Source organism: Dactylosporangium sp. CA-152071, assembly GCF_050936335.1.
GTDB classification, from domain to species: domain Bacteria; phylum Actinomycetota; class Actinomycetes; order Mycobacteriales; family Micromonosporaceae; genus Dactylosporangium; species Dactylosporangium maewongense.
In genome coordinates this window covers 1257242-1482962 of the sequence record NZ_JBNJMZ010000001.1, presented here as the reverse complement: position 1 = coordinate 1482962, position 225721 = coordinate 1257242, and the positions used below count along the sequence as shown (strand labels likewise).

205 protein-coding genes, 1 tRNA gene and 7 pseudogenes (2 of these 213 cut by a window edge) are annotated in these 225721 nt (G+C 72.6%); 119 read left to right on the top strand and 94 right to left on the bottom strand.

The features are described 5' to 3' along the window. The 4 genes from ACQEVZ_RS06195 to ACQEVZ_RS06180 all read right to left on the bottom strand — a co-directional run. Positions 1 to 500, bottom strand: partial view of an alpha/beta hydrolase fold domain-containing protein gene (locus tag ACQEVZ_RS06195; RefSeq protein ID WP_433362463.1) — the 5' portion only. Its footprint begins 310 nt before the window's first position; 500 of the gene's 810 nt are visible here — the first part of the coding sequence; the start codon lies at positions 498 to 500; its stop codon lies beyond the left edge, outside the window. Between the two features lie 90 nt (positions 501 to 590). Next, a complete protein-coding gene (locus tag ACQEVZ_RS06190; protein WP_433362460.1) occupies positions 591 to 1145 on the bottom strand; it encodes an ankyrin repeat domain-containing protein in 555 nt (184 codons plus the stop codon). Between the two features lie 268 nt (positions 1146 to 1413). Beyond that, positions 1414 to 2889, bottom strand: a complete 1476-nt coding sequence (locus ACQEVZ_RS06185) for a PepSY-associated TM helix domain-containing protein (RefSeq protein ID WP_433362457.1) — start codon at positions 2887 to 2889, stop codon at positions 1414 to 1416. Between the two features lie 136 nt (positions 2890 to 3025). After that, positions 3026 to 5035: a cytochrome c oxidase assembly protein gene (locus tag ACQEVZ_RS06180; RefSeq protein ID WP_433362454.1), complete on the bottom strand. Its 2010-nt coding sequence runs from the start codon at positions 5033 to 5035 to the stop codon at positions 3026 to 3028. 136 nt (positions 5036 to 5171) lie between these two features. On the opposite strand from ACQEVZ_RS06180, the gene ACQEVZ_RS06175 reads away from it, so the two are divergent. Next, positions 5172 to 5894 carry a YcnI family protein gene (locus ACQEVZ_RS06175; RefSeq protein WP_433362451.1) on the top strand — a complete coding sequence of 241 codons (723 nt, stop codon included), beginning with the start codon at positions 5172 to 5174 and terminating at the stop codon, positions 5892 to 5894. Positions 5895 to 6079: 185 nt separating this feature from the next. On the opposite strand, the gene ACQEVZ_RS06170 is transcribed toward ACQEVZ_RS06175, so the two are convergent. Continuing rightward, positions 6080 to 6838 (bottom strand): zf-HC2 domain-containing protein, encoded by a 759-nt coding sequence (locus ACQEVZ_RS06170; RefSeq protein ID WP_344505960.1) that lies wholly within the window; start codon positions 6836 to 6838, stop codon positions 6080 to 6082. Positions 6839 to 6938: 100 nt separating this feature from the next. Between ACQEVZ_RS06170 and ACQEVZ_RS06165 the strand changes: the two are divergent. Next, positions 6939 to 7064, top strand: a pseudogene (locus ACQEVZ_RS06165) (sigma factor-like helix-turn-helix DNA-binding protein); the annotation flags it as partial. Here ACQEVZ_RS06165 and ACQEVZ_RS06160 read toward each other — a convergent pair. Next, positions 7065 to 7460, bottom strand: a complete 396-nt coding sequence (locus ACQEVZ_RS06160) for a cupredoxin domain-containing protein (RefSeq protein WP_344505959.1) — start codon at positions 7458 to 7460, stop codon at positions 7065 to 7067. It lies immediately after the preceding pseudogene. 148 nt (positions 7461 to 7608) lie between these two features. Continuing rightward, positions 7609 to 8187 carry a copper resistance CopC family protein gene (locus tag ACQEVZ_RS06155; protein WP_433362446.1) on the bottom strand — a complete coding sequence of 193 codons (579 nt, stop codon included), beginning with the start codon at positions 8185 to 8187 and terminating at the stop codon, positions 7609 to 7611. A gap of 131 nt (positions 8188 to 8318) precedes the next feature. Here ACQEVZ_RS06155 and ACQEVZ_RS06150 point away from each other — a divergent pair, with 131 nt between their 5' ends. The 3 genes from ACQEVZ_RS06150 (at position 8319) to ACQEVZ_RS06140 (ending at position 10733) form a co-directional block, all read left to right on the top strand. Further along, positions 8319 to 8882 (top strand): copper chaperone PCu(A)C, encoded by a 564-nt coding sequence (locus tag ACQEVZ_RS06150; protein WP_433362443.1) that lies wholly within the window; start codon positions 8319 to 8321, stop codon positions 8880 to 8882. A gap of 1 nt (position 8883) precedes the next feature. Next, entirely contained in the window at positions 8884 to 10101 is a 1218-nt protein-coding gene (locus ACQEVZ_RS06145; protein WP_433362440.1) for a Dyp-type peroxidase, read from the top strand. 383 nt (positions 10102 to 10484) lie between these two features. Next, the gene (locus tag ACQEVZ_RS06140) at positions 10485 to 10733 is read left to right on the top strand and encodes a Fe-Mn family superoxide dismutase (protein ID WP_433362437.1); all 249 of its coding nucleotides are present in this window, start codon (positions 10485 to 10487) and stop codon (positions 10731 to 10733) included. Between the two features lie 722 nt (positions 10734 to 11455). Here the strand turns inward: ACQEVZ_RS06140 and ACQEVZ_RS06135 are convergent. Then, the gene (locus tag ACQEVZ_RS06135; RefSeq protein ID WP_433362434.1) at positions 11456 to 12118 is read right to left on the bottom strand and encodes a response regulator; all 663 of its coding nucleotides are present in this window, start codon (positions 12116 to 12118) and stop codon (positions 11456 to 11458) included. Then, positions 12115 to 13350: a sensor histidine kinase gene (locus tag ACQEVZ_RS06130; protein WP_433362431.1), complete on the bottom strand. Its 1236-nt coding sequence runs from the start codon at positions 13348 to 13350 to the stop codon at positions 12115 to 12117. Before ACQEVZ_RS06130 ends, ACQEVZ_RS06135 begins: the two co-directional genes overlap by 4 nt. A 165-nt stretch (positions 13351 to 13515) precedes the next feature. On the opposite strand from ACQEVZ_RS06130, the gene ACQEVZ_RS06125 reads away from it, so the two are divergent. After that, entirely contained in the window at positions 13516 to 14256 is a 741-nt protein-coding gene (locus tag ACQEVZ_RS06125; RefSeq protein WP_433362428.1) for an ABC transporter ATP-binding protein, read from the top strand. After that, positions 14253 to 15302 (top strand): ABC transporter permease, encoded by a 1050-nt coding sequence (locus ACQEVZ_RS06120; protein ID WP_433362425.1) that lies wholly within the window; start codon positions 14253 to 14255, stop codon positions 15300 to 15302. Before ACQEVZ_RS06125 ends, ACQEVZ_RS06120 begins: the two co-directional genes overlap by 4 nt. A gap of 296 nt (positions 15303 to 15598) precedes the next feature. On the opposite strand, the gene ACQEVZ_RS06115 is transcribed toward ACQEVZ_RS06120, so the two are convergent. Continuing rightward, positions 15599 to 16141 (bottom strand): hypothetical protein, encoded by a 543-nt coding sequence (locus tag ACQEVZ_RS06115; protein ID WP_433362422.1) that lies wholly within the window; start codon positions 16139 to 16141, stop codon positions 15599 to 15601. Positions 16142 to 16255: 114 nt separating this feature from the next. Here ACQEVZ_RS06115 and ACQEVZ_RS06110 point away from each other — a divergent pair, with 114 nt between their 5' ends. Continuing rightward, positions 16256 to 17044 (top strand): MBL fold metallo-hydrolase, encoded by a 789-nt coding sequence (locus ACQEVZ_RS06110; RefSeq protein WP_433362419.1) that lies wholly within the window; start codon positions 16256 to 16258, stop codon positions 17042 to 17044. A gap of 99 nt (positions 17045 to 17143) precedes the next feature. Then, positions 17144 to 17950 (top strand): polysaccharide deacetylase family protein, encoded by an 807-nt coding sequence (locus tag ACQEVZ_RS06105; RefSeq protein WP_433362416.1) that lies wholly within the window; start codon positions 17144 to 17146, stop codon positions 17948 to 17950. 156 nt (positions 17951 to 18106) lie between these two features. On the opposite strand, the gene ACQEVZ_RS06100 is transcribed toward ACQEVZ_RS06105, so the two are convergent. The 4 genes from ACQEVZ_RS06100 to ACQEVZ_RS06085 all read right to left on the bottom strand — a co-directional run bounded on the left by ACQEVZ_RS06100 (position 18107) and on the right by ACQEVZ_RS06085 (position 22549). Then, a complete protein-coding gene (locus ACQEVZ_RS06100) occupies positions 18107 to 19735 on the bottom strand; it encodes a discoidin domain-containing protein (RefSeq protein WP_433362413.1) in 1629 nt (542 codons plus the stop codon). A gap of 139 nt (positions 19736 to 19874) precedes the next feature. After that, complete coding sequence (locus ACQEVZ_RS06095) at positions 19875 to 21026, bottom strand: serine hydrolase domain-containing protein (RefSeq protein ID WP_433362410.1); 1152 nt, start codon at positions 21024 to 21026, stop codon at positions 19875 to 19877. Positions 21027 to 21239: 213 nt separating this feature from the next. Continuing rightward, positions 21240 to 21815: a hypothetical protein gene (locus ACQEVZ_RS06090; protein ID WP_354903632.1), complete on the bottom strand. Its 576-nt coding sequence runs from the start codon at positions 21813 to 21815 to the stop codon at positions 21240 to 21242. Next, positions 21779 to 22549, bottom strand: a complete 771-nt coding sequence (locus tag ACQEVZ_RS06085; protein WP_433362407.1) for a hypothetical protein — start codon at positions 22547 to 22549, stop codon at positions 21779 to 21781. The genes ACQEVZ_RS06090 and ACQEVZ_RS06085 overlap by 37 nt, the downstream gene beginning before the upstream one ends. 157 nt (positions 22550 to 22706) lie before the next feature. On the opposite strand from ACQEVZ_RS06085, the gene ACQEVZ_RS06080 reads away from it, so the two are divergent. Then, positions 22707 to 22865 (top strand): hypothetical protein, encoded by a 159-nt coding sequence (locus ACQEVZ_RS06080; RefSeq protein ID WP_433362404.1) that lies wholly within the window; start codon positions 22707 to 22709, stop codon positions 22863 to 22865. A 64-nt stretch (positions 22866 to 22929) separates the two neighbouring features. Here ACQEVZ_RS06080 and ACQEVZ_RS06075 read toward each other — a convergent pair whose 3' ends face one another. Together ACQEVZ_RS06075 and ACQEVZ_RS06070 are read right to left on the bottom strand one after the other, a co-directional pair. Beyond that, on the bottom strand, positions 22930 to 23466 hold the full coding sequence (locus ACQEVZ_RS06075) for an AAA family ATPase (RefSeq protein ID WP_433362401.1): 537 nt from the start codon (positions 23464 to 23466) through the stop codon (positions 22930 to 22932). A gap of 29 nt (positions 23467 to 23495) precedes the next feature. Continuing rightward, the gene (locus ACQEVZ_RS06070) at positions 23496 to 24125 is read right to left on the bottom strand and encodes a TetR/AcrR family transcriptional regulator (protein WP_344505925.1); all 630 of its coding nucleotides are present in this window, start codon (positions 24123 to 24125) and stop codon (positions 23496 to 23498) included. 128 nt (positions 24126 to 24253) lie between these two features. Here ACQEVZ_RS06070 and ACQEVZ_RS06065 point away from each other — a divergent pair, with 128 nt between their 5' ends. From ACQEVZ_RS06065 to ACQEVZ_RS06040, 6 genes and pseudogenes are all read left to right on the top strand, one after another. Beyond that, positions 24254 to 25492, top strand: a complete 1239-nt coding sequence (locus tag ACQEVZ_RS06065; protein ID WP_433362396.1) for an MFS transporter — start codon at positions 24254 to 24256, stop codon at positions 25490 to 25492. A gap of 172 nt (positions 25493 to 25664) precedes the next feature. Next, positions 25665 to 25895 (top strand): hypothetical protein, encoded by a 231-nt coding sequence (locus ACQEVZ_RS06060; RefSeq protein ID WP_344505923.1) that lies wholly within the window; start codon positions 25665 to 25667, stop codon positions 25893 to 25895. Positions 25896 to 26966: 1071 nt separating this feature from the next. Continuing rightward, entirely contained in the window at positions 26967 to 27521 is a 555-nt protein-coding gene (locus ACQEVZ_RS06055) for a YcxB family protein (RefSeq protein ID WP_433362393.1), read from the top strand. A gap of 123 nt (positions 27522 to 27644) precedes the next feature. Continuing rightward, a pseudogene (locus tag ACQEVZ_RS06050) lies at positions 27645 to 28567 on the top strand (IS630 family transposase). A 210-nt stretch (positions 28568 to 28777) separates the two neighbouring features. Beyond that, on the top strand, positions 28778 to 29287 hold the full coding sequence (locus tag ACQEVZ_RS06045; protein WP_433362129.1) for a hypothetical protein: 510 nt from the start codon (positions 28778 to 28780) through the stop codon (positions 29285 to 29287). A gap of 157 nt (positions 29288 to 29444) precedes the next feature. Further along, complete coding sequence (locus ACQEVZ_RS06040) at positions 29445 to 30248, top strand: hypothetical protein (RefSeq protein WP_433362390.1); 804 nt, start codon at positions 29445 to 29447, stop codon at positions 30246 to 30248. Between the two features lie 12 nt (positions 30249 to 30260). Here the strand turns inward: ACQEVZ_RS06040 and ACQEVZ_RS06035 are convergent, their stop codons facing one another. The 4 genes from ACQEVZ_RS06035 to ACQEVZ_RS06020 all read right to left on the bottom strand — a co-directional run bounded on the left by ACQEVZ_RS06035 (position 30261) and on the right by ACQEVZ_RS06020 (position 35708). Then, positions 30261 to 30458, bottom strand: a complete 198-nt coding sequence (locus tag ACQEVZ_RS06035; protein ID WP_344505917.1) for a hypothetical protein — start codon at positions 30456 to 30458, stop codon at positions 30261 to 30263. A gap of 654 nt (positions 30459 to 31112) precedes the next feature. Further along, complete coding sequence (locus ACQEVZ_RS06030; RefSeq protein WP_433362386.1) at positions 31113 to 31973, bottom strand: phosphotransferase enzyme family protein; 861 nt, start codon at positions 31971 to 31973, stop codon at positions 31113 to 31115. 435 nt (positions 31974 to 32408) lie between these two features. Beyond that, a complete protein-coding gene (locus ACQEVZ_RS06025) occupies positions 32409 to 33347 on the bottom strand; it encodes a hypothetical protein (RefSeq protein ID WP_433362383.1) in 939 nt (312 codons plus the stop codon). An 834-nt stretch (positions 33348 to 34181) separates the two neighbouring features. Beyond that, positions 34182 to 35708, bottom strand: coding sequence for a M28 family metallopeptidase (locus ACQEVZ_RS06020; RefSeq protein WP_433362380.1), 1527 nt, complete (start codon positions 35706 to 35708; stop codon positions 34182 to 34184). 330 nt (positions 35709 to 36038) lie between these two features. Here ACQEVZ_RS06020 and ACQEVZ_RS06015 point away from each other — a divergent pair, with 330 nt between their 5' ends. The 3 genes from ACQEVZ_RS06015 (at position 36039) to ACQEVZ_RS06005 (ending at position 38451) form a co-directional block, all read left to right on the top strand. Beyond that, positions 36039 to 36515 carry a hypothetical protein gene (locus ACQEVZ_RS06015; RefSeq protein WP_433362377.1) on the top strand — a complete coding sequence of 159 codons (477 nt, stop codon included), beginning with the start codon at positions 36039 to 36041 and terminating at the stop codon, positions 36513 to 36515. A 232-nt stretch (positions 36516 to 36747) separates the two neighbouring features. Continuing rightward, entirely contained in the window at positions 36748 to 37560 is an 813-nt protein-coding gene (locus tag ACQEVZ_RS06010; protein WP_433362374.1) for a hypothetical protein, read from the top strand. A 285-nt stretch (positions 37561 to 37845) separates the two neighbouring features. Further along, positions 37846 to 38451, top strand: coding sequence for a hypothetical protein (locus ACQEVZ_RS06005; protein ID WP_433362371.1), 606 nt, complete (start codon positions 37846 to 37848; stop codon positions 38449 to 38451). A gap of 116 nt (positions 38452 to 38567) precedes the next feature. Here ACQEVZ_RS06005 and ACQEVZ_RS06000 read toward each other — a convergent pair whose 3' ends face one another. Both ACQEVZ_RS06000 and ACQEVZ_RS05995 read right to left on the bottom strand, forming a co-directional pair. Next, positions 38568 to 39326, bottom strand: coding sequence for a hypothetical protein (locus ACQEVZ_RS06000; RefSeq protein ID WP_433362368.1), 759 nt, complete (start codon positions 39324 to 39326; stop codon positions 38568 to 38570). 99 nt (positions 39327 to 39425) lie between these two features. Next, positions 39426 to 39914 carry an NADAR family protein gene (locus ACQEVZ_RS05995; protein WP_433362365.1) on the bottom strand — a complete coding sequence of 163 codons (489 nt, stop codon included), beginning with the start codon at positions 39912 to 39914 and terminating at the stop codon, positions 39426 to 39428. Between the two features lie 227 nt (positions 39915 to 40141). On the opposite strand from ACQEVZ_RS05995, the gene ACQEVZ_RS05990 reads away from it, so the two are divergent. Beyond that, complete coding sequence (locus ACQEVZ_RS05990; RefSeq protein ID WP_433362362.1) at positions 40142 to 41176, top strand: IS630 family transposase; 1035 nt, start codon at positions 40142 to 40144, stop codon at positions 41174 to 41176. A gap of 294 nt (positions 41177 to 41470) precedes the next feature. On the opposite strand, the gene ACQEVZ_RS05985 is transcribed toward ACQEVZ_RS05990, so the two are convergent. Further along, entirely contained in the window at positions 41471 to 42094 is a 624-nt protein-coding gene (locus tag ACQEVZ_RS05985; protein WP_433362359.1) for a DUF899 family protein, read from the bottom strand. A gap of 175 nt (positions 42095 to 42269) precedes the next feature. Here ACQEVZ_RS05985 and ACQEVZ_RS05980 point away from each other — a divergent pair, with 175 nt between their 5' ends. Continuing rightward, complete coding sequence (locus ACQEVZ_RS05980; RefSeq protein WP_433362356.1) at positions 42270 to 42593, top strand: hypothetical protein; 324 nt, start codon at positions 42270 to 42272, stop codon at positions 42591 to 42593. A gap of 59 nt (positions 42594 to 42652) precedes the next feature. Here ACQEVZ_RS05980 and ACQEVZ_RS05975 read toward each other — a convergent pair whose 3' ends face one another. Both ACQEVZ_RS05975 and ACQEVZ_RS05970 read right to left on the bottom strand, forming a co-directional pair. Then, the gene (locus ACQEVZ_RS05975) at positions 42653 to 43045 is read right to left on the bottom strand and encodes a RidA family protein (RefSeq protein WP_433376637.1); all 393 of its coding nucleotides are present in this window, start codon (positions 43043 to 43045) and stop codon (positions 42653 to 42655) included. Between the two features lie 129 nt (positions 43046 to 43174). Next, complete coding sequence (locus ACQEVZ_RS05970; protein ID WP_433362353.1) at positions 43175 to 45583, bottom strand: hypothetical protein; 2409 nt, start codon at positions 45581 to 45583, stop codon at positions 43175 to 43177. A 739-nt stretch (positions 45584 to 46322) separates the two neighbouring features. Here ACQEVZ_RS05970 and ACQEVZ_RS05965 point away from each other — a divergent pair. Next, positions 46323 to 46463, top strand: coding sequence for a hypothetical protein (locus ACQEVZ_RS05965; protein ID WP_433362350.1), 141 nt, complete (start codon positions 46323 to 46325; stop codon positions 46461 to 46463). Here the strand turns inward: ACQEVZ_RS05965 and ACQEVZ_RS05960 are convergent. Both ACQEVZ_RS05960 and ACQEVZ_RS05955 read right to left on the bottom strand, forming a co-directional pair. Beyond that, the gene (locus ACQEVZ_RS05960) at positions 46447 to 47697 is read right to left on the bottom strand and encodes an MFS transporter (protein ID WP_433362347.1); all 1251 of its coding nucleotides are present in this window, start codon (positions 47695 to 47697) and stop codon (positions 46447 to 46449) included. The genes ACQEVZ_RS05965 and ACQEVZ_RS05960 overlap by 17 nt on opposite strands. 122 nt (positions 47698 to 47819) lie before the next feature. Next, positions 47820 to 50069, bottom strand: a complete 2250-nt coding sequence (locus ACQEVZ_RS05955; RefSeq protein ID WP_433362344.1) for an Hsp70 family protein — start codon at positions 50067 to 50069, stop codon at positions 47820 to 47822. 62 nt (positions 50070 to 50131) lie between these two features. On the opposite strand from ACQEVZ_RS05955, the gene ACQEVZ_RS05950 reads away from it, so the two are divergent. Next, entirely contained in the window at positions 50132 to 51247 is a 1116-nt protein-coding gene (locus ACQEVZ_RS05950; protein ID WP_433362341.1) for a MerR family transcriptional regulator, read from the top strand. Positions 51248 to 51261: 14 nt separating this feature from the next. Here the strand turns inward: ACQEVZ_RS05950 and ACQEVZ_RS05945 are convergent, their stop codons facing one another. After that, positions 51262 to 51759, bottom strand: coding sequence for a MarR family winged helix-turn-helix transcriptional regulator (locus ACQEVZ_RS05945; protein ID WP_433362338.1), 498 nt, complete (start codon positions 51757 to 51759; stop codon positions 51262 to 51264). 97 nt (positions 51760 to 51856) lie between these two features. Between ACQEVZ_RS05945 and ACQEVZ_RS05940 the strand changes: the two genes are divergently transcribed. From ACQEVZ_RS05940 to ACQEVZ_RS05880, 13 genes are all read left to right on the top strand, one after another. Then, positions 51857 to 52987: a substrate-binding domain-containing protein gene (locus tag ACQEVZ_RS05940; protein WP_433362335.1), complete on the top strand. Its 1131-nt coding sequence runs from the start codon at positions 51857 to 51859 to the stop codon at positions 52985 to 52987. Positions 52988 to 53388: 401 nt separating this feature from the next. Then, positions 53389 to 54633, top strand: coding sequence for an urea ABC transporter substrate-binding protein (gene urtA / locus ACQEVZ_RS05935; protein ID WP_344505891.1), 1245 nt, complete (start codon positions 53389 to 53391; stop codon positions 54631 to 54633). A 70-nt stretch (positions 54634 to 54703) separates the two neighbouring features. Beyond that, positions 54704 to 55588 (top strand): urea ABC transporter permease subunit UrtB, encoded by an 885-nt coding sequence (gene urtB / locus ACQEVZ_RS05930; RefSeq protein WP_344505890.1) that lies wholly within the window; start codon positions 54704 to 54706, stop codon positions 55586 to 55588. Next, positions 55585 to 56718, top strand: a complete 1134-nt coding sequence (urtC, locus tag ACQEVZ_RS05925) for an urea ABC transporter permease subunit UrtC (protein WP_344505889.1) — start codon at positions 55585 to 55587, stop codon at positions 56716 to 56718. The genes urtB and urtC overlap by 4 nt, the downstream gene beginning before the upstream one ends. Then, entirely contained in the window at positions 56715 to 57476 is a 762-nt protein-coding gene (gene urtD, locus ACQEVZ_RS05920; RefSeq protein WP_433362330.1) for an urea ABC transporter ATP-binding protein UrtD, read from the top strand. Before urtC ends, urtD begins: the two co-directional genes overlap by 4 nt. Next, positions 57476 to 58168 carry an urea ABC transporter ATP-binding subunit UrtE gene (gene urtE, locus ACQEVZ_RS05915; protein WP_344505887.1) on the top strand — a complete coding sequence of 231 codons (693 nt, stop codon included), beginning with the start codon at positions 57476 to 57478 and terminating at the stop codon, positions 58166 to 58168. The genes urtD and urtE overlap by 1 nt, the downstream gene beginning before the upstream one ends. A 13-nt stretch (positions 58169 to 58181) precedes the next feature. Then, entirely contained in the window at positions 58182 to 58484 is a 303-nt protein-coding gene (locus tag ACQEVZ_RS05910; protein WP_344505886.1) for an urease subunit gamma, read from the top strand. Beyond that, positions 58481 to 58786, top strand: a complete 306-nt coding sequence (locus tag ACQEVZ_RS05905) for an urease subunit beta (protein ID WP_344505885.1) — start codon at positions 58481 to 58483, stop codon at positions 58784 to 58786. The genes ACQEVZ_RS05910 and ACQEVZ_RS05905 overlap by 4 nt, the downstream gene beginning before the upstream one ends. Next, on the top strand, positions 58783 to 60486 hold the full coding sequence (locus tag ACQEVZ_RS05900; RefSeq protein WP_433362325.1) for an urease subunit alpha: 1704 nt from the start codon (positions 58783 to 58785) through the stop codon (positions 60484 to 60486). Before ACQEVZ_RS05905 ends, ACQEVZ_RS05900 begins: the two co-directional genes overlap by 4 nt. Before the next feature lie 5 nt (positions 60487 to 60491). Beyond that, positions 60492 to 61172: an urease accessory protein UreF gene (locus ACQEVZ_RS05895; RefSeq protein WP_344505883.1), complete on the top strand. Its 681-nt coding sequence runs from the start codon at positions 60492 to 60494 to the stop codon at positions 61170 to 61172. Further along, positions 61162 to 61938 carry an urease accessory protein UreG gene (gene ureG, locus ACQEVZ_RS05890; RefSeq protein WP_433362321.1) on the top strand — a complete coding sequence of 259 codons (777 nt, stop codon included), beginning with the start codon at positions 61162 to 61164 and terminating at the stop codon, positions 61936 to 61938. Before ACQEVZ_RS05895 ends, ureG begins: the two co-directional genes overlap by 11 nt. Continuing rightward, positions 61938 to 62708: an urease accessory protein UreD gene (locus ACQEVZ_RS05885; RefSeq protein ID WP_433362318.1), complete on the top strand. Its 771-nt coding sequence runs from the start codon at positions 61938 to 61940 to the stop codon at positions 62706 to 62708. The genes ureG and ACQEVZ_RS05885 overlap by 1 nt, the downstream gene beginning before the upstream one ends. Positions 62709 to 62821: 113 nt before the next feature. After that, entirely contained in the window at positions 62822 to 64084 is a 1263-nt protein-coding gene (locus ACQEVZ_RS05880; protein ID WP_433362315.1) for a SpoIIE family protein phosphatase, read from the top strand. Between the two features lie 3 nt (positions 64085 to 64087). On the opposite strand, the gene ACQEVZ_RS05875 is transcribed toward ACQEVZ_RS05880, so the two are convergent. Then, a complete protein-coding gene (locus ACQEVZ_RS05875) occupies positions 64088 to 64774 on the bottom strand; it encodes a hypothetical protein (RefSeq protein WP_433362312.1) in 687 nt (228 codons plus the stop codon). A gap of 191 nt (positions 64775 to 64965) precedes the next feature. Here ACQEVZ_RS05875 and ACQEVZ_RS05870 point away from each other — a divergent pair, with 191 nt between their 5' ends. After that, positions 64966 to 66231, top strand: a complete 1266-nt coding sequence (locus tag ACQEVZ_RS05870) for a PP2C family protein-serine/threonine phosphatase (protein ID WP_433362309.1) — start codon at positions 64966 to 64968, stop codon at positions 66229 to 66231. A gap of 38 nt (positions 66232 to 66269) precedes the next feature. Here ACQEVZ_RS05870 and ACQEVZ_RS05865 read toward each other — a convergent pair whose 3' ends face one another. After that, complete coding sequence (locus ACQEVZ_RS05865) at positions 66270 to 67823, bottom strand: glycosyltransferase family 39 protein (protein ID WP_433362306.1); 1554 nt, start codon at positions 67821 to 67823, stop codon at positions 66270 to 66272. 299 nt (positions 67824 to 68122) lie between these two features. Between ACQEVZ_RS05865 and ACQEVZ_RS05860 the strand changes: the two genes are divergently transcribed. Both ACQEVZ_RS05860 and ACQEVZ_RS05855 read left to right on the top strand, forming a co-directional pair. Then, entirely contained in the window at positions 68123 to 69064 is a 942-nt protein-coding gene (locus ACQEVZ_RS05860) for a universal stress protein (protein WP_433362303.1), read from the top strand. Further along, positions 69057 to 69485: pseudogene (locus tag ACQEVZ_RS05855) on the top strand (CoA-binding protein); the annotation flags it as partial. The gene ACQEVZ_RS05860 and the pseudogene ACQEVZ_RS05855, both read left to right, overlap by 8 nt. Before the next feature lie 600 nt (positions 69486 to 70085). Here ACQEVZ_RS05855 and gap read toward each other — a convergent pair. Continuing rightward, the gene (gap, locus tag ACQEVZ_RS05850) at positions 70086 to 71132 is read right to left on the bottom strand and encodes a type I glyceraldehyde-3-phosphate dehydrogenase (protein WP_433362300.1); all 1047 of its coding nucleotides are present in this window, start codon (positions 71130 to 71132) and stop codon (positions 70086 to 70088) included. A gap of 212 nt (positions 71133 to 71344) precedes the next feature. Between gap and ACQEVZ_RS05845 the strand changes: the two genes are divergently transcribed. Beyond that, the gene (locus tag ACQEVZ_RS05845) at positions 71345 to 72100 is read left to right on the top strand and encodes a hypothetical protein (RefSeq protein WP_433362297.1); all 756 of its coding nucleotides are present in this window, start codon (positions 71345 to 71347) and stop codon (positions 72098 to 72100) included. 59 nt (positions 72101 to 72159) lie between these two features. Here ACQEVZ_RS05845 and ACQEVZ_RS05840 read toward each other — a convergent pair whose 3' ends face one another. Continuing rightward, on the bottom strand, positions 72160 to 73824 hold the full coding sequence (locus ACQEVZ_RS05840; protein WP_433376634.1) for a GAF domain-containing protein: 1665 nt from the start codon (positions 73822 to 73824) through the stop codon (positions 72160 to 72162). Positions 73825 to 73859: 35 nt separating this feature from the next. Continuing rightward, positions 73860 to 74495 carry a response regulator transcription factor gene (locus ACQEVZ_RS05835; RefSeq protein ID WP_363410300.1) on the bottom strand — a complete coding sequence of 212 codons (636 nt, stop codon included), beginning with the start codon at positions 74493 to 74495 and terminating at the stop codon, positions 73860 to 73862. Positions 74496 to 74760: 265 nt separating this feature from the next. Here ACQEVZ_RS05835 and ACQEVZ_RS05830 point away from each other — a divergent pair, with 265 nt between their 5' ends. Then, positions 74761 to 75717 (top strand): Acg family FMN-binding oxidoreductase, encoded by a 957-nt coding sequence (locus ACQEVZ_RS05830; protein ID WP_433362293.1) that lies wholly within the window; start codon positions 74761 to 74763, stop codon positions 75715 to 75717. Between the two features lie 328 nt (positions 75718 to 76045). Here the strand turns inward: ACQEVZ_RS05830 and ACQEVZ_RS05825 are convergent, their stop codons facing one another. Genes ACQEVZ_RS05825 through ACQEVZ_RS05810 form a run of 4 tightly spaced genes read right to left on the bottom strand, consistent with a single transcriptional unit; the run spans position 76046 to position 81285 of the window. Continuing rightward, positions 76046 to 77611 (bottom strand): hypothetical protein, encoded by a 1566-nt coding sequence (locus tag ACQEVZ_RS05825; RefSeq protein WP_433362290.1) that lies wholly within the window; start codon positions 77609 to 77611, stop codon positions 76046 to 76048. After that, entirely contained in the window at positions 77608 to 78834 is a 1227-nt protein-coding gene (locus ACQEVZ_RS05820) for a glycosyltransferase family 2 protein (protein ID WP_433362287.1), read from the bottom strand. Before ACQEVZ_RS05820 ends, ACQEVZ_RS05825 begins: the two co-directional genes overlap by 4 nt. Before the next feature lie 10 nt (positions 78835 to 78844). Continuing rightward, positions 78845 to 79714 (bottom strand): NAD-dependent epimerase/dehydratase family protein, encoded by an 870-nt coding sequence (locus ACQEVZ_RS05815; protein WP_433362284.1) that lies wholly within the window; start codon positions 79712 to 79714, stop codon positions 78845 to 78847. After that, positions 79711 to 81285: a GMC oxidoreductase gene (locus tag ACQEVZ_RS05810; protein ID WP_433362281.1), complete on the bottom strand. Its 1575-nt coding sequence runs from the start codon at positions 81283 to 81285 to the stop codon at positions 79711 to 79713. The genes ACQEVZ_RS05815 and ACQEVZ_RS05810 overlap by 4 nt, the downstream gene beginning before the upstream one ends. Before the next feature lie 374 nt (positions 81286 to 81659). Between ACQEVZ_RS05810 and ACQEVZ_RS05805 the strand changes: the two genes are divergently transcribed. Both ACQEVZ_RS05805 and ACQEVZ_RS05800 read left to right on the top strand, forming a co-directional pair. Next, positions 81660 to 82874: an MFS transporter gene (locus ACQEVZ_RS05805; RefSeq protein WP_433362278.1), complete on the top strand. Its 1215-nt coding sequence runs from the start codon at positions 81660 to 81662 to the stop codon at positions 82872 to 82874. A gap of 150 nt (positions 82875 to 83024) precedes the next feature. Further along, the gene (locus ACQEVZ_RS05800) at positions 83025 to 84227 is read left to right on the top strand and encodes a molybdopterin molybdotransferase MoeA (RefSeq protein WP_433362276.1); all 1203 of its coding nucleotides are present in this window, start codon (positions 83025 to 83027) and stop codon (positions 84225 to 84227) included. A 36-nt stretch (positions 84228 to 84263) separates the two neighbouring features. Here ACQEVZ_RS05800 and ACQEVZ_RS05795 read toward each other — a convergent pair whose 3' ends face one another. After that, complete coding sequence (locus ACQEVZ_RS05795; RefSeq protein WP_433362274.1) at positions 84264 to 85811, bottom strand: Rieske 2Fe-2S domain-containing protein; 1548 nt, start codon at positions 85809 to 85811, stop codon at positions 84264 to 84266. 262 nt (positions 85812 to 86073) lie between these two features. On the opposite strand from ACQEVZ_RS05795, the gene ACQEVZ_RS05790 reads away from it, so the two are divergent. Continuing rightward, a complete protein-coding gene (locus ACQEVZ_RS05790) occupies positions 86074 to 86838 on the top strand; it encodes a site-2 protease family protein (protein WP_433362271.1) in 765 nt (254 codons plus the stop codon). A 52-nt stretch (positions 86839 to 86890) separates the two neighbouring features. On the opposite strand, the gene ACQEVZ_RS05785 is transcribed toward ACQEVZ_RS05790, so the two are convergent. Continuing rightward, entirely contained in the window at positions 86891 to 87526 is a 636-nt protein-coding gene (locus tag ACQEVZ_RS05785; protein ID WP_344505863.1) for a response regulator transcription factor, read from the bottom strand. A gap of 269 nt (positions 87527 to 87795) precedes the next feature. Here ACQEVZ_RS05785 and ACQEVZ_RS05780 point away from each other — a divergent pair, with 269 nt between their 5' ends. Next, a complete protein-coding gene (locus ACQEVZ_RS05780) occupies positions 87796 to 88425 on the top strand; it encodes a hypothetical protein (RefSeq protein ID WP_354904243.1) in 630 nt (209 codons plus the stop codon). 123 nt (positions 88426 to 88548) lie between these two features. On the opposite strand, the gene ACQEVZ_RS05775 is transcribed toward ACQEVZ_RS05780, so the two are convergent. Both ACQEVZ_RS05775 and ACQEVZ_RS05770 read right to left on the bottom strand, forming a co-directional pair. Further along, positions 88549 to 88818 (bottom strand): DUF1876 domain-containing protein, encoded by a 270-nt coding sequence (locus ACQEVZ_RS05775; RefSeq protein WP_360569168.1) that lies wholly within the window; start codon positions 88816 to 88818, stop codon positions 88549 to 88551. 318 nt (positions 88819 to 89136) lie between these two features. Beyond that, positions 89137 to 89607, bottom strand: coding sequence for a Crp/Fnr family transcriptional regulator (locus ACQEVZ_RS05770; RefSeq protein ID WP_344505860.1), 471 nt, complete (start codon positions 89605 to 89607; stop codon positions 89137 to 89139). A gap of 767 nt (positions 89608 to 90374) precedes the next feature. On the opposite strand from ACQEVZ_RS05770, the gene ACQEVZ_RS05765 reads away from it, so the two are divergent. Next, a complete protein-coding gene (locus tag ACQEVZ_RS05765; protein WP_433376631.1) occupies positions 90375 to 91196 on the top strand; it encodes an EAL domain-containing protein in 822 nt (273 codons plus the stop codon). Between the two features lie 31 nt (positions 91197 to 91227). On the opposite strand, the gene ACQEVZ_RS05760 is transcribed toward ACQEVZ_RS05765, so the two are convergent. The 4 genes from ACQEVZ_RS05760 to ACQEVZ_RS05745 form a co-directional block, all read right to left on the bottom strand. Beyond that, complete coding sequence (locus ACQEVZ_RS05760; protein WP_433362265.1) at positions 91228 to 92082, bottom strand: universal stress protein; 855 nt, start codon at positions 92080 to 92082, stop codon at positions 91228 to 91230. Positions 92083 to 92174: 92 nt separating this feature from the next. After that, complete coding sequence (locus tag ACQEVZ_RS05755) at positions 92175 to 93008, bottom strand: universal stress protein (protein ID WP_433362262.1); 834 nt, start codon at positions 93006 to 93008, stop codon at positions 92175 to 92177. Positions 93009 to 93191: 183 nt separating this feature from the next. Then, positions 93192 to 94088, bottom strand: coding sequence for a universal stress protein (locus tag ACQEVZ_RS05750; protein ID WP_433362259.1), 897 nt, complete (start codon positions 94086 to 94088; stop codon positions 93192 to 93194). Between the two features lie 34 nt (positions 94089 to 94122). Further along, positions 94123 to 95025: a universal stress protein gene (locus ACQEVZ_RS05745; protein WP_433362256.1), complete on the bottom strand. Its 903-nt coding sequence runs from the start codon at positions 95023 to 95025 to the stop codon at positions 94123 to 94125. A gap of 219 nt (positions 95026 to 95244) precedes the next feature. Between ACQEVZ_RS05745 and ACQEVZ_RS05740 the strand changes: the two genes are divergently transcribed. Then, a complete protein-coding gene (locus tag ACQEVZ_RS05740; protein WP_433362253.1) occupies positions 95245 to 96249 on the top strand; it encodes a zinc-dependent alcohol dehydrogenase family protein in 1005 nt (334 codons plus the stop codon). A gap of 31 nt (positions 96250 to 96280) precedes the next feature. On the opposite strand, the gene ACQEVZ_RS05735 is transcribed toward ACQEVZ_RS05740, so the two are convergent. After that, positions 96281 to 97159, bottom strand: a complete 879-nt coding sequence (locus ACQEVZ_RS05735) for a universal stress protein (RefSeq protein WP_433362250.1) — start codon at positions 97157 to 97159, stop codon at positions 96281 to 96283. Positions 97160 to 97662: 503 nt separating this feature from the next. On the opposite strand from ACQEVZ_RS05735, the gene ACQEVZ_RS05730 reads away from it, so the two are divergent. After that, complete coding sequence (locus ACQEVZ_RS05730) at positions 97663 to 97884, top strand: DUF1918 domain-containing protein (protein ID WP_344505852.1); 222 nt, start codon at positions 97663 to 97665, stop codon at positions 97882 to 97884. Between the two features lie 45 nt (positions 97885 to 97929). Here ACQEVZ_RS05730 and ACQEVZ_RS05725 read toward each other — a convergent pair whose 3' ends face one another. Then, positions 97930 to 98226, bottom strand: a complete 297-nt coding sequence (locus tag ACQEVZ_RS05725; protein WP_433362247.1) for a PLDc N-terminal domain-containing protein — start codon at positions 98224 to 98226, stop codon at positions 97930 to 97932. Between the two features lie 64 nt (positions 98227 to 98290). Further along, complete coding sequence (locus ACQEVZ_RS05720; protein WP_433362244.1) at positions 98291 to 99271, bottom strand: Acg family FMN-binding oxidoreductase; 981 nt, start codon at positions 99269 to 99271, stop codon at positions 98291 to 98293. A 503-nt stretch (positions 99272 to 99774) separates the two neighbouring features. On the opposite strand from ACQEVZ_RS05720, the gene ACQEVZ_RS05715 reads away from it, so the two are divergent. The 3 genes and pseudogenes from ACQEVZ_RS05715 (at position 99775) to ACQEVZ_RS05705 (ending at position 102413) form a co-directional block, all read left to right on the top strand. Next, positions 99775 to 100704 carry a universal stress protein gene (locus ACQEVZ_RS05715; RefSeq protein ID WP_433362241.1) on the top strand — a complete coding sequence of 310 codons (930 nt, stop codon included), beginning with the start codon at positions 99775 to 99777 and terminating at the stop codon, positions 100702 to 100704. Positions 100705 to 100832: 128 nt separating this feature from the next. After that, a pseudogene (locus ACQEVZ_RS05710) lies at positions 100833 to 101237 on the top strand (CoA-binding protein); the annotation flags it as partial. Between the two features lie 138 nt (positions 101238 to 101375). Then, positions 101376 to 102413 (top strand): Acg family FMN-binding oxidoreductase, encoded by a 1038-nt coding sequence (locus ACQEVZ_RS05705; RefSeq protein WP_433362238.1) that lies wholly within the window; start codon positions 101376 to 101378, stop codon positions 102411 to 102413. A 42-nt stretch (positions 102414 to 102455) separates the two neighbouring features. On the opposite strand, the gene ACQEVZ_RS05700 is transcribed toward ACQEVZ_RS05705, so the two are convergent. Then, a complete protein-coding gene (locus ACQEVZ_RS05700; protein WP_433362235.1) occupies positions 102456 to 103040 on the bottom strand; it encodes a CBS domain-containing protein in 585 nt (194 codons plus the stop codon). Between the two features lie 65 nt (positions 103041 to 103105). Next, positions 103106 to 104107: an Acg family FMN-binding oxidoreductase gene (locus ACQEVZ_RS05695; RefSeq protein WP_433362232.1), complete on the bottom strand. Its 1002-nt coding sequence runs from the start codon at positions 104105 to 104107 to the stop codon at positions 103106 to 103108. 295 nt (positions 104108 to 104402) lie between these two features. On the opposite strand from ACQEVZ_RS05695, the gene ACQEVZ_RS05690 reads away from it, so the two are divergent. From ACQEVZ_RS05690 to cydC, 12 genes are all read left to right on the top strand, one after another. Continuing rightward, the gene (locus ACQEVZ_RS05690) at positions 104403 to 104720 is read left to right on the top strand and encodes an HPF/RaiA family ribosome-associated protein (protein WP_433362229.1); all 318 of its coding nucleotides are present in this window, start codon (positions 104403 to 104405) and stop codon (positions 104718 to 104720) included. 99 nt (positions 104721 to 104819) lie between these two features. After that, positions 104820 to 105611 carry a sigma 54 modulation/S30EA ribosomal C-terminal domain-containing protein gene (locus tag ACQEVZ_RS05685; RefSeq protein WP_433362226.1) on the top strand — a complete coding sequence of 264 codons (792 nt, stop codon included), beginning with the start codon at positions 104820 to 104822 and terminating at the stop codon, positions 105609 to 105611. A 45-nt stretch (positions 105612 to 105656) separates the two neighbouring features. Next, the gene (locus tag ACQEVZ_RS05680) at positions 105657 to 106199 is read left to right on the top strand and encodes a PAS domain-containing protein (protein ID WP_433362223.1); all 543 of its coding nucleotides are present in this window, start codon (positions 105657 to 105659) and stop codon (positions 106197 to 106199) included. Continuing rightward, complete coding sequence (locus ACQEVZ_RS05675) at positions 106196 to 106801, top strand: HAMP domain-containing protein (RefSeq protein ID WP_433362220.1); 606 nt, start codon at positions 106196 to 106198, stop codon at positions 106799 to 106801. The genes ACQEVZ_RS05680 and ACQEVZ_RS05675 overlap by 4 nt, the downstream gene beginning before the upstream one ends. A gap of 343 nt (positions 106802 to 107144) precedes the next feature. Further along, the gene (locus ACQEVZ_RS05670; protein WP_433362217.1) at positions 107145 to 107981 is read left to right on the top strand and encodes a rod shape-determining protein; all 837 of its coding nucleotides are present in this window, start codon (positions 107145 to 107147) and stop codon (positions 107979 to 107981) included. Between the two features lie 53 nt (positions 107982 to 108034). Beyond that, positions 108035 to 108340, top strand: a complete 306-nt coding sequence (locus ACQEVZ_RS05665) for a TraR/DksA family transcriptional regulator (RefSeq protein WP_433362214.1) — start codon at positions 108035 to 108037, stop codon at positions 108338 to 108340. A 70-nt stretch (positions 108341 to 108410) separates the two neighbouring features. Further along, entirely contained in the window at positions 108411 to 108818 is a 408-nt protein-coding gene (locus ACQEVZ_RS05660; RefSeq protein WP_433362211.1) for a hypothetical protein, read from the top strand. A gap of 8 nt (positions 108819 to 108826) precedes the next feature. After that, positions 108827 to 110089 (top strand): PucR family transcriptional regulator, encoded by a 1263-nt coding sequence (locus ACQEVZ_RS05655; protein ID WP_433362208.1) that lies wholly within the window; start codon positions 108827 to 108829, stop codon positions 110087 to 110089. An 88-nt stretch (positions 110090 to 110177) separates the two neighbouring features. Beyond that, positions 110178 to 111581 carry a cytochrome ubiquinol oxidase subunit I gene (locus ACQEVZ_RS05650; protein ID WP_433362206.1) on the top strand — a complete coding sequence of 468 codons (1404 nt, stop codon included), beginning with the start codon at positions 110178 to 110180 and terminating at the stop codon, positions 111579 to 111581. Between the two features lie 11 nt (positions 111582 to 111592). After that, positions 111593 to 112597 carry a cytochrome d ubiquinol oxidase subunit II gene (cydB, locus tag ACQEVZ_RS05645; RefSeq protein WP_433362203.1) on the top strand — a complete coding sequence of 335 codons (1005 nt, stop codon included), beginning with the start codon at positions 111593 to 111595 and terminating at the stop codon, positions 112595 to 112597. Further along, positions 112594 to 114231: a thiol reductant ABC exporter subunit CydD gene (cydD, locus tag ACQEVZ_RS05640; protein ID WP_344505834.1), complete on the top strand. Its 1638-nt coding sequence runs from the start codon at positions 112594 to 112596 to the stop codon at positions 114229 to 114231. Before cydB ends, cydD begins: the two co-directional genes overlap by 4 nt. Positions 114232 to 114361: 130 nt before the next feature. Continuing rightward, on the top strand, positions 114362 to 116320 hold the full coding sequence (cydC, locus tag ACQEVZ_RS05635) for a thiol reductant ABC exporter subunit CydC (protein ID WP_433362199.1): 1959 nt from the start codon (positions 114362 to 114364) through the stop codon (positions 116318 to 116320). Between the two features lie 1165 nt (positions 116321 to 117485). Here the strand turns inward: cydC and ACQEVZ_RS05630 are convergent. Beyond that, positions 117486 to 118157 carry an SMI1/KNR4 family protein gene (locus tag ACQEVZ_RS05630; RefSeq protein ID WP_433362196.1) on the bottom strand — a complete coding sequence of 224 codons (672 nt, stop codon included), beginning with the start codon at positions 118155 to 118157 and terminating at the stop codon, positions 117486 to 117488. A gap of 222 nt (positions 118158 to 118379) precedes the next feature. Here ACQEVZ_RS05630 and ACQEVZ_RS05625 point away from each other — a divergent pair, with 222 nt between their 5' ends. The 4 genes from ACQEVZ_RS05625 to ACQEVZ_RS05610 all read left to right on the top strand — a co-directional run bounded on the left by ACQEVZ_RS05625 (position 118380) and on the right by ACQEVZ_RS05610 (position 121374). Further along, entirely contained in the window at positions 118380 to 118604 is a 225-nt protein-coding gene (locus ACQEVZ_RS05625; protein WP_433362193.1) for a hypothetical protein, read from the top strand. Positions 118605 to 119135: 531 nt separating this feature from the next. Further along, complete coding sequence (locus ACQEVZ_RS05620; protein WP_433362190.1) at positions 119136 to 119438, top strand: hypothetical protein; 303 nt, start codon at positions 119136 to 119138, stop codon at positions 119436 to 119438. Positions 119439 to 119933: 495 nt separating this feature from the next. Continuing rightward, positions 119934 to 120878 carry a M15 family metallopeptidase gene (locus tag ACQEVZ_RS05615; protein ID WP_433362187.1) on the top strand — a complete coding sequence of 315 codons (945 nt, stop codon included), beginning with the start codon at positions 119934 to 119936 and terminating at the stop codon, positions 120876 to 120878. 112 nt (positions 120879 to 120990) lie between these two features. Next, positions 120991 to 121374 carry a VOC family protein gene (locus ACQEVZ_RS05610; RefSeq protein ID WP_344505999.1) on the top strand — a complete coding sequence of 128 codons (384 nt, stop codon included), beginning with the start codon at positions 120991 to 120993 and terminating at the stop codon, positions 121372 to 121374. 82 nt (positions 121375 to 121456) lie between these two features. Here the strand turns inward: ACQEVZ_RS05610 and ACQEVZ_RS05605 are convergent, their stop codons facing one another. Next, on the bottom strand, positions 121457 to 122053 hold the full coding sequence (locus ACQEVZ_RS05605; RefSeq protein ID WP_433362184.1) for a hypothetical protein: 597 nt from the start codon (positions 122051 to 122053) through the stop codon (positions 121457 to 121459). A 264-nt stretch (positions 122054 to 122317) separates the two neighbouring features. On the opposite strand from ACQEVZ_RS05605, the gene ACQEVZ_RS05600 reads away from it, so the two are divergent. Together ACQEVZ_RS05600 and ACQEVZ_RS05595 are read left to right on the top strand one after the other, a co-directional pair. Further along, the gene (locus ACQEVZ_RS05600; RefSeq protein WP_433362181.1) at positions 122318 to 122920 is read left to right on the top strand and encodes a DUF6584 family protein; all 603 of its coding nucleotides are present in this window, start codon (positions 122318 to 122320) and stop codon (positions 122918 to 122920) included. A 316-nt stretch (positions 122921 to 123236) separates the two neighbouring features. Then, a complete protein-coding gene (locus tag ACQEVZ_RS05595; protein ID WP_433362178.1) occupies positions 123237 to 123524 on the top strand; it encodes a DUF6959 family protein in 288 nt (95 codons plus the stop codon). Positions 123525 to 123597: 73 nt separating this feature from the next. On the opposite strand, the gene ACQEVZ_RS05590 is transcribed toward ACQEVZ_RS05595, so the two are convergent. Then, complete coding sequence (locus tag ACQEVZ_RS05590) at positions 123598 to 123888, bottom strand: barstar family protein (protein WP_433362175.1); 291 nt, start codon at positions 123886 to 123888, stop codon at positions 123598 to 123600. Between the two features lie 219 nt (positions 123889 to 124107). On the opposite strand from ACQEVZ_RS05590, the gene ACQEVZ_RS05585 reads away from it, so the two are divergent. From ACQEVZ_RS05585 to ACQEVZ_RS05565, 5 genes are all read left to right on the top strand, one after another. Further along, a complete protein-coding gene (locus ACQEVZ_RS05585) occupies positions 124108 to 124353 on the top strand; it encodes a hypothetical protein (protein ID WP_433362172.1) in 246 nt (81 codons plus the stop codon). A 2-nt stretch (positions 124354 to 124355) separates the two neighbouring features. Continuing rightward, positions 124356 to 125276: a hypothetical protein gene (locus ACQEVZ_RS05580; RefSeq protein ID WP_433362169.1), complete on the top strand. Its 921-nt coding sequence runs from the start codon at positions 124356 to 124358 to the stop codon at positions 125274 to 125276. Between the two features lie 4 nt (positions 125277 to 125280). Then, positions 125281 to 125895 (top strand): hypothetical protein, encoded by a 615-nt coding sequence (locus tag ACQEVZ_RS05575; RefSeq protein ID WP_433362166.1) that lies wholly within the window; start codon positions 125281 to 125283, stop codon positions 125893 to 125895. 46 nt (positions 125896 to 125941) lie between these two features. After that, positions 125942 to 126106 carry a hypothetical protein gene (locus ACQEVZ_RS05570; RefSeq protein ID WP_433362163.1) on the top strand — a complete coding sequence of 55 codons (165 nt, stop codon included), beginning with the start codon at positions 125942 to 125944 and terminating at the stop codon, positions 126104 to 126106. 488 nt (positions 126107 to 126594) lie between these two features. After that, a complete protein-coding gene (locus ACQEVZ_RS05565; protein ID WP_433362160.1) occupies positions 126595 to 127452 on the top strand; it encodes a hypothetical protein in 858 nt (285 codons plus the stop codon). 174 nt (positions 127453 to 127626) lie between these two features. Here ACQEVZ_RS05565 and ACQEVZ_RS05560 read toward each other — a convergent pair whose 3' ends face one another. Further along, a complete protein-coding gene (locus tag ACQEVZ_RS05560; protein WP_433362157.1) occupies positions 127627 to 128031 on the bottom strand; it encodes a hypothetical protein in 405 nt (134 codons plus the stop codon). An 81-nt stretch (positions 128032 to 128112) separates the two neighbouring features. On the opposite strand from ACQEVZ_RS05560, the gene ACQEVZ_RS05555 reads away from it, so the two are divergent. Continuing rightward, complete coding sequence (locus ACQEVZ_RS05555) at positions 128113 to 129975, top strand: hypothetical protein (protein ID WP_433362154.1); 1863 nt, start codon at positions 128113 to 128115, stop codon at positions 129973 to 129975. 180 nt (positions 129976 to 130155) lie between these two features. Continuing rightward, positions 130156 to 131319, top strand: a complete 1164-nt coding sequence (locus tag ACQEVZ_RS05550) for a right-handed parallel beta-helix repeat-containing protein (RefSeq protein ID WP_433362151.1) — start codon at positions 130156 to 130158, stop codon at positions 131317 to 131319. A 9-nt stretch (positions 131320 to 131328) separates the two neighbouring features. Here the strand turns inward: ACQEVZ_RS05550 and ACQEVZ_RS05545 are convergent. Beyond that, a pseudogene (locus ACQEVZ_RS05545) lies at positions 131329 to 131469 on the bottom strand (S1 RNA-binding domain-containing protein); the annotation flags it as partial. Between the two features lie 204 nt (positions 131470 to 131673). Further along, positions 131674 to 131958: a hypothetical protein gene (locus tag ACQEVZ_RS05540; protein WP_433362148.1), complete on the bottom strand. Its 285-nt coding sequence runs from the start codon at positions 131956 to 131958 to the stop codon at positions 131674 to 131676. A 727-nt stretch (positions 131959 to 132685) separates the two neighbouring features. Here ACQEVZ_RS05540 and ACQEVZ_RS05535 point away from each other — a divergent pair. The 3 genes from ACQEVZ_RS05535 to ACQEVZ_RS05525 are packed head-to-tail and all read left to right on the top strand — an operon-like array spanning position 132686 to position 134175. After that, positions 132686 to 133234, top strand: coding sequence for a YcxB family protein (locus tag ACQEVZ_RS05535; RefSeq protein ID WP_433362145.1), 549 nt, complete (start codon positions 132686 to 132688; stop codon positions 133232 to 133234). After that, positions 133227 to 134012 (top strand): hypothetical protein, encoded by a 786-nt coding sequence (locus ACQEVZ_RS05530; protein ID WP_433362142.1) that lies wholly within the window; start codon positions 133227 to 133229, stop codon positions 134010 to 134012. Before ACQEVZ_RS05535 ends, ACQEVZ_RS05530 begins: the two co-directional genes overlap by 8 nt. A 7-nt stretch (positions 134013 to 134019) precedes the next feature. Continuing rightward, a complete protein-coding gene (locus ACQEVZ_RS05525) occupies positions 134020 to 134175 on the top strand; it encodes a hypothetical protein (protein ID WP_433362139.1) in 156 nt (51 codons plus the stop codon). A gap of 189 nt (positions 134176 to 134364) precedes the next feature. On the opposite strand, the gene ACQEVZ_RS05520 is transcribed toward ACQEVZ_RS05525, so the two are convergent. Next, positions 134365 to 135234, bottom strand: coding sequence for a hypothetical protein (locus ACQEVZ_RS05520; protein ID WP_433362137.1), 870 nt, complete (start codon positions 135232 to 135234; stop codon positions 134365 to 134367). Positions 135235 to 135439: 205 nt separating this feature from the next. Further along, positions 135440 to 135994: a DUF4240 domain-containing protein gene (locus ACQEVZ_RS05515; protein ID WP_433362134.1), complete on the bottom strand. Its 555-nt coding sequence runs from the start codon at positions 135992 to 135994 to the stop codon at positions 135440 to 135442. Between the two features lie 275 nt (positions 135995 to 136269). Between ACQEVZ_RS05515 and ACQEVZ_RS05510 the strand changes: the two genes are divergently transcribed. Further along, positions 136270 to 136719 (top strand): hypothetical protein, encoded by a 450-nt coding sequence (locus ACQEVZ_RS05510; protein ID WP_433362131.1) that lies wholly within the window; start codon positions 136270 to 136272, stop codon positions 136717 to 136719. 159 nt (positions 136720 to 136878) lie between these two features. Here the strand turns inward: ACQEVZ_RS05510 and ACQEVZ_RS05505 are convergent, their stop codons facing one another. Together ACQEVZ_RS05505 and ACQEVZ_RS05500 are read right to left on the bottom strand one after the other, a co-directional pair. Next, positions 136879 to 137388, bottom strand: a complete 510-nt coding sequence (locus ACQEVZ_RS05505; protein WP_433362129.1) for a hypothetical protein — start codon at positions 137386 to 137388, stop codon at positions 136879 to 136881. Positions 137389 to 137634: 246 nt separating this feature from the next. Then, positions 137635 to 138204 carry a type VI immunity family protein gene (locus tag ACQEVZ_RS05500; protein WP_433362126.1) on the bottom strand — a complete coding sequence of 190 codons (570 nt, stop codon included), beginning with the start codon at positions 138202 to 138204 and terminating at the stop codon, positions 137635 to 137637. Between the two features lie 638 nt (positions 138205 to 138842). Between ACQEVZ_RS05500 and ACQEVZ_RS05495 the strand changes: the two genes are divergently transcribed. Further along, positions 138843 to 139040: a hypothetical protein gene (locus ACQEVZ_RS05495; protein WP_433362123.1), complete on the top strand. Its 198-nt coding sequence runs from the start codon at positions 138843 to 138845 to the stop codon at positions 139038 to 139040. A gap of 219 nt (positions 139041 to 139259) precedes the next feature. On the opposite strand, the gene ACQEVZ_RS05490 is transcribed toward ACQEVZ_RS05495, so the two are convergent. Beyond that, on the bottom strand, positions 139260 to 140318 hold the full coding sequence (locus ACQEVZ_RS05490; protein WP_433362120.1) for a PQQ-dependent sugar dehydrogenase: 1059 nt from the start codon (positions 140316 to 140318) through the stop codon (positions 139260 to 139262). A 78-nt stretch (positions 140319 to 140396) separates the two neighbouring features. Here ACQEVZ_RS05490 and ACQEVZ_RS05485 point away from each other — a divergent pair, with 78 nt between their 5' ends. Next, positions 140397 to 140567 (top strand): hypothetical protein, encoded by a 171-nt coding sequence (locus tag ACQEVZ_RS05485; protein WP_433362117.1) that lies wholly within the window; start codon positions 140397 to 140399, stop codon positions 140565 to 140567. 117 nt (positions 140568 to 140684) lie between these two features. On the opposite strand, the gene ACQEVZ_RS05480 is transcribed toward ACQEVZ_RS05485, so the two are convergent. Together ACQEVZ_RS05480 and ACQEVZ_RS05475 are read right to left on the bottom strand one after the other, a co-directional pair. Then, entirely contained in the window at positions 140685 to 141404 is a 720-nt protein-coding gene (locus tag ACQEVZ_RS05480) for a nucleotidyltransferase domain-containing protein (RefSeq protein ID WP_433362114.1), read from the bottom strand. 216 nt (positions 141405 to 141620) lie between these two features. Next, positions 141621 to 141751: transfer RNA gene (locus ACQEVZ_RS05475), tRNA-OTHER, on the bottom strand. 189 nt (positions 141752 to 141940) lie between these two features. Between ACQEVZ_RS05475 and ACQEVZ_RS05470 the strand changes: the two genes are divergently transcribed. After that, complete coding sequence (locus tag ACQEVZ_RS05470) at positions 141941 to 143047, top strand: glycosyltransferase (RefSeq protein WP_433362111.1); 1107 nt, start codon at positions 141941 to 141943, stop codon at positions 143045 to 143047. Positions 143048 to 143193: 146 nt separating this feature from the next. Here the strand turns inward: ACQEVZ_RS05470 and ACQEVZ_RS05465 are convergent, their stop codons facing one another. The 3 genes from ACQEVZ_RS05465 to ACQEVZ_RS05455 all read right to left on the bottom strand — a co-directional run bounded on the left by ACQEVZ_RS05465 (position 143194) and on the right by ACQEVZ_RS05455 (position 145691). Then, positions 143194 to 143481 carry a hypothetical protein gene (locus ACQEVZ_RS05465; RefSeq protein WP_433362108.1) on the bottom strand — a complete coding sequence of 96 codons (288 nt, stop codon included), beginning with the start codon at positions 143479 to 143481 and terminating at the stop codon, positions 143194 to 143196. Between the two features lie 33 nt (positions 143482 to 143514). After that, positions 143515 to 144381 (bottom strand): universal stress protein, encoded by an 867-nt coding sequence (locus tag ACQEVZ_RS05460; RefSeq protein WP_433362105.1) that lies wholly within the window; start codon positions 144379 to 144381, stop codon positions 143515 to 143517. A gap of 77 nt (positions 144382 to 144458) precedes the next feature. Beyond that, positions 144459 to 145691: an acetyl-CoA hydrolase/transferase family protein gene (locus ACQEVZ_RS05455; protein ID WP_433362102.1), complete on the bottom strand. Its 1233-nt coding sequence runs from the start codon at positions 145689 to 145691 to the stop codon at positions 144459 to 144461. Positions 145692 to 145845: 154 nt separating this feature from the next. Here ACQEVZ_RS05455 and ACQEVZ_RS05450 point away from each other — a divergent pair, with 154 nt between their 5' ends. After that, complete coding sequence (locus ACQEVZ_RS05450; protein WP_433362099.1) at positions 145846 to 146271, top strand: pyridoxamine 5'-phosphate oxidase family protein; 426 nt, start codon at positions 145846 to 145848, stop codon at positions 146269 to 146271. 12 nt (positions 146272 to 146283) lie between these two features. Here the strand turns inward: ACQEVZ_RS05450 and ACQEVZ_RS05445 are convergent, their stop codons facing one another. From ACQEVZ_RS05445 to ACQEVZ_RS05425, 5 genes are read right to left on the bottom strand one after another with little or no spacing between them, the layout of a single operon-like run. Further along, positions 146284 to 147009 carry a YwiC-like family protein gene (locus tag ACQEVZ_RS05445; RefSeq protein WP_433362096.1) on the bottom strand — a complete coding sequence of 242 codons (726 nt, stop codon included), beginning with the start codon at positions 147007 to 147009 and terminating at the stop codon, positions 146284 to 146286. Continuing rightward, a complete protein-coding gene (locus tag ACQEVZ_RS05440; protein WP_433362094.1) occupies positions 147006 to 148268 on the bottom strand; it encodes a multicopper oxidase domain-containing protein in 1263 nt (420 codons plus the stop codon). Before ACQEVZ_RS05440 ends, ACQEVZ_RS05445 begins: the two co-directional genes overlap by 4 nt. Positions 148269 to 148270: 2 nt before the next feature. Beyond that, positions 148271 to 149491: a hypothetical protein gene (locus tag ACQEVZ_RS05435; RefSeq protein ID WP_433362091.1), complete on the bottom strand. Its 1221-nt coding sequence runs from the start codon at positions 149489 to 149491 to the stop codon at positions 148271 to 148273. Continuing rightward, on the bottom strand, positions 149488 to 150576 hold the full coding sequence (locus tag ACQEVZ_RS05430; protein ID WP_433362088.1) for a hypothetical protein: 1089 nt from the start codon (positions 150574 to 150576) through the stop codon (positions 149488 to 149490). The genes ACQEVZ_RS05435 and ACQEVZ_RS05430 overlap by 4 nt, the downstream gene beginning before the upstream one ends. Then, positions 150573 to 151250 carry a helix-turn-helix transcriptional regulator gene (locus ACQEVZ_RS05425; protein ID WP_360573620.1) on the bottom strand — a complete coding sequence of 226 codons (678 nt, stop codon included), beginning with the start codon at positions 151248 to 151250 and terminating at the stop codon, positions 150573 to 150575. Before ACQEVZ_RS05425 ends, ACQEVZ_RS05430 begins: the two co-directional genes overlap by 4 nt. 50 nt (positions 151251 to 151300) lie before the next feature. On the opposite strand from ACQEVZ_RS05425, the gene ACQEVZ_RS05420 reads away from it, so the two are divergent. Then, entirely contained in the window at positions 151301 to 151630 is a 330-nt protein-coding gene (locus tag ACQEVZ_RS05420) for a DUF2249 domain-containing protein (protein WP_433362085.1), read from the top strand. 84 nt (positions 151631 to 151714) lie between these two features. Here the strand turns inward: ACQEVZ_RS05420 and ACQEVZ_RS05415 are convergent, their stop codons facing one another. After that, entirely contained in the window at positions 151715 to 152089 is a 375-nt protein-coding gene (locus ACQEVZ_RS05415) for a group I truncated hemoglobin (protein ID WP_433362082.1), read from the bottom strand. Between the two features lie 170 nt (positions 152090 to 152259). Here ACQEVZ_RS05415 and ACQEVZ_RS05410 point away from each other — a divergent pair, with 170 nt between their 5' ends. The 9 genes from ACQEVZ_RS05410 (at position 152260) to ACQEVZ_RS05370 (ending at position 162843) form a co-directional block, all read left to right on the top strand. Continuing rightward, the gene (locus ACQEVZ_RS05410) at positions 152260 to 152559 is read left to right on the top strand and encodes a hypothetical protein (protein ID WP_433362079.1); all 300 of its coding nucleotides are present in this window, start codon (positions 152260 to 152262) and stop codon (positions 152557 to 152559) included. A 235-nt stretch (positions 152560 to 152794) separates the two neighbouring features. After that, complete coding sequence (locus tag ACQEVZ_RS05405) at positions 152795 to 156457, top strand: nitrate reductase subunit alpha (protein WP_433362076.1); 3663 nt, start codon at positions 152795 to 152797, stop codon at positions 156455 to 156457. Then, positions 156457 to 158103, top strand: coding sequence for a nitrate reductase subunit beta (gene narH, locus ACQEVZ_RS05400; RefSeq protein WP_433362073.1), 1647 nt, complete (start codon positions 156457 to 156459; stop codon positions 158101 to 158103). The genes ACQEVZ_RS05405 and narH overlap by 1 nt, the downstream gene beginning before the upstream one ends. Continuing rightward, positions 158100 to 158726 carry a nitrate reductase molybdenum cofactor assembly chaperone gene (narJ, locus tag ACQEVZ_RS05395; protein WP_433362069.1) on the top strand — a complete coding sequence of 209 codons (627 nt, stop codon included), beginning with the start codon at positions 158100 to 158102 and terminating at the stop codon, positions 158724 to 158726. Before narH ends, narJ begins: the two co-directional genes overlap by 4 nt. Continuing rightward, entirely contained in the window at positions 158723 to 159481 is a 759-nt protein-coding gene (narI, locus tag ACQEVZ_RS05390; RefSeq protein ID WP_354895145.1) for a respiratory nitrate reductase subunit gamma, read from the top strand. Before narJ ends, narI begins: the two co-directional genes overlap by 4 nt. A 29-nt stretch (positions 159482 to 159510) precedes the next feature. Then, on the top strand, positions 159511 to 160743 hold the full coding sequence (locus tag ACQEVZ_RS05385) for an MFS transporter (RefSeq protein WP_433362065.1): 1233 nt from the start codon (positions 159511 to 159513) through the stop codon (positions 160741 to 160743). Between the two features lie 12 nt (positions 160744 to 160755). Further along, positions 160756 to 161106, top strand: coding sequence for a LuxR family transcriptional regulator (locus tag ACQEVZ_RS05380; RefSeq protein WP_433362062.1), 351 nt, complete (start codon positions 160756 to 160758; stop codon positions 161104 to 161106). Positions 161107 to 161165: 59 nt separating this feature from the next. Further along, positions 161166 to 161717, top strand: coding sequence for a SigE family RNA polymerase sigma factor (locus ACQEVZ_RS05375; RefSeq protein WP_433362059.1), 552 nt, complete (start codon positions 161166 to 161168; stop codon positions 161715 to 161717). Next, on the top strand, positions 161704 to 162843 hold the full coding sequence (locus ACQEVZ_RS05370; RefSeq protein WP_433362056.1) for a hypothetical protein: 1140 nt from the start codon (positions 161704 to 161706) through the stop codon (positions 162841 to 162843). The genes ACQEVZ_RS05375 and ACQEVZ_RS05370 overlap by 14 nt, the downstream gene beginning before the upstream one ends. Here ACQEVZ_RS05370 and ACQEVZ_RS05365 read toward each other — a convergent pair. Together ACQEVZ_RS05365 and ACQEVZ_RS05360 are read right to left on the bottom strand one after the other, a co-directional pair. Beyond that, positions 162806 to 163306 carry a hemerythrin domain-containing protein gene (locus ACQEVZ_RS05365; RefSeq protein WP_433362053.1) on the bottom strand — a complete coding sequence of 167 codons (501 nt, stop codon included), beginning with the start codon at positions 163304 to 163306 and terminating at the stop codon, positions 162806 to 162808. The two genes, ACQEVZ_RS05370 and ACQEVZ_RS05365, sit on opposite strands and share 38 nt — an antisense overlap. A gap of 42 nt (positions 163307 to 163348) precedes the next feature. Next, positions 163349 to 164560: an EAL and HDOD domain-containing protein gene (locus ACQEVZ_RS05360; RefSeq protein WP_433362050.1), complete on the bottom strand. Its 1212-nt coding sequence runs from the start codon at positions 164558 to 164560 to the stop codon at positions 163349 to 163351. Positions 164561 to 164778: 218 nt separating this feature from the next. Between ACQEVZ_RS05360 and ACQEVZ_RS05355 the strand changes: the two genes are divergently transcribed. From ACQEVZ_RS05355 to adhE, 3 genes are read left to right on the top strand one after another with little or no spacing between them, the layout of a single operon-like run. Continuing rightward, a complete protein-coding gene (locus tag ACQEVZ_RS05355) occupies positions 164779 to 165462 on the top strand; it encodes a CBS domain-containing protein (protein WP_433362047.1) in 684 nt (227 codons plus the stop codon). 5 nt (positions 165463 to 165467) lie between these two features. Beyond that, entirely contained in the window at positions 165468 to 166325 is an 858-nt protein-coding gene (locus ACQEVZ_RS05350; RefSeq protein ID WP_433362044.1) for a universal stress protein, read from the top strand. A gap of 57 nt (positions 166326 to 166382) precedes the next feature. Continuing rightward, complete coding sequence (gene adhE, locus ACQEVZ_RS05345) at positions 166383 to 169034, top strand: bifunctional acetaldehyde-CoA/alcohol dehydrogenase (RefSeq protein WP_433362041.1); 2652 nt, start codon at positions 166383 to 166385, stop codon at positions 169032 to 169034. Positions 169035 to 169090: 56 nt separating this feature from the next. On the opposite strand, the gene ACQEVZ_RS05340 is transcribed toward adhE, so the two are convergent. Beyond that, positions 169091 to 169291 carry a hypothetical protein gene (locus ACQEVZ_RS05340; RefSeq protein WP_433362038.1) on the bottom strand — a complete coding sequence of 67 codons (201 nt, stop codon included), beginning with the start codon at positions 169289 to 169291 and terminating at the stop codon, positions 169091 to 169093. Between the two features lie 155 nt (positions 169292 to 169446). Between ACQEVZ_RS05340 and ACQEVZ_RS05335 the strand changes: the two genes are divergently transcribed. From ACQEVZ_RS05335 to ACQEVZ_RS05315, 5 genes are all read left to right on the top strand, one after another. Beyond that, on the top strand, positions 169447 to 170430 hold the full coding sequence (locus tag ACQEVZ_RS05335) for an Acg family FMN-binding oxidoreductase (RefSeq protein ID WP_433362035.1): 984 nt from the start codon (positions 169447 to 169449) through the stop codon (positions 170428 to 170430). A 124-nt stretch (positions 170431 to 170554) separates the two neighbouring features. Further along, on the top strand, positions 170555 to 172957 hold the full coding sequence (locus ACQEVZ_RS05330; protein WP_433362032.1) for a phosphoketolase family protein: 2403 nt from the start codon (positions 170555 to 170557) through the stop codon (positions 172955 to 172957). Continuing rightward, on the top strand, positions 172954 to 173940 hold the full coding sequence (locus ACQEVZ_RS05325) for an Acg family FMN-binding oxidoreductase (protein ID WP_433362029.1): 987 nt from the start codon (positions 172954 to 172956) through the stop codon (positions 173938 to 173940). Before ACQEVZ_RS05330 ends, ACQEVZ_RS05325 begins: the two co-directional genes overlap by 4 nt. Positions 173941 to 174129: 189 nt before the next feature. Beyond that, the gene (locus ACQEVZ_RS05320; RefSeq protein WP_425552315.1) at positions 174130 to 174567 is read left to right on the top strand and encodes a SigE family RNA polymerase sigma factor; all 438 of its coding nucleotides are present in this window, start codon (positions 174130 to 174132) and stop codon (positions 174565 to 174567) included. Then, entirely contained in the window at positions 174564 to 175988 is a 1425-nt protein-coding gene (locus tag ACQEVZ_RS05315; protein WP_433362026.1) for a hypothetical protein, read from the top strand. The genes ACQEVZ_RS05320 and ACQEVZ_RS05315 overlap by 4 nt, the downstream gene beginning before the upstream one ends. A gap of 32 nt (positions 175989 to 176020) precedes the next feature. On the opposite strand, the gene ACQEVZ_RS05310 is transcribed toward ACQEVZ_RS05315, so the two are convergent. Continuing rightward, positions 176021 to 177289, bottom strand: a complete 1269-nt coding sequence (locus tag ACQEVZ_RS05310; protein ID WP_433362023.1) for an MFS transporter — start codon at positions 177287 to 177289, stop codon at positions 176021 to 176023. 314 nt (positions 177290 to 177603) lie between these two features. On the opposite strand from ACQEVZ_RS05310, the pseudogene ACQEVZ_RS05305 reads away from it, so the two are divergent. Further along, positions 177604 to 177936 (top strand): annotated as a pseudogene (locus ACQEVZ_RS05305) (ArsI/CadI family heavy metal resistance metalloenzyme); the annotation flags it as partial. Between the two features lie 42 nt (positions 177937 to 177978). Here ACQEVZ_RS05305 and ACQEVZ_RS05300 read toward each other — a convergent pair. The 4 genes from ACQEVZ_RS05300 to ACQEVZ_RS05285 all read right to left on the bottom strand — a co-directional run bounded on the left by ACQEVZ_RS05300 (position 177979) and on the right by ACQEVZ_RS05285 (position 184628). After that, positions 177979 to 180591: a cation-translocating P-type ATPase gene (locus tag ACQEVZ_RS05300; RefSeq protein ID WP_433362020.1), complete on the bottom strand. Its 2613-nt coding sequence runs from the start codon at positions 180589 to 180591 to the stop codon at positions 177979 to 177981. 84 nt (positions 180592 to 180675) lie between these two features. Then, a complete protein-coding gene (locus ACQEVZ_RS05295; RefSeq protein WP_433362017.1) occupies positions 180676 to 181527 on the bottom strand; it encodes a universal stress protein in 852 nt (283 codons plus the stop codon). 10 nt (positions 181528 to 181537) lie between these two features. Beyond that, on the bottom strand, positions 181538 to 184201 hold the full coding sequence (gene ppdK / locus ACQEVZ_RS05290) for a pyruvate, phosphate dikinase (protein ID WP_433362014.1): 2664 nt from the start codon (positions 184199 to 184201) through the stop codon (positions 181538 to 181540). Then, a complete protein-coding gene (locus tag ACQEVZ_RS05285) occupies positions 184182 to 184628 on the bottom strand; it encodes a hypothetical protein (protein WP_433362011.1) in 447 nt (148 codons plus the stop codon). Before ACQEVZ_RS05285 ends, ppdK begins: the two co-directional genes overlap by 20 nt. Positions 184629 to 184815: 187 nt before the next feature. Here ACQEVZ_RS05285 and ACQEVZ_RS05280 point away from each other — a divergent pair, with 187 nt between their 5' ends. After that, a complete protein-coding gene (locus tag ACQEVZ_RS05280; protein WP_433362008.1) occupies positions 184816 to 185511 on the top strand; it encodes a CBS domain-containing protein in 696 nt (231 codons plus the stop codon). A 55-nt stretch (positions 185512 to 185566) separates the two neighbouring features. On the opposite strand, the gene ACQEVZ_RS05275 is transcribed toward ACQEVZ_RS05280, so the two are convergent. From ACQEVZ_RS05275 to ACQEVZ_RS05250, 6 genes are all read right to left on the bottom strand, one after another. Then, the gene (locus ACQEVZ_RS05275; RefSeq protein WP_433362005.1) at positions 185567 to 187108 is read right to left on the bottom strand and encodes a S8 family serine peptidase; all 1542 of its coding nucleotides are present in this window, start codon (positions 187106 to 187108) and stop codon (positions 185567 to 185569) included. A gap of 186 nt (positions 187109 to 187294) precedes the next feature. Beyond that, entirely contained in the window at positions 187295 to 188908 is a 1614-nt protein-coding gene (locus tag ACQEVZ_RS05270; RefSeq protein ID WP_433362002.1) for an RICIN domain-containing protein, read from the bottom strand. A 159-nt stretch (positions 188909 to 189067) separates the two neighbouring features. Continuing rightward, positions 189068 to 189685 carry a CBS domain-containing protein gene (locus ACQEVZ_RS05265; protein ID WP_344505776.1) on the bottom strand — a complete coding sequence of 206 codons (618 nt, stop codon included), beginning with the start codon at positions 189683 to 189685 and terminating at the stop codon, positions 189068 to 189070. Positions 189686 to 189746: 61 nt separating this feature from the next. Continuing rightward, positions 189747 to 190016, bottom strand: coding sequence for a hypothetical protein (locus tag ACQEVZ_RS05260; protein ID WP_433361997.1), 270 nt, complete (start codon positions 190014 to 190016; stop codon positions 189747 to 189749). A 30-nt stretch (positions 190017 to 190046) separates the two neighbouring features. Continuing rightward, positions 190047 to 190664: a vitamin K epoxide reductase family protein gene (locus tag ACQEVZ_RS05255; RefSeq protein ID WP_433361994.1), complete on the bottom strand. Its 618-nt coding sequence runs from the start codon at positions 190662 to 190664 to the stop codon at positions 190047 to 190049. After that, complete coding sequence (locus ACQEVZ_RS05250; RefSeq protein WP_433361991.1) at positions 190661 to 191434, bottom strand: DsbA family protein; 774 nt, start codon at positions 191432 to 191434, stop codon at positions 190661 to 190663. Before ACQEVZ_RS05250 ends, ACQEVZ_RS05255 begins: the two co-directional genes overlap by 4 nt. 233 nt (positions 191435 to 191667) lie before the next feature. On the opposite strand from ACQEVZ_RS05250, the gene pflB reads away from it, so the two are divergent. Both pflB and pflA read left to right on the top strand, forming a co-directional pair. Beyond that, positions 191668 to 193932, top strand: coding sequence for a formate C-acetyltransferase (gene pflB, locus ACQEVZ_RS05245; RefSeq protein ID WP_433361988.1), 2265 nt, complete (start codon positions 191668 to 191670; stop codon positions 193930 to 193932). A 5-nt stretch (positions 193933 to 193937) separates the two neighbouring features. Further along, positions 193938 to 194723 (top strand): pyruvate formate-lyase-activating protein, encoded by a 786-nt coding sequence (gene pflA, locus ACQEVZ_RS05240; RefSeq protein ID WP_433376628.1) that lies wholly within the window; start codon positions 193938 to 193940, stop codon positions 194721 to 194723. 26 nt (positions 194724 to 194749) lie between these two features. Here pflA and ACQEVZ_RS05235 read toward each other — a convergent pair whose 3' ends face one another. After that, positions 194750 to 196714, bottom strand: a complete 1965-nt coding sequence (locus tag ACQEVZ_RS05235) for an acyltransferase family protein (protein WP_433361985.1) — start codon at positions 196712 to 196714, stop codon at positions 194750 to 194752. A gap of 150 nt (positions 196715 to 196864) precedes the next feature. Further along, on the bottom strand, positions 196865 to 197794 hold the full coding sequence (locus ACQEVZ_RS05230) for a TIGR01777 family oxidoreductase (protein WP_433361982.1): 930 nt from the start codon (positions 197792 to 197794) through the stop codon (positions 196865 to 196867). A gap of 137 nt (positions 197795 to 197931) precedes the next feature. Between ACQEVZ_RS05230 and ACQEVZ_RS05225 the strand changes: the two genes are divergently transcribed. Further along, a complete protein-coding gene (locus ACQEVZ_RS05225; protein ID WP_433361979.1) occupies positions 197932 to 200064 on the top strand; it encodes a hypothetical protein in 2133 nt (710 codons plus the stop codon). Between the two features lie 76 nt (positions 200065 to 200140). Here the strand turns inward: ACQEVZ_RS05225 and ACQEVZ_RS05220 are convergent, their stop codons facing one another. Next, positions 200141 to 200896 (bottom strand): DinB family protein, encoded by a 756-nt coding sequence (locus ACQEVZ_RS05220; protein ID WP_433361976.1) that lies wholly within the window; start codon positions 200894 to 200896, stop codon positions 200141 to 200143. A 226-nt stretch (positions 200897 to 201122) separates the two neighbouring features. Between ACQEVZ_RS05220 and ACQEVZ_RS05215 the strand changes: the two genes are divergently transcribed. From ACQEVZ_RS05215 to ACQEVZ_RS05180, 8 genes are all read left to right on the top strand, one after another. Further along, positions 201123 to 204338, top strand: a complete 3216-nt coding sequence (locus tag ACQEVZ_RS05215; RefSeq protein WP_433361973.1) for a BTAD domain-containing putative transcriptional regulator — start codon at positions 201123 to 201125, stop codon at positions 204336 to 204338. Between the two features lie 139 nt (positions 204339 to 204477). Further along, complete coding sequence (locus ACQEVZ_RS05210; protein ID WP_433361970.1) at positions 204478 to 207621, top strand: FG-GAP repeat domain-containing protein; 3144 nt, start codon at positions 204478 to 204480, stop codon at positions 207619 to 207621. Then, positions 207618 to 214007, top strand: coding sequence for an RHS repeat-associated core domain-containing protein (locus tag ACQEVZ_RS05205; protein ID WP_433361967.1), 6390 nt, complete (start codon positions 207618 to 207620; stop codon positions 214005 to 214007). The genes ACQEVZ_RS05210 and ACQEVZ_RS05205 overlap by 4 nt, the downstream gene beginning before the upstream one ends. A 76-nt stretch (positions 214008 to 214083) precedes the next feature. Continuing rightward, positions 214084 to 214659 carry a TetR/AcrR family transcriptional regulator gene (locus ACQEVZ_RS05200; RefSeq protein ID WP_433361964.1) on the top strand — a complete coding sequence of 192 codons (576 nt, stop codon included), beginning with the start codon at positions 214084 to 214086 and terminating at the stop codon, positions 214657 to 214659. Positions 214660 to 214671: 12 nt separating this feature from the next. After that, positions 214672 to 215022: a hypothetical protein gene (locus ACQEVZ_RS05195; protein WP_433361961.1), complete on the top strand. Its 351-nt coding sequence runs from the start codon at positions 214672 to 214674 to the stop codon at positions 215020 to 215022. Positions 215023 to 215048: 26 nt separating this feature from the next. After that, the gene (locus ACQEVZ_RS05190; protein ID WP_433361958.1) at positions 215049 to 215687 is read left to right on the top strand and encodes a GNAT family N-acetyltransferase; all 639 of its coding nucleotides are present in this window, start codon (positions 215049 to 215051) and stop codon (positions 215685 to 215687) included. Positions 215688 to 215772: 85 nt separating this feature from the next. Further along, positions 215773 to 216414, top strand: coding sequence for a GntR family transcriptional regulator (locus ACQEVZ_RS05185; RefSeq protein WP_433361955.1), 642 nt, complete (start codon positions 215773 to 215775; stop codon positions 216412 to 216414). Continuing rightward, positions 216411 to 217646, top strand: coding sequence for an MFS transporter (locus ACQEVZ_RS05180; RefSeq protein WP_433361952.1), 1236 nt, complete (start codon positions 216411 to 216413; stop codon positions 217644 to 217646). Before ACQEVZ_RS05185 ends, ACQEVZ_RS05180 begins: the two co-directional genes overlap by 4 nt. A gap of 18 nt (positions 217647 to 217664) precedes the next feature. On the opposite strand, the gene ACQEVZ_RS05175 is transcribed toward ACQEVZ_RS05180, so the two are convergent. Then, entirely contained in the window at positions 217665 to 218474 is an 810-nt protein-coding gene (locus ACQEVZ_RS05175; RefSeq protein ID WP_433361949.1) for an NAD(P)H-binding protein, read from the bottom strand. Positions 218475 to 218683: 209 nt separating this feature from the next. Here ACQEVZ_RS05175 and ACQEVZ_RS05170 point away from each other — a divergent pair, with 209 nt between their 5' ends. After that, positions 218684 to 220240 (top strand): alpha-L-arabinofuranosidase B, encoded by a 1557-nt coding sequence (locus ACQEVZ_RS05170; protein WP_433376625.1) that lies wholly within the window; start codon positions 218684 to 218686, stop codon positions 220238 to 220240. Then, positions 220240 to 221220: an arabinan endo-1,5-alpha-L-arabinosidase gene (locus ACQEVZ_RS05165; RefSeq protein ID WP_433361946.1), complete on the top strand. Its 981-nt coding sequence runs from the start codon at positions 220240 to 220242 to the stop codon at positions 221218 to 221220. Before ACQEVZ_RS05170 ends, ACQEVZ_RS05165 begins: the two co-directional genes overlap by 1 nt. A gap of 4 nt (positions 221221 to 221224) precedes the next feature. On the opposite strand, the gene ACQEVZ_RS05160 is transcribed toward ACQEVZ_RS05165, so the two are convergent. The 3 genes and pseudogenes from ACQEVZ_RS05160 to sigJ all read right to left on the bottom strand — a co-directional run bounded on the left by ACQEVZ_RS05160 (position 221225) and on the right by sigJ (position 223827). Beyond that, the gene (locus ACQEVZ_RS05160) at positions 221225 to 222019 is read right to left on the bottom strand and encodes an NmrA family transcriptional regulator (protein ID WP_433361943.1); all 795 of its coding nucleotides are present in this window, start codon (positions 222017 to 222019) and stop codon (positions 221225 to 221227) included. Positions 222020 to 222087: 68 nt separating this feature from the next. Beyond that, positions 222088 to 222741 (bottom strand): annotated as a pseudogene (locus ACQEVZ_RS05155) (hypothetical protein); the annotation flags it as partial. Between the two features lie 198 nt (positions 222742 to 222939). Beyond that, positions 222940 to 223827: an RNA polymerase sigma factor SigJ gene (gene sigJ, locus ACQEVZ_RS05150; protein WP_433361940.1), complete on the bottom strand. Its 888-nt coding sequence runs from the start codon at positions 223825 to 223827 to the stop codon at positions 222940 to 222942. 152 nt (positions 223828 to 223979) lie between these two features. On the opposite strand from sigJ, the gene ACQEVZ_RS05145 reads away from it, so the two are divergent. Further along, a complete protein-coding gene (locus ACQEVZ_RS05145; RefSeq protein ID WP_433361937.1) occupies positions 223980 to 225053 on the top strand; it encodes an LUD domain-containing protein in 1074 nt (357 codons plus the stop codon). Between the two features lie 8 nt (positions 225054 to 225061). On the opposite strand, the gene ACQEVZ_RS05140 is transcribed toward ACQEVZ_RS05145, so the two are convergent. After that, positions 225062 to 225502 (bottom strand): Lrp/AsnC family transcriptional regulator, encoded by a 441-nt coding sequence (locus ACQEVZ_RS05140; RefSeq protein ID WP_433361934.1) that lies wholly within the window; start codon positions 225500 to 225502, stop codon positions 225062 to 225064. Between the two features lie 104 nt (positions 225503 to 225606). Between ACQEVZ_RS05140 and ACQEVZ_RS05135 the strand changes: the two genes are divergently transcribed. Then, positions 225607 to 225721 carry the 5' portion of an SMP-30/gluconolactonase/LRE family protein gene (locus ACQEVZ_RS05135; RefSeq protein WP_433361931.1) on the top strand. Its footprint extends 842 nt past the window's final position, so 115 of the gene's 957 nt are visible here — the first part of the coding sequence; it begins with the start codon at positions 225607 to 225609; its stop codon lies off the right edge, out of view.

Genomic DNA, 225721 nt, shown 5'->3' with positions numbered 1-225721 from the left:
TCCGTTGCGGCGTTCTCCTCGTACGAGGTCGCGGTCTGCGCCGGATCCATGTCGATCCATGGCGACAGCAACAGCAGCGAGGCCGCACCGGGTTCGCGCAGGGCGACCTGCACGGCCAGACCCCCGCCGCAGGAGTCGCCGGCCAGCGCCACACGTCGGGTGTGCGCCACCGCCCACCGGTACGCCGCGACCGCATCCTCGATCTGCGCCGGGTAGCGGAACTGTGGGACGTGCCGGTAGGTGGCGAGCAGGACCCGGACACCGGCCGCCTTCGCGAGGTGCCCGTACATCTTGCGGTGGGTGTACAGCGAACCGCCCACGAAACCGCCACCGTGCAGTGCGACGATCACCCGGTCGGGGTCGGCGCCGTGCGGGGCGAGCCACATCGCCGGCACCCCACCCGCCGACACCTCCGTGTAGTCGAGGCCGCGCGGCTCGGCCGTCACATCGCCCCACTGGTCGTCCTCGCCCATGTCCCCGACGGCCCAGTGGGCGTACATCGCTCTGATCGCATCCACACCCGTACAGACCGCCGCCGTCCACGAAAGGAATCGCGGCGCGCTCAATTCGGGGGGCCTGCTGCCTGAACCTCATTGCTCCAGCAGCGCGGCGCCCTCGGCCCACTCGATCCGGTACTTCTTCATCTGGTGCAGTCCCCGAGCGGCGTCGATCGGCCGGCCCTGCTTGCCGCCCGCCGCGATGCTGGGATCGGCGCCCCGCTCCAGCAGGTGCTGCAGGACGCGGAAGCGGGTGGTCTGCTGCTCGGGCGTCCACGGCGTGGTGCCGGTGGCCGCCGCGAACCACAGCGCGGTGCGTCCGGCGGTGTCGACAGCGTCGAGCGGACAGCCGGCGTCGAGGAGCCTGTCGATGATCTCCACGCGAGCATCGGCGGCGCCGACAAGGCCATGGGCCACCCGATGCAGCGGCGTGTCCTGGAACGCCGTCAGCGCCCTGGCGTCCGCGCCGGCGTCCAGCAGCATCGCGACGACCTCGGCCGCCCCCACACCGGCGGCGACATGCAACGGCGTGAACGAACGGGAGTCGCCTGCGTCCACCGCGGCGTCCTCGGCGATCAACCGACCTACCTCCTGCGCATCGCCCGCTTGGGCAGCGATGTGCAGCGGGCGCTCTCGCAGCTCGGTCATCTCCGCACACTAACTTGATCGACACTCGCCAGATCCACCGCGGGAGGTCGACGGTCTGCTCCGGCTGGCTGACGCGGTGGCCGCGGTGGTGTCCGGCGTGCGGGCGAGACGGCGCACGTACCAGAGCGAGAACACGGTCAGTCCGAGCGCCGGCGAACGAGGCGAGGTGAATCCACGGGGTGGCTGCTCTGATCGTCGTCAGCGCGCCCGCTGCAGTTCCCGTCAGTCCACGGAAGTCACGACGCGGGCGCGCCTCGGACGTGTCGTGTCAGGCGCCGGCCGGAGCCGGTGAGGTCGGTGCCGGTGTGTCGCGGCGGCGCCGGATCAGTCCGGCGACGGCGTCGAAGAGCAGGAACGCGACGAGGGTGACGCCGAACGCGGGCAGTGCCCAGCCGATCGCGGCGGTCACGAGGATGCCGACGATGAGCAGCGGGACTCGCAGCTTCCGCCAGGCACCACGAGCGGGCGGCGTGCCGACGGGGGCCCGGCGTTCGCCGCGGGTGGGGCGGCGCTGCCACCACATCCGGTAGCCCCAGAAGATGACGCAGAGCAGGCCGATGGCGAGCGCGGCGAGCAGCAGCTGGTTGGCAAGGCCGAAGAGGTAGCCCATGTGGGCCTGGATGCCGAGGGCGGAGAGCTTGGCGAGGAACGGCCAGTCGGCGTAGTCGGTGCGGTGCAGCACCGTGCCGGCGACGGGGTCGACGGCGATCTTGTCGAAGTGGACGGGCCAGACGTTGTCGTTCTGCACGACGGTCCAGGCGGCGCCGTCTTCGGCGGGGGCGCCGATCTCGATCGGGCCGGTGATGCCGTTGGTGCGGGCGATGTGCAGGACGGTGTCGACCTGTGCGGGGTCGCCGGCGGCCGCCGTGCCACCGCCGCTGTGGTGGCCCCCGCCGGTGGCGGCGGTCGCGCCGGTGGTGACCAGCTCGGGCCGGTTGGCGTCGAGGGAGTCCAGAGCGAGCTTGAAGTTTGCGCCGGCGTAGTCGGACCAGGTGAGCCCGGTCGCGGACAGGAACAGCAGTCCGACGACGAGCCAGACGCCGGTGGCGCCGTGCATGCCGCGGGTGCGGCGCACGCCCTTGGCGGCGGTGTCGTAGAGCAGGGTGGCCTCGACGCGGCTGCGGCGCTTCTCGCCGCGGATGCGCCACTGCCGGTTGCACCACAGGATGAGGCCGCCGAGCGCGACGACCCACAGCCAGCTGGCGGCGGTCTCGGAGTAGAGCACACCGATGTCGTCGAGGTGCAGGTGCCGGTGGAAGTCGTCGAGCCACGTCGTCAGCGGGGTGGACCCCCACCAGGTGACCAGCTGGCCGCGGATCTCGCCGGTGTACGGGTCGACGTAGACGGTTTCCTGCTTCTCACCGAGCTCCGGGACCATGAACACGACCTTCGTCGTCGCGTCCGGGGCGGAGGCCGGGATCACGGTGGAGAACGTGCCGGTCGGGTGCGCGGCGATCGCGGCGGCGACCTGCTCCGACAGCGGCTTCGGCAGACCCGGTCCCACGCGGGCGGCGTGCAGTTCCTTGTCGTACACGATGCTGTCGAGCTGCGGGGTGAAGACGAACAGCAGGCCGGTCAGCGCGGCGATCACCAGGAGCGGCGCGACGAGGATGCCGGCGTAGAAGTGCAGCCGGGTCAGCAGCGGCACCACCGACCACGTCCGGGCCGGCTGGCCGCCGGTGCGGGCGATGGGTGCTGCCGCGGGTTCTTCAGTCGGGGGCGAGACATCGGTGGCGACGGACATCAGGGAACCTCCGGGCGGGGCGACGGTTCGAGACGGAACGGACAGGTGGCACCCGCAGACGTCCTCGGCTGACGCGTCCACGAGCATGTAGTCGTCCGAAGTGCCCAGCAAGTTCCCGGTGAGTTCCGAAGAGTTCTCAGCGACGCTCGGCGGCCTCCGCGGCGCGGCGCAGGAAGGCGTTGTACCGGGCGAGCTCGTCGTCCTCACCCGCGGCTTCGGCCCGGTCGGCGGCCCGGTCCAGGCGACGCTGCTCGCGCTCGTCGGCGCGGATCCAGCGCACGACCAGCAGGATCAGGATCGCCACCGCCGGGAGCTCGCCGAACCCCCAGGCGAGCCCGGCGCCGACGCGTTGGTCGGCGAGGAGGCTGCCGGCCCAGGCGGGGTGGACGGCGGTGTACCAGTCGGCGGCGATGACCGTGCGGGACTGCATCAGCGCGACGCCGAGGAACGCGTGGAACGCCATGCCGGCGAAGTGGACCAGGACCAGGACCGGCGGGGGCACCGCACGCCTGCCCGGGTCGACGCCGATGAGGACCCAGAAGAACAGGAACCCGGTCAGCACGAAGTGGGTGAGCATCGCCAGATGACCGAGGTGGTACCGCATGAGGGTGCTGAGCAGGTCGCTGAAGTACAGGCCGTACAGGCTCACCACGTACAGGCCGAGCGCGACGACGGGATGTGACAGGACCTGCAGGACGCGGCTGTGCAGGGAGAGCAGCAGCCAGTCCCGCGCGCCACGGACCGCCGGGTCGGCGGGCTTGCGCAGCGTCCGCAGGGCCAGGGTGGCCGGGGCGCCGCCGACGAGCAGGATCGGCACCACCATCGCCAGGACCATGTGCTGGGCCATGTGCGCGCTGAACAGCACGTACGCGTAGCGGGCGAATCCACCGACGGTGAACAGCCCCAGGAGCAGCACCCCGCCGAGCCAGCTCGCGGTCCGCGCCACCGGCCAGCGGTGCCCGGCGCGGTGCAGCCGCCACACGCCGATCAGATAGCCGGCGGCTGCCAGCGCCACGACGGCGATGAAGAACCCGTCCAGCAGCGGCGGCCAGATGACCCGAGCGGCGCTGATCGGCGGTGGGGCGGTGAATCCGAGCAGGTCGGTGACCGGGTCCGTGTCCACCGGGTCGGTCGGCACCGGGGTCGGCGTGCGGGACAGCGCCACCGCGAGGCCGAACGTCGCGGCGAAGACGAGGAGTTCGCCGGTCGCGAGCCGCCGGAACGATCCGAACGCGCGTCGCCGCTGCACGGCACCGAACACCCCGACCACGATCAGCGCGACGATCTTGCCGAGCAGGAGCAGCCCGTACCGGGAGCGCCACAGCTCGTCGACGGAACCGAGGCGGACCGCCGCGTTCGCGAGCCCGCTGACCGCGACGGCCACCCAGCAGCCCAGGGCGAGGCGGCTGTAGCCGCGGACGGCGACGTCGAGGACCCGGTCGGAGCGGAGCGTGAGCAGGGCGCCGAGGCCGCCGACCCACAGCGCGGCGGCGAGGATGTGCACGGCGAGGCTCGTCACCGCCAGCTGGTGGTTGCCGGCACCGGCCGAATGGCCGGTCAGCGCGGGCGGCAGGGCGGCGACGCAGGCGAGCGCGGCGACCATGCCGGCGCCGGTGCGGGTGAGCACGATCCGGCACGCGACGGCGATGACCGCGGCGAAGACGGCCTGCGCGAGGGCGGACCGGCCCTGCGCCACCGACCACGCAAGGCTGCGGAGCCCGGCGAACGACACCTGGGACACGGGCTGACCGAGCAGGTCCGACAGGGTCAGCGGCAGCATCGCCAGGGCGGACAGGGACCAGCCGGTCGCCCACCACGAGGCGCGGCGCAGCATCCGGTATCCGGCCGGGCCGAGCAGCTGACCGGCGCCGTGCCGGCCGCCGCCCGGGTTGTCCAGGCCGGGCAGCAGGAACGCCGCGGTCACGCACCAGCCGACGGTCGCCACGCACCCGACGTTGACGGCCGCGCGAACCAGCGGCAGCCCCCAGGTGGTGAGCGCCCCGGCGTCCGGCAGGCCGACGACCGTGCGTCCCGTGATCGCGCCGCCCCACCGCAACGCCGACACCAGCACTGCCACCAGTGCCATCGTGCCGGCGGCGAAGATGAGCAGCTTCCGGGCCTTTCGGGTCAGGTCCAGATAAGTCATAGTTTTCCGTGCACTACCGTGAGCATCGCCCAGGTAGTCGCTCCCAGACCCGGGTTGGTTCCCGTCACGAGGCTGTGATCTGTGGAACTCGAGGGGCCGCCATCCCGCTCGTCGTTTTCGAGAGGACCCAGCAGTCATGCGTCTCGTTCGCCTTGCTCGTGCCGGTGCCGCCCTGGCCGCGGTGGCCGTGGCGGCCTTCACGTTCCCCGGCGTGGCATCCGCGCACGTCACCGTCAACCCGAACACCGCCGCCCAGGGCGGCTACACCAAGGTCACCTTCCGGGTCCCGAACGAGAAGGACGACGCCAGCACCACCAAGGTGGAGATCGCGATCCCGACCGACACGCCGATCGCGTCGGTGTCGCTCAAGCCGCTGCAGGGCTGGACCGCGGTCACCGAGAACAGCAAGCTCGCCACCCCGATCAAGACCGACGACGGCGAGATCACCGAGGCGATCTCGAAGATCAGCTGGACGGCGTCGGCGGGCGCGGAGATCAAGCCGCACACGTTCCAGGAGTTCGACGTCTCCCTCGGCCCGCTGCCGACCGCCGACCAGATCGTGTTCAAGGCCCTGCAGACGTACTCCAACGGTGAGATCGTCCGGTGGATCGACGAGCCCGCCGCCGGTGCCGAGGCCGAGCACCCCGCCCCGGTGCTGAAGCTGACCAAGGCCGGTGCCGCCGCGAGCCCGGCCGCCGGCACCGCGGCGAACCTCGCGGCGCAGGACGCGGCCGCCACCGCCAACGACGGCGACACCGACGGCACCGCGATCACCCTCGGCGTCTTCGCGCTCATCGCCGGCCTCGCGGGGCTGTTCCTCGGCGTCCTGGCCTACCGCCGCGCCGGCCGCACCGGCTGACCGTCCAGCGAGCAGGGTCCGCCGTCATCACGGCGGCGGACCCGGCGGGAACTTCAGGACACGCGGCGGCGACTACCTGGTGTGCCGTATGTGAGTCCCTGCGTGTGGACGGTGACCTTCCGGTTGCGGACCCGCGGCACCGCGGCGCTGGTGATGACGACAACCCTGCGCACGTGACGGCCCGCTCAAGCGGCCCGGTCCAGGTCCGCGGCGCCCGTGCTGATCCGCGCCTGGCCCTGGATGAGCCGCAGTGGCGGCCGCGTGGCGGTGGGTTCCGGCAGCGGCTGCTGCTCGGTCAGGCGCCAGCGTGGCCGCAGCCCGCGGCTCGGTGGAGTGCCGGGGTCCAGACGGGGGTGGCACAGCGCCAGCACGAGGAGGTACCCGGCCAGCACGAACCCGTGACTGGCCAGCCGGATCTGCTGCACCTGACCGGCGAACACGTCGTTGGCGCTGAGCAACGCGAGGAGCGCGACGAACGCGGACAGGATCGGCACTGCACCCGTGGGCCGGCTACGGCTCCAGGCGGCGAACGCGAACCCGGCACCGACGGCGACGTTCCAGGCGGCCGACTCGTGCCACAGGTGCCCCGCCGTGGCGCCCGCCGCCGCAGCCGCGTGGACGTGCTCGGCCGCGGCGTTGCGGGCGACCTGCGCCATGCCGAGCAGGAACTGCGCCGCGCCGAGCGTGCCGAGCGCCACCCGCAGACCGTTGCGCAGCCTCGGCATGTCGGGCCGGACCTTGCGCAGCAGCGCCGCGATGTCCAGTCTCGCGGGCACGCCGACCGGCTGGATGCGCACGGCGCGGGTCAGCATGAGGGCGTCGCGCTGCCACGTCCGGCAGGTGCGGCAGCGGCGCAGGTGTGCGTCGGTCTCGGCGGCCGGGACCGGCTCGGCCTCGCCGTCGAGCCGGGCGGACAGCGCTTCCTGGTACAGGTCACATCCCACACACCGGTAGTCGTCCCCAACCGGAAAAGGTTCCACCAGGAACAGCGGAAGGCACGGTGGTGCGCCATGAGCGCCGCAGGCCCGGATGACTCGCTCACCGGTGCTCGGCCTGTCCTACGCGGAGGCCGCCGAGGTTGAGGGTGTACCGATCGGCACGATCCGGTCACGGGTCGCCAGGGCGCGCGCGGAGCTGGTGGCCGCGCACCGCGCCGCGCAGGCCAGCTGATCAGCGCACCACGAGCTGCACCAGCAGCAGATGCGCGCCGTGGGTCTCGATCTCGAACATGCCGGCGGTGTCGGCGGGGAATTCCAGTGTTGCGGGCTGCCCGGCGGTGAGCGTGGCCTTGCGGTCATAGCCGTGGACGTGCAGTTCGTCGGGCACGTCGGAGGTGACGGTGAGCTTGATGGTGCTGCCCTTGCCGACTTCGACGCGTTGCACGGGCGGGTCGGCCCGGCCGGCGGTGATCGTCACGGTGATCTGCCGGTCCTGCACGGCGGCGGCGTCGCCGGTGCTGCCGCGGTACAGCAGCGCCACGACGACGCCGGCGACGATGAGGACGGCGACGGCGGCGAGCCGGGTGACGGTGTCCCGGGAACGGGCGGGTGCGGAGGTGACGGGCACGGCAGAGTCCTAACGCGAGCACGGTAAAGGGCTGCGGTCCCCGGTGCGCCATCACCGGTTGGCCGCTTGTCCACTCCGGCTGCCGCTCCGGGGTTGTGGACGCGTCCAGCGTACCGGTGCCGCGCCGGCGGCGGCAGTGCCTCGTTCGTCAGCCCGTCCGGCTTCTGCGCCACCAGACGGCGCCGCCGCCCAGTACCAGCGCGACGGCGACGACACCGAGCACGACCCAGAGCAGTCCGCTGGCCCCGCTGTCGCTCGAGGCCGGGCCGGTCCCGACGGTCGGTGTCGCCGCCGAGGCCGTCGCCGGGGCGGCGCTCGTCGCCGGTGGCGGGCTGGACGGGGCGGCGGTGGTCGGTGCCGGTGCGGCGTTGGTGAAGGTGAGCTGGCCCTCGATCGGGTGGCCGTCGACGGAGACGGTCCGCCACGCGACCTTGATCGCGCCGGCGGGCAGCGGTTTGACGGACTGGGTGAGGGTCTTGTCGACGGACTTCGGGGTGCCGTCGCTGTAGGAGACGCCGTCGGGCCCGGTGACGACCACGGTGCTGAACTGCTGCTTCACCGGCTCGTTGAAGGTGAACGTGACCGCGGTCAGCGGGGCGGACACGGTGGCGCCGTCGGCCGGGTCGCTCTTGACGAGCTTGGCGTGTGCCCACGCCGGCGCCGGCGGGGCCAGCAGGACGAGCAGGGCCACGGCGGCGGCGGCCAGGACCGCGCGGAACGTTCGCATGCGTCCATCCTGAACCCTCCGGCACTCCGGTCGGCACTGCGGGCAGCGACACGAATCTCACGGGAACTTTCCCGGCGTGCGCCCCGACTACTCCCATGACAGTGCTCGCCTCCGAACGTGAAGGATGTCCGATGTCGTTGCGCAACCTTGGTGCGCTGGCCGGCGCTGCGCTGGTGCTCGCCCTCACCGCTTGCGGGTCCGAGGAGTCCCCGAGCAGCACACCGTCCGGGCAGGCCGCGCCGGCCGCCACGAGCGCGAGCGCGCAGGCGGCGCTGGTGGTCAAGGACCCGTGGGTGAAGAGCGCGAAGTCGGGGATGTCCGCGGCGTACGGCACAGTCATGAACACGACCGGCAAGGAGATCGTCGTGGTGTCGGCGACGTCGTCGGTGTCGCCGATGATGGAGCTGCACGAGACGACCACGGTCGACGGGAAGATGGCGATGCGGCCGAAGGACGGCGGTTTCGTCATCCCGGCCAACGGCAGCCACGAGTTCAAGCCCGGCGGCGACCACTTCATGCTGATGGACGTAAAGACCGAGGTGAAGGCCGGTGACCAGGTCACGTTCACGCTGACGCTGAAGGACGGCGGGACGGTGCAGTTCACGGCCCTCGGCAAGGACTTCGCCGCGGGCAACGAGTCCTACATGCCTGGCATGGGTGGCAGCCCGAGCGCCAGCGCGATGACGATGGGCTGACATGACCCGTCGTGCACGCGGGCCGGTCAGCAGGCGTGCCCTGCTGACCGGCGGTGCGCTGTCCGTGGGCGGGGCGATCGGCGTCGCCGCGGCTTCGGCATCGCGTCCTGAGCAACGCGTTCCTGAGGTGTCAGCCGCGAACTTCGGCGGGCAGATGGTGCCGTTCTACGGTGCACATCAGGCGGGAGTGGAGACGCCGGCACAGGCACATGCCGCGTTCGTCGCGCTCGACCTCGCCGCCGGTGTGGACCGTGCGGCGCTGCGCCGGATGATGCTGGTGCTGACCGACGATGCGGCCCGGCTGACCCAGGGCCTCGCGCCCCTCGCCGACGGGCAGCCGGAGCTGGCGCACGTGCCGGCCCGGCTCACCGTGACGTTCGGGTTCGGGCCGCGGTTGTTCGACGCCGCCGGGCTCGGCGACCGGCGGCCGGCGTCGCTGCAGCAGCTGCCCGCGTTCGGCATCGACCGGCTGCAGGAGCGGTGGAGCGGCGGGGACGTGCTGCTGCAGCTCTGCGCCGACGACCCGCTCACCGTCGCCCACGCCCAGCGGATGCTGGTCAAGGACAGCCGGTCGTTCGCGACCGTACGGTGGGTGCAGCGCGGATTCCGGCGCGGCCGCGGCATGCAGGACGACGGGGTGACCCAGCGCAACGTCCTCGGCCAGATCGACGGCACCGGCAACCCGGCGCCGGGCAGCCCGGTGTTCGGCGGCGCGGTGTGGACCGACACCGGACCCGCCTGGCTGCACGGCGGGACGACCGTGGTGATCCGCCGGATCCGGGCCGAGCTGGAGCAGTGGGACGCCGCCGACGCGGCCGGCAAGGAGTTCGCGGTCGGGCGGCGCCTGTCCGACGGCGCGCCGATCACCGGGCAGCGGGAGCTGGACAAGCCCGACTTCAACGCGAAGAACGAGCTCGGCTTCTCGGTCATCTCCGAGTTCTCGCACGTGGCCCGCGCGCAGGTGGGAGAGGACCGGTTGCGGATCTTCCGGCGTCCGTACAACTACGACGAGCCGCCCGGCGCCGACGGCACCGCCGACAGCGGCCTCGTGTTCGCCTCGTTCCAGCGCGACATCGGCGAACAGTCCATCCCCATCCAGCGCAAGCTCGCGGAGGCCGACCTGATGAACGAATGGATCACCCCGATCGGGTCCGCCGTCTTCGCCGTCCCGCCCGGCTGCGAACCCGGCGGCTGGATCGGCGAGGGCCTGCTCAAGTAGAAGGATCAGCGTCATATCCAGTACGCCACCCGCGGGCCGGCGACGCTGTGGGAGCCGCAGGCCCTGCCGGCGCCCGGGGCGCTCGTCAACCTCGTCGGCGCCGTTCGCGCGGGGTTGCTCGTACAGATGGAGACGCCCGCATCCTCGACGGAGCTCGCCGCCCGTCTCGGCGTCACCACCACCGCGGTCAACCAGCACCTGCTGGCGCTGCACGCCGGGGGACTGCTGGTCCGCTCCGGGCACGTCCTGCACTCGATCTTCTGGAACAACCTGTCACCCAACGGCGGTGACCGCCCCGACGGCGAGCTCGCCGCCGCGATCGAGGAGCACTTCGGCACGTTCGAAGGCTTCGCCGGTCAGCTCTCCACCGCCACGAAGGGTGTGTGCAGGGCTCGGGCTGGGGCGTGCTGGCGTGGGAGCCGCTCGGCAGGCGCCTGCTCGTGGAGCAGGTGTACGACCACCACGGCAACGTCGGGCAGGGCACCACGCCGCTGCTCGTCTTCGACGCCTGGGAACACGCCTACTACCTGCAGTACAAGAACGTCCGCCCCGACTACGTCGACCAGCTCTGGAACCTGGTCAACTGGGCCGACGTGCAGGCCCGCCTCGCCGCGGCCACCGCGGCGGCGTGACCGAATCCGCTCGCGGCACGAGCGCCGAGATCGTCCAACGCGTCGCCGGGTCATCGCCGCGGAGCACCGCGGTGACCTCGCCGGCGCCGAGGCGCTGCTCGGCGCGTTCTACCTCCTCGCCGAACTCGCGCCCGACCTGGTGCGGACCCAGACCGGGAAGAGCGTGGAGAACCTCGTCCGCGAGCTCAACCTGCTGCTCGAACGGGCGCTGACGAGCCCGCCGGACCGAGCGTGACGCAGCACACGGGCACCCCATCGAATCCGGTGGGGTGCCCGTCGGCATGATCTGAGGGAGGTGGCGGCGCCCAGTTCAGGTTGAGGACCATCGCGCTGGGCGCCGCCGCGCCTGACCGCACCCTGCGCAGCCATGGCGTCGACGAAGAATCCGCCAGGCAACGGTGACCACTCCAAGGTCCGTACCCAGCCAGGACTCTCCTGTTGCCAGTCTCATGTATTTGCCAGGAGCTTGCAACAAGGCGACTGCGCAGCTTGGCTCGTCCCTGCGCGGTATCCACGAGGCGGTCGGCGCCGGCCACCTCGAGCCGGATGCCCGGGGAGATGGCGTGGCACGGTTGGATGACCGGTTCCGAACGCCGCGAGGCCGTCCGGCGCTTCGTCCCCGACGGCCGGGAGGCATCCGTCGGTGCCTCGCCGCGAAGCGGTCGCAGCCGCACGCATCGTGAAGCCCGCGGGACGACGACGGCCGTGTGCAGGACGCGTCCCTATGGCGCTGGGCGGACCAGACCGGCGTCGTAGGCCGCGATGACCAGCTGAGCCCGGTCCCGGGCGCCGAGCTTCGTCAGCAACCGGCCGATGTGCGTCTTCACGGTCGAGAGGCTGACGTGCAGGCGTGCGGCGATCTCCTGGTTGGACAGGCCGAGCCCGACCATGGTCAGGACCTCGCGCTCCCGGTCGGTGGTGTCGGCCAGCGTCCCGGTCGGCGCCACCCTCGTGCCCGGCCTACGGGTGAACTCCTCGATGAGCCGGCGCGTGACCCCCGGCGCGAGCAGCGCCTCGCCGGCGGCGACGACCCGGATCGCGGCCAGCAGGTCCGCAGGCCTGGTGTCCTTGAGGAGAAAACCGCTCGCGCCCGCGTGCAACGCGGCGAACACGTTCTCGTCGGCGTCGAAGGTCGTCAGGATGAGCACCTGCACACCTGCTGTCGCCGGGTCGGCGCAGATCCGCCGGGTGGCCTCGATACCGTCCAGGTCCGGCATGCGGATGTCCATGAGCACCACGTCGGGCCGCTCCCGCCGGGCCAGCGTGACCGCCTCCGCGCCGGTCGCCGCCTCACCCACCGCAACGAGGTCGGTGGCGGTGTCGATGAGGACCCGGAAGCTGCCACGGATCAATGTCTGGTCGTCGGCGACCAGAACCCGGATCATCGCGCCGTCCCGGAGCCGAGCGGGAACGTGGCCCGGACCCTGAAGCCGCGGTCCGCCGCCGGGCCGGTGGTGAGCGTCCCCGCGAACATCGCCACGCGCTCCCGCATGCCACTGATCCCGTGACCACCCGACAGTGTCACACCGCCAGGATCGGTTGGGGTGCGGCCCGGACCATCGTCGTCGACCTCGACGGTGAGGGTGTCGGGTCGGAAACTGACCGTCACCCGGCACCGGTCCGTGGCGGCGTGCCGAATCACATTCGTGATCGCCTCCTGCACGATGCGGTAGGCGACGAGCTCCAGCCCGGTGGGCAACTCCCGCCTGGCACCGTCCATCCGCAGGTCGACGACCAGACCGGTGTCGGCGGTGCGGCGCACCAAGTCGTCGAGGTCGTCGAGGCCCGGACCGGTCTGCGGTGAGAGACCCGCCGGCGGTGCGGGACGGTCCGGCGCGACGACGCCCTCACGGAGAACGCCCAGCATCGCGCGCATCTCACGCACTGCGTCGCGGCTGGTCTCCTCGATGGACAGCAGCGCGCGCCGGGCCTCTTCTGGCCGCTCGGCCGCGACGTGGTTGGCGACGCCGGCCTGCACGGCGATCACGCTCATCGTGTGCGCGACGACGTCGTGCAGCTCGCGGGCGATCCGTAGCCGCTCCTCGGTCATCGCGCGGCGCGCCTCCGCGTGCCGGGTCTGCGCCTGCTGCTCCTCCCGTTCGCGCACACCCGCGACGTACAGGCGATGCTGCCGCACCGCGTAACCCATCGTCCAGGCGACCGCGAGAAGCAGGGCGGTCTCGGTGAGCATCGCGACCCGGTTGGGCCCGGGCCTGGCCCAGGAACCGCCGAGCACGCCTGCGACCCCGAGCACCGCCGAGGCCATGGCACCCGCGAGGAGCCAACCGGCCTCACGGCGCGCAAACCGTTGCGGCACCACGTACATGACGAAGGCGACACCGGCCCACGGCGCGGAAAACGAACCGACGCCGGTGGCGAGCACCGCGACGACCAGGGTGAGGACGAGCGCGGTCCGTGTCCTGCTCTGCCGCAGCACCCCGCCGAGCGTGGCGACGGCGAGGACCGCCACATCGACCCAGCTGGAGCCGTGCGGGACGGCGGTCTGCCACGCCAAGACCGTCGCCACCGCGGCCAGCGCTGCTGCGGCGACCCCGTCGACCACCGTGCGGTGCGCCGTCCCGAACTGGCCGGGCAACAGCGGTCGGGGTGACTGCATGAACGAACCGTAGCTGCCCGGCCGCGGTGCCGCGTCAGACCACGGTACGACGCCGGAGGTGTACCTGAGTCTGACGTTGAGCCCCAGGACTGTTCCCGGGCACGACGACGCGGGCGCCCGCACGCATCAGGATCGTTGCACCGCAAGCGATTCGTGGAGGATGAGATGAGCGCCGTCGTGGAGGCCAGAGGCCTGGGCAAACGGTATCGGGACAGGTGGGCGCTCATGGAGTGCACACTGTCGATCCCCGCCGGGCGCGTGGCCGGGCTCGTCGGCCCCAACGGGGCCGGGAAGAGCACGCTGCTGCAGCTGGCGGTCGGTCTGCTGGCGCCGACCGCGGGCACCGTCGAGGTGCTCGGCCGCCGCCCCGGCGCCGACCGGGCGCACCTGGCGCGGGTCGGCTTCGTCGCGCAGGACGCACCCGTCTACTCGACCCTGACGATCGCCGAACACCTGAGACTCGGCGCCCGTCTCAACCCCGGCTGGGACGCCGGATACGCCAAGCGGCGGGTCGACCGCCTCGGCCTGGACCCGGGCCTGCGCGCGGGACGGCTGTCCGGTGGCCAGCGCGCACAGCTCGCCCTCACCCTCGCCGTCGGCAAGCGTCCGGACCTGCTGGTCCTCGACGAGCCGGCGGCGAGCCTCGACCCCCTCGCCAGGCACGACTTCCTGCGGGACCTGGCCGAGTCGGTCACCGATCGGGAGATGAGCGTGGTGCTGTCCTCGCACGTGGTCTCGGACCTGGCGCGCAGCTGCGACTACCTGATCGTGCTGAGCACAGCCCGGGTGCAGGCGGCCGGGCCGGTCACGGCGCTGCTCGCCGGGCATCCCGGGCTGGACCTGGAAGAACTCGTCCTCACCTACCTCGGCCAGGGCCGCGACAACGACACGGAGGCCGCACGATGACCTGGTTGACCTGGCGGCAGACCCGGGCACAGCTGTGGGCCGCGGCAGGGCTGGTCGCCGCGGTCGGCGTCGCGTTCCTGCTCACCGGCGCGCGCCTCGTCGACATGTACGCCTCCAGCGGCCTGGGCACGTGCGCTGCCGCCGGCGACTGCGTCCGGGCGCAGGCCGCGTTCGCCGACGGCGTCCAGGCCGGCAACGTGCGACCCTTCCTGTACTTCGCCGGCATCGTGCTGGCCTACGGGATCCCGGCCGCGATCGGCATGTTCTGGGGCGCGCCGCTGGTCGCGAAGGAACTGGAGGCCGGGACGCTGCGGCTGGCCTGGACGCAGAGCGTCACCCGGACCCGCTGGCTCCTGGTGCGGCTCGGCCTGACCGGCCTCGCCGCGGGGCTCTTCGCGGGACTGTCGAGCCTGGCGGTGACCTGGTGGGCGGCGCCACTGGACCGGGCCGGTGGCCTGCCGGGCCACGACCAGGGGCTGGCGCTGCCGAACCGGTTCGCGCCGCTGGTCTTCGGTGCCCGGGACGTCGTGCCCGTCGGCCACGCGGTGTTCGCGTTCGCGTTGGGTGTCGCGGTGGGGCTGCTGGTGCGACGCACCGTGCCGGCGATGGCGGTGACCGTCGCGGTCCTGGCCGCGATACAGGTGCTCGTGCCGGCGGTGCTCCGCGAGCACTACCGCGCCGCGCTGTCCACCACGACGCCGCTGACCGTGACCGGGAAGCCGCACCAGGTGCGGGTCGACGACCACGGCATGGCCGTGTCGATGCCGGTCGACATCCCCGGCGCGTGGATCACCTCGGTGCGGACGGTGGACGCGGAAGGCCGCCCGTTCTCCGGACCGGTGCCGGAAGCCTGCACGTCGCCGGCGTTCCCGCCGGCGGAGTGCGACGCGGCCGTCGACCGGCTGCGGCTCGCCCAGCTCGTGACCTACCAGCCGGCGCAGCGATACTGGGCGTTCCAATGGGCGGAGACGGCGGGCTACCTGGTGCTGGCCGCCGGCCTGGCCGCGTTCTGCGCCGTGCGGATACGCCGGTTGCGGCTGTCGTAACCCACGGCCTGCGCCGTTCGACGTCCATCACTGACTGCGGCGGCGCCGGGTGACGGGTCCTCGACACCCGGCCGCCGCGTCCGGCCCCAGGTCATTCGAACCGGCCGTTGGTCGGGGGGCATGCTCCGGCGGCGCACCGGCAGCATGGTCGCCACCGCCACCGCCACCGCCGCCGTTGCACTGCCGCCGGCCACCGTCGGCTCGTGTACCCGTCGCGTCAGGGAAGGTGCCCGCACTGTCCACACAGGACGGATCAGTCGTGAGCACGGCCGGTGCCCAGAGCCTGCGACCGTCGGTCAGATCCGCTTGCGTACGAGGGAGACGAGCTCCTTCGCCCGGTCGAGCTTGTCGGCGGCCTTGATGGACCCGACCTCCACGTACAGCACGTCCTTGCCGAGCTGGACCTCGATGCCGCCCGTGCCTTCGTCCCAGTAGACCTTGCCGCCCAGGCCGATGACGGCGACCTGGTCCTTGTCGAGCTGGGCTACGCGGTTGCGGAAGACGGTGATTTTGACGCTGGTGTTCGGGGCGCTCGCGCCGGACAGGCGGTACCAGCAGCCGCCGACGGCGACGAACGGGCGGGTCACCGGCTCGCCGACGATCCGGCCGACCTCCCCGACGGTCGCGTAGCGGCACTCCGCCGGGGTCGTCTCCGCGGCGGTCGGCTCCGGCCCCGGGTCGAGCGTGACGGTCTTGATCGGGCTGGGCACGTACGGGGGCTCGGTGCTCGTGCTCACCGACACCGCGGGCGCGGCCTGCTGCGGGGAGCCGCCGCTCCCGCCACAACCAGCCAGGCCGACCGCCAGCACCGCCACCAGACCGCATCGAACGAGACGCAACGGGACACCCTACGACGATCTTGGTAATGCCGTGGACGTCCCGGGCGTGCGGCGAGGTCGTCGTCACGGTCGTCCTCCCGGCTGGTGCGGGCGCCCGCTGGCACACTGGCGGGCATGGTCGACTGGTACACGCGGACCGACGTGGGTGGCGGCGTCATCCGGATCTCGGAGCCGCACGTCAACGAGCTGCTGTCGGCGAACTTCTGGTGGCTGCGCGGCACCGACCGGGACATCGTGATCGACGCCGGGCTCGGTGTCGTCGGCCTCCGGGACGCGGTTGCGGGCCTGTTCGAGCGCGACCCGATGGTCCTGCTCACCCATGCGCACCTGGACCATGTCGGTGGCGCGGCCGAGTTCGCCGACCGGGCCGCGCACCCCGCCGAGGCGGAGCTGCTGGCGGCGGGTGTACCGGCGAGCCTGTGCGGCGCGGAGCTCTACGACAAGCTGGGGATCGACGCGGCGGGGGAACCCGTCCCGGAGCTGATGCTCGACGTCCTGCCCGGTCCCGGCTACGACCCGGCCGGCTACCGCGTCCGGCCCGTCACCCTGAGCCGTACGATCGACGACGGCGACCGGATCGACCTGGGCGGCCGGGTACTGACCGTGCTGCACCTGCCCGGCCACACACCGGGCAGCATCGCCCTGCTGGAGGAGCACACCGGGACGCTGTACTCCGGCGACGTCATCTACGACGGTGGCCTGATCGACGACCTGCCGGACTCCGACGTCGCCGACTACCGGCGGAGCATGGAGCTCCTCGCCGACCTCGACGTGTCCGTGGTCCACCCCGGCCACGGGCGCAGCTTCGACAGGACGCGCCTGCACCAGCTCGCCGAGGCCTACCTGCACAGGACGGCTGAGGTCCCCGGCTCGGGGATGTCCATGACGGAGAGATCAGGGTAACTCCCTGATGGCACCGGCGATCAAAACCGGTCGCTGGGAGGAGGTCCGGGCGGGGGTCCGCGTGACACGATGCCGCCAGGGACTGACGGGGGAGCAGGGATGGTGCTGTCGCGACGAAGATTCCTGGCGGGGGCGGGGCTGGCCGCGGGCGGGGTGGTGGCCGGGGCGGCGGGCGGTCCACTCGCGCGACGGGCGTTCGGGCTGGACCACCCGCCGCTGAGCGGTGGGTACGCGTCGGCCGCCGACGTGCTCGCCGACGCGCAGTCGCCGAGCACCACCATCACGTATCACGTGCGCACCGACGAGCCGGTCGTCGCGTTCACCTTCGACGACGGGCCGGCGCCGAAGTGGACGCCCATGGTCCTCGACGCCCTCGACGAGTGGCAGGTGCCGGCGACGTTCTTCATGGTGGGGCGCAATCTCAGGCGGCACGCGGACGTCGTGCGCGGGCGGCTGGACCGCCACGAGATCGGCAACCACACGTGGTCGCACCCCGACCTGGCCACGCTCGACCTGCGCCACGCCGTCGACGAGGTGCGCCGCGGCGACGAGGCGATCCGTGCGGTGACCGGGCGGACGCCCACGCTGCTGCGGCCGCCGTACGGGCACCTCGGCGGCTCCACCGTCCTCGCCGCCGACAAGCTCGGCTACCGGCTGGTGCTGTGGTCGCACCAGATGGACGAGCGACGCTACCGCCGCGACCCGCAGGAGCAGGTCCGCGCCATCGTCGACGCCGTGCAGCCCGGGTCGATCGTCCTGGCGCACGACGTCGGCCAGCCGCGCAGGTTGGTGGCGCTGCGCCACCTCGGCGAGATGTTCGCCGGCCTGCGGGCCCGGGGGTTCCGCCTCGTGACGGTGTCGGAGCTGCTCGCCATGGACCAGAACGACCCTGCCCGCCGGCCCTGACGAGCCGGCGACCGCGCGCACCGGCGCCGTCCACGGGGCACCGCGCCGGTGACGGCGGCGGCCGCGCGGTGCGGGTGCCGGGTGCGGGGGAACGTGGTGCGGGGAGCGCGCACCGACGCCGCCCGGGACAGCGGACCGTCCCGGGCGGCACCGGGGTCAGGCGGGCCGGCCGTAGAGGGTGATCTCTGCGGCGGAGGCGTAGGCCGCGCCGTTGGTGGCGCGGGTGGTGCGGAGGCGGACCTGCCGTGCGGTGGTGGGGGTGAAGGTGACGGTCTTCGGGGTGCTGCCGGCCGGGAAGGTGCCGGCGGCGACCTGGGTCCAGGTGGTGCCGTCGGTGCTGGTCAGGATCTGGTAGTCGGCGATGGTGCCGTTGGTCCCGCCGTCCTGGCGGGGCAGGTAGTCGAGCCGGTCGACGACGACGCTGTTGTTGAGGTTGACGGTGAGGTGGTGCGGCATCGGCGCCACGCCGCCGGTGTAGGCGGTGTGCCAGATGGTGGCCGGGTTGCCGTCGGCGGCGTTGGCGGGGGCGCCGTTCTCGCCGGCGGACTCGGCGCTGTCGGCCGTCACGGTCCAGCCCGCCCGGGACAGCGGGGGCAGGCCACCGCCGCCGACCGCCTCGTCCGTCGGCACCGCCTGGAAGACGGCGACCTCGAACGGCTGCAGCGTGATGGTGACGGGCGTGGCGGCGTCGGCGACGAAACCGCTGCGGCGGCCGTCGCGCTCGGTGAACCTGTACCGCCGGTGCGCCCCGCCCGGCAGCTCGAACACGGTCCGCGGGTCGACGGTGAACGCCTGCGCCGCCGTGGTCGGGTTCCTCAGCATCAGCATGCCCGTGGAGGCACCCGCCGTGGAGTTCCACGCCGCGGTGCCGTAGACGGCGCCGGCGGCCGGGTCCCCGCCGATCCAGTGCACGTCGCCGAGCAACCGCTCGTTGGCCCGCGCCCATCGGGCGTTGGCCGCCACGGTGTCCCAGAACCAGGCCGCGCCGGGCCGGTCCGGGCTGACGAGCGTGTTGCGCACGTACAGCTCCTGCAGGCTCAGCCCGAGCGCGAAGTAGGCACGGACGTCCTGCGAGACCTGCTCCCGCACCGACGGCTTGCTCAGGTCGTAGTCGGCGGTGAACTGCCGCAGCACCACGAGCCCGGTCGAGACCGCCACGCTCGCCAGCACCAGCCAGGTGCGGCCGCTCTCGTCATGGCCGACCAACGCTCCAGTCAGCAGCGCCAGGGTGCCGGACAGGGCGACGTAGGGCAGGAAGCTGTACGGGCGGCGCCTCGGGCGTTCCAGCGCGTCCGGGTCGGCGGCCACCTGGAGACACTGCACCCAGGCCGCGACCATCAGCAGGCAGTCGCTGCCGACACTGAGCGCCGTGATCCAGCCGGCGTGTCCTGAGCCGACCGCGGTCGTCCACAGCACGGCGGTCAGGCCACCCGCACCGGCCGCGGCGCCACCGAGGACCCCGGTCGCCGCCGTGAACGGAGGGCGGCCCGCGAGCAGCAGCTTGGCCACGGCGAACACCGTCACCAGCAGCGGCACCGGACCGGTCAGCAGACGGAGGAAGTCCACGCCCGCCGGCCCGCTCGCCGGCACGGCGAAGTAGCCGCTGCAGGCGACGGCCGCGCTGGCGTCCGCGGCGCCGCCGGCGAGCGCCGCGACGACGTCCCCGGCGGACCCGGCCAGCCGCCCCGAGGCCAGGGCCGCGAGCGCCACGACGCTCAGCGTCAGGTGCACGCCGAGCGCGACCCGCATCCAGCGGACGCGCGTGAGCGAGGCGAGCAGCAGCACGCCGACCCCTCCTCCGCGTCGCAGCGTGGCATGCGGTATCGGTATCGGCGGGCCACGGCGCCGGCTGAGGGCAACCACCGCGGCGCACCCGGACCGGTGCCGCACCGCGACCGGGGGAGGGCGCGGTGCGGCGGGCCGGTCAGCAGAGGGCGGCGTCCACGGTGCCCGCGACGTCGGTGACCATCTGCTCCGTGGTGGGCAGGGCGGTCACGGTGACGACCACGCTGCGGCCGTCGGTCGTGGCGAGGTTGCGGGTCTCGAAGCCCTGGATGTCGCCGCCGTGGCCCCAGGCGTCGCCGCCGCAGGGCAGCGGGTGCCGGGCGATGCCGAGGCCGTACTGCCAGTCGCCGCTCGGCTCGAAGCCCGGCGCGGCGACGGTACGCAGCATCGCCGCCTGCTGGGCGGGCCGCAGGAGCCTGCCGTCGAGCAGAGCGGTGAAGAACGTGCGCAGGTCCGCCGGGGTCGAGATCAGCTGCCCGGCGGCCCAGCCCAGCGACGGGTCCATCTCGGTGACGTCGACCCACGCGGCGCCGGGCGCGGTGGCGACGTACCCGTGCGGATGCGGATCCGGCAGGCGCTGCTCGCCGGCGGCGGGCCAGGACGTGTCGCGGAGCCGGAGCGGTTCGATGATCCGCCGGGTGATCTCCTCACCGACCGGGCGCCGGGTCACCTCCTCGACGATGAGACCGGCGAGCACGTAGTTGGTGTTGCTGTACTCCCACCGGCTGCCCGGCGCGAACCGCGGCGGCCCGGTGAGCGCCGCGTCGACGAGCCGGCGCGGCTCGTAGTAGGCGTGCGCCAGACCGGCGAGGTCCTCGGGCCGGGTGAACAGCACCTCGTCGTAGTCGGGCAGCCCGCTGGTCTGCTGCAGCAGCTGGCGCACGGTGATCCTCGACCCGTCGTTACCGTTGCCGCGCACCACACCCGGCAGGTAGCGCTCGACGGCGGCGTCCAGGTCGATGCGGCCCTCCCCGGCCAGCTGCAGCACGACCACGGCCGTGAACGTCTTGGTGTTGCTGCCGATGCGGACGTGACCGTTGCGCGGCACCGGCCGCCCGGTGCGCAGGTCGCCGACACCCGCGGTGTAGTCGCGGACCCGCCCGTCGGCGCGGCGGACGGAGGCGAGCGCACCGGGGAACCCGTCGTCGCGCACGAGGTGGTCGAGCCGCTGCTGGACCGCGTCGGGGCGGCGGGTGTCGTTGTCGGCGAAGGCGGCGGGCGCGGCGCCCACGGCGAGCACGGCCGAGGTCCCGGCCGCGACGAGCACGGCACGGCGAGTCTTGCTGGACATGAACGCTCCTTGAACGTGTCGGCGGTGGATACCTGCCGAACGCTACGAGCGGCAGCGGCGAACATCGATCCAGCAGCCTGCCCGGCCGTGGTGGTGCACGCTGTACCTCTCACCCAGTCCCAACCGTCCGGCTGGATGCCCGGTGCGGGACGCTGGCATCGCTGTGGTCCCGGAGGACGAGCCTCCGGGACCACGGGGCGGCGGGGAGTCAGATCAGGACTTGCAGAACTGCTGAGCGTCGAAGACTTCGCTCGTTCCTGCGTCGACGAGAAACACCATGACGCAGTACAGACTGGCCGACAGCTTCTTGCGTTCCTCTTGCTTCATCGTCATCGGCCCGCGAACCTGCGGCTGGCTGCCGCGGTAGGTGACGACCCAGGCCAGGCGGTCGGCGTAGTCGGCGGCTGCCTGACCCTTGAGCTGCCGGGTCACCGACCGCAGTGCCACCTCCGGGGTGCCGGGCTGAAGCTCTTCCGCGAAGCCGGCTGACCGCACCTTGGCGACGGCCGAGCCGCGGTCGACCTTCGGCGCCGCAGCCTGGATTGCCGGACGGGCCACCGTGGCACCGTCCGGGTACACCACGTCGGCGGTCGTGTCGGCGCGCAGCCAGCCCGGGTCCGGCCGAGTGGAAGGGGCCGAGTTTGCCGCCGACGCCATCACGATCGGCACCACGACCGCAGCTGCGATCGCCACGAACAGGCCGACGGTGATCTGGTGTCGCAGGGACAAGCCGCGTTGCATCGGGTTCCTCCTCATGGTGTCGCCGTCCAGATGGAGAACGCGTCGCAACCGGAGGCGGACCGACCCCACCGGGCGCTGGAGGTGGTCGCGTTCATCGCACATGGCATGGGCACCAGGGCATCGTTGGAGTACTGCTGGGCGCCCAACGCCGTGAAAGCCGTGCGGGTGCCGGACCTGCCGGGGACATCGGTCTCCAGGTGGCCGGTCTCCCCCGAGAACTGCGGTGAGAAGGGCAGGCCGCCCCAGCCAGAGCTGAAGAAGGGGTTGAAGTCCGAGTTGGACCAGACGGTGACGTCAATGATGGCCTGCAGGCAGGTGCAGGCTGAGTTCCACAGCACCCGGAAGGTGTGACGGACGCCGACCTCCGACGCGATCGAGAAGGTGCTGTAGCGGGTCGACAGGTGATCGCCTGTGCTGTTGTTCCAGGCGTGCTGCGAAAACCACCGCAGCGGAGAACCGGAGGTCCGTTCGAAGCCTACCTGGGACCACGCGGCTCCCGTGCGGTTCCAGCCCGCGATCATCAGCCACGCATTGGAGAAGTTGCCGATGCCACCTGCCCCGCTGCACAGCACGCCGTCTCGTACGACGATGTAACCAGACGCTCCTTCGAAGCTGTACCCGGGCCAGATGTCAGGATCGTAGTAGTAGCCGTCAAAGTAGTTGCCCTGCGTTCCGCAGGTTCCGGCCGCCGCGGCCGGGTTCTCGTCGATCACCACCACGGCACCGGTGGCGAGAACGAACACGACCAGCATGGCCATCATCCGGTCGATGAAACGTTCCACAGTGGACGTTGACTGGACTTGACTATTCATGTGTCTCCCCGTGGGGGTATCCGCCGCCCCGCCTGATCGTACTCGTGTTCATCGATGCATGGTGTCCCCGTTGCGGGACCTGCCCCACGCTGTAGGCGTTGGGCGCCCGCGGTTCCGATACCGTGCGGTGGACCTCGACCGGATCATGGCCTGGCACCTGCGGACCGTGCTCGGGGACGCGTTGTGGCGGGCCGAGGCCGGAGTCGCGTTGCCGGACCATCGCACGTCGGCGCAATGGGTCGACGACCTGGACGCCCGATTCACCGCCCTCGGAACCTTCGGCTGAGCGGCGCCATATGGTGTTGGGGCCTGTGCGGGACGAACTCGTGGCAGCGCCGTGAGGGGTCAGGTCAGCAGACCGATGGTGGCCAGCGGTGTCCGCGCCATTCGTCCCACGTCGCGAATCCGGCCGGTGGGCCGCCGATGGGCTCGCTGCCGTCGAGCTCGCCTGGCGTCGGCACCTCGATCCAGGCCGCCCACTCGGCGAGCTCCTCGTCGGACATGGGCCAGGTCGTGTGCGGTGCTTCGGTTTGGCGCTGATCGAGGCGTCTGCGCTGTTCGGCCGATGTGAGCTCGAAGTAGAGCAGCTGCACCGTGGCGTCCCGGTCGGTTGCTGCCTGGCGGAGCGCGGAGCGCTCATCCCGACTCCAGAGGCCGAAGTCGATGATGACGGTGTTGCCCAGTTCAAGGGCGCGCAGCCCGATCTGGATGAGCCGTCCTTCGATCACGTCCCCGGCCGACTCCGGATTCTCGGGCCCGAAGAGCGCCTTCACCCATTCGTCCTTCGTGAGACGAAGCGCTCCCCGCTCGAGCTCGATGCGTCGGGCGGCGGTGGTCTTCCCGGTACCCGGGAGCCCCACCGTCAGAAACAGCGTCGGTCGCCTCATCATCACTGCCGATGACCGGTGGGTAGACGTCAGCTGCCGGAACGGGACGGCCGGGCCGGGCGGTGCGCGGCGTCGCGGGTCGTGGCCGCGTCGAGCAGCAGCTCCGCCATTGCCCGGGCCTGCCGGACCGGGCCGTCGATGCCCAGGGCCTGCACCGACGCGTTCATCCCTTCGGCGATCAGGGCCAGGCGGTCGGCGAGCGCGTCAGGGTCGTCGACGGGCTCGACCTCGGCCAGGTGCCGGACCAGCCCGTGCAGTCGCTCGCGGACCCAGGTCTTCGTGGCCACCGCCCGGCGGTGGGCCGGCACATCCTCGTCGGGGAACTCGCCGATGGCGATCAGGAACGCGCACCCGCGGCACGTGTCGGGCTGGAGGGATTCGAAGATCTTGTCGAACAGGTCGAGGATCTGTTGCCGCGGTGGCTGCTCACCCGGTTCGGTGGCGGCGGTGAACCACGCGCGGTAGCCCTGGTCGACGTGGTCGACGTAGGCGTCCACCAGACCGTCCTTGGATCCGAACAGCCGGTACAGCGTGGTGGGCGCGACCCCGGCCTCGGAGGCCACCATGTCGACCCCGGTCGCCCTGATGCCACGCCAGTAGAACAGATCGTGCGCCACCTGCAGGAGGTGCTCGCGGGTCTCGGAGCCTGACCGCCGCATCGTGCCCCCTTGCCGTCACCCACTGCCGTGAAAAACTATAGTCACCGCGAATGTTAGGGATCGTTCCCTAACTACGGTACGCTGTGGCTCGACATCGGCCGCACCTTGGATGAGCTGAGAGGGACGTCATGAGTCCGCAGACCGCGTCGGCCAGCCGCAGACGTACCAACCTGGCACTGCTCCTGCTGTTCCTGGGAACGTTCACGATGGGCAGCGCCGAGCTGGTCGTCGTCGGCGTGCTTCAGCCGGTCGCCACAGACCTCGGCGTGTCGACGAGCACCGCGGGATACCTCGTCACCGCCTATGCGCTCGGCCTGTCCCTCGGAGGGCCGATCCTGACCGCGCTCACCATCAAGCTCGCCCGCCGGCCGCTGCTCTGGGCGACGCTGGCCGGGTGGCTGCTGCTCAACCTGGTCGCGGTCGTCACGGCCGACTTCGCCACGTTCGTCGTCGTCCGGGCGGTGACCGGCGCGCTGCAGGGCCTCTTCGTCGGCCTCGCCTTCACCGCCGGCATCAGCATGGTGCCGGCGGAGCGGATCGGCCGGGCGTTCTCCGCCGTCATCGGCGGGTTCGCGGTCTCCACCGCGCTCGGCGTGCCGATCGGCACACTGATCGGCGAGGTCAGCAGCTGGGAAGGCGCGTACCTCGCGATCATCGGGCTCGGCGTGCTGGTCCTCGCCGCCCTGACGCTGGCCATCCCGCCGGTTCCCAGCGGCGGCGCGGGCAACGCCTGGACCCAGGCCCGGCACGCGCTCGCGCCGCGGGTGCTCGCCCTCCTCGGGCTGTGCATGCTGCTGTTCGCCGGACCGTACGCCACCCTGACGTACATCACGCCGTTCCTCGACCAGGTCACCGGCATCTCGGGCGCCCTCATCAGCGCCTTCCTGCTGGCCTACGGCGCCGCGACCGCGATCGGCGCCTTCGGCGGCGGCCGGTTCGCCGACCGCAACGCGTCGAGGACGATCCTGGTGACCAACGTCGTCCTCGTCGCTGCCCTGGTGCTGCTGTACTTCGTGGCGGAAGTGCCGCTGCTCGTCGCCCTGGCGCTGGTCGTCTGGGGCATCGCCGGGTTCGGCATGGTGCCGTCGCTGCAGTACCGCATCGTCGCCCTGTCCGGCCCCGGTGCCGACCTGGCGGCCACGCTGCCCGCCTCCGCCATCAACGCCGGCATCGCCCTCGGCTCCCTCATCGGCGGCTGGGCACTGGCCACACACGGGGCCTCCGCACCGGTGATCGTGGGCATCGTGGTCTCGGCGATCGCCGCCCCGGCCTCCTGGGCGACCGGCCTGCTCCGCCCGCCGGCCACCGCCCAGGCACCCGCGCAGCCCTCCGACGATTCGCTGGACCCGTCACCGACAGCCGCCTGACCACCCAGAACGCCAGGTCTGCCGCCCCGCCCGGGGCGGCACCACCAAGACCACCACGATCGTGCCACCGTCAGCCTGGCGATGCGTCGAATCGGGTCGAGATGACCTGGCCACGCAGGACGCCGATATGGTGATCGCGCCGCCACATCGACGCCTGACCGGGAGGCTCCTGGTGACCGTACCTCCGCCCGCGTGGGCCAACCTGATCGAGGGCCTGACGTTGCTGGCCCAGCATCCCGCCAACCCGGGCTATCCGCTGGACATCGAACACGGCCAGCTGTTCGTCCTGGCCGACGCCAAAGCGTTCACCGACGATGAGCTGTCCCGGCTGGAAACACTCGGCTTCACCGTGAACCGCGACAGCGAGTACTACGCGTTCCGCTTCGACAGCGCCGGATCGTAAGCACATGCCGCCGGCCTGGCGCGGCTGGCAGTCGTGAGTGCCGGGTGGGAGGAGGGGATCTACAGGGCCGCATCGTCGGGGTGACCTGCCTCGAGGGCAGCATGGGCCAGTCGCCCGGCGAATGCTGGTCGAGCGCGACCGGCTGGAGCCGGCCGCCTGCAGCAGGTCGAATAACAACATGCCGGGCTCGCCAACAGCCGTCCATCGTCTCGCGTCGGCTGTCGATCGTCGTCAGGCCCCACCGGTCTGTGTCATCGACGGCATGGCCTTCGGAACCTGATTACGGCTCACGCTTTCGTCGGCGACCACATCAATGACGCTTGATCACGTTTCCGCTCATGCCGATGAGCGGGCATGCGATCTTGTACGCGAACGATGTCTTGAGCCGAACTTCTATCAGGGCACTGCTGGGCCAGGGGCTGGAATTGCAGCGGCGAGGCGATTGCCTGCCGGGACCGTCAGTCAGATGCGCGAGGCCGCCGCCAGGTCACAGGTTCGGTGCCCGACCGTGCTGATGAACGTGCGACTCGCAATGGGATACTCAGCGCATGGCGGGTTCGTGGTGGGCTTTCGGCGTTGGTGTCGTATTTTCGTTGGTCGGCGCTGTATTGGCCACGAACTACCGCGATCTGGTCGTTAAGCACATGAGGGTGACCCAGCAGTGGAGCCCTTTCCGTCGGGAACCTCTGGATCCGGCCCCGTTCATTATCCTCGAGCGTGTTCTTGGTGCGGTGTTCGCTGTCTTTGGGACAGCTCTGCTGGTCCTTGCTATCGCCGACCTCATCGTTGGCCCTGGCCGATTTATCCAGCAAGGACCGTAGTTCCGACTGGCTTCAGCGACCTCCGAGCCTCCTACGAACGGGCAGCAACTGCTGGCCGCGGTACGCTTCAGCGCCAAGTGAATCGTGATCGGGTGAGCAGATCTGCCGCCGTTAGTGCGCGGTCATGGTGGGACCGGCTGCCACTCGTAACAGACCGTCAGCGACTCGCCGTGGCCAAGGGGGCCTTTGTGTCCTGCCGATGACCGTGTGCGGTGATCTTCGAGGTGGCCGGACGCCGTAGCATCGCTGCGTGCTCATCGAGTTCACCTTCGCCCGGCCGCAGGAGTACTTCCGTAGGCATCTGGTGCCGGGTGCCAGGCGTGCTGCTGTTCCGCGGGTGGCTGTCGCGGTCGGACTTGCGCTGCTCGGATACGTGGTCGTCACGTTCGGAGACGACGTCGATGGCGTCACTGCTGTCTGGGTCAGCGTGTTGTTCACCGTCGCCGCCGGTTTCGCGCTGTGGCGGGCCTGGCGCAAGTATGTGGCGCTGATGGCCGTACCAACGTTCTGGCTCGCCGCGCGCCACTACGTGATTGACGACGAAGCGGTGCACGCTACCACTGAACTGTCCGCCGTGACCTACCACTGGCCACTGGTGCAACGCGTATGGGTCGTTCCGGAAGCATATATCTTCGGGGTGGAACACTTCGGGATCTTCGACCTGCCTCGAGCCGTGCTGACCGAGCGGCAGAACGCCGAACTCCGAACATTCTTGGCAGCGCGCGGCCTGCTCACCGCAGACGCTATGGACCCTCCAACCGCGACGCCGACTCGGGTCGATCCTGAGGGATCTGCGACGGTCTAAGCGGGTTGCCTGAAGTTATGTCCGTAACTCGCCCAAGTTGATCGATGAGGGCATGGAATGGCCTCGTCGAGTTTGGATTTGGTTACCACACACAAGTCCGACCACGACGAGGCCTCGACCAGTATGCGCCCGGCGCACATCTACGCCAACCTGTCCGACGAGCAGCACACCGAGCTCGTCACCGCCCTGCACCAGCAGTGGCGGGTCGCCGCTCGAGCAGTGATGGTGCTGCTGTCCGCCGGTGGCATGTCCGCCGCCGAGATCGCCGACGTGCTGCACTTCGACCCACGCACCGTGCGGCGGTGGATCGTCCGGCACGGTCTGGAAGGACTCAGCGGCCTGCCGGACCGGCCCCGAACCGGCCGGCCACGGTTGGGCAGCCACGGCCTGGGCGATCGCATCCGCCGGCTGCTCAACACCCCGAAAGCCTGGACCACCGCCCGGATCTGGCGCGCCCTCGGACGACCGAACCTGAGCCTACGCACCATCTACCGCCGCACCCGCGAACACGCCCGCTGGTCCCGACCGCGGCTGATCGCCAAAAGCGACCCCGACCACGACCAGATCTGCGCCAGCATCCGCGACCAGATCACCGCCCTGCCCGCCGGATCGGTCGTCCTCGCCGAGGACGAGACACACCTGGATCTGCTGGCCCGGGTGCGAGCCTGCTGGATGCCCAGAGGCGTCCGCCACCGGGTGATGACGCCCGGCACCAACATTCGCCGCACCGTGCACGGCGCGGTCAACCTTGCCACCGGCGCCTGGCATCACCACGTCTCGGTGAAGAACGTCTCGGTGGTGTTCTGCTACTTCCTGGACCTGCTCCTCGCCGCCTACCCCGACGCCCCGATCATCGCGGTGATCTGCGACAACGGCACCACCCACCACAGCGGCATCACCAAACGGTGGCTCGCCGAGCACCCCCGCATGGCACTGATCGGCAAGCCCATGCCTTCTTCCGCAACCGCACCAACGACCAAAACCTCACCACCGCCGCACCCTGGACCTCGCCATGGCTGCCCGAGAGTTACAGACAGAAGTATTGATCAGGCGCTTAGCGCGGGAACGCACGCATCTGCCGCCGATCGTGCGCGGCGGTTGGCCGACGATCGTCGCGCTCCATACGTCGCTACGGCCAGCTTGATCACCGGGTCGCAGCGGTGGGTCGCATGAATGCGGCGGGATCGTGGCACGTTGGCGCAGTGCTGGACGTCGGCGGGGCAGCGGATCGCGGCCGGCACCCATAGCCTCGCTCTGTGAAGAAGACGGCGGTCCAGTTGGTGTCGGTGGTGGTCGCGGTCATCGGGCTGGCCGCCTGCACCCGCTCGTCCAACCCGGATCCCGCGCAGGCGCCGTTCGTGCTGGGGACCATCGATGGGCAGGTAAGTTCCTACGACCGGCTGGTCGGCGCGTGGCATTCGACGCAGTACGGCGAGCCGTACGTCGAGGTCTCGATCCGCGAAGGGTGGAGCATTCATCTCCGCGGGCGGTGTACCGGCTCGGGCGTGCTCAAAGCGCGCATGATCGCTGTCAGCATGTACTTCACGGACGGCTGGACCTGCGACGGTCAGTGGCGGTTCCTAACGATGATGTTTCCAGCCGACGACCTGGCGGTCGGCCGCATCGACCTCGGGCCCTTCACCGTGGCGCTCGACCGTGCCGACACCATCACCTCCTGGGACGTCGAAGCCTATGCGACGATGCCGACTCCCTCGCTCGGCCCGAGCCTCTCGCCGTGGCCGTCCCCGTCTCTGCTGCGCGCCTGATACGCCACGGTGATCGCGCAACCAGCACCCAAACCTGACCTTCAACGGTCAAGCAACACCTGAGGCTCAGCGCCGCCTTGATCACCCCGGTAGAGGCCGCCGGCCGTGGGTCCGATCGGCTGATCTGCCGTGTGGGCGCCGGTCCTACGCTGCCGGGATGATCTCTGCGATCCTCGCCGGAACCGCCCGTTGTCCTCGCTGGGTGCTCGGCGGTGCGGTGTCCCTTGCCTGCGTGTTCGTAGGGGTGCATCTGCTGTCGGCGACGCACAGCGGTATCAGGTCCGCGATCTCGATGGTGCTGTCCTTGCTCGCGCTCACGGCAAATTTCCTGGCGTCGGTCGCGGTGAGCCGGTGGCGGCCGGCGGCGTTCACGGTGGATGCCGCGGCGTCCGCATTTCGTACCCTGCCCCAGCCGGGCCATGTCTACCAGGCCGTCGGCATGGCGTTCTTCAGCGCGACCTTCATCACCATCACCGTCAACATGCACACCGAGCTGCGCGGCTGGCCGTCCCCGGACCGGGCCGAGCAGTTCATGGCCGCCACGATGGTCGTCCTTGCCGTATTGCTCGTCGTGTTGAGCGTCGTTTTCATCACCGCGGCATGGCAGGGCATCGGTGTGCGGTTAGGGCCGGACGGCCTGCAGGACCGGAGCGTGCTTGGCACGCTCGCCGTCCCGTGGGACGCCTTGACGACGGCCTCGCTGCCGGCCATCACCCCATCGGCGCTGTTCCTGCAGCTCACGTACGCCAGGCCTGATCTCATCCGCGTCGCCGGCCTGCCGTTGACCCGGCGACAGATCCGTACCGACACCGTCAACGCGCTGTTTCTGGCCCACACGATGCACCACTACCTCGTCCATCCCGAGCGTCGCCAGCGTATCGGCACGGCAGCCGGATACACCGAATTGCTGACCGCGCTATACGGTCCGGGCCCCAATAGATTCAGCCATCCGCCGGCGTGAGCCTGAGCGGGTTCAGCGGCTGCGGGGGTGGCTCGACCGGTCCCGCAGCCAGCTGCGCGACAGGGTCGCCGCAATGGCGAACGCCGGCAGCGCGGCAAAGAGTAGATGCGGTGGGGTCACGTCGAAGATGAAGATCGCGATGAACATCGCCACCGCGAAGGCGAACCCGGTACCGAGAAGAACCCACCACACGACATCCGCTCGCTTCATGGCGTGAGTGTAGGTGCAAGCGACCACCACGTCCCGTTGTCGCTGCCTCGGCTGTTGCCGGCACGGGGCGGCAGCCTCGGCGCGATCACCGCCGGGACCGGTATCCCGAAAGCCCTCACTCACTGCACCGCTATTCCACCTCGGCCGGCTGCACAGCGCACTGAGCGCTCCATGCCGCGACCCCGGCGTTGAGACGGTCGACCTCCGCTGGTGTGCCGATGTCAGAGCGATACTGGGGCTCGGCTACGCATCAGCGCCACTCGTGCCAGGCATTCCCAACATGGTCGGCCCTGGAGCGCGCAACTGATCGAGCCGGGCCGGCTTCTCGCGGGCCGCGCTCAGCGTGGCGGTTTCGGCACCAACACGTCCGGGCGTGTCGCTGCGAGAGCTTGGACGAAGGAGCGCACGCAAGGGCGGTAGTGCGCCTTGTTCGCGGCATGGGAGTTCGCCAGGCCGGGGCAAGTCGCGGCCGAGGATCCCGGATAGTTGCCGCGCAAGTGTCTAATTAGCATGCGTCGTCGACCACACGCCTCCCCGCAAGCAAGCTTGGTCGGCTGGCCGAGGCGATGGAGTCCGTCCCGACGCTGAAGCGCGGATCGACGTGATCCGGCGTCGGTCGCGCCGTAATCTCGTCGATCGGCGCATCGGGCGGCCTCAGCGGTCGCAAAATGGTCGGGCGAGCGCGAGGTCGGCGTCCACTCGGCGCAACAAGTCGAAACCCCACGTGTTGACGCCGTCCAGGTCGACCTCGTTGTAGATGCGAGCTGCAAGGTCGTGCAGCGAGCGGGCGAGCCGGGCGTACTCGAGGTGGGTGAGGTCGAGTCGCTGCGCGCCGTAGGCGTGCAGGAAGCGCACAGGGTCGGGTCCGCACAAGGCGGCGAACAGGTCGTGCTCGCGCGGTGCCAGCATCGTCTGACCCCAGTCGAGCAGCGTCGCGACGCGACCGTCGCGGTCGACGAGGACGTTGTGAGGGAACAGGTCGTGGTGGCACACGATGTGGGGCACGTCGATCGCGCGGGCCCGTTCGATCACCGCTTCGAGCCGGTCGACGTTGGCCATGACCTCGTCGCGGCGGTCGACGATCCACGGGTGGTCGTGCCGGTCGCGCAGCACCTCGATGCACCACTCGTCCATATCGGTGCGGGGTAGGACGAGGTCGGCGATCTCGTGCACGGCGCGCATCGCCCGCGCGATCGCGTCGGCGTCGTTCCACGTTGCCTGGCGGCCGTCGACGAACGGGAACAGCGCGTAGCGCCGGCCATGGTGCTCGGAGGTGTACGAGCCGTCGAGCGCTCGCTGCGCCGCAGGAACGGGGATGCCCCGAGCCGCCAGCTCAGCGGTCAGCGCAAGTGCGGCGTCGCTGCCGGGCTGCTGACGCCAGAGTTTCACGAACCAGCGCCCGTCCGTGAACGCATCCGCTTCGAACCCGCCCGGGTGGGGCCGCAGCTCGCCCACCTCGACACCGAAGGCGTCGCGGACCTGAGTCGTCGTCGGCGGGGTTGCTTCGTTCCACATCGAACCAGGATGCTACCGCTGCCGAGTCCTGCCGGTCGACGTCTTCTGCGAGTATCGGCTCGAGTGGCCGTGGATCTGCACGACCAGCCCGTGCCCGCAGCGATTGCGGCCACGCACCGGCGGGCTGCAGCACCTCAGACGACGGCGAAACTCGCTCGGCAGTGACGAACGAAACGTCGGTGCACGCACGACTTGGGCGTACTACTACACCGGCTTCCCACTGATCCGGATCACCGACACGGAGGTCAGGCCCTTCGCGCCGGGTCCGGTCCGTGGGGCACGGGCCGTGCTGATCCACGACGACGTGGTGATCTTCATCGGTGGGTACGGCGCGCCGCATCAGCTGATCGCTGGTGTGCGCGCGTGCTCCAGTTGCCTTGCAGATACCCGACGCCGAGCAGTGCTCCAAGTGCCGCTGGCCGGCGGCTGGGACTGTCAGCCGTCGGCGCGGAATGCCCATCGGGCGCGGACGACACCGTCCGGGTCGGCAACGATCGCTCGGGCGAGCATGGCGATGCCGTTGCTGTAGATGATCGTGGCGGCCCGGGCCCCGGACACCATGGCGCGCAGCTCGTCGTGCAGGCGGCCATCGCATACCTGCTGGTTGATCCGGCCCTGCTGGTCCTGCCAGACCATCGTGAACAGGCCGCCGGGCAGATCGCCCAGGACCGCGCCGACGTCGGAGGACAGGTCCGGCCAGACTGCCAGCATCGTTCTGGGCGCGAGCTGGTCCCGCACGGTGGCGAGGGCACCGGGGGTGAGCCGGTGAAACGCCGGCCGGTTGACGACAGCCGTCGCCTCGAGCAGCAGCGACCCGTGCGCCTCGGCCTGCGCGCCCACCTCCGTCCAAAACGCGCCATCGGCCGGCCGGCGCTCGTCGGTGTTCTCGAACTCGTACGCCCACGGCGACTCCGGGATCGGCTCCACGAAGAGTCCGAGCTTCCGCGCCTCGGCCACGGCGACCGGGCACGGCACCTCGCTGCCGACGTACATGTACTGGTCGTAGCCGACGTGGACGAGGAACCGGTCGTCGAGCTCCAACCGGCACCATGCACCGTTCTCCCGCAGCATCACCCGGACCAGCTCGAGTCCGACGGCCAGGTCGATCTGCGCCCCGTCGTGAAAGCCGGCGAGGTCGGGCGGGAACAGCCCGGTGAGGCCGTCGCCCTCAACCGGTGGATCGAGCCCGAAGTTGATCCGGCCCGCCACCTGCGGCTCGCGGATGGCGAGTCGGGCGATCCCGGTTTCCCGGCCGAACGCGGCGACCGCGGCGAGATAGGCGGACTCCACTGTTCCGTGATCGCTGCGCTCGTAGTCGTCGTACCAGTGAGTCATCGGATCCCGCTTGGTGACCTTGTAGACGTAAGCCGGCACAGCCACCATTGTGAACGAGGTCGTTCGACCCATGCCGATGAGCGGGTGGGAAGTCCAGGTGCTCGGCCATGGTGTCGATGTTGAACCGGCTGCCTTCGGTACACGTGAATTCGGGTGTGGCCCGGTCGCCTTCCGTGCCACCCTTGCCCGACGTCATCGCTGCGAAGGAGAGCCTGTTGACAGGCCAAGACCGCGTCCAGGACCTCAACCGACAGGCGTGGGACCATGCCGTCGACCGTGGCGACAACCCGTACACCCACATCGTCTCCTCCGCGCGCGTGGCCGCGGCTCGACGAGGCGACTGGTCACTGACCGTCAGCGAGCAGCGGCCAGTGCCGAGACACTGGCTTGAACCACTCGCCGGGGCTCGGGTGCTCTGCCTGGCTTCGGGTGGCGGGCAACAGGCGCCGATCCTGGCCGCTGCCGGTGCCCCAGATAGGCGGCGTCATAGCCGCCGGCTTCACCATCGACGGGTTCTATGAGGATCGGCGGACCGAGGCGGACGGCAACCCTATTCGCCACTTCATGCCCAGCGTCTTCGTGATGCGCGCCCGCAAAGTCTGAACCGCGACCGCCGCCCAGGGCGCACGCAGGACACCCTTGCACCGAATACCCTGCTTCACTGCCCTTGGCATCCGGACATGCCGCTGACGGGCGCGTGCCGCCCAGCCGTTGCCCGTCACAGAAGGTAACCGCCTCGTCGAGATCAAGGCGCGCTGTCCTGGTCGTACCACCAGTAGATAAGAAGCCGATGAGCGAGCCCGGACTTGCCGGCGGCAGGGCGCGCGCCGCTGCCCCGGCGTCCAAGCCGGGGCAGCGATCGTTTCGAACCTCTCAGCGGTCGCCGGGGCGCTCGTGGCTGGTTGCGGCCTTCTTGGCGTCCGCTGCGTTCACCTTCGGCGGGAAGGCGTTCTTGGCGCACGCGAAGTACCAGACGGCGTGCACGAGCGTGTTCTTGAACTGGTGCAGCGAACGTAGCGCGTTGCCGCGGAGGCTGTTGGCCTGTTGTTGTGCGAGCGCTGGGTTCGCGGCGTACGTCTCCATCGTCGAGGCGGGCGGCTGCTTTGTGACGGTCGTGTACGTGTCGCAGTCCTCGTGGTAGCACGGGTCGAGCTGCTCGCCCAGTACGCCACCGTACTTGGCGACCTGCTCGGCGGTCTTGGGTGCCTCGGCCCCGGCGAACACGCCGCCCGCCGGAATGCCGCGGTTGATGAAGCCGACGTAGTCCGAGCGGCCGTCGAACGGGATCGGCTCGCTGACCATCCCGCGCTTGGCCCAGTAGCCGGTGAGCACCCGCTCGATCAGGCCGGAACCCTCGGGTCCGGCGTTCTCGGAGCCGAACGTCGAGCCGTCGCCGTCATAGACCAGCCGCGCGAAGTTCGGCGACGCGATCATGTCGGTGTCGAGCATCATGTCCGTTCGCGCGACCTCGCGGTCGGACAGGTGGGCCGCGTAATACTGCGAGCCGACCAGGCCGTCCTCCTCGCCACCGAACCACAGGAAGCGGATCTTGTTGCGCGGCGTGCCCACCTTGGCGAGCTGCTCGGCGAGCTCGAGCTGGAACGCCGTGCCTGACCCGTCGTCGTTGATGCCCGGACCCGCGGTCACCGAATCCAGATGGGCGCCGAGCAGCACCATGTGGTTCGCGTCCCCGCGCTTGGTCTCGGCCACCACGTTCGGATACAGCCTCTGCTCGTCGACACCGTTGGTCGCGAGGTCGACGGTCGGGTTCTGGCCCGCCTTGTACGCGTTGTAAAGCTCCTGACCGACGGCGAAGCTCGACGCCACCGCCGGCAGCGGGTAGTCGAACGGCGCCGCGCGGAACAGGGCGTTGCTGCGAGCCGCCGTGTCACCCTCGTTGAACAGGATCACCCCGATGGCGCCCGCCTGCACGGCGTTCTCCAGCTTAGAAGTGAACGAGCAGGTGCCCCGCTGGATCAGCGAGACGGCGCCGCTGGTGGCCGCGGGAAAATCCGACAGCTCACAGCCGGAGGTCGATCCGCCGGGGCTCGGGATCACGACGTCGTCGGTCGGGACGACCTTGACGTTCGTCAGCGCCTTGGTCGGCGTGTGCTCGAACGCGATGAAGTCGACCGACGGCGAGTCGTCGTCCCCGGCGCCGCCCGCGACATAGGCCCTGCCGGTCGGCGAGACCTGCCGAAGCGCGGGCGCCGCGTTCTCATGCCACTCCGGCATGTTGAACATCTCGTAGTGGACGTTGTAGCCGGCCCTCTCCAGCGTGGCCTTCACGTAGGCCGCCGACGCGGTGTAGCCGGGCGTCCGCGTGGCGCGCGTGCCACCGTTGCGGTCGGCGATGCGCTGCAGCGCCCGCTGATGATCGGTGATGCCATCCACCGTCACCAGCCGCTCCAGCCGTGACGAATCAACGTCCGGTGGCGCTGCGGCAGCCGGCGACGCGCCGACAAGCGCAACGATGATGACGGCCGCACCCACCAATCCGACCCGATGCATCTCGTCTCCCGCCTCTTACCCCTGGAAGGTCACCGTCCCATAGTCAAATATCGATCACAACCCTCATCTATGTGGCGACCCACCCCTGGCGGTTGCCTACGTAACCCCTCTCCGGCACCCGCGCCGTCATCGATTTGGACGCCGCGACGGTCGAGCCGCTCACGCTCGGCCGGTACGGGGGGATACGGGTGTCGGCACCGGCGGTCGACGATGGATGTCATGGAAGCCGAGCTTCGACCCACGTACGACGCGGACCCTGACATCTACGACCGGTACGAACGGGAGGCCGACGAGTACCTGGCCTCCCATGGCCTGCGCGTCGCCGCGGAAATGCTGCCCGCGGTCCGGGCGGCAATCGTCCGTGAGACCCGGCATGAGGCAGATTTCTCTGCCGGACGAGGCAGCGTGCCGGGCAACACGTCCCTGATGCGGATCTGCGTCGCGCAACTCTGGCACGGTGGCGCCGTCGAGGACGCCCTGTTGGTGTGCCGGGCCCGCCGGACCAGCATGGATGCGACCGGCGCCATCGACGGGGAGCTCATGCTGGGCGCCGGCGTTCTTCCGACGCGGTGGTACCTGGTGGCCCTGGGCACCGACGAGGCCAGCGAGGCGCTCCGCTACGTCAGCAGCCTGGCGGAGGGTTACGAGGCCGGCCGCTTCGCCGCCGACCTCGACGACTACTACCGCAACAGCTGACACCGGAACACCCGTCCCGGTTGAAGGCGCGTGGGGCCGCTGGCGTGCCATGCCCCACCGGGGGTTCAAATCCCCTCCGGTCCGACATCCTCATCTCCCGCTGACCGCGCTCGTCGGCGCGCGGTCTGTTGCGACACCGAGTGACTGGGGGCTCAGAGCCTTGTTGCTGGTCGTGTCGGATGCCGTGAGCGTGGCGGCGGTCGTTGCTGCGTTCTTGGCGTACCGTGCGCCAGTGGGTTTCTTCGGGACGTTCGTGCTGGCGCAGTCTGACCGTCTCCTCGCCGTCGAGGAGGCGACGCTCGGTTTCGGGTATCAGCATGAGCATCTGTACGAGCTCGGCGGTGGATGGCAGCTGCTGGAGACCCGGGGCATCGGGGACCCGCAGGACTTCGTTGCCGCCGGCGAACGGTTTGTCGCCGCCACCGGTGACGGCGTGCTCGCCGCATATGTGAACGCCGGTGACTGTATCGGCGTCCATGGGCGGACGTCCGAGGGTTGGACCACGTCGTTCCATCTGCCCGTTGACGAGGCTCCGTGCTCGTATCGGCATCGCCCTCAGGCGGCGGCGCGAACGAGGGAAGCCGTCGGCGCCGATCTTGAGCAGTGGGCCCGCAGCGCCGGGCTGACTCCTGTCCCGGAGCAGGTCCGGGCCATCGCGGCCTACGACTATCGCGGCAATTCCGGCTGGGGCCATGAGCTGCCGCTCGAACTGCTGCCGGCGCTCGGTCTGCCCGAGGCCGCCGAACCAAGCCCAACCTTCATCGACCTTGAGCAGCTGCCCTGGTGCGCAATCGTCGGTTCCAGTGGCCTGGCACGGCAGGCGTTGGGACGCAGGATCTACCGCGACAGCCGCAAGGCAGCGGACAGCGGAGTCTTCGGCCCGGAACAAGAATGGGAACGCGCCGCAATCGCGATCGAGGCCGACATCTGGGCCGCCAGGCATCGCCCGAACGTCGACACCACGACATTGCTAGAGCGCGCCGAGCGGCTTCTCGACGCCTGCCGAAACGACGAGAACGCAATGGTGTACCGCTGGCGCAGCTGAACTCCCTGCGGACGCCGACGCCGTTCCTGTCAAACGTCCCGCAGCGACGTACCGTTCGGTCGGACATCTCATCTGCGTCATGGTCCGAGGCCATCGGCTCCGGCGCCCGCAACATCACGTCAGCACGGCTCGGGAATCGGGCAATCTTGGCATCCGCTCATGCCGCGCTTGAGCGACCGCCAGGGAGGACGACGCGCTGTCGCCCGCGCGAAAGATTGAAGGTCAGGCAGTGCTGTCCGCCGCTGACGGATGACAGCAGCCCTTGCCGCAACACAGAATCGACGGGTGGCCATGACGTTGCAGGCGGTCCTGGAGATCCCCTTCAGGGCACCGGATCCTGTGCCGTGGCCCGTCGCCACCCGCGAACCCGGCGCCTGGCTCACCCTCGACGGCACCTGCGGCGACCTCGAGATCGGGCTGTTCGCCGCAGTCGTCGCCGGCTACAACAACATCCCGCCCGGCAAGCTGGCCACAGCGGAACACCTGATCGCGCCGGGCGGGCTGATCCTGACGGACCCCACCACCGTGATCACCCCAGGTTGCTGCTGCGGCCTGGAGGACTGGCGCGACTGGGCCCGCGCCCTCGTCGACAACGAACCACCATGGCTCGGCCACGACCCGACACCCACAATGTCGATCGGCGACCGGATCACCGTATGGCAGGACACCGGACCACCAGAGAACCACGCCCCGATCCTGTCCGGCCCGCACATCACCCTCACCCGCGCTCACCTCGCTGACCTGCTCCAAGGTGTCCACCGCGACCTGACCGCGTTCACCACCGCGCTCGCAGCCTGGGCCGAACGGCAGACCACCAACGGCCCAGCTCTCACCGCCACAATCGACGCCGCGTTTGCGTTCACCGCGCCGCTGCCTCCCAGCGCAATCTGACGCCGCGAGGGGCGGACGACTCAAGCTCTCGCGCACCGGTTCATCCAAGATCACACGCTCTGATCTGCCGATGAGTGAGCATCGATCATGTTCATTGGGTCGCGAACATGCAGGTGCTATGCATTCCATAAAGCTGGGTCGTCGCGGTGGTTCTTGGCGCCTTTGGCCAGCACCGTCCGCAACTGTGAGAGGTGTTCGGTGTCGGCTGGAAGGTGCAGGCGCTCCAGCAGCGTGAGCGCGTCCGCCGGTTGCAGGTCGCCGTAGAGCGCGTGGTAGCCGTCCAGCAGGCCGAGGAAGACCGCCGGGTGGAGTTCGGTGACGGTCGTGACGGCCTGGAAGATGTGGTGTTTGTGGGTCCAGCGGATCGTGCCGGAGTCTTCCAGCACGTGACGGGCACGGTGGTGCAGCGGACCGTGGGCCAGTTCAGGCAGGCGACCGTTCGTGGCGAGACGGCGTACGTCGTCGCCTAGCAACGCGGCGAATGCGGCCTCTGCGGTCCTGCCGAGGAACCAGTACGTTCGTAGGGACAGCCGCAGGTGCTCGATCGGATCGGCTACTTCCAGACGGGTTCGACAGCCGGCCCAGAAGGCGTCGATGACCGCTGGGTCGTCGTGGTCGTGGACGTAGCCGTTCAAGAAGATCATCACCTGGAACGAACCCGTCAGGTCCAGCAGGCCCAGCGCGGTGTGAACACGCTGTACACCACTTGATTCGTCGTCCTCCAGGATGCCGTACGCGCACGCGAACGCCACGTCGTCGTTCGACATCTCCGTCACGCCGGGCGGCTCACGGTCCAGCCACCGACCGGGGCCGAGCGGTGTTATCCCTGCCCCGGCAAGCCATTGCAGGGCCAGGTCCGCATCCGAGGTACGCACTCCGCGGAGTGTGCACACGTCCAAGCCAGATGTCCATGGAATACACGGCAAGGCCAACATCCACATCTGCCGCGGACAGCGCGTTCGCGATGGTTGTGCTCAGTGCTGTCGCCGCTGTCGGCGGCCCTGGGTGTTGGCGTTCTGGGTGAGGTCGGCGCGTAGCTGGGTGCGGGTGCGCATCAAGATCCGTCCGAGCATGTTCTTGCCGGTGCCACTGCGGCCGCGTCCCCAGTAGTGGTCGGTGCTGGTGTCCTCGACGATCTCCTCGTCGCCGGTGTCCAACAGGATGGCGCGGATGTCGGCGTGGGCGGTGAACTTGGCCGTCACGGCCCGCCGCATCACGTCGTCTTTGACCCGTTCCCAGTCGCGGCGCAGCGGCCGATACCGGTCGCGGCCCAGCTCGGCGGCCCGCAACGGGGTCGCCGTCCGCCGGATGAGTTCGGCGTGGCGGGTACCGGCGAACTTCTGGGCCTGGAAATAGTGCTCGGAGGTCGTCCACCAGTGGCCGTCGAGGTCAAAGCCGTGGCCGGAGAAGTTGGAGAAGCAGCCGTACGGAACCTCGTCGGCACCATAGAAGTAGATCGTCATCTGGGCCTCGGAGCGGGGGGCGGGGATCTGCACCGTGTCACAGGCATCGACAGAGCGGCAACCGAGTTCGCTGGCCACCATCCGGATCTAAGCGGGTTGACAGAGGTTCTGCGCGTAACCAGGCGTGGGTGGGTCGCCAGGGGCGAAGACGACACGGCCTTGCCGGTTGTTGATGATTGGTGAAGAACCAGACACCACCACAACGAACCGGCAAGGTCGTGTCCATTATGCGCCCTGTCTGTGTATCCGCCGAGGTCTCCAGCAGCGCCCGGGCCCAGATCATGCACCTGCTGCACGGCCGGTGGCGTACCGCCACCCGCCTGATCATGGTCGTGCTGTCCACCGCCGGCATGTCCCCGGCCCAAATCGCCGACCTGCTGGACTACCACCCCGCCACCGTGCGCCGCTGGCTGCACCGCTACACCATCGACGGCATCCCCGGCCTACCCGACCGGCCCCGACCCGGACGGCCCCGCCTCGGCGGCCCAGCCCTCACCGCACGCATCACCACACTGCTCGCCAAGCCCGGGCCGTGGACCATCCAGCGAATCCGGCAGCAGCTGGGCAGACCCCAGGTCAGCCTGCACACCCTGTGGCGACGCACCCGCACGGTGGCCCAGTGGCGACGACCCCGCCTCGTCCCCAAAGGCGACCCCGACCACGACCGCGTTGTGGCGGGCATCCGCCGCCGCATCGCCCGGCTCCCGGCCGGATCGGTCGTCCTCGCCGCGGACGAGGCCCACCTCGACCTGCTCCCCACAGTGCGGGCCACCTGGACCCTGCACAGACGCCGCCACCGGGTCATGACACCGGGCAAGAACCGGCGCGCCACCATCTTCGGCGCCCTCGATCTGGCCACCGGCGCCTGGTGGTCGCTCTGGGCCCGCCGCAGCGCCGCCGGTTTCACCACCATGCTGCAACTGCTGCTGACCGCCTACCCCACCGCCCCAGCAGTGGCGGTCATCTGCGACAACGACAACATCCACCACGCCGCGAGGGTGCAGCAGTGGGTCAGCGACCACCCGCGGCTGCGGTTGTTGTACGGGGCTACGTACAGTCCGCATGACAATCCGGTGGAACGCGTCTGGGCTGCGCTCAAAGCGCAGTTGGCCAACACCGCGGTCACCTGGACCGAACGCATCCACCAAGCCCGCGTGTTCTTCCGGCGACGAACACCACAGCAGATGCTGACCACCGCCGCCGCATGGACCTCACCGTGGCTGCCCCGCAGTTACGCGCAGAACTTCAGGGAATCCGCTTAGCCGCGATCCGCTTGCTGACACCCGCCACGCTCGGCGGTCCGGTCATCGAGCGCATGCCGAGGTGACCCCCACCTCGGCGCACGGCTCCCCGTCTGCCCGATCCAGCAGCGCTGCGACGTCGACGACCTGGTCCTGCCGCGCAACCGATCGACCACGGCTGCGAGGAAACACGTCGCAGGATGACGCGGCGCGACAACAGCCCCAGCAGATAGCGGCGCACTTGCCGACGCCGCTCCAGCCGCCCGAACGCCGCGGTGCCGGGCCTTCTCGGGGCAGGCCTGGGGCCGGGGCTTGTCAGCCGTACGTCGGATGCTGCGGCCAGCCGTCGGGCGAGTCCTCCCAATCCTCCTGCCGCCCGTACACGCTGAGGTCTCGCACGTTGTTGGTGAACAGCAGCCGGTCGACGCCCCGCTGGGTGGTGCTGTAGGTGCGGTGGACAACGTCGCCGTCGCGGACGAACATCGACAGCATGAAGTAGTCCGCGCCGCAGTCCTTGGCGAAGGTCGTGCCGCGGGACGAGACGAACGGCATCGTCCAGCCCATCTTGGCCTTGTACCCTTCGATCTGCGCCAGCGGCATGTTCGAGATCGTTGCCCAGCTGATGCCGGCGTCGGCGAGCATCGCCTGGCCATGCTCGGGCACGTTGTTCGTGAACGCGGTGCACCCAGAGCAGAAGTCGTCCGCGCCGATATCCATGAACTGGTACACAGCCAGCTCCGGCCGCCCGTCGAACAGGTCGACCAGCGTTCGTGGCCCGGACGGCGTGTCGAACGTGTAGTCGCCCATGCGGACCATCGGCAGCCGCCGTCGCTGCGCGGCGACCCTGTCGGTGAGCCGGGTCGCCTCCTTCTCGGCCGTGAGCAGCTCCGCGCGCGCCCGGTCCCACTCCTCGACCGTTACCACCTGTGGCTTCTCCATACGCCCGATCATGCCGCGTTCCGGCCTGGCTCGCAGTACAGACGTCCCGGCCCGCCCCCACAGGGTGTACGTCGCGCAGGCGAGCGGCTCAGACGCTGCCGTACGTGGCGTTCGGGCCCCAGTGCGGCATGGCCGGTGGGTCGGAGTGTGCAGCGCGGTGCAACGGACCTCGTGGATGATGCTGTCCATGGACACAGGAGCCCGCCGCGCCGTTGTTGCGGCACTGATGCGGCTGGCCGGCAGCAGCGGCTACCGCGACCGAGCGGACGCCGGCGCGGCTTTGGCGAACTTCGCAGAGATGCCTGAGGCCGCGCGGCCGCTACAGCAGCTCCTGCCCGACGCCTCCGACACGTTCGTCACTCTAGTGACCGCCGACGCCCTGCTGCGGCGTAAGGATTCGGTCGGTCTGGCCCTGGTGGTGCGCGCGCTGGCGGACGCCGACGACCAGCACGCCCAATGGATCCACAGTGCCGTGCGGAACCGCGGCATCCGCTCATAGCCGCTGAGAGGCGCTCGGCGGTGGGTCGAAGGGCGTTGCCGACGGTTACTGGCTCTCAGTCAGCGGAGCGCTGCGACGGCTTCTACCTCGACGAGTTGGTCGGGGTAGCCGAGGACCGCAACCCCGAGCAGGGTGCTGGGCGCGTCGTGGTCGGCGAAGTGCCGGCGGACCACGTTCCATGCCGTGACGAGGTCGGTGCGGTCATGGGTGGCGACGTAGACGGTCGTCTTGACCACGTCGGTGAGGGTGGCGTCGGCGGCCGCCAACGCCGTGCGAAGGTTCGCCATCACCTGTTCGGCCTGCCCGGCCACGTCGCCGACGGCGACGGTCGCGCCGGCCTCGTCGAGCGGGCAGGCGCCGGCGGTGAACACCAGCCGCCGGACGTCGGAGGCCACCGCGGCGTAGGCGTACGGAGCCTGGTCGGTCAGCTGGGGCGCGCGGATCAGTTCGATGGAGCCGGGTACGGTCACGGACGCATCGTCGCAAACTCGCTCGGCAGTGACGAACGAAATCCGGTCACCCATGATCCCCGGCCGCCCACGATCGCCGGGCGTCCGGATCTGGCCGCGATCCGTGCGCTGTCAGTGTGCGGTCGGCTTGTCCGTCCGTCGCAGTCTCGGGAGGGCCTCGACGGCGCCTGTCGTGCCGGCCGCGACCTCGTCCAGCAACTCGTCGGCCCGGCCGTACCGGACCAGCATGCCGGTCAGCCGGTAGCCGACGGACGCGTCGGCGGCGTGTTCGCGCAGTGTCTGCAGAGCCTCGTCGACCCGGTCGTGCTCCTCCAGCATGGTGGCGAGCTGCTGGAGGCAGTGCACATCGCCGCCGGCGGCGCGGTCGCGGAGCACCTGCATCGCCTCCTCGACGCGGCCGCGCGACTTCAGCATGCCGGCCAACCAGCGGGCGTCGGACGTGCTGGTGGCGGCGCGGTCGCGGAGCACCTGCAGCGCCTCGTCGACCCGGCCGTGCTCCGTCAGCATGCTGACGAGGCGGCGGACGGCCCCCTCGTCGCCGGCGGCGGCGCGGTCGCGGAGCAGTTGCAGCGCCTCCTCGATGTGGCCCTGCCCGGCAAGGTCAGCGGCCAGTTGGTGGGCGTGCGCGGCTTCGGCGATGCCGGGCGGCAGCTCGAACGGTACATCGACGGCTCGGCGGAACTCGGCGGCCATGTCGATCATCTCAGAGAAGGACCGGATCGCGCCGGGTTCGGAGAGGACCCGTGCCGCCTGGGCATGGCAGCCGTGCTCTACCAGCAGCTCGGCGAGCTGCTGGTAGGCGTACGGGTCCCCGGCGGAGTATTCGCGCAGCACCTGCAGCGCCTCGTCGAGGCGGCTGTACTCGGCCAGCAGGGCGGTCAGGCGGCGGACCCCGTACCGGTCGCCGCCGTCGGCGAGCTCGCGCAGGACCTGCACGGCCTCGTCGACGCGACCGCAGTGGACCAGCATGTCGGTCAGGAAGTGGGCGACGATCGTGTTGCCCGCGGCGTGGTCCCGCAGGATCTGCAGACCTTCGTCGGCGCCGGCGCCGGCGCCGTGCTGGATCAGCGTGGCGGCCAGGGGTACGGCGGCGAGCAGGCCGTCGGTGGCCAGCGCGCCGCGGTAGAAGGTGATGGCGTGCTCCGGCCGGCCCCGGCGCCCGGCGTTGCCGGCGAGGCCGAGGCTGTCGCGCGGGTCGCGGTGGGTGAGGAGCGCGTTCCACACGAGGTCGGGCAGCGCGGCGGTGCGGCGGGTGCGCTGGGCGTGCTGGTGGAGGTAGTCGGCGGGCAGGTAGCCGGCGACCGCCCCCATGCCGGCCGGCACGGGCGTGAGGCAGGCGGCGGCGCCGTGGACGGTGCCGGTGGCGTACGCCAGGGCGCGGTCGAGCCAGTCGGCGGGGGCGGTCGCCTGCTGGGCTGCGGTGAGGTAGGCGGGTGCGGCGGCCTCGAGGTAGGCGCGGGTGGCGGGTTGCTGGGCGCCGACGCGGCGGGCGTCGAGCGCGGCGGTGATGACGGCCCTGCCGTAGCAGTCGGCGGCGGGGGCGTGCTCCCAGCGGTGGATGAGGGCCGGGCCGGCGGCGAGGACCTGGGTGAAGCCGGCGTCGGTGGTGTCGAGGGCGATCCGGATGCGCGGGTCGGTGCCGGCGAGCGCCTCGCCGTGGCGGCGTTCGGCCCGGCTGAACGTCTCGGGCACCTGGATCAGCCGGGCCAGGCCGAGCAGCTCGCGGTCGTTGGCGTACAGGTCCTGCTGGTCGGTGCAGGTCCGGGCGGTGCGCACCGTGTACTCCTCCGGCCACAGCGTCGCGACCACGACGGTGCCGGCGGTGACGAGCTGCCGCAGGGTGCCGGCCGGCAGCGCGGCGGGACGGTTGAGGTAGCGCTGCAGCTCGTCCAGCCACAGCACCGTCCGCGGCGTCGGCGCCTGGGCGTGGCCGGCGATCGCGGCGGCGTCGGCCGGGTGCAGCAGCCACCACTCGGGCAGGGTGGCGAGGACCGCCTCGTGCAGGGCCCGGGTCTTGCCGACCGACGAACCACCGAGGAGCAGCACGAATCCGCCCTCCGCAGCGGCCTCGGCAAGCGCGGACCGCAGGTCGGCGTCGACGTCCCGCGGCACGTACGGCGGCAGCTCCCGGACGGTGCCGGACACCTGGATCGCGGCGTGGACGCCGAGCAGCCGCGGCCGGGTCAGCCGGACCCGGACCGCGCCGGCCGGCTGCGGCTGACCGGCCGTGGCCACCCGTTCCCACACGGTCAGCCACGGCCGCCGCGCCGCGTCGTCGTGCAGGCCGCACGCGAGCAGGAAGGTGACCACGGTGTCGCGGGTCGGCGTCGACCTGGCGTTGAGCAGGTCGCTCACCGTCGCGGCCGGCAGGGATCGCGGCCGCGCCGCCCTGCGCAGGTCGGCGTACGAGCGGCCGGCACGCAACCGGCCGCACGCCTCGGCGAAGTCCGCGAGGGACTGCACCGACGCGAGATCGAGCCCGCCGCCGTCGCGGGCGGCGGGAAGCTGGTCGTCGGTCATCTGGGCGCCCTCCCCGGGTGTTCGGCGACCCCGCCGAACACTCCCGGACCACCGTAGAACGCCACCGCATCGGCCGCGAACGCCGAGGGCAACCGGACCGGAGACCCTGGGAGGGGTTCGGCTTCCTTCGCGCCCGGTGCCGAACCCCGCACCGGGGCGGTTCCTTGGAACCGTCAACGCGGGACACCACCGACCACCGGGAGCCACCGATGTCCACCGAACCGAACCCGTCCTGGCGCGAGAAGCTCACCCTCGCGGCCGTCCGCGGCGCCGTCGCAGGCGCGACCCGGGCGATCGTCACCTGGTTGCTGGAGCGCTGATCCGGCACCGACACCGCGAGGTACCGTTGGTCCACGATGGACACGATCCCGGCGCCGTGCCGCGGCGTCCGGCACGGCTGATGACGTGCGCAGCGTCGAACTGCTCCCCGATGACCGGCTGGACGCGCACGTGCGCGCGCTGTGGAGGCGGCTGCGGGAGGCCGGGCTGCCGAGCCTGGCCCGGCACCCGCACCCGACGAACCGGCCCCACCTCACGGTGCTGACCGCGTCCGCGATCACCGATGCGCCGGAGCTGCCGCTGCCGGTGGCGGCGGAGCTCGGAGCGGTCAGGTTGCTCGGCCGGGCACTGGTGCTCGGGGTGACGCCGACGGACGAGCTCCGGGCGATCCACGCGGAGTGCTGGTCGGCCCTCGCGGCCGCGGAGCCGTGGCCCGGGGCCGGGGGAGTGGGTGCCGCACGTGAGCCTGGCGCTGAACGTGCCGCCGCCCCAACGGGAAACCGCCCTGGCGGTGCTCGGCGACGTCGCGCCGGCCCATGGGCGGTTCGTCGCGGCGCGCAGCTACGACACGCGGAGCCGGACCGTCACCGACCTTCCCTGACCGTCCGGCGGCGCAGGGCGAGGAGGGTCGTGGCGGCGAGCACGGCGGTGACGGCGAACCCGGCCGGGTAGCCGGTCGCGGTGGCCAGGAGGCCGAAGCCGGCCGCCCCGGCGCCGAGGCCCCCGTCGTAGGCGACGCTCCACACGGCGGTGACGGCGCCGTACCGCGAGGGCGGTGCCGCGTCCAGCATCACGGCAAGACTCGCGGTCTGCAGGGCGCCGAACCCCGCACCGAAGACGACGGCGGCGGCCAGGACGGCCACCGGATGCGCGGCGACGGCGAGCGCGGCGAAGCCGGTGGTGGCGGCCAGCATCGCGGGCGTCAGGAGTCGCCGCGGGCCGTGCCGGTCGCCGGCCCTGCCCGCCCACCAGCGGGTGACGGTGGCGGTGAGCGCCTGCAGCAGCAGGGCCGTCGCGACGACACCGGCGCCGGCGTGCGGCAGCGCCGCGGGCAGGAACGTCGCGACGATGCCCGCGAGCGTGCAGGCGCCGCCGAAGACGATGGCCGGGCGGGTCAGGACCGGCTCGCGCAGGGCGCGCATGATGCCGTCCGTGGCGCGGCCGTCTGCGCCGAGCTGCGAAGGCGCGGAGGCCCCGGCCTGGTCGACATCGATGTGGCTGTCGGGGCCGGTCGGCGAGGGCAGGCGGCGGGTCGCCCCGTCCGTGCCGGGCAGCAGCGGCAGCGCGAGCAGGGCGGTGAGGGCGAGGACCGCGCCGGTGGCGTACGCGGTGGGAAAGCCCGCGTGCGCGGCGAGCCACAGCCCGGCGGGCATCCCGACCACGGCCGGCACCCCGGAGACGACACCGACCAGGCCGAGCCCCTCACCGCGGCGGTCCGGTGGGAGCAGCTGCGCCGACCAGGCGCCGCACGCCACGAAAATCGTCGCCGCGCCGATGCCGCGCAGCGCGCACACGGCGAGGACCGCCCCGAAGGCGGTGGTGACGGTGAGGCCGAGCGCCGGCAGGCCCAGCAGCAGCAGCCCGGCGGCGATCACGGCGCGGTACCCGAACCGGGCCACCACCCGCGGCAGCGCCAGCTCCGCGGCCACCGTCGAGGCCATGAGCACGCCGGTGGTCAGCCCGGCGGCGGCCCCGCCGGCACCGGACGCGGCCATGGCCGCGGGGACGACCGGCAGCAGCGCGTAGAAGGCGGTCAGGCCGAGCAGGTCAACGGTGGACACCAGCAGCAGCGACCGGCTGAGCAGCCGTGGCCGGGGATCGGTGTGCGTCGTCATGCATCGACCGTAGAAGCCGAACGGTTCGCTCAACAGTGCCGAAGACCCGGCGGCAAATCAGGACCAATTGTCGACGTGGCCGTCGGCTCCGGCACCTGACCCGGTCACGGCGACCCGCGATGTCACGGTGGCGGCGCCGCGGGACGCGGCGTGGTCACGGCCCAGAGGCGGACGTCGTGCAGGCCGGTGGCGGCGGTCAGGTACCGGCCCGAGGCGCTGAACCGCACCACACACACCGCCGAGCCGCGCCGGCGGAACCGGTCGGGTGGGAGCGCGAGGATCGATCCCGTCTGCCTGCCGGTCGCCGCGTCCCAGGCGGACATCGTGCCCTCGTCGTCGCCGGTGACGAAGACGGTGCCGCCCGGCTCGAACGCGACGTCCCAGACCGGCGCGTACGCCCCGGCGACCGTCACGTCCCGGACGACCTGCCAGGTGTCGGTCTCCCACAGCACGACGCGGCCGTTGGTGGTCGAGCCGGCGAGGTACGTCCCGTCGCCGGAGAACGCGACGGCGCAGTACGAGAAGACGGTGTTGTGCCGGAGCCGGTTGACCTGCTTGCCGGTGGCGGGGTCCCACAGCCCGATGTCGCCGGCCCCGGCGGTGGCCAGCAGCGAGCTGTCGGGTGTGAACGCGACGGACCCTGTCGCGGCGCCGAACTTGCTCAGCAGGTGGTGCAGATGCCCGGTCCGAGCCTTCCAGAGCCGCACCGTGGTGCTGCCGTCGGCGGCGGCGAGCAGCTGGCCGTCCGGGGAGTACGCCATCTGCCGGATCAGCTGCTGGTCGCCGTTCAGCTCGGTGACCACCCTGCCGGTGTCGACGTCGAGGAGCCGGATCTTCGGGTGGCCGGCGGCGGTGGCGAGCACCGCACCGTCGGGGGCGAAGGCCAGCGTGCTGGAGCCGAGCCGGCCCGGGACGCTGCGGGTGGCGCGCTTGAGCAGGGGGACGCGCATGCCCGGCAGGCGGCGCAGCTCCCGGCCGGTCGAGGCGTTCCACAGCAGCACCTCGCCGCTCGTGCCGTTGGTCGCGACGAGCCGTTCGTCGCCGGAGACGTCGACACACCACAGCCGGTTGCCCGGGGACGAGGTGTCCCTGAGCGTCCGGGCGGCCTGGAGCCGGTGGTGCCACGCGACGCCGGCCGGCGCCGTCGCGTCCCGCGCGGCCGGGGGCGGGGTCACCCGGACCTGTGCCCGGGCCCGGACGGCGGGCGTCGGTTCAGCCCCAACGCCAACGGTGCCTGCCCCCGGCGCGGCGGCGGGCGCCGTGCGGGGCACCACCACCGGCGGAGTCTGCGGCGGCGGCGGAGTCTGTGGCGGCGGGGCGGTCCGCACGCTGCCCTCCGCGACGGCCAGCTGCGGTTGGTCGCTGACGACCGGCTCGACCCGCAGCGCGCGGTGCAGCAGGGTCGCCACGAGCGGAGTGCGGCACGCGCCACCGACCAGCAGCAGCCCGGCCACCTCCGACTGGCCCACGCCGGCGTGGCGCAGCGCCGACTGTGTCACGGCGACCGTGCGCTGCAGGTGCGGCAGGGCGGCCCGCTCGAACTCCTCGCGGGTGATGTGCAGCGTCGTCGCGGCCAGCGGGACGTACAGGTCGGCGCTGGAACGGCGGGACAGCTGCTCCTTCGCGGCGCGGGCCGCCGTCCGCAGCTCCCGCGCCGCGCGGCGGTCCTCCTCGCCGGCCGGCCACTCGAGGCGCCCCCACGCCGCCTCGTGCCCGCCCGTGAGCGCCCGGGCGTGCATGACGACCGCCTGGTCGAGATCCAGGCCACCGACGTCCTCCAGGCCGTCGACCGCGACCACGGTGAAGCCGCCGTCGCCGTCGGCACGCACGATGCTCAGGTCGAACGTGCCGGCGCCGAGATCGAAGACGATGAGGCAGCGGCCTCGCGGGACGTCGCGGCCGAGGATGTCGGTGAAGTACGCGGCGGCGGCCACCGGTTCGGCGAGCAGCCGTGCCCCGGCCAGGCCGGCCTGCTCGGCGGCGGCGCGCAGCGTGGCCTTGCGGGTCGGGCCCCACGTCGCGGGGTGCGTGAGCGTCGGCACCAGCGGCTCACCCGACGCGGCCTCGACGGCCTGCTCGTGAACCCGGCGCAGCACCGCCGCGATCAGCTCGGTCACGGGCCGGGACTCCTCGCCGAGCCACACCGTCTGCTCGTCGATGCGCCGCTTCGGGTTCGGCTCCAGCGCGCCCGGGTGGGCGATCGCGGCCCGCTCCGCCTCGTCGCCGACCAGCAGCCCGTGCTCGGCCGAGGCGAGCACGGCCGAGCCGAGCAGCGGCGAGCCGTCGAAGAGCAGCGGCCGGACCTGACCGCCCGCGGTGGCGATGACCGCTGCCGTCGTCGTCGTGCCGAAGTCGATGCCCAGGCGGACCATCGGCCCAGGATACGGATCACGCGCTTGCCCCTCACGTGGCGTCATGGCGGATAGTCGGTGCCGTGGAAGCGCAGTTGAGCGTCGGGCGGGTGGCCGAGCTGGCCGGAGTGTCCGTCCGGACGCTGCATCACTACGACGAGATCGGCCTCGTGCGGCCGTCCTCACGGACCGCGGCGGGGCACCGGGCCTACTCGGCGGGCGACGTCGTGCGGTTGCGGGAGGTGCTGGCGTACCGGCGGCTGGGCTTCGGCCTGCGCGAGATCGCGGACCTGGTCGACGACCCGGCCACCGACGCGGTCGCGCACCTGCGCCGGCTGCGCGGCCTGCTGCTCGACCAGCGCGACCGCGCCGCCGCCATGGTGGTGGCCATCGACAAGGAACTGGAGGCCCGGGAAATGGGGATCAGCACACCGCCGGAGGAGCAGCTGCAGGCGTTCGGCGCACGGTTGTACGACGCCATCGGGTCCGCGTACCCGGCGACCCGGCGCACCGAGCCGCGCATCGCCGCCCGGATCTGGGCGGCGCTCGGCGACGCGCGGACGGTCCTGAACGTCGGGGCCGGCACCGGCTCCTACGAGCCGCCGGACCGCGACGTCACGGCGGTGGAGCCGTCGGCGGTCATGCGGGCGCAACGTCCCGCGGGCGCGGCGCCGTGCGTGGCCGCGGTCGCCGGGCGCCTGCCCTTCGCGGACCAGTCGTTCGACGCGGCGATGGCGGTCAGCACCGTGCACCACTGGCCCGACCCGGTCGCGGGGCTGCGGGAGATGCGGCGGGTGGCCCGTCGCGTGGTGGTGCTGACGTACGACGCCGACAGCACCGACTGGCAGCAACGGTTCTGGCTCGTCCGCGACTACCTGCCGGAGTTCGCGGAGCTGCTCGTCGGCTGGCCTTCCGTGGCCGACATGACCCGCGCGATCGGGGGCCGCGAGGAGCCGGTGCCGATCCCGTGGGACTGCGCCGACGGCTTCTTCGAGGCCTACTGGCGCCGGCCCGAGGCGTACCTCGACGAGCACGTGCGCCGCGCGGTGTCGGTCTGGACCAGGGTGGGGCAGCACGCCGAGCGGCGGGCCGTCGGCAGCCTCCACGACGACCTCACCTCGGGCCGGTGGGCCGAACGCAACCCCGGGCTCGCCGACCTCGACGCCGCGGAGCTCGGCCTCCGCCTGCTCGTCGCCTGAGCCTTCGGGTCCTGTCAGGAAGCGCCGGTGTGCGCCGCGTCCAGGTGCTTGCGTCTCGGCGGGCGCGCCGCGCCGGCCTCCCGGTCCTCCAGGGAGTCGACGAGGCGGGTCAGGAGCGCTTCCAGGAGGTCGTGGTCGCCGTCGGCCGCGGGCAGCGCCGCCATGCTGGCCTCGACCCGCTGGCTGACGCGCTGGTGCAGCCGCCGGCCCCGGGGCGTGAGGTGGGCGCGGATGCGGCGCCGGTCGATCTCGTCGATCCGCCGGTACACCAGGTTCTCCTCCACGAGGTGGTCGAGGAGCTTGGTGAGCGTGGCCGGCGGGAGGAAGGCGTGCTCGGCGATCTCGGTCATGTGATGGCCGGCGCCGTCGGAGAGCAGGGTGATGACCCGCCAGGCCTCCGGCGTGCAGCCCTCGGTGTCGAGGATTGCGGCGAGGCGCCGGCCCAGCAGCCGCTCGGCCCGCGTCAGCAGCCGGATCAGGTCCTGGGGCTGAGGCGTGCGCGAGATCGTCATGCCACTCCTACGGCCGGTGAGCAGTGTCATGCTACAGAACGGCCGCATCCGTGGGAACGCTCTGGAGATCATGCGCGGCACCGGGAAGCATGACGCTATGTCTCGGTCTGACCGGCTGGTCCCCGGTCCGGTGCTGCCGGATCCGTTGCCGCGCGGGCATTCCGAGCTGCTGCGTGTGAGCGGCGAGACGCTGGACGTGGCGCTGGTCGTGCCGATGCGGGGGCCGGCCGGGATCTTCGGGCCGAGCTGTGAGCTGTGCGCGGAGCTGGCCGTCGAGGAGGTCAACCGGGCCGGCGGCGTGCTGGGGCGCGAGCTGCGCCTGGTGCCGGTCGACGGCGGTGCCGCGCCGGAGCGGGTGGCCGCCGAGGTCGAGGCGCTGGTGGCGGTCGGGGCGGTGCACGGCGTCACCGGGTGGCACATCTCGTCGGTGCGGCAGGCGGTGGCGCCGCGGATCGCGGGGCGCGTGCCGTACGTCTACACGGCGCTGTACGAGGGCGGCGAACGCACCGATGGAGTGTTCCTGACCAGCGAGACGCCCGACCAGCAGCTGTACCCGGCGATGCGGACCCTCGCCCGGGAGCGCGGGCTGCGGCGCTGGTTCGTCGTCGGCAACGACTACGTCTGGCCGAGACGCACCGCGCGGGCGGCACGGCGGTACGCGGCGCAGTGCGGCGCACGCATCTGCGGCGAGGTGTACGTGCCGCTGGGCACGCACGACTTCGCCGACGTGCTGCGCCGCGTCGAGCACGCCGAGGCCGACGCGGTCCTGATGCTGCTGGTCGGCAACGACGCCGTGCGGTTCAACCGGGCGTTCGCCCGGTACGGCCTGGATCAGCGGTGCCTGCGGCTGAGCACGCTGATGGACGAGAACATGCTGCTGGGCAGCGGCGCGGCGGCGACCCGCGGGCTGTTCAGCACCGCGGGGTTCTTCGCGTCGCTGGTGACCGCGGAGAACCTGGACTTCCACGGCAAGTACGCGCGCCGGTTCGGGGTCGACGCCCCGCCGCTGGGCAGCCTGGGCGAGTCCTGTTACGAGGGGGTGCTGCTGCTCGCGGCGCTGATCGAACGGGCTCAGTCACTCGATGTCCGTGCCATTGACGCCAGTGCCGGGACGGTTTCTTACGAGGGGCCGCGCGGGCTGCTGCGGATGCGGGGCCGGCACATGCGCCAGCGTATATACCTTGCCGAGGCCCGGGGGCTCGAGTTCGACGTGGTGACCCAGCTGTAGGACGGCTCTTGACAGTGTGCGCCGTCGACATCGAAGATGCTTCCTGCGTGAAGCATCTTCGGGACTTGCGCACGTCGTAGTCCTTCCAGATGCTGGTCTGCCCTCGCCCGCGTGACGCTCCGCCGCGGTGGGGGCTCATTGTCGTGTCCCATTCTGCCGGCCTGTTGGCCGGCTATTTTTTTCACGGCCGCAAACCCGTTCGCCGGGAGTGCAGAAACGGTGAATTAAGGGCTGGGAAACGTCGCAGAAATCAATCTCGATGACGCTGACCGCACACCAGCACCTGGACGCATGGCGCCGCCCGGCCACGAGCCGAGGCCGCTGAATGTTCAGTCACGACGATTGCGTGCGCCACCACCGAATGCCGATATTCGTGCTCCCGTGGGGAGCAAGGAGGTTTCATGTCCAGGTTCCGCGGCCGCCGCGTGGCGGCGTGTGCAGCGATGCTCGCAGCGGCATTGACGCTCGCCGCATGTGGCAGCAAGACCGGCGAGAAGGCGGCCGGCCCCGGCGCGGCCGCCGACACCTCGGGTGACACCGTCAAGGTGGGCCTGCTCAACTCGCTGTCCGGCACCATGGCCATCAGTGAGGTCACGGTCCGCGACTCGCTGAAGCTCGCCGTCGAGGAGATCAACGCCGCCGGTGGCGTGCTCGGCAAGAAGATCCAGCCGGTCAGCGAGGACGGCGCCTCCGACTGGCCGACCTTCGCCGAGAAGGCCGAGAAGCTCATCCAGCAGGACAAGGTCGCCGCCGTGTTCGGCTGCTGGACCTCGGCCAGCCGCAAGGCGGTCAAGCCGGTCTTCGAGAAGAACAAGGCGCTGCTGTTCTACCCGGTGCAGTACGAGGGGCTCGAGCAGTCGCCGTACATCTTCTACACCGGCGCCACCACCAACCAGCAGATCGTGCCCGGCCTGGACTACCTGAAGTCGCAGGGCAAGACCTCGATCTACCTGGTCGGCAGCGACTACGTGTTCCCGCGGACCGCCAACAAGATCATCAAGGCGTACGCGGCGGCCAACGGGATGACCGTCCTCGGCGAGGACTACGCGCCGCTCGGCTCCACCGAGTTCGGCACGATCGTCAACAAGGTCAAGGCGTCCAAGGCGGCGGCGGTGTTCAACACCCTCAACGGCGACAGCAACGTGGCCTTCTTCAAGGAGTACAAGTCGGCCGGCCTGACCGCCGCGTCGATGCCGGTCGTGTCCGTGTCGATCGCCGAGGAGGAGGTCAAGAGCATCGGCACCCAGTACCTCGACGGCCAGCTCACCGCGTGGAACTACTACCAGACCACGACGGGCGCCGCGAACGACAAGTTCGTCAAGGCGTACAAGGCCAAGTACGGCGCGGACAAGCCGACGTCCGACCCGATGGAGGCCGCGTACACCTCGGTCTACCTGTGGAAGGCCATGGTCGAGAAGGCCGGCACCTTCGACGTGGAGAAGGTCAAGGCCGCCTCCGACGGCATCACGTTCGACGCCCCCGAAGGCAAGGTGACCGTCGACGGCGCCACCCAGCACATCTACAAGACGGCCCGCATCGGCAAGGTCGGCGCCGACGGCCTGATCACCGAGGTGTGGAACTCCGGACAGCCCGTCAAGCCCGACCCGTACCTCAAGGGCTACCCCTGGGCGACCGGCCTGTCCTGACCTCCCGGCCCGGTGGCGCAGGACGGCCCGTCCTGCGCCACCCCCGCCCGCATCCGAACGGACGTTTCCGATGGTCATCGTCAGTCAACTGTTCACCGGCGTCAGCATCGGTGCTGTGCTGCTGCTCATCGCGCTCGGCCTGGCCCTCACCTTCGGCCAGATGAACGTCATCAACATGGCCCACGGCGAGTTCATCATGACCGGCGCCTACACCGTGTTCGTGCTGCAGCAGGTCATCACCGTCGCCGGCCTCTCGCTGCTCGTGGCGCTGCCGGTCGCGTTTCTCATCGCCGGGGCGATGGGCGTGCTGCTGGAGTTCCTGCTCATCCGCCGGCTCTACGCCCGCCCGCTGGACACGCTGCTGGTCACCTGGGGCGTCTCGCTGATCCTGCAGCAGGCGGCCAGGGACATCTTCGGCGCCCCCAACGTGCAGACCCGCGCCCCCGACCTGCTCACCGGTAACGTCAAGATCGTCGGCGACCTGGTGCTGGCGAACAACCGCCTGTTCATCCTCGCCCTCGCACTGCTCGCCGTCGCGGCGCTGACGTTGGTCATGCGGTACACCTCCCTGGGCCGGCGGATCCGCGCGGTGGTGCAGAACCGTGACCTCGCCGCGGTCTCCGGCATCCCGACCGGCCGGGTCGACCGGCTCACCTTCTTCATCGGCTCCGGCCTCGCCGGGGTCGCCGGGGTCGCGCTCACCCTGCTCGGGCCGATCGGCCCGACCATGGGCACCAACATCATCATCGACGCGTTCCTCGTCGTGGTGGTCGGCGGCATCGCCCAGCTCAAGGGCACCGTCATCGTCGCCTTCGTGCTCGGCATCCTGCAGTCCACAGTGGAGTACTCGACCACGGTGAGCGTGGCGAAGGTCGTGGTCTTCATCGCCATCGTGGCGTTCCTGCAGTGGCGGCCCCAGGGGCTGTTCACCCTACGCACCCGGAGCCTGACTTGAACCGCCTTCTTGCGCGCGGCGCGTCCCTGCGGGTGGGCGCCGGGTTCGCCGCCGGCGCGGTGCTGCTGTTCGCCGTCGCCCCGTTCGCGCTCTCCGACTTCCGGCTCGGCCTGCTGGCCAAGTACCTGTGCCTGGCGATGGTCGCGATCGGCATCGGGCTGGCCTGGGGGCGCGGCGGGCTGCTCACCCTCGGCCAGGGCGTGTTCTTCGGCCTCGGCGGCTACGCGATGGCGATGCACCTCAAGCTCGCCGACGCCGGTCCGGGCAACATGCCGGACTTCATGGAGCTGTACGGGCAGCTGGACGAGCTGCCGTGGTGGTGGCGACCGTTCGCCAGCCCGTACTTCGCCCTCCCGGCCGCCGTGCTCCTGCCGATGGCGGTGGCATTCCTGCTCGGCTCGCTCGTCTTCCGCCGCCGGGTGCGCGGCGCCTACTTCGCGATCCTGTCGCAGGCGCTCGCGGCCGCCATGGCGATCTTCCTCATCGGCCAGCAGGGCACCACCGGCGGCACCAACGGGCTCACCGACTTCCAGGGCTTCTTCGGCTACGACCTGGACGACCCGGTCAACCAGCGGATGGTGTACTTCATCATCGCCGGCGTCCTGTTGCTGCTGCTGCTCGCGGTCCGCCAGCTCATGCACAGCCGCTACGGCGAGCTGCTGGTCGCGGTGCGCGACGCCGAGGAGCGGGTCCGCTTCCTCGGCTACGACCCCGCCAACGTCAAGCTCGTCGCCTTCGTCACCGCCGCGGGCATGGCGGGCCTCGCCGGGGCGCTGTTCGTGCCGGCGGTCGGCATCATCAACCCGGCGCTGATCGGCATCGTGCCGTCGATCGAGTTCGTCATCGGCGTCGCCGTCGGCGGCCGGGCGACGCTGCTCGGCCCGGTGCTCGGCGCGGTCGCCGTGGCGTGGGCGAAGACCACGCTGTCGGAGCAGTTCCCGGCCGCCTGGACCTACCTGCAGGGGCTGCTGTTCGTGCTCGTCGTCGCGTTCCTGCCGGGCGGGCTGGCGTCGCTGGTCCGGATGGCGCGCGCCCGGCGCCGTACCGCGGAAAGCCCACCCGGCACCGCGGAAAGTCCACCCGGCCGGACAGCGTCCACGGCCGGTGCCGCACAGGAGGTGGCCGCATGAGTGACGAGCTGGCAGGGCTACGGATCCGGGACCTGCGGGTGGTCTTCGACGGGTTCCCCGCCGTCGACGGCGTCAGCCTCGACGTGCGCCCCGGCGACATCCGCTTCCTCATCGGACCCAACGGCGCCGGCAAGACCACCCTCGTCGACGCCGTCACCGGCCTCGTCAAGGCGACCGGATCCGTGTGCTTCGGCGAACAGGAACTGCTCGGGCGGCCGGTGCACCGCATCGCCCGGCTCGGCGTCGGGCGCACCTTCCAGACCGCGACGGTCTTCGAGGAGCTGACCGTCCTGCAGAACCTGGACATCGCCGCCGGCGCCGGCCGCGGCGCGCTCACCCTGCTGCGCCGCCGCCGCGGTGTGCCGGAATCGGTGGCGCGGGCCCTGGAGACGATCGGGCTGACCGCGCAGCGCGACCGGCTCGCCGGCACCCTCGCGCACGGGCAGAAGCAGTGGCTGGAGATCGGCATGCTGCTCGTCCAGGACGTGCAGCTGCTGCTGCTCGACGAGCCGGTCGCCGGCATGAGCCAGGACGAGCGGGACGCCACCGGCGAGCTGCTCGGCGTGGTCGCCCGGGACCGGACAGTCGTGGTGATCGAGCACGACATGGACTTCCTTCGCCGGTACGCCCGCACCGTCACCGTCATGCACGTCGGCAAGGTGCTCTCCGAGGGCACGGTGGCCGAGGTGCAGGCCGACCCGAAGGTCCAGGAGGTCTACCTGGGACACGCCGCCGAGCCCGCCGTCCAGGAGGCCTGATGCTCCAGTTCGACAACGTCCACGTCGGGTACGGGCGCAGCGTCGTCCTGCACGGGATATCCGCCGACGTGCCGGCCGGCGGCGTCGCCGCGGTGCTCGGCCACAACGGCGCCGGCAAGAGCACCCTGCTGCGCGCCGCCATCGGGCTGCTCAAACCCCGGCAGGGGACGATCCGCCTGGACGGCGAGGACATCACCGGTCTCGCGCCGCACCAGCGGGTCGCCCGCGGCATGGCGTACGTGCCGCAGGGCCAGCAGTCCTTCCCGCACCTGACCACCGCCGAGAATCTCCAGCTGGTCGCGGACGGCCGCCCCGGCGGCAAGGAGGCGACGGCCGAGGCCCTCGACCTGTTCCCCGCGCTGACGGGACTGCTCGGCCGCCGCGCCGGGCTGCTGTCCGGCGGGCAGCGCCAGCAGCTCGCCATCGCCCGGGCGCTGATCACCAGGCCGCGCGTGCTGCTGCTGGACGAGCCGACCGAAGGCATCCAACCGACCGTCGTGGCGGAGATCGAGCAGACGATCCTGGCCGTGGCCGGCCGTGGCGGCGTGTCGGTGCTCCTCGTTGAGCAGCACGTCGGCTTTGCGCTCGCGGCGGCCGGGCGGTACTACGTTCTGGAGGCCGGCCGGGTCACCTCGTCCGGTCAGGGCGGCGAGGACGCCCGGACCGCGGTCCGGCAGGCGCTGTCCGTATGACCTGGAGGACTCGTTGTTCCTGACCCCGCACGAGCAGGAACGCCTGCTCATCCACGTCGCCGCCGACGTGGCCCGCCGCCGGCGCGAACGCGGCCTGCGGCTCAACCACCCCGAGGCGGTCGCGATCATCACCGCGTTCCTGCTGGAGGGCGCCCGCGACGGCCGTACGGTCGTCGACCTCATGGAGGCCGGCCGGCACGTGCTGACCCGCGACGACGTGCTCGACGGAATCCCCGAGATGCTGAAGGAGGTGCAGGTGGAGGCCACGTTCCCGGACGGCACCAAGTTGGTGACGGTGCACCACCCGATCGCATGATCCCCGGCGAGGTCTTCCCGGCCGACGAACCGGTCGAGATCAACGCCGGCCGTCCGGTGACCACGCTGATGGTGACCAACACCGCCGACCGGCCCGTCCAGGTCGGCTCCCACTATCACTTCGCCGAGGCCAACCCCGGTCTGGACTTCGATCGGGCCGCGGCGTGGGGACAGCGGCTGGCCGTCCCGGCCGGGACCGCCGTGCGCTTCGAGCCCGGCGTCAGCCGCGAGGTCGACCTCGTCCCGCTCGGCGGCGCGCGAGTCGTCCCGGGGCTGCGCGGCGAATGCGGCGGTGCGCTGTGAGCTACTTGGACCGGCGGCGCTATGCCGCCCTGTACGGGCCGACCACCGGCGACCGCATCCGGCTCGCCGACACCAACCTGATCGTCGAGGTCGAGGCCGACCACTGCGCCGGCGGCGACGAGGCCGTCTTCGGCGGCGGCAAGGTGATCCGCGAGTCGATGGGCCAGTCCCGGGCCACCCGCGCCGAGGGCACCCCCGACACCGTCATCACCGGCGCGGTGATCCTGGACCACTGGGGGATCGTCAAGGCCGACGTCGGCATCCGCGACGGCCGCATCGTGGCGATCGGCAAGGCCGGCAACCCCGACATCATGCCCGGCGTCCACCCGGACCTGGTGATCGGACCGTCGACCGAGATCGTCGCCGGCAACGGCAAGATCCTCACCGCCGGCGCGGTCGACACCCACGTGCACTTCATCTGCCCGCAGCTCGTCACCGAGGCCCTCGCCGGCGGCGTCACCACCCTCGTCGGTGGCGGGGTCGGCCCGGCGGAGAGCAGCAAGGCCACGACCGTCACCTCCAACGCCTGGCACCTCGCCCGCATGCACGAGGCGCTCGACGTGTGGCCGGTCAACGTCCTGCTGCTGGGCAAGGGCAACACCGTCTCCGAGGAGGCGATGTGGGAGCAGCTGCGCGGCGGGGCGGGCGGGTTCAAGCTGCACGAGGACTGGGGCACCACCCCGGCGGCCATCGACGCGTGCCTGCGCGTCGCCGACGCCTCCGGCGTCCAGGTGTCCATCCACACCGACACGCTCAACGAGGCCGGGTTCGTCCAGGACACCCTGCGGGCGATCAACGGGCGGGCCATCCACTCGTACCACACGGAGGGCGCAGGCGGCGGCCACGCGCCGGACATCATCACCGTCGCGAGCCTCCCCAACGTGCTGCCGTCCTCGACCAACCCGACCCGGCCGTACACCCGCAACACGCTCGCCGAGCACCTGGACATGCTCATGGTGTGCCACCACCTGTCGCCGGACATCCCGGAGGACCTGGCGTTCGCCGAGAGCCGGATCCGGCCCTCGACGATGGCCGCCGAGGACCTGCTGCACGACCTCGGTGCCATCTCGATCATCGGCTCGGACTCGCAGGCGATGGGGCGCATCGGCGAGGTGGTGATGCGGACCTGGCAGACCGCCCACGTGATGAAGGCCCGCGTCGGCGCGCTGCCGGGCGACGGCGCCGCCGACAACCACCGCGCCCGCCGGTACGTCGCGAAGTACACCATCTGTGCGGCGATGGCCAACGGCCTGGAGACCGAGGTCGGCTCGGTGGAGGCCGGCAAGCTCGCCGACCTGGTGCTGTGGGATCCGGCGTTCTTCGGTGTCCGCCCGCACGTGGTCATCAAGGGCGGCATGATCGCGTGGGGGCAGATGGGCGACGCCAACGCCTCCATCCCCACCCCGCAACCGGTCCTGCCGCGGCCGATGTTCGGCGCCTACGGTGTCGTGCCGGCGGCGACCAGCGTCGCGTTCGTCGCCCCGGCGGCCATCGAGGCGGGGCTGGAGCTGGACGTCCGGCGCCGGCTCGTCCCCGTCGCGGACGTCCGGTCCCGCGGCAAGGCCGACCTCCCGCACAACGGCGCCATGCCGCGCATCGAGGTCGAGCCCGACACGTTCACCGTCCGCATCGACGGGGAAGTGGTGGACCCGGACCCGGTGACCGAGCTGCCCATGGCCCAGCGGTACTTCCTGTTCTAGCCGCCATGGACACCACACTGCTGCTCCTCGCCGACGGCCGGTTCCCCTCCGGCGGCCACGCCCACTCCAGCGGCCTGGAGGCCGCGGTGGCCGCCGGGCGGGTCACCGGAATTCCCGAGCTGGAGGCGTTCCTGCGCGGCCGGCTGGCCACCGCCGGCCCCGTGACGGCGGCCTTCGCCGCGGCCACCAGACAGGCGGCGGCCGAGGCGGTAGCCCTCGGCGCCGTCCTGGCGGAGCTCGACGCGGAGCTCGACGCCCGCACGGCCTCGCCCGCGCTGCGGCTCGCCTCACGCCGGCAAGGGCGTGCGCTGCTGCGGGCCGGCCGGACCACCTGGCCGTCCCCGCTGTTCGCCCAGGTTCCGCACCACGCGGACGGCTGCCACCAGCCGATCGCGCTCGGGCTGACGGCGGCCGCCGCCGGCCTCACCACCGAGCAGACCGCGCTGGTCGCCACGCACGGGATCGTCACCGGTCCGGCCAGCGCCGCCGTACGACTCCTCGGGCTCGACCCCTATCAGGCCCAGGCGCTGCTGGCCCGGCTGGCCGCCACCTGCGACCGGGTCGCCGCACTCGCGGCCGCCGAGGCGGGCGCCGCGCCCGCCGACCTGCCGGCGAACACCGCACCACTGGCCGACATCCACGCCGAAACTCACGCCACCTGGGAGGTGCGTCTCTTTGCGTCCTGACAGCCACCACGACGAGACCGTTCCGCACAGCCACCCGCACCCCGACGTCGACCCGCACGCACCCCTCACCGACGCCGCCGACGGAGGACGGGCGCTGCGGATCGGCATCGGCGGGCCCGTCGGATCGGGCAAGACCGCCCTGGTCGCCGCGCTGTGCCGGGCCCTCGGTGGCGAGCTGCGCCTCGGCGTGGTCACCAACGACATCTACACCACCGAGGACGCCGACTTCCTCAAGCGCAACGCGGTCCTGCCACCGGAACGCATCCGTGCCGTGGAGACCGGCTGCTGCCCGCACACCGCGATCCGCGACGACATCTCCGCCAACCTCGACGCCGTCGAGGAGCTGGAGTCCATGCTCGGGCCGCTGGACCTGGTGCTGGTGGAGAGCGGCGGCGACAACCTCACCGCCACCTTCAGCAAGGGCCTCATCGACCAGCAGATCTTCGTCGTCGACGTGGCCGGCGGCGACAAGGTCCCCCGCAAGGGCGGGCCCGGGGTCACCGCCGCCGACCTGCTGGTCATCAACAAGACCGACCTGGCGCCCATGGTCGGCGCCGACCTGGCGGTGATGGACCGGGACGCCCGGGCCCGCCGCGGCGAGCTGCCCACGATCTTCCTGTCGATCGCGACCGACCCGCACGCCACCGCGGTCGCCGACTGGGTGCGCCATCTCGTCGCCTACCACCAAGCCCATCACCGTGCCCACCAAGCCCACCACCAAGCCCACCAAGAGGGCCGGCCGCACGCCCACGCCGCGACCGGCTGATGCGGGCGCACGCCAGGGTCGTCGCCGAGGCCGACGGCCGCGGCGGCACCCGGCTCGCCCAGCTCCGCGGCGAGACCCCGCTGCTGCTGCGGCGGACCGGTGTCGCCGCGGGCCTCGACGCCGGCTGGGCCACCGTGCACCTCGTCGGTGGCGCGGCCGGCCCGCTCGGTGGGGACGACCTGCGACTGGACATCGACGTCGGGCCGGGGGCGAGGCTGAGCCTGCGCACTGTCGCCGCGTCGATCGCCCTGCCCTCGCGTACGGGCGCACCCTCGCACCTCAACGTCCGGGTGACCGTCGCCGACGGCGGGACGCTGCACTGGCTGCCCGAGCAGACCGTCGCCGCCGCCGGCTGCCGCCACACCATCGCCGCGAGCGTCGACGCCGGCGAGGGCGCGACGCTGCTGTGGCGCGACGAGCTCGTCTGCGGCCGGCACGACGAAGCGCCGGGCGACCTCACGGTCAGCACGTCGGTGACCTACGCCGGCCGGCCGCTGCTGCGCCAGCGGCTCGACGTCGGTCCCGGCGCCGACGGCTGGGCCGGGCCGGCCGTCCTCGGCGCCGCCAGGGCGACCGGCTCGCTGCTGCACGTCCACCCGGGCGTGGCGCCGGGCGCGCCGCGCGTGCTCGGCCCCACCGCCGTCCGCGTGCCGCTCGCCGGGCCGGCCTCGCTGACGACGGCCACCGCGCCCGACGCCCATGCCCTGCGCCAGTACCTCTGCCTCGCCGCGCCGGATCCCGCCCCGGTGCCGCTGCTCCGGCCCCCATGAGCGGGCCGCCCGGTGCGGGTGCGCCGCTCTGGCCCGGCGGTGTGGTACATCCAAGTGGTGAAGTACATTTCCACGACGATGTGGTGAGCCGGTGTCAGACGACCGGTGACCCCGTGGCCGCGATCGAAGCCGCCGACCGGCTGGCGTGCCGCGTGCCCGAGGCGCACGCCGCGACGGTGTGCGTGGCGGTCCTCGACCTGACCGGCGGCCTGCTGACCTACTGCACGGCCGGGCACCCGCCGCCGCTGGTGGTCGGCCCGGACACCGCCCGCTACGTGCCGGCGTCCGGCGCCGGTCCGCTCGGCACCGGCGCCCGCTTCGCGGTCGCGACCGGCCAGGTCGAGCCGCACGAGGTGCTGCTGCTCTACACCGACGGCATCATCGAGCGACCCGGCCGCACCCCGGCGGCCGCCACGGTCGAGCTGGCCCGGGTCGCCACCGACGCGGTCGCCGGACGAGGCTTCGACGCCCCCGGCGACTCCGTCGTCGACCGCGTCTGCACCCAGACCCTCGAGCTGCTGGTACGCGAGACCGGGCACACCGACGACGTCACCCTGCTCGCCGCGGGCCGCCGCGTCCCCGCACCACCGCTGCGGCTGCACCTGCCCGCGGCCCGGTCCACGACCGCCGTCCGCGACGTGCTGACCGCCTGGCTGGCCGCCCACGACGCCGGCGAGGACGACCGGCTCGCCCTCGCCCACGCGGTCGTCGAGCCGACCACCAACGCTTACGAGCACGCCCGGCCCGACACCGGCGACGCCACCGTCACCCTCACCGCCGACCTGCACGACGACGGCCGTGCGCGGATCGACGTCACCGACAACGGCCACTGGCACGAACGGCCCCGCCCCGGCGACGAGCGGTTCCGCGAGGACCACGGACTCGGGCTGGCCATGACCGCCACCTTCGCCGACCGCCTCGACATCCACCGGGGTGAGCACGGCACCACCGCCACGGTGCACCGCCGGCTGTCAGGCTCGGCCCGCCTGCTCACCGCCGGCCAGATCAGCCACGGCGCCGTCCTGGCCGCGCACCAGGTGGCGGACCTGATGCGCATCGTCGAGCAGCCGGATTCGCCCAGCAACCGCATCGCCGTCCACGGCCCGCTCGACGCCCGCCACGCCACGGAGCTCCGCGCGGAGCTGGTCCGGCGCACGCTCGGCGGCACCCACCGGCTGACCGTCGACCTCACCGGCGTCACCCACCTCGCCAGCGCCGCCGTCGCCGAGCTGTACCGCCACCGTCAGGACGGATCCGGTCCGCTGCGGCTGTACGCACCCGCCGGCAGCACCGCCCACCACGTCCTCACGCTGATCAACCTCCCGCACACCACCGGCGACCCCGACCTGCCCGGCCCCGGCGGCGTCCACGGCTGAGCATCAGTCGAACGTGTAGATCTGCCTGCTCGACGTGTCGATGGTCTTGCCGAGCCGTGGCAGGAGCACCAGGGACAGGATCCCCAGCACCTCCAGCACCAGCAGCCAGACCGGCGCGGTCGGGTCCATGAGCAGGCCGATGGCCAGGGCCGCACCCGCGAACGCGAGATACGCCGCACCGAGAAGACCGACGACGAGGACAGCGGTCCACAGGCCGACGAGCAGCTGCCGCAGCGGCCGCACGCTGGCCAGGTCGGCGATGTTCAGCAGGACGATCGAAGCGGCCGCGGCGATGACCGTCCACCGCGAGGCGACGCCCCACCGCTGGTAGCTGAGCGCCTGGTCGAGGACGTACTGCCAGTCGACGTGGTCCACCTTCGTGACCGACTCCTCCTGGCTCAGCTGCACGACGAAGCCGACCAGCTGCGCGACGGCGTAGGCGATCGCGATGAAGCAGGCGCTGCACACGACGAACTTCACGGTCGCGCGCTGCCGTTCGGTGCTCCAGTACAGCGCCGAGTCGCGCGCGGTCCGCAGCGCCGTCCTGCCGTGGCGTGCGGCCGCGACGGCGAACTGCTTCCAGGCGAGCAACGTCAGCACGGTGGTGAGCACGCCGATGAGCAGCGCCGGCACCCCCAGCCACAGCAGGACGTGCATGACGACGTCTTGGGGGTCTGGCAGCTCCGGCATGCGACGAGTGTCGGCGTGGCCGGTGGCGGTCGACATCCGTCCATCGGCCGGAACCGCGCTGTTGAGTGGAGGCTTCGTGTCGCTGGTGGCGACAGGATTGTGCCCGTGCGGCTGTTGTCCAGGGGTCCCGGCCGCGCGGGGTCCCGCCTTCTTCCCGTGTCCGGATGCTGCCGCGATCGTATGATTCGGGAGTGGACCTTGGTGGGACGTCGATGTTGGGGGCGGTGCTCGACGCGGTCGAAGACGCGGCGCCGGTCGACGCCGTGGAGGCGATCACCCGGGAGCTGGTCAAGGCCCTCGACGCGCGGTCGGCGTCGTTCCTGATCGCCGACCTGGGCGGCCGCGCACTGGTCCGGCTGGCGTATGCGCCGCAGGAGCACCCCGCGGGCCCAGACGCGGGCCGCCGCCGCGGTGACGAGGTCGCCACCGTGCTGCCGTTCGACGGCGGGCCGACGGAGCAGGCCCTGCGGACACAGACACCGCAGGTGCTCGACGGCGACGACGGGTGGACGGTGTGGGCGCCGGTCACGGAGCGCGGCGAGGCGATCGGCCTGCTGGAGCTGGTGCTGCCGGACGAGCCCGACCCGCGGGCGGTGCAGGAGATCGGCCGGATCGCGCACCTGCTCGGCTTCGTGGTGATCGCCAACCGGCGGCACACGGACCTGTTCGAGTGGGGGCAGCGCACCACACCGTTCAACCTCTCCGCCGAGATCCAGCGCCGGCTGCTGCCCGGCGCGTTCACCTGCGAAGCCGGCGCCTTCACCCTGTCGGGCTGGCTGGAGCCGGCGGCCAGCATCGGCGGGGACACGTTCGACTACTCCCTGGCGCGCGACTCGCTGCACTTCAGCGTCACCGACGCGATGGGGCACGGGGTCGCGAGCGCGCTGACCGCCACGCTGGGCGTGGGCAGCCTGCGCAACACCCGCCGCCGCGGGCGGAGCCTCGTCGAGCAGGCCGAGGTCGCGAACGCCGCGGTGGCCGAGCACGCCTCCGCCGCGAGCACGTTCATCACCGCCGTCCTCGGCCGGATCGATCTTGCCGGCGGCGTGTGTACGTTGATCAACGCCGGACACCTGCCGCCGCTGCTGATCCGGGACGGGCGGGTCGAGCAGGTGCGGCTACCGCGCAACATCCCGCTCGGCATGCTGCCCGGCACGAGGTTCGACAGCGGCGAGCTGCGGCTGTCGGCCGGGGACCGGCTGGTGATCGTGACCGACGGGGTGCGGGAGCGCCGGGCCGCGCAGCTCGACCTGCCCGCCGAGCTGCTGCGGGTGGCCGGCCTGCACCCGCGTGAGGCGACCCGCGCCCTGGCCGACGCGGTCCTGCGGGTCGCCGGCCCCGTGCTCGCCGACGACGCCACGCTGCTGATCATCGACTGGTACGGCGAGCACGGCCAGAGCCGGCGCACCAGCGCCGGCGCCGACACGGATCGCGCCAGCGGGCCGCTGACCGACTGACCCGGCTGCCCCGCTGCCCTGCCTGCCATGGGGGTCCGTCAGCCGGTGTGCTGCACCAACTCGATGGTCAGGCCGCCCGGATGCCAGACCTGCACGGACCGGTACCCCTGCAGCGCGGCCAACCCGGCGTCGTTCCTCGCCCCGGCGACGATGTGGTCCTGTATGGACACCGCGACGACCCACACCCGTCCGGTCCCGGCGAGGCAGGCCTTCGGGTCGGCGCACTCCCGGGCCCAGAACGCGCCGATCTGCGCCGCCGACCTGTCCAGGTAGACGTCCTTGGGCCGGGCGGCGTCGGTGCGCAGGTAATAGTCCATCGTGCTGCGCAGCATGAACATCGAGCGGGCGCGGTCCGAGTCGCCGACGTAGACGATGCCGTCGCCCGGCCGCTGGCCGGAGCGGACGATACGCGCGGCGCCGAACCAGTTCGGAGGGGTGTACCACGGCCCGGCCGGGTAACGGTCCGCCTCATGGCCGGCCGGGCCGCGGATCGCCAGCTGGTCCGGCAGGCCGAGCAGACCGACGAGGACGGCACCGGCGACGACGGCCGGAATTGCTGCCCGCGCGAGCGCCCGCGCGGCGAGGAGCGCGAGCGCCGGGAGCAGGAACAGCAGGTAGCGCGGCCACCAGATCGGGGTGGACTGGGACACGACGAACCCCGCGATCGGCGGCGCCAGCACCCCGCCGGCGCACACCAGCAGGCTTCGCGTGCCACCTCGCCGCGACCCGGCCGCGGCCATGCCGACCAGTGCGCCGGCGACCAGCGTCGACGCCGTGACCATGGTCAGCGTCGGCAGGAGGTCGTGCGCCGCCGGCACCGGCATCCAGCCGATCTGGGTGGTGCGCTGGCGTCGGGCCACGAGGATCAACGGAGACAGCGCGGCGATGCCGAGGCCCGCCGCCGCCGGCCAGCGCAGCAGCCGCCGGTCCCGGTCGACGGCCAGCAGCCAGGCGACGGCGACGGCGTGGCCGGACAGGAGCAGGAGCGCGACGAGATGCGCGTACCCGACCAGGACGAGGGCGGCCGAGTACCAGGCCCAGCGCCCCCAGCCCGGCCGGTCCAGGGCGCGCACGAACAGGTAGGTGGCCAGGGCGGCCGCCAGGGTGGCGAACGCGTACGAGCGGGCCTCCTGCGCGAACCGGGACGTCGCCGGGATCGCCGCGAACAGCAGTCCCGCGGCGAGGCCGCCGGCGCCCCCGTGCAGGTGGTTGCCGGTGAGCGCGACCAGCGCCGCCGCGGCGGCCATGGCGAGCAGCGACGGGGTCCGCAGCGACGCGGCGGAGTCGCCGAAGACGGCGATCCAGTAGTGCATGAACAGGTAGTGGCCGCCGGCGACCGCATCCGTGTTGCCCAGGAGGTCGAACAGCTCCGGGACACTGCGGACGGCGGCGCTCCACGTCGCGATCTCGTCACGCCAGAGCCGGGGCGTCAGGTACTGGTAGCGACCCAGCCCCAGCATCACGAGCCCGGGCACGACCCAGAAGTAGTGGGCGGCAAGCAGCCGCCGCCATCGTGGGGTGACCGTCGGCACGCGCGGCTCGCCGGAACCGGCGGCACGCACGACCTCGCCGGTGATCGAGGCGCTGGTCAACGGATCTCCTCACTGCCGGCCCGGTGAGCCGGCAGTGACCCGGTCCCCGCCGGGCAAACGTCGTCGATTGCGTGAACCGGCGGGCTAGCGCCCGGCGGCTCACCCCGAGGTTCCGGCGCCGCAGCACCTCGGGACGCGGCCGGGCACCCGGCGGCGCCGGCCGGGAGGAGGAGGTGATTTCGCCCTGGCCCGTGCGTGAACCAGGACCGGCCGGGCAGGGGTACCGGACGCCGCACCGCCCCGCGTGGCCCGTCGATCCTCGGCACCCGGCCGTGGCGCGGCCTCGGGAAGGGCGTGTCATGGCGAGCGGTCAGGTCGTGGTCGGCGTCGACGGCACGGCGCCGTCGCTGGACGCCGTACGCTGGGCCGCGGCCGCCGCCCAGCGGCGGGACGGGTCGCTGCACGTCGTGCTGGCCTATCACTGGCGGGTGCCGGCGGCGTTCGCGCCGCCCGCCGACCTGGCCGAGACCGCGCAACACCTGGCCGAGATGCTCGCCGCCGACGCCGCCCGCGAGGCCGGGGCCGTCGCGGCAGGCATCGACGTCACCGCCGAGGCCGTGCTGGGGCAACCCGCCGGGGTCCTCATCCGGGCCGGCGAGGGTGCGGGGCTGCTCGTGGTCGGCACCCGCGGCCGCCACCGTGCCGTCGCCGCCGTGCTCGGCTCGGTCGCCCAGCAGGTGGCCACCCACGCCACCTGCCCGGTCGTGGTCGTGCGTGGCCGGCAGGACCCGTCCGGTGGCGTGCTCGTCGGTGTCGACGAGTCGCTGTCTGCCGACGGCGCGCTGGAGCTGGCCTTCGCCGAGGCCGCCCGGTGGCGGTGTGACGTCGTGGCGGTCCGGGCGATCGAGACGCCGATCGGGCCGCCGGCCGTCGGCCTGCCCCCGGTGCTGTACGACACGGTCGAGACCCGCCGGGTCCTGGAGGAAGCGGCGACCGCACGCGTCGCGGCGGCGGGGCAGCGGCATCCGCGGGTTCAGTGGGAGTTCCACGGCGTCACCGGCGACCCGGCCGACGTGCTGTGCGACCGGTCGCAGCAGGCGCGGCTCGTCGTGGTGGGCAGCCGCGGCCGCGGCGGGTTCGCCGGGCTGCTGCTCGGCTCGGTCGGGCTGCGGCTGCTGCACCGCGCCGACTGCCCGGTGCTCGTCGCTCACCGTCCGCCGGCACCGGCGCCCGGCGGGGCCGGACGTCCGGGAAACGGGTCGTCTGCCCTGTGCGACGGCGAAGGCCCGGGCAATGCTTGACGGTGTGGTCGAGGTCCCGCACGCATTGGAGGTGAGGGCAGTGTGTACCCCGCGGCAACTCCTGGCCGGAGCGCGGACGATCGCGGTCGTCGGAGCCTCCCGCGACCCGCTCGCGCCCGCGAACTGGGTGCCACGCATGCTGCAGGAGCACGGCTGGCGGACCATCCCGGTCAACCTGGAGGACGTCCGGCTGTTCGGCGAGCGGGTCTACGGCCGGCTGGCCGACATCCCGTGCCACGTCGACATCGTGAGCGTCTTCCGGCCCGCGGCCGACGTCCCCGGCATCGTGCGCGAGGCGGCGGCAGTCGGTGCCGGCGCCGTATGGCTGGAGCCGGGCACCGTCAGCCCGGAGGCGAGACACCTGGCCGAGGCGGCCGGCCTCGGCTACGTCGAGGACCTGTGCATCGGCGCGGAGCGGGCGCTGAGCCAGATGGTCGTCGGCGGCGTGACACCGGCGCCTCCGGTGTACGAAGGCCCCGGTGTGCCGCCGACGCCGGTGCCTCCGACGCCTGTGCCCCCGACACCCGTGCCCCCGACACCCGTGCCGCCGATGCCCGTGCCGCCGACTCCTGTGCCTCCGGCGCCCGAGCCGGTGGCGGGGGGCTTGGAGCCGCCCGCGCGGCCGGCGCCCGCACACGCGCGCTCGGCGGTGGCATGCCGATCGGCCCGGCAGGCGCGTCACCGGCCGCGCGGCCAGCGGCCCTCGGTCCGGCAGCGGTCGCTCCGGCGGGTCAAGGAGAGCCACGGCCGCATCGACGGCTACTACGACATCACCAGCGACCGCACCACCACCTGGCCGGACGGCCGGCGAGCGGGCGGCACCCGCGCCGGCCTGCTGCACGGCCGGCCGATGCGACGGATCTTCACCGCCTGGCTCGCCGACAGCGACCACGCGACGGCCTCCCGCCGAGCGGCGCCCCGGATCCGCCGCCAGACGGCGGCCGTCCTTTAGCCACCGGGCGGAGCGCTGCCGTCCCGGCCGCCACCGGCGGCTCCTACCCGCCCCGCGGCCGGCGACCCGTCAGCGCTCCGACTCGGCGGAGGCCCCGGCGGAGATCCCGGCGAAGACCGCGGCGAGGTCGACGAGACGGTTCGTGTAGCCCCACTCGTTGTCGTACCAGCCGAAGACCTTCACCAGGTGCCCGTCGGCGGCGGTGAGGCCGGCGTCGAAGACGCAGGACGACGGGTCGCCGATGATGTCCCGGGAGACCAGCGGCGCTTCGCTGTAGCGCAGGATCCCCGCGAGGGCGCCCGCGGCGGCCGCGGCGAACGCCGCGTTGATCTGCTCGGCCGTCGCGGGCCGCGCCAGCCGGCAGGTCAGGTCGGTCATCGAGCCGTTCTCCACCGGCACCCGCAGCGCGACACCCCCGAGCCTGCCGGCCAGATCCGGCAGGACCAGTCCGATGGCCTTCGCGGCGCCGGTACTGGTGGGGATGATGTTGACGGCCGCGGTCCGGGCCCGCCGCGGGTCCTTGTGCGGCGCGTCGAGGACCATCTGGTCGTTGGTGTAGGCGTGCACGGTCGTCAGGTATCCCTGCTCGATGCCGAACGCCTCGTGCAGCACCTTCGCCATCGGTGCCGCGCAGTTCGTGGTGCACGACGCCGCGGAGACCACGTCGTGCAGCGCCGGGTCGTAGGTGCCGCTGTTGACGCCGGGCACGATCGTCGCGTCGACCTCCTTGCCCGGTGCGGAGACGAGGACCTTCCTGGCGCCGGCCTTCAGGTGGCCCGCCGCGTCGTCGCGGGCGCGGAACCTGCCGGTGGACTCGACGACGAGGTCGACGTCGAGGTCCTCCCAGGGCAGGGACAGCGGGTCCTTGTGGCGGAGCACCTCGATGTACTGCCCGCCGACGGTCATGCCGCCGCCGGACGGGTCGACGTCCACCGCGGCGCGCAGGCGGCCGAACGTCGAGTCGTGCTGGAGCAGGTGGGCGAGCGTCGCCGTGTCGTAGAGGTCGTTGACCGCGACGACGGCGAGGTCGCCGCCGAGCATCCCGCGGTCGACGAGACAGCGGATGAAGTCCCGGCCGATCCGGCCGAACCCGTTGATGGCGATCCGGTATGTCATGGCGTCCTCCTGAGACCCCTGCCGTGGGACCGCGGCGGCCCCATCCGTCCCACCGTCACCCCACGCCGCGCGTTCCGGCACGGGCCGAAGGTCATCACCCGGCAGGGCCATCGTCGGGCCGTGGTGAACAGGACTTTTGCCCCTGCCGGTTCCGGCGGCTTCCCGGGACCGTGGTGGGTGGCAGGTGACGTCGGACGATCGAGGAGCGCGCCATGGTGGCGATCCACTACACCGCGCGTGGCGCGGCGCCGCTGACCGGTGCGGTCAGCCAGTCGCTGACGCGGGCCACGTTCGCCGCGCTCAACGCGCCGTCGGTGCAGGAGACGCAGCCGTGGCGCTGGCGGATCGACCGGGACCGGCTCGCCCTCTACGCGGACTGGAACCGGCGGCTGGCCGACGCCGACCCCGACGGCCGGCAGCTGCTGATCAGCTGCGGTGCGGCGCTGCACCACGCCCGCGTGGCCCTCGCCGCCGAGGGGGTGGGCGTCGACGTGTGGCGCTTCCCGGACCCCGCCGATCCGGCCCTGCTGACCGAGCTGCGCTGCACCGGCCCGGTCGAGCGGGCGCCGCGGGCCGCCGTGCTGCACCGCGCGATCGCGGTCCGGCGCAGCGACCGGCGCCCGTTCGCTGACGTGCCCGTGCCGCAGGAGCAGCTGGCGGTGCTCGAGGCGGCGGCCGGGGCCGGCTCGTACACGCTGAACGGACCTGACACGCAGCACCGTGCGGCGTACGTCGTGATCACCGCACCGGGTGCCGGGCCGGGTGACTGGGTCGCCGCGGGTGAGGCGATGTCGGCGGTCCTGCTCGCGGCGACCGCGGCCGGGCTCGTCTCGTCGCCGGTCGACGACCTGACGGCGCTGGCCGGTCCGCCGGAGTCCCCGGCAGGAGTCCCGGGGCCCGTCGCGGCGGTCCGGGTCGGCGTCGCGGGAAGGGTCGGCCCCGCGCCGGCGCGGGCCGTCTCCACCTGACCACCCTCCCGCCGGGAGAGCCGGCGAGGGCCGTCTCCGCCGGCGGGTCGTCGGTGCCGCTACAGGGGCACGTGCCAGGCGACCCTGGTGCCGGGGGAGGCCGGCTCGACCGTGCAGTCGCCGCCCAGGTCGGCGGCCCGGGCCCGCATGTTCGGCAGCCCGTGCCCGGCCGGGTCGGCGGCCGCGGCGATGCCCCGCCCGTCGTCCTGCACGGTCAGCGCCAGCCGCCCGTGCGTGACCGCCACGGTGACCTGCACCGAGCGGGCGTTCGCGTGCTTGGCGACGTTGCTCAGCGACTCGCGCAGCACGGCGAGGAGGGCGGTGCGCTGCGTGTCCGGCACGGCCGTGTCGACCGGCCCGTCGATGCGCAGCGCGGGCCGGAAGCCGAGCGCCTCGCGCGCCTCGTCGGCCAGGTCGCGGATCTCGGTGCGGAAGCTGTGCGGGGCGGGTCCGCGCAGCTCGAAGATGGCGCCGCGGATGTCGCGGATGGTGGTGTCGAGGTCGTTGACCACCCGGTCGATGCGGTGCCGCACGTCGGGCTGCCCGGACAGCCGGGTGGCGCCCTGCAGCTGCATCCCGGCGGCGAACAGCCGCTGGATGACGACGTCGTGCAGGTCGCGGGCGATGCGTTCCCGGTCGCCGACGACGGCCAGCATCTCCCGCTCGTCCTGCGCGCGGGCCCGCTCCAGCGCCAGGGCGGCCTGCCCGGCGAACGTCTCCACCATCGCCAGCTCGAGCCCTTCGGCGATGGCGACGCTGTCCTTGCGGTACGCGACGACGAGCACACCGAGCGCGACGCCGCCGACCGCGAGCGGCACGAGCAGCGCCGTGCCCGTGGACAGCAGCACCGGCCAGTTCGCCGCCGACCCGAGGTCGGTGACCACCGACAGTTGCTGCCGGTGCAGCACCTCGGTGAACTCGCTGCCCGCCACCGGGATCGACCAGCCGGCCGCGTCGTCCGGTCCGCCGACGGCGACCTCGACCGTGAGCCGCTCGGCGGTGTCGTCGACGAGCAGCACCATCGCCAGGTCCGCGTCCGCGACGTCCAGCGCCCGGCTCGCGACGAGCTCGAGGGCCTCGGTCCGGCGTACCTCACCCAGCAGCACCGACGTGATCTCCGCGGCCGCCATGAGCCAGCGCTGCCGCCGCTCCGCCTGCGCGTAGAGGCGGGCGTTGTCGATGGCGGCGCCGGCGGCGACGGACAGCGCGGCGACGAGGTTCTCGTCATCCTGCGTGAACTGCTCCCCGCCGCGCTTCTCCGCCAGGTACAGGTTGCCGAACACCTGGTCACGGATGCGGATCGGCACGCCCAGGAAGCTGTGCATCGGCGGATGGTTGGGCGGGAACCCGTACGCGCGCGGATGCTGGGTGATGTCCTCGAGGCGGATCGGGCGCGGCTCCTCGATAAGCAGCCCCAGCACGCCGTGGCCGCGGGGCAGGTCGCCGATCTCGGCGCGCTCGTCGGCCGTGACGCCGTGGTTGATGAACTCGACCAGCATCCGGTCGGGCCCGATCACGCCGAGCGCGCCGTACCGCGCGTCGGCGAGCTGGCAGGCGGCCCGCACGATCCGGTCCAGGGTGCTGTGCAGGTCGAGGTCGGAGCCGATGCCCACGACCGCGTCCAGCAGCGAGCGGAGCCGCTCCCGGCTGGTCATGACCTCGCCGACCCGGGTGAGCAGCTCCTGCAGCAGCGAGTCGAGGTCGACCCGCGACAGTGACGGCAGCGGCAGCGACGGCTGCCACGCGCTCTGCTCGCCGGTCACGGCTGCTTCAGCAGGCGGGAGGCGAGGACGGCGGCCTGGGTGCGCCGCTCGAGCCCGAGCTTCGCCAGCAGGCTGGAGACGTAGTTCTTCACCGTCTTCTCCGCCAGGAACATCCGCTCGGCGATCTCCCGGTTGGTCAGACCCTCGGCGATGTGCTGGAGGATCTTGCGCTCCTGGTCGGTGAGGTTCTTGAGCTCGTCGGGCTGCTCCGGGCCTTTACGGATGCGCTCCAGCACCCGGGCGGTGACGGCCGGGTCCAGCAGCGACTGGCCGGCGGCGACGCGGCGGATGCCGTCGATGAGGTCGGTGCCGTGGATCTGCTTGAGGACGTACCCGGACGCGCCGGCCATGATCGCGGCGAAGAGCGCCTCGTCGTCGTCGTACGAGGTGAGGATCAGTGCCTTGATGGACGGGTCGACGGAGCGGACGTCGCGGCAGACGTCGATGCCGCTGCCGTCGGGCAGGCGCCCGTCGAGGACCGCGACGTCGGGCCGCAGCGCGGGAATGCGGTGCGTGGCGTCGACGGCGGACCCGGACTCGCCGACGACCTCTATGTCACCCTCGCGCTCCAGCATCTCCCGAAGCCCGAACCGGACCACCTCGTGGTCGTCGAGCAGATACACCCGGATCATGTGGCCCCTTCCACCGTGACGTCTCGCCGGTACGGCACAATCTGCGCCCACCATCGTGTCACGCCCGGCCTGCCGCCCTGTGCGCCGGGGATGCCGCCGGCCGTCCCCGGGGCGCGGTCCGGCCGACGGCATCCCCGGCCCTGACCCGCCGCACGGGTGTGATCTGCCGGGTGATTCAGCGGGTGGGGAGGTTCGCCCCGCACTGTTGCGCCGGGACGGTCGGCGACCGTGGAGAGGAGGGACCGGACCTGTTCGGGAGGGTGCGATGACCGACGTCGACATCTGGTCGGATGCCACCTTCATGGCCGCGGTCGGCGAGGCCGTGTGGGCGCCGTCGATCCACAACAGCCAGCCGTGGCGGTTCCGGCGCACCGCCGACGGCATCGAGGTCCTGGTCGACCGTGACCGCGCCCTGCCGGTGTGCGACCCGGACCTGCGCGCGGCACGCATCTCGTGCGGCGCGGCCGCCTTCAACCTGCGCCTGGCGCTCGCTGTCGCCGGAGCGCCGGCGGCCTGCACGATCGGATCGGGCGACGTGGTGGTCCACCTCGTGCCCGACCGCGGCAGACCGGTCACCCCGGCGGAGTGCCGCCTGCACCGGCAGATCCGGCGCCGGCACACCAACCGGTCCGGGTTCGCGGAGGCCAGGGTCGCGCCGGGCGTCATGACGCAGCTGGTGGACGAGGCCGCCGACGAGGGCGGTTGGCTGCACGTCGTCGAGGACGACGAGTCGGCGCTGTGGACGGTCGCGCAGCTGACCCGGGAGGCCGACGCGCAGTTGAAGGCGGACCCCGCCTACGTCGCCGAGCTGCGCGCATGGACCTCGGCGGACGACGACGTGCAGGGGGTGGGGCGCGGCGCCGCGGGCGCCGCCCCCCACCCGGCCGAGATGATGCCCCGCCGCGACTTCGGCGGACCTCCCAGGGAGGACACCCGGGACCTCACCGGGGCCCCTGTCGTCGCCGTCCTCGGCTACCAGGGCGAACACCGCATGCACGAGATCCAGGCGGGCATGGTGCTGCAACGGGTGCTGCTGCGCGCCGCCGACCTCGGCCTCGCCACGGCGATGTACTCCCAGCCGATCGAGGTGCCGGCGGTCCGCGAGCGGCTGCGGCTCGCCCTGCGGCGCCCGTACGCCCCGCAGCTCGTGCTGCGGTTCGGGTACGCGCCGACGACGTGCTACACGAACCGCCGCCCGGTCAGCGACGTCATCGACCGCTGACCGCCGGCGCCGCGGTGCTGTCGCCCTGGTCAGCCGTGCCTCGGGCCGGGCGGCTGCCATGCTTCACTCGACCGGGGTCGACCGCTCCGACGGCGGGGAAGTGTCCGATCATCGCCCGACAGCGAGCGGGCAGGCCGACGACCGCGCCATCGCGGAGTGGTTGATTGGAGTCGGGTCGGCCCTACCGCAGATGGCGTCCGCCGGAGTCATCGCCCCCGCAGCACGGCAGCGTCGGGCCGGCCCGTACGGCGTGCCGGGGCGGCCCACCCGCGGCCGGCGCCGCGGGCCGACCGCCCGGGTCCGCCGGACGGCAGCGTGCTGTGGGCCGTCACCTGCGGGGCGTCCGGGACCGGGGGATGCCGGTGGACTTGCGGCGGGAGGTCTCGACGCCGGCGGTGTGCACCCGGCGGGTCGAGGCCGCCGTATCCTCCGCGGACAGTGCCGGCTCGGGCGAGCCGGTCGGTGCCGGGGCGGCGTCCGGCGCGGTGGGGCGGGACGCGAGCCGGTGGGCCGCCAGCACGGCCGCCAGCGGCGCCGTCACCAGCAACGGCACGAGGAAGCGCAGGTCGATGACCGACAGCGTGACGCTGAGCATCAGCAGGGACAGGCTCATGACCGCCAGCAGCACGCTGTCCGCGGCCTCCCTGTCGCGGAGCCGCCGGCCGCCGCCGCGCCTGCGCCGCACGGTCGCGGCGAGCGCGAACAGGGCGAGCAGCACCAGGGCCGACGGTGGCATCACGACGGTCTGCCCGTAGGCCCACAGCGCACTGTTCAGCGGCGTGACCGTGGGTGCGGCGCCGCCGGAGCCCGCCGGCCGGAAGCCGCGCGCCATGAGCGTCGCCGTGCAGTTGCTCACCTGGTTGCCGGACCGCCCGCCGGACGGCATGGTCCACAGGTCCGTGGTGCAGGCGATCCGGGCCGGTGCCGGCCAGCCCGGCTGCACGAGGTGCCAGGCGTCGGTGGCGACCGCGGCGGCGAAGTCCCCGGGCTGCTCGCGGATCGCCTTCAGCGCGAAGTGCCGGAAGAGCCAGTCGTGCTCCGGACCCGGATAGCGCGCGCCGATGCGGTCGCGGTCCAGCTCCCACAGGTACACGTCGCTGACCTCACGGTGGCCGAGCGGCTCCGGCGGGCAGATCTGCCGTTCCTGCGGGGTGAAGTCGGTGCGGGTGCAGTCGACGAACGTGGTGGTGCGCTGCCACAGGTACCGGCCGGTGTAGCTGTTCAGCGCGTAGGCGTCGTAATGCCGGTCGTACCACACCATGTAGGCGACGACGGGGACGACCAGCGACACGGTGAACAGCGCGATGCGCCGCCAGCCGACCCGCCGCACGATCAGGTACAGCACCACCAGCGCGGCGATGGGCTGGCCGACGGTGCGGGTGAGCGTGACCAGCGCGAAGACCAGACCGCTGAGGCCCATGAGCCACAGCGGGGGCCGCCGCGACCACATCAGCAGCGCGACGCCGGCGAGGAGGAGGAACGAGAACAGCGTCTCGGACAGCACGTAGTGCTCGAGCTGGATCTGGCGCGCGTCCAGGAGCACCGGCGCCGCCGCGAGGGCGGACCAGCTGCGCCGCACCCCTCGCCTGGTGCACAGCGCGTAGATGCCGACCCCCATGACCAGGCCCATCAGGTGCTGGACGGCGGAGACCGAGGCGATGTGGCCGGTCGTGCCGAGCACCTTGAGCATGGCCGGGTATCCGAAGGGCCAGATCGGGCTCGGCGTGCCGGAGCTCGCCGCGTCCATGTACGCCCGCGTGTCGTAGAAGTAGCCGAACGCCGGGTAGTAGGCGGCCATCATGCCGACCCGCAGCAGCGCGCCGGCCGCGACGAGCCCGGCGAGCGCCCGGTGCTCCCGGAGCCACGCGCCGGTCATCCGCCACGCGCCGGTCATCGGAGGGACGTCTGCGAGTTGACCGGGCGCTGCGCCGGGATCTCCGGGTCGGCGTCGGCCGCGGGCGGGCCCGTGCGGCGGCCGGCCGCACGCAACGACAGCAGGCTCGCGAACAGGCCTGAGAAGATCAGGATGATGCCCAGCGCGATGGCCGTCGCCGACGGCAGCACCAGGCGCAGGGTCTCCCGCGGGTCCAGCCGTCCGAAGCCGCCGGCGCCCCAGTCGGTGACCGCGACCAGCGTGCTGACCAGGCCGGCGAGCCCGACCAGCAGGCCACCGGCGACGCACCGTTCGAAGCTCAGCCACCGTACCCATCGGACGTGCTTGTCCTCGCGGGTGATGCCTTCCTGGATGCCGTACAGCCGGGCGAACCCGCCGAAGATCAGCAGCTGCGCCCCGACGAGCGTGGCGAGGGACGAGTAGACCAGCGCGCTGACGTCGAAGGAGACGCCGAACACGTGCCGCTCCCCGGGCAGCAGGAGGGCCGTGCCGGTCAGTCCGGTCAGCGCGAGGACCAGGCCGGGGAGGAGCAGCGTGCGCTTCGGCGCGAAGATGAGCAGGAAGCGCAGGTGCCGCCAGCCGTCCCGCCAGGTCCGCAGGTGCGGCGGGCGGCTGCGGCCGTCGCGCCCCAGCGGGGTGGCGACCTCGCTGATCGAGTACTTCGCCAGCGCGGCGCGGATGACCAGCTCGCTGGCGAACTCCATGCCCGCCATGCAGAGCCCGAGGGCGCGGATCCGGTCGCGGTGGAAGCCGCGCAGGCCGCAGTGGAAGTCGCCGACGCCCGGCAGCGCGAAGAGCACCCGGCCGAGCCAGGACAGCACGGGATTGCCGAGGTACCGGTGCAGCGCGGGCATGGCGCCGCGGGTGATGCCGCCCTTGAAGCGGTTGCCCATGACGACGTCCTTGCCGGCGCGCAGCTCGGTGATGAACGGGCCGAGGTTGCCGAGGTCGTACGAGTCGTCGGCGTCGCCCATGATCACGTAGCGGCCGCGGGCGGCCTCGATGCCCGCGAGGAGCGCGCCGCCGTAGCCGCGGACCGGGGCGTGGACGAGCGTCGCGCCGGCGGCCGTTGCGAGGGCCTGCGAACCGTCGGTCGACCCGTTGTCGGAGACGACCACCTCGCCGATGACACCGAGCTCGGCCAGCCCCTTCAACGCCTTCCGGACGCAGGTCTCGATGGTCTCCGCCTCGTTGAGGCAGGGCAGGACCACGCTCACTTCCACGGGGGCGGCGCTACCGGACATGAAAGGATTCCCCCGAGGTCGTCGAACGGGCAAAGTCGCGGAACGGGACGCCGACGGAGCGGGTCGGCGCGAAGTCGGGGGACGGGTCCTGGTTGAGCACGCTCACGACGCTGTCGCTGCGGAACGGCACGCGCAGGCCGACCACCTCGGCGGCCTTGAGCGGCAGCCAGACCGACCGCCACGGCACCGGCACCACGGCGACCCTGCGGCGTTGCCTGGCGGCGAGCTCCAGAAGGACCTGCCGCAGCGTCCAGCCGCGCTCGTGCGCGGCGATGACCGGCTCGCCGGGCGCGGCCAGCGCGGGCCGGACGACGAGACGGCGGATCAGGGCGGCGACGTCGTCCTCGTGCGCCGGGTAGAGCACCTGCCGGCCGTTGCCGATCAGCGGAACGACCGGCAGCCTGCGCACCATGGTGTTCAGGGCGCCGACCACGCCGCCGGGCTGGTCGCCGAAGACGAGGCCGGGCCGCACGACGAGGGCACCCAACCGGTGCGCCGCGTCCTCCACGGCGAGCTTGGCCCGGCCGTAGTCGCTGCGGCAGCCGGGGAAGGCGCTGATGGTCGAGATGAACACGATCGTCTGCGCACCCTCGGCGCGGGCCTGCTCCATCAGCCGGATCGAGCCCCGCACGTTGCGTGCCACCAGGTCCGCGCGGGTGTGCAGGGAGAAGTCCCAGGCGCAGTGGACCAGTGCGGTCACGCTGTTGTCGCGGAAGATGCCGGCGTCCGCCCCGCCGGCGAGGGTGAACCGTTCGGCGGGCGCGCTGCGGCCCAAGCGGACGACCCGGCCGACGCCGGCCAGCCGCTGGCAGATGCGGGAGCCGAGGTAGCCCGAGGCGCCGGTGACCGCGATCCTCACCGCTGCGCCCCCGGATGGGCGCCGATGCGGTAGGCGTTCGCCATGACGGTCAGCGTGATCGTGCTCGCGGTGATGGTGGGGAACACGCTGGAGTCGACGAGGTGCACGCGCTCGAACCCGGCCGGACGCCCCAGCGGGTCGGTCTCGAGCTCGCCCGGCTGCCGTCGCATCGGCAGCGTGCCACCGCAGTGGAAGCCGCGCCCCGGCTCGCCGAGCTTCATCGCCGCGCCCAGCGGCACCGCCCGGATCAGGGAACGGTGCCGGCGCAGCTTCGCGACGAGCCTCCTGAGCACGCCGCGGGTCCGCGGGCTGCGCCGCCCCTGGAGGTCGAGCACCCCGTCGCGGCGCAGGGTGAGGCCGATCTCGCCGGACAGGTCCGAGTGCAGGTACCCCTGGATCAGCAGCATCCGGCGCAGGAACGCCGCCGAGATCGGCCGGAACGCCGGCCGCGCCGCGCGCAGGGCCGTGGCGATCGCCTGCCGGTAGAGCTCGTTGTAGGTGTAGACCTGCATGTGGACGCTGTTGGCGGACAGTTCGGGGTCGAACACCTCCAGGAACGCCTGAGCGAGCGTGTGCAGCGGTTCATCGAAGACACCCTGGACGCCCGCGTAGCGCAGCATCGGCAGCAGGAAGTACTGGCTGTCGCGGACGACGACCTCGCGGTCGTAGGCGCCGATCGACGCCAGCACGAGCTTGGTGGTGCTCAGCACGCCGGCGCCGACGTAGAGCCGGGAGGCGACGTGCCGGACCGCCTCGCCGGTACGCCGGTCGCGGCCCTCGATGTGCACCTCGCCGCCGCGCTCGGTGAACCCGGTGACGACCACGCCCGGCACGTAGGTGACCTTCCGCTGCGCGACGAGCTCCTGCAGCGTGCGCGCCGGGTTGTAGATCAGCCCGTACGGGCAGCCGAACATGCACAGGCCGCACCGCTCGCACGGCTGCCCGCCGGCGTTGCGGCTGGCGACCGCGAGCCGGGCCCGGCCGAACAGGAACCCGTTGCTGCGCAGGGCCTCGCGGTGGGACCGCAGGTCACGCAGCAACGCCTCGGCCTGCCGGCTCACCGGCAGCGACTCCAGCCGCGGCGCGTAGGTGGGGAACTGCTCCGCCAGGTCGTCGTCGGCGCCCGACAGCCCGACGAACGACAGCACCTGCTCGAAGCACGGGCCCAGCTCGCCGGGCCCGGTCGGCCAGGACTCCAGCTCCGCCGGCAGGTAGGGCAGCACCGCCGCCCCCCAGACGTTGCCGAACCCGCCCTTGCCGAACGACGGCACCACGCCGACACCGGTCGCGCGGGACGGCAGGTGCCGGTCGGCGTCCCGGTACGGGAAGTCGGAACCGAAGCTGACCTTCAGCGGGACGCCGCCGGGTCCCGCGCCCATGTTGGCCTTGACCGCCGACACGTCGCCGGGGCTCCACTGCGCCGGCCGCTCGGCGGCCATCCGTGCGACGGTCGACGCGCGGGCGGGTTCGAGCGTCAGACCCGCGTCCAGCACCGTGACGTGCAGACCTTGCCGGGTCAGGGCGACCGCCGCCGCGGTGCCGGCCGGACCGGACCCGATGACATAGATCATGCCTGGATGCCGCCGGGGGTCAGGCACGGCACGGCGTCACGGGCCGGGCGCGCCGCCGGGACGGTCCACAGTGGACCTCGGTCGGCTTGATGGTGGTGGTGCTGCGCACGCGGGCTCATGGCTCACCTCTGCCGGCAGTCCACCACCGCCGAAGCATGGCGGACGCCGGCATCGGCCGTTTCTCACCCGGGCCTCACCCGAAATTCACACATGAACCGCGGGACCGGACCGGCGGCCGTATGGTCCCGGCGATTCGGGTCGTAGGTCCCTGGGCTCGCGCGCTGTGCGCTCCGATCCTGGAGACCAGCAGCTCACCCGCGGCCGACGGCCGCCGTACGCCGGAGCCGCCACCCGAACCTACGGAAGTGACGATGATGAGTAGACACACTGCACCCGCGGTGACCGGGGCGCGCCGGGGGATGATGCTGGCGATCGCCACGGCCGGCTTCGCGGTCAACTTCTGGGCCTGGGCGCTGCTGAGCCCGCTCGCGCCGAAGCTGAAGGACGCCCTGCACCTGAGCCCGCTGCAGCAGGCGCTGCTGGTCGCGGTGCCCGTCGTGGTCGGCTCGCTCGGCCGGATCCCGGTCGGCGCGCTGACCGACCGGTTCGGCGGGCGGGTCATGTTCCCGCTGGTGTCGCTCGCGACGATCGTCCCGGTGCTGTACCTGGGGCTCGCCGGGCAGCAGTCGCTCACCGGCCTGCTCGTCGGCGGCTTCTTCCTCGGCATCGGCGGGACCGCTTTCGCCGTCGGCGTCCCGTTCGTCACCGCCTGGTTCCCGCCCGCGAAGCGCGGCCTCGCCGTCGGCGTCTTCGGCATGGGCATGGGCGGCACCGCGATCAGCGCGCTCACCACCGTCAAGCTCGTCGGCGCCTACGGCAGCGCGATGCCGTTCGTGCTCACCGCGATCGTCCTCGCCGCCTACGCGCTGCTGGCCGGGCTGCTGCTGCGCGACGCGCCGGGCCGGACCGTGCCCGCCGAGCCGCTCGGCCGCCGCCTCGCCGCCACGCTCAAGCTCCGCGTCACCTGGCACGCCTCCGCCCTCTACGCGGTCGCGTTCGGCGGCTACGTCGCGTTCTCCGTCTACCTGCCCGCGTACCTGAAGACCGCGTACGGCCTCGCGCAGGCCGACGCCGCCAACCGCATGGCCGGGTTCGTGCTGCTCGCCGTGGTGATGCGACCGATCGGCGGCTGGTTGTCCGACCGGATCGAACCGGCCCGGGTCCTGACCGGCACCCTGCTGGTCGTCGGGGTCGCGGCGCTCGTGCAGACGTTCACGCCGGCCCTCGCGCCGCTGGGCACCGTGGCCTTCCTGTCCCTGGCGGCCGCGCTCGGCGCCGGCAGCGGAGCGACGTTCGCGCTCGTCGCGCAGCTCGCCCCGGCGAACAAGGTCGGTTCCGTGACCGGTGTGGTGGGCGCCGCGGGCGGCCTCGGCGGATTCGTGCCGCCGCTGCTGATGGGCAGCATCTACGGCCGGTACGGCTCCTACGCGGTCGGTCTCGCGCTGCTCGCGGTCGTCGCGGCGGCCGCGGTGCTGCTGACCGCCACCGTCGTGCGCAGGTCGGCGCGTGCGGTCCCCGGCCGTGCCTGACCCGCTCATGGCCCCGCCGCCCGGTGTGCGCCGGGCGGCGGGGCCGCCGCGTGCGGGCCCCGCCCGGCGCGGGCCATGGCGGCGGACAATCGTTACTGGAAGCGACCTTTCGGCGAGGAACGGGCGACATGTCCGGATACGGTGGATGACATGACCGCGGCAGTCACCCGCCCGCACCACCCGCAGCGCCACGCCGGCGGGACCCCGTGGGCGGCCGCCCGCGCGCTGGCGCACCGCGTGGCGGAGCCGCTGGGCCTCGTCGAGGTGCCGCTGACGGGCGCGGCCGGCCGCACCCTGGCCCGGCCGCTCGCCGCGGCCGTGGACCTGCCGGGCTTCGACAACGCGGCCATGGACGGCTACGCGGTCCGTGGCGACGGTCCGTGGCGGGTCGTCGGCGGCGTCCTGGCCGGCGGCCCGGGCGCGGCGCCGCTCGCGCCCGGCGAGGCGGTCGAGATCGCCACCGGCGCGCCGGTCCCGTCGGGTGCCGACCGGGTCGTGCCCTACGAGGTGGTCGCCCGCCACGGCGTGGTCGTGTCCGCGTCCGGCGACGGTGCCGGCAAGCGCCACATCCGGCGGGCGGGGGAGTACGTCACCGCCGGGCGGCCCGTCCTGCCCGCGGGGTCGGTGCTGACCGCCGCCGCGCTGGGGCTCGCCGCGAGCGTCGGCGTGGACGTCGTCACCGTCCGGCGCGCACCGACCGTCCGCCTGCTGCTCACCGGCGACGAGATCGTCACGGCCGGCACCCCGGCCCACGGCCAGGTGCGCGACGCGATCGGGCCCACCCTGACGGCGCTGCTGCGGGCCTGGTCCGCCGACCTGGTCGACGTGCGATGGACACCGGACCACCCGGCGGCCGTCACGGCCGCCGCCGTCGAACGGTCGCTGAGCGACGTCGACGTCACCGTGGTCGGCGGCGCGTCGTCGGTCGGCCCGGCCGACGCCCTCCACGACGTGCTCACCACCGCCGGCGCGACGATCCACGTCGACGGCGTCGACTGCCGGCCCGGCCACCCGCAGGTGCTCGCCTCGCGCGCCGGGCACTGGCTCGTCGGGCTCCCCGGCAACCCGTACGCGGCCATGGTCGCCGCGTGCACGCTGCTGCAGCCGCTGCTCGCCGGCCTCGCGGGCCGGACGCTGCCGGCCCTGCCCAGGGTGTGCCTGGACGGCGATCCACGGGTGCACGCCACCGCGACCAGCATCGTGCCGGTCCGCTGGGACGGCGCCGCGCCGAGCGTGGTCGACGGCGCCCGGCCCGGCCACCTCGGCGCCGCGGCCCTCGCCGACGCGCTCGCCGTCGTGCCACCCGCGTGGCGTCCCGGCGAACCGGTCGAGCTGCTGCTCCTGCCGCAGTGACCCGCCCTGGCGCCGGCTGAGCGCCAGGGCCGGCCATCACGCCCGGTCGATCCGCCGGGCGCGGATGGGGTGGCCCGCGCTCGTCACGCACCGGCCGGTGGGCAGGTCGAACTTCCAGCCGTGCATCTGGCACGTCAGCACGGTGCCGTCGAGCTTGCCGAAGCGTTCCAGGTTGGCCTTCAGGTGCGGGCAGTGACCCTGCACCGCCCAGTCGCCGATGACGATCTCCTCGCCGTCGCTGGTCCGGCCGGCGTACCACGCCTCGGCGTAGCGCAGCCGCTCCTCGCTGAGGCACTTGAAGAAGGTGTAGACGTACTCGTTGTACTGGCCGACCCGGGCGGCGGAGAAGCGGCAGGACAGGAACAGGCTGTTGACCCAGTCGGTCTCACCGGTCGCCAGCAGGTGCTCGATCAGGCCGCGGCGGGTGCGGAAGCGGTACCGGGCCCGCTCGTCACCGGCGGCGCGCACCTCGCGGGCCGTGAAGTCGAAGACGACGCTCTGCACCACGACGTCGGCGTCGTCGGTCAGGTCGAAGCGGACCGGCCCGCCGATGCCGGCGGCGATGTGCTCGCTCGCGGCCATCAGCGGCTGCACCCGGCGGACCAGCTCCGCGAGCACGTCGACCTCCGGGTGCGGCCATGCCGCCCTGGCGGCCTCGATCACCGGGCGCTGCCGCCGCTGGTAGTCGCGCAGGTAGCCCGCCTTGTCGGCGAAGAACGCGCGGACGTCCCCGACGGGGTGCCCGACCTCGCACGCGTCAGGGGTGATCGTGGCCGTGCTGCCGGGCAGCAGGACCACGCCGTTGGTGCGGCCGAGACGCTCGTAGTGGTCGATGAAGTCCTGCTGGTCGGGGAAGATGTTGCCCTCGTCGCCGAACAGGTCGTTGACGCCCCACAGCTCGTCGTCGAGGAAGCAGGGCGGCCCGGCGATCGGGAAGACCCAGCCGGCGTCGAGCTCCTCGATGTACCGCATCGTCCGGTCGAACTGGCGCTCCCGCTTCTGCTTGCCGAAGGCGCGCTTCGCGGCGGCGGGCAGCTCGTAGACCATCGGGTACCAGATGGCGCCGGAGAACTGCAGCAGGTGCGCGTGCACGCGACCGAGCCGCGCGAACTCGGTCAGGTCGCGGGGGCGGGCGTCGTTCTGGTTGAGCAGCCGCACGCCGTCGTGCTCGACCCAGATCGACGAGTCGCCGATCGGGCCGTCCGTCGGCGACACGAGCGCCTGGATCATGACGTTGAGCCCGCCGTCCAGGGCCACCGGCTCGCCGCTGCGGGTCCGCAGGAACGACCGGAACCCGAGCGCCCGCAGCTCGTCCTCCAGGTCGCTGGTCGGGTACTCGGGCAGCAGTACCGTCGCCGACTTCGACACGTGCCGGCGCAGGTGCTCCGCGTCGAAGTGGTCCCGGTGCAGGTGCGACACGTAGAGGTAGTCGCAGCGGCCGAGCCGGTCCCAGTCGAGACCGGAGTTGTCGGGGAACGGGAACCAGGAGGCGAGGAACGCCGGGTTCACCCACGGGTCGCACAGGATGGTGCCGGCCGGTGTCTCGATCAGCATGCCGGCGTGGCCGGTCCCCGTAACCCGCATGGGCGCACGTTCCCTTCCGCCGCCGCGGACGTGGCGGCACGGTGCCGAGCCTGCCGCCTGCCGGCCGGGCCGGGCAGTGCTGAAGGGCCCGACCGGCACCATGCCGAAAGTCCCGGACCCGGGTGGCACGAGGACCGATGGCACCGGGACTTCCGCCGCCGTGCTCCGGCGCCGCGGCGCGCGAGACTTGAGGTGCCGGGGAACGGCGGAACCGCGCCATCCCGCTCGCTCCGCGGCACCGTCCACCGGGGGCAGGTGTGACATGAAACAGACGCTGCGGCTCGGACGCGTCGCGGGAATCCCGATCGGCGTCCACTGGTCGGTGCTGGTCATCATGGTGCTGCTGGCGCGGAGCCTCGCCACCGCCGTCCTGCCGGCCGATGCGCCGGGCACCCCCAGGCCGGTCGCCTGGCTGTTCGGCGCCGCCGGTGCCCTGCTGATGCTGCTGTCGCTGCTCGCCCACGAGCTCGCGCACGCCCTGGTGGGCCGGCACTTCGGCATCCGGGTCGAGCGGCTGACGCTCTGGCTGCTCGGCGGCATGGCCGAGTTCCGCGACGAGCCGCCCAGCGCGCGGGCCGACCTCCTGGTGGCCGGTGCCGGCCCGCTGACGAGCGTCGCGGCGGCGGTGGGGTTCGGGTCCGTCGCGGTGCTGCTGTCGGCCGCCGGCGGGCCGGTCGCCGTCGTCGTCGTGCTGCTCTGGCTGACGACGATCAACCTGGTGCTCGCCGTCTTCAACCTGCTGCCCGGTGCCCCGCTCGACGGCGGCCGGGTGCTGCGGGCCGCGCTGTGGTGGTGGCACGGCGACCGTGCGCGGGCCGCGCTGACCGCCGTCCGGGTCGGTCACGCGCTGGGCGTGACGCTGATCCTCGCCGGGCTGGTCGAAGTGGTGATCTTCGGCCTGGTCGACGGTCTCTGGACGGCGCTGGTGGGCTGGTTCCTGATCATGGCGGCCGGCGCGGAGGGCGAGTCGGTCCGGTCAAGGGGTGGCGCCCAGCGGCAGCAGCCGAAAACCGGTGCGTTCCGGTAGCGGCGCACCGGTGCAATTGTCTGGGCCAGTGGTTGCCGTCAGTGTTTTGCCGTCAGTGCTTGCCGAGCAGGCGCGAGGCCAGCACCGCCGCCTGGGTGCGCCGCTCCAGCCCGAGCTTCGCCAGCAGGCTGGAGACGTAGTTCTTCACCGTCTTCTCCGCCAGGAACATCCGCTCGGCGATCTCCCGGTTGGTCAGGCCTTCCGCCACGTGCAGCAGGATCTTGCGCTCCTGGTCGGTGAGGTTCTTGAGCTCATCGGGCTGCTCCGGGCCCTTGCGGATGCGCTCCAGCACCCGGGCGGTGACGGCCGGGTCCAGCAGCGACTGGCCGGCGGCGACCCGGCGGATGCCGTCGATGAGGTCGGTGCCGTGGATCTGCTTCAGCACGTAGCCCGACGCGCCGGCCATGATCGCGGCGAACAGGGCCTCGTCGTCGTCGTACGAGGTGAGGATCAGTGCCTTGATGGACGGGTCGACGGAGCGGACGTCGCGGCAGACGTCGATGCCGCTGCCGTCGGGCAGGCGCCCGTCGAGCACGGCGACGTCGGGCCGCAGCGCGGGAATGCGGTGCGTCGCGTCGACGGCGGACCCGGACTCGCCGACGACCTCGATGTCACCCTCCCGCTCGAGCATCTCGCGCAGGCCGAACCGGACGACTTCGTGGTCGTCGAGCAGATACACCCGAATCATGGCTTCATTGTCACCCGGTGGCCACCCGCGCGGGCGGGCCGAAAGTCCCAGGCCCCCCAGCCCTTCGGCACAGAAACCAGCCCCTCGGCACTGAACCGGCCCTTCGGCACTGAACCGGCCCTTCGGCATCGACCGGCCGGAGGTCCCGCGGTGCCCCGGGACGTAGGTCCCGTCGATGTGGGTGGTTGTGCTCTGTGGCGGGCCGGTGCCAGTGCCACAGGCTGATGCCATCACATCGACGCACTTTCCAAGGCCCCGGAGGGCACGCCATGAAGCGCAAGACGCTCGACATCCTCGTCGGTCTCGGCCTCGTCGTCCTGGCAGGGCTGTTGCTGGTGGCCGGCCTGGTGCTGACCAGCAACGCGAACTTCGCCAACGACTACGTCAAGGACCAGCTCGGCCAGCAACAGATCTCCTTCAAGCCGGCGGCGACCCTGACGGCGGAGGAGAAGGAGTCGGCCTGCCTGGTCAAGTACGCCGGTCAGCAGCTGACCACCGGCAAGCAGGCGGAGTGCTACGCCAACGAGTTCATCGGCCTGCACCTCAAGTCGATCGCGGGCGGCAAGACCTACGCCCAGATGGGTGACGTCCAGGCTGACCTGAAGGCGAAGATCGCCGCGCTGCCGAAGGACGACCCGGCCGCCGCCGACCTGCAGAAGCAGCTGACCGACGCCAACACGGCCCGCGAGACCGTGTTCAAGGGCGAGACCCTGCGCGGCCTGCTGCTCACCTCGTACGGCTTCAGCGAGTTCGGCGCCAAGGCCGGCCAGGCCGCGCTCGTCGCGTACTTCGCCGCCGGCCTGCTGCTCCTGCTCGGCGCCGCCGGTCTCGTCCACGCCGCCGCGACCCCCGGGACCAAGGGCTTCGCGGTCCCCGACCAGGCGCTCGTCAGCGCCTGACCGTCACCCGCACCCCCAACCCCCCCGACCCGGGCCTCCCAGTGAGCGCCCGGGTCGGGCGCATGTCGGCATCGGGCTGCCGGACCGGCGGCCTGCCGGTCCGGCCGGTGTGGGCGGGCGCGGTCAGGCCAGCAGCCGCACGCGCTCGTCGGTGATGGCCTGGATGTCGGCCGCCGCCGAGAGCAGCAGCTGGTGGCCGAGGTCGTTGAGCGCACGGGCGACGGCGAGCTCGTCACCGATCTCCGGCACGTTCTCGTCGGCGGGGTTGAGGCGGGCCCGGCCGACGCCGAGTTGGTGGCTGTCGTCGTTGGCGTGCAGCCGGGCCTCGGCGTGGGTTTCCCCCTCGGTCTCACCGATCAGCAGGTCCACCGTCCAGTGCTTGGTCGTGGTCATGATCTCCTCCAGTCCGGTCGTTCGTCGCGTCGCGGGGCGACGCGTCACCTCCGACGGCCCCGCGCCCGGGCCACGGTCCGGGCGCTCGCGTCGATCTCGGACGGAAGGCGGGCGCCTGGGCCGTGGCGGCCCTGCCCGCGAACGTGTCACCAACAGCGGTGCCGCGACGCCGGCGATCCTCGGTGACCGCCGGGTCGACCGGGGAAGCTGAGCGGGCCGTCGTGCTGGGGTGAAGGCGTGACCATTCCAACGGTACCCGCGCGTCTGCCACAAACCTGTGTGTTCCGGCACCGCGGCGGCCTGGCCGCGAGGCGGGGGTCACCGCGTCGGCGTTGTTTCCCGGTACAGGTCGAGCATCCGCAGCCGGGTCGCCTGCATCCGCGCGACGACCACCTCGATCAGGCGCCGGGTCAGCTCGTAGCCGAGCTCCGGCTCGTCGGCGCACATCGCGCGGACGCCCGCGGCCTCGAAGCAGATCGCCAGGACGGGCGTGTCGGCCGTGGCGCCGAAGTGCCAGCGGTACGGCGGGAACAGCCACGACCAGCCGACCACCTGCCCGGCGCCGATGGTCTCCACGACGACGTCGCCGCGGCCGGGCAGGCGCGTGTCGAGACTCACCAGCCCGTCACGGATGAGCCAGAACTTGTCGGCCCTGCCGCCTTCGCTGAAGAGCCGGGTGCCCGCGCGGACCGTCACGCGGTGCGAATAGTGCGCCATGCGCTCCAGGAACCGGTCCGGCACTCCGGCCATGAACGGATGCTCGACGAGCAGATCGTGCGCGGTGATCATCGATCTCACCTCAACCGTCGTGTGGTGGTCTCCGCCTCCAGACAACGTGCCCCGGCCGGTCCCAGGTAGAGCCGCGAGCCCTCCGATGGCAGGACCTACGGCCCTGTCGCCGGCCGGGTCGTTCGGGGACGCGTGGCGGGGCAAGTCTTCAGGCCCGGGGTCCGGCGGCCGATAGTGCGGTTGACGACTGACTCCTGGAGGATGGCAGTGACCCTGCGGCGCAAGCTGGTCGGTGGGTACCTGCTGGTCGCGCTCCTGGTGGCGCTCGTCGGTGTGGTGGCCTGGCGGGTCGACGTCGGGTCCGCGCGCCGCGCGGCGATCACCGAGGCCGAGCACGTCGCGTTCGGGGTGGCCAGGGACGTCGCGTTCGGGCTGCCACCTGACTCCGCCGGGGAGCAGGACCCCGGCCCGCTGTACGACAGACCTGAGTGGCTCGACGCCTACCTGCGGCGGCTGCGCGACCTGCAGGGCCGCGACATCGTCGTCGTCGACCGCCGTCAGGTGGTGCTCGGCGGCGCGGTCCCGGACCACGTCGGCACCACCTTCGACCATGACACCGCGGACCAGGTCGGCGCCACGATCCGCGACCGGGTGCCGCGGACCTTCGTCGAGGTCAGCGACGACCACCCGGCCGGCATCAAACAGGTCGTCGTCCCGCTCGTCGGCCGCGACGACGTGACACTCGGCGCGGTGATCCTCGAGTACACCCCCCTCTACGACGAGATGGTCGCCTCCACCGGCCGGGCGCAGCTGACGATCGCCGTCGTCTGCGGCTCCGGTGTGCTGCTCGTGCTCCTGGTCGGCGGGCTGCTCGCGTCGTCGGTGACGCGGCGGGTCGCGACGCTGACCGCGGCGGTGCACGACGCCTGCACCTGCAGCCGATCGTCGAGACGCTCGCCGGCCGCACCGAGGGCGTCGAGGCGCTCGTGCGGTGGCAGGACCCCGCGGCCGGGCTGCGGGCGCCGGGCACGTTCCTGCCCCTCGCCGAGAATGCCGGGCTCATCACCGACATCGACCGGTGGATGCTGCGGGAGAGCTGCCTGACCCTGCGCGCGTGGCAGGACGACGACGCCGCGGGCGCCCCCGACTGGATCACCGTCAACATCTCCGCCGCCCTGCTGGACAGCCCCGACCTGCCGGACCTCGTCACGCGGACGCTGCGCGAGACGGGCCTGCGCCCCGAGGCGCTGGTCCTGGAGGTCACCGAGACCACTCTCATGCGCGACGTGGCGGGCACCGCGCCGCGGCTGGAGCGGCTGCGGTCGACGGGCGTGCGCATCGCCATCGACGACTTCGGCACCGGGTACTCGTCCCTGGGCTACCTCCGGGACATCCCCGCCGACGTGCTGAAGATCGACCGGTCGTTCCTCGAAGGGCTCGTCGGCAGCGACCGCCACCGGGGCCTGCTCGCCGCCGTCGTGCAGCTCGGGCACACCCTCGGCCTGCGGGTCGTCGCCGAGGGCGTCGAGGACGCCGAGCAGCTCGCCGAGCTTGTGGGCCTCGGTTGCCGGTACGCGCAGGGGTACCACCTGGCCCGCCCGGCACCGGTCGGGCAGCTGCGCGCCGCCGCCGACCTCGTCCGCGGCTGACCCCGGGCCGGGCCGCACGCTGCCGGTGTGCTCAAGGGGCGGCCGGCGCGTGGACGATCAGCACCGGGCACGCGGCGTGGTGCATCAGGTGCTGGCCGACGGAGCCGAGGAGCAGGCCGGCGAACCCGCCGTGCCCGCGGCTGCCGACGGCGACCAGCTGGGCGGTGCCGGAGGCGTCCAGCAGCGCCTGGGCCGTCCGGCCGTTGACGAGCCGGGTCTCCAGCGCGACGGCCGGGTACTTCTCCCGCCAGCCGGCCACCGCCGCCTCCAGCAGCTGCTGTTCCGTCGCCTCGATCATGGCGTACGGCAGGGAGGTGACCATGGGTGGCAGGTAGGCACGGACGGCGAGCACGCCGGTGCCGCGCAGCCGCGCCGCCTCGAACGCGACACCCAGCGCGGCGTCGGAGCTGGGGGAGCCGTCGACGCCGGCCACCACCGGGCCGCCGGCCGCGGCCCGGCCGCGCACCACGACGACCGGGGTGCGCGCGTGCGTGGCGACCTGCTGGCTGACCGACCCGAGCAGCAGGTGGGTGAGCCCGCCGCCGCCACGGTTGCCGACCACGATCAGGCGGGCGCCCGCGTCACCGAGCTCGAGCAGGGTCGGTGACGGCGCGGCATGGACCGCCGTGCCGTCGATGCTGACGCCGGTGCCGCGCCGGCGGAGATGCTCCACGATCTCGGCGATCAACGCGTCGCCGCGCTCCTGCGCCTCGGCGGCCATCTCCCCGGCCGGTCCCGCGTACTCCCCGCCGGGCCAGGCGAGCTGGTAGGCGTACACGATGTGCATGCGCGACCCGGTCCGCTCGGCCTCGTCCACGGCCCAGTCGACGGCGGCCCGGGCCTCGCCCGACCCGTCGAATCCGACGACGATCCGCTGTGCGTCCATCGCAGTCCTCCTTCGTGACGGTCCGGCCGGACAGGGCCGGGGTCTCCTCGCCGGGCGGGACCTCCGGCCCCGCCCGGCGGCGCGTGGTGCCGTCAGTGCCGGGCGATGAGGACCGGCGAGTCCGCGTGCTCGAGCACGTGCTGGGCGACCGCACCGAGATGCAGCCCGGTGAAGCCACCGTGCCCCCGCGCCCCGAGCACGATCATCAGCGCGTTCCGCGCCTCGTCCAGCAGCACCGGCACCGGCACGCCCTGCCGCACCCGCGCCTCGGCCTCGACGGCGGGGTCCTTCGCCCGCAGCCGCTCCAGGTCGGCGTCGAGCTCGGCGGCCAGCTTGTCCGGGTCGGGGCGGCGGGCCAGGCGGCTCGCCGGCGGCTGCCACACGCGCACCGCGACCAGCGGCACCCGGCGGGCCGACGCCTCGCCGAACGCCGCCTCCAGCGCCAGCAGGCCGCCGGCGGACCCGTCGGTGCCGACGACGACCGGCCCGTGGGACGGCAGCTGCGCCTCCGGCCCGGACCAGCGCTCGGCGTGGTGCACCACGAGGACCGGGCAGTACGCGTAACCGGCGAGCTGCACGCCGACGGAGCCGACCAGCAGCGAGTGGAAGCCGCCGTGCCCGCGGCTGCCGACGACGACCAGCTCGGCGTGCCGGGACTGCTCGCGCAGCGCGTGCGCGGGCTGCCCGAACCACGTCGACGTCGTCACGTGCAGGCCCGGATACCACCGGCGGGCCTCGACCGCGGCGTTCAGGACCAGGCCCTGCTCGTCGGTGATCTCCTCCGGAGGGCCGGGGACGCCGAGGGCGTGCGTGATGCGCAGCGGCAGGCGGAGCCGGACCGCCTCGTCGGCGGCCCAGCGGACCGCGCCGAACGCGGCCGGCGAGCCGTCGACGCCGACGATCACCGGCCGTTGGATGGTGGTCATGACGGCCTCCTCACGATGTGCGGCGGTGTCTTCAACGGTCGTCCACCGCCGTGCCGGCCGGAAGGGCCGATGGTCCCGTCCACCGCGGGCGGCGACACCGGCGCATGCGCCGACCGGCCCTGACCGCCCGCAGACCCTGGTACCCGATCCTGGCGGCGCCACCCGGCGGATGGGTGCGGTGCCTCAGGCGGCGCCTCGCCCCGCCGGTGTACCGGCGGGCGCACCGTGGGGCCGCGGGACGACCAGCACCGGCCGGTGGGCGTGGTGCAGGGTGGCCATCGCCACGCTGCCGAGCATGATCTCCTGCGCCGCAGAGCGCCCCCGCGAGCCGACGACGACCAGTGCCGCCGACCGGTCCGCCGCGTACCCGCCGAGGGCGTCGGCGATGGCGTGGCCCGGTGCTCCGTTCCCCGGCCGGACCAGGACCGGTTTGACGGACCGGCTCCCGTCCGGCGGCGGGGTCGACGGCCACTCCTCGGCCCTGTCGTGCACCGACACGAGCACCACCTCCCGCTCCGGCAGCAGCCGGTCGGCGGCCACGACCGCGGCCGAGGCGCCCGGGGAGCCGTCCCAGCCGACGACGACCGGTCCGCCCGGGACCGCCGCGGCGTCCCGCATGAGCATGGGATACGGCACGACCAGCACCGGCTTCGGGCTGTAGTGCACGAGGACGTCGGAGACGCTGCCGAGGACCGCGCGGAAGCCGTCGAGGCCACGGGAGCCGATGAGGACCACGTCGGGCTCCAGGGCGGCGGCGGTCCTGGCCAGCTCGAACCCCTCGCCGCCCTCGGTGGGCCGGGTGAGGGCCTCGGCGCGCCAGCCCGCGGTCCGGGCGATCGTGACCCCGGTGACGACGACCTGTTCGGCCCGCCACGCGCCCTCCCCGCGCAGCGCCTCGACGAACTCCTCGATGTGGTCCCGGCCGGCCCACAACCGCCGGCGGAGGCCCTCCTCGGCGAACGGTGGCGTCCACAGGTACGCGATCCAGGCGTGCGCGTCCGGCAGCAGTTGCGTGCCGGCCCGCAGCGCGGCGTTCGCGGCGGCGGAACCGTCGTAACAGACCAGGGCGCGTTTCGTCATCGCGGGCCCTCCTGACAGTCGGGTGGCCGCCGCGTCACCTCGGCGGGCGGACGACGACGACCGGGCAGTGTGCGTGGTGGACGGCGGCCTGGCCGGCCGAGCCGAGCAGCAGCCCGGTGAAGCCGCCGTGCCCGCGGGCACCGACGACCAGCAGCTCGGCGGCGGCCGAGGCGTCGACGAGCACGCCGCCGGCGCGTCCGGCGACGGCCTCGAGCTGGACGTCGACCTGCGGGTACTTCTCCTGCCATCCGGCGATCGCCTCGGCGAGCACCCGGCGCGCACTGAGCAGCTCGGCCTGCTCGCCGTGCACCGGCGGGGCGACCCCGTCCCTCTGCCCGGCGACGTGCCACTGGACCGCGGTGACCACGGTCAGCCCGGCCCGCCGGAACGCCGCCTGCTCGAACGCGAGGCCGAGCGCGAGGTCGGCGCCGTGCGAGCCGTCGACACCGACGACGACCCGGCCGGCGTGCGGCCCGTCGGCAAGGTCGACCTCCCGGACGATCACCACCGGGCAGGCGGCGTGCCCGGCGAGCTCGACTCCCGTCGAGCCGACCAGCAGGGCGGCGAAGCCGCCGAGGCCGCGGCTGCCGACGACGACGAGCGACGCCAGCCGAGAGGCGGCCAGCATCGCCGGCACGCACAGCCGGGTCGTGAACTCGGTGGTGATCCGCAGGTCGGCGCCGACGTCACGGGCCACCACGACGGCGTCGGCGAGCACCCGGGCCGCCGTCGCCCGCACGTCGGTCTCGTAGGCGACCGGCAGCGCGAACCCCACGGGCGGGTACACCAGGTCGGGCCAGTCGTGCGCGTGCAGCAGGTGCAGCGGCCGGTGCCGCCGGGCGGCGTCGGCGGCGGCCCACCACACGGCCCGCATGCTGCCGGCGGAGCCGTCGACGCCGGCGACGACAGCGGCGGCCGGGACGGATGACGTGGACATGGCAGCTCCATAAGATCGCTCCTGCGCCGTCGCCGGGACGGCGGATCGCGCGGACGTGTCCGGCCGGCGTCGCGGGCGGCGCGCACCGCCACCGCTGTCCCCACCACCAACCATCCGCGCCGGGTGCGTGGCCGGCCAGGGCCCGGCGGCAACGGACGACGGGGACCGCGGTGCGTGCATGGTGGGCGTCCGGGCGGGCAGGAAGGCCGGGTGCGACGGATGACCACGTGGCGGGTCGAGCGGCCGGGACCCATCCAGCAGCGTCCCCTGCGGATGGATTCGGCGCCGGTACCGGAGCCGGGGCCGGGCGAGGTCCTCGTGCGCGTCCGCGCGTGCGCGGTCTGCCGCACCGATCTGCACCTGGCCGAAGGCGACCTCCCGCCGTTACGGCCCGGTGTGGTGCCCGGCCACGAGGTCGTCGGCGACGTCGAGCGGTTGGGGCCGGACGCCGGCGACCTGCGGGTGGGTGAGCGGGTGGGGGTGGCGTGGCTGCGCCACACCTGCGGCGCCTGCGTCTACTGCCGCGCGGGGGCGGAGAACCTGTGCCCGTCCTCGCGGTACACCGGCTGGCACGCCGACGGCGGCTTCGCCGAGCACTGCGTGGCGCCGGCGGCGTTCGTCTACCGGCTGCCGCCGCGCTACGACGACGCCCATGCCGCCCCGCTGCTGTGCGCCGGGATCATCGGCTTCCGCGCGCTGCGCCGGGCGGAGCTTCCCCCGGGAGGCCGCCTGGGCCTGTACGGGTTCGGCGCGTCGGCGCACCTGGCGGCGCAGGTCGCGATCGCGCAGGGCGCGAGGGTCCACGTGCTGACCCGCTCGGCGCAGGCGCAGCAGCTGGCCCTGGACCTCGGCGCCGCGTCCGCGGGCGACGCCGCCGGCCGGCCGCCGGAGCCGCTGGACGCCGCGATCCTGTTCGCGCCCGTGGGCGACCTGGTGCCGGTCGCGCTGTCGGCGCTGGACCGCGGTGGCACGCTCGCGGTGGCCGGCATCCACCTCACCGACATCCCGGTCCTGCGGTACGCCGACCACCTGTTCCAGGAGCGGACGCTGCGCAGCGTCACCGCCAACACCCGCCAGGACGGCCGCGACTTCCTGGCGTTCGCGCAGGAGCATCCGCTGCGGGTGAGCATCACGGAGTACCCCCTGGGGGCGGCGGACGAGGCCCTCGCCGACCTCGCCGCCGACCGGGTCAACGGCGCCGCCGTCCTGGTCCCGCCTACCTGACCGCCCTACCTGACTGCGAGGCCCGGCCGGGCTACCGCACCACCGCGACCGGGCAGGCGGCGTGGTGGATCAACGCCTGGCTGACCGAGCCCAGCAGCAGCCCGGTGAAGCCGCCGCGGCCGCGCGAGCCGACGACCATCAGCTCCGCGCCGTGGGACAGCCGCCTGAGGACCGACGCGGCACCGCCGCGCACCGTGCGGCGGCGCACGTCGACGTCCGGGTACTTGTCGGCCCAGCCGCAGACCGACTCCGCCAGGGCCCGCCGCTCGTCGTCGAGCAGGTCCTCGGTGTCGTAGACGAGCGGCAGCATGTCGCCGGGGCCGGTGGACTCGGGCCAGCGGTACGTGTGCACCGCGGTCAGCCCGACCCCGCGGAACGAGGCCTGCTCGAACGCGAACCGCATCGCGTGCTCGGCGTCGTGGGACCCGTCGACGCCGACGAGGACCCGGCCCGCCTCGACGGCGTCGGCGGGCTCGCCTTGGCGGACCACGACGACCGGGCCGGCGGCGTGCGCGGCCACCTGCGCGCCGACGGATCCGAGCAGCAGGCCGCCGAATCCGCCCAGGCCGCGGCTGCCGACGACGACGGTGCCGGCCCACCCGGAGGCGTGGACCAGCGCGGCAGCGGCCGGCTCGATCGGCGTATCGGTGGTGATCGGCAGCTGGGATGCGACGGTGCGCGCGCGGGCCACGGCGGTGTCGACGACGGTGTCGGCGGCGTGCCGGACGAGCTCGTCCAGCGCGGGTGTCCGGCGGGCGCCCAGCGACGGGTGGGCGACGGGCCACGCGTACGCGTGGATGATGTGCAGCCGGCGGCCCCGGCGCGCGGAGTCCCAGGCGGCCCAGTCCACGGCCGCCAGGCTCTCCGGTGAGCCGTCGACACCGACGACGACGTCATGCTTGTGCTCCATCACGCGTCTCCTTCCACGGATCCCCGGGCCGTTTCGGCGTTCCGTCGTCCTGCGCCGGCGCTTCGTGTCGGACGTCCGGGTGGCCGGCGCGAAACGACACCCGCTGTTGGGGAGCCCGGTGCGGTGACCATCTTGGTGATGGCGAACCTGGCGGCCCTCGTCGCCGTCCTTGGCATTCCGCTCGTCGTGACCTGTGCCCGGCAGCGGGTGTCGTACCTCAATCCTTACCGCGGCGGACGGTCGGCGGCACCGGAGAAGGTCCCGCCCGCCGTGGGCCGCGCGGCCCGGACCGCCACGCGCTTGGGGCCCTGCCCGGCGCGCCGTCGCGCCGCACGTGGCAGATGGCCGGCGTGCCGCCGTCTCCTCGACCGCCCACGGCAACGCGGCGACCGGAAGAGCATGAAGACCCTGGCAACGGCGTGGCGCGCGGCGCACGGTTGATCGAGAGGGAGACCCCCGACCCCGCGGGACCGCTCGCGGGACGAGCGGAGGAGGAACGGATCATGCAGGCGAACATCGGAGACCGGCTGATCGTCGAGGGCACCCACCTGGGCGACAGCCGGCGGATCGGTGTCATCACCGAGGTCGGCCACGCCGATCACACGCCGCCGTACAGGGTGCGCTGGCTCGACACGGGCCATGAGGCGCTGGTCTTCCCGGGCCCTGACGCCCGGGTGCGCCCTCCTGCCGACGACGACGAGCCGGTCGGCGGCCCGGCGTCCTGACACCGGGGCGGTGGTCCGGCGGGGCCCGGTGTCAGGGTCGCCGGGTCAGGGCCGCCGGGCCCGGCCGCGGCGCGTCTCGTGCTCGTCCGGCCGCCGCCCGACGAGGAGGTACAGCAGCGGGCCCGCCGGCTGGATCGCGAGCGCGGGCCACCACAGCGCCTTCAGCCCCTGGACCTGCGACGCGGGGCGCCGGTACAGGTCGGCGGCGGCGATCGCGGTGAGCGTGATCTCCGCGGCCGTCCCCACCACGAGCGCCGCCCGGTCGCGGGTGGACAGGTCGCTCCATCGGGAATGGTGCACGGATTCGCGGCCGATCGCCCGGGCCACGGTCGCCAGTGTCATCGGATTCCTCCACGGTGCTGTAGGCCGGCAAGGCCACCGTAGGCAGGCGCCGGCGACAGCGGCGTCACACCGCGGTGGTGGGCGCGCCCGCCACCACGACGACCTCGGACCAGTCCCGGCGCGGGCTCGCGGGCACCGGCATGCCGTAGCCGATGCGCAGGATCATCTGCGGGGCCCACGGGTCGGCGGGGTCCGCGATGGCGCGGCGCAGCCGGGGGATCTCCAGCGCCTGGGTCATCGGCTGGGCGGCGACGCCGCGCACCGTGGCGCTGAGCAGGACCCGCTGCATGGCCTGGCCGGCCCGCACGCGGGCGGTGCGGCCGTCGGCGCGGCTGCTGAGCACGACGAGCTGCGGGTGGGGCTCGAACACGGCGGCCGGGCGGCCCGGGTCCGCCGACAGCAGCCCGAAGTCCCGTGCCGGCAGCCAGCCGTGCACGTCGCGCGGGCCGGTGAGCTCCGCCGGTATGCCGTCGCGGCGGCCGGGACCGCCGGCCGTCCAGGTGGCCAGCTCCCGGCGGTACGCGGGGTCGCGGCGCTGGGCGGCGTCGGCCGCGGCGGTGAGCGTCAGCAGCGCCTCGCGCCGCACCCGGTCCAGCACGGTCAGCTCGGCACCCTCCGCGGCTGCCGCCGCCCGCAGCTCGTCGATGACGCGTGCCGGGACGACGGCCCGGGCGTACGGTCCGCGGTTCGTGTGCCGCCGGAAGAGCGCCGTGCCGAGCGCGCGCAGGCCGGGCCCGGGGGCGCCGGACCTGCCCGGCTCGATCCGGGCCACGGTCAGGCCGTCGGCGGGAAACGGCCGCAGCACCGGCAGCCACCCGTCCAGCGCCATGGCCAGGCGCAGGTTGAACACGGCGGCGCCGACGCTGAGCAGCATCGCGCGGTGGTCGCGGTCGACGACCCGCAGCCGGCGCGCCGGGTCGGTGCGCACGTCGATCACGTCGTCGTGGGTGTGGAACCGCCACGGTTGGGTGTTGTGGATGGAGGGCGCGGCGACGGCGGCGCGCAGCAGGGTCTCCGTCGTCCCGGCATCGAGTCGCCAGCGCATCGCCGGTCATCTCCGATCGTCGCCGCACCGGCCGACTGGCCGCCGTGCTGTCGTGGTTCTGGCGTCCAGCCTCGTCGCCGTGGCCGCGGGCCGCACGAGGCGTTGGTCCTGTCGCGCCGGGCAGGTCGGCCCGCCGGCGGGAGCCGACGCGGCACCCCCTGCCCTTCCGGATCGACGGTGATCGCGGCATCGATCACCTGATGCGGATGATTCGTGTCCGGCGTGCTGGCACAGAGCGCCGCGGTGAGATCATGCTGGACCCGAGCGCCGCACGTGGTGCGGGTGCTGGCAGCCGCGACTGCGGCACCGGCGCGCCCCCGGCAGGGCCGGTCCAGGCGGCGCGGCAGGTCACCGACGACGTGGTGGCGGCACCGCATCGCCGCCCGTCGTCGTGGGGGCCGGGCACGGCCGGCGGTCCGCCCGGCTCCGGACGCACGTGTTCGGGGGACTTCGGGGGACGTGGAGGTTCGGGGGACTTCGGGGGACGTGGAGGGAGGCCGACATTGGGCTACCGGTACGGACCCGTGGTGGCCGGCGTCGACGGTTCGGCCGACAGCCTCGGTGCGCTGCGGTGGGCGGCGGACGAGGCCTGCCGGCACAACCGGGAGCTGCTCGTCGTCCATGCGATCGACCCGGCCCTGCGGGCCGGTGACGTGCCGCCGGGCAGCGCCGACATCGCCGTCCGGGCGGCGGACGAGGCGCTGCGATGGCGACCCGGTGTCTGCGCGGCCGGGGTGACGGAGGTCGGCGCCCCGGTCGAGGTGCTGCGCAGCCATACGCGGCAGGCCCGGCTGCTCGTCGTGGCGAGCCACGGCGGCGGCAACAACATGGCCGACCCGCTCGGCTCGGTGTGTGACCAGCTCTGCCTGGGGGCGGAGTGCCCGGTGCTCGCGGTCCACGCGGCACGACGCTGGGCCGATCCGTTCACGGTCCTGCCGCAGACAGGCCCGGTGGTGGCCGGCTTCGACGGGTCGGACCCGGCCCGCCGGGCGCTCCGCCTCGCGTTCGAGGAGGCCGCCGACCGCGGCCAGCGACTCGTCGTCATCCAGGTCTGGCAGCATCCCGAGCTGTGGCTGCACGGCCGGCACCACGGGGAAGGCCGGCACCACGGGCCGTGCCTGAGCAGCGACGAGTCGGCCGTCCACGAGGCGCTCGTGGCGGCGGCCGAGCCGTGGCGCGCGCGGCACCCTCTCGTCGAGATGGAGCTGCGCAGCGAGCCCGGCGACCCGGTCGAGGCCCTGACCCTCGCCTCGCAGTGGGCGATGCTCATGGTGTTCGGCACCCGCAGCCCGGCGGATCCCGACCAGCCGCCGAGCCCCTCGGTGATGCACCGGGTCCTGCGCGACATGGCCTGTCCCGCGCTCATCGCGCACGGCACCGTCCAGGAGCACGCCGCACCCGTGCCGGGCGCCGTGCATTCGGCGTCAGCGTGACAGCCGCCCGCACCCCCGCCCGGGCCGGCGGTCGCAGAGAAGCAGGCCGTTCGGCACCGAACAGCGTCCCGAGCCGGTGGCACAGTGGAGGTGTCGCCGGTCATCGTCACAGCGAGGAGCTGATCACGATGCGTACACCACGGCAGATACTCGCCGGCGCGCACACGATCGCGGTGGTGGGAGCGTCCCGCGACCCGCAGAAGCCCGGGCACTGGGTGCCGAAGATGCTGCAGGAGCAGGGCTGGCACATCGTCCCGGTCAATCCGCACGCCACGGTCCTGTTCGGCGAGCACGCGTACGCACGGCTCGCCGACGTCCCGGAGCACATCGACGTGGTGCAGGTGTTCCGGCCGGCGGAGGAGGCCGAGGGTCTGGTCCGGGAGGCGGCCGCGGCCGGTGCCGGGGCGGTCTGGCTGCAGGAGGGCATCGCCAGCCCGAAGGCGCGGCAGCTCGCCGGTGAGGTCGCGCTGGACTACGTCGAGGACACGTGCATGGGGGCGGAGCGCGCGCTGGCCGACATGGTGCACGGCGGATGCGAGCCGGAGTGCCCCGTCTACCACGGCATCGTGCCCGTGCCGGAGTCGTCGCCGGAGCCGGCCGACGCGCGGTGAACGTCGCCGGAACCGGTGCGGCGCAAGGATCTGGACGATGAGGCCGGGAAGGAGTTCGTCATGGTAACGGTACGACACACCGAGCCCGACGCGGCGATCCGCGTGGAGGCGGTCAGCCGGATCCTGGCGCGTGCGGCCGTGACCGCGCTGCGCGCACCGTCCATCTGGAACACCCAGCCCTGGCGCTGGCGCATCGAGCACGACGTCGCCGTGCTCCGCGCGGACCGGCGCCGGCAGCTGGACCCCATCGATCCGGAGGGCCGGCTGCTGACGGTCAGCTGCGGGGCCGCGCTGCACCACGCGTGCGTCGCGCTGGCGGCCGAGGGCGCGGCCGTGGTCGTCGACCGGCTGCCCCGCGACGACGACCCGGACCTGCTGGCGACGCTGCGGTACGCCGGCCGCCTGCAACCGTCGTCGCCCGCACAACGGCTCCGGCATGCGATCCAGGCCAGGCGGACCGACCGGCGGCCGTTCGACGTCCGCCCCGTGCCGGAGCACATCGCCGACCGGCTGCGCGCCGCGGCCCGCCACGCCGGCGCCGACATGCACCTCGTCCGGCCGCAGGATCTCACCGCGGTGGCCGTCGCCGCCGGTCACGCCGCCGCCGCCGAGCGGGCCGACCCGGCGTACCGGGCCGAGCTCGACAGGTGGACCGGGGCGCGTCTGGCTGCCGGCGACGGGGTGCCGCACGACACCACCGCGGCAGTGGGCGCGCGGCCGGTGCCGATCCGCGACTTCACCGGTGTCGACGAGGGCCCGAGCATCTACAGCGGTGCCGAACCGGTGGACCGCGCCGCCTCGTACGGCGTGATCGTCACCGACGTGGACGAGCCGGCGGCCTGGCTCGTCGCGGGTGAGGCGCTGTCCGCCGTGCTGCTCACCGCGACCGCCGAACGGCTGGCCACCTCCGCGATGAGCGACCTCGTGGAGGTCCGCAGTGCCCGGGACCTGCTGCGCCGCATGCTCGGCGACGTCGCCCATCCCGTCATCGGCGTCCGGATCGGCGTCCCCGGCCCGGGAGCCCTCCCGCCGCACTCGCCGAGGAGGCCGGCCGCCGAGACCGTCGAGGTCGTCGGCGAACTCATGGTGGACGGCTGACGTCCCGTCCGCAGGGCCCTTTGAGGCCCCGTGCCCTGCGGATCACGTCTCCTCGTCGGCGGTGGTGACCGTGTCGATGCCGGGCGTGGTGCGCACGAGCGCCATCGCGATGTCGCGTTCGGTGCCGCTGTCGAAGCGGCCGCTGACCACCGCCGTGCCACCGGTGACGGCGACCGTCCAGCGACGCTGACCGCCGGCGTACTCCGTCAGCCGTCGTTGCGCCTCGCGCATCGCCGTGTCGTCGGTGGGCATGATCGTGCGGAGCACGTCGCACCGGCTGACGATGCCGATGACGTGCTCGTCGATCACGATCGGCACGCTGTGGACGCCCTGGTCGACCATGACCTTGGCGATGTCGGCGACGTCGGCGTCGGGCCAGCCGGCCACCGGCAGCCCGGACATGACGTCCTCCACCCGGGTGCCCGGCGTGTCCGCCCCGGGTGCCGCCGGTCCGGCGGACCGGCGGAGCAGGTCCCGTTCGCTGATCGAGCCGACCAGCCTGCCGTGCGCGTCGACCACCGGCGCGGCCGTGATCTGCTCGCGTTCGAGCAGGGCCACCGCGCCGGCGACGGGTTCGTCCGCCCGCACCGTGTGGACGGGCCGGCTCATGATGTCCTTGGCGTGCATGGCGTGCCTCCTGTCGCCTTCCTGGGTGTGCTCCCTGGCTTCCCGGCCTGCTCCACGGCGGGGAGTCACGGTCCGGTCTCGTCGCCGATGACGTCACCGGTCGGCCGGCGGGGGCTCGCCGGTGGCGGCGACCCGGGATCGGCGCCGACGCGCAGCACGAGTTGCGGATTGCCGCCGTGCGGCAGGAGGCTCCGCAGCAGGGCGCGCGCGCCGGGCACCTCGACGGCGTCGCTCATCGGCGAGACCGCCAGCCCGAGACTGATCGCGGTGAGCCAGACCGCGCTGACCGCCTCGCCCGCCCGCAACCAGGCGGCCGGCTCGTCGGTGCGCGTGGCGAGCAGCAGGTACCCGGCGGACCGGTCGTCGCCGGTGCCCGGGGTCAGGGCGGCCCGGTCGCCGAGCCCGAAGCCGCGCAGCGGCACCGGCCGGGGCGTCGGTCCCGCGACGGTCTCCGGCGGCACACCGTCGCCCTCCTCCGCCGGCCGCCCCGTCCACTCCCGCAGCTCCTCCCGGCGCCGCTCGTCCTTGGCCTCGATGATCTGCGCGCCGTGCTCGGCCGCCCGCAGGTACGCGATCTGGTCGCCGTCGATGCGGTGCAGCGTCGTGTCCTCGGCCGTCGCCGCCGCGTGCAGCGCGTCCAGCGCGTCGCCGGCCGCCGGCCCGGACGCCAGGAACGGCCGCCGGTCAGTCCGCCGCTGCCGCATGGCGTCCGCGGCGGCGGCGTCCTCCGCCCGCACCGGCTGGATCCCGCCGGAGCGCACCCGGGCGAGCAGGTCCGGGTCGGCCGCGTCGGGATGACGCCGCACCGACGGGTTGATCCCGGACGCCGCCAGCGCGACCCGGGCGTGGTGCAGCGCCGCGCCGCAGCTCAGGATCAGCAGCCGGCCGGCCGGGTCGATGGCGTGCAGCTGGCGGGTCCGGTCGGCGTGCAGGTCGAGCCCGTCCTCGCTGACGTGCCACCGCCACGGCTGCGTGTTCAGCACGGACGGTGCCCGCGTGGCCTCCTCGGCGGCGCAGCGCAGCAGCTCCTGCACCGACCGCCCGTTGTTGCGTGTGCTGATGTCCATCCGTCGGCCTCGCTTCCCGCGAAGTGCCTCAGTGCCTGCCGCCTCCACGGTGCTTCGAGCCCGCAGGCGGTGCCGGACCGTCCGTGGCGGCGGCAGGGGCGGCGTTCTCGCAGCGCACCTGCCCGCCGTGCCGCCCGCTACACCTGGCCACGGGCGGCACCGGGGAATGATCCCGGCCGGCCCGCGCCACCGCGGTGTGACGGAACCAAAGACCCTGGAGGCGTTCCGTACCGGGGAGATCAAATGATCTCAGGCGGTCGGAACCCCGCCCCTTGGATGAGGGAAGGACGAGACGATGTCCCGCACGCACGACGAGGTCGAGGTCCAGGTCCAGCTGCAGGCAGGGATGGAGCCTCGGCTGCAGGGGTACGCCCGGGAGAAGGTCACCGCGGTGCTCGGGCACACGGGACGCCCGATCCTCTACGCCAAGGTGCGGCTCGACCGGATCGCGAACCCGGCCGCCACCCGGCCCGTCACCGCCCGCGCCGAGATCGACCTGAACGGCCGGGTCCTGCACGCCGAGGCGGCCGCGGACGGCCCGTACGAGGCCGTGGACCTCCTCCAGGACCGGCTGCTGGCCAGGCTCGAGCACGAGAAGGCCGGCCACCGGTAGGCACCCGGATCCGGGACGGCGAGGACGGGACCTTCGGCACTGTCGGCCCCTGTGACGGGCGGCGACACTGACGCCGTTGCCGATCCAGGAGGTGTACCGGTGCCGGAGCTCGACGTGTCAGTGATCGGCCCCGCGGGTGACGTCGACGTGCGCAGCCGCGGGCCGGTCGACCCGGACGACCGGGAGAGTGCGCGGGCGGCCGTCGCGGGCGTGGTCGCGCGGCACCGCTCGGCCGGCGCGGCGCGGCTGCGCCTCACCTGCGGACCCCACGCGGGCTGCCCGGCCGTGATCCAGGTGAACCTGCGCGTCGGCGGGGCACCCGCCCGGATCCAGGTCGACGGCCCGACCCTGCCGGCCGCCGTCGCGGCCGCCACGGACCGGCTGCAGCGCCAGATCACCCGGCTGGAGACCGGGTGGGAGCCGTGGCCGTGGCCCGACCCGCAGCGGCGCACGCTCGCGGTGCCCGGCCCGGCCCGGATCACCCGCCGCAAGGTGGTGCCGCTGCGGCCGCGCCGGGCCTGCCAGGCCGGGTCGATGCTGGCCGCGATGGACTACGACGTGTGCCTGTTCACCGAACTGGACACGGGCGAGGACGCCGTCGTGTACCGCGCCGGCCCCACCGGCCTGCGCGTCGCCCGGCAGCACAGCATGCGTCCGGTCACCGCCAACGGCACGCCGACACCGACGGTCAACTCGCGCCGGACGCCGGTCCTCACCCCGGACGCGGCCGCCACCCGCCTCGCCGAGGGCTGGCTGCCGTTCCTGTTCTTCACCGACGCCGCCGACGGCCGCGGCGCCCTGGTCTACCGCCGCTACGACGGCGGCGTCGGCCTGCTGGCGCCGGGTGACGCCGCGCGTTTTCCTACACTTCGCGCGCGGCCCGGCGAATAGAGGGACGGACGGAACAGGCACGGACCGATCGGACGGCGAGGTGCGATGCGTGAGGCCACGGTGGCCCCGACCGGGCAGGAGCGGATGCTCGGCGAGGACGAGCTGATCGTGACCAAGACCGATCTACGGGGCGTCATCACGTACGCCAACCCGGTCTTCCTCAGGATGTCCGCCCTGACCGCCGCGGAGGCGATCGGCAGCCCGCACAACGTGATCCGCCACCCTGACATGCCGCGGTGCGTCTTCAAGCTGCTGTGGGACACCATCGGTCGCGGCGACGAGCTCTTCGCCTACGTCGTCAACCTGGCCCGCGACGGCGCGCACTACTGGGTGCTGGCGCACGTGACGCCGTCGTTCGACGCCCGTGGCGCCCGCGTCGGGTACCACTCCAACCGCCGCCGCCCGGATCGCTCCGCGGTCGCGGCCGTCACCGGGCTCTACGCCAGGCTGCGCGCCGAGGAACGCCGCCACGGCCGGCCGCAGGAGGCGATCGAGGCGTCCACCCGCCTGCTGGAGCGGGAGCTCGCCGAGCAGGGCCGCACCTACGACGAGTTCTTCTGGTCGCTGACCGGGACTGTCACGGTATGAGACGGGTGTCGAAGGAACCGCGGCCTTCCGGGGACGACACGCTCCGGATGCTGGCCGCCGTCTGCCGGGCCGTCGCCGGCGGTGACCTCGAGGCCCGCGTGCCGGTGGTGGGGCACGACCCGGACGCCGCCGCGGCGGCGGACGCCGTGAACCAGCTCATCGACGTGGTCGACGCGTTCGTGCGCGAGTCCACCGCGTCGCTCACCGCCGCCGCGGAAGGCCGCTACCACCGGCGCTTCCTGCCGGGCGGGATGCGGGGCGCGTTCGGGCTGGGCGCGGCGACCATCAACCGCGCCACGGACCGGATGCGCGCCGCCGCCGAGGACCTCGCGGCGGCCGGCCTGAGCCGTCTCGGCCTGGCCGACCAGCTCGAGTCCGCGGTGCTCACCGTGTCGGAGCAGGACCTGAGGGCCACCGGGCCGGGCCCCGTGCGGGCCCGTGCGGGCACCGGGCGCCACGCGGTGGCACGGCGCCTGCCGGCGGGCAGATTGCCGATGATCGGCAAGCAGGGCGCCGTCAAGGTTGCCGACCGATGCTGGTGTATGCCGGGCGCGGATCGCCGATGCTGGAGATTCCTTCGGTACGGCTCGCAGGGGTGGTGATCGTGGTGACTGGCGTGTTGTGCCCTGAGCGGCCCCCCGTCCTGGTCGCCGCCTGCCCCGCGCCGACCGGCTCGCCCGGTGCGACCCCAACCTGGCCACGTGTGGCGCGGGGACGCATCGGGCTCGAGCGCTTCCACCGGCAGTCGCCGCCCGGCCGCTACGGCGTGCCGGCCGTCATCGGCTGACCGCAGGCCCGGCCACAGCGTCCGCGGCGATCGACGCCGGACGCGCCTGACCCCTCGTGCTGCGGCACCGCCACGGCCCGTCCCGGTCGCGTCCGGACCGTCTTCCGCACAACCTCACCGTCGTCACGGACCGCGTTCAGGTGTCCGAGAGGAGAGCCATGTTCACCCAACCGACCGGCAGCGCCGCCCTGGAGCGCTCAGAACGACCGGGCGACCCCCGGCTCCGCGCCGGCGCGGCGAGCCCCGCGCACGAGCCCGCGGCCGTGGGGCTCGACCTCGGCGGCGCCGGCGCCAGGATCTGGGCGTCGGGCCGCGGGGTGCTGCAGCTCAGCTACCCGGAGACGGTGACCGCGCCGTGGTCCGGTCTGGTCGCCCGGGGCCGGATCACCGACCTGGACGCGATGCGGACCCTGCTGTCCGGCCTCTCGTGGGAGCGGCGCCGGCCGCTGCCCGCCGGTGCCGTGGTCGTGACGTGCCGGCCCGTGGGCACCGACCCGCGGATGGAGCCGGCCGTGCGCGAGCTGGTGACGAAGGTGTTCGAACCGGCACGGCTGCTGTTCATCGACTCCGTGCGCGCGGCGGCGATCGGTGCCGGCGCGGCGCCGGGCCCGTTGCTGGTCGCCGACGTCGGCGCGCACCTGACCGAGGTCGCCGTGCTCGAGGGCGGCGTGATCGTCGCGGCCCACCGGCGCGACGTCGGGCTGCACGACGGCGTCGACGGGCCGGACCTCGACGCGGCGGTCGTCGCCGCCATCACCGACCTCGTCGGCCGGGTGCGCCGGCAGACCGGCCACCGCCGCCAGGTCGTCGCCGCGGCGATCCGCGGGGGTCTGCTCCTCGTCGGCGGCGGGGCGGCCCGGCCCCGGCTGGCGGCGCGCATCGCGGGTGCCGCGGGCACCCCGGTGCGCCGCCCGGCCGCGCCGCATCTGGCCGCGGTGCGCGGCGCCGGCCTGGCCGCGCTCGCCGCGCTGCGCCGCGGCGCCGTGCGGCCCTGACCGGCACACGCGTGCTCCACCGCAATGTTCTGACAGGTTGATGGGAGACCAGCATGAGCGTCGACACGAGTCCGCTGCGGCACACGCTGCAGACGCAGCTGCGACAGCACACCGAGGAGCTCGCGGTCCTCGCCGCGGCCGGCACCGAGCCGGGCAGCGCCGGCGAGGACCCGGACACGATCGGTGCGCGCACGGCCGCCGCCCGCCAGGCGATCGAGGAGATCTCCGCCGCGCTGTCCCGGCTCACCGCGGGCAGCTACGGCCACTGCGAACGCTGCACCGGCCCGATTCCCGCCGCCCGGCTGGAGATCCTGCCGCACGCGCGGTTCTGCGTGCCCTGCCAGGCCCGCGGGCGTTGACCCCCTGCCGCACGGAGGCGCCGGACCGCACGGCCGGCGCCTCCGGCGGCCACGAACCAGGAGCTTCACGATGGACACACGCGGCAGGCAGCGGGATCTCGACATGCTGCGGGTGCTGCTGCACGAGCACCGCGACCGGTACCGCACCCAGCTCCGCCTGCTCAACCAGCCGCGGCAGGGCGGCGCCGGCAGCACCGAGCAGCCGGCGCTGGCCGAGCTCACCTGGCGCCGGCTCGACGACGTCGAACACGCGCTGCACGCGCTCGACCGTGGCCGCTACGGCAGGTGTACCGGATGCGGGTCCGACATCCGTATCGACCAACTGATCCGGCAACCGGCGGCCAGCCGCTGCCCCGGCTGCTCGCGGCGGGAACCGGAGCCGGGCCTGCGGAGCCGGGTCTACACTGCCGGTGACCGGCCACGGCGGGAACGCACCGCCGCGCCGGAGACCCGGCGGCCGGACGCCGGCGGGAGGTGAGCACTGCGATGGCCGACCGCAGCCGGCGGGCCTCGACCGGCGCGTCTGCCGACGCGTCCAAGGCCGCGCAGCCGCAGCAGGCGCAGCAGGCATGGCTGGCCGAGGTCGCCACCGCCGCCGCCCGCGACGCCGGTGACGTGCCGGTGCTGCTGCTCGGCGACTACCTGCCGATGCTCGCCGACGCCGCGGTCAGCGGCCGCCGGCCCAGACGCGCCGAGCTCGACGCCGTGGCGCTGCTCGGCCGGCAGGCCGCCGAGCAGGGCATCTCCGCCGGACGGGTGGTGCAGCTGTACCTGTCGGCGGCCAGACGGCTGTGGCAGGACCTGCCGATGGTGGTGCGTTCCCGCGACAGCGAGGTCGTCCGCGCCGCCGCGGCCGCGGTGCTGCACGTCATCGACGACGCCGTCGCGACCCTCGCCGAGGGGTACGCGGTCGCGCGCCGGGACCTCGTCCGCCGGGAGGAGGCGCTGCGCCGGGAGCTCGTCGACGACCTGCTGCGCGGCGACTCCGACCTCGGCAGCGTGGTCGAGCGGGCCGAGCCGTTCGGGCTCGACCTCGCCCGGGTGCACCAGGTGGCGCTCGCCGCCCCGGGCCGGCGGCTGCCCGACACCGACACGGCGATCAGCGCCCTCGAGGCGGTCATCTTCGACCGGCTCGGCGACCGGGACGTCCTCGTCGCCACCAAGGACAACCTCCTCGTCGTCCTCGCCCCGGCGGAGCCCGCCGTGACCGGCACGACCGCACCCGCCGGCCGCGACAGCGACCTGGGTGAGCTGATGCACGGCGAGCTCAACCGCCTCCGGCACGGACGGCCGTGGCGGGTCGCGGTCGGCCGCCCGCACCCGGGCCTGTACGGCATCGCCCGCTCCTACGAGGAGGCCCGCGAGGCACTGACCATGGCGGGGCGCCTGCACGCGGACAAGTCCGTCATCACCGCGCACGACCTGCTCGTCTACCGGGTCCTGCTGCGCGACCAGCCCGCCATCGTCGACCTCGTCTCCGCCGTGCTCAGCCCGCTGCTGCAGGCCCGCGGCGGCGCCCGGCCGCTGCTGGACACCCTGGACGTCTACTTCGCCACCGGCGGGGTGGCCACCGAGTCGGCGAAGCGGCTGCGGGTGTCGGTGCGCACCGTGACGTACCGGCTGGAGCGCATCAAGGCCCTCACCGGCTACGACGCGGCCGACCCGACCCACCGGTTCACCCTGCAGGCCGCGGTCCTCGGCGCCAAGGTCCTCAACTGGCCGGCCGAGGCGCGCCCGGGCACCGCGTGACCGTCCTCACGCAGGAGGGCCCGACAGTCCCGGACGGACGTGCCGTTCGGCCCTGATGCCGCCCGCGCCGGCTCCCGAGAATCGGGCCATGGACGCGCTGGACCTTGCGCGGTGGCAGTTCGCGATCACCACCGTCTACCACTTCATCTTCGTGCCGATCACCATCGGCCTGTCGGCGCTCGTCGCCGGGCTGCAGACCGCCTGGTTCCGGACCGGGCGCCCCGAGTACCTGCGAGCGACGAAGTTCTGGGGGAAGCTGTTCCTCATCAACTTCGCGATGGGGGTCGTCACCGGCATCGTGCAGGAGTTCCAGTTCGGCATGAACTGGAGCGCGTACTCACGCTTCGTCGGTGACATCTTCGGCGCGCCCCTGGCCATCGAGGGGCTCCTCGCGTTCTTCCTCGAGTCGACGTTCCTCGGACTGTGGATCTTCGGCTGGGACCGGCTGCCGAAGCGCGTCCACCTGGCGGCGATCTGGCTCGCGTCGATCGGCACCATGCTGTCGGCGTACTTCATCCTCGCCGCCAACTCCTGGATGCAGCACCCCGTCGGGTACACCGTGAACGCCGAACGCGGCCGGGCGGAGCTCACCGACATCGTCGCGGTCCTGACGAACTCGACGACCCTCGTGACCTTCCCGCACACCGTCACGGCGTGCTTCCTCACCGGCGGCGCGTTCATGCTCGCCGTGAGCGCCTGGCACCTGCGCCGCGGCAACCAGGTCGACGTGTTCCGGCCGGCGCTGCGCCTCGGCGCCTGGGTCGTGCTCGTCGCCGGCGTCGGCGTGCTCGTCACCGGGGACCTGCAGGCGCGGGTGATGACCGAGCAGCAGCCGATGAAGATGGCCGCCGCGGAGGCGCTGTACCAGACGTCCGAACCCGCCTCGTTCTCCATCTTCACCATCGGCTCGCTCGACGGGCGCGAGGAGGTCGCCAGCGTGCGCATCCCGTCGCTGCTGTCCTTCATGGCGACCGGCAGCCCCGGCGGCTCCGTCGAGGGCATCAACGACCTCCAGCAGCTGTATTCGCAGCGGTACGGCGAAGGCGACTACGTGCCCTACGTGCCGGTCACCTACTGGTCGTTCCGCCTCATGATCGGCTTCGGCGTCCTCGCCATGGCCGTCGCCGTGGTCGCGCTGTGGCGTACCCGGAAGGGCCGGCTGCCCGCTGGGCGCTGGCTGTGGACGGCCGCCGTGGCCACGGTCGCCATGCCGCTGCTGGCCAACTCGTTCGGCTGGATCTTCACCGAGGTCGGCCGCCAGCCGTGGACCGTCTTCGGCATCTTCAAGACCTCACAGAGCGTCTCGCCGTCGGTGTCCGCGAGCACCGTCGCGACCTCGCTCGTCGTCTTCACGCTCCTGTACGGCGCGCTCGCCGTCGTCGAACTGATGCTGATGCTGCGCTACGCCCGGGCCGGGGCACCCGAAATCGTCGTACCCAGTGACATAGCTGACGAAGATGACGAAGACCGTCCGCTGGCGTTCGCGTACTAGAGGGAAACGACATGGAACTCACCACCGTCTGGTTCGCGCTCATCGCCGTGCTCTGGGCCGGCTACTTCCTCCTGGAAGGCTTCGACTTCGGCGTCGGCATGCTGCTGCCGGTCCTCGCCCGCGACGAGCGGGAGCGGCGCCTGCTCATCAACACCATCGGCCCGGTCTGGGACGGCAACGAGGTCTGGCTCCTCGTCGCCGGCGGCGCGACGTTCGCCGCCTTCCCGGAGTGGTATGCCACGCTCTTCTCCGGCTTCTACCTGCCGCTGCTGATCATCCTCGTGGCGCTCATCCTGCGTGGGCTGGCTTTCGAGTACCGTGGCAAGGTCGACAGTCCACAGTGGAGGCGCCGCTGGGACCTGTGCATCATCGCCGGGAGCTTCGTGCCGGCGCTGCTGTGGGGTGTCGCGTTCGGCAACATCGTCCGCGGCGTGCCGATCACCGCCGAGCACGAGTACGCCGGCACGTTCTTCACCCTCCTCAACCCCTACGCGCTGCTCGGCGGACTCACGACGCTGTCGCTGTTCGCGCTGCACGGCGCGGTGTTCCTGGCGCTGAAGACCGACGGCGACGTCCGGGCCAGGGCGGGGCGCCTCGCGTTCCGGCTCAGCCTGCCCGCCGTGCTCCTCGCCGCGGCGTTCCTGCTGTGGACCCAGCTGACCCACGACGACGCCTGGGGCTGGGCGCTGTCGGGTGCGGCCGCCGCGGCCCTGATCGGCGCGGTGGTGGCCGCGCGGGCCCGCCGCGAAGGCTGGGCGTTCCTCGCCACCGGGGCGACCCTGGTCCTCGCCGTCGCCGCCCTGTTCGTCACCCTCTTCCCCGACGTCATGCCGACCACCCTCCCCGGGGGCGACAGCCTCACCGTGACCAACGCGTCGTCCACGCCGTACACGCTGAAGGTCATGACCTGGGTCGCGGTCTGCTTCACCCCGATCGTGCTGGGCTACCAGTCGTGGACATACTGGGTGTTCCGCCGGCGGCTGCGGGTCGAGCACATCCCGGCGGCCCACCCGTGAAGCCCCTCGACCCGCGCCTGCTGCGCCACGCCCGGGCGACCCGCGGCTACCTCGTGCTGTCCGTCGCCCTCGGCGTCGCCCTCGCCGCGCTCGTCGTGGCCCAGGCCACGCTGCTCGCCGACGGCATCACCGCCGTGTACCTGCACGGCGCCGACGTGGCCCGGATCGCGCCGGCCCTCGGCTGGCTGGCCGCCGTCGTCGCGCTGCGGGCGGCGGTCGCCTGGGCGCAGGAGGTCGCCGCGGCCCGCTCGTCCGCGGCCGTGAAGCGGCAACTGCGGTCGCGGCTGCTCGCCCACGTCGCGGCGCTCGGCCCGGGCGCCGCCGGCGACAGCGGCAAGGTCGCCGTCCTCGCCACCCGCGGGCTGGACGCCCTGGACGCCTACTTCGCGCGGTATCTGCCGCAGCTGGTCCTCGCCGCGCTGGTGCCGGTCATCGTGCTCGCCCGCATCGCGCCCGCGGACCTCGTCGCCGCGGGCACGATCGCCCTCACCCTGCCGCTCATCCCGGTGTTCATGGCCCTCGTCGGGCTGCACACCGAGTCGGCGAACCGGCGCCAGTTCCGGCTCCTCGCCCGGCTGTCGCACCACTTCCTCGACGTCGTCGCCGGCCTGCCGACCCTGCGGGTCTTCGGCCGCGCGAAGCGGCAGGCCGGGGTCATCGCCCGGATCAGTGCCGAGCAGCGCACCACCACCATGCGCACGCTGCGGGTCGCGTTCCTGTCCTCGCTCGTGCTGGAGCTGCTCGCGACACTGTCGGTGGCGCTCGTCGCGGTCGGCATCGGCCTGCGCCTCGTCGACGGCAGCCTCGGCCTCGCCACCGCGCTGCTCGTGCTGATCCTCGCCCCGGAGGCCTACCTGCCGCTGCGCCAGGTCGGCGCCAACTACCACGCCAGCGCCGAAGGGCTCGCCGCCGCCACGTCCGTGTTCGAGATCCTCGACCGGCCGCCGCCACCGCACGGCACGGCACCGGCACCGGCCGGCACCGTGCGCTTCGAGGACGTCGTCGTCCGTCACGACGGCCGGTCCGAGGCGTCGCTGCCGCCGTTCACCGCCGAGATCCACCCGGGCGAGTTGGTGGCCCTGACCGGCCCCAGCGGCTGCGGCAAGTCCACGGCCCTGGCCGTGCTGCTCGGCTTCGCCGCACCGGCGGCCGGCACCGTCACCGTCGACGGCCAGGACCTGGCGGCCGTCGACCCCGACGCGTGGCGGCGGCTGGTCGCGTGGCTGCCGCAGCGGCCCTGGCTCAGCGCCGGCACCATCGCCGACAACATCCGCCTGGGCGCGCCCGCCGCCACCGAGGAGTCGCTGCGCCGCGCCGCGGACCTCGCCGGCGCGCTGGAGTTCATCGACGCCCTGCCGGACGGCATGTCGACCAGGCTCGGCGACGACGGCGCGGGCCTGTCCGCCGGCCAGCGGCAGCGCATCGCATTGGCCCGCGTGTTCCTGCGCGACGCCCCGCTGGTCCTGCTCGACGAGCCGACCGCCAACCTCGACGCCGCGACGGAGGCGGGCATCCTCGCCGCGATCCGCGCCCACGCCACCGGCCGGACGGTCATCATGACCGCCCACCGCCCCGCGCTCATCGCCCTCGCCGACCGCACGATCCCGGTCGGCCGCTCGGCGGTGCCGGCATGAGCGTCACCGACCACGCGCCCCGCCGCTGCGCCCCCGCGAACGGTTGGACGCTCATCGTGACGGCCCATCGTTCCGTGCTCGTCGCTCTCGCTGACCGCGTGATTCCGGTCGGCCGCTCGGCGGTGCCGGCATGAGCGTCACCGACCACGCGGCCCGCCCCAACGGCCCGTCCACCTCGCCCACGAAGAACGGCGACATGACCCCCGACCGCAACCACGGCGCACCGGCCGAGTCCACCCGGACGCATGACCGCCCCGTCCACGCCGCCACCCGACCGCGCGACGACCGTGCCCGCGCGGCCGGTCAGCCTCCCCTGGAGCGCGGCGTGGATGGCGTGCCCGGTGCGGCGTCCCGGGGCCGTGGCGTGGCCGGCGCGGTGGGCCTGGAGCGAGCCGTGGACGGCCGTGGCGTCGGTGTTGTCCGTGGTGTGCTGCGGTTGTGCCGGCCGGCGGCAGGGCAGCTCGCACTGGCGTTGATCGCGGGGGTCGGCGCGGCCGGAGCCGGGGTCGGGCTGATGGCGACGTCGGCGTGGCTCATCTCGCGCGCCGCTCAGCACCCGCCGGTGCTGCACCTGATGGTGGCGATCGTCGCCGTGCGGGCGTTCGGGATCGGTCGGGGCGTGCTGCGGTATGTCGAGCGGGTCACCGGCCACGACGCCGCGTTCCGGGTGCTGGGCGGGTTGAGGGTGCAGGCGTACCGGAGGCTGGAGCGTCTCGCGCCCGCCGGCATCGCCGCGTTCCGCCGCGGTGACCTCGTCGCGCGCCTCGTCGACGACGTCGAGTCCGTGCTCGACGTGATCGCGCGCGTGCTGCTGCCCATCGCGGTCGCCGCCGTCACCGGTGCGGCCACCGTGCTGCTCGTCGGCGGCCTGCTGCCGGTCGCCGGTGCGGTCCTCGCGGCCGGGCTGCTCTTCGTCGCGGTCGGGGTGCCGGTGCTGCAGTCGGCGGCGGTCCGTCGCGCCGACGCCAGGCTCGCACCCCTGCGCGGCGCGCTGGCCGCGGGCACCGTCGACCTGATGGAAGGGCTGCCCGAGCTCATCGCGCACGGCGCCGCCGGTGACGCGCTCGCCGCGCTGGACCGCACCGACCGGCAGCTGCTCACCGCCGCCCGCCGCTCCAGCGCCGCCGCGGGCCTGTCGGCCGCGGTCACCGCGCTGTGCACGGGCCTGAGCGTCCTCGCCGGCCTGGCCGCCGGCGCCGTCGCGGTCCGGGCCGGCACCCTCCCGGGGGAGCTGCTCGCCGTCGTCGTGCTCACCCCGCTCGCCGTGTTCGAGACGGTCGGCACGATCCCTGCTGCCGCGCAGCGCCTCGCCGCGGCACGCGCCGCCCTCGGCCGGCTCGCCGAGATCGCCGCAGCCGCCGACCCGGCCCCGGACCCGATCGAGCCCGCACCGTTGCCGGCCGCCCCGCCGACCGTCCGCCTCGAGGGCGTGTCCGCCGGCTGGACGCCGGGCCAGGTGGTGGTCCGCGACGTGTCGCTCACGCTGCGCCCGGGCCGCCGGGTCGCGCTCGTCGGCCCGAGCGGCGCAGGCAAGAGCACGGTCGCGGCGCTGCTGCTGCGATGGCTCGACCCGGTCGCCGGCCGGGTGACGCTCAACGATGTCGACGTGCGCGACCTGCGCGGCGACGACCTGCGCCGGGTCGTCGGATACCTGGGCGACGACGCGTACCTGTTCGACACGACCATCGAGGCGAACCTGCGCATCGGCCGCCCCGGCGCGACCCAGGCCGAGCTCGAGACGGCCCTGACGGCCGCGCGGCTGCTCGACTGGGTCAGGACCCTGCCCGCCGGCCTCGACACCCCCGTCGGCGAGCACGGCGTCACCCTGTCCGGCGGCCAGCGCCGCCGGCTCGCGCTCGCCCGCGCGCTGCTGGCCGACTTCCCCGTCCTGATCCTCGACGAGCCCACCGAACACCTCGACGAGCCCACCGCCGCCGCACTGACCCGCGACCTGCTGACCGCCACGGGCGACCGGGCGGTCCTGCTCATCACCCACCGCACGGACCTCCTCACCGACGTCGACGAGGTCGTCAACTTGGCCCCGCCTCACCGCAACGATGCCCACCTGCCGGGCAGGAAGTGCGGTTGAGCCCCACCGCCCGCTGCAGCCGGGCAGGAAGAGAGGCTGAGCACACCGGCCAGCGGCGGGAAGGGGGGTCGAGCTCCACCGCCCCGCGTTCTCCACGGCAACCCGGGCACGGGCCGGCTGACCCGTTCGATGGTGCCGGTGAGGCTTTGCGGTGCAGTTGTTCCAAGGCGCGGGCGTTCATTCCACGTCGGCGGTGTATGAGGTGATGCCGCAGCGCCAAGCGCCACTCGCGGTCCGGATGGGTGGTTCTTGCTCGCGAGTTCGGGCCCCACCGACAGCAGCGAAGGCTCAGCAGGTCACCGAAACCAGGGCCTTCTTACGCACCGTGATGAGCGCCGCACGGAGGTGCCGTACAACTCGGTGATCTGCTGCTGCGTGAGCCAGACCGCGCCATCGGCAGGGGAGCGCACCTGCAACCGGTAACGCCGAGCGCCGCCGGACAGGCTGCAGGCGGCGCGCACCGCGTCGGCGTTGAGCACCAGTGCGGCGACCGCAGTACGGACCGGGACGGGTGGATCGGCGGGGTCGACGACGCCACCTGCGTCGCGGACTCCGGTGGTCGCGATCCAGGCGGCGTCCGGCGGTTACCCGGCTAGCAGTTCGACTGGGATGTTGCCGCGTGTGGCGTGGGAGTACGGGCATACCTGGTGAGTGGCCTCGATGAGTTCGCGACCGGCTTCCCGGGGCAGGCCTTCCGGCAGCTTCGTCCGCAGGGTGACTTCGAGACGGAAGCCGCCTTGCCCGTCGGGACGAGGCCGACCTCAGCGGTGACCGGCCTCCGCAGCCGGAACCGCATGGACCCCGCGGCTGTGCCGGCCGAACTGCGAGGCGTCAGCGCGGGCTGTACCTCCGACTACCCGGGGCGCGAACAGCCGGAGATGTCACCCACCATTGCCACGGCGGCCCCAGCCGTCGCCGTGCATGATCGTGCTCAGCAACACGAGCGCGCACAGCCGCACGGTTCGATGCGCCCGCCAGTTACCACGAAGCGTGACGATCTCCGAGCCGGTTGGCGCGCGTGACCTGCGGCTACTTGAGCGGATACCCGCTGGAGGAGGTCCGTCGGTCCGATACCTTCCGCTGTGCTGGCGGTGAGGGCTCGGACAACGTGGAAGATCCGGGCTGCCCTGGCGACCCCGACTCGATCATGACGATTGAGCGTCGGTCAGCCCGTGGCACGCTCGGCAGCGTCGAGCCATCGCAGGTACCACGCCGCGAACGTCACCAGCGTCGACCCGCCCGGACCGAGGACCGGGCGCAGGTCGAGCTCGTCGGACCGCGGGTCGTCCCACATCTGCCCTCGAGCGGGCCCGCTCACAACGAGCCACGTGCGCTGAGCGCAACCGAGGTGCTCGAGACAGATCGCGCCGGCAGTCAACGCGTCGTCCCACAGCAGCGCCTCGACGCGCTCCTCGTACGCCTCCATCGCGGCGTCGAACGCCTCCTCGTCGTCGAAGTCCACCTCATCGGGGCAGCTCTGCCGCAGCTCGGCGAGCGCGGCCGAACCGATCCGCTGCACCGGAAACGGCGTCGCGAGCAGCGGCACCCTCGTCAGGTCTGCGCCGTCGCCGTGCCAGCGCCAGGTGCCGGCAGGCTCGCGGCGGACCGGGAAGATACCGTATGTCGGACCCGCGCCGCCCGCACCGACCTCCGTGAGGAATGAGCGGTACTCCTCCGGCAGAACCACGCCGAGGTACGCCTCCAGGTCGGCGAGCTCATCCGTGGTCAGGGCCGGCTCCAGCACGAAACCGTGTGCGGATGCCCCGAAGACCCGCTCGTCCGCGCCATGCGCCCGCAACGCCTCAACCCGCTGCCGCACGCCCGCCCACACCGACACAGGCCCTCCCAGTGAGTACTCGCAGCCGCTCGTACCGCCAAAGAATAGATCTCCGACTTCAGCCAGGTTCATCCATAAGACAGCAAGCGTCGATGTCGGCGGGGCACGTCGCTCGCCGCGACGACCAGGGTGCCGGCGCCGCGCGAGACCAGCGGCAGGTCCGGACGTCTGGTCTGGCCGATTGATTGTGGCAACGGTGATGATGATCTACGCTGCCGAATCGTGAGCCTGCGTGTCCTGTCCATGCGCATCTGCGCCGCCGTCACCGGTGTTGTCACCTCGACCGCCGCTGGCGCTCCGGCCTGGGCCAGCGGCTCCGGGGCACAAGGGTCCAGAGACGCAGCGGAAGACATCGCATACTCGCTCGGCCGCCTGACCAGCACCCTGTGCTGCATCGCAGTCGTTGTCGGCGTTGTCGTCTTCCTGGTCCGCCGCAACAGGCGCTGACGGCCCACACCACCCAGAGCGCAAGACACCGAGATTGACCAGCATCCATCTGGCCCGGGCCTGCGGTGCGCCCTTGGGCACGCTACCAATCAGCGGCGCTCCGTCCTGCCACAATGATCGGCCCGACCAAGCCGTCAAAGATCCCTGAGCATTGAGGGCCGAGGCGAGCTCCGTCAGCGGCATGTCCGTGCATCCGATCAAGAGGTCGTAGCGGCAAGAGGCCCGAGTTCCGACGACGGCCGATGATGACGCTGGCCGTTCGGGCCACATTCCGGATGCCGGGGTTGCGTGGATTCCCTGGCCGGACTCGTACCGCAAACCGATGTCCGTAGTGAGTTGCGCGGCTCCGTTCAGGACAGGCCGTGAGCTGATCTTGCTCACGGCCATTCGGCGCACGGTTCGGTTTAGCCTGGCCGAGGCGCTGGTCACCGCCGTTCAGTCCCAGCGAGCCGGATCTCCGAGTCTCGGCTCCGCTCCGCTGCCGAGTGTTACAGCCCGGACCCCTACCTTCACAACGCACACCTGTGGCACATGGACCTGCTCGCGAAGGCGGGGCGGCTCGATGAACTCGCCCGCCGGGGCGAGAGCGATCGGTGTGCACGCCGACGGCTGGACCGCCTGCTGTACGAGCAGGGGCGCGGCAGCGACCTCCGACATCGCGCCGAACGCGGCGACAAGACCGCGTTCTACGTGCTTGTGCGCCTGCTCCGTGATCGGGGCGACGAGACAGTGGCTCGCCAGGCGGTCGCCGACATCGATCAAACAGACGTGTACGCGACGCAACTCGCGCACGAGCCGCGCACGCGCGTTGAGCGGAACGGCAGCGATGAATGACAGTGATCGACACTTCGGGCGTCATCGAGCCGACTTTGCCGGGGCCCTGGTAGGGTCCGCCTCCGGCGGTCGCTCGGCGATCGACCACGGTCTCCTGTTCGGCGCCGGCGCCACCGTCGTGCGCTGGCCGTCGGTAGCCGTGCCCAGTTCGCCGACATGAACCGCACCATCGCGGCCCATCGCCTCAGGCCCGTCATCGACCGCGTCTCCCCTTCGCGGAGGCCGCCGCCGCTTACCGCTACTACGAGTCGGGCAGCCCGTTCGGAAGGTGGTCATCCGGACCAGGTAGCGGACGTGTCGCACAGGCTGCATCCCCGGGCACAGCTGACTCCACGCAGGGCCTTGAACGTGGTCTCCGGACGAACCGCAGGCGAGCGCCCGAGCCGCTGCGGCCCGGAGCGACCAGGTGGCAGCACCGCCCTGCGGCAGGTGGGAGGGGCGCCGACCGTGCGGCTCGCGGGCATCGACCACCGTACAAAGCACAATAATCTGCGCATGTACCTCACGACAGGCAGGCCCACAGCGTCCGGTCGGGCGGCGGCGACCGGGGCCGGCGCACGCCGGCGTGCCGGGCGCTGCGTCCGCGTCCTGGCCGCCGCTGTGGCCTGCACACTGATCGCCGCGTGCGGCGGACCTGCCCGGCCGACGCAACCGCCGCCCGCCCCGACGATCCCGGCGCCGGCCCGCGAGTCGTCCCCGCCCGCCGCGGGCGACACGTCCCCGCCGGCACCGCCGAGCCCGTCCACGGCCGCCGCGGCTCAGCTCCCGCCGGGATTCGTCTCGCTGCCCGACATCGATCCCAGCATCCTGACCGACATCCGTTACGCCACCGCCCACAACTTCGTCGGCCGGCCGATCACCGGCTACCAGCGGCCACGCTGCCTGCTCACCCGCCAGGCCGCCGAGGCGCTGCACCGGGTGCAGACAACCGCGCTCAGCAAGGGGTACAGCCTCAAGGTGTACGACTGCTACCGGCCCCAGCAGGGCGTCGACGACTTCGTGCACTGGGCGACGACAGCCGACCAGCGGATGAAGGCGGAGTTCTACCCCGAGGTCGACAAGTCCGTGCTGTTCGACGACGGATACATCGGCGGGCCCACCGCGCACAGCCGGGGCAGCACGATGGACCTGACACTGGTCGCCACCCCCTCGCGCGCGGAACCCTCCTACCGGACGGGCGAACCGCTCCTGCCCTGCACCGCGCCGGCGGCGCAGCGGTTTCCCGACAACAGCATCGACATGGGAACCGGCTTCGACTGCTTCGACCCACTCGCACACACGATCACCGCGGGCCTGAGCGGCTTGGCGAGGAACAACCGGGCGCTGCTCACCGGCCTGATGGCACAAGGCGGGTTCACCAACTACCCGAAGGAATGGTGGCACTACACGCTCGACAACGAGCCGTATCCAAGCACATATCATGACTTCCCGGTGGCGTAGCGACACCCTCGCACCGGCGAGGAGCATCCCTGCCCGTTCGCCGACCGACTGGTCGCCGCGTGCACCACGTGGATCCGCTGCGGAGTGGCCGGAGGGCGGGGATGATCGAGCCGTGGAGGTACTGAGCAGCCGCATTCTGCTGCGCCCGGCCGATTTCGGGCGCAGCCGGAGCTTCTACCGCGACATCCTCGGCCTGGCGATCTACCGTGAATTCGGACCGGCCGAGCACCCGGGCGTGGTCTTCTTCCTCGGCCAGGGGCTCCTCGAAGTGTCCGGTTCGCACGATGAGCCCGGCGGACCGCTGCAGTTGTGGCTGCAGGTCCGTGACGTCCGGGCCGAGTACGAGCGCCTGCGGGCCGCGGGGGTGACGGTCCTCCGGGAGCCCCGGCGGGAGTCGTGGGGGCTGGTCGAGGTGTGGATCGAGGACCCGGACCGCGTGCCGATCGTGCTCGTCGAGGTCCCTGCCGACCACCCGCTGCGGCGCGACCCGCGATGACCGTCGGCGCCGGCGCTCCGGACGGCCGCAGCACCGCAACGCGAGCCACCGCTGCCGCCACCTGCCGGCGCAGCTGATCGGCTCAGCTGCGGCCGGCTCCGGACGACCGCGCGTCGCGACGCCCCTCCTCCCGCCCGACCCAGGCGGCGCACTCCTCGATCGCGTCCACGAGCAGCGCGCGCAGCAGGCGGTCCCGATGCGGCGTGCAGGTCGCGGCGACCCCTTCCACCGCCGAGCGGACGGCGTGCGGCGCGACCCGCCGGCGGAAGGCCGCCGCCGATGCCGCAGGCACGCCACGGGTGAACTTCCCGGCCCACCGGGTGGCCCTGGGGGCCTGCGCCAGCGCCTCCTGAGAGCGCTTCTCCAGCGTGTCCGGCGACCGCCCGTCGAGAACGGCGAGCATGTGATCACAGGCCAGCACGGAGACCGCCATGGCGCACTGCCGCTCCGCGGCCACGACCGGCAGCGCCGCCGTCGCCAGCCGGAGCGCGATCCGCGCGTCGACGCGCAGGTCGGCACTGACCAACCCGATCACCGACGGGACCAGGCCGGCCAGCTGCTGACGGCCGGCATCGGAGGTGTTGTCGTTGACGAGACGGGCCACCCCGGCGAGCAACGGGTGGGTGCAGACCGGATGGTCGCTCCACCGCCCACCGGCCAGAAACGACGCCAGTTCCATGAAGCAGGCACCCTTGCCCGGATGGCGATGCTTGCCTCGCGACAGCATCGGAACCGCGTCCGGCGCCCGGACATCCTTCATCAGCACGGAACACCTCCTGGCCGACACCACCGCCGACACCACCGTGGCCGACACCATCCGCTGTTCTCTTCCCCGCGCCCCGCGCCAGTAACTCGGCGTGTTCGACTCATCTACCGGTCTTGCGCGCTCCTTCCGTGCTCGGCCCGGCATGCACACTGAGATGATGCCGGAGCGCCTGATGCCATGTGGCAACGACTGTGCGACGTCGCGCGGACGATGCCGCCCCGCCGGCGCCGCGCCGTCGCGATCACACTCATCCTGCTCACCAGCGCTGTGTGGGCGGTGAACTCCGCACCACTGAGACAGACCACGCTGCCGCCCCTGGAGCCGTTGTCGCCGCACGACGAGCACAGCCCCCCAACCGACGCACTGCTCGCGGATCTGCGGCGCGGCCACTACCACCCAGCGATGCAGCGCTTGGCGAGCCTCACGGCCGCCTACCCCGACGACCTGAATCTGCGTGCTGAGCGTGCGGCTCTTTACCGGCAGGTAGGCAACTTGGTTGAAGCCGGACGCTGGGGCTTCCTCACGGAGGATGCCACCGAAACGGAGATTGCCGCATTCGAGAAGGCCAATCCTGGTGCCTGGATGCGCCTGCTCGTGTTGAGGGTCAATACAGACCCGACAGACAAGCTCGGGCCGGTGGCGAGCGCTCGTTTGGCGCGGTTGATCGAACGGGCCAGCCAGGACGGCCCGGCGCCGGTGGCTTGGACTGAGGCCGGCTCCGGCCTCAGTTCCCCGGTTCATGGCGCGACGAGCTTCCCTGCCTGCTGGCAGCGGTGGTAGGACTGATCGTCGTGACGCTGGCCGTCCTCGGACTGATCACCGTGATCCGGTGGGCACTGTAGGCCCACTGCCCGCAGGCGATCCGAACCGAGGCGTCGTGAGGGTGCGCAACTGCCTATCTCCCTCCGGGCGGTCGCTGAGGTTGGCGAGCAGCCGATGGATCGCCGGCGCCGCGAATGCGTCGCCCCGTTCGCTCATCGGCTCCTTGTCCGGACGCCGACTGGGCCAGCTCGCAGTGACGTTGCGTAGCGAGCGGATCGCAGATCCGGATGCCGACCGTTCATCCGGCGGGAAGCTGCGATGCGAGCATCGCTGGATGACGGATGAGCAGGCGCGTGTCCTAGCCCGCGGTGGGAACGTCGCGGTGACTTGGCTGGATGGTCGCGCGTTTCCGGGAATCCATGTACAGGGTGACACCTTCGCCGAGGTGCACCGACAGATTGCCGATGCGGCGAGACGGTTGCGCGGTGCCAATGGCGACAGTGATGCGCTGGACGATCTCGACTACGCCGTCAGAGAGATGACCGACATGCTGCACTTCTACGAATCCACACTCGCGGAGCGAGACATCCGACGACCGTACTTCCAGAACGAGGCCGGCTGAGGTCGACCAGAAGCACCGTGCCGCGCACCAGCGGCAGATGAGGATGCCGGTGCGCGAAACGGCCTGGACGGCGCTACGCGAGTTCGTAGGTGAAGCGGTCGATCCGACCCGAGGCGGCGTCGCGGTCGGCCGACGCGCGAAGGACGTCTTCGATTCGATTGAACGCGGTCCTTCCCATGGCCGAGCGGCTCGCTCGTGCCGCGGTCCAGATGAAGTGAACGGGACGCGGAACATCGGTGGTCAGTCGGTCCCACAACGCGTTCAAGTTGTGCCCGTAGTAGGGACCGAAGTCCAGAAGTGCCGCCACGTGCCGGTGGAAGTCGGCTTCGGAGCGGATCTGGTTGCCGTCAAGCTGCACGCGCACCACTGGACGATAGCGACCGTCGTCGCACCACGCCCACCCACCGACACGGGCGCAGGGCCGACCTGGCCGGCATTACGACGTCGACAGCCGTCTGCTGGCCGGCACGCACGGACGGCGGCAGAAGCGGATGCCGTGTGCCGAGTCGTATCCCTCGCTCTGGTCGCGCATCTGGGCCCGGAATTGTCACCGGTGGTCGGGCGGGCAGAGGACACTATCGCAATGATCGGCGATTGGGTTCAGTGGCAGGTGTCAGCGTTCCTTGCCCTGCAAGGCAATGGTGTCGGCTCGTGGCAGGGCATCGAGATGGCCGTTCGCGGCGATGACACCCACTTTGAGTTCGGTGGCTCGGACGTACCGTGTCTGCAACTGCTCAGCCTGCGCATGACGCTCGGCAACGACTCATCAGTCGTCGTCACCACGTACCAGGACGACGATGCGGCTGAGATAGCGGTAGTGGAGGGGTGACGATGGCTGACACGCTGGTGATGGACGTTCAACTGGATGTCGACGCGTCCGCCGGTGAGTTCGCCGAGTTGACCTGTCGGTGGATCGACGAGATGTCCGTCGGTATCCGTCCGCAGGTTCGTGCCGCGCTTGCCGGTCAGCCGGCGAAGTTGGCGGCGTCGGGTGAGCCTGGCACGCCGTTCAGTGTGCTCGGCGTGACCCGTGGCTACCGGGAGACGACCCGCAACTGCAGCACGGCCGGTCTGCAGTGGCTGCGCACAGAGTTGGGCAAGGGTCAGCCGTCGCGGGCTGACCTGTGGTGCGGTGTGCATGACGAGCACGGTGCCCGCCGCTGGCAGAGTCTGGTGCTGGACGTGACCCACGACGCGGACGAGTCGCCGGGGTGGCTGGCCCTGTCCGGCAATCCGCTGGTGTCGTCGTTCGTGGACCCGGTGGCCGGGCTCGACGAGCAGCGGCTGTGGCTGGCGGCGTTGTTCACCTTCGCCGACCGCGTCAATCCCGGGTTCGGTCACATCAGCCTGTACTACGACGGGGGAAACACGGCGTTGGAGCGGGCGGTGCCGACCACGATGCCGTTCGCCGCTCGTTATCGCGAGTATGCCCTCAACGAGTGCCGTCGGTATCTGCGCGGGTATTCGTGGGTGACGATCGTGCCGGAGGAGCTGCTGCCCCGGGTCGGTGGTGTGTCCCGGCTGCGGGACAGTGGTGCGTTCACGCAGGTGCGGCCGCTGGCCGGCGGTGGCGTGTGGCTGCAGGCGACCGACGACTACCGCGAGTTCGACGACGTAGCCCTCGGCCGAGTTTTCGAGGCGGTGGCCCCGGCGCTGCGTCCCGGGCTGCCCCGCGACCTGGGGCGGCCTATGCACGGCAAGAACCCGTCGCGTGTCGTCCTGCGCGATGCTGCCGAACTTGGGGCGGAGTGACACGGTGGGCACGAGCTACGAAACGATTCTCGTGGCGGCAGACCTCGATGCCGTCGTGCGGGCCGTGACCGCGACTGGTGCTGAGGCGGTTGTCGTGCCCGTCGCCGACCGGCGGGTGGCGGTCGTGCCCCGTGAGGGCGACTACGACGTCGCCGACGTGCGGCCGCTCGCGGCGTCGGTGAGCGGGCAACTGCGCTGTCCGGTCCTGGTGTCGGAGGTGTCGGACTCGGACCTGGTGGTGTGCCTGGTCTACCGTGACGGCCCCCGCGTCCACCGGTACGTGTCGAAGGTGCAGATGACGGTCGAGTGGTTCGAGGACGATGACGGCCGGTTCCGGGCCGAACTGGACGGGGAGGTATTGCCGGACGGGGCGCCGGTTCCGCAAGGGCCGGCCGGTGCCGACCCGGCCGCGTTCGCCGTGTTCGCCGCCGATGTCGCGGACCCGGACCGAATCGGGGTGGCGCTGCGCGGGGAAGCCGACCCCGAGGACCTCTTGAGTCGGCGGGTCGCGGCGTGCCGCTCCATGCGGGTGCCGAGGGTGCTGCGCAGGATCGGCCCGTCGGTGCGGCCGTCGACGGCGCGTTCGATGGCCCGGGCGACGGCCGGGGGCAGCGGATGAGCACGACCCTGCCGCCCTCGCCCCAGACCCGTAGGACGCGGTGGCCGTGCTCTTCGCCGAGATCGTTGATGTTGGCCGCGCAGGTTTCGAAGATCCGCAGTCCGAGCAGGCCGAGGAGCGCGATCAGGGCGTAGTCGTTCGGGTTGGTCGACAGCCGGGCCGTGGTGATCAGCGCTTCGAACTGCAGGTGCCCGAGGCCGAGGGTCGGTGACTCAGCGGGGACGGTGGGCCGGCGGACGTAGTCGGCGGGTGAGTGCGGCAGGATGCCGTCGATGACGCAGGTGCGGTAGAAGCCGACCACGACCGACAACCGTCGGGACACCGTGGACGGTTGGTACTGGCGGACATCCTGCAGCCAGCGCAGGTACCGTTCGATACCCACCCGGACCGCTGCAAGCGGATCGAGGTCATGGTCGGCGCACCAGCGCAGGAAACTCGTAGATCCGACTCGCTGTGCAGCCGGGTCTGACCACGGTTGCGGCCGAGGTGCGCGGCGGCCGCCGCACGAAGTACGAGCTCGTTCGGGGACCCGCCGCTGACGGCTGGGACGGCGATGGCAGCCATACATCACGATGCGTCACCCGCAGCGATGAACACCAGTGCGCTCTCCGCGGCATGTGCGGATACCCGTTGCGAGGCAGTAGGCCCCGGCTCGGTTGAGGATGACCTACCCGCCACGGCGAAGTACGCTGCGGGTTTGTGACCGGTGGTACCTGGGATCTGGACGATGTGCTGGTCGTGCTCGGCACGTCCTGGGGCGACTACGAGGTGACACTGGCTGAGTGGATGGCCGGAGGCCCGGGTCCTCGGCACGGGAGCAGGCCGGAGTCCGCACGATCTCGGTCGACGGGCGAGACATTGCCGCTGACGGTGATTCCGCTGGCGTACCGCAACGATCGCGAGTCCCGCGCCCTGATCACGGCCGGCAGGATTGCGTCGCCGTGGCGGGACATCCCGTGGGACGTCGGCAACTGGGGCGAGCCGCCCTGTGAAGTACGCGGCCCGCGACCCTTTGACCGATCGGTGGCGGACCCAGAACGGATGGACCGCCTGGCCGCCAGCGTGCTGCGCGTTCTACCGCCTGCCCCTGTGGACGCAGAGGCCGCCCGTGCGGTGCTCGCCCAGGTGCCGGAGTTTGGTGAGGCGGCGCCTGGCATGGTGAGGCGGCTCGCGGCCGAGGCGCGGTGGGAGGAACTCGACGCGATTGTCCAGTTGGCCGCTGTCGCCGCGCTCGTGGACGTCGCCCCACTGTTGTGCGAGGTGCTTGGCTCGGATGCCAGACCGCCCCACCCCGGACACCTCGTGGATGCGCTCGGACAGCTCAGGTACGACGACGCCGCAGAGCTGCTGGAACGTCTGGTTGGACAGTTCGTGTACGCGGCTGGGGATCTGTCCCTCGCTCGACGATGCATCCGCGCGCTGGCTGCGACTGGTAAGCCAAACTCGCGTGCAAGGCTGACGCTCATCTCCTGGCGGGACTGGCCAGGACCCATTCAACAGTGGGCGACCCACGAGCTGGAGGCCAACGGTCAATACATCCCTCCACCAGGCCCTTGATCCGGACGGAGAGAAGGTCAGCGGACAGAGGCTGGTCCGACTGCATTGTTCAGCCATGATCACGTGCGCGCACATCGGCAGGACAGGAACCCTCGCCTTCGCCGCTCCTGTGACCCTCCGTGACGAGCTCCCGTCGGCGGCCACGCACCCGCTGCGGCAGATGTGCGCACCTGATCATTGCTCGGCTTCGGTTTGATCGGGCGGCAGTGCGAAGACGTCGCCACGCAGACAGTCATGCCGGGGTTCCGGCGACAGCGGCCAGGGTTCGTTCGCCACGACCTGAGCCTGCCATCCACCGAGCTTCAATCCGTCACGGGTGTACCCTTCCAGCCGGCTGTCGGCGTCCTCCCCGAGCAATCCGGCGTGTTCGAGGATCACGAACAGCGCATCCGCGGCGCACGACACCATCGCGGGGGCCTCGTCGGCGCCGGCGTCCGGGTTCAGGTCCTGGTAGATGCGGCGGGCCGCGGCCAGGAGGCGGGCGGCGTCGGCGACCGAGAAGTCGCGCCGCAGTCGTAACGACAGGCTCATGCCGTCGACCAGCGGATCGTCGCCGGACACCGTGCCATCGCCGCTCATGCGGACAGGGTACCGACGCCGCAGCCGAGCCCTTGCTCGCGCGGTTTGCTGTGGTGGCTTGGTGGCGGCCATGATCGCCGTGTGACTCTGGCGGAGATCGACGTTGCCCGGTTGCTGCTTCGGGCGCGGCAGTTGTGCGCTGCCGCGTACGCCGAAGGCTGGCTGACGTCGCCGGTGGTGGTGGATTCGCCGTTGCGGCAGGCGGTCCGGGGGCTGGCCGACCTGCTCGGCGGGCAGGACGGCCGGCGTGGTGTGCCGACGGTGGACGACCTGGTGTCGTTCGCGTGTGCGGTGTCCGACGACGGGCACCGCGCGTCGGCGCTGTCACGCCTCGTGCCGTATGCCGATGAGAAACAGCTGTCGACGCTGCTGGCCGCCGGCCACGCGATCGACGAGGAGTATCAGCGGTGCCGGGTGTTCACGGCGGTGGCCCCGCGCGCCTCGGCCGGACAGTTGGCCGGCATGGTCGCCGCCGTCCACGGGTGGACGCTCGCCAGGGACCGCATGTTCGGGTTCGTGTCGCTGGTGCCGTACCTGTCCGGCGCCGACCGGGCAGCAGCGGTCGACGCCGCCCTGGACGCCATCGAGAAGAACGACTGGTTCTATTTCGTGTCCGAGACGATCGGACAGTTCGCACCGCACCTGACCGCTGCCGAGCTCGACCGGGCACTCGCCGCCGCGGCCCGGGCGGCGACCGACGAGCAGGATCGGTCAAATCTGCTGACCCGGTTCCCATCGCTGCGACCGACCACGTGGTGGGCCGAGGCGGTGTCCAGGGCAGCAACCATCAAGGACGGGAACCTGCGCGCGGTCACCCTGCGGGACCTGGCGAAGCAGGCACCTGTCGAGCACCTGGACGCGGTGCTCGCCGCGGCCCACGCCATCCGCAACGGCGGCGCCCGCACCCGTGCGCTTGCCGAGATCGCCCCGCACCTGCCCGAGACCCGACGCCCGGAGGTGATCGAGGCCGCGCTGGCCGCGCTGCTCGCCACGCCGGTCCGCGACGAGCTGCGCCACCTCGCGCGGGGCGCGCTCCTACCGCTGCTCAACCACGACCAGGTCGCCACGATCATCGACAGCGACTCCCGGAAACGCAACGAGGGCGGAACGTGGTTGGCAGCGGTGGCTCCGTACGCCGCACCCGAACACCTCGTCGCCGCCGTCACTGCTGCGATCGCACCACACCAACTCGGTGACCCGCTGCCCGATCTACCGATGGGGATGCGCCACGGATTTCCACGAATCGTCGAGCACCTGCCGGCCGGCCACCGCAACCTCGCAGCGCTCAGCGCCGTCTCCATACGCGACCAGATCGGCGTCGGTGAGCACCTCTGGGCCCAGAATCTCGCGCTGGTCGCCGGATACCTCACGCCCACCCAACTGGATCAGGTGCTGGCCTCGATCGACCCGAACGGCCCACCCGTCGCGCTCAGCATCGCCATCGAGCACCTCGCCCCGCACCTCGACCACGATCAACTCGACACCGCCCTGACCACCGTCCTCGCCATCGACGACGAAGAAGGTCGCGGCCCGGCAATGACCGCCATCGCCACACACCTCACCGACGACCAAGCCGAACGGCTGGTCGCCGCTGTGTTGAACCTCCAGGACCCGCGAATCCTCGCCGAAACCCTCACCGCGGTTCTGCTATACGCACCCGCCGAGCAGCAACCACTCCTCGCACAGACCATACTGACCGCCGCATCCACCATCGAAGACCCCGAGGACCGCGCCGGACGCCTGCTCGCACTCGCCGCCGCATACCCCGGCACCCACCGCGGCACCGCACTGGCCCGCGCTTTCACCGCGATGACCGCCCTGCCCGACGCCACCGCCCAGCTGCGCATGCTGGACCTCATGACCTCGCTCGTCGCCACCGAACACCACGACGCAACAACCACCAGCCCACCCGACCAGCAAGCCCCTGACTCTGCGACTACCTGACGACCCAGTGCCTGCAACTCTGGGCAAGATCATGCACATTCGTCCGTGGCTGCCGACCGGCTGGGTGCAAGAGCACGACCTGGCTCACGGCGTCGGAGCGAGCGGATCGCGGTAGAAGAGGATGCGGCGCCCCTCGTGGCGGGGCTGCGCCGGCGCGGCCGGTTCCATAGTCTTCAGTCCATGTCTCGAGACAACGTGCGGAAGGCGGTGCGGTTCGCCGCGGCCGCCGCCGTTCTCGGCCTGACCGCCCTCCTGCCCGCCGCGCCGGCCGCCGCCGCGGGCACTCAGACCATCTACATGAACGCGTCCGGATCGGACTCGGCCGCGGGTGACACCCCGGCCGCCGCGGTGAGGACGCTCGAGCGCGTCGAGCAGCTCGTCGCGGCCGGCCCGTCCGACCAGGACGTCGAGGTGCGCATCCACGCCGGCACCTACGTGGCCCAGCAGACGATCTGGCAGACGTACCGGCCGGGGCACACGATCTCGTTCATGCCGGACGACTACGAGATCGGCGGGGGCGCCGACTCGATCGCCGCGCGGCCGGTGTTCCAGAACGCGCGGGCCAGCGGCTCCAACCGGTACATCGCCGGGTACTGGTTCTACGCCTGCGCTGGCGGGGCGCTCAACGCCGGTGGCACCTCCGGCCTGCGGTTCTACTACCTCCAGGCGCAGTACTACTCGAGCGGCGGCATCTCGCTGGACGGATCGGCCGGGTCCTGTGGCGGCGGATACCACCCGTCCTCCGGGCCGGGCCTGCCGTCGGCGCGCGGCCTGGACGGCAACACCGTGTTCGGCATGGTCCTCACCTCGCTGGGCAATGCGTACACCGGTGGCATCTGCGGTGACGCGGACTGGCCGCGGTGCGGGTACGGCGGGATCGTGCTCACCGAGTCGTCGGGCAACCGGATCGCCAACAACCACTTCGTGAACCTGCGCAACAGCGAGAACAGCTACATCCACGCCGCCTACATCACGCACAAGAGCTCGCGCAACACGTTCACCGGCAACAACGTGACCGGGGTCAGCAGCGATCCGGTCAAGCTACGGGACGGCAGCGACTTCAACACCTTCGACGCCAACGTGTTCGGGGCGAACGGCTTCCCGCGCTCGTCGACGCCGCCGTCCGCGCACTACCTGGAGGAGGTCAACGTGGACGCGGGCGAGTGCTCGTCGTACCACAACCGGTTCACCAACAACGACCTCGGCACGTACCTGATCGGCAGCAGCGCCAACCTGCCGACCTGGTACCTCTACCCGGCGGGCGCGACCTGGGCCGGCGCCCCGGGCTGCCCGGCGCTGCCGGCCGGCGAGACCCGGCTGACCACGGCGAACAACACCTACTGACCGCTCGGGTCACTGGCCCACGGCACGGCTGGCGAGGACCTGCCTGCCGTGGGCCTCCGAACGGTCGTGGGCCTCGGCGTACTCCCGCTCCCACTCCTCGCGCTCCCGCTCGAAGCCGGCCCGCCACTCGCCGGTCTCCTGGCCGAACCCTCGGGTCCGCTTGTTGGGCAAGGTCCAGGTCGGGCACGTCGAGGGGCGATGATCCCTCCAGGCCGCACGAACCGCCAGCCGCCACTTGACAGCAATGCTCAACCGCGCCAAACGTCCGCCTTCATTACCGCATCGAGAACGATGAACGCCGACGCGCGTGGACAGCGGCAGATCCGTATACCTGACCGTGTTGCGCGGCCTCGGTCAGGACCGCTGTCGCGGAGCGCCCCGCTCCCACCAGCCGCAGGACGGCTGCGCTCTGATGACCTCCGCGGCGATCTCCACCTGGCCGTAGTTGCAGTACTTCCAGAGCTCCCTCGCCGCTCGCGAGTACTGGAATAGCACTCGGTCAACGTCGAAGGCGTCGAGCTCTCCGGCACGGTAGCGGTCGACAGCCTCACTGACGCGGGCAACAAGCTCGCCCAACTCGGCCTCGTGGTACGCAGCAACCACCTCGCGTGCCGCCCGTCGCTCCGCCTTGTCAGACACGGACACGAGACTACTCAGTAACGCGGGCGCCGCCACGTCAGCCCGCCGCGCCAACAAGATCACCGGCAGCAGCACATGCGTGGACCCGCAACCCGCGCAACGCGCCCGGCGCGGACGCACCGACACCCGGCCCTCAACCGCACGAATCCAACGCGCCCGGCCGAACCCCCACCCCGTCAACACCCCCGCACAACCCGGGCAGACCAACTCCCCAGCGCGCAACCTCACCTCGACGCGATCAACATCAGCCTCTACCGTGAGCATCAAGCTGCCTCCGCGCAGCGCTCACGGCCCTCCCGGAGACTCCGCCAAGAGAAGACCGGGAGGGCCGCACTCTTCCCGGACCCGCTCACGCTGTCGTCGCACACGAAGAACAGCAAGCCCCGGCCCGGCCCAAGAACCCGCTCACCGCCCGTGACGCCGGCCTACCCCCACGTCCTCACGCCGAAAGTCGTCCAACAGCAGCGTACGGGTCCAGGTGGAGCGTGCGGCTGGCTGCGTCGGAGGCGCCGATCGTCTCGGCGACCCGGGGCGCCACCACGATGACCACGAACGTGCCAACATGATCGCCACCGGTGAACACGGCTCGGATGCACTGAAATCGGCAGGACCGGACACCCGACCTCGCCGCTCCAATCACAGACTGTGAGGCCGGTCGGCGACCGCTGCGCACCCGCAGCGCGGCATGAGCGTGCACGCGATCTTGCGAGTGCCATACCATCGCCGCGTGCGGATCGAATTCACCTACAGCCGTAGCCAGGACTACTTCCGAGCGCAGCTCCGGGCAGATGCATGGCGTGGAGTTGGTCCGACGCTGATGCTGACGGCAATGCTGGCCGTAGGCGGCGCGGTCACGGGATTAGGCGACGCAAACCCTCAGTCCGCCGCCTTCGGGGTCGCCGCACTCGTCGTTGCGATCCTGCTGGCACTCAAGGCACGCTACCAATTCGTCGCCGCCGTCACCGTCCCAGAGCTGTGGCACCGACCCCGCACGTGGTCAATTACCGAGGACGCACTCGAATCGAACACAGAACTCACTTCCCAGCAGTGGAGATGGGCAGCGGTTGAGCGCGTCGAGCAACGGCCTGAGGCATACCTGTTCTGGCAGGGCCCGGTCATGTTCGACCTGCCCCGCGCACCGTTGAGCACCGGTCAAGAGTCCGAACTTCAGACACACCTCGTTGAGTTGGGACTGTTGCGACCGACCGCAGCAGCCACCCGCACGGCACCGCCAGCCACTGACGGCGCACCCGAACGCTGGAGGTCGCATGGTTGACGCCGCTGACACTGTGACCCTGTCCGTGATGCAGCGGAATGCCTTGAGCCTGTCCGGATTGGCGCTCGGCTTGATGCCAGGCACGCAGGGGGCCTGGATCCCGGCCGCGGCCGCTGCCATGGCCGGGCTGATGGTCCTCGGCGTCTGGACGCAGACGACTCAAAGCCGTCTGCCGATTGCCTTGGCCGTCTGGACTGGCCTCGCCATCGCAATGGCAGCGGGTTTCGTTGTGTCGCAATGGTCGCGCGGACATCTGCTGCAAGCCCCCGCAAAGGACTACTTCGGGTTCTGGGCGCTGGCCGGACTGGCCGCCTTGCTTGCGCTGCTGGTGGAGCACCGGGCGCAGCGCGGGCCGAAGCCGGTAACCGTGGCGCTGGGTATGGCCGCGGTTGCGGGGCTCGTTCTTGTCTTCGTCGGTGTCGACAGCTTCGGGCCACGGCGTTTCGAGGCTTCGCGGGCGGAGGCACTGCCGCTGCCGGCGACGCTGCGACTCGTGTCGTTCGATGCCTGCGCCGCGAGCGGGAGTAGCGGCAACTGCACCGCTGCGGTCGTGGTGACCGCCGCCGATGGGGCGGGCAAGACCGAAGTACTCGAGCGCCTCGCAGTGCATCTGCGTGCACTCGGCTGGCCGTTGGTGGCTGGCCCGGCCGGCTACTACGGCTGCCGTGACACCGGCGGGTTATGGAGCTGGACGCAGCATTGCCTATCCATGGGCACTGGCGCTGAGCCGCAGAAGCATCCCTCGGATGCCGTCGTCGTCCACATCGACAACGAATAAAATCACCGTGTCCATACGCTCGACCACGCCTGTCCCAGCCGAGCCCGGCCGGCTGCCGCTGCGCTGGGCGGTCATCCTCAGCGTTGCCGCGGTCGCCGGGTCCGGCGCCGGAATCATGACCGCCGCGGTCGTTGCCGGCCTGCTGCACGCCGTGCTGGACTGATGAGCCAGGACACGGGGCCGCGACTGCCAGTCGACTCCGCTGAACGATGTCCGATTCCGGCAGCAGCCTGGCGAGGACATTTGTCGTCCTGGACCGCGTTTCTGGCCTGCGGCGACTGACTGCCGTCGGCGCGGCCCGCCTTCGCACATGCCGCGCCTTACAAACTACTGGTGCCGATGTCCGAAGTTGTCAGCCCTCGTCATCCATCGGCGGGATGTTCCACCGGAGTACGGCCTTACCCTCAACGTCCTCCAGCGTCAGCGGGTACACCTGTCCGAACGGCCGGCCAGCGTTGAATCGCTGCAGTTCGATCTGTGACCAGGCGACACACAGGATCGGGCAACCGGCTACCTCGATCACCCCGGCACCCAAGGGATCCAGCCAGCCGGCTCGCCTTCCAAGATGGAGATGGCTGTGTGCGTCGACGTTCGCCATGTGTGCGTGGTGACCCCGCGTCACCGCCCAGTGGTTGATCGCCGCCGCCCGCCCGTGCGCGACGTCGAGGGGTAGATCCAACCAGCCGTGAATGCCGTCATTATGGAGTCCCGGGATCGGTTGCGCACCGAAGTGCGCCCAGGCCTCCTCGTGGCCCTTGCCCCAAATTCTCAGGTCGGCCAGCCCGTCGACGGTGCGCTCCTCGCGCGCGATGCCGGCCCAGGAGTCGAGCGCGACCGCATCGCCGATGACCATCCCGCACGGATCCACGGGCAGGTCACCCAGCACCACCGGTACTGTTCCGTCCGACACCGCCGACCACGGCAGGTTCAAATCGATGTCGAGCGTCGCAATAGTGTCGACATCGTCGTACGTACCTGGCCGGGTGCGCGCATGCACCGTCAACGCGGCCGGTCCGGCCGGCACAGCGACCGCCTCAGCGAGCCAGTCCCGCAGGTGGGCGCCGCCCGTCTCGGCGGCCCGCATCGCACGAACTGACAACGGCTCCCCGAGCTCGGCCCACTCGTCGAGAAAACTACCGCACGCCAGCACCACCGTGCCCGAGGGCGCAGTCACCCGGCCCAGCCTTACGACCGTCGCTGCGGAATCATCGCTGCTGCTCATCGCCGCCGATCATCGCACTCCACGAGCTTCCGAGGCATCCGCTCATCGGCAGTTCAGCGCGCCGGTCGCCGCGTGACCTCATCACGCGGCGTAACGGACGCGGTTAACTCGCGTTCACCCTCGGCGGCATGAGCGTGCATCTGTGCGCTCGCTGGCAGGACTGGGCGTTCGGCACTGATGCCGGTAGGCCCGGTACGTCTTCGGACTACAGGTAGATCTCGGCCAGGCGGGGGTATCGGGCGTGCACCGCGTCGTCGTCTTCGTGGTCGAAGTCGTCGCCGAGTAACGGCCCGTTGAACGTGTCCGCGGGCAGCTCGGCCCGGGCCGAGTCGACGGCGTCGAAGAAGTCGGCGTCCTCGTCGAACGCCGCTCGCCCGACGCTGAGCATGCTCTCGCACAGCAGGAAGTCGTCGTCCGGGTCGATGCCCAGTTCGGCGAGCGTGTCCGGGTCCCGCAGGGCGCGCTCCCAGATGCTGCGGCCCTGCGTGACGAGCCAGCCGCGGAAGTAGTCGAAGGCATCGTCGGAGCAGCCACCTCTCATGAGGTAGGCGGCGCCCCATAGGTTCCAGTCGTAGGACTCCGCATCGAGCGCGGCGTAGCGCAGGTCGAACGCGACGGCCGCCTCGCGGCCGAGTTCGGCGAGGCGTTGCCCGACCTTCTCGGCCACCTGCTTGGCACCCTCGGCGGTCCGGGTGTCCTCGATGCCCTCACGGGCGCGGTCGACGATTGCCCAGAACTCGTCCTGATCCATGATCGCCATGCCGCGATCCTGCCATGCCGCCGTGGCCCACCGGGTGCGGACACGGCTGACGTTCGTGATCGGATGTGCACTCATCGGCCAAGGCAGGAAGGGTCGGCATCGCCGGGACGCCTCGCTCGCTGTGACGACCGAGGTGCCGGCGCCGCGCAAGACCAGCGGCAGATCAGCACATCTGACCTTGGGCCGCCGCCTTCGGCGTGCCTTGGGATCCGACTGGCCTGCCGGCATCGAAGTCACACGGCTTCGACCGCTTCCCCTCTGACAAGATCTCTTCCATGGGACTGCTGTGTGATTACTTTGTCGCATCCTCTGACGAGGCTGCGATTGCCATGCTCGAGGTACCGGGTGGCCCTGCTGCCGCGCCTGCACCCGGCCCACCCGTACTGGAGCTGAAGAACATCGAACCAGCAGTCAACATGCAGACCCTGGAAGAACTGCTCACCGGCCGGTCGGCCGAGGACGTCGTACGCAATCCACGGCAGGGAAACATGCTGGAGTCCGATCCCGACGGTGCGGCAATCGTATCCATCACGCTGGAACTTCAGCAGGCACTCGCCACCAGCGACGCGGACACGTTGCGGGCGGTGGCCGAGCGATGGGCCGACACTGACGAACTCGCCGGATCGGACCCGGACGACCTCACCGACATCCTGCTCCAGTTGGCCCAACTCGCACACGAGGCCAACGTCCGCGAGCATGCACTCTACTGCTGGGTGTCGCCCTGACCCGACTATGCCGCACCTCCCGGAACATGGTTCGGCACATCGTGCTGCGCCCGCTCAGCGGCATGAGCGTGCACGTGATCAAGGCGGCGCTGAGCCTCAGGTGTTGCTTGACCGTTGAAGGTCAGGTTTGGGTGCTGGTTGCGCAATCACCGTGGCGTATCAGGCGCGCAGCAGAGACGGGGACGGCCACGGCGAGAGGCTCGGGCCGAGCGAGGGAGTCGGCATCGTCGCATAGGCTTCGACGTCCCAGGAGGTGATGGTGTCGGCGCGGTCGAGCGCCACGGTGAAGGGCCCGAGGTCGATGCGGCCGACCGCCAGGTCGTCGGCTGGAAACATCATCGTTAGGAACCGCCACTGACCGTCGCAGGTCCAGCCGTCCGTGAAGTACATGCTGACAGCGATCATGCGCGCTTTGAGCACGCCCGAGCCGGTACACCGCCCGCGGAGATGAATGCTCCACCCTTCGCGGATCGAGACCTCGACGTACGGCTCGCCGTACTGCGTCGAATGCCACGCGCCGACCAGCCGGTCGTAGGAACTTACCTGCCCATCGATGGTCCCCAGCACGAACGGCGCCTGCGCGGGATCCGGGTTGGACGAGCGGGTGCAGGCGGCCAGCCCGATGACCGCGACCACCACCGACACCAACTGGACCGCCGTCTTCTTCACAGAGCGAGGCTATGGGTGCCGGCCGCGATCCGCTGCCCCGCCGACGTCCAGCACTGCGCCAACGTGCCACGATCCCGCCGCATTCATGCGACCCACCGCTGCGACCCGGTGGTCAAGCTGGCCGTAGCGACGTATGGAGCGCGACGATCGTCGGCCAACCGCCGCGCACGATCGGCGGCAGATCAGGATGCCAAGATCGCGGATCGGCGATGCCGGGCGTCGCCCACGCTTCGGCGTCAGACCCAGTCAGCTCCACGGACGCTGGTCGGCGTCCTCGCCGAGGACGACAGCGCACTCCCGGCACAGGGCCATGCCGAAGCGCCAGTCCGCCCAGGCGGCGGAGCCCAGGATGCGGCCGACGATCTGGGCCAGGTCCGTGTAGTTGTAGCCCTCAATGCGCCACTGCCGCACCATCCCGGCGACATCCTCGGTGACCACGACGCCCCAGTCGGCGGCCGTGGGCACGGGCGCGAAGACCGGCCGCAGCGCGTCGGCGACGGTCCTGGCGGCTTCTCGGGCGAAGTCGCGCGGCGACTCGGTGGCCCGTGCCAGTGCGCCGCCGTGGGTGAAGACGACGACCCGGCGGAAGGCGCTGGTGGCCCGCAGCGCGTCGGCGCCGCCGAGCTGTTCGACCAGCTCCGGTGGGATGAGCGCGACCCAGTCGTAGCCGCGCAGCGCGACCCGGGCCGGCTGCGTCGCCGTGCTCTGGTCGCGGTTGATCGCGGCATTGAGCCCGGGCCAGTACGGATCGAGCCGGGCCGGCTTGGCGGTGAAGGAGACCTGGCCATAGGCAAGATCCGCGGCGTCGGCGACCACACGGACCAGCTCGACGGCGGCGGCAAGGACGCACTTCTCCTGTGACGGCAGGAAGCTGGCCCGGCCCGCAGCACGAGCTGCCGCGGACCATCGACATGGGAGGCGAACGTGGACACTTCGTACGGGATGTACGGTTCGTCGCTGTCGAAGTACCAGTTGCCCTGCAGCTGGTAGAGCTGCTCGTTGAGCCCCTGTTCCCATCGGGTGAACCGGACCTTGGCGACCCGGTCCTGGGCGATGGAGACCCACTGCGTCGCCGAGACCCTCGTGCGCGGCGGGGTCCAGCCCTCGGGCACGGCGGCCGCGAGCAGCACACCGCCGGCGGTGCCGCGCCACAGCCGCAGGACGTCGCGTACCGACTCGATCGACTTGATCTCGTCGAGGTACAGCAGGGTCGAGACGCTGTCCGGCTCCTCGGCCTCGCCGGTCACCCAGGCGGGGATGCCGGCCTCGTCGTCCGCGCTCATTCGCTACCTCCTCGACGCGATCTGTCCCAGGCGGGACGGCGAGCATTGGCGAGTGCAGCCGGCCCCGCGGACGGCGACGATCACCTGCATAGCAAACATGACAGCGCAGCTGATCAAATGTTCGTGGTGGCCGGGCGGTACGGCTGAGTCCTGGTACATCAGACTGGCCAGGTGATCAGTGAGGTTGACGGGTGGCCGGTGGGCGAGAGCATCGATGATCTCGCGGCGTATGCGATGGCGCAGGGAGGGGGCTACGACGTCCACGAGGTACGCCTGTGCAGGTGTGCCGTGCGCGGCGGTCAGGTCTTCGGCGCGCAGGGTGACCTCGAGGAGCGCGGTGCAGCGCATCTGCCGCGGCTGCAATGCTGAGCACTTCATCGCCGACAGCGGCGTGTGTGTAGCTATCAACCTGCTCCGACAGCGACGGTTCAACCCGATCGGGGGTCAAGGGCGTCGACGAGGTCCGTCTGATCGGCATCGCCCAGCGATCGCCAACCTGGTGTTGCACGCCACCGGCCGCGAGCGTCCGCTGTCTGCCGATCACGTTCGACAAGCTGCTGGAGGACAGGAGGCCCTCGTTCGCCCGCACTACGGCAGCAGTTGCAGGATGCGATCATCAGTGCTGATCGGTGCGCCGCTGCCGTCCCGATTGGACGTCATCACCCACAGCGTCCCGTCGGGCGCGGAGACGACGGTGCGTAGCCGCCCATACGTGCCGACGAGCAGTGCCTGCGGCTGCGGTCCGTTCAGCCCGACCTTCCACAGTCGCTTCCCGCGCAGGCATGCCAGGTAGATGTTGCCACCGGCGATCGCGATGCCGCTCGGCGATGCGTCTTTGGGTGCCCAGACGTCGATTGGGTTCACGAATCGGATGTCGCTGCCTGTGCCCTCCACCACCGGCCAGCCGTAGTTCTTCCCGGCCTCGATGCGGTTGAGCTCATCGAAGCGTTCCAAGCCCAATTCAGATGCGTACAGCGTGCCGCGCTGGTCGAAGGCGAGACCCTCCACGTTGCGATGACCCAGGCTGAAGACGGCGCTGTCGCCGAACGGGTTGCCGGGAGCCGGCTTGCCGTCGGGGGTGATGCGCAGGACCTTGCCAGCGAGGGTATTGCGGTTCTGGGCGTTTTCGCCGTTGGCGGCATCGCCGGTACTTGCGTAGAGCATCCCGTCCGGGCCGAACGCGAGCCGGCCCCCGCTGTGCTGGTCGGTGTGGGGGATGCCGGTGAGCACCGGAACGGGGGTGCCGCCGAGGTGGAACCGGACGATGCGGTTGTCGACCGCGGTCGAATAGTACGCGTACACCCATTGGTCGGTCCGGTACGACGGTGACACCGCGATGCCGAGCAGACCCCCTTCGCCGGTTGCGTGCACGTCGGCGAACCGCTGGACTTCCTTGACCGCACCGCGTTTGCTCACCGCCAGCACCCGTGCGGTGTTCCGTTCCGTGACCAATGCCGAGCCGTCCGGAAGGAAGGCGAGGCCCCACGGGACTTGCAGGCCGGTGACCAAGGTGCGGACCTCACCTGGCCGGAGGTCGCTCTTCGGTGGATCCGCAATACCGACGTCGAGCCAGACGGCTGCCGCCGAAACGCCGATGGACGCCGAGACGACGACCGCCGCGACGACGGTCCACCAACGGAGGCTCACCACCCCACCACGATTCCGGATGCGCCCAAACGCCGCCCCACCCGCCGGAAGTGATCTGTCAGACGCACGGCGGTCGCCATGGTGCAACCAACAGCCGGTCTGAGAAACTGCACCACGCGCAGCGGTGGCGCGGCGACGCCGCCAGGCCGGGTCCAGACCGCGCTCGCCCGGGCCGCGCTGGTCTGGCACCGGCTCGGCGCGGCGTCGGATGCGTATGTGCGCAAGATCCTCGTCGACGAGTCGCAGTAGCCGGAGACATCGCTGGCGGCAGGAAATGCCGGTTCAAGCCGTCCCCGGCCGCAACCTGGCCGATGCCGCCTCGACGATGGACGACCGCGATGTGCTGCGCCGGGGCTCGCCACCCAATCAACCCCGAACAGCCCAGGGTTCGGCTTCTTCTGCGAAGGTGCGGATGAGCTCGATGTCGCTGCCCCACGCATCGAGCACGTCCCCATGTCCGTGCTGACGCGCCAGCGTGTCGACCGCGGGGAACAATCCGAGTGCATGGGTGGCGACGCGCCCAGGCGCGAGTGCGGTGTTCCAGAAGGCCGGAAGCGGGAAGTTCGTCAGCTCCCAGTGGAGGTACTTGTTGTAGGGACGAAGCCGTCCATGCAGCGCGAAGACCGTCTCCAGCAGCCAGGGCACGCTTTCGATCTCGTCCAGGTGCGCGGCGTCGGCAAAGCCGTCGCGGTGACTCTTGACTGCCCGGTAGAGCTGGTTGGTGTAGGCATCCAGGGCGGCACGCGTCAACCGGACCGCCTCCTCCTCCGTGGGTGTAGCCTGCCGGTGGACCAGCTCGGTGATACCGCCGTCGAGGCGATCCAGCAGCACCTGCGCACCGCGGTAGGCGTATCGCTGCCAGTGCACGGAGGTGTCAGCCAGGGCCTGCACGGTGCACACCACCTCATCCAGCTCGGCCGATCTGATGCTGTGCCGCCAGGCGACGGCCTGGTCGGCGACCGCAACGGTCACGTCGTAGTCGGACCGGGGCGTGGTCAGGCCGCGAGCGTGTGAACCCATCAGGATCACGCCTCGAACCGCGGGATCGCGGGTCGAACGAGCGAGAACCTGCTCAAGGATGTCCATGCTGTCTCGTTTCCTACATCGCCGATCGTCACCCACAGGGCCCGATTACCGGCATAGCTGAGCAACGTGATCGTCGGCAACAGATTTCCGTGTTCACGCGAAGATCAGATGCACCGACATCGGCAAGACAGGAAGGGTCGGCATCGCCGGGACGCCTCGCTCGCCGTGACGACCGAGGTGCCGGCGCCGCGCAAGACCAGCGGCAGATCAGGATGCTGGCGGACCGGAGGGGATTTGAACCCCCGGTGGGGCATGGCACGCCAGCGGCCCCACGCGCCTTCGAGCCGCCCGTGCGTGCCTGGCCTTCGACTCTGAGCGCTGCAATAACCCGGCTCTGCCACCGGTCCAGACGCAGTATGGTTCGATCTCGCCAACCAAGCAGGCGGGTTCTCGACGGCATTGCGCGCTGTCGGCCGCAGATCCGGATGCCGCGCGCCTGGTGGCTGCTCATGTCAGTGCACGTGCCTGCTATTACTGATTGTCCCGGACTCGCCGGTCAGCGACGCAAACGGTCAGGCCGACGTTAGGGTCGTTCGATGCGAGTGCTCGTGACGGTCAACGATGCTTATGGGCACGTCCTGCCTCTCGTACCAACCGTGCAGGAATTGATCAGTCGCCGGCATGACATGCTCGTGGCCTGCCCGGGCGGGACGCTCAACAGGCTGAGCCTCGGTGGACTGCGGACCTGCCGGTATGTGCCGGTCGAGACTGCACCCTTACCGATCGGTCCGCCGCCAAGGGACCGGATCGTTGAGCGGCTGGCATTCTCGGTGCATCTGGCGTGGCCGAATGTTGCCCGCGGCTGGGCTGGTCAATTGCTGGAGGATGCCCGGAGATTCCGGCCAGACCTCGTCATATGCGAGCCCGTCGAGCACGCCGGCCGAGTGGTGGCGGCCATCTTAGGTGTGCCCTTCGTCGAGCACGGCTGGGGCTTCACGTTACCGGTCGGCGCAGACGTGACTGCCGCGCACGGTCTCGCCGATCTCTATCAGACCACCGGTACGACGTACCAGGAACCATCCCTGCGAGTGGACCTCGGCTCGGCCGCCCTCCAGGCATCCGACATCGACCAGGCAATCGAGCGATATCGGTATGTGGCATGGTCTCCGCCGACAGAACTGCTCGCTCCTCCAGGGCTGAAACCCCGCGTCTTGGTAACCCTCGGCACCTTTCCCAAACCTGGCGCGGCCGAGCGTCTTCAGCAGGCCGTCGGCGCAGCCACCGAACTTGATGCGGAGCCGGTCGTTGTGCTCGGCAACGAAGATCGTCGTTCACTCGACGGCTGGCCGTCGAGTGTCACCGTCCGGGAATGGGTGGATCTGCCGGCCGAGATCACGAGGTGCGCGCTCGTCGTTCACCATGGAGGCGCCGGAACAAGCTGGGCGACGCTGCTGGCCGGCGTTCCTGCCGTCTGCCTGCCCCAATCCGGTGACCAGTTCCGCAACGCCGAACGGCTGGCCGGAGCAGGCGCCGCGACCGTAGTCATGCCGGATGCCATGGACGCGCTGACGCTGCGACGCGCCTTCTCGCAGGCACTGGCCGACCCATCATTGGCGGCTGGCGCTGACCGGGTGCGGCGATCAAACGACTCGCTTCCTCCGACCGCCGCGCTGGTCGACCGGCTGGAGATGATCCGGCGGTAGACCACCCTGCGATCGACGGTCTCCTCGGTGGGCGAGGCAGCCCAACGCCGAGTGCACGCTCATCGGCCAGATGTGCGCAAGGTGCGATCGTTTGCCGTGGCGGCCGGCATCTACGGAGAGTGACCTGGCGTTCTGGCGCTGTCGCGTCAGGTGTTCGGAATCTCGACGGGGTGCTCGGCCGCGTCCTGGGCGGCCATGGCGGCCATGGCCGCCCGGTACGAAGCCTGGTCCAGCGAGCCGGACATCAGGCGCTGGGCCGCGTCGCGCTCGGCGCGGCCGCGGCGCCGCTCCTCGCGGGTGGCGAGCCAGGTCGCGAGACGCGGCCGGTGCCGGTCGGCGCCCGGTGGGTCGCCGTGGATGGCCTGGACGTGCAGGGCGATCAGCGCGATGTAGACGGCGGCGATGAACGTGGCCACGAGCATGACTGCCACCACCGGACTCAATCCTTCCATCAGGTGTACGTCGGCTCAGGCCGGCCGGTGGGCGATGAGGACCGGGCACTCAGCGTGGTGCATGAGTTGCTGGCCGACGGAACCCAGCAAGAGGCCCGCGAAGCCGCCGTGACCGCGGCTGCCGACCACGACGAGCTGTGCGGTGTGCGAGACGCCGACGAGGACCTTCGCCGCCCGGCCGGTGGCCAGCAGTGGCTCGAGGCGCACGGACGGGTACTTGTCCTGCCAGCCGGCCAGCGACTCCCGCAGGTGCGCGCGCTCCTCGGCCTCGAAGGCGCTCGGCGGCAGCACCGAGGGGGACGGCGGGACGTACGCCCTGATGGCGACGACGTGGGTGCCGCGCGCGGCGGCAGCCTCGAACGCGAGCGTGAGCGCGGCGTCGGTGGAGGGGGAGCCGTCGACCCCGACGACGACCGGACCGCCGGGCGTCGCCGTGCGGCCGCGGACGACGGCGACGGGGACCCGGGCGTGCGTGGCGACCTGCTGGCTGACGGAGCCCTGGAGCAGGCTCGCCATCCCGCCGGCGCCGCGGTTGCCGACGACGAGCAGGCGCGCGCCAGCGTGGGCGAAGTCGAGCAGCGTCGCGGCCGGCGCGGCGTGCACCACCGTGGCGACGGCGTCGACGCCGGTGCCGCGGGCACGGACCGCCGCGGCGGCACCGGCCGCGAGCTCCTCGGCGCGGCCCCGGGCCTCGTCCGCCTCATGGGCGGTCGGACGATAGGAGACACCCGCCGGCCAACTGAGCTGGTAGGCGTGGACGATCCGCAGCGGCGCGCCGGTGCGCTCCGCCTCGTCGGCGGCCCAGTCCACCGCCTGCTGTGCTGCCTGCGACCCGTCGTGCCCGACGACGATGCTTGTGGTGCCCGTGAATGTGGTGTCCATGAGACCAGCGTCGACCGGTCCGCGCGGACACGGCAGAGGCATGTGGGTCGGCGGATGCGGGCCGTTGGTCCCGGTCGTCAGCGAAGCGGCAGCCCGAACGTCCGGCCGGCGGCGCGGAGCTCGTCGCGGATCGACGGGTGTGCGGCGTGGTCGACGATCTCCTGGGCCTGCTCCACCGAGTCGCGGCCCCAGATCGTGGCGGTGCCCTGCTCGGTGACGATGTAGCTGTGCTGGAACGAGGTGACCGGGCCGGACACCAGCGGCACGACCGAGGACACGTCGGCCTTCGGGTGCCAGGAGCGCAGCGCGATGACGGCGTGGCCGCCGGGGGAGTGCATGGCGCCGACGATGAAGTCGGTCTGGCCGCCGAAGCCGGAGTGCGTACGGTTGCCGACCCGGGTGGCGTTGGCCTGCGCGAACAGGTCGACCTGCAGCGCGCTGTTGACGCTCATGAGGTTGGGGTGCGCGGCGATCGTGCCCGGGTTGTTGGTCTTCTCGGTGCGCAGCATGCGGATACGTGGGTTGGCGTCGACCCAGTCGTACAACTCGGCCGAACCGAAGCAGAAGGAGGCGGTGATCGGCGTGTCCCGGTCGAGGCAGCCCGCCTTCTCCAGGGCGAGGGCGCCGTCGCTGAACATCTCCGACCAGATCCGCAGCCCGCGCCGGTCGAGCAGGGCGTCGAGCGTCGCGTCCGGGATGGCGCCGATGCCGAGCTGCAGCGTCGCGTCCGCCGGCACGAGCGCGGCCACCCGCTCCCCGATGGCCGCCGACACCGCGTCGGGTGCCACGACCGCGTGCGTGGCGAGCGGCTCGTCGACCTCGAGGAGGTAGTCCACCGCGTCGAGGGGCACGAGCGCGTCGCCGTGGGTGAAGGGCATCGCGGGGTTCGCCTGCGCGACGACGATGCCGCCGCGGGCGCGGGCGGACTCGATCGCGGCCGGCAGGACGTTGACCTCGACGCCGAGGCTGACCGCACCGCCGACCGGCCGGGAGGTGTGCAGCAGCACCACGTCGGGCGCGAGCCGCTGCCGGAACAGGTGCGGCACCAGCGACAGCCGGCACGGGAAGTAGTGCAGCCGCGGGTGGGCGCGCATCCCCGGCCCGACGAACGCGGACTCGTAGACGACGCCGTCGCGGTCCGGCAGGCCGTGCTGGGCGTTGAGCATGAACAGCCGGAACTCCGCGACGGCCGCGTCGGCGACGGACAGCAGCCGGCGCGGGGCGGCGTAGTTGCCGCTGGCGACGATCCGCGGGATGCCCGGCAGCGCGCCAAGGATCCGTGCGAGCTCCGGTTCGGTCACTGTTCGCATGCCGCGCTCCTTCAATAGCTCCGTGGATCACGTTAGGCGGCGGCCAGGGGTGTACAGCAGGGCCGGCGGACGGTGCCGCACAGGGGAGAAGGTCCCGCCGGGTACGGGCCCAATGGCCCTGTCCGGGGCGTGATGACAGGGGAACAGTTCAGGGATGGTGTCGATGCGGGCCCTGGGCCGTGACCGCTGCCTGGAGCTGCTGGCGTCGGTGCCGGTCGGCCGGGTGGTCTTCAGCATGCGCGCGCTCCCGGCGATCCGACCGGTCAACCACCTCGTCGACGGCGACGCCGTCGTGATCCGCAGCAACCTGGGCGGTGCCCTGGCCTCAGCGGCCACCCAGGGCGGTGGGGTCGTCGTGGCGTACGAGGCGGACGTCCTCGACGCGGACACCCACACCGGCTGGACGGTGGTCGTCACCGGCACCGCCAGGCTCGTCCTCGACCCGGCCCGCCAGGCCCGCTACGAGCGGCTCCTGCACCCCTGGGTGGACGAGGAGATGAACTGCGTCATCACCATCGACTGCGACCTCGTCACCGGCTACGAGCTCCACGACGAGGTGCCGGCCGGCGCGGGAGCCTGACCCGCGAGCGGTTCACCCCGCGACCGGCACCATGACCAGCAGCAGGACCAGCAGCAGGACGGTGGCGGCGATCTCGATCAGGCCGACCTGCTTCGGGGTCAGGCGGCGCCTGGGCAGCAGGGCCGCGCGGGCCAGCAGGAGGGCGAACACGACCAGCACCGGCACGCCGACCCACCAGGCCGCCCCGAGCGCGGCGAGGTGGAACAGCACCGACGCGCGGTAGTAGCCGGCGCTGCCGCGTTCACGGATCATGGTTTTGACGTAGAGCACCGTGCCGGTGAAGTAGGCGGTCACGGCCGCGAACACCGGCACGGCCTCCGCCAGCGGACGGCCGGCGACGGTGGCGCAGACGAAGACCATCAGGCAGCTCTGCACGACCGACGCGAGATCGTTGACGAGCGCGCGTTCGTCGCGGCGCCGGGCGTAGGCGACGTTGACCGCGAACAGTGCGGCGAAGGCCGGCCCGTACCAGAGCAGCTGCGGCCGCACGAGCAGCACGAGCGCACCCGACACGGCCGCGACCGGGCCGTAGAGGAGCAGCTGCGCGCGGACCCGGGCGAGGCGGCGGGTCTTGACCGCCTGCAGGAAGTAGTAGCTGAACAGGTAGGCGGCCAGCCACGCCACCAGCAGCGGCAGGTGCGGCCAGCGGAAGCCGGCGGTGAGGACCCCGGCGAGCCACGGCAGCAGGAGCATCGCCCAGGCGCCGTGCTGCGGCGGCACGAACCGGTTCCTGCTCACGAGACCTCGATGATGCCGCGGGCGCCGCGTTCGGCGTCGACCATGGCGTGCGTGACGAAGGGGTAGTGGCCGGCCGCGGCGAGGGTGGTCTCGACGAAACCGCCGGCCGCGGGGGACAGGTCCAGGACCTGCGCGCCGCCGGGGTCGCCGGGGCGCAGCAGCCACTGCCCTTCACGGTAGACGGTGTCGAACTGGGCGCCGACGATGTGGAACGCGCTGCCGCGGCTCGGGCCGGCGTCGAGGACCCAGACACGGATCCGTTGGCCCGCACGGGTTTGCAGCGGCCGGTGGGTGTACTGGTCGGCGTGGCCGTTGAACACGACCGCGTCCGGCTGGTCCGCCTGCATCGTCGCCAGGTCGCCGCCGAGGTACAGCTCGGACTGCACGAGGACGAACTCGTGGTCGACCGGTGCCAGGTCCGGCGGGTCGATGATGACGGCGCCGTACATGCCGTTGCCGATGTGCAGCAGCATCGGCATCGTCGAGCAGTGGTACATCCAGATGCCGGCACGGGTCGCGGTGAACGTGTAGGTGAGCCGTTCGCCAGGCTCGATCGGGCGCATCGGCTCGTCCGGGGCGAGCGCGCCGGCGTGGAAGTCGACGCCGTGGTCGATGGTGCCGTCGTTGATGAGCGTGATCTCGAACGTGTCGCCGACCCGGCCGCGCAGCGTCGGTCCCGGAGCGGTGCCGTTGAACGTCCACAGGTGCCGCCGTGCGTCCTCCCGCACCCGCAGCTCGACTTTGTGGACGCGCTCCGGGGGTACGGGCGGCGCCGTGGCATCCCGTGCCGTGAACTCCGCGGGGGCGGCCGGGTGGTCGTGGGTGCCGTCGACGGTGATCGTGAGGGTCATGCCCGCCTGCCGGTGGCCCGGGAGCGAGCACCAGCCCTCGACGGTGCCCCCGATGACGCCGGCGTCGAGGCGGGCGGTGCCGCCGGCGGCGACGGTGCCGGTCTTCGCGCCGGTGTCCAGGACGAGGTCGTGGCGGCGGCGGTCGCGGTTGGCGAGCTCGACGACGAGCCGGTCGCCGGCGGGGACCGCGATGTGGTCGGGGTGGAAGCGCATGTCCTCGGCGGTCACGGTGACGGTGGTGGTGTGCCCGGTCGGCGTCACCTCGCTGGTTGTCGCCGCGGACCTGGTGTCGGCGCCGGTGCCGACACCCGCGACCCGCTGCGCCGCGACGCCGACGAGGGTGGCGAGGACGACCAGCGCCAGGCCGGCGGCGACGCCACCGAGCGGGCGGGCGTGCTCTGCGGGCATCGTTACCTCCGGGCGGTGAGCAGGACGCGCGCCGCCGGTCCGAGGAACTGCAGCAGTGCGGCGAGGACCAGCAGTGACGTGGTGATGTGGACGTACGCGCCGACCGGCAGCAGGAACACGGCGAGCGCCGCGTTGCCCATGGCGACCCGCTGCGGCCAGTGCCGTTCGAGTCGCGCCGACCGCTGCCGTACGAGCGCCGGGCCGCCACCGAGGACGACCGGGAGCAGGTAGGTCAGCGCGCCGATGAGGACCTGCGCGGCGAAGCCGGCGAGCAGCGGGGCGAGGACGGCGCCGAAGCGGGCTGCCGCGGCGGCCGGGGTGGCGGACGACAGCAGGGTCCACGCGTCGACGCCGAGCGCGACGAGCAGCCACCCGCCCGCGGCGGCGATCGACCAGGTGGCGAACGACGCGGGTGGGCGCTGCCCGGCGGTGTGTACCGCGGGCGCGGCGGTGATCAGGACGGCGGCGGCGAAGACGGCGAGCCCGCCGGCGGCGAGGACCGGCCACCAGGCGAGCACCCCCACCGCGAGCAGCGCCAGGCCGGTCACCGCCGTGGGCAGCGCGGTGCGGGCGGCCCGGGCGGCGCCGTCGGCCATGCGGGTGCGCAGCACCGTCGGCCACAGCGTGAGCAGCGTGCCCAGGACGGTCAGCGTGACCCAGCCGAGCAGGTTCACGTGCGCGTGGAACAGCAGCAGCCGCGGCCGCGCGCCGTCGTCGACCACCAGCATCCAGGCGCCGGCGGGGACGCCGGTGAGCAGGGCGACGGACGCGGCGAGGTAGTAGTGGGCGGTGACGGCGAACCGGGCCGGCAGCGCGGTCCGCACCTGCCGCGCGAGCCAGGCGAGGTGCGCGGCGACCGCGGCGAAGACAGCCCCGGCCCCGGCGACGCCGACCCACGGCAGGTCCGCGACGCCACCGGCGAGCACCGCGACGACGCCCGCGTTGAGCACGGCCAGCCGGACCGCCTCGGCACGGCGGCGCGGCGGGGCGGGGATGCGCAGGACCGCGGCGGTGAAGTGGGCGCTCCACACCACGACGGCGTTGGTGACCGCGCCGAGCAGCAGCAGGTGGATGACCAGCCAGCGCCAGCCGGGCAGGAACGGGTGCCCGACCCCGACCGCGGCGATCCCGGCCAGGTACGCGAGGGGCAGCGCCGCCACCCGGCGGTGCCACGCCGCCCGCCCGGTCGGTGCGGCGTCCGCGCCCACCGCGACGGCGGTCACGACAGCGCCGCTCGTGCGACCGGCGGCCGGCGGTGGGCGCGGCGGGAGAGGGCCGCGCACGCGGCGAAGCCGAGCACCGCCGCGACGTTGGCGACGCCGGACCAGCGCCACACCACCGCCGCGCCGAAGGCGTCGCCGAGGACGACGCGGACCAGCAGCGAGGCGTGCAGCAGGGCCAGGGGCGCGTACAGCAGCGGGTGGAACGGCAGCGGCACGCGCAGGACGGCCGGCAGGATCACCGGGGCGTGCACGAAGATCATCGACATGACGAAGCCGAGGAACACGGCGTGCACGGTGGCGTCGTAGCGGGCTCCGCCGCCGGTGGCGCCCGCGCCGGCCCACAGCACCCCGGCGACGCCCAGCCAGGCGTAGCCGGCGAGCAGCCCCACGGCGATGAACCGGGGCAGACCACTGGCGCGGACGGTGCGGCGGGCCACGTCGTGCACGAGCAGCCACGCCACGACGCCCAGCAGCGCCGCGCCGAACAGCTGCGTGCCGCCGGCGGGCCGGACCGTGACGGCGGCGGCACCGGCGGTCAGAGCGGCCAGGGCGGCGAGGAACCAGCGCTCGGCGTGCCGCTCGAAGAGGGCGACGCGGGCCAGCTCCAGGCGTTCGCCGGCGATGGTCGCGACGACGAACACGGTCAGCCACGGCACGATCTCGGCGACGATGAAGCCGGCCAGCCACAGCAGGGTCGCCGCGTACCAGGCGAACGCCCCCGCCGCCTGGGCGAGCAGCGCGGCCTCCGGCTGGCGGCGCCACAGCGCGCGGTACACGCCGAGCAGGACCACCGAGGCGGCCATCAGTAGGACCTTGCCGGCCAGGCCCGGACCGGTCACGAGCAGCGTCAGGCCGCCGAGCCCGGAGCAGGCCGGCGCCAGCAGCGCCCATCGCGCGCCCAGCGCGACCGCCCGTTCCAGGGCGATGAGCGTGCCGGCGAAGCCGAGGACCATCAGCGGCCCGTGCACCGCCTCGAGGGGCAGCGCCGGCGCCGGGACGGGGGTGCCGAGCAGGAGCAGCCCGCCGTACAGGCCGGCCAGCAGCGCACCGCCGCCGGCGGCGAGCAGCGGCACCCGCGGGTTCACGACGGCACGCGCACGACGCAGGCGGCGGGCGCGCCGAACGGCTCCAGCACCGTGCCGCCGCCGGCCCCGCCCCGCTGCTCCAGGATGCCGCGGACGACCCCGAGGTGCAGGCCGCACATCGCGTCGGGGTTCTGCCCGACGAGCTCCAGGAACGGGCAGGTGTGCAGGTGGATCGTGCCCGGCTCGGCGGGCACCCGCCGCGGCCCGAACCCGAGGCCGTCGAACACCTCCACGACCGTGTCGACCGGGTCGGCGTGCTCGCGGGCGGCCGCGGCCAGCTGCCGCCCCCAGCCCTCGCCCGCCTGGGCCGCGGCCTCCCGCGTGTCGCCGCCGGCCTTGGACAGGTGGTCCAGCAACGCGGCGGCGAGGACCCGGTAGGCGGCCGGGGCGGGCGCGGGGTCCGCGGTGGCCGCCCGGTAGCGCCAGGCCGGCCGGCCCGGCTGCCCGCCGCTGGCGCGGGCCTTGACCAGCAGCCCGGTCTCGGCGAGCCGGTCGAGGTGGGCCCGGACCGTGGACAGGTGCAGGCCGGTCTCGGCGACGACGTCCGCAGCGGTGAGGCCGCCGCCGGCGGCGCGGACCAGCTGCAGGATCGACACCCGGCTGGCCGAGCCGAGCGCCCGGTGCTGCGGCGTGTCGATCGTCTCGCCGGAAGGCCCTACCGAAGGGGTTTCCATGGTGCTTAACGTTATAACGTCAAACGACCTCAAAACCAGTGGAGGGTTCCATGTCACACGACGAAGCGACGCAGGGGTGCGGAGGAAGCTGCGGCTGCGGCGGGGATGCCGCCGGCGGCGCCGGTGACGCGCCGCTGCTGTCCATCGACCCGCGCCTCGACGTCCGTGCCCTGCCGCACGGCGAGCGCCACGGCCGGGTCCTCGACGCGCTGGACGCGCTGCCCGAGGACTGCGCCCTCGTCCTCGTCGCCCCGCACGCCCCGCGACCGCTCCTGGCCGAGATCGACCGGCGCTACGCCGGGCGGTTCGCCGCCGAATGGCTGCAGTCCGGCCCCGACACCTGGCAGATCCGGCTGCACCGCACACCGGTCCCCGCCTAATGGTCCCGGCACGCGATCAGGTGGCGCTCGCGAGTGCGCTGAAGACCCGCTCGGACTTCGTCGTCGCCACCGTGCCCGATGCGGCTACGGAGCGACGACTGAGTCCGTCGTCGTGACGATCTGTCCACGCAGCGGGGTCAGCGTCGCGCCGATCTGGGCCACCTGATCGTCGGCCACGCCGAGGTCGGTCAGCGTGCCGGCCAGGTGGGCCACGACCGCGTCGAAGTCGGCGTCGGTGATTCCCAGCCCGGCGTGCGCGGCGGCCATGTCGCGGCCGGCGAAGATCTGCGGGCCGCCGAGCGCCGCGGTGATGAACGCCCGCTGGTGCGTCTTGAGCCGCTGGACGTCGACGCCGGTGAAGAAGCTTTCGAGGCGGGGATCCGTGAGGACGCGGGCGTAGAACTGCTCGACGGCGGCCTGGACCGCTGCCGCTCCGCCGATGGTGTCGTAGATGCTCATGTCGCCTCCTGCCTTCCGGGCGCCGCGCGGGGTGCGGCGTCGGTGATCATGCGGCCGGCCGTAGGACAGTCCGCGATCGGATAGTCACGGTAGTGAGACCTTTGAATAGCTGTTCAGACACTACACAAGTAAACCGGGAATCACATAGACAGAGTTTCCACGCGCCGATCGTGGTCAGGACTCGGCGAACGTTCGTGGCGCTGCTCTACCCCGGGTCGTGCTCGGCGTCGGCGCCCACTGCCTGGTCGTCAGCGACGTGCCCGCGGGCACCCGGCTGCGATCACCGGTCCGGCGGCGCCGCGCTGCACGCGGCGCACGCGGTGGCCCGGCGCCCGGAGCTCGCCGGCGGCACCGTCGTGGTCATCCTGCCCGACACCGGCGAGCGGTACCTGAGCACGCCGCTGTTCGAGGCCGCCGCTGCCCCCGCGGCGCCACGGCCGGCGCAGGCCCCTGCCACGCCTGGCCGGTGACCGTTCGCCGGGTGTGGCACGGACCCGGCCGGGTAGCAGGGGCGGCGTGCCGTCCGCCGGGGTGGAGGTCCCGCGCGCCCGCTTCGGTCTGATGGTCCCGATCAACTCGGGACCTTCGGCACGGTTGCCCGGGATTGCGGTGCGGTCAGATGGCACGGGATCTCGCGTTCGGCTTGCCTCACGGCATGAATAGGACGAATCTGATTCTCAAGTTCATATACGGAGGAACGTGGCGATGACGAGCGCGACCGAAAAAGCGGGCAGGGCGCTGCTGGGCGTCGGCGGGCTGGTGCGCCGGGCGGAGGTCTCCACCGACGGGCGGACGCTGCACCAGATCGGCGGGCGGGAGGCGGACGGCTTCTACCGGGATCGGTGGTCCTACGACAAGGTCGTCCGCTCCACGCACGGCGTCAACTGCACCGGCTCGTGCTCGTGGAAGGTGTACGTCAAGGACGGCATCATCACCTGGGAGCAGCAGCAGACCGACTACCCGAGCGTCGGCGCGGACCGGCCGGAGTACGAGCCCCGCGGCTGCCCGCGCGGCGCCGCGTTCTCCTGGTACACGTACTCGCCGACCCGGGTCCGCTACCCGTATGCGCGCGGGATCCTGGTCGAGATGTACCGGGAGGCGAAGGCCCGCCTCGGCGACCCGGTCGCGGCGTGGGCCGACATCCAGGCCGACCCGCAGCGCCGCCGCGCCTACCAGCGGGCACGCGGCAAGGGCGGGCTCGTGCGGGTCTCGTGGGACGAGGCGCAGGAGCTCGTCGCCGCCGCGCACGTGCACGCCATCAAGCAGTACGGGCCGGACCGCGTCGCCGGGTTCTCGCCGATCCCCGCGATGTCGATGGTGTCGCACGCGGTCGGGGCGCGGTTCCTGTCGCTGATCGGCGGCACGATGCTGTCGTTCTACGACTGGTACGCCGACCTGCCCGTCGCGTCGCCGCAGATGTTCGGCGACCAGACCGACGTGCCCGAGTCCGGCGACTGGTGGGACGCGTCCTACCTGATGATGTGGGGCTCCAACGTCCCGGTCACCCGCACCCCCGACGCGCACTGGATGGCCGAGGCCCGCTACCGCGGGCAGAAAGTCGTCGTCGTGTCCCCGGACTACGCGGACAACGTGAAGTTCGCCGACGAGTGGATGCCCGCCCAGCCCGGCACCGACGGCGCCCTCGCCATGGCGATGGGGCACGTCGTGCTCAAGGAGTGCTTCGTCGAACGGACCGTCCCCCGGTTCGCCGACTACGTCAGCCGGTACACCGACCTGCCGTACCTGGTCGCCCTGGAGCCGTGCGAGCAGGGCTACCGGCCCGGGAAGTTCATCACCGCCGCCGACCTCGGGGAGACCGACCCCGAGGCCGCGTTCCGCCCGGCGCTGTGGGACACCACGACCGGCGCGCCGGCCGTGCCGAACGGTTCGCTCGGCCACCGGTTCAGCGAGGCCGGCGTCGGCCGGTGGAACCTCGACCTCGGCGCGATCACGCCCAGGCTGAGCTGCGAGGGCGGCGACGCCGTCGAGGTCGTGCTGCCCCGCTTCGACAACGACACGCCCGAGCTGCTGCGCCGCGGCGTGCCGACCGCCACCGTCGGCGGCCGGCTCGTCACCACCGTGTACGACCTGATGCTCGCCCAGTACGGCGTGGCCCGCCCCGGACTGCCCGGGCAGTGGCCCGCCGGCTACGACGACCCGGCCGAGCCGTACACCCCGGCGTGGCAGGAGCCGATCACCGGCGTGCCGGCAGCGCAGGTCGCGAGGATCGCGCGGGAGTTCGCCGACAACGCCGAACGCTCCGGCGGCCGGTCGATGATCCTCATGGGCGCCGGCACCAACCACTGGTTCCACTCCGACGCCACGTACCGGGCGATGCTGACGCTGACGACGCTCACCGGCTGCCAGGGTGTGAACGGCGGAGGCTGGGCGCACTACGTCGGGCAGGAGAAGTGCCGGCCCGTCACCGGCTGGGCGCACCTGGCGTTCGGCCTGGACTGGTCCCGGCCGCCGCGGCAGATGATCGGCACCGCGTTCTGGTACCTGCACACCGACCAGTGGCGCTACGACCAGTACACCGCCGACGTGCTCACCTCACCCCTCGCGAAGGGCGCGTTCGCCGGCCGGCACACCGCCGACCTCCTCGCGCAGTCGGCCCGGCTCGGCTGGATGCCGTCGATGCCGAACTTCGACCGCAACCCGCTGGACGTGGCCGACGAGGCCCTCGCCGCGAACCCGGAGAACCCGGCCGCGCACGTCGCCCAGGAGCTCGTCGACGGCCGGCTCGGGTTCGCCGGTGCCGACCCCGACGCGCCGCAGAACTGGCCCCGCGTCCTCACCGTCTGGCGGGCCAACCTCCTCGGCTCGTCGGCGAAGGGCAACGAGTACTTCCTGCGGCACCTGCTCGGCACCGACGCGTCGCTGCGCGCCGCCGAGGCGCCACCGGACAAGCGGCCGCGGGACGTCGTCTGGCACGACGAGGCGCCCGAGGGCAAGCTCGACCTGCTGCTGTCGCTGGACTTCCGGATGACGTCGACCACCCTGTTCTCCGACGTCGTGCTACCCGCCGCCACCTGGTACGAGAAGCACGACCTCAACACCACCGACATGCACCCGTTCATCCACGCGTTCACGCCGGCGATCAACCCGCCGTGGCAGACCAGGACGGACTTCACCGCGTTCCACGGCATCGCCAAGGCGTTCTCCGACCTCGCCGGCCCGCACCTCGGCGTCCGCAAGGACATCGTCGCCGCACCCCTGCAGCACGACACGCCCGACGCGCTCGCCACCCCCGGCGGGATCGTGCGGGACTGGAAGGCCGGCGAGACCGCCGCCGTGCCGGGCCGCACGATGCCGAAGTTCATCGTCGTCGAACGCGACTACGGCGCGGTCGCCGACAAGATGGCCTCGCTCGGACCGCTGCTGGACCGGCTCGGCACCACCACCAAGGCCGTCACCGTCGACGTGAAACCCGAGATCGAGTTCCTGAAGAAGATCAACGGCACCGTCCGCGGGGGCGTCGCCGACGGCCGCCCGCGCCTCGACACCGACATCCGCGCGTGCGAGGCGATCCTCGCCCTGTCCGGCACCACCAACGGCCGCGTCGCCACCGAAGGATTCGAGTTCCTCGAGCGGCGCACCGGGCAACGCCTCGCGGACCTCGCCCGCGAGCACGAGGGCAAGCAGATCCGGTTCGCCGACGCGCAGTCCCGGCCGGTACCGGTGATCACCAGCCCCGAATGGTCCGGCAGCGAGCACGGCGGGCGGCGCTACTCGCCCTTCACCATCAACGTCGAACGCCGCAAACCCTGGCACACGCTCACCGGCCGGCAGCACTTCTACCTCGACCACGACTGGATGCAGGAGCTCGGCGAGGAACTGCCGGTCTTCCGCCCGCCGCTGGACATGCACAAGCTCTTCGGCGAGCCGCGGCTCGGGCGCACCGGGGAGCTGGAGCTGACCGTGCGCTACCTGACCCCACACTCGAAGTGGTCGATCCACTCCGAATACCAGGACAACCTCATCATGCTCACGCTGTCCCGCGGCGGGCCAACGATGTGGATGTCGGAGGCCGACGCCGCGAAGATCGGCGTCACCGACAACGAGTGGATCGAAGCGGTCAACCGCAACGGCGTCGTCGTCTGCCGTGCCGTCGTCACCCACAAGATGCCAGAGGGCACCGTGTACATGTACCACGCCCAGGAACGCGTCATCGACGTGCCGAAGGCCGAGACGAACGGCCGCCGCGGCGGCATCCACAACTCGCTCACCCGGCTGCTGATCAAACCGAGCCACATCATCGGCGGCTACGCGCAGCTGTCGTTCGCGTTCAACTACCTCGGCCCCACCGGGAACCAGCGCGACGAGGTCACCGTCATCCGCCGCCGGTCCCAGGAGGTCGAGTACTGATGCGCATCATGGCTCAGATGGCGATGGTGATGAACCTCGACAAGTGCATCGGCTGCCACACCTGCTCCGTCACCTGCAAGCAGGCGTGGACCAACCGGTCCGGCGTCGAGTACGTCTGGTTCAACAACGTCGAGTCCCGCCCCGGGCAGGGGTACCCGCGCACGTACGAGAACCAGCAACGCTGGGAAGGCGGGTGGACCCGCACCAGGACCGGGCGGCTCAAGCCCCGCGCCGGCGGCCGGGTGAAGAAGCTGCTCAGCATCTTCGCCAACCCCAAGCTGCCGTCCATGCAGGACTACTACGAGCCGTGGACCTACGACTACGAGCACCTGCTCACCGCGCCCGCCGGCGACGACACCCCCGTCGCCCGCCCCAAGTCGCTGCTCACCGGCCGGGACACGAAGGTCACCTGGTCGGCGAACTGGGACGACTCCCTCGCCGGCGGCAACGAGGTCGCCGCCGGCGACCCGATCCTCGCGCAGCTGTCCGACCAGGTCCGCCAGGAGTACGAGAAGGCGTTCCTGTTCTTCCTGCCGCGCATCTGCGAGCACTGCCTCAACCCGTCGTGCGCCGCGTCGTGCCCGTCCGGCGCGATCTACAAGCGGGCCGAGGACGGCATCGTGCTCGTCGACCAGGACCGGTGCCGCGGCTGGCGGATGTGCGTCACCGGCTGCCCGTACAAGAAGGTCTACTTCAACCACCGCACCGGCAAGGCCGAGAAGTGCACGTTCTGCTTCCCGCGGATCGAGATCGGCCAGCCGACCATCTGCTCCGAGACGTGCGTCGGGCGGCTGCGCTACATCGGCCTGATGCTGTACGACGCGGACCGGGTCGGCAAGGCCGCCGCCGTCAAGGACGAGCGCGAGCTCTACGCCGCGCAACGGTCGGTGTTCCTGGACCCGAACGACCCGCAGGTCGCCGCCGCGGCCCGCGCCTCCGGCATCCCCGAGGACTGGATCGCCGCGGCGCAACGCTCCCCGATCTGGGACCTCATCATGAAGTACGAGGTGGCGCTGCCGCTGCACCCGGAGTACCGCACCATGCCGATGGTCTGGTACATCCCGCCGCTGTCGCCGGTCGTCGACGCGCTCACCGGGACCGGCCACGACGGCGAGGAAGTCGGGAACCTGTTCGGCGCCGTCGACGCGCTGCGCATCCCCGTCGACTACCTCGCCGGGCTGTTCACCGCCGGCGACCCCGCACCGGTCACCGCCGTGCTGCGCCGCCTGGCCGCGATGCGCTCCTATCAGCGGCGGATCAACCTCGGCGAGTCGCGCGACGAGTCCATCGCCGCCAGGGTCGGCATGACCGGGCAGCAGATGGACGACATGTACCGGCTGCTCGCCATCGCCAAGTACGAGGAGCGGTATGTCATCCCGGCCGCCCATCCCGAGCTGATCGACGACGCGCACCGCCTCGAACAGCTGGGCACCGAGTGCAGCCTCGAGGGTGGCCCCTTCGGGGAGATGTCCGGGACGCCCGCGCCGATCTCGATCGAGAACTTCCACATGCTGCGCAACCGGCAGACCGCCGACACGGTGGCCGCGCCGGCCGACAAGGAGGCCCGGGTGAACCTGCTCAACTGGGACGGCAAGGGCACCCCGGAGGGCCTGTTCCCGCCGAAGAACGACGGCGGTGACCCGTGACCGCCCGCACCGCCTGGCGTCCCGTCGCCGCCCGTGCGGCGTCCCTGCTGCTGCGCTACCCCGATGACGAGGTGCTGGCCGCGGTGCCGACGATCACCGCCGCCCTCGACGGGCTCCCACCGGGCGTCGCCGCGCCGCTGCGGCTCGTCGCCGAACACCGCGGCGGCGACGCGGGCCGGCTCGCCGCCGAGTATGTGGAGCTGTTCGACTTCCGGCGCCGGTGCTGCCTGCACCTGACGTACTACACCTGTGGCGACACCCGCCGGCGCGGCGAGGCTCTGGTCCTGTTCGCCGCCGGGTACAAGGCCGCCGGTCTGGAGCTGGTCGACGGGGAGCTGCCCGACTACCTGCCCGCCGTCCTCGACCTCGCCGCCGCGCCCGATCCCGCTGCCGACCACGGCTGGCGGCTGCTGCGGGAGAACCGGATCGGCCTCGACCTGCTGAGCGGGGCCCTCGACGGCTCCGTGTACAGGCACGCGATCGAGGCGGTCCGCGCGATGCTGCCACCGGCCCAGCCCGGTGACCTCGCCGCCGCCGTCCGGCTCGCCCGCACCGGCCCGCCCGTCGAGCAGGTCGGCCTCGAACCGTTCGGACTCGTCGACACCACCGGAGGCCGCCGATGAACGTCCTGCTCTGGGTCGTGTACCCGTACGTCGCCGTCGCGATCCTCGTCGGCGGCCTGATCTGGCGCTACCGCTACGACAAGTTCGGCTGGACGACCCGCTCGTCGCAGCTGTACGAGACCGCCGTCCTGCGCTGGGGCAGCCCGCTGTTCCACTTCGGCGTCCTGATGGTCCTCATCGGGCACGTCGGCGGTCTGGTGGTGCCGAAGGCGTGGACGGAGGCGGTCGGGATCACCGAGCACGCCTACCACCTGTCGGCCGTGTTCATCGGTACCGTCGCCGGCCTCTGCACCCTGATCGGCATGGCGATCCTCATCGCCCGCCGCCGGCTCACCGGGCCGGTCTTCGCCGCCACCACGAAGAACGACAAGGGCATGTACCTGGTGCTCGCCGCCGTCATCGTCCTCGGCCTGCTCGCCACCGTGAAGGCGAACATCGCCGGCGACGGCTACGACTACCGCGAGACGATCTCCCCCTGGTTCCGGTCGCTGTTCGTCTTCCAGCCCGACCCGGACCTCATGGCGGGCGTGCCGACGTCGTTCCAGGTCCACATCATCATGGCGTTCGCGCTGTTCGCGTTCTGGCCCTTCACCCGGCTCGTGCACGCGTTCAGCGCCCCCGTCGGCTACCTCACCCGCCCCTACGTGGTGTACCGCAGCCGCGACGCCAGGCCCGGGCTGCGGCCCGCCCGTCCCGGCTGGGAGGGCCCGCCGAAGCTGCCCACCACCGACGACGCCTCCGCCCGCCGGCGGTAACGCCGGCCCGACCACCGCCGAGGTATGAGATGGCGAGAACCGGCAGACCCGCCACCAAGAAGGCGGCCGCACCACCGGCGCCGGCGGCGACCCCGCCCGGCGCCGGGCGGAACCTGATCCTGGCGACGATCGGGTTCACCGTGAACTTCTGGGCCTGGGCGCTGCTCGGCCCGCTCGGGCCCGGCGTCAAGGAGCGCCTCGGGCTGAGTTTCGCCGCCCAGTCGCTGCTCGTCGCCGTGCCCGTCGTCGTCGGATCGCTCGGCCGCATCCCGGTCGGCGCCCTCACCGACCGGTACGGCGCGCGCGTCATGTTCCCGCTCGTCAGCCTCGCCACCATCGTGCCCGTGCTGACCCTGACCGTCGTGTCGTCCTACCCGGCGCTCATCGTCACCGGGTTCTTCCTCGGCCTCGGCGGCACCACCTTCGCCGTCGGCGTCCCGCTCGTCTCCGGCTGGTACCCGCCGGCCCGCAAAGGCTTCGCGCTCGGCGTGTTCGGCATCGGGACCGGCGGCACCGCCATCGCCAACTTCAGCACCGTCAAGCTCGCCGACGCGTACGGTGCGGACACGCCGTTCCTCATCGTGGCCGCCGTCCTCGCCGTCTACGCGGTGCTCGCCTTCCTGCTGATGCGGGACGCGCCGGGCCGGCAGCCACCGGCCGGCTCGGCGGTCTCCCGCGTCCTGGCCGTGAGCCGGCTCGGCGTCACCTGGCAGCTGTGCTTCCTGTACGCGGTCGGCTTCGGCGGGTTCGTCGCCTTCAGCGTGTACCTGCCCGCCTACCTGAAGACTGTCTACGGGCTCACCGCCGACGACGCCGCGCTGCGCACCGCCGGGTTCGTCGTCCTCGCCGTGATCGCCCGGCCCACCGGCGGCTGGCTCTCCGACCGCTTCCACCCCGTGCCGGTCCTCGTCTGGTGCTTCGCCGGCACCGCGCTCTTCGCCGTCGTGCAGGCGTTCCAGCCGGCCCTGATGCCGGTGGCCACCATCGCGTTCCTCGGCATGGCGGCCCTGCTCGGCGCGGCCGGCGGCGCCGTCTTCGCCCTCGTCGGCAAGGTCGCCCCCGCGGACAAGGTCGGCGCCGTCACCGGCGTCGTCGGCGCGGCCGGCGGCCTCGGCGGGTTCGTCCCGCCACTCGTCATGGGCTGGGTGTACGGCGTGGAAGGCTCCTACGCCATCGGCCTGATGCTGCTGTCGGACGTCGCCCTCGCCGCCGCCGTCTACACCGCCGTCAAGATGAGCACCCTGGCCCGCCGCACCACCTGAAAGGAACCCGACATGTCCTCGTCATCGCTGCCCGCACTCGTCGAACAGCACCTGGCGACCGCCCGCACCGCCTCCAGCGGCCGCAGCGCCCAGACCCTGTACGGCGGTCACGAGCGCACACTGCACCAGACGCTCATCGCCCTGGCCGCCGGCCGCAAGCTCGACGAGCACGAGAACCCCGGCGAGGCCACCCTGCACGTGCTGCACGGCCGGGTCCGGCTCGCCACCGCCACCGCCACCGACGCCGCCACCGACGCCGTTGAGGCCGCCGCCGGCGACCTGCTCGCCATCCCGGACGCCCGGCACACCCTCGAGGCCCTCGACGACGCCGCCGTCCTGCTCACCGTCGCCAAGCCGCACTGAGCCCGCCCGGCTGTCAACCGCCGGTGCCGGCCATCCGGTTTACTCGGCGGGAGGGCCGGATGACGCGAACACCCGCACCACCGGAAGGCTTCGCCGAGTTCGTGGCGACGCGGTCGCACGTGCTGCTGCGGGCGGCGTGGCTGCTGACCGGCGACGCCGGGCGGGCCGAGGACCTCCTGCAGACGGCGCTCGCGCGCAGCTGGCAGCACTGGGACAGGATCGCGGTCGGCGGCAGCCCCGAGGCGTACGTGCGGCGGGTCCTCTACACCACCTACTCCAGCTGGTGGCAGCGGCGCTGGCGGGGCGAGCTGCCGAGCGCGGCGCCGCCGGAGCGGGCCAGCGGCGAGGACGTCGCCGCCGAGTCGGCCGGGCGGGACGGGGTGCGGCGCGCGCTCGCCCGGCTCACCGGCCGGCAGCGGGCCGTGGTCGTGCTGCGCTACGTGGAGGACCGCACCGTCGCGGAGACGGCGGAGCTGCTGGGCTGCACCGAGGGCACGGTGAAGACCCTGGCCTTCCGGGCGCTGCGGGCGCTGCGCGAGGACGACGCGGTGCGGGCGCTGCTCATCGACGAGGGAATCGACGGGGGAATGGGGCACCATGACGCGTCCTGACGGTGACGGCCGGGCCATCGGCCGGCTCCTCGACGGTCTCGTGCCGGAGCTCGCGACGCCGCCGGACCGGCTCGCGGCGGTCGGCCGGAAGGTGCGGCGCCGGCGGCGGCTCACCGGGATGCTGGCCGCGGCGGCCGTGGCCGCCGTGCTGATCGGCGGGGCGGCCGCCTTCGCCACCGCCAGGCCCGGTCCCAGCGTGCCGGCCGGGCCAGACACGGGGGTTCCTGGCCGGCCCGGCGCCGGTGACTGCCCGTCGGCGCCGCCGGCGCGGTTCGGCGGGGGCAACGGGGACCTGCCGTCCAGCGCGGCCGGCGACCTCGCCCGGGCCGGCGCGGTCCGTGCCGTGTTCTGCCGGTACATCGAGGTCCCGGAGCTGCACGTGCGGCGGCCCGGCCCGCCGCGGCGGCTCGTGCTGACCCGCGACGTCGGCGGCCTGGTCACCGCGCTGAACACCCTCCCGACCAGCGACATCGACCCGTGCTTCACCGTCGGCCTCGGCGGCGGGTACCTCACCCTGGAGTACGGCGACGGCAGCCGCGCGACGGTCGAGTTCGCGAGCGCGTGCGGGTTCGTGCGGCGCGGGACGGTCACCCGGTATCAGGGCGACCGGGCGGTCGAGGCGTTCGACCGCCGGTTCGTGGCGCAGGAACTCGCGGCGGCGCGGCCGGGTGACGTGCCCGCCGCGGGCTGCGCGCAGCGGCTCACGACCGGGCCCGCCGACGGCAGGTTCAGCCCGGACCCCGTCGCCGACTTCTGGACCGTCACCTACGGCGCCGACCGCCGCTACCTGCCGGCGCCGCTCGCCGTCGTCACCGCCTGCCGGTACGCGCGCGGCGACGGGGACGCGTGGGACCGCACCCGCCAGGTCACCGACCGGGGCGCCGCCGGTGACGCGGCCACGGCGGTGAACGCGGCGGCGGAGGCGACCGCCGGCGAGATCCCGTACCTGCACTGCTCGGCGCCGCCGGGGACGGTCGACGTCCTCGTGCTGCGCGACGTGCTCGGCGAGACCCGCGAGGTGCGGGTCACCCGCGACGCCTGCCCGGTGGTGACGTTCGACTTCGAGGGCGCCCCGCCGTCGCCGGCCCTCAACGCCGTGCTGGACCGCCTGCTGGGGAGGCCGTAGGCGAGCCGACGCGGGCGCGGACCGCGTCGACGGCGTCCCAGTCGGCGCCGCTGAGGCTGATCAGCGCGGCCGGGAACACGCCGTCCTGCTCCTTGAGGATGTGGTCGCGCAGCACGTCGAGGATCCGCACGAACCGGTCGGGCCACGCGGGGTCGGTGGGCGTGCCGGCGGCGGCCTGCCCGAGCACCGCCTCGATCGCGTCGTGCTCCGCCTCCAGGGCGGCGACCTGGTCCGGGAACTCGCCCGCCAGCAGCGGGAACAGCCCCTTCTCCTCGACCTCGGTGTGCGGGCCGAGCACCGCGGCGATCCGCCGGGCCAGGTCCGCCATCCCGCCGGTGTCGGCGGCGGCGCGGGCCGCGCGGACCTCGCCGATCAGGTTCACCACCGTGTCGTGCTCGCGGGTCAGCTCGTCGATCGCCGCCAGGGACTGGCAGCCGCAGTATTCGCACACGCTTCCGAGCATCCGTCCGCTGTCACCCTCCTGACCAGGGACCTTGGTCCCGGATCAGGTGGAGCGGACGGCCTGCGTCGTCCTCGTCGCCCACGCGAGCGCCGCCAGGTGCTTGATGAGGAGGTTGCCGCCGCCGCGGGTCGGGGCGCCCCGTTCGTGGGCGCCGACCGCGGCGAGCACATCGCCGAGCGCGCCCGCGCCGTGCAGCAGCCCGTCGCGGACCGCCGGGGCCAGGGGCAGCGAGCCGGCGAGGGCCTCGATCGGCAGGCCCAGCAGGCCCGCGACGGCGTCGAGCAGGCCCGCCGTGAACGCCTCGTCGCCGGCGACGCCGGTGCTCTCCGCGATCAGCCGGCACAGTTGCGCGTGGACGAGGATGTCGGCGGTCTGCTCCTCGCCGGCCTCGGTGAGGTCGCCGACGAGCATCAGCGTCACCCAGTCGCGGATCTGCGCGGTGCCGAGCATGACGACCGCCTCGTGCACCGACGACACCCGGTGCGCGGCGCCGGCCGCGGCGGCGTTGACCGCCTTCAGCATCCGGTAGCTCAGCGCCGGGTCGCCCGACACGATCGACACGACCCGGTCCAGCCCCACGTCGGGCGCCATCAGCAGGCCGAGCAGGTGCACGCAGCGCAGCCGGGAGGCGCTCAGCGTCCGGGCCGACACGACCGCCGGCCGGCTCAGCGCGTACCCCTGGAACAGCTCGAACCCGAGCGCCTTCGCCTCCGCCACGTCGTCGGCGGTCTCCAGCCGCTCGGCGACGAACCGCAGGTGCGGGTGCGCGGCCCGGGCGGCGAGGATCGCCCGGCGCTGCGCGTCCGTCGTGCCCAGGTAGTCGACCTTCACGTAGGACGCGAGGGCGAAGAGCCTCTCGTGCCCCGACCCGGGGACGAAGTCGTCGAGGGCGATGACGTACCCGCGGCCGACCAGCGCGGCGACGCCCTCGACGAGCCGGTCGTCGACGTCGACGGTCTCGAGCACCTCCAGGACGGCGTGCCCGGGGGCGAACGGCACCGGCAGCTCGCCGAGCAGGAAGTCGGCGGTGAGGTTGATGAAGCAGGGCCGCCCGCCGGCGAGCTCCTCGACGCCGACGGTGGTGAACGCGGCGACCATCACCTGGCTCGTCGCGAACGACCCGCCGTCCGTCGCGGCGCCGGCCCGGGGCCCGTCGCGGAACAGCAGCTCGTACGCCGCGACGTCGCCCTGCCGGTCGTAGATGGCCTGGCGACCCACGTGGACGTCCGCGACCTCAGGTATGACGTTGGACATGCGTTTCTCGATCCGTGTGCGGCAGAACACCCTGCGTCACCGATAGTGACCTTTCCTGCTACCTGACGGCGACCGCCGAACGTCCACCAGCGCCGCCGACCGGCGTCCACCGGTCGGGGCCGTGGGCCCGCGACCGGGGGACTTTCGGCCCATGCGCCGGGACCGGACCCGGCGGAGGGTGGAGGGGAGACCACCGTCGTCCGGGAGGGAGCAGGTCGATGTCTGCGCTGCTGGTACGTGATGTGATGAGCACCGGCGTGGTCACCGTCGCACCCGACCTCGGGTACAAGCAGATCGTCGACCTCCTCGTCGAGTTCGGGGTCAGCGCCGTGCCGGTCGTCGACGGCGACCGCCGGGTGCTGGGCGTCGTCTCGGAGGCGGACCTGCTGCACAAGGTGGAGTGGGGTGCCGGCGCGCACGCCGGCCTCTTCGAACGCCGCCGGCAGCGCCTGGCGAAGGAGAAGGCTTCCGGCGAGCACGCCGAGGCGCTGATGACGGCACCCGCGGTCACCGTCACCGCGACCGCGACCCTCACCGACGCCGCCCGGCTCATGGAGCTCCGCGACGTCAAGCGGCTCCCCGTCGTCGACGACGCCGGAAACCTGGTCGGCATCGTCTCCCGCCGGGACCTGCTGCGGCGGTACCTGCGGGAGGACGCCGCCATCCGCGCCGACATCATCGAGTCGGTGCTGCGCGGCATCATGTGGATCGACCCGGTCGAGGTCGACGTCGCTGTCGCGGACGGCCATGTGACCCTCGCCGGGAAGATCGACCGGCGCAGCAGCGCCCAGATCGCCGTCCGCCTGATCCACCGCGTCGACGGCGTCGTCGGCGTCACCGACGACGAGCTCGAATGGGGCTTCGACGACACGACGGCCCGGCTCGGCCACATCGACGCCTGACCGCCATGCCGACACGGATCAGGGTCGTCGCCGGCTTCGACGGTTCCGCGGACGGCTGGGCGGCGGCCCGCCACGCCGCCGCCGAGGCCGCCGCCGGGCGGGGTGTCGTTCGGCTCGTGCACTCCCAGTTGGACCGGGTCGCGTACGCCGGCCTGCTGCCGCCCGACCTCACCGCCGACGCCCACACGGAGGCGTGGCGGCTGCTCGACACGGTCCGCGACGAGCTGGCGGCGGCCCACCCCGGCGTGCACGTCGAGGCGGCGGTCGTGCAACGGGCGCCGGCCGCCGCGCTGGTACGGGTGGCCCGCTCGGCCGACGTCGTCGTGCTCGGCCGGCGAGGGCACGGACGGCCCCCGGCGCGCGGCGGGGCCGGACGGATCCACGTCGGCGCCGTCACCGCGCACGTGCTGGCGTACGCCTCGTGCCCCGTCGTCGTCGTGAGCGCCGGCGACACCGGGCACGGCCCGGTCCTGCTGGGGCTCGACCCGGCCGCGCCGTCGGCGGCGGCGATCCACCACGCGTTCGAGACGGCGCAGCGCCGCGGCACGGGCGTCAGGGTGTGCGCCGTCAGCGGACCCGACGACCCGCGCGACGACGCCGCCACCCGGCTGCTGCTCAGCCGGGCCATCGCCGACCGGCGCACCGCGCACCCCGACGTCGCCGTCGCGCTGGACGCCCTGCACGGCGTCGACCCCGCCGCCCGGCTGCTCGACGCCGCGAGGGCCGCGTCGCTCGTCGTCGTGGGCGCCGGCGAGGGGACCGGCACGCTCGTGCGCAACGCGTCGTGCCCGGTCGCCGTCGTCGGTGGGCGGGACCTTGGTCATCCCCGGGCGGGACGTCGGGCACTGGGATCGATGCCCTGACCGCCGAAGGATGGAGGCGCGGGCCGTGCGGTCCGCGCCGCCCTCGGGAAGGAAGTGATGACGGTGACCGGGACCCTCACCCCGCTCGACGTGCCCGTCCTGGCCGTCGAAGGGACAGCGCCGGCCGTCGACCGCCTGGTGACCAGGGCGCTGCGGGCGCTCGACGCGTACGCGGCACTGGGGCAGGAGCAGATCGACCACATCGTCAAGAAGGCCTCCGTCGCGGCGCTCAGCCAGCACGGCCGCCTCGCCGAGCTCGCGATCGAGGAGACCGGGCGCGGCGTCTTCGAGGACAAGGCGGTCAAGAACGTCTTCGCCTCCGAGCACATCGCGCACAGCCTCGCCGGCCTGCGCAGCGTCGGGATCGTGGCCCGCGACGAGATCAACGGTATCGTCGAGATCGCCGAACCGGTCGGGGTCGTCTGCGCCGTCACGCCCGTCACCAACCCCACGTCGACGACGGTGTTCAAGGCGCTGATCGCGCTGAAGACCCGCAACCCCGTCGTGTTCGCGTTCCACCCCGCCGCCCAGCGGTGCAGCGCCGAGGCCGCCAGGGTGGTCCGCGACGCGGCCGTCGCCGCCGGCGCGCCCCGCGACTGCATCCAGTGGATCGAGGCGCCGTCCATCGAGGCGACCCAGACCCTCATGCGGCACCCCGGCGTGGCCGTCGTCCTCGCCACCGGCGGCGGCGCCATGGTCCGCGCGGCGTACTCGGCCGGCAAGCCAGCGCTCGGCGTCGGGCCCGGCAACGTCCCCGCGTACATCGAACGCAGCGCCGACGTGGTGCGCGCCGTGCACGACGTCGTGGTCTCCAAGACCTTCGACAACGGCATGATCTGCGCCTCCGAGCAGGCCGTCATCCTCGACGACGCCATCGCCGGTGAGGCCCTCGCCCAGTTCGAGCGGCTGCACGCGCACATCGCGACCCCGCAGGAGAAGGAGCTGCTGGAGCGGTTCATCTTCGGTGCCGCCGCCGGCTCCAACTGCGCCGGGGCCAGGCTCAACCCCGACGTGGTGGGCCGCTCCGCGGCGTGGATCGCGGCCGGGGCCGGCTTCGACGTGCCGGCGGACACCTCGGTCATCCTCGTGCCGGTCGGCGGTGTCGGCCCCGACGAGCCGCTGACCCGGGAGAAGCTGTGCCCGGTCCTCGCCGTGCTGCGCGCCGGCTCGACGGAGGAGGGTTTCCGCCTCGCCGAGCAGATGGTCGAGCTCGACGGGCTCGGGCACAGCGCGGTCATCCACACCGCCGGCGCCGCCACCGCGGAGGCCTACGGCCGGCGGGTCAAGGCGGTCAGGATCATCTGGAACTCGCCGTCGTCGCAGGGCGGCATCGGCGACGTCTACAACGCCTTCCTGCCGTCGCTGACGCTCGGCTGCGGCAGCTACGGCCGCAACTCGGTGTCCGGCAACGTCTCGGCGGTGAACCTGCTCAACATCAAGCGGATCGGCCGGCGCACCAACAACCTGCAGTGGTTCAAGGTCCCGCCGAAGATCTACTTCGAGCCCAACGCCATCCGGTACCTGGCGGACATGCCCGACGTCCACCGGGTCACGATCGTCACCGACCCGACGATGACCAGGCTCGGCTACGTCGACCGCATCCGCGGCGTCCTGCGCGGCAGCGCCAACCCGGTCACCGTGCAGATCCTGGACGACGTCGAGCCGGAGCCGACGATGGCGACCGTCGAGCGGGGCGCCGAGCTGATGGGCTCGTTCCGCCCCGACACGATCATCGCGCTCGGCGGCGGCTCGCCGATGGACGCGGCGAAGGTGATGTGGCTGCTGTACGAGAACCCCGGCACCGAGTTCACCGACATGCGGGAGAAGTTCTTCGACATCCGCAAGCGGGCGTTCACGTTCCCGGCCCTGGGCCGGCTGGCCCGGCTCGTCTGCGTGCCGACCACGTCCGGCACCGGCGCGGAGATCACCCCGTTCGCCGTCATCACCGACACGAAGACCGGCATGAAGTACCCCCTGGCCGACTACGCGCTCACCCCGAGCGTCGCGATCATCGACCCGGTGCTGACGGCCGACCTGCCGGCGAACGTCACCGCCGACAGCGGCTTCGACTGCCTCACGCACGCCACCGAGGCGTTCGTGTCCGTGTACGCCAACGACTACACCGACGGCCTCGCCCTGCACGCGATCAAGCTGGTGTTCCAGTACCTGCCGGCGGCCGTGCACCAGGGCCGCACCGACGCGACCGCGCGGGAGAAGATGCACAACGCCGGGACGATCGCCGGCATGGCCTTCGGCAACGCGTTCCTCGGCATTGTGCACGCCCTGGCCCACACCCTGGGCGCCACGTTCCACATCGCTCACGGGCGCACCAACGCGATCCTGCTGCCGCACGTCATCCGCCACAACGGCACGGTGCCGGCGAAGCTGACCGCCTGGCCGAAGTACGAGCGGTACGTGGCCCCGGAGCGCTTCCAGCAGATCGCCCAGGCGCTCGGGCTACCGGCCGGCACCCCCGAGGAGGGCGTGGAGTCCTACGCCGCCGCCGTGGAGCGCCTCCGCGCCGAGGTCGGCATCGAGCCGTCGTTCCAGGCCGTCGGCGTCGACGAGCAGACGTTCCTGGACGCGCTGCCGCAGCAGGCGATGAACGCCTACCTGGACCAGTGCGCCCCGGCGAACCCGCGCATGCCGATGCTGGACGACCTCCGCGCCATCATGCGGACCGCCTACTACGGCGCCGCCGGGCGGTGACCTGAGCGCGGGTGGTGACGCCGGCCGGTCTGCTGGCGCGCCACCGCCTCAGGCTGTCAACTCGGCGCGGCCGGTCCGGTGACGGTCCAGGCCGGGCCGGGCGACGATCGAGGCGTTGGCGCGGGCGACGATCGCTCGCAGGCGCGCGCCCAGAACCAGCCGGGCAGCGGCGGGACCGCGAGGACCTGCTGCTGCCGGTCGCGGACGAGCGCCGGCGCCTGCGCGGCGTCGCCGGGGTTGAGCTCCGCCGCACTCATCGCGGTTTGCTACCCCATCACCAGCCTCAGGCTCGTGCAATGACCGGCTGACGGCCGTGAGGGCCGGGGGTCCCGCCGGGACGGGACCACCGGCCCTGCCACGGAACCCGGGCGTGGGCGAGAGTCGATGTGAGCCCACTGAACGGGAGGCCGCCATGACACCGCATCTGCGAGCCGAGATCGACCAGGTCGCCGAGGCCTCGATCGCGGCGCTGCGCGCTCCGTCGATCCTGAACACCCAGCCGTGGCGGTGGCGGCTCGCCGGCAACAACGCCGAGCTGTGGGCCGACCGGTCCCGCCGCCTGGACGGCATCGACCCCGACGGCCGGCTCCTGCTGCTCAGCTGCGGCACCGCGCTGCACCATGCGACCGTGGCGCTGCTCGCCGCCGGCTACGACGCCGGCATCGTCCGGCTGCCGGACCCGGACCGGCCGGACCTGGTCGCCCGGATCCGTCAGGGGCGGCAGCGCACCGCGGACGCCTTCCTGTACCGGGCGATCTACCAGCGCCGCACGGACCGCCGGCCGTTCGGCGACACCCGCCCCGGCGACGCCGTGCTCGACGAGCTGCGCGCCGCCGCCGAGCGGCACGGCACGCACCTGCACGTGGTGCGCGACGACCAGGTGACGGCCTTCGCCTCCGCGGTCGCGCACGCGGGGGAGGCGGAGCACGGCGACGCGCGGATCCGGGAGGACCTGCTCGCCTGGACGACCCGCGACCGGGACGACCGGGACGGCGTCTCGCCCCGCAGCACCGTCCCGGACACCCACCGTACCGTCGCGCCCCGGGACTTCAACCTGGCGCGCCCGGCGGCGCTCGAACCGGGCACCGGGTCGGACCGCGGCACCGCGTACGTCATCCTCACCGTCGAGGAGGAGGAACCCTCGAACTGGGTCGCCGCCGGCGAGGCACTCTCCGACGTCTGGCTCACCCTCACCGCCCGAGGGCTGGCCGCCTCGCCGATCAGCGAGGTCGTCGAGGTGCCGGCGGTCCGGGTGGCGCTGCGGCGGCTGCTCGGCGGCGTCGGTCACCCGGCGATAGCGATGCGGGTCGGCGTGCCCGTCGACGACCTGGAGCCGGTCCCGCCGTCCGTCCGCCGCTCCGGCACCGACACCATCGGCCTGCCCGGTCAACCGTGATCTTCTGACGCGTCCCGAATGCACGGCCGCGGCAGCTCGCGTAGCCTCGGCCTCATATGCCCGGGATGGAATGTTGACATTTCGACCGCAAACCTGAACACGCATATCGGAGAAAGGACGTCCGGTGACCACTGTCGCGGACCGCACCACTGCCCTCGGCCGGCCCACTGACGACGAGATCGCCCAGCTGGACGCGTGGTGGCGAGCGAACAACTACCTCACCATCGGCCAGATCTACCTGCAGGGCAACCCGCTGCTGCGCCGCCCCCTCGCCCCCGAGGACATCAAACCCCGCCTGCTCGGTCACTGGGGCACCAGCCCCGGCCTGTCGCTGATCTACGCGCACGTGTCGCGGCTCATCCGGCTCACCGGCCAGCAGGCGATCTACCTCGCCGGCCCCGGCCACGGCGGCCCCGCGCTCGTCGCCGCCGGCTACCTGGAGGGCACCTACAGCGAGGTCTACCCGGCGGTGTCGCAGGACGAGGAAGGCCTGCTGCGGCTGTTCCGGCAGTTCTCCAGCCCCGGCGGCATCCCCAGCCACGTCTCCGTGACCACGCCCGGCTCCATCCACGAGGGCGGCGAGCTCGGCTACGTCCTCGTCCACGCGTTCGGCTCCGTCATGGACAACCCCGACCTGCTGACCGTCGCGGTCGTCGGCGACGGCGAGGCCGAGACCGGCCCCCTCGAAGGCTCGTGGAAGGGCGTCTCGTTCATCAACCCGGCCCGCGACGGCGCGGTCCTGCCGATCCTGCACCTCAACGACGCGAAGATCGCCGGCCCGACGGTGCTCGGCCGCAAGGAACCCGCCGAGGTGCGCTCGCTGCTGGAGGGCCACGGCTACGAGGTCCTCGAGGTCAGCGGCTCGGACCTGCCCGGCATGCACCACCGCTTCGCCGCCACCCTCGCCGAGGCGTGGGGCAAGATCCACGCCATCCAGACCGCCGCCCGCAGCACCGACTGGGACGGCGCCCGGCCCCGCTGGCCGATGATCATCCTCCGGTCGCCGAAGGGCTGGACCGGGCCCGAGGAGGTCGACGGCGTCAAGGTCACCGGCACGTGGCGGTCCCACCAGGTGCCGCTTTCCGGCGTCAAGGACAACCCGGAGCACCTGGCGATCCTGGAGCGTTGGCTGCGTTCGTACCGGCCGGAGGAGCTGTTCGACGACGCCGGGGCACCCGTCGCCCTCGTGTCCGGCCTCGCCCCCGGCGGTGACCTGCGGATGAGCGCCAGCCCGCACGCCAACGGCGGCCTGCTCACCCGCGACCTCGACATCCCCGACTTCCGCAAGTACGCGGTCGACGTCGACGAGCCCGGCGCCTCCCGCGCGGAGTCGACCCGGCGCCTCGGCGAGATGCTGCGCGACGTGTACAGCGGCAACCCCGACCGCTTCCGCCTCTTCTGCCCCGACGAGACCAACAGCAACCGGCTCGGCGCCGTCTTCGAGGTCTCCGACCGCGCCTTCATGGAGCGGGTCACCGACGCCGACGTCGCCATCGGCCGCGACGGGCGGGTCATGGAGGTGCTCTCCGAGCACAACTGCCACGGCTGGCTGGAGGGCTACACCCTCACCGGACGGCACGGCATGTTCGCCACGTACGAGGCATTCGCGATGGTGTCCGCGTCGCAGACGGTGCAGCACGGCAAGTGGCTGCAGGAGGCGAAACGGCTCGACTGGCGGGCGAAGGTGCCCTCGCTGAACGTGCTGCTCACCTCGACCGCATGGCGCAACGACCACAACGGCTTCTCGCACCAGGGCCCCGGGCTCATCCAGGTCGTGCTCACCCAGCGCGGCGACGTGGCCCGCGTCTACCTGCCGCCGGACGCCAACACGCTGCTGTCCGTCGCGGACCACTGCCTGCGCTCCCGCTCGTACATCAACCTCATCGTCATCGACAAGCAGCCGCAGCTGCAGTGGCTGAGCATGGACCAGGCCATCGAGCACTGCGCGGCGGGCGCGGGGATCTGGGACTGGGCCGGCACCGACGACGGCTCCACCGACCCCGACATCGTGCTGGCCTGCGCCGGTGACGTCGTCACGATGGAGACCGTCGCCGCCGCGCAGATCCTCCGCGAGCGGCTGCCGAAGCTCAAGGTCCGGGTCGTCAACGTCGTGGACCTCATGACGCTGCCCCGCCCGAAGGACCACCCGCACGGGATGAGCCCGACCCGGTTCACCGAGCTGTTCACCGACCACGTCGACGTCGTCTTCGCCTTCCACGGCTACCCGGGCGCCATCCACCAGCTCGTCCACGGCCGCCCCGACGCAGACCGGTTCCGGGTGCGTGGCTTCATCGAGGAGGGCACCACCACGACCCCGTTCGACATGACCGTCCGCAACCGCGCCTCCCGCTTCCACCTCGTCATCGACGCCATCAACAACGCGAAGCGGCTGCCGCGCGGCGCCGCCGAGCTGAAGGCGTGGTGCGAGCAGAAACTCGCCGAGCACGAGACCTACGTCGTGGAGCACCTCGAGGACCTGCCCGAGGTCCGCGACTGGACCCTCGGCGACTGGGCGGCACAGGGATGAGCACGGCGACCGAAACGCTGGCCCGGGCGGCGGACACCGCCCGGCTGGCGCCCTCCGTGCACAACACCCAGCCGTGGCGTTGGGTCGTGCAGGGCTCGTCCTTGTCGCTGTACGCCGTGCCCGGCCGCCAGCTGCGCGAGCAGGACCCGGCGGGGCGCCTCCTGCTGGTCAGCTGCGGCGCGGCGCTGCACCACGCGCGGGTCGCCCTGGACGCCTCCGGCTGGACGTACGACGTCGCGCGATCCGCCGGCGACGGGTCCACCACGGCCGACGACGCGACGCCGCTCGCGGTCGTGCACGCCTCGCAGGCCGGGCCCGCCGACCCCGGCGCGATGCGGCGCCTGCAGCTGCTGCAGGTCCGGCGCACCGACCGGCGGGTGGTCAGCGACGAGCCGGTGTCCGCGCCCGTGCGCGAGGCGCTGGTCGCCGCGGCCGGGCAGGAGGGCTCCCGCCTGCACCTGCTCACCCGCGACCAGGTCCTCCAGCTCGCCGTCGTCATCGAGCACGCCGGCGACGCGGAGCGGCACGACGAACGGATGCGCGCCGAGACGGCCGAGTGGGTCGGCGGCGACCGCCCGTCGGGCACCGGCCTGCCCGACACCGTGATCCCCGCCGAGCTGCCGCTCACCACGGTCGCCGAACGCGACTTCGGCGTCAGCGGCAACCTCCCGGCCGGCTCCGGCCACGACGAGGCCGCCGCCTACGCCGTCCTGTACGGCGACGGCGACGAACCCTCCGACTGGCTCCGCGCCGGCGAGGCCCTCAGCGAGATCTGGCTCGCCGCGACCGAGCACGGCGCCGCGGTCCTGCCGCTGAGCAGCCCCGTCGAGCTCGACTTCACCCGCCAGGCGCTGCGGCGCATGCTGGGCGAGGTCGGCTACCCGTACCTGGTCCTGCGCCTCGGCACCACGGACCCCGACCACGCCGGCCCGGCCCACACGCCGCGCCTGCCCGTCGAGCAGGTCGTCGAGATCCTCGACTGACAGCACCACCGGCACGGTGGGCGGCGGGCCGGTCCGGGCCCGCCGCCCGCTCGTCGTGGTTACGATGCATCCCCCCACGCACCCGTCCGCGCGCGGGACTGCGGGCGTGTGTCCCGGTAGGGAGGTGTCGTGGAGGCTGAGGAGTCGTTCCGTGCGTACGTGGCGGGCCGGTTGGCGGCGTTGTCCCGCATGGCCTACCTGCTGTGCGGTGATCGGCACGCCGCCGAGGACCTCGTGCAGGTGACGCTGGTCCGGGTCGCCCGGCACTGGGAGCGGGTGGTTGCCGGCGGGGACCCGGACCCGTACGTGCGGCGGGTGATGGTCAGCCAGCACGTGTCGCTGTGGCGGCGGCGCTGGCGGCAGGTGCACGTGAGCGATCAGCTGCCGGACCGCGCGGTGCCGGACCGGGCGGACGCCGTCACGACCGCGCTCGCGGTCCAGGCCGCGCTGGCGAAGCTGGCGCCCCGGCAGCGGGCCGTGCTGGTCCTGCGGTACTTCGAGGACCTGACCGAGGCCGCGACCGCCGAGGCGCTGCGCTGCTCGGTGTCGACCGTGAAGAGCCAGACCCGGGACGCCCTCGCCGCCCTCCGTGTCAAAGCGCCCGAGCTGGCCGAGGTGATGTCATGACCGTGCCGTTGCGTGACACGCTGCGTGAGCTGGGGGAGCGGATGCCGCCCGCCCGGCTGCCCGACGACCCGTGGCGGCGCGGGCGGCGGCAGCGGCGCCGGAGCAGGGTCGTCGCGGCCGTCGTCGTGGCGCTGCTCTGCGCGGCCGTGGCCGTCCTGCCCGGCGTACACCTGGAGTCCCGGCCCGCCCAGGGCGACCCGGCCGTCCCCGCCGGCATCGAGCTGCCGTACTTCTGGCAGGCGACGGTCGGCATGGCGCCGCCCGGCCCGGCCACGGTGCTGTTCGGCGGCTACAGCTGGGGGCTGAGCAGCGACCCCTACCCCTTCGAGGAAGAGGGCGGCAAGCTCGCCGTTGTCGGCCGTGACGGCGCCTACCGAATGCTGCGCTATCCGGACGACAAGCTGCGTGCCGGGCAGGATGTGCGGCTGTCTCCGGACGGCAACCTCGTCGCGCAGAGCATGCTGACCGGCGGTCCGGCCGGGTGGCTGGTGGTCACCGACCTGCGCACCGGCCGCAGCCGCGGCTACGGCGACGGGCCGCCGGCCTGCTGCTTCGAGGTCGCGGCGTGGCGGCCGGACAGCGGCGCCGTCCTGGTGCTGCACGGCGACAACAACGACTTTGATCCAGGAACCGACCGCCGACGGGCACAGTACATCCTGGTCGACCTGGCCAGCGGCGCGCTGGTCCCGGTCGACGACGTGTTCGCGCGCGACCCCGTCGCCTCAGCGTGGGTGGCGGCGTTCGCGCCGGACGGCCACGGGTTCGTCACGACGAGGCCCTCCGCGGGCGGCACCGAGTTGCGCGGTTACGACGCCACCGGCCGGCGGCTGTGGACCCGCGACCTCGGCGACCGGCGGCTGGCCGGCGCGGGCGCCTACACACCGGACAGTTCGGCCGTGGCACTGCTGACCATCGACGGCTGCACGAACACAAAGGAGTGCGACCACGATCGGCTCGCCGCCCGGCGATGGCGCGTCTCCTACGTAGACGCCGCCACCGGCGCGGACCGCGAAGGGCCGGCGCTGCCGACGGTGACCGGTCCGGCGGTACGAGCGCTCGGCTGGCACGGCGACACCCTCATCGTCGTGCAATACGAACTCGATGACGAAATCCTGCTGGAACCGGACGATACGGGCTGGTCAGAGACCCGGCACGTCCGCGTGCTGGCGCTGCGACCAGACGGCACCGTGAGCGTCGTGCTGGACCCGCCGGGCGACGTCAGCTCCATCGACATCGCGCAGGACCTGCTCCGCGACGGGCGGTTCGGTGGCCCGGTGCCAGCGCCGGCGGCGCTGCCCGCCCGCTGGTCGGTGATCGCGCAGGCAGGCGTGCTCGCGCTCTGCGTGCTGTCACCGGTGCTGCTGATCGCCGCCCTCGTCATCCGGCTGGTCCGTCGCCGCCGCCGCACGGCCCGGCCGTAGCGGCGGCGTCTCGGACCGTTGTCGGCCGCGGCTCAGCGGTCCTCCGGCACGGGTAGCTCCCGTCCGAGGCGTACGAGCGGGGACAGGACCATCACCAGGGGTGACACCATCATGCCGGCGCCCGCCACGAGGATGGCGGTGCGCAGCCCCAGCTCTCCCGCGAGGAGGCCGCCGAGCAGCGAGCCCAGCGGGGTCAGGCCCATGCCGGCGAACGTGATCGTCGCGGCGGCGCGGCCCTGCATCCCGTCCGGGGTCACGGCCTGCCGGATGGCCATGACGGTGACGTTGACCAGCTGTCCGAATGCCCCGGCCACGAGGTTGATCGCGGCGAGCGCCGGCACCGTCACCGCGGGGGTGCCCTGCACCGCCGGCACGAGCAGCAGCGCGCCGTTGCCGATCGTCGCCGCGGACACCAGCACCACGCCGTGGCCGAACCTGCCGGGCAGGCGGGCGGCGAGCAGCGAACCGGCGAGCGCCCCGGGTCCGGTCGCCGCGAGCACCAGCCCGACCGCGCCGCCCGGCAGGCGCAGGTCTTCGGTGAGGTAGACCAGATACGCGGTCATCACGGCCGCGAACGAGAACTGGAACGCACCGGAGGCCAGGCACACGGCCCGCAGCGACGCCTCACCGGCGACGAAGCGGACGCCTTCCCTGACCTCCCGCCACACGTGCGGGGCCCGGCCGGCGCGCTCCGGGGCCGGCTCGCGGTGCCGGATCCGCGAGACCGACCCGAACGACAGCGCGAACAACAACCCGTTGGCCACCGCCGCGATCGACGCCGACGGCAGCGACACCAACGCCCCGCCGAGCGCCGGACCACCGATCTGCGCCGCGGACCGGCTGCCCTCGAGCGCGCTGTTGCCGCGCAGCAACTGGTCGCGCCGCAGCATCCGTACGAGCAACGCCTGGTACGCCACGTCGAAGAACACCGACATCGTCCCCAGCGCGAAGCCCGCGACCAGCAGGATCGGCAGGTGGAGACCGCCGGCGAGGGCGGCCGCGGCGACCCCGGCCAGCACCAACGCCCGGCCGAGGTCCGCCAGCATCATGACGTTCCGGGCGCGCCACCGGTCCACCCAGGCGCCGATGAACAACGACAGCAGCAGCAACGGCGCCTGCCCGACGGCCCGGAGCGCACCGAGCCCGCCGACGTCGAGATGCAGCGTCAGCACGGCGATCAGCGGCAGGACCACCAGGCTCGCGTGCTCGCCGAGCTGCGAGGCGGTCTGCCCCACCCAGAGCCTGCGGAAGTCGGCGTCGCGCCAGAGAGCGGACGGAGCGGCGGATTCGGAATCGGGCACAGCGGAAGACGCGGACGGCACGGAAGACCCCTCGGGTTGCCGAAGACAACGGCCCGCCGCCCGTTCCGCAGACGCGTGAACGGGTTCAGGCGGGGAGTGCTCGCTGTGCCGCGCTTTCGAAGGCAGCACGCGATGACCGGGGCCGCTCACGGCCCAAACGTCAACGCGTGCTCGAACGACCGGGCATCTCAACTCCTGGAGGGATCAGTCGGCAAGCAGACGGTAACCATCGACGGCCCGGCGCGCAACGCGATACGAACGCCCAGGAGCTGGCGTGGCGGTCGCCATCCCGGCGGCGCGGCGGGGCATGCCGCTTGGAAGGCGAACCCGGCCGGCCGACCGCACTGGATCACCTCGGCGTCGAGGTCGAGACCACCGAGGCCGTCGACGCCGCGACCGGCCGGCTGACCGGGGCGGGACTCATCACCCTGGCCGAGGGCGACACCGAGTGCTGCTACGCGTTGCAGGACAAGGTCTGGGTGCGGGGCCCGGGCGACGAGCCATGGGAGGTGTACGTGGTCAAGGGAGAATCCGACGTGGGGGACAAGCCCATCGTCGTGGAGACCTGCTGCACCGGCACCCAGCCGTCCGACAGCGCGCCCGCCGTCGTGCCGTCGCCCGCCGTGGTGCCTGCCGGTCCGGCGTAGCAGGCGGTCCGGCGTAGCAGGCGGTCCGGCCGGACACAGCGGTTATCTGGTCGGAGCGGCCCGCCGGACGTGGTGGCCGAGAAGGAAGGTCACCAGGCCCGGGACGGCGGCCGCCGCAGCGCAGGCCAGCGTCTGGGTCAGGGTCAGCGGCGTCGTGCCGAGCAGGGACTGCAGCGGCGGGAGCCAGACGGCGGCGAGCTGCAGGACGAGGGACAGGCCGACGGCGGCGTCCAGGCTCCAGTTGCGCTGCCCGCCGCCACGGGCCCGCAGGGCGAGGGCGACGCCGAGCTGGGCGAGGCCGAGCACCAGGAACAGCACGCTCTGCCACGGACCGCCGGCGTGCCGCGTCCACAGCGTCGCGGCCAGGACCGTGGCCGTGATCAGCGCGCTCGTGACGACGATCGGCGCGGCCAGCCCACCGAGGATCGCCTGGTCCGGGCGGCGCGGCGGTCGCCGCATCAGGTCGGGTGCGGCAGGCTCGCCGCCCAGCGCGACACCCGGCAGCCCGTGCGTGATCATGTTGATCCACAAGATCTGCGCCGGCAGCAACGGCACGGGCATGCCCAGCCACGGCCCGGCGAGCATGACGAGCACCTCGGCGGCACCGCCGGACAACGCGTACACGAGGAAGCGGCGGATGTTGGCGTAGATGCGCCGCCCCTCACGCACCGCTGTGGCGACGGTGGCGAGGTTGTCGTCAGCGAGGACGAGGTCCGCGGCCTGGCGCGCGGCCTCGGTGCCGCCACGGCCCATCGCGACCCCGATGTCGGCCCGGCGCAGAGCCGGCGCGTCGTTCACACCGTCGCCGGTCATGGCCACGACGCCGCCACCGCGCTGGAGTCCTTCGATGATGGTCAGCTTCTGCTCGGGACTGGTCCGTGCATACACGACGGGCACCGCACCGCCCACCACGTTCTGCGGCGCATCGATGCCCAGGCTGTGGGGAGGCGCGGCGCCGTCCGGGCCGTGAGGTGGCGCGGCGGGGCTGGTCGGGTCGGTGCCGAGCGCGACCCTTGCACCGGGGGTGGCGAGGCCGACCCGTTCGGCGATCGCAGCAGCCGTCGCCGGGTGGTCCCCGGTGATGAGGATGACCTCGATGCCCGCGTCCCGCAACGCGGCCACGGCCGCCGGCGCCGCCTTCCGCACCGGGTCGATGAGGGCGACCAGCCCGAGCGGCCGCAGGTCCCGTTCGGCGTCCTCAGGCGTCGGTATGGAGTCCCGGTGCGCACCGGAGACGGCGAGCACCCGATAGCCCTCAGCGGCAAGCGCACGGTAGCCCTCGATGGCAAGAGCCCGGTGGTCATCGGTGGTGAGTGGCATGTGGGCGTCGGTGGTGGGTGCCGGCGGTGTGGCGGTGAGCAGCACGTCGGGTGCGCCCTTGGACACGACCAGGTATCCGCCGGCAGGGTCGGCGTGGACGGTGGTCATGCGGCGTCGCACGGCGTCGAACGGGACCTCGGCCACGCGGGGGAACTCCTGCCGCACCGCCAGGTCGACGCCGCACCGTCCGGCGGCGGCGAGCAGGGCGGCCTCCATCGGGTCGCCGACCGGCGCCCACGCAGGTCGGGCGTGGTCGAGGTCCGCGTCGTTGCACAGCACCAGCGCCCGGGCGAGCTCGAGCCCGGCGGCGCCCGGCTCGGGTGTCGCGGTCCCGGTAGGGGCGTAGCCGGTGCCGGTCAGGGTGATCTCGCCGCCGTCGGGCAGCAGGAGCCGCTCGACGCTCATCAGCCCTTCGGTGAGCGTGCCGGTCTTGTCGGTGGCGAGGACGGTGACGGAGCCGAGGGTCTCCACGGCGGGCAGCCGGCGCACGATCGCCGACCGCCGTGCCATCCGGTGCGCGCCGAGGGCCAGGGCCAGGGTCACGACCGCCGGCAGCGACTCGGGCACGGCGGCGACGGTGAGGCTCACCGCGGCCAGCATCATCTCGGCGACCGGCTGGCCGCGCAGCACGCCGACCAGGAACACCACCCCGGACAGCGCGACCGCGGCCAGGGCGAGGACCTTGCCGAGCCCGACGAGCCGGCGCTGGAGCGGCGTCTGCCGCCGCGGCTGCCCGGCGACCAGGGCTGCGATGCGGCCCAGCGCGCTGTGCTCGCCCGTGCGCACGACGACACCGGTGGCGCGCCCGGTGGCGGTGACGGTGCCCGCGGACAGCTCGTCGCCGGCGGACCGGGCCACCGTCATCGACTCGCCGGTGAGCGCCGACTCGTCCAGGGCCAGCCGGACCGCCTCGACGACCCGCAGGTCGGCCGGGACGATGTCGCCGGCCTCGACCCGCACGACGTCGCCGGGCACCAGCTCGGCGGCGGGGACGGAGACGTCGGCGCCGTCGCGGCGGACCCTGGCGGACGGGGCGGCCATGCGGCGCAGCGCCGCCACCGCCCGGTCGGCGCGCAGCTCCTGCACGACGCCGACGGTGGTGTTGAGGACGATCACCAGCGCGATGACGACCAGGTCGCTGACGTCCCGCAGGGCCGCGGTCACGACCATGGCGACCAGCAGCACGACGATCAGCGGGTCCCGCAGCTGCACGCCGATCCGCGCGACGATGGACGGTGGCGGCGCGGCCGGAAGCTCGTTACGCCCGTGCCGCTCCCGCAGCACGGTGACCTCCCTGGCGCTGAGCCCGGCCGGGTCCGTCAACGTCGTGGTCATGCCTAGACCCTCCCACCGTCCACCCCCACCGCCCAGCGGCGAAGGTCCCGCGCAGGGCGGGACCTTCGCCGTAGGACCAGCGGCTCAGGTGGCCGACGGCGCGTGCGCGATCAGCACCGGGCACTCGGCGTGCTGCATCAGCTGCTGCCCGACCGACCCCAGCAGCAGCCCGGCGAACCCGCCGTGCCCGCGGCTGCCGACCACCACCAGCTGCGCCGTGTGCGACACGCCGATGAGCACCTTGGCGGCCCGTCCGGCGGCCAGCAGCGCCTCGACCTTCACGCCGGGGTACCGCTCGCGCCACCCGGCCAGCGACGACTCCAGCGCCGCCCGCTCCGCCGCCTCGGCGGCCTCACGCGGGACCAGCACCGGTGACGGCGGCACGAAGGCGCGGACCGCCACGAGCTCGGTGCCGCGCGCGGCGGCCGCCTCGAACGCCAGCCGCAGCGCCGTCTCCGCCGACGGCGAGCCGTCGACCCCGACCATGACCGGGCCGGTGACCGCGTCGGAGTGCCCGCGCACGACCGCGACGGGCGTGCGGGCGTGCGTGGCGACCTGCTGGCTCACCGAGCCCAGCAGCAGGTTGCTGACCCCGCCGGCGCCGCGGCTGCCGACGACCAGCAGGCCGGCGGCCTCGCCCAGGTCGAGCAGCGTCGCCGCGCCGGGCGCGTGGACGGCGACGCCGACGACGTCGAGCCCTTCGTGGCGGTCGCGGACCCGGGCGACGGCCTCGGCGACGAGCTGCTCACCGGCCCGCTCCGCCGCCTCGATCAGCTCGGCCGTGACGTCGTAGTACACACCGGGCCACACGACCTGGTAGCCGTGCACGATCCGCAGCTGGGCACGCGCCCGCGCGGCCTCGGCGGCGGCCCAGTCGACCGCCTTGCGTGCCTCGTCGGATCCGTCGTACCCGACGACGACTCGTTGGATGTTCATCTCAGCTCCCTTACCGTGAGTCGGAACCGGTCGCGACGACCGCGCAGCGGCCCGCCTCGAGCCGGGCGACCGGCACCCGGAAGGGCGAGCAGGAGACGTAGTCGAGCCCGGCGTCGTGGAAGAAGTGGATGGAGGCGGGGTCGCCGCCGTGCTCGCCGCAGACCCCGATGTGCAGGTCCGGCCGGGTCCGGCGGCCCTCGTCGACCGCGATGCGGACCAGCCTGCCGACCCCGTCGCGGTCGATCGACTCGAACGGCGAGACGCCGAAGATGCCCAGCTCCAGGTAGCGGGTGAAGAACGCGCCCTCGACGTCGTCGCGGGAGAAGCCCCACCCCATCTGGGTGAGGTCGTTGGTACCGAAGGAGAAGAAGTCGGCCGCGCGGGCGATCTCGCCGGCGGTCAGGGCGGCGCGCGGCACCTCGATCATCGTGCCGACCCGGGCCTGCACGCCGAGCGACCCCAGCAGCTGTTGCGCCTCCTCGCGGACGGCCTCCAGCTCCTGCACGGCGCCCACGAGCGGCACCATGATCTCCGGCCGGACCGTGACCCCGCGTTCGCGGCAGGCGAGCGTCGCCTCGGCCACGGCGCGGATCTGCATCGCGAACAGTCCGGGCACGACCAGGCCGAGCCGGACCCCGCGCAGGCCGAGCATCGGGTTCTCCTCGTGCATCCGATGGACCGCGTCGAGCAGCGCCCGGTCGTGCCCGTCCGGCTCGCCGCGCGACTCCTCGAGCGCGACCCGCACTGCCAGCTCGTCCAGCGGCGGCAGGAACTCGTGCAGCGGCGGGTCGATGAGCCGGACCGTCACCGGCAGCCCGTTCATCGCCTCGAACAGCCGCTCGAAGTCGGCACGTTGCAAGGGGAGCAGATCGGCGAGGGCCTTGTCGCGTTCGTCGTCGGTGCCGGCGAGGATGAGCCGCTCGACCAGCGGCCGCCGCTCGCCGAGGAACATGTGCTCGGTGCGGCACAGCCCGATGCCCTGGGCGCCGAACCGGCGGGCGCGGGCGGCGTCGTCCGCGGTGTCGGCGTTGGCCCGCACGCCGAGGCGCCGCACCTTGTCGGCGTGGGCGAGGATCCGGTCGACGGCCGCGACCAGCGGGTCGGCGCCGGGGGAGAGCGTGCCTTCGAAGTGCCGGACGACCGGCGACTCCTGCACCGGCACGGCGCCGAGGTACACGGTGCCGGCGCTGCCGTCGATCGACACGACGTCGCCCTCGGCCACCGTCCGGCCGTCCGCTGTGAAGTGTCCATCGTGGACCTCGATGCGGTCGGCGCCGCACACGCACGTCTTGCCCATGCCGCGGGCGACCACCGCCGCGTGCGAGGTCTTGCCGCCGCGGCTGGTCAGGATCCCCTGCGCGGCGATCATGCCGGGCAGGTCGTCGGGGTTGGTCTCCCGCCGCACCAGGATGACCCGCTCGCCCCGCGCGGCCAGCGCCGCCGCCCGCTTCGCGTCGAAGACCACCGCGCCGACCGCGGCGCCCGGGGACGCCGCGACACCCCGGGCCAGCCGCTCGGGCGCCCGGGAGAGGTCGAACGCCGGGAACATCAGCTGCGCCAGCTGGGCGCCGGTCACCCGGTGCAGCGCCTCGTCGAGGTCGATGACGCCCTCGTCGACGAGCTGCGCGGCGATGACGAACGCGGCCGCCGCGGTCCGCTTGCCGACGCGCGTCTGCAGCATCCACAGCTTGCCGCGCTCGATGGTGAACTCGATGTCGCACAGGTCGCGGTAGTGCGCCTCCAGCTTCGCCATGATGACCATCAGCTCGTCGTAGGCGTGCTTGTCGAGGGAGGCGAGCTGCTGCAGCGGCACGGTGTTGCGGATGCCGGCGACGACGTCCTCGCCCTGGGCGTTGGCGAGGTAGTCGCCGTAGACGCCGGGCGCGCCGGTGGCCGGGTCGCGGGTGAACGCCACGCCGGTCCCGGAGTCCGGGCCGAGGTTGCCGAAGACCATGGCGACGATGTTGACGGCGGTGCCGAGGTCCGCCGGGATGTGCTCCTGCCGGCGGTAGAGCACGGCCCGCTCGCCGTTCCACGAGTTGAAGACGGCGCGGATCGACTGGTCGAGCTGCTCCCGCGCGTCCTGCGGGAACTCGTGGCCGGTGTGCTCGCGGAAGATCTCGCGGTACCGCGTGACGAGCCCCCGCAGCGCGGCCGCGTCGAGGCCCAGGTCGTCGGTGGTGCCCGCGGCGCGTTTGGCGTCGTCGAGGGCGCGCTCGAAGGCCTCGCCGGGCACCCCGCACACGGTCCTGCCGTACATCTGGATCAGCCGCCGGTAGGAGTCCCAGGCGAACCGCGCGTCGCCGCCGGTCTGCGTGGCGAGGCCGGCGACGGTCGCGTCGCTCAGCCCGACGTTCAGGATGGTCTCCATCATGCCCGGCATCGAGAACTTCGCGCCGGAGCGCACCGACACCAGCAGCGGATCGTCCGGGTCGCCGAGCCGCCGGCCGGCCTGCCGTTCGAGCCGCTCCAGATGCAGGCCGATCTCGTCGGCCAGGCCGAACGGCTCGTCGCCGCCGCGCAGGTACGCCCGGCAGGCGTCGGTCGTGACGGTGAAGCCGGGCGGCACGGGCAGCCCGAGGTTCGCCATCTCGGCGAGGTTGCCGCCCTTGCCGCCGAGCAGGTCCTTGAGCTCCTTGCTGCCCTCCGCGAAGTCATACACGTACTTGGTCACGGCCGGCCTCCTTCGGCACGGTGTGCGCCGCCGGCGCCGGTCGGCACTGGCGGATGGTGACGGTGCCCCGGACGCAGCCGAGGTCGTCGACGACGTACGCGACGTCCGCTCCGGCGGTGGTGAGCGTGTGCGCGGCCCGCGCCGGCGACCAGGCCTCGCCGACCACGACGGCGTCGGCCATGAGGTCGCCGGCCGCCGCGTGGCGCCTGGCGTCCCGGCGGCGCCGGTGCCGGGGTGTGCCCGCGACGCGGGGACCGCCTTCGCCGCCGAACAGGCCGCCGAACAGGTCGGGGTGGTCGGCGGTGTCGATGGCGCCGAGCAGCCGGCCGAACTCGTCGACGACCGCGACGTGCGACGCGCGGGACGCCTCGACGACGTCAACCAGCTGTTGCAGGCCTGCGCGCTCGCCGATGGTCGGCACGGTCACGGTGCACCTCCACGATATTCCGACTCGACGCTAGGCACGGTTTCCGGCCGCGGACAGGGCCGTTGGACCCGGTGGCACGGGCCGGTCGAACGGCACCCGTGGAGGTGCCGTTGTGCCCTGCCGCGGGGTGCCCGCGGGCCATACGTTCGGCTCAGCAGACAGCGACGGATTGAGCAGGAGGCAGGCCATGGGACGCTGGAACGTCGCCGACGTGATGACGATCGGCGCGATTTCCGTGCAGGAGGACACGCCGTTCAAGGAGATCGTCGACCTCCTGGAGGCGCACGAGATCAACGCGGTGCCGGTGGTCGACGCGCACGACCGGGTCGTCGGCGTCGTGTCCTCGGCCGACCTGGTGCCGAAGATCGAGTTCGCCGGCGATGACGACCACCCGCGGCTGTTCGAGGGCCGGCACACCCGCCAGGCGCGCGGCAAGGCCCACGCGACCGCCGCGGGCGAGCTGATGAACGCCCCGGCCGTCACCGTGCTGAGCACCACGTCCGTGGTCGCCGCCGCCCGCATCATGGAGACCGACGAGCTGAAGCGCCTGCCGGTCGTCGACGACCTGGGCCGCCTCATCGGCATGGTCACCCGCCGCGACCTGCTGAAGGTGTTCCTGCGCACCGACGAGGACATCCGCCGCGAGATCCTCACCGAGGCCGTCGACGACCTCGTCGGCATCGACCGGTCGCAGCTGCGGGTCGAGGTCGACGACGGCGTCGTCACCCTGCTCGGCGAGGTCGATCGCGGCTCGCTCGTCCCGCCGCTCGTCCGCCAGATCGAGCGCGTCGACGGCGTCGTCGACGTGGTCAGCCACCTGTCGTTCGACCGGGACGACACCGCCGACCAGCCGAAGCCCTACCGCGCCCCGGTCATGTTCTGACGAATGCGCGAGGACGCCCAGGCATGCAGCGCCTGGGCGTCCTCGTTGCCGGGGTTCAGTCCCAGCTGGCGGTGGACCAGTCCTCGCTGGACCAGTAGTGGCCGCTCCACGTGCCGCTGGACCAGTAGTGCCCGGACCAGTAGTGGCCCGACCAGCCCGGGTCCGACCAGGTGGTGGCGGCGCCCCACGGGGTGCCGGACCAGGCGGAGACGGCCCACGTCTTCGACGCCCAGGACGTCCCGGTCCAGCCGCTGCCGGTCACCTGGTGGCCCATCCACTGCCCGCCCGACCACGAGCTCTGCGACGCGCTGCGCGACGCCCAGGCGCCGGTGCTGAGGGTGCCCCAGATGGTGGCCTCACCGGTGAGGGCGACGTTGTCGCGGACGACGTGGCTGCCGCCGCGGGCGTCCTCGATCGGGCCGGACCCGTTGGACCAGGTGAAGTTCTGCTTCACGTTCGGCGTCGGCGCGGCCAGGGCCTTGCCGAGGTTGAGCTCGCGGTATCCGAGACCGGCCGCGTTGCCGCTGGTCAGGACGTCGCCGTTGGCCATCAGCAGGTACTTGACCTGGTCCGGTGTGAGCGACGGGCGGGCCTGCAGCAGCAGCGCGACGGCGGAGCTGGTGACCGCGGTCGCCTGGGAGGTGCCGCTGCCGCGGAACAGGGTCGTCCCGACCCGGGCGGAGGTGTAGGACACGTCGATGTTGGAGCCGGGGTCGGCGAGCGACAGGATCGACTGGCCGGGTGCCAGCAGGTCGGTGCGGCGGTTGGACGGGCCGTTGTACGTCAGGCTGGTGAACGCCGAGATGGTGTCGTCCGATGTGGACAGTGTGCCGCGGGTGTCGGCCGAGCCGACGTTGAGGATGAACTGGTCGGTGGCCGGGTCGGTCATCTGCTTGCCGTCGTTGCCGACGGCGGCGATGACGACGATGCCGGCCTTCCAGGCCTGCTCCGCGGCGAAGGCCACCGGGTCGGTCCAGTAGTTCGGCGTGCCGCCGGTGCCGTAGGACAGGTTGATGACCCGGATCGGGCTGGCGGGGTCGTCGTTGCGGTGCGCCACCACCCAGTCGATCGCGGCGATCATCTGCGACGCGTCCACGGCGCCGTTGGATGTGCCGACCTTGACGGAGGTGAGCTTCACCTTGGGGGCCAGGCCGACGGTGCCGGTCGTGCTGTCGTTGGCGACGATGATGCCGGCCATGTGCGTGCCGTGCCCGTACGTGTCGAGGTAGCGCAGGTTCGACGACTGCGACTCGAACGACAGGTCCGGCCCGTTGATGATCTGCGCGGCGGGCATCCCGGGCACCGGCGCGATGCCGGTGTCGATCAGCGCGACACCGACCCCGGCGCCGGTGAGGCCGGCGGCCGTGCCGGTGGCCGCGCCGATGGTCTTGCGCACGTCGGCCAGCGAGAGGCCCGCGCCCGAGGCGGCCGTGCCCATCCAGATGTTCGACGCCCAGGCGTCCGATGCCCGGTGCGCCGCCGACGCGATCGACTGGGTGCCGCCGGCCGTGCCGCCGATGACCACCGGCAGCAGCGCCGCCGCCGCGGCCGCCGCCCGCAGCAGCCCCCGCCTGCCCCGCCTGCGTGTGTTGCGCACCTTGCACTCCTTCCGGCTGCCCGTGATCGACGGGCCCGCCCCATCATTCGGGCCGGAGCCGCCGGACGGCAGGGCCCGGACCGGGAGTGCCACCGAACCGCACCCGGCGCCTGTCAGCCGCCCGCCGGACGTATCGGCCGGTCGGCCGCGGCGGCGACCGATGACCCGACAGGCGCCGGGCGGGGTTCAGCAGCGGGTGATCGTCGAGTTGTTCAGCGTCACGTCGGAGATCGTGAGCCGGTCCGTGCACGGGTTCTCGACGATCCGGTTGTTCGTCAGCGTGAAGTTGCGCAGCGTGATGTCGGTGTTGCCGGGGAACTCGGTCCGCTCGGCCAGCCGGACCTCGCCGCCGCCGCTGATCGTGCCGCCGTTCGTGGCGACGGTGACGTTGTAGCAGTTCTCGATCAGGACGGCGTTGTTGCCGGTGTCGGCGATGTCGACCCGGTCGACGACGGCGCCGCCGCTCTCCGAGACGCAGAAGATGCCCCGGCCGCCGCCGCGCGCACGGACCGTCCCGACGCGGATGTTCGTGGTGTACGAACTGCCGATGCGCCCGTTGCGGTTGGCCATCCGGAACGCCGCGTACCCGGTGCCCGTCCCGGCGTTCTCCGCGTCGACGGTGCCGACCGTCGCGTTGACGGTCTGGTTGAGCAGCAGGCCCGACTCGCCGACGTTGCGCGCGGTCACCGTGCCGATGGTGATGCCGTCGACGCCGTACGTCTCGACCGCGTGCGAGCTCGCGCCCGACACGTACACCGTGCCGATCCGGACGTTGCGGGTCCACTGGCTGGTGTCGCCGCGGTTGTCGATGCGCACGCCGAGGCCGCCGGACAGCCGCATGTCGATCTGCCCGAGCACGACGTTCGTGACGTTGCGCATGAAGATGCCGTACAGCGGGGCGCCGGTCAGCGTGAGGTGCTGCACCTCGACGTCGGTGGTGCCGCGCGAGTAGATCGGCGCCTGGTCGCCCGAGCCCGTGCCGGTGACGTTGATCGTGCCGCAGACGTCGATCGTGGTGTAGCTGGGCAGCGAGATGCGGGCGCCGGCGCTGATCGTGCCGGAGCCGCGCACGACGACGCGCTGCTTCGAGGTCCGCCCGGCTGTCAGGCTGTTGACGGCGGCCTGCACGGCCGCGCGCATGTCGGTGCCCGTGTATGCGGTGGTGCCGCCGTTGCGCGCCGTCCACGTGCCGCCGTTGAGCACCGCCTCGGCGTTGAAGGAGCCGGTGCCGCACCCGCCGGACGGCGGCGACGTCGTCGGCGTGCCACTGCCGACGCGGGCGAGGGTCCACTGCTGGTTGGCACCGTCGGTGTCGGTGTACTGCGAGATGCGGGCCCCGTCGGCGGTCGACCACTCCCAGACGTCGAGGGCCTTGCCGCTGTGCCGGCTGAGCAGCCGCACGTAGCCGCCGGCGGAGTCCTTCAGCGTGAACTGCTGCCGGTTGTTCCCGGCGGCGGCGGTCTGCTGGTACAGGCCGGCTCCGTCGCTCGCGTTGGCGAGCTCGAGGACCTTGCCGCTGTGCCGCGACCTGATCTGGTAGTAGCCGTTGTCGGTGGGCACGAACTGCCACTGCTGGACGGCGAGGTCGTTGCGGGTGAACTGGTTGACCGGGGCGCCGTCGGCGGTTGACCACTCCCACAGGTCCATAGCCTTGCCGCTGTTGCGGTTGACGATCACGTACCAGGCGGACGTGTCGACCGTGGCCGCCGACGCGGCCGGCAGGGCGACGACGACGCCCACGCCCAGCAGCGTGGTCACCGCCGTCCCGATGAGCACACTGATGCGCCAGCGACGCTTCATGACGCGACTCCTCACGGGGAAAGGGCTTTCCCAAGGGTGTCGGCGAAGCTATCGGAGTGCATCGATGAAGTCAAACGCCGCTGTAACTTTCAGCGACCGCGATCGTCCGGACCCGGACGACCTTGCCGTCCGGCAGGCAGTCCGCCGTCCGGTCGGCGGTCATCCACGGGGCTGCGGGGCGGCCGGCACGCTGATGTGGTCGACCACGGAGACCACGCCGTCGAGCCCGCCGGCGATCCTGGCCGCGACCATGGCGTCCCGCCGCCGCGCGGCGGCGCCGCACAAGGTCACCGTGCCGTCGTGGACGTCGGCGGTGACGCCGTCGTCCCCGAGGCACAGCCCGTGGATGAGCAGCTCGTCCATGAGCTCCCGTTCGATCGCCTCGTCGGAGCGCAGCGCACCGCGCAGCAGGTCCCGGCGGGTCACGATCCCGACGAGGGTGCCGGTGTCGTCGTCGAGCACCGGCAGCCGCTTCACCCGGTGCCGCTCCATCAGCCCGGCGGCGGCGCTCACCCGCGACCCGGCGGTCACCGTGACCGGCGGCGTGGACATCATCGTGCCGGCGGTGCCCGCCGGCGCGTCGCCGGCGCCCGGGCGCAGCAGGGGCAGCAGATCCGCCTCGGAGATCACCCCGATCACCCGGTCGTCGTCACGGACGACCGGCACGCCGCTCACGCCGAACTCGGTGATGACGTCGGCGACGTGCCGATCGGTGCAGTCGGCCGTCACGACCACCACCGACGGGTTCATCACGTCACGGACACATAGGTCTTTCATGGCCCTACCCCCTTCACGGTCCACGCTGCTCCGTGGCCGTTGCGGCCGCACGGGCCGAAGGTCACCTGGTCGCCGGGCCGTCGTCCTGACGGGGCGGTCCGGGGACGGTGAGTGGATGGGCGACGTCGTCCAGCGCGGCGAGGACGGCCATGGTCCGCCGGTATCCGACCTGGTCGAGGCTACCCGCGACGAGGCGCCGGGCGGCGTCGGACTCCATGCGGGCCAGGCGCGGGGCCTTCACGTCGGCCGCGCGGTAGATCGTCAGCACGGTGGCGGCGGCGGCGCCGTACACCATCAGGACGACGGCGGTGACGATCAGCGTGTGTGTCATGGGTCGGCTCCGTCCTCGGCGGGTGCTCGGTCAGGCGACCAGGGCGCTGCCGTACTTCACGACGACCAGCAGCGCGAGGACGAGCAGCCAGATCGTGACGGCGACGGCGTCGAGGTCGGCGTCGATCGCGGCGCGCAGGGCCGGTCCGGCGCGGCGGGGGAGCGGCAGGTGGCCGTCGCGGAGGTTCACGTGCGTCAGGGTGGCGAAGACCAGCGTCGTGGACACCGTGACCAGCAGGCACCACGGGCACAGCGCGCCGATGACGTACGACGACTGGTAGAACAGCCAGTAGGCGAACCCGACGCCGATGGTGTAGACGACCTGCGCCGCCAGCATGAACCAGCGCGGGAAGCGCACGCCGCCGAGGCTCGCGATCGCGACGGTGATGACGACGGGCTCGGCGACCAGGCCGAAGAACGCGTTCGGGAAGCCGAACAGCTGCGCCTGCCAGGACCGCCCGACGGTGCCGCAGGACAGCACGGCGTTGATGTCGCAGGTCAGGTCGGCGGCGGGATCGGCGGCGAGGCGGACCGCGTCGACCGACAGCACGAACGACGCGACCAGGCTCAGCACGGCCGACACGAGCATCGTGCCGTAGATCCAGCCGTTGCTGTGCCGCAGCCGCCGGACCCGCTCCAGGGCGGTCATGCCGCGGCCGCGACGGCCGCGGCCAGCGGACCGGCCGTGTACAGGTCGCCCTCGAACACCTTGCCGTTGACCAGGACCGTCGGCGTGCCGGTGACGCCGCCGTGCTGGAACGCCCAGTCGGTGGACGTCGCGACCCAGCGCTCGAAGCGGCGTTCGGTGAACGACGCCGCGACGTCGGCGGGGACGCCCGCGCCGGTGGCGATCGCCGCGATCCGCTGGTCGGTCAGGCCGGGCCCGCCCTCCGCGGGCTGCTGCTCGAACAGCGCGGCGCTGAACGCGAGCACCTTCGCCGGGCTCCGGTCGGCGACGGTGGCGACGGCGTTGGCGGTGCGGGTGGAGTACCGGGTGCCCTGCGACGCCCGGTCGAGGAACGCGAGCGGGTGCAGCTCCAGGCGGGCCGTGCCGGCGGCGACGAGACGCTCCAGGTCGCCGCTGTTCGCCCGCTCGAACCGCCCGCAGTACGGGCAGAGGTAGTCCAGGTAGATCGTCACCGTGACCGGACCCGTCCCGGTCACGATCGCGCCGGTGGCGGTCGCGCCGGCCGGGGCCGCCGTCGACTGCGCGGCGGGCGGTGCTGGCGCGTCGTCTCCGCCGGCCGCGTCGACGAGGACGAACGCGATCGCGGCCAGCAGCGCGACGATGACGACCCCACCGGCGACACCCAGGTTCCGGTGCCGCCGCCGGGTGCGCCGCAGCGCCTCCGCTCGCGCCTGCCGTGCCTCCCGGGCCTGCCGGGCCTGCCGTGCCGGCGTGCGTGCCTGTGTCCCCATGTCGGCGGTCCCCCTGTCGGATGCGTGTGCGCGCTGTCAGCCTCCGCCCGTACCGCGAGACGGCGGATGAGGCGGAAGACCCGTACTGACCGGGACCGACGGCCCGGGACCGGCGGCCCTCGTCCAGGGAGCGCCGCGGCCGCGGTGACGGGCGTCCCGGAGGCGGCGGGACCAACGGCCCTGCCGTCTCCGTCGGCCGCGGACGAGGCTGGAACCGAGCCGAGGAGGAACCGATGACCACCATCAGCGCCCCCGCCGAAACCACAGCCGGGCTCGCCGCCTGGCGCGGCTTCCGCGGCGGATCGTGGCGGGACCAGGTCGACGTGGCAGGGTTCGTGCGGGCCAACGTCCGCCCGTACGAGGGCGACGAGACGTTCCTCGCCGGCCCGACGCGGCGGACCACGCACGTGTGGGGCCTGCTGACCGCGATGTTCCCGCAGGAGCGCGAGCGCGGCATCCACGACGTCGACCCGCGCACGCCCGCGTCGATCACCGCCTTCGCGCCCGGCTACATCGACCGCGAGCACGAGCTGATCGTGGGCCTGCAGACCGACGCGCCGCTGCGCAGGGCGATCATGCCCTTCGGCGGGCTGCGGATGGTGGAGAACGGGCTCAAGGCCTACGGGTACGAGCTCGACCCCCTCGTGAAGGAGATCTTCACCCGGTTCCGCAAGACGCACAACGCCGCCGTGTTCGACGCGTACACGCCGCAGATCCTCGCCGCGCGCAAGGCCGGCGTCATCACCGGCCTTCCCGACGCGTACGGGCGCGGCCGCATCATCGGCGACTACCGCCGGGTCCCGCTGTACGGCGTCGACTTCCTCATCGCCGAGAAGCGCCGCGACAAGGCGTCCCTGGACGACCGGCCGTCGACCGCCGAAGTCATCCGCGACCGCGAGGAGCTGGCCGAGCAGCTGCGCGCCCTCGACGAGCTCAAGGCGATGGCCGCGAGCTACGGGTACGACATCGCGGCTCCCGCCCGCACCGGTCGGGAGGCCGTGCAGTGGCTGTACTTCGCCTACCTCGCCGCCGCGAAGGAGCAGAACGGCGCCGCGATGTCGCTCGGGCGCACCTCGACGTTCCTGGACATCTACCTCGAACGCGACCTCGACGAGGGCGTCCTCACCGAGAGCGGCGCGCAGGAGCTCGTCGACGACTTCGTCATGAAGCTGCGCATCATCCGCTTCCTGCGCACCCCCGAGTACGACCAGCTGTTCTCGGGCGACCCGACCTGGGTCACCGAGTCGATCGGCGGGATGGGCGCCGGCGGCCGGACCCTCGTCACCCGCACGTCGCTGCGGTACCTGCAGACGCTGTACAACCTGGGACCGGCGCCCGAGCCGAACCTGACCGTCCTGTGGTCGCCGGCGCTGCCCGAGCCGTTCAAACGCTTCTGCGCGAAGGTGTCGATGGACACCAGCGCCATCCAGTACGAGAACGACGACCTGCTGCGGCGGCACAGCGACGACGACACCGCGATCGCCTGCTGCGTGTCGGCGATGCGCGTCGGCAAGGACATGCAGTTCTTCGGCGCGCGCGTCAACGTCGCCAAGGCCCTGCTGTACGCGATCAACGGCGGCCGCGACGAGATGAGCGGCGTCCAGGTCGCGCCCGCGACCGCACCGCTCACCGGCGAGGTCCTGGACTACGGCGAGGTGCTCGCGGCGTTCGACCGCACCCTCGACTGGCTCGCCCGCACGTACGTCGACGCGCTCAACATCATCCACTGCATGCACGACAAGTACGCCTACGAGCGCATCGAGATGGCGCTGCACGACTACCCGGTGCGCCGGTTCCTGGCCTGCGGCATCGCCGGGCTCTCCGTCGCCGCCGACAGCCTCGCCGCGATCCGCTACGCCCGCGTCACGCCGGTCCGCGACGCCACCGGCCTCGCCGTCGACTACACGGTGGACGGCGACTACCCGGCCTACGGCAACGGCGACGACCGCGCCGACAGCATCGCCGTGTGGCTGGTCGAGACGTTCATGGACAAGGTCCGCGCCAACCCCAGCTACCGCGACGCGATCCACACCCAGTCGGTGCTCACCATCACCTCCAACGTCGTGTACGGCAAGCACACCGGCAACACGCCGGACGGCCGCCGCGCCGGCGAGCCGTTCGCGCCCGGCGCCAACCCGATGAACGGCCGCGACACCCACGGCATGGTCGCCTCGGCCCTGTCGGTGGCGAAGCTGCCCTACGCTGCGGCCCGCGACGGCATCTCCCTCACCAGCACCGTCACCCCGGACGGCCTCGGCCGCGCCGACGCCGAACGGGTCACGAACCTGGCCCGCATCCTCGACGCCTACATCGGCGCCGGCGGGTTCCACCTCAACGTCAACGTGCTCGACCGGGCCACGCTGCTGGACGCGATGGAGCACCCCGAGCGGTACCCGCAGCTGACCGTGCGCGTGTCCGGCTACGCCGTCAACTTCGTGCGGCTCACCCCGGAGCAGCAGCGCGACGTCGTCAACCGGACCTTCCACGGATCGGCATGACCCCGATGCGTTCCTCCCAGACCCGGCCGGACGCCACCGTCCTTCCCCCCGAACGGTGGCGTCCGGTCCCGGGCCGGCTGCACTCGTGGGACGTCTCCACCGGCGTCGACGGGCCCGGCACCCGCTTCGTGGCGTTCCTCGCCGGGTGCCCGCTGCGCTGCCTGTACTGCCAGAACCCCGACACCTGGCGCATGCGCGACGGCACCGCGACCACCGCCGGCGGCGTCGTCGACCAGGTCCGCACGTTCACCGACTTCGTGCGGACCACCGGCGGCGGCATGACCGTCAGCGGCGGCGAACCGTTGCTGCAGCCCGCGTTCACCCACGCGCTCTTCACCGGCGCCCGGCAGCTCGGCCTGCACACCGCCCTCGACACGTCCGGCGCGCTCGGCGCCCGCGCCGGCGACGACCTCCTCGACGTCACCGACCTCGTCCTGCTCGACATCAAGGCGTGGGACCCGGCCCGCTACCACCGGCTCACCGGCGGGTCCGTCGCCCCGACCCTGGACTTCGCGCGCCGCCTCGCCGGCCGCGGCACGCCGGTCTGGGTGCGGTACGTCCTCGTCCCCGGCCTCACCGACGACCCCGCGGACGTCGAGGGCGTCGCCGGGTTCGCCGCCGGGCTCGGCAACGTGGAACGCGTCGACGTCCTGCCGTTCCACCGCCTCGGCGCCGCCAAGTACGACCGGCTCGGCATCCCGTTCACCCTGCGGGACACCCCGCCCCCGGGCGAGGCGCTCCTGACCCGGGTCCGCGACACCTTCGCCGCCGCCGGCCTCACCGTGTACTGACGACCGCCCTCGAGGAGGACGCCCGGTCAGCCGGTCGCGAGGGCGGCGAGTTGCGGGGCGAGCCACGGGGCGACGACGCTGCGGACACCCTCGGGGGTGAGGTGGAGGCCGTCGCTGCGGACGCGGACGTTGCCCACCTGCCAGGTGAACTTCCCGTCGGGGCAGACGACGCGGTTGAGGTCGAGCACGACCGGGTGGCTGGGGTGGTCGGCGGCGGTGGCGCGCAGCAGGCGGTTCCACGCGTCGACGCGCTCAGGGGTGTCCTCGGGCCACAGACCGCCGTCCGGTCGTTCCTGGCGTCGCGTGTACGGGGCGGTCAGCAGCGCGACCCGGGCGCCGCGCCCGGCGGCGAGGTCGATCGCGGTCCGGAGCTGGCCGGCGAGGTACGCGTCGTAGTCCGGCTCGCCGACGTGGGTCCACCGGCCGTCGAGCCGGCGGTCCATCAGCTCCCACCGGTCCAGCAGCACGACCACCACGTCGGGTTCGGCCTTCGCCACGGAGCTGCCCCACCGGTACTGCCACGTCGCGCAGTACGGGAGGTTGGTGTGCGGGTCGCCGCCGTAGCGCAGCTCCGGCAGGACCGCGATCCCGCAGCCCTGGACGCCCTGGTTGTCGAGCTCGAAGCGGGGGTCGCCGGGCCAGTACGCGCCGAGGGTCCACGACACGGAGTCGCCGATGACCATCACCCGCGGGGGACCGGCGCGCCGGCCGGGGCGGGCCGTCACCGGGCCGCCGGCCGGAGCGGAGGCCGTGGCTTGCGGGGCGGCGACCGTGACCAGTGGGGGCGCGGCGGCCGCGCCGGGCGGCGGCGGAACGGCGGGCGGCCCCGCCAGCAGGGCGAGGACCGTCGCCGCGGCCGCCGTCGCCGTGGCGCCCAGCGGCAGCAGCCACCGTCGGCCGGCGGCGACCGCGCCCGCACGGCGGATCGGCTGCTCCACCAGGACGAAGCTGACCGCGGCCACGAGCAGGGTCGTGGTCACCCTGGCCGCGAAGAGCCGGACGCCGGTGAGCCCGGTGCGGTCGGCGTCGAGGACCGCGAACAGCGGCCAGTGCCACAGGTACGCGCCGTATGAGACCCGCCCGAGCAGGACCATGGCACGGCCGCTCAGCAGGCGGGCGGCCGGGGAGGACGGCGCCGCGGCGAGCTCGCCGACGACCGCGGCGGCCGCGACCGCGAACAGGGCCAGCCCGCCGTGGAACAGCCACGGGGAGTCGCCGCGCGCGGCAGCCAGGCCGGCGCAGATCACCGGTACACCGGCGGCCGCGGCACAACGGCGGAGGGTGGCGTGCCGGGTCAGCGCCGGCAGGGCCGCCGCGAGCGCGCAGCCGATGAGCGGCGCGCAGGCCCGGGTGTCGGTGCCGAAGTAGAGCCGGTCCGTGCCGTCGGTGCCGTCTGTGGCCGGCAGCGACGCGGCGGTGACCGCCGAGGCGGCCGCGCCGAGCAGCGCGCCGATCCCGATGACGAGCCGTCGCCGCGGCAGGCGCAGCGCCAGGAGCAGCAGCAGCGGCCACAGCAGGTAGAACTGCTCCTCGATGGCGAGGGACCAGGTGTGCTGCAACGGTGACGCGGCGGCGGTCCCGGTGAAGTAGTCGCCGCCCCGGTCCGCCATCCGCCAGTTCGCCCAGTAGGTGAGCGCCGCGAGTGCGTCGGTCCGCAGCGGCGCCGGGTCCTGCGCGGGCAGCAGCCACCGGGCGGTGAGCAGCACGAACCCGACCATGAGCACCAGCGCGGGCAGCAGCCGCCGGGCCCGGCGCAGCCAGAAGCCGCCCAGTGAGATCCGGCCCGTCTCCTCGGCCTCGCGGAGCAGCAGCGAGGTGATGAGGAAGCCGGACAGGACGAAGAACAGGTCCACGCCGAGGAACCCGCCCGGCAGCAGGCCGGGCAGGCCGTGCACGACGAGGACCGCGCACAGCGCGACGGCCCGGACGCCGTCGAGCGCCGGCAGGTGGGGTGACCGCGCCGGAGCCGCCGTCGGCGCAGTCAAGGACACGGCGGGCCCGCTGCCCGCACCGCGGCGCTCCAAACGCCTGCGTCAGCCGGTGCGGCGAACCACCCGCACCGTCAACCGATCGGGCCGGGACGGCCGCCGGCCGGCCGCCGGGCTCGCCGAGACCCGTGGGCACGGCCCGCGCGACCGTCCTCAGTGGTGCGGGGCCGGGCGCGGGCCGCCCGCCAGCAGGTCGGCGACCGCGCCCCGCAGCTCGGGGTGGGCGAACCGGAAGCCCGCCGCCTCCAGCCGCGCCGGGATGCACCGACGGCCGGTCAGCGCGAGCGCCGGGTCGGTCCGCGGCACCCGCGCCCCGAGCCGCACCAGCGTGGCCGGGGTGGGCGGTGCCGGCGGGCGGTGCAGCGCCCGCCGGAGGGTGGCCATGAGCTCCGCGTTGCGCACCGGCCGCGGTGACGTCGCGTGGATGACCCCGCTCAGCGCCGGGCCGTCGTCCAGGCACCGGCGCATGACGGCGAGCATGTCGGCGACGTGCAGCCAGCTGATCCATTGCCGCCCGTCGCCGACCCGGCCGCCGAGCCCCCAGCGCACGAGCCCTGTCAGGCGCCGCATCGCCGGCGTGCCCGGCTCCAGGACGATGCCCGTGCGCAGTACGATCCTGCGCCGCGCCGGCACGTCCGCCGCCGCCTCCTCCCAGGCCCTGGCGACGCCGGCCATCTGCGCCGGGCCGTCGGCGGCGGGCGCGGTCTCGTCGAGCACGGCCTCGCCGGCGTCGCCGTAGATGGCGAGGGTGCTCATCTGCACCCACACCGGCACCCGGGCGTCGACCTCCGCGGCGGCGCGGGCGAGCGCCCGGGTCGGCTCGACGCGGGAGCGGGTCAGCAGCGCGACGTTCGCCGCGGTCGGCGGCCGGTCCACCAGCGCGCCGCACAGGTTGACGACGGCGGCGCCGCGCAGCTCACCGGCCCACGCGCCCACGGTCGCGCCGTCCCAGCGCACCCACCGCCCCGACCCCGGCGCGGCCGGCGAGCGGCTCAGCACGACGACCTCGTGCCCGCGCGCGGTCAGGTCCCGCGACACCGCCCGCCCGAGCCCGCCGGACCCGCCCGCGACGACGACCTTCATGACTGCCCCTCCCCATTGAGCGATCGCTCAAACGGAGTCTGGCACGGTTTGAGCGATCGCTCAAGTGCGGGGTTGCTGACTTCGACCGCCTTCAGTACGGTGCACGCATTCGGTTCGGCAGCCACGGGGGGCTCACGTTGAACAGACGGTTCCGCATGCTCGCGCTCGTCACCTGCGCGCTGATGCTGCTCCAGATCCTGCGACCACTTCCGGCCGCGGCGGCCGTCGAGGCGCTACCCGACGACTACCAGTACGCGATCGGCTTCGCCGAGACGAAGAACACCAACGAATGGTCCTACCTGCAATGGGACGGCACCGCCTACAGCGACATGGACTGGAAGCCGCTCGAGCACCGGTGGCGCGGCAACTGCGAGTTCTGCATCATCGCCCGCAGCGGGATGCACCCCGACGTCAACGACGCGGTGATCGGCTGGACGGCGCCGCGGGCCGGCACGGTCACGGTGCGCGGCACCATCGACAGCCGTGCGTACGGCGACCCGGCCAACCACGACATCGACGGCGTCCGGGCGTTCGTGCGCCAGCGCAGCGGCAGCACGCTCACCAAGGTCTGGCCGTCCGACGCGTACCAGGAGATCCGGCCGGGCTTCATGGCCCAGCACATCTTCCAGACCACCGTCGCCGCCGGTGACCAGCTGCTGTTCCACGTGAACAAGAACGGCACCACATACAACGACTCGACCTCGTGGTTCCCGCGGATCAGCTACGGCTACACCCCCAAGTTCACCCTGGACCAGGCCGAGCTCGTGATGGGCCCCGACGACTTCGAGCACATCGGCATCAACGACGCCCTGGACGCGAGCGTCTCGGTGGTGCCGAAGAACGGCTCCTTCGACTTCTACCACTCCTCCGGCGGCCGGCTGCAGAAGTTCCGCGGCGACCTCAGGCACCCGGCGCAGACCCCCGTCTACCACGACCAGGCCAGTGTCCGGTTCACCAACCTGAACCAGTTCGACGGCACCTGGTGGATCGAGAACATCTACCGCACGCCCGAGGGGCACCTGCTCGCGTTCTGCCACATCGAGAACGCCAACCCGGCCACGTCCGGCTGGTGGGCCGGCGGCCTCGCGTACTCGACCGACGACGGCGAACACTTCCAGATCCTCGGCAAGACCATCGCCGCGGAGGTCAAGCAGCAGACCGGCGCCAACGGCAACATCGGCGGCATGCCGTTCGTCGTCAAGGACGGCTACTTCTACGTCTACTTCACCGAGCCGGGGGTCCCGACGGTGGCCCGGGCGCCGGTCACCGAGGTCCTGGACGCCGCCCGGCGCGGCACCGTCAGCACGTGGATGAAGCTCGACCGTAACGGCGGCTTCACCTCGCCCGGCATGAACGGCGTCGGGGGCTGGGTCATGCCGGCGGGCGAGACCAACGACTACGGCACCCATGGCGACGCCGCCTACAGCACCTACCTCGGCAAGTACCTCGTGGCCGGCGGCAGCGCCGGCGCCGGGCGGGGCGTCTTCCTGACCTTCGGCGACGACCCGACGCACTTCGAGACGCCGACCTGGCTGCTCAACAGCGACGCGGTGAACAAGCCGACGCTGTCGCCCTACGAGACGATCGTGAACCTCGACGGCTCCGACAACGGCGAGGTCGGCCGGGAGTTCTACGTCTACTTCGGCTACTACTTCGTCTGGCCGCGCGACGAGCCGACCACGGACATCGCCAAGGAGTTCCGCTGGCTGTACCGGCAGAAGGTGACCCTGAACGCCGCCGGCTTCAACCGGAGCGCGGTGAGCCTCGGCACCGACTACACGGGCAAGCACGGCGAGAACGGCCTGGACTACGTGCAGCGGTTCCCAGCCCCCGGCATGCGCTACTTCATGATGAACTGGAACGACCAGGACCTGCGCTGGCACGGCGACGAGCAGTTCGCGCTCATCGACTCGGTCGGCATGCACCCGGGCAGCACCTACGACGTCGCCCGCGCCTGGCAGGCCCCACGAACCGGGACGGTGCGGGTGAGCGCCGGCGGCGGCGGCATCTTCACCGCCGGCGGCAGCGGCGCCGACGGCGTCCGGATCACCATCAACCGGTCGACGTCGTCCTTCAAGTCGCCCGTAGTCACGGTGTGGCCCGCATGGGACAGCCCCGCCGCGATCGTCGCGCCGGGCACCACGCTGCCGTTCGCGCCGGTCGACATCACCGTCACCAAGGGCGAGTGGCTGTACTTCAACGTCAACAGGAACGGCAACAACGGCTACGACACCACCGTGTGGGTGCCGCAGATCGCGTACCTGCCCTGACGAGTGCCCGTACTCGGGTCGAGCAGCCGGGCGGGCGCGGGTGGCCTGGCCGCCGCCCGCGCCCGCCGGTCTCACGTCATGACGCGCGGGCCTCGATCGCGTCGAGGTCGCGCACGGCGTAGCGGTGGTGCTCCCACTCCTCCTCCAGGATCACGTGCAGGCACGAGCGCACGGTCTCCTCGCGCTCGGGCGCGTGCGGGTTGTGGCGGGTCGCGGCCAGCTCGTCGGCCGTGACGCCGTCGAGGAAGTCGCGGACCATCGCGACCCGGCCCGCCCGGGCCTCCAGCACCTCCGCGAACGGCGGCGTCCCGGCCGTGAAGACCGACGTGTCGTGGCCGTCCTGCTCCGCGCCGGAGTACAGCAGGCCGATGGGGTGGAACGGCTGCTCGACCCGCAGGATCGCCTTGCCCAGCCAGATGTCGGTGGCGGCCACCAGGTGCCGCAGGGTCTGCGCGAACGACCACTCGCCGTCCACCGCCTCGTCGACCGTGCCGTCCGGCAGCGCCGCCGCCCGCGCGACGGTCGCCGCCCACGCGCCCTCGACCGTTGTCCACGCCGCCCGCAGCCCGCCGGGGTCCTCCGCCTGCCGTGCGGCCCGCCCCGGGAACCGCCGGTTGAGCTCCGCCTCGACGAACGGCAGCACGTCGATGCCGTTGACCAGCAGGACGTTGCCGCCCTCGAACAGCCACGGCGAGTCGAGCTCCACGCCCCGCAGCTCGACGCCCCGCATCACGACCCCGGACAGGTCCGCCCCGGCGAACCGGGCCCCCCGCAGGTCCGCGTCCGTGAACCGCGCTCCCCGCAGCTCGTCGTCACGGCCGAATGTCGTCATCGCTGTCCCCCCGTATCGACCGCCGCTCATGGCGGCAACTGGCGTGTGCCACGCCCGACCCTACGCCGGTGCCCACGGCGCCGGTCGGTACAGGCGACACAGACGGCGCAAAGAGCACTTTCAGCGGCTTCGGTGCGATGCACGGCAATCCCGGCGTCGGCGGTGCACCGGCCGTGCGTGCCTGCATTAGGGTGCGTGCGCATCGATGGATCCGGGGGGCCGCAAGATGATCGGCGTTGATGAGGAGTTCGGGGTGCTGCTGCGCGCGGCACGCCGGGAGGCGGGGCTCAGCCAGCGGCAGCTGGCCGAGCTGGCAGGGATGAGCCTGGCCGCGGTGCGCGACCTGGAGCAGGGGCGGACCCGACGGCCGCAGCCGCAGTCGGTGGAGGCCCTGGCAGGCGGGTTGCGCCTGACGGGCCCGCAGGCCACGGCCTTCCGGCGGGCGGCGGCCCGGGAGCAGGTGACACCCGCACCGGCCGCGGCACCGGCCGTGGCATCGATCAGGGACCCCGCGACCAGGCAACGACAGGCCAGGGCGCGGGGCGGCGCCGATCTCCCGGTGCGGGTGTCGGTGCTGGGGGCGGCGACCGTCCACCGCGGCGCGCACCTGGTCGCGATCGGTTCGGCGCGCCAGCGGGTGCTGCTGGGCCGGCTGGCGCTGTCGGCCAACGCGGCCGTCGCGATGTCGGAGCTGGTGGACCTGCTCTGGGACGTGGAGCCGCCGGCGGCGCCGGCCCATGCGGTGCACACGTACGTGTCACGGCTGCGGACCGCCCTCGACCCCGACAACACGGACCGGACCGGGCTGATCGAGCGGACCCCCGGCGGGTACCGGCTGAACCTCACCGCCGACCAGCTCGACCTCGCCGGCTTCCGGCAGCGGGTGGAGCGGACGCGGGCGGCGGCGCCCGCGGAGGCGCTGGATCTGCTGGAGGCGGCGCTGGCGGTGTGGCGGGGCAGCCCGCTCGCCGACGTCCCGCAGCTGCGGCACCACCCGCTGGTCACGGCCGTGGCGAACGAGCGGGTGGCGGTGGCGCTACGGTTCGCCGACGCGGCCCTCGCCGCCGGGCAGCCCGGCCGGTGCCTGCCGGTGCTGCGTGAGCTCACCACGGCCGACCCGCTGCACGAGCCGCTGCACGCCCGGCTCATCGCCGCGCTCGCCGCCGGTGACCTGCAGGCGGCGGCCCTCGCGGTCTACGCCGACATCCGGCAGCGGCTCGTCGAGGAGCTCGGCGTGGAGCCCGGACCGGACCTGATCGACGCCCACCGGCGGGTGCTGCGGCAGGAGACGGCCGGGCCGGGCGCGGTCCTCGCCGCCGCGCCGGTCGTGCCGGCGCAGCTGCCGCCGGACGTGCCCGGGTTCGCCGGGCGGCGGGCGGAGCTGGCCGACCTGGACCGGATCGCCGGGACCGGGCCGGCGGCGCAGCCGTCCGCGGTGGTGATCGCCGCGATCTCCGGCACGGCCGGGGTCGGCAAGACCGCCCTGGCCATCCGCTGGGCGCACCGGGTCCGGGACCGGTACCCCGACGGCCAGGTGTACCTGAACCTGCGCGGCTCCGACCCCGAGGAGCCGATGAGCTCCACCGACGCGCTGCGCCGGCTGCTGCGGGCGCTCGGCGTGGCCGGCGCCGACCTGCCCGCCGACGCCGACGAGCGGGCCGCCCGCTACCGCACGCAGATCGCCGACCGGCGGATGCTGATCCTGCTGGACAACGCGTCGTCGGTCGAGCAGGTCCGGCCGCTGCTGCCGGGGACCGCGTCGTGCACGGTGCTGGTGACCAGCCGCGACCGGCTGGCCGGGCTGGTGGCGGTGCACGGCGCCCACCGCGTCGACCTGGACCTGCTGTCGGTGGTCGAGGCGGGTGCGCTGCTGCGCCGGCTGATCGGTGTCCGGGCGGAGGCGGAGCCGGGGGCCGCGGTCGCGCTGGCGGAGCTGTGCGCGCGGCTGCCGCTGGCGTTGCGGGTCGTCGCCGAGCTGGTCGTCTCGCGCCGCGGGGCGACCCTCGCCGAACTGGTGGCCGAGCTCGGCGACCAGCGGCTGCGGCTCGCGCTGCTCGACGCCGGCGGCGACCCGCGCGGCTCGGTGCCGGCGGCGTTCTCGTGGTCGCTGCGGCACCTTCCGCCGGCGGTGGCGCAGCTGTTCGTGCTGGTGGCGCTGCACCCCGGCGGCGACGTCGACGTGTACGCGGCGGCGGCCCTGGCCGACGTCACCGTGCCGGACGCGCGGCGGATGCTGTCGCTGCTCGTGCGGGGGCGCATGCTGGACGTCACGGCCGGCGAACGGTTCGGGATGCACGACCTGCTCCGCGCGTACGCGCTGGGGCTCGCCGACGACGCGGCGGTGCACGCCGCCAGGACGCGGCTGTTCGAACACTGCACGGCCGCCGCGGCGGCGGCGATGGACGTGCTGTTCCCGGCGGAGTGCCGGCACCGCCCGGCGGTGCCGCCGACGGCGACGACCCCGCCCCTGCCGGACCGGACGGCGGCCCGGGCGTGGCTGGACGCGGAGCTGCCCGGCCTGACCGCGGTCGTGCGGTACACGGCCCGGCACGGCTGGCCGGTCCACGCCGGGATCCTGGCCCGGACGCTGTTCCGCTACCTCGCCGGTGGCTCCGCCGAGGAGGCGCTCGTCGTGCACCAGGCCGCCCACGACGCCGCCGAGCTGGCCGGTGACCGTCCCGGCGCCGCGTACGCCGACCTCGGTCTGGGCGCCACGCAGCAGCAGCTGGGGCGGCTCACGACGGCGGCCGGCCACTTCACCCGGGCGCGGGCCGTGCTCGACCGGGCGGGCGACCCCACGGGGGCGGCCCGGGCGCTGGTGGGGCTCGGCGCCGTCGAGCAGCGGCTGCACCGCTACCAGGTGGCCGCCGGGCACTTCGGCGCGGCCCTGGCGATCTTCCGGTCGCAACGCGACGACGCCGGCGTCGGCCGGACGCTGATCAACCTCGGCATGGTCCGTTACCAGCTCGGCGACCTCGAGACGGCTGCGGGGCACCACCGGGAGGCGATCGCGGTGCACCGGCGCATCGGCGACCGGACGGGGGAGGCGACCGCCCTGACCGACCTCGGCATCATCGAGGTGCACCTGGGGCAGCCGCGGCGGGCCGCCGAACGCCACTCGCGCAGCCTCGCCCTTTTCCTGGAGGCCGGCGACCGGCACGGTGAGGCGTGGGCCCGCAACGGGCTCGGTGAGGCGGCGGCCGCCGCGGGCCGGCCGGCGGACGCGCTCGCGCACCACACCGCCGCGCTCGACACCGCCGTGCGGGCCGGGCTGCGCGACCAGCAGGCGCGGGCGCACGCCGGGCTCGGCCACGCCCACCGCGGGTCGTTCGAGCAGGACCTGGCCCGCGAGCACTTCGCGCGGGCCCTGGCGCTCTACGACGACCTCGGCGTGCCGGAGGCCGCGCAGCTGCGGGACGAGCTGGCCGCGACGCCCGACTGAGCCCCGACTCAGCCCCCACGGGGTACGGGCGAGCGGTACGGGCGGGGTACGGGTAGCGGCGCGTGAGCCGGATGAGAGCGGCGCTGCCCATGATCGCCCCGACGTCTCTGCTGCTCGCCCGTTCCTTGGAGGGACAACTATGGGCAGGTTCTCCTCGGCGCGCCGGCGCGCCGGACTGGTCCTCGCCGGGTTAGGGCTCGGCCTCGGCTGGGTCACCGTCGTGCCGCACACGGCGGTCGCCGCCCCACCGAGCGCCGCATGCGCCGCAGAGGCGGTGCAGCAGGACGAGAAGACCGCCAGGGCGTCCGCGCGCCTGTGCGGCAAGCGCTTCGAGGTGGTCGGCGCCCGCACCGCCAAGTCACAGACATTCGCCAACCCGAACGGCTCGATGACCTATGAGGCTTCCGCGACGCCGAAGCGGGTCAAGACCGCGAGCGGCTGGACGCCGATCGACACGGCGTTGCAGCCGGCGAAGGCCGGCGGCTTCGCCGCCAAGGCCGCCGAGCTGCCCGTGACCTTCTCCGCCGGCGGCACCCAGCCCTTCGCGACGGTGCAGACCGCGGCCGGGGCGTTCTCGCTGCGCTGGCCGGCGGCACTGCCCGCGGGCCGGATCGACGGCGACAGCGTCGTCTACCCGGACGTGCTCGACGGCGTCGACCTGCGGGTGCGGGCGCTCTCCGACAGCTTCAACTACGTGCTGGTGGTGAAGACCCGCGCGGCGCAGGCGAACCCGGCGCTGCGCCGCATCGCGGTCGCCGTCACCGGACCCGCCACCCGCACCCGCGCCGACGGCACGTTCGAGGTCCTCGACGGCACGGGCACCGCGGTGCTCGCCTCGGCGCCGGCCGGCATGTGGGACGCCTCCGGCGGCGGCACCGCCCGCGGCGCGGAGGACCTCACCCGCACCGGCGCGGTCGCGACCGAGCTGACCGGTGGCGAGCTGGTCCTGCGCCCCGACCCGGCATGGCTGGCCGACGAGAGCCTCACCCTGCCGCTGTACGTCGACCCGCAGATCGGCCTGCCGCGGACCAGCTTCGCGTACGCCAACAGCGACAACTACAGCTACTCCGGCGGCGTCGGCGACGTCGCCCGCGTCGGCCGCAACCCGGAGTGCTGCGGCACCAACTGGCGGGCGTACTTCGAGTTCGGACTGACGGCCGTGCACGGCAAGCAGATCATCGCCGCCGAGCTCAAGACCCTCGTCACGCACTCGTGGAACTGCACCGGCACCGACCTGACCCTGGCGCAGAGCGGGGCGATCGGATCCGGGCTCAACGCCTCCCGGATCGGCTGGGCGCCGGTGGTGCTGACGGGGTTCGGGGCGCGGTCGGCGCAGAGCTGCAGCGCGCCGGGCAACAACCCGAGCTGGATCCTCACCTCGCAGATGCAGAGCTGGGCCGACGCCCGCTTCGGCGCCTACACGTTCGTGTTCCTCGGCTCGGAGAGCGACTCCCACCAGTGGAAGAAGCTGTCGGCGGCGAACACGAACCTGGTCGTGCAGTACAACACCCCACCGACGATCTCGGACCAGTCCGCGACCGGTGACGGCAGCACCATCGGCTGCTACTCCAGCGGCACGAGCGGCCAGCCGGCGATCGGCGCGAACAACGGCGTGCAGCTGAGCACCAAGGTGCAGGACGCCGAGACCGACCAGAACATCGTCGGCAAGTTCGAATGGCAGGACCTGACCGCCGGCACGGGCATCGTGAGCGTGCCGGACTCCCCGGGCCTGCCGGCGCCGCGCACGATCACCGTCAACGTCCCCGGCTCGTCGCTGCCCAACGGCCACAACATCCAGTGGCGGGTGCGGGCGTGGGACGGCAACCACTACAGCGGCTACTCGCCTTGGTGCCACTTCGTGGTCGACGGGACCGCGCCGGCGCAGCCGCTGCTGACCAGCAGCGACCTGCAGGACTTCCCGTTCCCGGCGGGCCCGGGGGCGGTCGCCGGGGCACCGGCCACGGTGACGTTCAGCCCGGTGGACCAGGTCCTGGACCGCGTGGTCGGCTACTACTACTCCGTCGGCACCGTGGAGCGGACCCCGTACATCTGGGTGCCGGCCGCGGCGAACGGCGTGGCGACCGTGCCGGTCGTGCCCGTCGACGGCTCCGGCGGGATCAACATCCTCAGCGTGGTCGCGGTCGACGCCAGCGGCAACCGGTCGCCGCAGGCCCCGAACGTCGGCAACTTCCACACCCCTGGCCTGTGGATGTTCCTCGCGAACCCGGGCACCGCGTCGCGGAAGCGGGCCGACGCGACCGGTGACGACAACGCCGACATCGTCGCCGTCGTCGACCCGGGCGGCTACCGCACGTCGCTGATGCGGTGGACGACGAAGGCCAACGGCAGCGGCACGACCGCGCCGGTGACACCCGTGGTCAACGACCCGCAGGCGTACCCGATCGCGACGGTCAAGTCGTTCAACGGCGACTTCAACGGCGACGGCCGCGCCGACGTCGCGATGTTCCGCGACTACGGCGGCTGCCGCATGACCCTGTCGTGGTGGCTGTCGGACGGCAACGGCTACAGCGCCGCGGCGCAGCTGTGGGACTCCGGTGCGGGCACCTGGTGCTTCGACCGGGTCCAGGCGGTCGCGGGCGACTTCACCGGCGACGGCAAGACCGACATCACCGCGTTCTACCGCTACGACGGCAACCAGGAGCGGACGTTCCTGTTCCAGGCGAAGCCCGACGGCACGGGCTTCAACGGGCCGGTCCAGTCGTGGGACTCGGGCCCCGGCAACTGGGACGGCAACCGGATCAAGGCACCGGTGGCCGGCGACTTCGACAAGGACGGCAAGGCCGAGATTCTCGTCTGGTACGACTACGGCAACTGCGACACGGGCCTGTGGCGCTTCCGCCCGCCGGGCGACGGCACCCTCGCGACGAATCCGGTGTCCCGCTCCGGCGCCGGCGTCAAGTGCATGACGAACACCGTCACGACGTTCAGCGGCGACGCCGACGGCGACGGCGACGAGGACCTGTACGAGATCCTGAAGTCCGGCTCGGGCGTGTGCGCGGCGATCTCCGCCGGGATGTCCTTCGCGCCCGCGTCGTGCATGGCGATCCCGGGCAGCAGCACCGCGGCGTCGTGGCGGTTCACCGGCGGTGACATCGACGGCAACGGCCGGTTCGACATCGTCTGCTTCGACGGCACGACCAGCACCACGATCAAGGTCGTCAAGGGCGGGTTCGTCGCCGGTGAGGCGAAGACCGAGCTGAGCTGGTGGGACTCGACGAGCGTCACCGGCACGCTCGACCCGGCCACGGTGCGTGCGCTGTGAGGGCGCGGTGGGTGGGGCTCGTCGCCCTTGCTGTCACGCTGCTGGCCGACGGCGTCGCCGTGATCCCGGCGAACGCCGGCCCGGTCGACCTCAAGCTGCCGAAGGACCAGCCGCTGGTGCAGGGCCGCGACGCGGTGTTCAAGGCGCCGGCGAAGGACCCGCAACCGACCGTGACGGCCGCGCCGAAGGTCGCCTGGCCTGCTGCCGGCACGGCCGAGGTGCAGCTGCCCGTCGCGGCCTCGCTGCAGGCGACGGCCGCCCCGGCCCTCGCCTGGGCGCAGGGGCTGCCGGTCGGCGCGCGGGCGGGCGCCGCCCTCGGCCCGCAGCAGCGGCTGTCGGGCGAGTCGCTCGGCACCGTGCCAGGCAAGGTACGGGTGAGCCTGCTCGCGCACGGCACCGGCGGCCGTGACGTCGTGCTCCGGGTCGGCCGCAGCGACGGCCGTACCGGCGCGGGCGCGGTCGTCGTCGGCGTGGACTACACCGCGTTCCGCGACGCCTACGGTGCCGACTGGTCCCGCCGGCTGCGCCTCGTCGCGCTGCCGGAGTGCGCGCTGAGCACCCCGAGCCTGCCGGGCTGCCAGGAGCAGGCGCTCGACTCGACCAACGACCCGGTCACCGGGGTGGTGTCCGCCGCCGTCGCCGCGCCCGCGCTGCTGGACCAGCGGCTCGACGCGACGACCGTGGCCGCACCGCAGGCCCGCTCCGGCATGCTCGTCGCGCTCGCCGCGGGGCCCGACTCCGACGGCGGCGACTTCAAGGCCACCGACCTCAACGCCGCCAACAAGTGGGGCGCGGGCGGCAGCGCCGGCGGGTTCAACTGGAGCTACCCGGTGCCGCTGCCGCCGGGCGCCGGCGGGCCGATGCCGCAGGTCCAGCTCGGGTACTCCTCGCAGTCCGTCGACGGGATGACCGCCGCCGCGAACTCGCAGCCGAGCTGGGTCGGTGAGGGCTTCAACTGGCAGCCCGGATCGATCGAGCGCGGCTACCGCGGCTGCACCGACGACGGCCGGACCGGCACCGGCGACGTGTGCTGGGTGGGCGAGAACGCCACCATGACCCTGAACGGGCAGTCGAGCACGCTGGTGCTGGAGAACGGCAAGTGGCGGCCGTCGGCCGACAACGGCGCGAAGGTCGAGAAGCTCGCCAACCTCGCCACCGGCAACGGCGACGACGACGGCGAGTACTGGCGGGTGACGACGACCGACGGGACCGAGTACTACTTCGGCCTCAACCGGCTGCCCGGCTGGGACGGCGACCCGGCCACCGAGACCAAGTCCGTCGGGTACGAGCCGGTGTACGGCAACAACACCGGCGAGCCGTGCAACGCGAACGGCTGGTGCCAGCAGGCGTACCGGTGGAACCTCGACTACGTCGTGGACCCGTTCAAGAACACCATGTCGTACTTCTACGAGCGGCACCTCAACAACTACGCCCGCAACCGCACCGACTCGGCCGGGACGCCGTACGTCCGTGACCTGTACGTGCGGGAGATCAACTACGGCACGCGGCAGAACGCGGCCGGCGCCGACACCGTCTTCGCCGGCACCGCACCGGCCCGGGTCCTGTTCGGCGCCGAGGAACGGTGCATCACCCCCGGCGCGACCTGCGTGCCGGTCGCGGCCAACGCGGCGAACTTCCCCGACGCCCCGGTCGACCAGCTGTGCTCCGGCACCAGCTGCGCCGGCCGCTACTCCCCGACGTTCTTCACCACGAAACGGCTCAGCACGGTCACCACCGAGGTCGCCACCGGCAACCGGACGTGGCGCCGGGTGACGCAGACCAAGCTCAGCCACCAGTGGAACGACCCGGGCGTCAACCTGCAGAAGGTGCTGTGGCTGTCCAGCATCAAGGGCTGCGGCACCACCGACGACGCCGACGCGTGCACGCCCCCGGTCCAGCTCAACCCCGTCGGGATGCGCAACCGCGTCGACATGGCCGGCACCACGAACAGCATCACCCGCTACCGGATGCGCTCGATCCTCACCGAGTCCGGCAACACGATCGCCGTGACCTACTCGGCGGAGGACTGCGTCGCCGGGCAGACCATGCCGGCCGCACCCGACAACAACAACCGGCGCTGCTACCCGCAGTACTGGGTGCCACCGGGCACCAGCTCCCCGAAACTGGAGTACTTCCACAAGTACCGCGTGGAGAAGGTCGCCGAGGGCGACGGCGGCGACGCGACCGACGGCACCGAGGACGAGGAGACCACCTACGAGTACATCGGCGACCCGGCGTGGCACTCCGACCAGAACCCCATCGCGATGCCGAACCGGCGCACGTGGGGGCTGTGGCGCGGCTACCAGAAGGTACGGGTGCTGCGCGGCGCCGCGACGAGCGTGCGACTGAAGACCGAGACGACGTACTTCCGCGGCATGCACGGTGACAAGCTCAGCAGCGGTACCCGTACCGCATCCGTGCCCGACTCCGACGGCGGCAGCTGGGCCGACGAGGACCGGTTCGCCGGCACCGTCCGGGAGCAGATCAACTACCTCGGCGAGACCTCGACCGTGGTCGACAAGACGAAGACCGACCCGTACGAGTACGGGCCGACCGCCACCCAGGACGTCCTCGGCATCACCGTGCGGGCGTGGGTGACGAACGTGAAGGCGACGCAGGTCACGACGACGCTCGACGGCGGACGGGCGCCCCGCAAGACCCGGACCACCAACACGTTCCTGGCCGACGGCACCGGCCGGGTGGAGCGGGTCGACGACGAGGCCGACCTGTCCACGACCGCCGACGACCAGTGCGTGCGGCAGTGGTACGCGAGCAACGCCGCCGGCACGAACATCCAGCACCTGTCCCGGGTCGAGGTGGTCGCGGTGCGCTGCGCACTCACCCCGAACCGGGTCACGGACGTCGTCTCCGACGTGCGGATGTGGTACGACGGGGCGACGTCCTACTCCACGACCCTGACCAAGGGCTTCACCTCCAGGGTCGAGCAGCTGCTGACGCCGAACGCGACGAACCCGACGTACCAGACCACCACGAGGGCCGCCGCGGACGAGCACGGCCGGTCCGTCGACGTGTGGGACGCCGAGAACTACCACACCGGCACCGCCTACACGCCGGCCACCGGGGGACCGGTCACCAAGGTCTCCGTCACCAACCCGCTCGGGTGGGTCACCGACACCGACGTCGACCCCGCCAGCGGCCGCGCCATCTCGGTCGTCGACAAGGATGTCAGCGGGCCCGGGACGACCCGGCGGACCGACTTCGCCTACGACAAGCTCAGCCGGGTCGTGTCCGTGTGGGCGCCGGGCCGCAACAAGGCCGCCAACGAGACGGCGTCGGTGAAGTTCGCCTACGACCTGCGCCAGACCGGCGCGTCGAGCGTCGCCACCAGCCGGCTCAACACCACCGGCAACGGATACCTGACCAGCTACTCGCTGCTGGACAGCAAGCTGCGCCCCCGGCAGGAGCAGACCCCGGCGGAGGGCGGCAACCGGGTCATCGCCGAGACCCTCTACGACAGCCGGGGGCTGGCGAAGGTGTCCAGGCCGGCGTTCGGGGCCACCGGCGCGCCGAGCGGGACGCTGCGGCTGGCCACCGACACGGAGGTGCCGGGCCAGACCCGCTCCACCTACGACGGCGCGGGCCGGCTGATCCTGCAGGCGTGGCAGCTCAGCGGCGTCACCCAGTGGACCGGCAGCCACGCGTACGGCGGCGACCGCGAGGACCTGAGCCCGCCGGCCGGCAGCTCGGCCACCTCGACGTTCATCGATGCCCGCGGACGGATCACGGCGCTGTGGACCTACCGCGGCAACGTCGCCGACCCGGTGAACGGCGCGCACGACGTGATGCGCCGCACCTACCACCCGAACGGGGAGGTCGCCTCGGTCACCGACGGGTCCGGCAACCTCTGGACCTACGTCGTGGACGCCATGGGCCGGGTCACCGAGGCCAACGACCCGGACACCGGCAAGAGCACGTACGGGTACGACCTGCTGGGCAAGGTCACGAAGACGGTGAGCGCCCGCAACGTCACGATGTACACCACGTACGACGGGCTCGGCCGCAGGACCGCCGAGTACACCGGCACCACGACGAACAAGACCGCCGAGTGGACCTACGACACGCTGGTGCACGGGCAGCCCACCGCGGCGACCCGCTACCAGGGCGGGCAGGCCTACACCCGGCAGGTCACCGAGTACACGGCCGCCGGTCAGCCGAAGAAGACCAAGGTGACGATCCCGTCGAACACCACGACCGGGACCCTCGCCGGCGACTACGTCACCGAGTCGACCTACAACGCGGACGGGACCGTCGCCACGGCGACCGCGTCGGCGAAGGTGAGCGTGCCGAACTACGGCGGACTCAACGACGAGACGCTGCAGCTCGGCTACACGGCGCTGGGCAACCCGCTGACCCTGCAGTCGAACCTCGGCACGTACGTCGTGGACACCCAGTACAAGCCCGAGGGGATGCTCGGCAGCATGCAGCTGCGCGACTCGGCGGCCGGCAAGAACCTGCGGCAGCTGTGGTCGTACTACCCGGGCAGCAAGCTGCTGTCCAACCACCTGGTGTACGGCGACATCCCGAACACCGTGGCGAAGAACGCCACGTACACCTACGACGCCTCCGGCAACGTGCTGTCGATCGCGGACAGGATCGCGCAGTACAGCGCCGGCCAGGACGACGTGCAGTGCTTCCGGTACGACGACCGGTTCCGGCTGAGCGACGCGTGGACCCCGACGTCGGGCAACTGCGCGACGGCACCGACGGTCGCCGGGCTCGGCGGTGCGGCGGCGTACTGGAAGTCGTACACCAGCGACGCCAGCGGCAACCGGACCAGCGAGGTGACCCACACCGCCGGCGGCGACTTCAACCGCACCTACACGTATCCGGCGCAGGGGGTCGGTACGGGACGGCCGCACGCTGTCACGCAGATCGCCACCACCGGCGCGGGTACGGGCACCGACACGTACGGGTACGACAACGGCGGCAACGTCACCACCCGGTCGATCGCCGGCCGGCCGTCGCAGACGCTGACGTGGACCCCGGCCAACCAGCTGGAGTCGGTCAGCGACAGCACCGGCACCACGTCCTACCTGTACGACGCCGACGGGGCGCGGCTGCTGACGAAGGATCCGGCCGGCACCACGCTGCACCTGGGCGACGTCGAGTACCGGCTGGCGGGCGGGGCCACCTCCGGCACCCGCAGCTACGTGCACGCCGGCCAGACGATCGCGGTGCGCACCCCGCAGGGGCTCAGCTGGCAGTGCGCCGACCACCAGGGCACGGCGGGGCTGTCGTTCAAGGCGACGGACCTGAGCAAGACGGTGCGCCGGGCGGACCCGTTCGGCAACCCGCGCGGCCCGGTGGTGACCTGGCCGTCCAAGCGCGGGTTCCTCAACGGCTACGCCGACGACACGGGCCTGGTGCACCTCGGCGCCCGCGAGTACGACCCGCGTGCGGGCCGGTTCGTCTCCGTGGACCCGATCCTGGATGCGAACAAGCTGCAGGGCATGAACGGGTACTCCTACGCCGAGAACAGCCCGGTGACGCTGTCGGATCCGGACGGCCGTTACGCCTGCCGCGGCAACGAGTGCGCCCCGAACCCGCCCGCCGCGGCGCCGCCCGCGCCGGAGGATCCGCCGGTCATAGTGATCATCGTGGACAAGGGCGGCGACCCCAAGAAGCCCACGGGCAAGACGGTCCTGAAGTACAAGGGCAAGGTGTGGCTGTACCACAACTGCAAGGAGGGCATGATGGGCCCCGTCACGGTCTCCCCGTGTGCCCCCGAGGAGGAGCTGGGTGTCGCGGTTCCGTGCAGCAACGGCGGCGGCGGTGGGCTGAAGGGCGAGATCTGCTGGGAGTCCACCGACGGGTTCCGGCACGACCTCTACGGCAACAAGTACTGCCCGCTGAAGGCCGTCCAGACGGCGTGCTCCCCGGGCTCCGCGACGCCCAAGCAGGAGCGCGTCTGCCAGAACTACTCGACGGTGATGGGCCCCAAGCAACCGAAGTACCAAGGTGGCCAGTACGAGGACCCGTTCGAGTGCTCCAGCGGCAAGGAGGTGTGCAGGGTCGGCAACATCCTGAACTTCGTGCAGTTCCTGACGGGGTTCTGCCCGATCCTCTGGTGCACGGCGGTGGGGGCCGGCATCGGGGCGGTCTCGGCCGGGGCGTACTACCTCGGCGGTGAGACCGACAAAGGCAACCGGCAGCTGGCCACCACAGCGTTGGGGCTTGCCGTCGGCCCGCTGACGGGGAGGGTGGCCGCGAAGGTCGCCTTCGGCGCCGAACCGTCCGTCCAGAAGGGCCTCGACTACTCCTTCGGTCAGGTCGGCGGGTACGCGGCCGGCGTGTCGTGGTGCGGCTGGACCCCGTTCGGCTGCGATGACGAGGCAACGTTCTCGCAGGTGTGGCCGTTCGACTAGAGCGGGCTCGACAGACCGTCCTGTACGGACGTACAGTGCAGATGTACAGTACGTTCGTACAGGACGGTGAGCTTCGATGGGTCGCGGGGATCACCTGCTCGACGCGCTGGTCCGCGTGGTCGCCGAGGGCGGTATCGCGGCGGTCAGCGTCCGGGCAGTCGCGGCCGAGGCCGGGGTCTCCGTCGCCCAGGTGCAGTACTACTTCCGTACCAAGGAAGAGCTCGTCACCGCCGCCTACAAACACGTCGCCGAAGGCCTGCTGGAGCGGGTCCGGGCGCTGGACCTGAGTGGCCCGCCGCGGGACGCCCTGCGGCGGGTCCTGCACGTCTGGCTGCCGGTGGACGAGGCCCGCAGCCGCGACGCCAAGGTGTGGCTGACGTTCGCCGCGGCCGCGCCCGTGTCGCCGGCGATCGGCCCGCTCAGCGCCGAGATGGACGGCGACCTCAAGCGGTGGCTGGCCGGCTTCCTCGGCGAGGCGCAGCGGACCGGCGCCCTCGACCCCGCCCTCGACCCGGACATCGAGGCGGCGCTGATCCTCGCGGTGCAGGACGGGCTCGTCGTGCAGGCGCTCGTCCTGCCCGAACAGGAGCGGGCGGCGCTCGTCGTCGCCGCGATGGACACCTATCTGGACCGGCTGTTCGTCAGGCGTTGACGGAGGCAGACGATGCGCGCGCAGACGCCGGCCCGGCCGACCCGACGCTCCTCCGTCCGCCCCTGGCGGGCCGTGCTCGGCGCCGCCGTCATGGCGGTCGCGCTCGGCGCCGGGCAGGCGGCCGGCGACGCCGTCACCCGCTGGGCCGGCCTGGCCGGCTTCCCCGCGCGGCTGGTGCCGGCGCTGCTGGTCGCCGGGATCGCCGTGCCGCTCGTCCTCGCGCTGCGGCGGCGCGACGGCGCCCCGGCCGCGCGGCTCGGCCTCACCGGCCCGCGGGAGGCGACCCAGGCGTTCGTCCTCGGCGTGACCGTCGTCACCGGCGCCGCCGCGGTCGTCGCCATCGGCCGCCTCCACCGCCGGTAGGCCCACGCCGGCGTTATACATGCCGGATGGATCTCGCTCAGCTTCTCGCGTCGGCGGCCGGCGGCCGGTTCCCGCCCGCGGACGGCGGCGTGACGGTCGTGCCGCAGCCCTCCGCCCGCGACGCGGGGGTGGTCGCCTTCACCGCCCACTCGGTGGTGTTCACCGACGAGGACCCGGGCTGGGTGCGCGCGGCCCTCGCGGCCCTGGACTGCGACCCCCTCGCCGCCGCCATGCACCCGCGCTTCCTGGCCGCGCTCCTCGAGCGCACCGGCCGCACCATGGACACGATCGACCTGCTGACCGTGGCCGGTGCGCTGCCGGGGGACCCGCCGGTGCGGCTCAGCGAGTTCACCGACCCGGAGCACCCTCGCGTCCGGCGTGCCCTGCGCCACCGCGACGAGGTGCGGGTGTGGTCCGCCGACGGCGGGATCGTCGTCCTCGGCCGGGGAGTGGCGGGCCGCTGGGAGACGGCGATCGAGGTCGACGAGGACGCCCAGGACCGGGGGCTGGGCCGCGCGCTGGCCACCGCGGCCCGGCACCTCGTCCCGGCGGGGGAGCCCGTCTGGTCACAGCAGGCGGCCGGCAACGCCCGCAGCGTCCGCGCCTTCCAGGCGGCCGGCTTCCGCCCCGTCGCCGCCGAGGCCCTCATGTACCTCGGTTCCTAGCATCCTAGGAAAGCCTACGCGACGTGCCGGCCGTCTCGCGTGCCGTTGCATGCAAGGATGCATGCAACGGGGTAGCCTGGCCGCTGTGACGATCGAGACGACCGGGTCGGCGGCGGAGCGCGCGTACGCGTACACCAAGGGCCGCATCATCCGCGGCGAGCTGGCGGGCGGTGACCGGCTCAGCGAGGGGCAGATCTGCGCCGATCTGCGGTTGAGCCGGACCCCGGTGCACGAGGCGTTCCTGCGGCTGGAGGCCGAGCGGCTGATCCGGCTCTCGTCGCGGCAGGGCGCGACGGTGTCGCCGATCCCCATGAGCGAGGCCGCCGACGTGCTGGAGATGCGCGGCGCCCTGGAGCGGACCGCGGCCGCCCGGATCGCCGCCCGCCGCCGTGACCCGGACGAGGTGTCGCGCGCGTTGCGGGGCCCGCTCGCCCGGCAGGAGGCGGCCATGGCGGCCGGGGACGTCGGCGCGTTCGTCGTGGCCGACATCGACTTCCACACCGCGGTCGTCGCCCTGTCCGGCAACCCCATCGCCGAGCACTTCTACGACCTGCTGCGCGACCGGCAGCTGCGGCTCGCGTACGTGGTGCTCACCAGCACCGACGTCGCGCCGGCCGCGTCGTTCGCCGACCACCGGGAGCTGGCGCGGTGCCTGTGCGAGCACGACGCCGCCGGGTATGACGCGGTGCTGGCGCGGCACCTCGCCCGCCATCAGGGACTGCTGTGACCGCGGTCGCCGCCCGGCCGACGGCCGCGCCGGCCCGGACCCGGGCCTGGGTGCCGGTGTTCGCGGTCATGTTCCTGTGCACCTGGGCGGGCAACCAGTTCAGCCCGTTGCTGCTGCTCTATCAGCAGCGGCAGCACTACTCCACAGCCGCGGTCAACGGCTTCCTCGGCGTGTACGTGCTCGGGCTGGTCCCGGCGTTCCTGCTCAGCGGCGCGCTCAGCGACCGCTACGGCCGTCGGCCGGTGATGGCGGCCGGTGCCGCCGCCGCGCTGGCGACCAGCGCCGCTCTCACCTTCGGCGAGTCCGGGCCGTGGGTGATCTGCCTGGGCCGGTTCCTGGCCGGCGTGGCGGTGGGCACGGCCACGTGCGTCGGCACCAGTTGGCTGAAGGAGCTTTCCCAGCCTCCGTTCGATCTCGGTGCCGACGCCGGCACGGGAGCGCGTCGCGCCGCCCTGGCGTTCTCCCTGGGCTCGGCCGCTGGGGCTGTCGTCGCCGGCCTGATCGCCCAGTGGGGTCCGTGGCCGGAGCGGCTGCCGTTCCTGATCCACGTGGTGCTGGCGGCGCCGCTGCTGTGGCTGGTGCCGCGCGCGCCGGAGACCGTCACGACCGGGGGAGTGTCCGGTCCGCTGCGCGGCCGGTTGCGCGTGCCCGCGGCGGGGCATCGCCGGTTCACCCGCGTCGTGGTGGTCGCCGCGCCGTGGACGTTCGCGGCCGCGGGGCTGGGGTACGGCTACCTGCCGGTCCTGCTCGCGGGCGTGACCGGCGGGCTCGGTATCGCGTACGCGACCCTGCTCACGGCGGTGGCCCTGGCCGCGTCGGCGCTGGTGCAGCCGTGGGCCAAGCGCCTCGACGCGCTGGACAGCGCCCGTGGCCTGCTCACCGGCGTGGCGGTCATCGTCGCCGCCACGGTGCTGGTCGCGGTCGCCGTGCACTGGCACTCCTGGCCGCTGGGCATCGTGGCGGCGACGGTGTCGGGTGCCGGTATGGGGGTCGCGATGGTCTCCGGCGTCCTGGAGGTGCAGCGCATCGCGGGCCCCGCCGGCCTGGCCGGGCTCACCGGCGTCTTCTACGCGGTCGCCTACGGTGGTTTCCTCGCCCCCACCGTCCTGTCGTTCGTCGCCGGGCGGACGGGCGTCGCCGTTCCCGCCCTGCTGCTCGGCCTCGCGGGCGTGGGTGTGGTGTGCGGGCTGCTGCTCATGCGCTCCTACCGTCGGCACCTGCCCTCCCGCTGAGGGCCGGGGCCGGTGCGGTCAGTCGGCGCCGAGCGCGGCGGCCGTGGCCTCGCGGAGGGTGGTGGGCGGGCGGCCCAGGAGGTGTTCGAGGTCGGGGGTCTGGCGTTCGAGCATGCCGGCCTTGGCGAGGCGCATGAGGAAGCCGAGCGGGCCGGGCACGTCGTCGGTGGCGGCGGCGTCGACGTGGCGGCCGGTCAGGTCGGTGACGGCCGCCGCCAGGTCCGCGTATGTCCACAGTGGACCGGTGAGGTCGTAGGACCGGCCGAGGTGCGCGTCGTCCACCAGTACCGACGCCGCCGCCGCTGCGAGGTCGGACCGCGGTGCGGTGTTGAGGGCGCGGCCGCCGGTGCCGTCGGGCAGGGTGGTCGCGTCGCGGAGGGTCGGGTTGACGAACGCCTCGGAGTAGAAGGGGTTGCGCAGGATCGTGGCGGGGAGCCCGCTGTCGGCGATCGCGCGTTCGGTGGCGTGGTGGGCGGCGTTGAGGCCGTCGCCGGACCGGTCGGCGCCGAGGAAGCTGGTGTAGGCGACGGTCCGTACGCCGGCGGCGACGGCCGCGTCGAGGGCGTTGCGGTGCTGGCGGGTCCGGCGGTCGGGGTCGAGCTCGGGGGAGGAGATGAGCAGCAGCCGGTCCGCGCCCTGGAAGGCGGTGCGCAGCGTGCCGGGGTCGTCGTAGTCGCCGTGGCGGACGTCGACGCCGCGGGTGGTGAGGTCGGCGCAGCGGGTGGGGTCGCGGACCGCGGCGATGAGGGGCAGGTGCGGGTGGTGGGTCCGCAGGTGGTCGATGACGAGCCGGCCGAACGCGCCGTTCGCGGCGCCGATGATGATCACGCGCGCCAGGCAACACCGGTGGCCCCTTCCGGCGCCAGCGAATTTCCGAAAGTGGAAAGTTTCACGGCCGCGGATGTTGGCGCTCACCAATCCTTCATGAGCAGCTCAAGGTGCGAAGATCGATGTGCTTGACATCATCGATGTGAGCGATAACATCGCATCGCCAACCGTCCGCCGCGCGTTGGCGACCATTGATGGAAGGGGTCATGATGACTCAACGACCGACCCGGCGGCGCTTGCGCCGCGCCGCCCTCGCCGGAGCGTTCGCCGGGGCGCTGCTCACCGGCGTCCTCGTCGCCGGCGCCGGCATCTCGCAGGCGGCGACCAGCCAGCCGTGCGACATCTACGCCGCCGGCGGCACCCCGTGCGTCGCGGCGCACAGCACCACCCGCGCGCTCTACGGCACGTACAGCGGCCCGCTCTACCAGGTCCGCCGCGCCTCCGACAACACCACCAGGGACATCGCGCCGGTCAGCGCCGGCAGCTACGCCGACGCCGCCACGCAGGACAGCTTCTGCGCCGGCACGTCGTGCCTGATCACGATCATCTACGACCAGACGGGCCGCAACAACCGGCTCACGCAGGCGCCGCCCGGCGGCTTCAACGGCCCGGCCGCGGGTGGTTACGACAACCTGGCCAACGCCACGGCCGCGCCGGTCACGGTCGGCGGGCACAAGGTGTACGGCGTGTTCGTGGCGCCCGGCACCGGGTACCGCAACAACGCCACGAACGGCATCGCCCGTGGCGACCAGCCGGAGGGCATGTACGCGATCTTCGACGGCACCCACTACAACGGCGGCTGCTGCTTCGACTACGGCAACGCCGAGACCAACAGCCGCGACAACGGCAACGGCACCATGGAGGCCATCTACTTCGGCAGCAACAAGGTCTGGGGCTACGGTGCCGGCAACGGCCCGTGGATCATGGCCGACCTGGAGAACGGCCTGTTCTCCGGCGTGAACCAGCGCTACAACGCCGGCGACCCGAGCATCAGCCACCGGTTCCTCACCGCGATCGTCAAGGGCGAGCCGAACCACTGGGCGATCCGCGGCGGCAACGCCCAGTCCGGCAGCCTCGGCACGTTCTACAACGGCGCCCGGCCGAACGTCGCCGGCTACAACCCGATGAAGAAGGAAGGCGCCATCATCCTCGGCATCGGCGGCGACAACAGCGTCGGCGCCGCCGGCACCTTCTACGAGGGCGTGATGACGTCCGGCTACCCGTCGGACGCGACGGAGAACGCGGTGCAGGCCAACATCGTCGCCGCCGGCTACGGCACGTCCGGCTCCACCGGCGGCCCGGCGGTCGGGTCGAACGTGTCGCTGCGCGCCACCACCGCGTGCTGCACCACCCGGTACATCAGCCACTCCGGCGCGACCGTCTCCACCCAGGTGGTCAGCGCGTCCAGCTCCGCCACCGACAAGAGCAACGCGTCGTTCACGGTCCGAGCCGGCCTCGCCAACAGCGCCTGCGTCTCGTTCGAGGCGCGCAACGCCGCCGGCAGCTACCTGCGGCACCAGAACTACCAGCTGTTCCTGCACGCCAACGACGGCTCGGCGCTGTTCGCCTCCGACGCGACGTTCTGCCCGCAGACGGGCCGCAACGGGCAGGGCAACTCGTTCGCGTCGGCGAACTTCCCGGACCGGTTCATCCGGCATTACAACAACAACGTGTACATCGCCAGCAACGGCGGCTCGAACGCCTGGGACGCGACCGGGCTGTGGGCCGACGACGTGAGCTGGGTCCCCGCGCCGGCGTGGGCGTGATGAGGCGGCGGCTGTCCGGGCTCGCGGCGCTCGTCACGCTGGCCGGGGTGGTGTCCGCGCTGCCGGACGCGTCGGCCGCCACGGTGGACGCCGCCCCGGCCGCGTACCCGATGCCGGCGCGGGTCACCGGTGACACCGGCGTGCACGACCCGACCGTGGTCAAGCGACCCGACGGCACGTACCTGGTCGCGCACACCGGCACCAACATCGCGCTGAAGACGTCCACCGACCGGGTCGCCTTCCGCAACGCCGGGTCCGTCTTCCCCGGCGGGGCGTCGTGGACCACCCCGTACACGGGCGGCTCCCGGAACCTGTGGGCGCCGGACCTCTCGTTCCGCAACGGCCGCTACTACCTGTACTACTCGGCGTCGACGTTCGGCTCCAACCACTCGGCGATCTTCCTGGCGACCAGCACCACCGGCGCGTCCGGCAGCTGGACCAACCAGGGTCTCGTCGTCGAGTCCCGGACGTCGGACAACTTCAACGCCATCGACCCGAACCTGCTGGTCGACGAGCAGGGCCGGTGGTGGTTGTCGTTCGGGTCGTTCTGGACCGGCATCAAGCTGATCCCGCTCGACCCGGCCACCGGCAAGCGGTCCGGCACGACGATGCACGGCCTCGCGAGCTACGGCCCGGGTATCGAGGCGCCGTTCATCGTCAAGCGCGGCGCCTGGTACTACCTGTACGTGTCGTTCGACCGCTGCTGCCAGGGGGCGAGCAGCACGTACCGGGTGATGGTGGGGCGTTCGGCGAGCCCCACCGGCCCGTACGTCGACAGGGCCGGTCTCGCGATGACGTCCGGCGGCGGCACGCAGGTGCTGGCGTCGCACGGCAGCGTCCACGGCCCGGGCCACGAGGCGGTCCTCGCCGACAGCGACGGCGACCAGCTCGTGTACCACTACTACGCCGACAACGGCGCGTCGCTGCTGGGCATCAACCGCCTCGGCTACGACGCGGCGGGCTGGCCGTACGTGTACTGAACCGTCATACGATCCAGGTGCCGGCCGTCTGCTTGGCGTAGTCGGCGAAGTCCCGGGGCTCCCGGCCGAGGATGAGCCGCACGTCGTCGGTCAGGTGGGCGTTGCGGCCGTCGAGCACGGTCGTGAACAGGTACATCAGCAGGTCGGCGAGCTCCGGCGGCAACTGCGCCGCGTAGTCGGCGGCCGGCACCTGGACGAACGTGATGTCGCGGCCGGTCGCGGCGGCGATCTCGGCGACCGCGCCGGCGAAGGTGAGCAGGCGCGGGCCGGTCAGCTCGTACACCTGGCCGTCGTGGCCCTCCTCGGTGAGCGCCGCGACGGCGACGTCGGCGATGTCGTCGGCGTCGACGAACGGCTCCGGGACGTCGCCGACGGGCAGCGCGACCTCGCCGGCGAGGACCGGTTCCAGGAGGTGGTCCTCGCTGAAGTTCTGGTTGAACCAGCTGCAGCGCAGGACCGTCGACTCGACGCCGGCGGACCGCACGATCTGCTCGCACACGGCCGCCTCGTCCTCGCCGCGGCCGGACAGCAGCACGAGGCGGGTGACGCCGGAGGCGGCGGCGAGGTCGGTGAACGCCTGGATGGCCTGCGGTGCGCCGGGTGCGGCGAGGTCCGGCTGATACGACACGTACACGCTGCGGACGCCGGACAGGACCGGCTGCCACGTCGCCGGGTCGGTCCAGTCGAAGGGCTGCGGGGCGGTGCGGGAGCCGATACGGACCGGGACGCCGGCGCCGCGCAGGCGTTGCGCGACGCGGCGTCCCGTCTTGCCGGTGCCGCCGAGGACAAGCGTTGTCATGCACCCATCTCAGCGCGCGGACCGGCGGTCTTCCATGGCTGGGACTCGCGGATGCATGTCCAGGCGTCTTACGGGAAGTTGAGCAGGTACACGTTGTTGGTCGTGGAGTTCGCGGCCGCGCCGGTGTTGTTGATGACGTGCGAGATGGTGCCGACGCCGCCGAGGGACACGATCGCCATGTTGTGGAACTTGACGCCCGCCACGGCCGGGACCTCGAAGGCGCGGGCGGACGCGACGCTGTTGTTGACGTTGAAGAAGCAGTAGCTGCCCAGGCCCCACGCCTCGAACGTGGTGACCGCGGAGCCGACCTTGATCGCCGGGTAGCCCTGGGTGGAGCCGTTCATCCACGCGGCCTGGTTCGGCGGGTCGTACGGCATCTCGTTCTGGAAGAACACGATCCTGCCGCCGGCGCCGTTCCAGACGACCTCGTTCTTCTGGTAGTGCTCGACGAACAGGCCGGTCGCCAGGACGTTGTCGCCGTTGACGGTGAGGCCGTTGTCGGCGGTGTTGACGGTCCAGCCGACGCCGCTGCCGTGGTCGGCGCGCCACGCCCAGATGTGGTCGATGATCGTGTTGTTGGTGTTGACGACCAGGCTGTTGGTGGCCTTGCCGGCGACCATGCCGCCGATGCGGAAGAACACGTCCTGGATCGTGGTCGGGTTCGCGGCGTGTGACACCCCGGTCTTGGCCAGGCCGACCTTCAGCAGCGTGTCGCTGCGCGTCACCCGACCCGGCCCACGCGCTCGCCGGCGGGCCTTCGCCGAACGCCCGGGGCGACAGCCCGTCGTCCAGGAGCCGCCCGGCGAAGGCGCCGGCGGTGACCTGATCTTCGATCAAGGGGTGCCCTTCCGTCGATGCGATCATCGACAGGAGTACCACATGCCGGCCGGCCGTGCCTCCTCAGGCCGCCTCAGGCCGCCTCAGGCGGTCATCCACTGCCGGAGCTTCTCCGGGTTGCGGACCACCCAGATGCGCGTGATCCGGTCGCCGGTGACGGTGAACGCGAACACCGTCAGGGTCCGGCCGGCGTGCCGGGCGACCAGGCCGGGCCGCCCGTTGACGGTGCGTTCCAGGAACGTCGTGCCCCGCGGGACCCGCTCGGCGATCTCGACCCAGGCGCGGGCGATCCGCGCGCCGCCCTCGATCGGCTGGAGGAAGGTGGTGGCCAGTCCGCCGCCGTCGGCGACCGCCGTGGCACCGGGGTCCAGCAGGCCGATGAGCGCGTCGACGTCCTTGGCCTCCCAGGCCGCCTTGAAGGCCCGGACGACGGCGGCCTGCCGGGCCGGCGGGGTCGCGGGAGGCTGCGCGGCGCGGATGCGGCGGCGGGCCGAGGACGCCAGCTGGCGGCACGCCGCCGGGGTGCGCCCGACGATCTCGGCGATCTCGGCGAACGGGTAGCGGAAGACGTCGTGGAGGATGAACGCGACCCGTTCGGCCGGCGTCATCGACTCGAGCATCACGAGAAACGCCATGTTGACGGACTCGTCGAGGGTGACCCGGTCGGCGGGGTCCGCCGGGGCGCCGCCGGTCCACTCCGTGCGGTCGGGCAGCGGCTCCGGGAGCCACTCGCCCACGTAGCGCTCCCGCCGGGCCCGGGCCGAGCCGAGCAGGTTGAGGCAGACGCGGCTGGCGACCGTCGTCAGCCAGGCGCCGGGCGACTCGATGGCCTGCTGCTGCTCGCGGGGCATGGCGTACCAGCGGGCATACGTCTCCTGCACGGCGTCCTCGGCCTCCGCGAGGGAGCCCAGCAGCCGGTAGGCCAGATTGATCAGCTGACGGCGCTCGTTGATGATCGCTGGGGTGGTCATGGCCGCAACGGCTCCCTCGGTGGCAGGTGCTTCACCGGTACGACACGGCAGCCTCCCGGATTGTGAGGTCGGCCTCGTCGCCTCACACTCCGGTGCGCTGTGCTGTCGAACCCGGTGAGACGAACCCATCATCCAACGGGCAGGGGACACCGATGACGGACTTCCAGGCGATCGCGGACCGCGTCGAGATCGAGGCGCTGCGCGGCGAGTTCACCGACGCGGCGATGATGCGCGACCGCGCCCGCCTCGCCGCGCTGTTCACCGACGACGGCGTGCTGCGGATGCCGAACATCCCCGTCGAGCTGGTCGGGCCGGCGCAGATCCGGGCCGGGGGTGAGCGGCTGCAGGCCCAGTGGGAGTTCTTCGTGCAGAACACCCACCCCGGCACGGTCCAGCTCGACGGCGACACCGCGACCGGCCGCACCTACATCCAGGAGATCGCGCGCACCCGCGACGGCCGCCAGGGGCAGAACTTCGCCATCTACCACGACCGCTACCGGCGCACCGGCGACGGCTGGAAGTTCGCGGAGCGGGTCTACGAGGTCAGGTACCTGGACACCAGCCCACTGGCCGGCTCGGCGCCCGCCTCCACCGACGCCTCCAGGGACGCCGACGCCTCCACCTTCACCGGTGCGGCGTCCGAGGCGCGGCTGCAGCGGACCGCGGCGGCGCTGCGGGCGAACAACTTCGCCGTCGAGGTCCTCGACGACGCCGCCGCGGCCCGGGCCCGCGTCGAGGAGCTGATCCCCGAAGGCGCCAGCGTGTTCACCGGTGCCAGCGAGACGCTGCGGGCGTCCGGCATCGACGCGGACATCAACGGCGGCGGCCGCTACGACGCGGTCAAGTCACGGACCCTGACGATGGACCGGGCCACCGGCACCCGCGACATCTGGCGGCTGATCGCCAGCCCCGACGTCATCGTGGGCAGCGTCGCCGCGGTCACCGAGACCGGCTCCCTCGTCGTCGCCTCGGCCAGCGGCTCCCAGCTGCCCGGCTACGCGGGCGCCGCCGGCCACGCCATCTGGATCGTCGGCGCGCAGAAGGTCGTGCCCGACCTGAACGCCGCCCTGCACCGCGTCGAGGTGCACTGCCTGCCGCTGGAGAGCGCCCGCGCCCAGGCGGCCTACGGCCGGCCCAGCGCCGCCAACCGCGTGCTCATCCTCAACGCGGAGCTCGAACCCGGCCGCGGCACCGTCCTGCTGCTGCGGGAGCCCATCGGATTCTGAAGCCCCCGTCAGGCCCGCGGCGAGACGGGGCGCTCGAAGAAGGTCTCAAGCACCACGGTGGCCTGCGTGCCGCTGACCCCGTCGATCGCGTAGATCCGGCGGAGCACGTCCTGCAGGTGTGCGGTGGTCGTCGTCCTGACCTTCACCAGGACCGACGCGCTGCCGGCGATGACGTGCGCCTCCAGGACCTCGGGCAGCGCCGCGAACGCGTCCGCCGAGTCGCCCATCCAGGCGTCCGAGTCGACCATCACGAAGGCCAGGACGCCGCCGCCCACGGCGGCCGGGTCGACCTCGACCGTGGTGCGCCGGATGACGCCCCGCTCGCGCAGCTTCCGCACGCGCTCGTGGGCCGCGCCGGCGGACAGCCCGACGGCCCGGCCCAGCTCGGCGTAGGGCTGGCCGGCGTCCTCCTGCAGCTTCCCCAGCAGCGTCCTGTCGACCTGGTCCACGGTCCTCCGTTCGGCGATTCCTTGCATTCACCGTACCGCATCCTGCACTCTGAACTGAATGCAGGATATGGTTCGGTGCTTGCAGGAACTGGGAGGAAGTTTCCATGAGCGGTGATTCCCCCGCGCTGTACGAGATGTTCGACGACCGGTTCCGTGCGGGGCGGTGCATGAACGGTGACGAACGGCTGGAGGTCCTGCACACGGGCTGCCGGTGGGTGG

Excerpts from the sequence above, each read along its gene's own strand:
- ACQEVZ_RS06190 (WP_433362460.1), bottom strand. The coding sequence starts at position 1,145 with ATGACCGAGCTGCGAGAGCGCCCGCTGCACATCGCTGCCCAAGCGGGC.
- ACQEVZ_RS06185 (WP_433362457.1), bottom strand. The coding sequence starts at position 2,889 with ATGTCCGTCGCCACCGATGTCTCGCCCCCGACTGAAGAACCCGCGGCA.
- ACQEVZ_RS06180 (WP_433362454.1), bottom strand. The coding sequence starts at position 5,035 with ATGACTTATCTGGACCTGACCCGAAAGGCCCGGAAGCTGCTCATCTTC.
- ACQEVZ_RS06175 (WP_433362451.1), top strand. The coding sequence starts at position 5,172 with ATGCGTCTCGTTCGCCTTGCTCGTGCCGGTGCCGCCCTGGCCGCGGTG.
- ACQEVZ_RS06155 (WP_433362446.1), bottom strand. The coding sequence starts at position 8,187 with ATGCGAACGTTCCGCGCGGTCCTGGCCGCCGCCGCCGTGGCCCTGCTC.
- ACQEVZ_RS06150 (WP_433362443.1), top strand. The coding sequence starts at position 8,319 with ATGTCGTTGCGCAACCTTGGTGCGCTGGCCGGCGCTGCGCTGGTGCTC.
- ACQEVZ_RS06145 (WP_433362440.1), top strand. The coding sequence starts at position 8,884 with ATGACCCGTCGTGCACGCGGGCCGGTCAGCAGGCGTGCCCTGCTGACC.
- ACQEVZ_RS06135 (WP_433362434.1), bottom strand. The coding sequence starts at position 12,118 with ATGATCCGGGTTCTGGTCGCCGACGACCAGACATTGATCCGTGGCAGC.
- ACQEVZ_RS06130 (WP_433362431.1), bottom strand. The coding sequence starts at position 13,350 with ATGCAGTCACCCCGACCGCTGTTGCCCGGCCAGTTCGGGACGGCGCAC.
- ACQEVZ_RS06125 (WP_433362428.1), top strand. The coding sequence starts at position 13,516 with ATGAGCGCCGTCGTGGAGGCCAGAGGCCTGGGCAAACGGTATCGGGAC.
- ACQEVZ_RS06120 (WP_433362425.1), top strand. The coding sequence starts at position 14,253 with ATGACCTGGTTGACCTGGCGGCAGACCCGGGCACAGCTGTGGGCCGCG.
- ACQEVZ_RS06110 (WP_433362419.1), top strand. The coding sequence starts at position 16,256 with ATGGTCGACTGGTACACGCGGACCGACGTGGGTGGCGGCGTCATCCGG.
- ACQEVZ_RS06105 (WP_433362416.1), top strand. The coding sequence starts at position 17,144 with ATGGTGCTGTCGCGACGAAGATTCCTGGCGGGGGCGGGGCTGGCCGCG.
- ACQEVZ_RS06095 (WP_433362410.1), bottom strand. The coding sequence starts at position 21,026 with ATGTCCAGCAAGACTCGCCGTGCCGTGCTCGTCGCGGCCGGGACCTCG.
- ACQEVZ_RS06075 (WP_433362401.1), bottom strand. The coding sequence starts at position 23,466 with ATGAGGCGACCGACGCTGTTTCTGACGGTGGGGCTCCCGGGTACCGGG.
- ACQEVZ_RS06070 (WP_344505925.1), bottom strand. The coding sequence starts at position 24,125 with ATGCGGCGGTCAGGCTCCGAGACCCGCGAGCACCTCCTGCAGGTGGCG.
- ACQEVZ_RS06065 (WP_433362396.1), top strand. The coding sequence starts at position 24,254 with ATGAGTCCGCAGACCGCGTCGGCCAGCCGCAGACGTACCAACCTGGCA.
- ACQEVZ_RS06040 (WP_433362390.1), top strand. The coding sequence starts at position 29,445 with ATGATCTCTGCGATCCTCGCCGGAACCGCCCGTTGTCCTCGCTGGGTG.
- ACQEVZ_RS06035 (WP_344505917.1), bottom strand. The coding sequence starts at position 30,458 with ATGAAGCGAGCGGATGTCGTGTGGTGGGTTCTTCTCGGTACCGGGTTC.
- ACQEVZ_RS06030 (WP_433362386.1), bottom strand. The coding sequence starts at position 31,973 with ATGTGGAACGAAGCAACCCCGCCGACGACGACTCAGGTCCGCGACGCC.
- ACQEVZ_RS06015 (WP_433362377.1), top strand. The coding sequence starts at position 36,039 with ATGGAAGCCGAGCTTCGACCCACGTACGACGCGGACCCTGACATCTAC.
- ACQEVZ_RS05995 (WP_433362365.1), bottom strand. The coding sequence starts at position 39,914 with ATGACGATCTACTTCTATGGTGCCGACGAGGTTCCGTACGGCTGCTTC.
- ACQEVZ_RS05990 (WP_433362362.1), top strand. The coding sequence starts at position 40,142 with ATGCGCCCTGTCTGTGTATCCGCCGAGGTCTCCAGCAGCGCCCGGGCC.
- ACQEVZ_RS05985 (WP_433362359.1), bottom strand. The coding sequence starts at position 42,094 with ATGGAGAAGCCACAGGTGGTAACGGTCGAGGAGTGGGACCGGGCGCGC.
- ACQEVZ_RS05980 (WP_433362356.1), top strand. The coding sequence starts at position 42,270 with ATGATGCTGTCCATGGACACAGGAGCCCGCCGCGCCGTTGTTGCGGCA.
- ACQEVZ_RS05970 (WP_433362353.1), bottom strand. The coding sequence starts at position 45,583 with ATGACCGACGACCAGCTTCCCGCCGCCCGCGACGGCGGCGGGCTCGAT.
- ACQEVZ_RS05960 (WP_433362347.1), bottom strand. The coding sequence starts at position 47,697 with ATGACGACGCACACCGATCCCCGGCCACGGCTGCTCAGCCGGTCGCTG.
- ACQEVZ_RS05955 (WP_433362344.1), bottom strand. The coding sequence starts at position 50,069 with ATGGTCCGCCTGGGCATCGACTTCGGCACGACGACGACGGCAGCGGTC.
- ACQEVZ_RS05945 (WP_433362338.1), bottom strand. The coding sequence starts at position 51,759 with ATGACGATCTCGCGCACGCCTCAGCCCCAGGACCTGATCCGGCTGCTG.
- ACQEVZ_RS05940 (WP_433362335.1), top strand. The coding sequence starts at position 51,857 with ATGTCTCGGTCTGACCGGCTGGTCCCCGGTCCGGTGCTGCCGGATCCG.
- urtA (WP_344505891.1), top strand. The coding sequence starts at position 53,389 with ATGTCCAGGTTCCGCGGCCGCCGCGTGGCGGCGTGTGCAGCGATGCTC.
- urtB (WP_344505890.1), top strand. The coding sequence starts at position 54,704 with ATGGTCATCGTCAGTCAACTGTTCACCGGCGTCAGCATCGGTGCTGTG.
- urtD (WP_433362330.1), top strand. The coding sequence starts at position 56,715 with ATGAGTGACGAGCTGGCAGGGCTACGGATCCGGGACCTGCGGGTGGTC.
- urtE (WP_344505887.1), top strand. The coding sequence starts at position 57,476 with ATGCTCCAGTTCGACAACGTCCACGTCGGGTACGGGCGCAGCGTCGTC.
- ACQEVZ_RS05905 (WP_344505885.1), top strand. The coding sequence starts at position 58,481 with ATGATCCCCGGCGAGGTCTTCCCGGCCGACGAACCGGTCGAGATCAAC.
- ACQEVZ_RS05895 (WP_344505883.1), top strand. The coding sequence starts at position 60,492 with ATGGACACCACACTGCTGCTCCTCGCCGACGGCCGGTTCCCCTCCGGC.
- ACQEVZ_RS05885 (WP_433362318.1), top strand. The coding sequence starts at position 61,938 with ATGCGGGCGCACGCCAGGGTCGTCGCCGAGGCCGACGGCCGCGGCGGC.
- ACQEVZ_RS05875 (WP_433362312.1), bottom strand. The coding sequence starts at position 64,774 with ATGCCGGAGCTGCCAGACCCCCAAGACGTCGTCATGCACGTCCTGCTG.
- ACQEVZ_RS05860 (WP_433362303.1), top strand. The coding sequence starts at position 68,123 with ATGGCGAGCGGTCAGGTCGTGGTCGGCGTCGACGGCACGGCGCCGTCG.
- gap (WP_433362300.1), bottom strand. The coding sequence starts at position 71,132 with ATGACATACCGGATCGCCATCAACGGGTTCGGCCGGATCGGCCGGGAC.
- ACQEVZ_RS05845 (WP_433362297.1), top strand. The coding sequence starts at position 71,345 with ATGGTGGCGATCCACTACACCGCGCGTGGCGCGGCGCCGCTGACCGGT.
- ACQEVZ_RS05835 (WP_363410300.1), bottom strand. The coding sequence starts at position 74,495 with ATGATCCGGGTGTATCTGCTCGACGACCACGAGGTGGTCCGGTTCGGG.
- ACQEVZ_RS05830 (WP_433362293.1), top strand. The coding sequence starts at position 74,761 with ATGACCGACGTCGACATCTGGTCGGATGCCACCTTCATGGCCGCGGTC.
- ACQEVZ_RS05825 (WP_433362290.1), bottom strand. The coding sequence starts at position 77,611 with ATGACCGGCGCGTGGCGGATGACCGGCGCGTGGCTCCGGGAGCACCGG.
- ACQEVZ_RS05810 (WP_433362281.1), bottom strand. The coding sequence starts at position 81,285 with ATGATCTATGTCATCGGGTCCGGTCCGGCCGGCACCGCGGCGGCGGTC.
- ACQEVZ_RS05805 (WP_433362278.1), top strand. The coding sequence starts at position 81,660 with ATGAGTAGACACACTGCACCCGCGGTGACCGGGGCGCGCCGGGGGATG.
- ACQEVZ_RS05800 (WP_433362276.1), top strand. The coding sequence starts at position 83,025 with ATGACCGCGGCAGTCACCCGCCCGCACCACCCGCAGCGCCACGCCGGC.
- ACQEVZ_RS05795 (WP_433362274.1), bottom strand. The coding sequence starts at position 85,811 with ATGCGGGTTACGGGGACCGGCCACGCCGGCATGCTGATCGAGACACCG.
- ACQEVZ_RS05790 (WP_433362271.1), top strand. The coding sequence starts at position 86,074 with ATGAAACAGACGCTGCGGCTCGGACGCGTCGCGGGAATCCCGATCGGC.
- ACQEVZ_RS05785 (WP_344505863.1), bottom strand. The coding sequence starts at position 87,526 with ATGATTCGGGTGTATCTGCTCGACGACCACGAAGTCGTCCGGTTCGGC.
- ACQEVZ_RS05780 (WP_354904243.1), top strand. The coding sequence starts at position 87,796 with ATGAAGCGCAAGACGCTCGACATCCTCGTCGGTCTCGGCCTCGTCGTC.
- ACQEVZ_RS05775 (WP_360569168.1), bottom strand. The coding sequence starts at position 88,818 with ATGACCACGACCAAGCACTGGACGGTGGACCTGCTGATCGGTGAGACC.
- ACQEVZ_RS05770 (WP_344505860.1), bottom strand. The coding sequence starts at position 89,607 with ATGATCACCGCGCACGATCTGCTCGTCGAGCATCCGTTCATGGCCGGA.
- ACQEVZ_RS05760 (WP_433362265.1), bottom strand. The coding sequence starts at position 92,082 with ATGGACGCACAGCGGATCGTCGTCGGATTCGACGGGTCGGGCGAGGCC.
- ACQEVZ_RS05755 (WP_433362262.1), bottom strand. The coding sequence starts at position 93,008 with ATGACCACCATCCAACGGCCGGTGATCGTCGGCGTCGACGGCTCGCCG.
- ACQEVZ_RS05750 (WP_433362259.1), bottom strand. The coding sequence starts at position 94,088 with ATGACGAAACGCGCCCTGGTCTGTTACGACGGTTCCGCCGCCGCGAAC.
- ACQEVZ_RS05745 (WP_433362256.1), bottom strand. The coding sequence starts at position 95,025 with ATGTCCACGTCATCCGTCCCGGCCGCCGCTGTCGTCGCCGGCGTCGAC.
- ACQEVZ_RS05740 (WP_433362253.1), top strand. The coding sequence starts at position 95,245 with ATGACCACGTGGCGGGTCGAGCGGCCGGGACCCATCCAGCAGCGTCCC.
- ACQEVZ_RS05735 (WP_433362250.1), bottom strand. The coding sequence starts at position 97,159 with ATGGAGCACAAGCATGACGTCGTCGTCGGTGTCGACGGCTCACCGGAG.
- ACQEVZ_RS05730 (WP_344505852.1), top strand. The coding sequence starts at position 97,663 with ATGCAGGCGAACATCGGAGACCGGCTGATCGTCGAGGGCACCCACCTG.
- ACQEVZ_RS05725 (WP_433362247.1), bottom strand. The coding sequence starts at position 98,226 with ATGACACTGGCGACCGTGGCCCGGGCGATCGGCCGCGAATCCGTGCAC.
- ACQEVZ_RS05720 (WP_433362244.1), bottom strand. The coding sequence starts at position 99,271 with ATGCGCTGGCGACTCGATGCCGGGACGACGGAGACCCTGCTGCGCGCC.
- ACQEVZ_RS05705 (WP_433362238.1), top strand. The coding sequence starts at position 101,376 with ATGGTAACGGTACGACACACCGAGCCCGACGCGGCGATCCGCGTGGAG.
- ACQEVZ_RS05700 (WP_433362235.1), bottom strand. The coding sequence starts at position 103,040 with ATGCACGCCAAGGACATCATGAGCCGGCCCGTCCACACGGTGCGGGCG.
- ACQEVZ_RS05695 (WP_433362232.1), bottom strand. The coding sequence starts at position 104,107 with ATGGACATCAGCACACGCAACAACGGGCGGTCGGTGCAGGAGCTGCTG.
- ACQEVZ_RS05690 (WP_433362229.1), top strand. The coding sequence starts at position 104,403 with ATGTCCCGCACGCACGACGAGGTCGAGGTCCAGGTCCAGCTGCAGGCA.
- ACQEVZ_RS05680 (WP_433362223.1), top strand. The coding sequence starts at position 105,657 with ATGCGTGAGGCCACGGTGGCCCCGACCGGGCAGGAGCGGATGCTCGGC.
- ACQEVZ_RS05675 (WP_433362220.1), top strand. The coding sequence starts at position 106,196 with ATGAGACGGGTGTCGAAGGAACCGCGGCCTTCCGGGGACGACACGCTC.
- ACQEVZ_RS05670 (WP_433362217.1), top strand. The coding sequence starts at position 107,145 with ATGTTCACCCAACCGACCGGCAGCGCCGCCCTGGAGCGCTCAGAACGA.
- ACQEVZ_RS05665 (WP_433362214.1), top strand. The coding sequence starts at position 108,035 with ATGAGCGTCGACACGAGTCCGCTGCGGCACACGCTGCAGACGCAGCTG.
- ACQEVZ_RS05660 (WP_433362211.1), top strand. The coding sequence starts at position 108,411 with ATGGACACACGCGGCAGGCAGCGGGATCTCGACATGCTGCGGGTGCTG.
- ACQEVZ_RS05655 (WP_433362208.1), top strand. The coding sequence starts at position 108,827 with ATGGCCGACCGCAGCCGGCGGGCCTCGACCGGCGCGTCTGCCGACGCG.
- ACQEVZ_RS05650 (WP_433362206.1), top strand. The coding sequence starts at position 110,178 with ATGGACGCGCTGGACCTTGCGCGGTGGCAGTTCGCGATCACCACCGTC.
- cydB (WP_433362203.1), top strand. The coding sequence starts at position 111,593 with ATGGAACTCACCACCGTCTGGTTCGCGCTCATCGCCGTGCTCTGGGCC.
- cydC (WP_433362199.1), top strand. The coding sequence starts at position 114,362 with ATGAGCGTCACCGACCACGCGGCCCGCCCCAACGGCCCGTCCACCTCG.
- ACQEVZ_RS05620 (WP_433362190.1), top strand. The coding sequence starts at position 119,136 with ATGGACCTGCTCGCGAAGGCGGGGCGGCTCGATGAACTCGCCCGCCGG.
- ACQEVZ_RS05615 (WP_433362187.1), top strand. The coding sequence starts at position 119,934 with ATGTACCTCACGACAGGCAGGCCCACAGCGTCCGGTCGGGCGGCGGCG.
- ACQEVZ_RS05605 (WP_433362184.1), bottom strand. The coding sequence starts at position 122,053 with ATGGAACTGGCGTCGTTTCTGGCCGGTGGGCGGTGGAGCGACCATCCG.
- ACQEVZ_RS05600 (WP_433362181.1), top strand. The coding sequence starts at position 122,318 with ATGTGGCAACGACTGTGCGACGTCGCGCGGACGATGCCGCCCCGCCGG.
- ACQEVZ_RS05595 (WP_433362178.1), top strand. The coding sequence starts at position 123,237 with ATGACGGATGAGCAGGCGCGTGTCCTAGCCCGCGGTGGGAACGTCGCG.
- ACQEVZ_RS05585 (WP_433362172.1), top strand. The coding sequence starts at position 124,108 with ATGATCGGCGATTGGGTTCAGTGGCAGGTGTCAGCGTTCCTTGCCCTG.
- ACQEVZ_RS05580 (WP_433362169.1), top strand. The coding sequence starts at position 124,356 with ATGGCTGACACGCTGGTGATGGACGTTCAACTGGATGTCGACGCGTCC.
- ACQEVZ_RS05560 (WP_433362157.1), bottom strand. The coding sequence starts at position 128,031 with ATGAGCGGCGATGGCACGGTGTCCGGCGACGATCCGCTGGTCGACGGC.
- ACQEVZ_RS05550 (WP_433362151.1), top strand. The coding sequence starts at position 130,156 with ATGTCTCGAGACAACGTGCGGAAGGCGGTGCGGTTCGCCGCGGCCGCC.
- ACQEVZ_RS05530 (WP_433362142.1), top strand. The coding sequence starts at position 133,227 with ATGGTTGACGCCGCTGACACTGTGACCCTGTCCGTGATGCAGCGGAAT.
- ACQEVZ_RS05520 (WP_433362137.1), bottom strand. The coding sequence starts at position 135,234 with ATGAGCAGCAGCGATGATTCCGCAGCGACGGTCGTAAGGCTGGGCCGG.
- ACQEVZ_RS05515 (WP_433362134.1), bottom strand. The coding sequence starts at position 135,994 with ATGGCGATCATGGATCAGGACGAGTTCTGGGCAATCGTCGACCGCGCC.
- ACQEVZ_RS05510 (WP_433362131.1), top strand. The coding sequence starts at position 136,270 with ATGGGACTGCTGTGTGATTACTTTGTCGCATCCTCTGACGAGGCTGCG.
- ACQEVZ_RS05485 (WP_433362117.1), top strand. The coding sequence starts at position 140,397 with ATGGTGCAACCAACAGCCGGTCTGAGAAACTGCACCACGCGCAGCGGT.
- ACQEVZ_RS05480 (WP_433362114.1), bottom strand. The coding sequence starts at position 141,404 with ATGGACATCCTTGAGCAGGTTCTCGCTCGTTCGACCCGCGATCCCGCG.
- ACQEVZ_RS05470 (WP_433362111.1), top strand. The coding sequence starts at position 141,941 with ATGCGAGTGCTCGTGACGGTCAACGATGCTTATGGGCACGTCCTGCCT.
- ACQEVZ_RS05460 (WP_433362105.1), bottom strand. The coding sequence starts at position 144,381 with ATGGACACCACATTCACGGGCACCACAAGCATCGTCGTCGGGCACGAC.
- ACQEVZ_RS05455 (WP_433362102.1), bottom strand. The coding sequence starts at position 145,691 with ATGCGAACAGTGACCGAACCGGAGCTCGCACGGATCCTTGGCGCGCTG.
- ACQEVZ_RS05450 (WP_433362099.1), top strand. The coding sequence starts at position 145,846 with ATGGTGTCGATGCGGGCCCTGGGCCGTGACCGCTGCCTGGAGCTGCTG.
- ACQEVZ_RS05440 (WP_433362094.1), bottom strand. The coding sequence starts at position 148,268 with ATGCCCGCAGAGCACGCCCGCCCGCTCGGTGGCGTCGCCGCCGGCCTG.
- ACQEVZ_RS05425 (WP_360573620.1), bottom strand. The coding sequence starts at position 151,250 with ATGGAAACCCCTTCGGTAGGGCCTTCCGGCGAGACGATCGACACGCCG.
- ACQEVZ_RS05420 (WP_433362085.1), top strand. The coding sequence starts at position 151,301 with ATGTCACACGACGAAGCGACGCAGGGGTGCGGAGGAAGCTGCGGCTGC.
- ACQEVZ_RS05415 (WP_433362082.1), bottom strand. The coding sequence starts at position 152,089 with ATGAGCATCTACGACACCATCGGCGGAGCGGCAGCGGTCCAGGCCGCC.
- ACQEVZ_RS05405 (WP_433362076.1), top strand. The coding sequence starts at position 152,795 with ATGACGAGCGCGACCGAAAAAGCGGGCAGGGCGCTGCTGGGCGTCGGC.
- narH (WP_433362073.1), top strand. The coding sequence starts at position 156,457 with ATGCGCATCATGGCTCAGATGGCGATGGTGATGAACCTCGACAAGTGC.
- narI (WP_354895145.1), top strand. The coding sequence starts at position 158,723 with ATGAACGTCCTGCTCTGGGTCGTGTACCCGTACGTCGCCGTCGCGATC.
- ACQEVZ_RS05385 (WP_433362065.1), top strand. The coding sequence starts at position 159,511 with ATGGCGAGAACCGGCAGACCCGCCACCAAGAAGGCGGCCGCACCACCG.
- ACQEVZ_RS05380 (WP_433362062.1), top strand. The coding sequence starts at position 160,756 with ATGTCCTCGTCATCGCTGCCCGCACTCGTCGAACAGCACCTGGCGACC.
- ACQEVZ_RS05375 (WP_433362059.1), top strand. The coding sequence starts at position 161,166 with ATGACGCGAACACCCGCACCACCGGAAGGCTTCGCCGAGTTCGTGGCG.
- ACQEVZ_RS05370 (WP_433362056.1), top strand. The coding sequence starts at position 161,704 with ATGACGCGTCCTGACGGTGACGGCCGGGCCATCGGCCGGCTCCTCGAC.
- ACQEVZ_RS05365 (WP_433362053.1), bottom strand. The coding sequence starts at position 163,306 with ATGCTCGGAAGCGTGTGCGAATACTGCGGCTGCCAGTCCCTGGCGGCG.
- ACQEVZ_RS05360 (WP_433362050.1), bottom strand. The coding sequence starts at position 164,560 with ATGTCCAACGTCATACCTGAGGTCGCGGACGTCCACGTGGGTCGCCAG.
- ACQEVZ_RS05355 (WP_433362047.1), top strand. The coding sequence starts at position 164,779 with ATGTCTGCGCTGCTGGTACGTGATGTGATGAGCACCGGCGTGGTCACC.
- ACQEVZ_RS05350 (WP_433362044.1), top strand. The coding sequence starts at position 165,468 with ATGCCGACACGGATCAGGGTCGTCGCCGGCTTCGACGGTTCCGCGGAC.
- adhE (WP_433362041.1), top strand. The coding sequence starts at position 166,383 with ATGACGGTGACCGGGACCCTCACCCCGCTCGACGTGCCCGTCCTGGCC.
- ACQEVZ_RS05340 (WP_433362038.1), bottom strand. The coding sequence starts at position 169,291 with ATGAGTGCGGCGGAGCTCAACCCCGGCGACGCCGCGCAGGCGCCGGCG.
- ACQEVZ_RS05335 (WP_433362035.1), top strand. The coding sequence starts at position 169,447 with ATGACACCGCATCTGCGAGCCGAGATCGACCAGGTCGCCGAGGCCTCG.
- ACQEVZ_RS05325 (WP_433362029.1), top strand. The coding sequence starts at position 172,954 with ATGAGCACGGCGACCGAAACGCTGGCCCGGGCGGCGGACACCGCCCGG.
- ACQEVZ_RS05320 (WP_425552315.1), top strand. The coding sequence starts at position 174,130 with ATGGCCTACCTGCTGTGCGGTGATCGGCACGCCGCCGAGGACCTCGTG.
- ACQEVZ_RS05315 (WP_433362026.1), top strand. The coding sequence starts at position 174,564 with ATGACCGTGCCGTTGCGTGACACGCTGCGTGAGCTGGGGGAGCGGATG.
- ACQEVZ_RS05300 (WP_433362020.1), bottom strand. The coding sequence starts at position 180,591 with ATGACCACGACGTTGACGGACCCGGCCGGGCTCAGCGCCAGGGAGGTC.
- ACQEVZ_RS05295 (WP_433362017.1), bottom strand. The coding sequence starts at position 181,527 with ATGAACATCCAACGAGTCGTCGTCGGGTACGACGGATCCGACGAGGCA.
- ACQEVZ_RS05280 (WP_433362008.1), top strand. The coding sequence starts at position 184,816 with ATGGGACGCTGGAACGTCGCCGACGTGATGACGATCGGCGCGATTTCC.
- ACQEVZ_RS05270 (WP_433362002.1), bottom strand. The coding sequence starts at position 188,908 with ATGAAGCGTCGCTGGCGCATCAGTGTGCTCATCGGGACGGCGGTGACC.
- ACQEVZ_RS05265 (WP_344505776.1), bottom strand. The coding sequence starts at position 189,685 with ATGAAAGACCTATGTGTCCGTGACGTGATGAACCCGTCGGTGGTGGTC.
- ACQEVZ_RS05260 (WP_433361997.1), bottom strand. The coding sequence starts at position 190,016 with ATGACACACACGCTGATCGTCACCGCCGTCGTCCTGATGGTGTACGGC.
- ACQEVZ_RS05255 (WP_433361994.1), bottom strand. The coding sequence starts at position 190,664 with ATGACCGCCCTGGAGCGGGTCCGGCGGCTGCGGCACAGCAACGGCTGG.
- ACQEVZ_RS05250 (WP_433361991.1), bottom strand. The coding sequence starts at position 191,434 with ATGGGGACACAGGCACGCACGCCGGCACGGCAGGCCCGGCAGGCCCGG.
- pflB (WP_433361988.1), top strand. The coding sequence starts at position 191,668 with ATGACCACCATCAGCGCCCCCGCCGAAACCACAGCCGGGCTCGCCGCC.
- pflA (WP_433376628.1), top strand. The coding sequence starts at position 193,938 with ATGCGTTCCTCCCAGACCCGGCCGGACGCCACCGTCCTTCCCCCCGAA.
- ACQEVZ_RS05230 (WP_433361982.1), bottom strand. The coding sequence starts at position 197,794 with ATGAAGGTCGTCGTCGCGGGCGGGTCCGGCGGGCTCGGGCGGGCGGTG.
- ACQEVZ_RS05220 (WP_433361976.1), bottom strand. The coding sequence starts at position 200,896 with ATGACGACATTCGGCCGTGACGACGAGCTGCGGGGAGCGCGGTTCACG.
- ACQEVZ_RS05215 (WP_433361973.1), top strand. The coding sequence starts at position 201,123 with ATGATCGGCGTTGATGAGGAGTTCGGGGTGCTGCTGCGCGCGGCACGC.
- ACQEVZ_RS05210 (WP_433361970.1), top strand. The coding sequence starts at position 204,478 with ATGGGCAGGTTCTCCTCGGCGCGCCGGCGCGCCGGACTGGTCCTCGCC.
- ACQEVZ_RS05200 (WP_433361964.1), top strand. The coding sequence starts at position 214,084 with ATGGGTCGCGGGGATCACCTGCTCGACGCGCTGGTCCGCGTGGTCGCC.
- ACQEVZ_RS05195 (WP_433361961.1), top strand. The coding sequence starts at position 214,672 with ATGCGCGCGCAGACGCCGGCCCGGCCGACCCGACGCTCCTCCGTCCGC.
- ACQEVZ_RS05190 (WP_433361958.1), top strand. The coding sequence starts at position 215,049 with ATGGATCTCGCTCAGCTTCTCGCGTCGGCGGCCGGCGGCCGGTTCCCG.
- ACQEVZ_RS05170 (WP_433376625.1), top strand. The coding sequence starts at position 218,684 with ATGACTCAACGACCGACCCGGCGGCGCTTGCGCCGCGCCGCCCTCGCC.
- ACQEVZ_RS05165 (WP_433361946.1), top strand. The coding sequence starts at position 220,240 with ATGAGGCGGCGGCTGTCCGGGCTCGCGGCGCTCGTCACGCTGGCCGGG.
- ACQEVZ_RS05160 (WP_433361943.1), bottom strand. The coding sequence starts at position 222,019 with ATGACAACGCTTGTCCTCGGCGGCACCGGCAAGACGGGACGCCGCGTC.
- sigJ (WP_433361940.1), bottom strand. The coding sequence starts at position 223,827 with ATGACCACCCCAGCGATCATCAACGAGCGCCGTCAGCTGATCAATCTG.
- ACQEVZ_RS05145 (WP_433361937.1), top strand. The coding sequence starts at position 223,980 with ATGACGGACTTCCAGGCGATCGCGGACCGCGTCGAGATCGAGGCGCTG.